215 protein-coding genes and 1 tRNA gene (2 of these 216 cut by a window edge) are annotated in these 220,732 nt (G+C 67.7%); 89 read left to right on the top strand and 127 right to left on the bottom strand.

Translation table 11 applies throughout. From position 1 onward, the window contains the following. Together AB4Z46_RS04035 and AB4Z46_RS04030 are read right to left on the bottom strand one after the other, a co-directional pair. Positions 1–121: the 5' end (the start) of an MFS transporter gene (locus tag AB4Z46_RS04035; protein ID WP_442282189.1), read on the bottom strand. Its footprint begins 1,256 nt before the window's first position; the window shows 121 of its 1,377 coding nt (coding positions 1–121); the start codon lies at positions 119–121; its stop codon lies beyond the left edge, outside the window. 26 nt (positions 122–147) lie between these two features. Continuing rightward, positions 148–840, bottom strand: coding sequence for a substrate-binding domain-containing protein (locus tag AB4Z46_RS04030; RefSeq protein WP_442282188.1), 693 nt, complete (start codon positions 838–840; stop codon positions 148–150). 142 nt (positions 841–982) lie between these two features. On the opposite strand from AB4Z46_RS04030, the gene AB4Z46_RS04025 reads away from it, so the two are divergent. After that, complete coding sequence (locus AB4Z46_RS04025) at positions 983–1,891, top strand: LysR substrate-binding domain-containing protein (RefSeq protein WP_442282187.1); 909 nt, start codon at positions 983–985, stop codon at positions 1,889–1,891. Between the two features lie 87 nt (positions 1,892–1,978). Here AB4Z46_RS04025 and AB4Z46_RS04020 read toward each other — a convergent pair whose 3' ends face one another. From AB4Z46_RS04020 to AB4Z46_RS03975, 10 genes are all read right to left on the bottom strand, one after another. Beyond that, positions 1,979–2,878, bottom strand: a complete 900-nt coding sequence (locus tag AB4Z46_RS04020) for a DUF1932 domain-containing protein (RefSeq protein ID WP_442282186.1) — start codon at positions 2,876–2,878, stop codon at positions 1,979–1,981. Between the two features lie 20 nt (positions 2,879–2,898). Further along, on the bottom strand, positions 2,899–3,882 hold the full coding sequence (locus AB4Z46_RS04015) for a Bug family tripartite tricarboxylate transporter substrate binding protein (RefSeq protein ID WP_442282185.1): 984 nt from the start codon (positions 3,880–3,882) through the stop codon (positions 2,899–2,901). A gap of 133 nt (positions 3,883–4,015) precedes the next feature. Beyond that, on the bottom strand, positions 4,016–5,119 hold the full coding sequence (locus AB4Z46_RS04010) for a mandelate racemase/muconate lactonizing enzyme family protein (RefSeq protein ID WP_442282246.1): 1,104 nt from the start codon (positions 5,117–5,119) through the stop codon (positions 4,016–4,018). A gap of 22 nt (positions 5,120–5,141) precedes the next feature. Continuing rightward, complete coding sequence (locus AB4Z46_RS04005) at positions 5,142–5,960, bottom strand: transporter substrate-binding domain-containing protein (protein WP_442282184.1); 819 nt, start codon at positions 5,958–5,960, stop codon at positions 5,142–5,144. Between the two features lie 55 nt (positions 5,961–6,015). Then, positions 6,016–6,744 (bottom strand): amino acid ABC transporter ATP-binding protein, encoded by a 729-nt coding sequence (locus AB4Z46_RS04000; RefSeq protein WP_442282183.1) that lies wholly within the window; start codon positions 6,742–6,744, stop codon positions 6,016–6,018. Further along, positions 6,728–7,375 carry an amino acid ABC transporter permease gene (locus tag AB4Z46_RS03995; RefSeq protein ID WP_442282182.1) on the bottom strand — a complete coding sequence of 216 codons (648 nt, stop codon included), beginning with the start codon at positions 7,373–7,375 and terminating at the stop codon, positions 6,728–6,730. The genes AB4Z46_RS04000 and AB4Z46_RS03995 overlap by 17 nt, the downstream gene beginning before the upstream one ends. Beyond that, entirely contained in the window at positions 7,372–8,055 is a 684-nt protein-coding gene (locus AB4Z46_RS03990; protein ID WP_442282181.1) for an amino acid ABC transporter permease, read from the bottom strand. The genes AB4Z46_RS03995 and AB4Z46_RS03990 overlap by 4 nt, the downstream gene beginning before the upstream one ends. Positions 8,056–8,293: 238 nt before the next feature. Next, complete coding sequence (locus AB4Z46_RS03985; RefSeq protein ID WP_442282180.1) at positions 8,294–9,145, bottom strand: fumarylacetoacetate hydrolase family protein; 852 nt, start codon at positions 9,143–9,145, stop codon at positions 8,294–8,296. 19 nt (positions 9,146–9,164) lie between these two features. Beyond that, positions 9,165–9,911, bottom strand: coding sequence for an SDR family NAD(P)-dependent oxidoreductase (locus AB4Z46_RS03980; protein ID WP_442282179.1), 747 nt, complete (start codon positions 9,909–9,911; stop codon positions 9,165–9,167). After that, positions 9,908–10,642 (bottom strand): SDR family oxidoreductase, encoded by a 735-nt coding sequence (locus tag AB4Z46_RS03975; RefSeq protein ID WP_442282178.1) that lies wholly within the window; start codon positions 10,640–10,642, stop codon positions 9,908–9,910. The genes AB4Z46_RS03980 and AB4Z46_RS03975 overlap by 4 nt, the downstream gene beginning before the upstream one ends. Positions 10,643–10,780: 138 nt before the next feature. Between AB4Z46_RS03975 and AB4Z46_RS03970 the strand changes: the two genes are divergently transcribed. The 5 genes from AB4Z46_RS03970 to AB4Z46_RS03950 all read left to right on the top strand — a co-directional run bounded on the left by AB4Z46_RS03970 (position 10,781) and on the right by AB4Z46_RS03950 (position 15,537). Beyond that, on the top strand, positions 10,781–11,488 hold the full coding sequence (locus AB4Z46_RS03970) for a FadR/GntR family transcriptional regulator (RefSeq protein ID WP_442282177.1): 708 nt from the start codon (positions 10,781–10,783) through the stop codon (positions 11,486–11,488). Between the two features lie 10 nt (positions 11,489–11,498). Continuing rightward, positions 11,499–13,025 (top strand): UxaA family hydrolase, encoded by a 1,527-nt coding sequence (locus AB4Z46_RS03965; RefSeq protein WP_442282176.1) that lies wholly within the window; start codon positions 11,499–11,501, stop codon positions 13,023–13,025. Between the two features lie 16 nt (positions 13,026–13,041). Then, positions 13,042–13,971: an SMP-30/gluconolactonase/LRE family protein gene (locus AB4Z46_RS03960; protein ID WP_442282175.1), complete on the top strand. Its 930-nt coding sequence runs from the start codon at positions 13,042–13,044 to the stop codon at positions 13,969–13,971. Positions 13,972–13,975: 4 nt separating this feature from the next. After that, a complete protein-coding gene (locus AB4Z46_RS03955; RefSeq protein WP_442282174.1) occupies positions 13,976–15,034 on the top strand; it encodes a malate/lactate/ureidoglycolate dehydrogenase in 1,059 nt (352 codons plus the stop codon). 98 nt (positions 15,035–15,132) lie between these two features. Further along, positions 15,133–15,537, top strand: a complete 405-nt coding sequence (locus AB4Z46_RS03950) for a DUF2501 domain-containing protein (RefSeq protein ID WP_442282173.1) — start codon at positions 15,133–15,135, stop codon at positions 15,535–15,537. A gap of 115 nt (positions 15,538–15,652) precedes the next feature. On the opposite strand, the gene katG is transcribed toward AB4Z46_RS03950, so the two are convergent. The 4 genes from katG to AB4Z46_RS03930 all read right to left on the bottom strand — a co-directional run bounded on the left by katG (position 15,653) and on the right by AB4Z46_RS03930 (position 21,161). After that, positions 15,653–17,905, bottom strand: a complete 2,253-nt coding sequence (gene katG / locus AB4Z46_RS03945; RefSeq protein WP_442282172.1) for a catalase/peroxidase HPI — start codon at positions 17,903–17,905, stop codon at positions 15,653–15,655. 124 nt (positions 17,906–18,029) lie between these two features. Continuing rightward, positions 18,030–18,674, bottom strand: coding sequence for a nucleoid occlusion factor SlmA (gene slmA / locus AB4Z46_RS03940; RefSeq protein WP_442282171.1), 645 nt, complete (start codon positions 18,672–18,674; stop codon positions 18,030–18,032). 242 nt (positions 18,675–18,916) lie between these two features. After that, positions 18,917–19,810, bottom strand: a complete 894-nt coding sequence (gene argB, locus AB4Z46_RS03935; RefSeq protein WP_442282170.1) for an acetylglutamate kinase — start codon at positions 19,808–19,810, stop codon at positions 18,917–18,919. Positions 19,811–20,066: 256 nt separating this feature from the next. Next, on the bottom strand, positions 20,067–21,161 hold the full coding sequence (locus AB4Z46_RS03930; RefSeq protein WP_442282169.1) for an MraY family glycosyltransferase: 1,095 nt from the start codon (positions 21,159–21,161) through the stop codon (positions 20,067–20,069). Between the two features lie 50 nt (positions 21,162–21,211). Between AB4Z46_RS03930 and AB4Z46_RS03925 the strand changes: the two genes are divergently transcribed. Beyond that, positions 21,212–21,973, top strand: a complete 762-nt coding sequence (locus AB4Z46_RS03925; RefSeq protein ID WP_442282168.1) for a glycosyltransferase family 2 protein — start codon at positions 21,212–21,214, stop codon at positions 21,971–21,973. Here the strand turns inward: AB4Z46_RS03925 and AB4Z46_RS03920 are convergent. Together AB4Z46_RS03920 and AB4Z46_RS03915 are read right to left on the bottom strand one after the other, a co-directional pair. After that, positions 21,955–23,007 (bottom strand): glycosyltransferase family 2 protein, encoded by a 1,053-nt coding sequence (locus AB4Z46_RS03920; protein WP_442282167.1) that lies wholly within the window; start codon positions 23,005–23,007, stop codon positions 21,955–21,957. The genes AB4Z46_RS03925 and AB4Z46_RS03920 overlap by 19 nt on opposite strands. 31 nt (positions 23,008–23,038) lie before the next feature. Beyond that, entirely contained in the window at positions 23,039–24,031 is a 993-nt protein-coding gene (locus tag AB4Z46_RS03915) for a glycosyltransferase family 2 protein (RefSeq protein WP_442282166.1), read from the bottom strand. A gap of 264 nt (positions 24,032–24,295) precedes the next feature. Between AB4Z46_RS03915 and AB4Z46_RS03910 the strand changes: the two genes are divergently transcribed. The 4 genes from AB4Z46_RS03910 (at position 24,296) to gmd (ending at position 28,344) form a co-directional block, all read left to right on the top strand. Next, positions 24,296–25,717 carry a mannose-1-phosphate guanylyltransferase/mannose-6-phosphate isomerase gene (locus AB4Z46_RS03910; protein WP_442282165.1) on the top strand — a complete coding sequence of 474 codons (1,422 nt, stop codon included), beginning with the start codon at positions 24,296–24,298 and terminating at the stop codon, positions 25,715–25,717. Then, positions 25,714–26,517, top strand: a complete 804-nt coding sequence (locus AB4Z46_RS03905) for an ABC transporter permease (protein ID WP_442282164.1) — start codon at positions 25,714–25,716, stop codon at positions 26,515–26,517. Before AB4Z46_RS03910 ends, AB4Z46_RS03905 begins: the two co-directional genes overlap by 4 nt. 6 nt (positions 26,518–26,523) lie before the next feature. After that, positions 26,524–27,225: an ABC transporter ATP-binding protein gene (locus AB4Z46_RS03900; RefSeq protein ID WP_442282163.1), complete on the top strand. Its 702-nt coding sequence runs from the start codon at positions 26,524–26,526 to the stop codon at positions 27,223–27,225. An 81-nt stretch (positions 27,226–27,306) separates the two neighbouring features. Further along, complete coding sequence (gene gmd / locus AB4Z46_RS03895) at positions 27,307–28,344, top strand: GDP-mannose 4,6-dehydratase (protein WP_442282162.1); 1,038 nt, start codon at positions 27,307–27,309, stop codon at positions 28,342–28,344. 43 nt (positions 28,345–28,387) lie between these two features. Here the strand turns inward: gmd and AB4Z46_RS03890 are convergent, their stop codons facing one another. From AB4Z46_RS03890 to rfbC, 9 genes are all read right to left on the bottom strand, one after another. Further along, positions 28,388–30,571, bottom strand: coding sequence for a glycosyltransferase (locus AB4Z46_RS03890; protein ID WP_442282161.1), 2,184 nt, complete (start codon positions 30,569–30,571; stop codon positions 28,388–28,390). A 58-nt stretch (positions 30,572–30,629) separates the two neighbouring features. Next, positions 30,630–31,781, bottom strand: a complete 1,152-nt coding sequence (rffA, locus tag AB4Z46_RS03885; protein ID WP_442282160.1) for a dTDP-4-amino-4,6-dideoxygalactose transaminase — start codon at positions 31,779–31,781, stop codon at positions 30,630–30,632. A 159-nt stretch (positions 31,782–31,940) separates the two neighbouring features. Next, positions 31,941–32,606 carry an acetyltransferase gene (locus AB4Z46_RS03880; protein WP_442282159.1) on the bottom strand — a complete coding sequence of 222 codons (666 nt, stop codon included), beginning with the start codon at positions 32,604–32,606 and terminating at the stop codon, positions 31,941–31,943. After that, positions 32,603–33,241 carry a class I SAM-dependent methyltransferase gene (locus AB4Z46_RS03875; protein ID WP_442282158.1) on the bottom strand — a complete coding sequence of 213 codons (639 nt, stop codon included), beginning with the start codon at positions 33,239–33,241 and terminating at the stop codon, positions 32,603–32,605. The genes AB4Z46_RS03880 and AB4Z46_RS03875 overlap by 4 nt, the downstream gene beginning before the upstream one ends. A 129-nt stretch (positions 33,242–33,370) precedes the next feature. Next, positions 33,371–34,315: a glycosyltransferase family 2 protein gene (locus tag AB4Z46_RS03870; RefSeq protein ID WP_442282157.1), complete on the bottom strand. Its 945-nt coding sequence runs from the start codon at positions 34,313–34,315 to the stop codon at positions 33,371–33,373. Further along, positions 34,312–35,007: a WbqC family protein gene (locus tag AB4Z46_RS03865; protein WP_442282156.1), complete on the bottom strand. Its 696-nt coding sequence runs from the start codon at positions 35,005–35,007 to the stop codon at positions 34,312–34,314. The genes AB4Z46_RS03870 and AB4Z46_RS03865 overlap by 4 nt, the downstream gene beginning before the upstream one ends. Continuing rightward, a complete protein-coding gene (locus AB4Z46_RS03860) occupies positions 35,004–36,830 on the bottom strand; it encodes a hypothetical protein (RefSeq protein ID WP_442282155.1) in 1,827 nt (608 codons plus the stop codon). The genes AB4Z46_RS03865 and AB4Z46_RS03860 overlap by 4 nt, the downstream gene beginning before the upstream one ends. Positions 36,831–36,836: 6 nt before the next feature. Next, a complete protein-coding gene (galE, locus tag AB4Z46_RS03855; protein WP_442282154.1) occupies positions 36,837–37,835 on the bottom strand; it encodes a UDP-glucose 4-epimerase GalE in 999 nt (332 codons plus the stop codon). Beyond that, complete coding sequence (gene rfbC / locus AB4Z46_RS03850) at positions 37,832–38,383, bottom strand: dTDP-4-dehydrorhamnose 3,5-epimerase (protein ID WP_442282153.1); 552 nt, start codon at positions 38,381–38,383, stop codon at positions 37,832–37,834. The genes galE and rfbC overlap by 4 nt, the downstream gene beginning before the upstream one ends. A 232-nt stretch (positions 38,384–38,615) precedes the next feature. On the opposite strand from rfbC, the gene AB4Z46_RS03845 reads away from it, so the two are divergent. The 7 genes from AB4Z46_RS03845 to AB4Z46_RS03815 all read left to right on the top strand — a co-directional run bounded on the left by AB4Z46_RS03845 (position 38,616) and on the right by AB4Z46_RS03815 (position 47,614). Beyond that, the gene (locus tag AB4Z46_RS03845; protein ID WP_442282152.1) at positions 38,616–39,263 is read left to right on the top strand and encodes a NeuD/PglB/VioB family sugar acetyltransferase; all 648 of its coding nucleotides are present in this window, start codon (positions 38,616–38,618) and stop codon (positions 39,261–39,263) included. Positions 39,264–39,308: 45 nt separating this feature from the next. Continuing rightward, positions 39,309–40,412 (top strand): DegT/DnrJ/EryC1/StrS family aminotransferase, encoded by a 1,104-nt coding sequence (locus AB4Z46_RS03840; RefSeq protein WP_442282151.1) that lies wholly within the window; start codon positions 39,309–39,311, stop codon positions 40,410–40,412. Continuing rightward, on the top strand, positions 40,409–41,560 hold the full coding sequence (locus tag AB4Z46_RS03835) for a glycosyltransferase family 2 protein (RefSeq protein WP_442282150.1): 1,152 nt from the start codon (positions 40,409–40,411) through the stop codon (positions 41,558–41,560). The genes AB4Z46_RS03840 and AB4Z46_RS03835 overlap by 4 nt, the downstream gene beginning before the upstream one ends. A 35-nt stretch (positions 41,561–41,595) precedes the next feature. Further along, a complete protein-coding gene (locus tag AB4Z46_RS03830) occupies positions 41,596–42,630 on the top strand; it encodes a glycosyltransferase (RefSeq protein WP_442282149.1) in 1,035 nt (344 codons plus the stop codon). Between the two features lie 11 nt (positions 42,631–42,641). Next, positions 42,642–44,243, top strand: a complete 1,602-nt coding sequence (locus AB4Z46_RS03825) for a glycosyltransferase family 4 protein (RefSeq protein WP_442282148.1) — start codon at positions 42,642–42,644, stop codon at positions 44,241–44,243. A 3-nt stretch (positions 44,244–44,246) separates the two neighbouring features. After that, complete coding sequence (locus AB4Z46_RS03820) at positions 44,247–45,479, top strand: glycosyltransferase family protein (RefSeq protein ID WP_442282147.1); 1,233 nt, start codon at positions 44,247–44,249, stop codon at positions 45,477–45,479. A gap of 674 nt (positions 45,480–46,153) precedes the next feature. Next, a complete protein-coding gene (locus AB4Z46_RS03815; protein ID WP_442282146.1) occupies positions 46,154–47,614 on the top strand; it encodes a glucosyltransferase domain-containing protein in 1,461 nt (486 codons plus the stop codon). Positions 47,615–47,845: 231 nt separating this feature from the next. Here the strand turns inward: AB4Z46_RS03815 and AB4Z46_RS03810 are convergent, their stop codons facing one another. The 13 genes from AB4Z46_RS03810 to rfbB form a co-directional block, all read right to left on the bottom strand. Then, the gene (locus AB4Z46_RS03810) at positions 47,846–48,253 is read right to left on the bottom strand and encodes a GtrA family protein (RefSeq protein ID WP_442282145.1); all 408 of its coding nucleotides are present in this window, start codon (positions 48,251–48,253) and stop codon (positions 47,846–47,848) included. Beyond that, positions 48,250–49,005 carry a class I SAM-dependent methyltransferase gene (locus AB4Z46_RS03805; protein WP_442282144.1) on the bottom strand — a complete coding sequence of 252 codons (756 nt, stop codon included), beginning with the start codon at positions 49,003–49,005 and terminating at the stop codon, positions 48,250–48,252. The genes AB4Z46_RS03810 and AB4Z46_RS03805 overlap by 4 nt, the downstream gene beginning before the upstream one ends. Further along, a complete protein-coding gene (rfbF, locus tag AB4Z46_RS03800) occupies positions 48,995–49,765 on the bottom strand; it encodes a glucose-1-phosphate cytidylyltransferase (RefSeq protein ID WP_442282143.1) in 771 nt (256 codons plus the stop codon). Before rfbF ends, AB4Z46_RS03805 begins: the two co-directional genes overlap by 11 nt. Before the next feature lie 17 nt (positions 49,766–49,782). Beyond that, positions 49,783–50,766, bottom strand: a complete 984-nt coding sequence (locus AB4Z46_RS03795; RefSeq protein ID WP_442282142.1) for a glycosyltransferase family 2 protein — start codon at positions 50,764–50,766, stop codon at positions 49,783–49,785. Next, a complete protein-coding gene (locus AB4Z46_RS03790) occupies positions 50,763–51,596 on the bottom strand; it encodes an NAD-dependent epimerase/dehydratase family protein (protein WP_442282141.1) in 834 nt (277 codons plus the stop codon). The genes AB4Z46_RS03795 and AB4Z46_RS03790 overlap by 4 nt, the downstream gene beginning before the upstream one ends. Then, positions 51,593–52,675 (bottom strand): CDP-glucose 4,6-dehydratase, encoded by a 1,083-nt coding sequence (gene rfbG, locus AB4Z46_RS03785; RefSeq protein ID WP_442282140.1) that lies wholly within the window; start codon positions 52,673–52,675, stop codon positions 51,593–51,595. Before rfbG ends, AB4Z46_RS03790 begins: the two co-directional genes overlap by 4 nt. Positions 52,676–53,209: 534 nt before the next feature. Further along, entirely contained in the window at positions 53,210–56,461 is a 3,252-nt protein-coding gene (locus tag AB4Z46_RS03780; protein WP_442282139.1) for a glycosyltransferase, read from the bottom strand. Continuing rightward, the gene (locus AB4Z46_RS03775) at positions 56,458–57,384 is read right to left on the bottom strand and encodes an NAD-dependent epimerase/dehydratase family protein (protein ID WP_442282138.1); all 927 of its coding nucleotides are present in this window, start codon (positions 57,382–57,384) and stop codon (positions 56,458–56,460) included. Before AB4Z46_RS03775 ends, AB4Z46_RS03780 begins: the two co-directional genes overlap by 4 nt. Before the next feature lie 3 nt (positions 57,385–57,387). Then, on the bottom strand, positions 57,388–58,104 hold the full coding sequence (locus AB4Z46_RS03770; RefSeq protein ID WP_442282137.1) for a nucleotidyltransferase family protein: 717 nt from the start codon (positions 58,102–58,104) through the stop codon (positions 57,388–57,390). An 11-nt stretch (positions 58,105–58,115) separates the two neighbouring features. Next, positions 58,116–59,120: a GDP-mannose 4,6-dehydratase gene (locus tag AB4Z46_RS03765; RefSeq protein ID WP_442282136.1), complete on the bottom strand. Its 1,005-nt coding sequence runs from the start codon at positions 59,118–59,120 to the stop codon at positions 58,116–58,118. 39 nt (positions 59,121–59,159) lie between these two features. Next, the gene (gene rfbA / locus AB4Z46_RS03760) at positions 59,160–60,047 is read right to left on the bottom strand and encodes a glucose-1-phosphate thymidylyltransferase RfbA (protein WP_442282135.1); all 888 of its coding nucleotides are present in this window, start codon (positions 60,045–60,047) and stop codon (positions 59,160–59,162) included. A gap of 17 nt (positions 60,048–60,064) precedes the next feature. Continuing rightward, on the bottom strand, positions 60,065–60,955 hold the full coding sequence (rfbD, locus tag AB4Z46_RS03755; RefSeq protein ID WP_442282134.1) for a dTDP-4-dehydrorhamnose reductase: 891 nt from the start codon (positions 60,953–60,955) through the stop codon (positions 60,065–60,067). Next, positions 60,952–62,031, bottom strand: a complete 1,080-nt coding sequence (gene rfbB / locus AB4Z46_RS03750) for a dTDP-glucose 4,6-dehydratase (protein ID WP_442282133.1) — start codon at positions 62,029–62,031, stop codon at positions 60,952–60,954. The genes rfbD and rfbB overlap by 4 nt, the downstream gene beginning before the upstream one ends. 160 nt (positions 62,032–62,191) lie before the next feature. Here rfbB and AB4Z46_RS03745 point away from each other — a divergent pair, with 160 nt between their 5' ends. The 4 genes from AB4Z46_RS03745 (at position 62,192) to AB4Z46_RS03730 (ending at position 64,600) form a co-directional block, all read left to right on the top strand. Then, positions 62,192–62,647, top strand: coding sequence for a phasin family protein (locus AB4Z46_RS03745; RefSeq protein WP_442282132.1), 456 nt, complete (start codon positions 62,192–62,194; stop codon positions 62,645–62,647). A 105-nt stretch (positions 62,648–62,752) separates the two neighbouring features. Beyond that, entirely contained in the window at positions 62,753–63,427 is a 675-nt protein-coding gene (locus AB4Z46_RS03740; RefSeq protein WP_442282131.1) for a TetR/AcrR family transcriptional regulator, read from the top strand. A 16-nt stretch (positions 63,428–63,443) separates the two neighbouring features. Continuing rightward, positions 63,444–64,274, top strand: coding sequence for a hypothetical protein (locus AB4Z46_RS03735; RefSeq protein WP_442282130.1), 831 nt, complete (start codon positions 63,444–63,446; stop codon positions 64,272–64,274). Positions 64,275–64,345: 71 nt separating this feature from the next. Further along, on the top strand, positions 64,346–64,600 hold the full coding sequence (locus tag AB4Z46_RS03730) for an acyl-CoA-binding protein (protein ID WP_442282129.1): 255 nt from the start codon (positions 64,346–64,348) through the stop codon (positions 64,598–64,600). 12 nt (positions 64,601–64,612) lie between these two features. Here the strand turns inward: AB4Z46_RS03730 and AB4Z46_RS03725 are convergent, their stop codons facing one another. Both AB4Z46_RS03725 and AB4Z46_RS03720 read right to left on the bottom strand, forming a co-directional pair. After that, positions 64,613–65,746: an aminopeptidase gene (locus AB4Z46_RS03725; RefSeq protein ID WP_442282128.1), complete on the bottom strand. Its 1,134-nt coding sequence runs from the start codon at positions 65,744–65,746 to the stop codon at positions 64,613–64,615. After that, positions 65,743–67,803, bottom strand: a complete 2,061-nt coding sequence (locus AB4Z46_RS03720; RefSeq protein WP_442282127.1) for a molybdopterin-containing oxidoreductase family protein — start codon at positions 67,801–67,803, stop codon at positions 65,743–65,745. Before AB4Z46_RS03720 ends, AB4Z46_RS03725 begins: the two co-directional genes overlap by 4 nt. A gap of 73 nt (positions 67,804–67,876) precedes the next feature. Between AB4Z46_RS03720 and AB4Z46_RS03715 the strand changes: the two genes are divergently transcribed. Then, entirely contained in the window at positions 67,877–69,001 is a 1,125-nt protein-coding gene (locus tag AB4Z46_RS03715; protein ID WP_442282126.1) for an ABC transporter substrate-binding protein, read from the top strand. A gap of 234 nt (positions 69,002–69,235) precedes the next feature. Here AB4Z46_RS03715 and AB4Z46_RS03710 read toward each other — a convergent pair whose 3' ends face one another. Genes AB4Z46_RS03710 through AB4Z46_RS03700 form a run of 3 tightly spaced genes read right to left on the bottom strand, consistent with a single transcriptional unit; the run spans position 69,236 to position 72,824 of the window. Then, complete coding sequence (locus tag AB4Z46_RS03710; protein WP_442282125.1) at positions 69,236–70,348, bottom strand: M14 family metallopeptidase; 1,113 nt, start codon at positions 70,346–70,348, stop codon at positions 69,236–69,238. After that, positions 70,345–71,559, bottom strand: coding sequence for a M20 aminoacylase family protein (locus AB4Z46_RS03705; RefSeq protein WP_442282124.1), 1,215 nt, complete (start codon positions 71,557–71,559; stop codon positions 70,345–70,347). Before AB4Z46_RS03705 ends, AB4Z46_RS03710 begins: the two co-directional genes overlap by 4 nt. 56 nt (positions 71,560–71,615) lie before the next feature. Next, the gene (locus tag AB4Z46_RS03700) at positions 71,616–72,824 is read right to left on the bottom strand and encodes a glycerophosphodiester phosphodiesterase (protein WP_442282123.1); all 1,209 of its coding nucleotides are present in this window, start codon (positions 72,822–72,824) and stop codon (positions 71,616–71,618) included. A 101-nt stretch (positions 72,825–72,925) separates the two neighbouring features. On the opposite strand from AB4Z46_RS03700, the gene argE reads away from it, so the two are divergent. Both argE and AB4Z46_RS03690 read left to right on the top strand, forming a co-directional pair. Beyond that, the gene (gene argE / locus AB4Z46_RS03695; RefSeq protein ID WP_442282122.1) at positions 72,926–74,134 is read left to right on the top strand and encodes an acetylornithine deacetylase; all 1,209 of its coding nucleotides are present in this window, start codon (positions 72,926–72,928) and stop codon (positions 74,132–74,134) included. A gap of 113 nt (positions 74,135–74,247) precedes the next feature. Continuing rightward, a complete protein-coding gene (locus tag AB4Z46_RS03690) occupies positions 74,248–75,354 on the top strand; it encodes a DUF445 domain-containing protein (RefSeq protein ID WP_442282121.1) in 1,107 nt (368 codons plus the stop codon). A gap of 9 nt (positions 75,355–75,363) precedes the next feature. Here AB4Z46_RS03690 and AB4Z46_RS03685 read toward each other — a convergent pair whose 3' ends face one another. Further along, a complete protein-coding gene (locus AB4Z46_RS03685) occupies positions 75,364–76,137 on the bottom strand; it encodes a type III pantothenate kinase (RefSeq protein ID WP_442282120.1) in 774 nt (257 codons plus the stop codon). Between the two features lie 122 nt (positions 76,138–76,259). Here AB4Z46_RS03685 and lysM point away from each other — a divergent pair, with 122 nt between their 5' ends. After that, positions 76,260–76,721 (top strand): peptidoglycan-binding protein LysM, encoded by a 462-nt coding sequence (gene lysM, locus AB4Z46_RS03680; protein ID WP_442282119.1) that lies wholly within the window; start codon positions 76,260–76,262, stop codon positions 76,719–76,721. A 268-nt stretch (positions 76,722–76,989) separates the two neighbouring features. Here lysM and AB4Z46_RS03675 read toward each other — a convergent pair whose 3' ends face one another. After that, positions 76,990–77,442, bottom strand: coding sequence for a rhodanese-like domain-containing protein (locus AB4Z46_RS03675; protein ID WP_442282118.1), 453 nt, complete (start codon positions 77,440–77,442; stop codon positions 76,990–76,992). A gap of 79 nt (positions 77,443–77,521) precedes the next feature. On the opposite strand from AB4Z46_RS03675, the gene AB4Z46_RS03670 reads away from it, so the two are divergent. The 5 genes from AB4Z46_RS03670 (at position 77,522) to AB4Z46_RS03650 (ending at position 84,336) form a co-directional block, all read left to right on the top strand. Beyond that, the gene (locus AB4Z46_RS03670) at positions 77,522–77,947 is read left to right on the top strand and encodes a CopG family transcriptional regulator (protein ID WP_442282117.1); all 426 of its coding nucleotides are present in this window, start codon (positions 77,522–77,524) and stop codon (positions 77,945–77,947) included. A 30-nt stretch (positions 77,948–77,977) separates the two neighbouring features. Further along, complete coding sequence (locus AB4Z46_RS03665; RefSeq protein ID WP_442282116.1) at positions 77,978–79,075, top strand: extracellular catalytic domain type 1 short-chain-length polyhydroxyalkanoate depolymerase; 1,098 nt, start codon at positions 77,978–77,980, stop codon at positions 79,073–79,075. Positions 79,076–79,221: 146 nt separating this feature from the next. Further along, positions 79,222–81,186 (top strand): DUF6600 domain-containing protein, encoded by a 1,965-nt coding sequence (locus AB4Z46_RS03660; RefSeq protein WP_442282115.1) that lies wholly within the window; start codon positions 79,222–79,224, stop codon positions 81,184–81,186. Positions 81,187–81,325: 139 nt separating this feature from the next. Continuing rightward, positions 81,326–82,681, top strand: coding sequence for a glutathione-disulfide reductase (gene gorA, locus AB4Z46_RS03655; protein WP_442282114.1), 1,356 nt, complete (start codon positions 81,326–81,328; stop codon positions 82,679–82,681). Between the two features lie 137 nt (positions 82,682–82,818). Then, entirely contained in the window at positions 82,819–84,336 is a 1,518-nt protein-coding gene (locus AB4Z46_RS03650; protein WP_442282113.1) for an AMP nucleosidase, read from the top strand. Between the two features lie 6 nt (positions 84,337–84,342). Here the strand turns inward: AB4Z46_RS03650 and AB4Z46_RS03645 are convergent, their stop codons facing one another. Then, positions 84,343–85,035 (bottom strand): ArsR/SmtB family transcription factor, encoded by a 693-nt coding sequence (locus AB4Z46_RS03645; protein WP_442282112.1) that lies wholly within the window; start codon positions 85,033–85,035, stop codon positions 84,343–84,345. A gap of 50 nt (positions 85,036–85,085) precedes the next feature. Between AB4Z46_RS03645 and AB4Z46_RS03640 the strand changes: the two genes are divergently transcribed. Then, on the top strand, positions 85,086–86,237 hold the full coding sequence (locus AB4Z46_RS03640) for a cytochrome P450 (protein ID WP_442282111.1): 1,152 nt from the start codon (positions 85,086–85,088) through the stop codon (positions 86,235–86,237). A 9-nt stretch (positions 86,238–86,246) separates the two neighbouring features. Here AB4Z46_RS03640 and AB4Z46_RS03635 read toward each other — a convergent pair whose 3' ends face one another. Beyond that, positions 86,247–87,212 (bottom strand): flavin-nucleotide-binding protein, encoded by a 966-nt coding sequence (locus AB4Z46_RS03635; protein WP_442282110.1) that lies wholly within the window; start codon positions 87,210–87,212, stop codon positions 86,247–86,249. Further along, entirely contained in the window at positions 87,209–87,853 is a 645-nt protein-coding gene (locus AB4Z46_RS03630) for a glutathione S-transferase family protein (RefSeq protein ID WP_442282109.1), read from the bottom strand. The genes AB4Z46_RS03635 and AB4Z46_RS03630 overlap by 4 nt, the downstream gene beginning before the upstream one ends. A 108-nt stretch (positions 87,854–87,961) precedes the next feature. Between AB4Z46_RS03630 and AB4Z46_RS03625 the strand changes: the two genes are divergently transcribed. The 4 genes from AB4Z46_RS03625 to AB4Z46_RS03610 all read left to right on the top strand — a co-directional run bounded on the left by AB4Z46_RS03625 (position 87,962) and on the right by AB4Z46_RS03610 (position 92,457). Then, positions 87,962–88,852, top strand: a complete 891-nt coding sequence (locus AB4Z46_RS03625) for a LysR family transcriptional regulator (protein WP_442282108.1) — start codon at positions 87,962–87,964, stop codon at positions 88,850–88,852. 37 nt (positions 88,853–88,889) lie between these two features. Then, entirely contained in the window at positions 88,890–89,816 is a 927-nt protein-coding gene (locus AB4Z46_RS03620) for an ATP-binding cassette domain-containing protein (protein ID WP_442282107.1), read from the top strand. Positions 89,817–89,821: 5 nt separating this feature from the next. After that, positions 89,822–90,667 carry an ABC transporter permease gene (locus AB4Z46_RS03615; protein ID WP_442282106.1) on the top strand — a complete coding sequence of 282 codons (846 nt, stop codon included), beginning with the start codon at positions 89,822–89,824 and terminating at the stop codon, positions 90,665–90,667. 155 nt (positions 90,668–90,822) lie between these two features. After that, positions 90,823–92,457: a hypothetical protein gene (locus AB4Z46_RS03610; RefSeq protein ID WP_442282105.1), complete on the top strand. Its 1,635-nt coding sequence runs from the start codon at positions 90,823–90,825 to the stop codon at positions 92,455–92,457. A 7-nt stretch (positions 92,458–92,464) separates the two neighbouring features. Here the strand turns inward: AB4Z46_RS03610 and AB4Z46_RS03605 are convergent, their stop codons facing one another. Beyond that, positions 92,465–93,358, bottom strand: a complete 894-nt coding sequence (locus AB4Z46_RS03605; RefSeq protein WP_442282104.1) for a LysR family transcriptional regulator — start codon at positions 93,356–93,358, stop codon at positions 92,465–92,467. A gap of 90 nt (positions 93,359–93,448) precedes the next feature. Here AB4Z46_RS03605 and AB4Z46_RS03600 point away from each other — a divergent pair, with 90 nt between their 5' ends. From AB4Z46_RS03600 to AB4Z46_RS03590, 3 genes are all read left to right on the top strand, one after another. Further along, a complete protein-coding gene (locus AB4Z46_RS03600) occupies positions 93,449–94,456 on the top strand; it encodes an NAD(P)H-binding protein (protein ID WP_442282103.1) in 1,008 nt (335 codons plus the stop codon). A 76-nt stretch (positions 94,457–94,532) separates the two neighbouring features. Next, positions 94,533–95,693, top strand: coding sequence for an acyl-CoA dehydrogenase family protein (locus AB4Z46_RS03595; protein ID WP_442282102.1), 1,161 nt, complete (start codon positions 94,533–94,535; stop codon positions 95,691–95,693). A 31-nt stretch (positions 95,694–95,724) separates the two neighbouring features. After that, positions 95,725–96,918, top strand: coding sequence for a low temperature requirement protein A (locus tag AB4Z46_RS03590; protein WP_442282101.1), 1,194 nt, complete (start codon positions 95,725–95,727; stop codon positions 96,916–96,918). On the opposite strand, the gene AB4Z46_RS03585 is transcribed toward AB4Z46_RS03590, so the two are convergent. Beyond that, the gene (locus AB4Z46_RS03585; protein WP_442282100.1) at positions 96,882–98,147 is read right to left on the bottom strand and encodes a DEAD/DEAH box helicase; all 1,266 of its coding nucleotides are present in this window, start codon (positions 98,145–98,147) and stop codon (positions 96,882–96,884) included. The two genes, AB4Z46_RS03590 and AB4Z46_RS03585, sit on opposite strands and share 37 nt — an antisense overlap. A gap of 71 nt (positions 98,148–98,218) precedes the next feature. Between AB4Z46_RS03585 and AB4Z46_RS03580 the strand changes: the two genes are divergently transcribed. The 4 genes from AB4Z46_RS03580 to AB4Z46_RS03565 all read left to right on the top strand — a co-directional run bounded on the left by AB4Z46_RS03580 (position 98,219) and on the right by AB4Z46_RS03565 (position 101,237). Next, a complete protein-coding gene (locus AB4Z46_RS03580) occupies positions 98,219–98,440 on the top strand; it encodes a DUF3820 family protein (RefSeq protein WP_442282099.1) in 222 nt (73 codons plus the stop codon). 223 nt (positions 98,441–98,663) lie between these two features. Continuing rightward, complete coding sequence (locus AB4Z46_RS03575; RefSeq protein WP_442282098.1) at positions 98,664–99,077, top strand: RNA recognition motif domain-containing protein; 414 nt, start codon at positions 98,664–98,666, stop codon at positions 99,075–99,077. 149 nt (positions 99,078–99,226) lie between these two features. Next, entirely contained in the window at positions 99,227–99,715 is a 489-nt protein-coding gene (locus AB4Z46_RS03570; protein WP_442282097.1) for a tripartite tricarboxylate transporter TctB family protein, read from the top strand. A gap of 10 nt (positions 99,716–99,725) precedes the next feature. Next, on the top strand, positions 99,726–101,237 hold the full coding sequence (locus tag AB4Z46_RS03565) for a tripartite tricarboxylate transporter permease (protein ID WP_442282096.1): 1,512 nt from the start codon (positions 99,726–99,728) through the stop codon (positions 101,235–101,237). A 46-nt stretch (positions 101,238–101,283) separates the two neighbouring features. Here AB4Z46_RS03565 and AB4Z46_RS03560 read toward each other — a convergent pair whose 3' ends face one another. From AB4Z46_RS03560 to AB4Z46_RS03540, 5 genes are read right to left on the bottom strand one after another with little or no spacing between them, the layout of a single operon-like run. After that, positions 101,284–102,522: an acetyl-CoA acetyltransferase gene (locus tag AB4Z46_RS03560; RefSeq protein WP_442282095.1), complete on the bottom strand. Its 1,239-nt coding sequence runs from the start codon at positions 102,520–102,522 to the stop codon at positions 101,284–101,286. Next, a complete protein-coding gene (locus tag AB4Z46_RS03555; RefSeq protein ID WP_442282094.1) occupies positions 102,519–104,183 on the bottom strand; it encodes a class I adenylate-forming enzyme family protein in 1,665 nt (554 codons plus the stop codon). The genes AB4Z46_RS03560 and AB4Z46_RS03555 overlap by 4 nt, the downstream gene beginning before the upstream one ends. Next, the gene (locus AB4Z46_RS03550; RefSeq protein ID WP_442282093.1) at positions 104,180–104,989 is read right to left on the bottom strand and encodes an SDR family NAD(P)-dependent oxidoreductase; all 810 of its coding nucleotides are present in this window, start codon (positions 104,987–104,989) and stop codon (positions 104,180–104,182) included. The genes AB4Z46_RS03555 and AB4Z46_RS03550 overlap by 4 nt, the downstream gene beginning before the upstream one ends. A 23-nt stretch (positions 104,990–105,012) precedes the next feature. Beyond that, positions 105,013–105,792, bottom strand: coding sequence for an SDR family NAD(P)-dependent oxidoreductase (locus AB4Z46_RS03545; protein WP_442282092.1), 780 nt, complete (start codon positions 105,790–105,792; stop codon positions 105,013–105,015). A gap of 7 nt (positions 105,793–105,799) precedes the next feature. Beyond that, the gene (locus AB4Z46_RS03540) at positions 105,800–107,044 is read right to left on the bottom strand and encodes a branched-chain amino acid ABC transporter substrate-binding protein (RefSeq protein ID WP_442282091.1); all 1,245 of its coding nucleotides are present in this window, start codon (positions 107,042–107,044) and stop codon (positions 105,800–105,802) included. A 163-nt stretch (positions 107,045–107,207) separates the two neighbouring features. Here AB4Z46_RS03540 and AB4Z46_RS03535 point away from each other — a divergent pair, with 163 nt between their 5' ends. Beyond that, the gene (locus AB4Z46_RS03535) at positions 107,208–107,876 is read left to right on the top strand and encodes a TetR/AcrR family transcriptional regulator (RefSeq protein ID WP_442282090.1); all 669 of its coding nucleotides are present in this window, start codon (positions 107,208–107,210) and stop codon (positions 107,874–107,876) included. Positions 107,877–107,948: 72 nt separating this feature from the next. On the opposite strand, the gene AB4Z46_RS03530 is transcribed toward AB4Z46_RS03535, so the two are convergent. From AB4Z46_RS03530 to purT, 9 genes are all read right to left on the bottom strand, one after another. Continuing rightward, the gene (locus AB4Z46_RS03530) at positions 107,949–109,121 is read right to left on the bottom strand and encodes an ABC transporter substrate-binding protein (RefSeq protein ID WP_442282089.1); all 1,173 of its coding nucleotides are present in this window, start codon (positions 109,119–109,121) and stop codon (positions 107,949–107,951) included. A 36-nt stretch (positions 109,122–109,157) separates the two neighbouring features. Beyond that, on the bottom strand, positions 109,158–111,041 hold the full coding sequence (locus AB4Z46_RS03525) for an AMP-dependent synthetase/ligase (protein ID WP_442282088.1): 1,884 nt from the start codon (positions 111,039–111,041) through the stop codon (positions 109,158–109,160). Further along, positions 111,038–111,811 carry an ABC transporter ATP-binding protein gene (locus tag AB4Z46_RS03520; protein WP_442282087.1) on the bottom strand — a complete coding sequence of 258 codons (774 nt, stop codon included), beginning with the start codon at positions 111,809–111,811 and terminating at the stop codon, positions 111,038–111,040. Before AB4Z46_RS03520 ends, AB4Z46_RS03525 begins: the two co-directional genes overlap by 4 nt. A 292-nt stretch (positions 111,812–112,103) precedes the next feature. Beyond that, a complete protein-coding gene (locus AB4Z46_RS03515) occupies positions 112,104–112,916 on the bottom strand; it encodes an ABC transporter ATP-binding protein (protein ID WP_442282086.1) in 813 nt (270 codons plus the stop codon). After that, positions 112,913–113,989 (bottom strand): branched-chain amino acid ABC transporter permease, encoded by a 1,077-nt coding sequence (locus AB4Z46_RS03510; protein ID WP_442282085.1) that lies wholly within the window; start codon positions 113,987–113,989, stop codon positions 112,913–112,915. Before AB4Z46_RS03510 ends, AB4Z46_RS03515 begins: the two co-directional genes overlap by 4 nt. Positions 113,990–113,997: 8 nt before the next feature. Continuing rightward, positions 113,998–114,873, bottom strand: coding sequence for a branched-chain amino acid ABC transporter permease (locus AB4Z46_RS03505; RefSeq protein WP_442282084.1), 876 nt, complete (start codon positions 114,871–114,873; stop codon positions 113,998–114,000). 98 nt (positions 114,874–114,971) lie between these two features. After that, a complete protein-coding gene (locus AB4Z46_RS03500) occupies positions 114,972–115,715 on the bottom strand; it encodes a helix-turn-helix domain-containing protein (RefSeq protein ID WP_442282245.1) in 744 nt (247 codons plus the stop codon). Between the two features lie 165 nt (positions 115,716–115,880). After that, a complete protein-coding gene (locus AB4Z46_RS03495) occupies positions 115,881–116,822 on the bottom strand; it encodes an alpha/beta hydrolase (protein WP_442282083.1) in 942 nt (313 codons plus the stop codon). Positions 116,823–116,933: 111 nt separating this feature from the next. Next, on the bottom strand, positions 116,934–118,148 hold the full coding sequence (gene purT / locus AB4Z46_RS03490) for a formate-dependent phosphoribosylglycinamide formyltransferase (protein WP_442282082.1): 1,215 nt from the start codon (positions 118,146–118,148) through the stop codon (positions 116,934–116,936). A gap of 176 nt (positions 118,149–118,324) precedes the next feature. Between purT and AB4Z46_RS03485 the strand changes: the two genes are divergently transcribed. From AB4Z46_RS03485 to AB4Z46_RS03460, 6 genes are all read left to right on the top strand, one after another. Further along, on the top strand, positions 118,325–119,173 hold the full coding sequence (locus AB4Z46_RS03485; RefSeq protein ID WP_442282081.1) for a 3-hydroxybutyryl-CoA dehydrogenase: 849 nt from the start codon (positions 118,325–118,327) through the stop codon (positions 119,171–119,173). Positions 119,174–119,206: 33 nt separating this feature from the next. Continuing rightward, entirely contained in the window at positions 119,207–120,022 is an 816-nt protein-coding gene (locus AB4Z46_RS03480) for a crotonase/enoyl-CoA hydratase family protein (protein WP_442282080.1), read from the top strand. Between the two features lie 22 nt (positions 120,023–120,044). Then, entirely contained in the window at positions 120,045–121,382 is a 1,338-nt protein-coding gene (locus AB4Z46_RS03475; protein ID WP_442282079.1) for a serine hydrolase domain-containing protein, read from the top strand. Between the two features lie 132 nt (positions 121,383–121,514). After that, positions 121,515–121,970: a MarR family winged helix-turn-helix transcriptional regulator gene (locus AB4Z46_RS03470; RefSeq protein ID WP_442282078.1), complete on the top strand. Its 456-nt coding sequence runs from the start codon at positions 121,515–121,517 to the stop codon at positions 121,968–121,970. Positions 121,971–122,026: 56 nt separating this feature from the next. Then, positions 122,027–122,452 (top strand): organic hydroperoxide resistance protein, encoded by a 426-nt coding sequence (locus AB4Z46_RS03465; RefSeq protein ID WP_442282077.1) that lies wholly within the window; start codon positions 122,027–122,029, stop codon positions 122,450–122,452. Between the two features lie 109 nt (positions 122,453–122,561). Further along, positions 122,562–123,662 (top strand): DUF2855 family protein, encoded by a 1,101-nt coding sequence (locus AB4Z46_RS03460; protein ID WP_442282076.1) that lies wholly within the window; start codon positions 122,562–122,564, stop codon positions 123,660–123,662. Positions 123,663–123,715: 53 nt separating this feature from the next. Here the strand turns inward: AB4Z46_RS03460 and AB4Z46_RS03455 are convergent, their stop codons facing one another. Then, complete coding sequence (locus AB4Z46_RS03455) at positions 123,716–124,696, bottom strand: ABC transporter substrate-binding protein (protein ID WP_442282075.1); 981 nt, start codon at positions 124,694–124,696, stop codon at positions 123,716–123,718. A gap of 153 nt (positions 124,697–124,849) precedes the next feature. Here AB4Z46_RS03455 and AB4Z46_RS03450 point away from each other — a divergent pair, with 153 nt between their 5' ends. Both AB4Z46_RS03450 and AB4Z46_RS03445 read left to right on the top strand, forming a co-directional pair. Beyond that, positions 124,850–127,324, top strand: a complete 2,475-nt coding sequence (locus AB4Z46_RS03450; protein WP_442282074.1) for an ATP-binding protein — start codon at positions 124,850–124,852, stop codon at positions 127,322–127,324. Positions 127,325–127,391: 67 nt separating this feature from the next. Continuing rightward, a complete protein-coding gene (locus AB4Z46_RS03445) occupies positions 127,392–128,516 on the top strand; it encodes a response regulator (RefSeq protein WP_442282073.1) in 1,125 nt (374 codons plus the stop codon). Here AB4Z46_RS03445 and AB4Z46_RS03440 read toward each other — a convergent pair. The 13 genes from AB4Z46_RS03440 to coxB form a co-directional block, all read right to left on the bottom strand. Next, entirely contained in the window at positions 128,464–129,456 is a 993-nt protein-coding gene (locus AB4Z46_RS03440; protein WP_442282072.1) for a winged helix-turn-helix transcriptional regulator, read from the bottom strand. The genes AB4Z46_RS03445 and AB4Z46_RS03440 overlap by 53 nt on opposite strands. Positions 129,457–129,465: 9 nt before the next feature. After that, entirely contained in the window at positions 129,466–130,698 is a 1,233-nt protein-coding gene (locus AB4Z46_RS03435) for an acetyl-CoA acetyltransferase (protein WP_442282071.1), read from the bottom strand. Beyond that, positions 130,695–131,720 carry an NAD(P)H-dependent flavin oxidoreductase gene (locus AB4Z46_RS03430; RefSeq protein ID WP_442282070.1) on the bottom strand — a complete coding sequence of 342 codons (1,026 nt, stop codon included), beginning with the start codon at positions 131,718–131,720 and terminating at the stop codon, positions 130,695–130,697. Before AB4Z46_RS03430 ends, AB4Z46_RS03435 begins: the two co-directional genes overlap by 4 nt. 17 nt (positions 131,721–131,737) lie before the next feature. Continuing rightward, complete coding sequence (locus AB4Z46_RS03425) at positions 131,738–132,724, bottom strand: Bug family tripartite tricarboxylate transporter substrate binding protein (RefSeq protein ID WP_442282069.1); 987 nt, start codon at positions 132,722–132,724, stop codon at positions 131,738–131,740. Beyond that, a complete protein-coding gene (locus tag AB4Z46_RS03420; protein WP_442282068.1) occupies positions 132,721–133,446 on the bottom strand; it encodes an alpha/beta fold hydrolase in 726 nt (241 codons plus the stop codon). The genes AB4Z46_RS03425 and AB4Z46_RS03420 overlap by 4 nt, the downstream gene beginning before the upstream one ends. After that, positions 133,443–135,194: a class I adenylate-forming enzyme family protein gene (locus AB4Z46_RS03415; protein WP_442282067.1), complete on the bottom strand. Its 1,752-nt coding sequence runs from the start codon at positions 135,192–135,194 to the stop codon at positions 133,443–133,445. The genes AB4Z46_RS03420 and AB4Z46_RS03415 overlap by 4 nt, the downstream gene beginning before the upstream one ends. 15 nt (positions 135,195–135,209) lie before the next feature. Continuing rightward, positions 135,210–136,655, bottom strand: a complete 1,446-nt coding sequence (locus AB4Z46_RS03410) for a carotenoid oxygenase family protein (protein ID WP_442282066.1) — start codon at positions 136,653–136,655, stop codon at positions 135,210–135,212. An 11-nt stretch (positions 136,656–136,666) separates the two neighbouring features. Further along, positions 136,667–138,382 carry a phenylacetic acid degradation protein PaaN gene (paaN, locus tag AB4Z46_RS03405; RefSeq protein ID WP_442282065.1) on the bottom strand — a complete coding sequence of 572 codons (1,716 nt, stop codon included), beginning with the start codon at positions 138,380–138,382 and terminating at the stop codon, positions 136,667–136,669. Beyond that, the gene (locus tag AB4Z46_RS03400; protein WP_442282064.1) at positions 138,379–138,834 is read right to left on the bottom strand and encodes a lipocalin-like domain-containing protein; all 456 of its coding nucleotides are present in this window, start codon (positions 138,832–138,834) and stop codon (positions 138,379–138,381) included. The genes paaN and AB4Z46_RS03400 overlap by 4 nt, the downstream gene beginning before the upstream one ends. A 201-nt stretch (positions 138,835–139,035) precedes the next feature. Beyond that, a complete protein-coding gene (locus AB4Z46_RS03395; protein WP_442282063.1) occupies positions 139,036–140,373 on the bottom strand; it encodes a ferredoxin reductase family protein in 1,338 nt (445 codons plus the stop codon). Continuing rightward, on the bottom strand, positions 140,364–140,711 hold the full coding sequence (locus AB4Z46_RS03390) for a hypothetical protein (RefSeq protein WP_442282062.1): 348 nt from the start codon (positions 140,709–140,711) through the stop codon (positions 140,364–140,366). The genes AB4Z46_RS03395 and AB4Z46_RS03390 overlap by 10 nt, the downstream gene beginning before the upstream one ends. Then, on the bottom strand, positions 140,708–143,245 hold the full coding sequence (gene ctaD, locus AB4Z46_RS03385; protein ID WP_442282061.1) for a cytochrome c oxidase subunit I: 2,538 nt from the start codon (positions 143,243–143,245) through the stop codon (positions 140,708–140,710). The genes AB4Z46_RS03390 and ctaD overlap by 4 nt, the downstream gene beginning before the upstream one ends. Beyond that, positions 143,242–143,952 (bottom strand): cytochrome c oxidase subunit II, encoded by a 711-nt coding sequence (gene coxB, locus AB4Z46_RS03380; RefSeq protein ID WP_442282060.1) that lies wholly within the window; start codon positions 143,950–143,952, stop codon positions 143,242–143,244. Before coxB ends, ctaD begins: the two co-directional genes overlap by 4 nt. 30 nt (positions 143,953–143,982) lie before the next feature. Between coxB and AB4Z46_RS03375 the strand changes: the two genes are divergently transcribed. Then, entirely contained in the window at positions 143,983–144,492 is a 510-nt protein-coding gene (locus tag AB4Z46_RS03375) for a DUF2231 domain-containing protein (RefSeq protein ID WP_442282059.1), read from the top strand. Here the strand turns inward: AB4Z46_RS03375 and AB4Z46_RS03370 are convergent. Then, a complete protein-coding gene (locus AB4Z46_RS03370) occupies positions 144,456–144,968 on the bottom strand; it encodes a CopD family protein (RefSeq protein WP_442282058.1) in 513 nt (170 codons plus the stop codon). The genes AB4Z46_RS03375 and AB4Z46_RS03370 overlap by 37 nt on opposite strands. Next, complete coding sequence (locus AB4Z46_RS03365) at positions 144,965–145,690, bottom strand: cytochrome c oxidase assembly protein (protein ID WP_442282057.1); 726 nt, start codon at positions 145,688–145,690, stop codon at positions 144,965–144,967. The genes AB4Z46_RS03370 and AB4Z46_RS03365 overlap by 4 nt, the downstream gene beginning before the upstream one ends. 250 nt (positions 145,691–145,940) lie before the next feature. Between AB4Z46_RS03365 and AB4Z46_RS03360 the strand changes: the two genes are divergently transcribed. Then, entirely contained in the window at positions 145,941–146,990 is a 1,050-nt protein-coding gene (locus AB4Z46_RS03360; RefSeq protein ID WP_442282056.1) for a serine/threonine protein kinase, read from the top strand. On the opposite strand, the gene AB4Z46_RS03355 is transcribed toward AB4Z46_RS03360, so the two are convergent. Further along, the gene (locus tag AB4Z46_RS03355; protein ID WP_442282055.1) at positions 146,981–147,883 is read right to left on the bottom strand and encodes a LysR substrate-binding domain-containing protein; all 903 of its coding nucleotides are present in this window, start codon (positions 147,881–147,883) and stop codon (positions 146,981–146,983) included. The two genes, AB4Z46_RS03360 and AB4Z46_RS03355, sit on opposite strands and share 10 nt — an antisense overlap. 105 nt (positions 147,884–147,988) lie before the next feature. Between AB4Z46_RS03355 and AB4Z46_RS03350 the strand changes: the two genes are divergently transcribed. From AB4Z46_RS03350 to AB4Z46_RS03330, 5 genes are all read left to right on the top strand, one after another. Then, complete coding sequence (locus AB4Z46_RS03350) at positions 147,989–149,704, top strand: acyl-CoA dehydrogenase family protein (RefSeq protein ID WP_442282054.1); 1,716 nt, start codon at positions 147,989–147,991, stop codon at positions 149,702–149,704. A 31-nt stretch (positions 149,705–149,735) separates the two neighbouring features. Beyond that, positions 149,736–150,722, top strand: a complete 987-nt coding sequence (locus tag AB4Z46_RS03345) for a Bug family tripartite tricarboxylate transporter substrate binding protein (protein WP_442282053.1) — start codon at positions 149,736–149,738, stop codon at positions 150,720–150,722. Positions 150,723–150,752: 30 nt separating this feature from the next. Then, positions 150,753–151,733, top strand: coding sequence for a tripartite tricarboxylate transporter substrate binding protein (locus AB4Z46_RS03340; protein ID WP_442282052.1), 981 nt, complete (start codon positions 150,753–150,755; stop codon positions 151,731–151,733). A 65-nt stretch (positions 151,734–151,798) separates the two neighbouring features. Further along, the gene (locus AB4Z46_RS03335; protein WP_442282244.1) at positions 151,799–152,173 is read left to right on the top strand and encodes a PaaI family thioesterase; all 375 of its coding nucleotides are present in this window, start codon (positions 151,799–151,801) and stop codon (positions 152,171–152,173) included. Between the two features lie 40 nt (positions 152,174–152,213). Further along, positions 152,214–153,335, top strand: coding sequence for a CaiB/BaiF CoA transferase family protein (locus AB4Z46_RS03330; protein WP_442282051.1), 1,122 nt, complete (start codon positions 152,214–152,216; stop codon positions 153,333–153,335). Positions 153,336–153,338: 3 nt separating this feature from the next. On the opposite strand, the gene AB4Z46_RS03325 is transcribed toward AB4Z46_RS03330, so the two are convergent. Then, positions 153,339–153,611, bottom strand: coding sequence for a metal/formaldehyde-sensitive transcriptional repressor (locus AB4Z46_RS03325; protein WP_442282050.1), 273 nt, complete (start codon positions 153,609–153,611; stop codon positions 153,339–153,341). Between the two features lie 41 nt (positions 153,612–153,652). Here AB4Z46_RS03325 and dmeF point away from each other — a divergent pair, with 41 nt between their 5' ends. Next, positions 153,653–154,651, top strand: a complete 999-nt coding sequence (gene dmeF / locus AB4Z46_RS03320) for a CDF family Co(II)/Ni(II) efflux transporter DmeF (RefSeq protein ID WP_442282049.1) — start codon at positions 153,653–153,655, stop codon at positions 154,649–154,651. Here dmeF and AB4Z46_RS03315 read toward each other — a convergent pair. The 6 genes from AB4Z46_RS03315 to AB4Z46_RS03290 form a co-directional block, all read right to left on the bottom strand. Next, positions 154,596–155,060 carry an EVE domain-containing protein gene (locus tag AB4Z46_RS03315; RefSeq protein WP_442282048.1) on the bottom strand — a complete coding sequence of 155 codons (465 nt, stop codon included), beginning with the start codon at positions 155,058–155,060 and terminating at the stop codon, positions 154,596–154,598. The genes dmeF and AB4Z46_RS03315 overlap by 56 nt on opposite strands. A gap of 23 nt (positions 155,061–155,083) precedes the next feature. Then, positions 155,084–157,126 carry a molecular chaperone HtpG gene (htpG, locus tag AB4Z46_RS03310; RefSeq protein ID WP_442282047.1) on the bottom strand — a complete coding sequence of 681 codons (2,043 nt, stop codon included), beginning with the start codon at positions 157,124–157,126 and terminating at the stop codon, positions 155,084–155,086. A gap of 120 nt (positions 157,127–157,246) precedes the next feature. Further along, positions 157,247–158,281 (bottom strand): ABC transporter substrate-binding protein, encoded by a 1,035-nt coding sequence (locus tag AB4Z46_RS03305; RefSeq protein ID WP_442282046.1) that lies wholly within the window; start codon positions 158,279–158,281, stop codon positions 157,247–157,249. A 57-nt stretch (positions 158,282–158,338) separates the two neighbouring features. After that, positions 158,339–158,674 carry a hypothetical protein gene (locus AB4Z46_RS03300; protein ID WP_442282045.1) on the bottom strand — a complete coding sequence of 112 codons (336 nt, stop codon included), beginning with the start codon at positions 158,672–158,674 and terminating at the stop codon, positions 158,339–158,341. 115 nt (positions 158,675–158,789) lie between these two features. Further along, positions 158,790–160,142, bottom strand: coding sequence for a sensor histidine kinase (locus AB4Z46_RS03295; RefSeq protein ID WP_442282044.1), 1,353 nt, complete (start codon positions 160,140–160,142; stop codon positions 158,790–158,792). Continuing rightward, positions 160,139–160,798 carry a response regulator gene (locus AB4Z46_RS03290; protein ID WP_442282043.1) on the bottom strand — a complete coding sequence of 220 codons (660 nt, stop codon included), beginning with the start codon at positions 160,796–160,798 and terminating at the stop codon, positions 160,139–160,141. The genes AB4Z46_RS03295 and AB4Z46_RS03290 overlap by 4 nt, the downstream gene beginning before the upstream one ends. 166 nt (positions 160,799–160,964) lie before the next feature. Between AB4Z46_RS03290 and AB4Z46_RS03285 the strand changes: the two genes are divergently transcribed. Further along, the gene (locus AB4Z46_RS03285) at positions 160,965–161,471 is read left to right on the top strand and encodes a DUF3761 domain-containing protein (protein ID WP_442282042.1); all 507 of its coding nucleotides are present in this window, start codon (positions 160,965–160,967) and stop codon (positions 161,469–161,471) included. A gap of 31 nt (positions 161,472–161,502) precedes the next feature. Here the strand turns inward: AB4Z46_RS03285 and AB4Z46_RS03280 are convergent, their stop codons facing one another. Then, positions 161,503–162,270, bottom strand: coding sequence for a pseudouridine synthase (locus tag AB4Z46_RS03280; RefSeq protein WP_442282041.1), 768 nt, complete (start codon positions 162,268–162,270; stop codon positions 161,503–161,505). Positions 162,271–162,505: 235 nt separating this feature from the next. Between AB4Z46_RS03280 and AB4Z46_RS03275 the strand changes: the two genes are divergently transcribed. Further along, a complete protein-coding gene (locus tag AB4Z46_RS03275; RefSeq protein ID WP_442282040.1) occupies positions 162,506–162,769 on the top strand; it encodes a hypothetical protein in 264 nt (87 codons plus the stop codon). Positions 162,770–162,897: 128 nt separating this feature from the next. Continuing rightward, positions 162,898–163,860, top strand: coding sequence for a Bug family tripartite tricarboxylate transporter substrate binding protein (locus AB4Z46_RS03270; RefSeq protein WP_442282039.1), 963 nt, complete (start codon positions 162,898–162,900; stop codon positions 163,858–163,860). Positions 163,861–164,081: 221 nt separating this feature from the next. Here the strand turns inward: AB4Z46_RS03270 and AB4Z46_RS03265 are convergent, their stop codons facing one another. Next, entirely contained in the window at positions 164,082–164,840 is a 759-nt protein-coding gene (locus tag AB4Z46_RS03265; protein ID WP_442282038.1) for an SDR family NAD(P)-dependent oxidoreductase, read from the bottom strand. A gap of 117 nt (positions 164,841–164,957) precedes the next feature. On the opposite strand from AB4Z46_RS03265, the gene AB4Z46_RS03260 reads away from it, so the two are divergent. Then, positions 164,958–165,611 carry an SOS response-associated peptidase family protein gene (locus AB4Z46_RS03260; RefSeq protein ID WP_442282037.1) on the top strand — a complete coding sequence of 218 codons (654 nt, stop codon included), beginning with the start codon at positions 164,958–164,960 and terminating at the stop codon, positions 165,609–165,611. Positions 165,612–165,623: 12 nt separating this feature from the next. Here AB4Z46_RS03260 and AB4Z46_RS03255 read toward each other — a convergent pair whose 3' ends face one another. Together AB4Z46_RS03255 and AB4Z46_RS03250 are read right to left on the bottom strand one after the other, a co-directional pair. After that, a complete protein-coding gene (locus AB4Z46_RS03255) occupies positions 165,624–166,610 on the bottom strand; it encodes a helix-turn-helix transcriptional regulator (protein WP_442282036.1) in 987 nt (328 codons plus the stop codon). A 74-nt stretch (positions 166,611–166,684) separates the two neighbouring features. After that, on the bottom strand, positions 166,685–167,425 hold the full coding sequence (locus AB4Z46_RS03250) for a Crp/Fnr family transcriptional regulator (RefSeq protein WP_442282035.1): 741 nt from the start codon (positions 167,423–167,425) through the stop codon (positions 166,685–166,687). Positions 167,426–167,509: 84 nt separating this feature from the next. Between AB4Z46_RS03250 and AB4Z46_RS03245 the strand changes: the two genes are divergently transcribed. The 8 genes from AB4Z46_RS03245 (at position 167,510) to AB4Z46_RS03210 (ending at position 177,189) form a co-directional block, all read left to right on the top strand. Further along, a complete protein-coding gene (locus AB4Z46_RS03245) occupies positions 167,510–169,453 on the top strand; it encodes an AMP-dependent synthetase/ligase (protein ID WP_442282034.1) in 1,944 nt (647 codons plus the stop codon). After that, the gene (locus AB4Z46_RS03240; protein ID WP_442282033.1) at positions 169,450–170,238 is read left to right on the top strand and encodes an ABC transporter ATP-binding protein; all 789 of its coding nucleotides are present in this window, start codon (positions 169,450–169,452) and stop codon (positions 170,236–170,238) included. Before AB4Z46_RS03245 ends, AB4Z46_RS03240 begins: the two co-directional genes overlap by 4 nt. An 81-nt stretch (positions 170,239–170,319) precedes the next feature. Then, entirely contained in the window at positions 170,320–171,249 is a 930-nt protein-coding gene (locus AB4Z46_RS03235; RefSeq protein WP_442282032.1) for a branched-chain amino acid ABC transporter permease, read from the top strand. Positions 171,250–171,261: 12 nt separating this feature from the next. Continuing rightward, positions 171,262–172,326, top strand: coding sequence for a branched-chain amino acid ABC transporter permease (locus tag AB4Z46_RS03230; RefSeq protein ID WP_442282031.1), 1,065 nt, complete (start codon positions 171,262–171,264; stop codon positions 172,324–172,326). A gap of 46 nt (positions 172,327–172,372) precedes the next feature. After that, on the top strand, positions 172,373–173,698 hold the full coding sequence (locus AB4Z46_RS03225) for an ABC transporter substrate-binding protein (RefSeq protein ID WP_442282030.1): 1,326 nt from the start codon (positions 172,373–172,375) through the stop codon (positions 173,696–173,698). A 22-nt stretch (positions 173,699–173,720) separates the two neighbouring features. Continuing rightward, the gene (locus AB4Z46_RS03220; RefSeq protein WP_442282029.1) at positions 173,721–174,563 is read left to right on the top strand and encodes an ABC transporter ATP-binding protein; all 843 of its coding nucleotides are present in this window, start codon (positions 173,721–173,723) and stop codon (positions 174,561–174,563) included. A gap of 52 nt (positions 174,564–174,615) precedes the next feature. Next, on the top strand, positions 174,616–175,863 hold the full coding sequence (locus AB4Z46_RS03215; RefSeq protein ID WP_442282028.1) for a phenylacetate--CoA ligase family protein: 1,248 nt from the start codon (positions 174,616–174,618) through the stop codon (positions 175,861–175,863). A 30-nt stretch (positions 175,864–175,893) separates the two neighbouring features. Next, on the top strand, positions 175,894–177,189 hold the full coding sequence (locus AB4Z46_RS03210; protein ID WP_442282027.1) for an acetyl-CoA hydrolase/transferase family protein: 1,296 nt from the start codon (positions 175,894–175,896) through the stop codon (positions 177,187–177,189). Positions 177,190–177,225: 36 nt separating this feature from the next. Here AB4Z46_RS03210 and AB4Z46_RS03205 read toward each other — a convergent pair whose 3' ends face one another. The 3 genes from AB4Z46_RS03205 to AB4Z46_RS03195 form a co-directional block, all read right to left on the bottom strand. Continuing rightward, positions 177,226–177,666: a CBS domain-containing protein gene (locus tag AB4Z46_RS03205; RefSeq protein ID WP_442282026.1), complete on the bottom strand. Its 441-nt coding sequence runs from the start codon at positions 177,664–177,666 to the stop codon at positions 177,226–177,228. Positions 177,667–177,749: 83 nt separating this feature from the next. Then, positions 177,750–178,490, bottom strand: coding sequence for an SIR2 family NAD-dependent protein deacylase (locus AB4Z46_RS03200; protein ID WP_442282025.1), 741 nt, complete (start codon positions 178,488–178,490; stop codon positions 177,750–177,752). A 16-nt stretch (positions 178,491–178,506) separates the two neighbouring features. After that, positions 178,507–179,967 (bottom strand): NAD-dependent succinate-semialdehyde dehydrogenase, encoded by a 1,461-nt coding sequence (locus AB4Z46_RS03195; protein WP_442282024.1) that lies wholly within the window; start codon positions 179,965–179,967, stop codon positions 178,507–178,509. A gap of 185 nt (positions 179,968–180,152) precedes the next feature. On the opposite strand from AB4Z46_RS03195, the gene AB4Z46_RS03190 reads away from it, so the two are divergent. Next, positions 180,153–181,130 (top strand): tripartite tricarboxylate transporter substrate-binding protein, encoded by a 978-nt coding sequence (locus AB4Z46_RS03190; RefSeq protein WP_442282023.1) that lies wholly within the window; start codon positions 180,153–180,155, stop codon positions 181,128–181,130. A 279-nt stretch (positions 181,131–181,409) separates the two neighbouring features. Here AB4Z46_RS03190 and AB4Z46_RS03185 read toward each other — a convergent pair whose 3' ends face one another. Continuing rightward, a complete protein-coding gene (locus AB4Z46_RS03185) occupies positions 181,410–183,518 on the bottom strand; it encodes a PQQ-dependent dehydrogenase, methanol/ethanol family (RefSeq protein ID WP_442282022.1) in 2,109 nt (702 codons plus the stop codon). 132 nt (positions 183,519–183,650) lie between these two features. Here AB4Z46_RS03185 and AB4Z46_RS03180 point away from each other — a divergent pair, with 132 nt between their 5' ends. Together AB4Z46_RS03180 and AB4Z46_RS03175 are read left to right on the top strand one after the other, a co-directional pair. After that, complete coding sequence (locus tag AB4Z46_RS03180) at positions 183,651–184,904, top strand: helix-turn-helix domain-containing protein (protein ID WP_442282021.1); 1,254 nt, start codon at positions 183,651–183,653, stop codon at positions 184,902–184,904. 183 nt (positions 184,905–185,087) lie between these two features. After that, on the top strand, positions 185,088–185,285 hold the full coding sequence (locus AB4Z46_RS03175; protein WP_442282020.1) for a hypothetical protein: 198 nt from the start codon (positions 185,088–185,090) through the stop codon (positions 185,283–185,285). 62 nt (positions 185,286–185,347) lie between these two features. Here AB4Z46_RS03175 and AB4Z46_RS03170 read toward each other — a convergent pair whose 3' ends face one another. The 4 genes from AB4Z46_RS03170 to xylF form a co-directional block, all read right to left on the bottom strand. Continuing rightward, positions 185,348–186,502 (bottom strand): ROK family transcriptional regulator, encoded by a 1,155-nt coding sequence (locus tag AB4Z46_RS03170; RefSeq protein WP_442282019.1) that lies wholly within the window; start codon positions 186,500–186,502, stop codon positions 185,348–185,350. 175 nt (positions 186,503–186,677) lie between these two features. Further along, positions 186,678–187,457, bottom strand: a complete 780-nt coding sequence (locus AB4Z46_RS03165) for an ATP-binding cassette domain-containing protein (RefSeq protein ID WP_442282018.1) — start codon at positions 187,455–187,457, stop codon at positions 186,678–186,680. A 1-nt stretch (position 187,458) separates the two neighbouring features. After that, a complete protein-coding gene (locus AB4Z46_RS03160; protein WP_442282017.1) occupies positions 187,459–188,646 on the bottom strand; it encodes a sugar ABC transporter permease in 1,188 nt (395 codons plus the stop codon). A 10-nt stretch (positions 188,647–188,656) separates the two neighbouring features. Then, entirely contained in the window at positions 188,657–189,688 is a 1,032-nt protein-coding gene (xylF, locus tag AB4Z46_RS03155) for a D-xylose ABC transporter substrate-binding protein (RefSeq protein ID WP_442282016.1), read from the bottom strand. Positions 189,689–189,867: 179 nt separating this feature from the next. Here xylF and AB4Z46_RS03150 point away from each other — a divergent pair, with 179 nt between their 5' ends. From AB4Z46_RS03150 to AB4Z46_RS03140, 3 genes are read left to right on the top strand one after another with little or no spacing between them, the layout of a single operon-like run. Continuing rightward, complete coding sequence (locus tag AB4Z46_RS03150) at positions 189,868–190,887, top strand: thiamine pyrophosphate-dependent dehydrogenase E1 component subunit alpha (protein WP_442282015.1); 1,020 nt, start codon at positions 189,868–189,870, stop codon at positions 190,885–190,887. Then, positions 190,878–191,867, top strand: a complete 990-nt coding sequence (locus AB4Z46_RS03145) for an alpha-ketoacid dehydrogenase subunit beta (RefSeq protein WP_442282014.1) — start codon at positions 190,878–190,880, stop codon at positions 191,865–191,867. Before AB4Z46_RS03150 ends, AB4Z46_RS03145 begins: the two co-directional genes overlap by 10 nt. Further along, positions 191,864–192,343: a MarR family winged helix-turn-helix transcriptional regulator gene (locus AB4Z46_RS03140; RefSeq protein ID WP_442282013.1), complete on the top strand. Its 480-nt coding sequence runs from the start codon at positions 191,864–191,866 to the stop codon at positions 192,341–192,343. Before AB4Z46_RS03145 ends, AB4Z46_RS03140 begins: the two co-directional genes overlap by 4 nt. On the opposite strand, the gene AB4Z46_RS03135 is transcribed toward AB4Z46_RS03140, so the two are convergent. Next, positions 192,335–193,099 carry an SDR family oxidoreductase gene (locus AB4Z46_RS03135; RefSeq protein ID WP_442282012.1) on the bottom strand — a complete coding sequence of 255 codons (765 nt, stop codon included), beginning with the start codon at positions 193,097–193,099 and terminating at the stop codon, positions 192,335–192,337. The two genes, AB4Z46_RS03140 and AB4Z46_RS03135, sit on opposite strands and share 9 nt — an antisense overlap. 108 nt (positions 193,100–193,207) lie before the next feature. Here AB4Z46_RS03135 and AB4Z46_RS03130 point away from each other — a divergent pair, with 108 nt between their 5' ends. Next, positions 193,208–194,131: a LysR family transcriptional regulator gene (locus AB4Z46_RS03130; protein WP_442282011.1), complete on the top strand. Its 924-nt coding sequence runs from the start codon at positions 193,208–193,210 to the stop codon at positions 194,129–194,131. 70 nt (positions 194,132–194,201) lie between these two features. Then, positions 194,202–195,218: a Bug family tripartite tricarboxylate transporter substrate binding protein gene (locus AB4Z46_RS03125; protein ID WP_442282010.1), complete on the top strand. Its 1,017-nt coding sequence runs from the start codon at positions 194,202–194,204 to the stop codon at positions 195,216–195,218. A 261-nt stretch (positions 195,219–195,479) separates the two neighbouring features. On the opposite strand, the gene AB4Z46_RS03120 is transcribed toward AB4Z46_RS03125, so the two are convergent. Further along, positions 195,480–195,803, bottom strand: a complete 324-nt coding sequence (locus AB4Z46_RS03120; RefSeq protein WP_442282009.1) for a DUF1840 domain-containing protein — start codon at positions 195,801–195,803, stop codon at positions 195,480–195,482. An 18-nt stretch (positions 195,804–195,821) separates the two neighbouring features. Beyond that, positions 195,822–197,090, bottom strand: a complete 1,269-nt coding sequence (locus AB4Z46_RS03115) for a class I SAM-dependent methyltransferase (RefSeq protein ID WP_442282008.1) — start codon at positions 197,088–197,090, stop codon at positions 195,822–195,824. A gap of 105 nt (positions 197,091–197,195) precedes the next feature. Between AB4Z46_RS03115 and AB4Z46_RS03110 the strand changes: the two genes are divergently transcribed. From AB4Z46_RS03110 to AB4Z46_RS03085, 6 genes are all read left to right on the top strand, one after another. Further along, positions 197,196–199,556 carry a bifunctional salicylyl-CoA 5-hydroxylase/oxidoreductase gene (locus tag AB4Z46_RS03110; protein ID WP_442282007.1) on the top strand — a complete coding sequence of 787 codons (2,361 nt, stop codon included), beginning with the start codon at positions 197,196–197,198 and terminating at the stop codon, positions 199,554–199,556. A gap of 178 nt (positions 199,557–199,734) precedes the next feature. Next, the gene (locus AB4Z46_RS03105) at positions 199,735–200,211 is read left to right on the top strand and encodes a MarR family winged helix-turn-helix transcriptional regulator (protein ID WP_442282006.1); all 477 of its coding nucleotides are present in this window, start codon (positions 199,735–199,737) and stop codon (positions 200,209–200,211) included. After that, on the top strand, positions 200,208–201,062 hold the full coding sequence (locus tag AB4Z46_RS03100) for an enoyl-CoA hydratase family protein (protein WP_442282005.1): 855 nt from the start codon (positions 200,208–200,210) through the stop codon (positions 201,060–201,062). The genes AB4Z46_RS03105 and AB4Z46_RS03100 overlap by 4 nt, the downstream gene beginning before the upstream one ends. A 4-nt stretch (positions 201,063–201,066) precedes the next feature. Next, a complete protein-coding gene (locus AB4Z46_RS03095; RefSeq protein WP_442282004.1) occupies positions 201,067–202,260 on the top strand; it encodes an acyl-CoA dehydrogenase family protein in 1,194 nt (397 codons plus the stop codon). Beyond that, positions 202,257–203,876, top strand: coding sequence for an AMP-binding protein (locus tag AB4Z46_RS03090; protein WP_442282003.1), 1,620 nt, complete (start codon positions 202,257–202,259; stop codon positions 203,874–203,876). Before AB4Z46_RS03095 ends, AB4Z46_RS03090 begins: the two co-directional genes overlap by 4 nt. Continuing rightward, on the top strand, positions 203,873–204,268 hold the full coding sequence (locus tag AB4Z46_RS03085; protein WP_442282002.1) for a RidA family protein: 396 nt from the start codon (positions 203,873–203,875) through the stop codon (positions 204,266–204,268). Before AB4Z46_RS03090 ends, AB4Z46_RS03085 begins: the two co-directional genes overlap by 4 nt. Positions 204,269–204,368: 100 nt before the next feature. Here AB4Z46_RS03085 and AB4Z46_RS03080 read toward each other — a convergent pair. The 18 genes from AB4Z46_RS03080 to rplN all read right to left on the bottom strand — a co-directional run bounded on the left by AB4Z46_RS03080 (position 204,369) and on the right by rplN (position 213,268). Then, positions 204,369–204,445: transfer RNA gene (locus AB4Z46_RS03080), tRNA-Met, on the bottom strand. 18 nt (positions 204,446–204,463) lie between these two features. Next, on the bottom strand, positions 204,464–204,868 hold the full coding sequence (gene rplQ, locus AB4Z46_RS03075; protein ID WP_442282001.1) for a 50S ribosomal protein L17: 405 nt from the start codon (positions 204,866–204,868) through the stop codon (positions 204,464–204,466). 88 nt (positions 204,869–204,956) lie between these two features. Beyond that, positions 204,957–205,946: a DNA-directed RNA polymerase subunit alpha gene (locus AB4Z46_RS03070; RefSeq protein ID WP_093382585.1), complete on the bottom strand. Its 990-nt coding sequence runs from the start codon at positions 205,944–205,946 to the stop codon at positions 204,957–204,959. A 125-nt stretch (positions 205,947–206,071) separates the two neighbouring features. Beyond that, entirely contained in the window at positions 206,072–206,695 is a 624-nt protein-coding gene (gene rpsD / locus AB4Z46_RS03065) for a 30S ribosomal protein S4 (RefSeq protein ID WP_442282000.1), read from the bottom strand. Between the two features lie 133 nt (positions 206,696–206,828). Then, the gene (gene rpsK, locus AB4Z46_RS03060; protein WP_162565645.1) at positions 206,829–207,233 is read right to left on the bottom strand and encodes a 30S ribosomal protein S11; all 405 of its coding nucleotides are present in this window, start codon (positions 207,231–207,233) and stop codon (positions 206,829–206,831) included. Positions 207,234–207,242: 9 nt separating this feature from the next. Next, on the bottom strand, positions 207,243–207,608 hold the full coding sequence (gene rpsM / locus AB4Z46_RS03055; protein ID WP_286371094.1) for a 30S ribosomal protein S13: 366 nt from the start codon (positions 207,606–207,608) through the stop codon (positions 207,243–207,245). Between the two features lie 24 nt (positions 207,609–207,632). Further along, a complete protein-coding gene (rpmJ, locus tag AB4Z46_RS03050) occupies positions 207,633–207,746 on the bottom strand; it encodes a 50S ribosomal protein L36 (protein WP_038201958.1) in 114 nt (37 codons plus the stop codon). A 74-nt stretch (positions 207,747–207,820) separates the two neighbouring features. Beyond that, a complete protein-coding gene (gene secY, locus AB4Z46_RS03045) occupies positions 207,821–209,131 on the bottom strand; it encodes a preprotein translocase subunit SecY (protein WP_442281999.1) in 1,311 nt (436 codons plus the stop codon). Positions 209,132–209,156: 25 nt separating this feature from the next. After that, positions 209,157–209,588, bottom strand: a complete 432-nt coding sequence (gene rplO, locus AB4Z46_RS03040) for a 50S ribosomal protein L15 (protein WP_442281998.1) — start codon at positions 209,586–209,588, stop codon at positions 209,157–209,159. Between the two features lie 24 nt (positions 209,589–209,612). Beyond that, on the bottom strand, positions 209,613–209,798 hold the full coding sequence (rpmD, locus tag AB4Z46_RS03035; RefSeq protein ID WP_286606142.1) for a 50S ribosomal protein L30: 186 nt from the start codon (positions 209,796–209,798) through the stop codon (positions 209,613–209,615). 14 nt (positions 209,799–209,812) lie between these two features. Beyond that, the gene (gene rpsE / locus AB4Z46_RS03030) at positions 209,813–210,331 is read right to left on the bottom strand and encodes a 30S ribosomal protein S5 (RefSeq protein ID WP_028250822.1); all 519 of its coding nucleotides are present in this window, start codon (positions 210,329–210,331) and stop codon (positions 209,813–209,815) included. An 18-nt stretch (positions 210,332–210,349) separates the two neighbouring features. Next, positions 210,350–210,715 carry a 50S ribosomal protein L18 gene (rplR, locus tag AB4Z46_RS03025; protein ID WP_442282243.1) on the bottom strand — a complete coding sequence of 122 codons (366 nt, stop codon included), beginning with the start codon at positions 210,713–210,715 and terminating at the stop codon, positions 210,350–210,352. A gap of 14 nt (positions 210,716–210,729) precedes the next feature. Next, complete coding sequence (rplF, locus tag AB4Z46_RS03020) at positions 210,730–211,263, bottom strand: 50S ribosomal protein L6 (RefSeq protein WP_442281997.1); 534 nt, start codon at positions 211,261–211,263, stop codon at positions 210,730–210,732. 24 nt (positions 211,264–211,287) lie between these two features. Further along, positions 211,288–211,683 (bottom strand): 30S ribosomal protein S8, encoded by a 396-nt coding sequence (rpsH, locus tag AB4Z46_RS03015; protein ID WP_442281996.1) that lies wholly within the window; start codon positions 211,681–211,683, stop codon positions 211,288–211,290. A gap of 20 nt (positions 211,684–211,703) precedes the next feature. Continuing rightward, positions 211,704–212,009: a 30S ribosomal protein S14 gene (rpsN, locus tag AB4Z46_RS03010; protein WP_442281995.1), complete on the bottom strand. Its 306-nt coding sequence runs from the start codon at positions 212,007–212,009 to the stop codon at positions 211,704–211,706. Between the two features lie 8 nt (positions 212,010–212,017). Further along, on the bottom strand, positions 212,018–212,557 hold the full coding sequence (gene rplE, locus AB4Z46_RS03005; RefSeq protein ID WP_286371087.1) for a 50S ribosomal protein L5: 540 nt from the start codon (positions 212,555–212,557) through the stop codon (positions 212,018–212,020). Between the two features lie 11 nt (positions 212,558–212,568). After that, positions 212,569–212,886, bottom strand: coding sequence for a 50S ribosomal protein L24 (rplX, locus tag AB4Z46_RS03000; RefSeq protein ID WP_286601597.1), 318 nt, complete (start codon positions 212,884–212,886; stop codon positions 212,569–212,571). 13 nt (positions 212,887–212,899) lie between these two features. Beyond that, entirely contained in the window at positions 212,900–213,268 is a 369-nt protein-coding gene (rplN, locus tag AB4Z46_RS02995; RefSeq protein ID WP_068674584.1) for a 50S ribosomal protein L14, read from the bottom strand. Between the two features lie 225 nt (positions 213,269–213,493). Between rplN and AB4Z46_RS02990 the strand changes: the two genes are divergently transcribed. Both AB4Z46_RS02990 and proC read left to right on the top strand, forming a co-directional pair. Beyond that, entirely contained in the window at positions 213,494–214,654 is a 1,161-nt protein-coding gene (locus AB4Z46_RS02990; protein ID WP_442281994.1) for an esterase-like activity of phytase family protein, read from the top strand. Next, positions 214,651–215,505: a pyrroline-5-carboxylate reductase gene (proC, locus tag AB4Z46_RS02985; RefSeq protein ID WP_442281993.1), complete on the top strand. Its 855-nt coding sequence runs from the start codon at positions 214,651–214,653 to the stop codon at positions 215,503–215,505. Before AB4Z46_RS02990 ends, proC begins: the two co-directional genes overlap by 4 nt. A gap of 233 nt (positions 215,506–215,738) precedes the next feature. Here proC and ubiA read toward each other — a convergent pair whose 3' ends face one another. From ubiA to recG, 4 genes are all read right to left on the bottom strand, one after another. Continuing rightward, entirely contained in the window at positions 215,739–216,623 is an 885-nt protein-coding gene (gene ubiA, locus AB4Z46_RS02980; RefSeq protein WP_442281992.1) for a 4-hydroxybenzoate octaprenyltransferase, read from the bottom strand. A gap of 120 nt (positions 216,624–216,743) precedes the next feature. Beyond that, positions 216,744–217,337 carry a Dps family protein gene (locus AB4Z46_RS02975; RefSeq protein WP_442281991.1) on the bottom strand — a complete coding sequence of 198 codons (594 nt, stop codon included), beginning with the start codon at positions 217,335–217,337 and terminating at the stop codon, positions 216,744–216,746. 83 nt (positions 217,338–217,420) lie between these two features. After that, positions 217,421–218,386 carry a LysR substrate-binding domain-containing protein gene (locus AB4Z46_RS02970; protein WP_442281990.1) on the bottom strand — a complete coding sequence of 322 codons (966 nt, stop codon included), beginning with the start codon at positions 218,384–218,386 and terminating at the stop codon, positions 217,421–217,423. 154 nt (positions 218,387–218,540) lie between these two features. Then, the gene (gene recG / locus AB4Z46_RS02965; RefSeq protein WP_442281989.1) at positions 218,541–220,649 is read right to left on the bottom strand and encodes an ATP-dependent DNA helicase RecG; all 2,109 of its coding nucleotides are present in this window, start codon (positions 220,647–220,649) and stop codon (positions 218,541–218,543) included. Between the two features lie 77 nt (positions 220,650–220,726). Between recG and queA the strand changes: the two genes are divergently transcribed. After that, on the top strand, positions 220,727–220,732 hold the 5' end (the start) of the coding sequence (queA, locus tag AB4Z46_RS02960; RefSeq protein WP_442281988.1) for a tRNA preQ1(34) S-adenosylmethionine ribosyltransferase-isomerase QueA. It continues 1,038 nt past the right edge of the window; 6 of the gene's 1,044 nt are visible here — the first part of the coding sequence; its start codon is at positions 220,727–220,729; the stop codon falls past the right edge of the window.

Below are 220,732 nucleotides of genomic sequence, written 5' to 3'. Positions count from 1 at the left end.
CGAAGCCATCGAGCAGGACCACCAGGAAGCACAGGCTGAAGATCAGCCACTGATAGCCGGAGAAGCCCTGCGAATTGAAGAACGCCTGGACGTCCAGCGGCGTGTCGTTTTCTTTTTTCATGATCCCTGCGATTCCGTGCGAGTGGCTCAAGCCGGATCCATGCCCTGCGCGCGCTTTGCGGCTTCGGCCTCGGGCGAGGCCATGAAGGCCAGCATCGCACGCACCGTCTCGGCCTGGGCCGATCCGGTACAGACACCGGCGGAAAAAGTGGTGACGATCTGAATCGCCGCGGGCATCGGGCCGAGCAGGTCGATGCCCTGAACGTGGATCAGTTCGCTGAGCTGCTGGAAGCCCAGCTCGACCTCGCCGCGAGCGACCAGGGTGCCGACCGGCACGCCCGGCGGCGCCTGCACGATGCGCGCCTTGATCTGGTCGGCGATGCCCCAGCGCTCGAACAGCGCGGCCAGCGCGACGCCGCTCGGGCCGGTGGAATAGCTGAGATTGCGGGCGGCCAGCACGGCGTTGCGAAGCGCTTCCTCGGAGCCGATGTCGGGATGCGGCGCGCCGGCCTTCACGGCCACCGCGACGCCCGACAACACCAGGTCGGTCTTGCTGCCGGCTTCGATGCGACCGGCGGCGATCAGCTTGTCGATCGCGTCGGAAGCCAGCACGACGACGTCGAAGGACTCGCCGGCCAGGACGCGCTTGGCGGCGTCGACGCCGCCCACCGATTCGATCGCGACCGCGGCCCCCGAGCGCTGCTCGAAGGCGGCCACCAGATCGGCCAGCACCTGGCGGGTGGCCATCGACGAAATCCCCTTGATCGCGGTCTTCTGCATGCGCAAGCCCTGTCTCCAATGCCGGCGCGGCCGGCTCCGATGGGCGGATTGTGCGGCGGTATGGCCCTACGGGATTTGCCATAAGCCACTAGCAGCTAGAACAAATTGGCATATCATTTCCGGCCCTGGACCGGAGGACTTCGTGGACCTGAAACAGCTGGCGTATTTCGTTCGCGTCGCCGAGCTGGGCAGCTTCACCCGTGCCGCCGTGGCGCTGAAAGTGGCCCAGCCGGCGTTGAGCCGCCAGGTGCGCCTGCTCGAGGTCGAGCTGCGGCAGAACCTGCTGGTGCGCAATGGCCGTGGCGCCACGCCGACCGAGGCCGGGCAGGTGTTGCTGGCCCATGGGCGCGGCATCCTGCACCAGGTGGAGCGCGCCCGGGAGGAGCTCGACCGCGTGCGCGGCTCGCTGGCCGGCCGGGTGGCGGTCGGCCTGCCGCCCAGCATCGCGCGCGTGCTGACGGTGCCGCTGACGCGGGCTTTCCGCGAACAGATGCCGCAGGCCCAGTTGTCGATCAGCGAAAACCTCTCGACCGCGATGCAGGACCAGTTGCTGCACGGCGGGCTGGACATCGCGGTGATCTACGACGCCCGGCCGATGCCGGGGCTGGATGTGCAGCGCTTGCTGGAGCAGTCGCTGCTGCTGGTCGGGCGCCGCCCGCCCGGGCTGCAGGAAGACCCGCCGCCGGCACCGATGGCGCTGGCCGAGGTGGCCCGGCTGCCGCTGGTGATCCCGAGCCGGCCCAATGCGATCCGGATGTACGTGGAATCCGAGATGGCCGGCATCGGCTGCACGCCGCATGTCGCGCTCGAGATCGACGGCGTGTCGGCCATGCTCGACCTGGTCGCCGACGGCGCCGGCTTCGCGATCCTGTCGCGCATTGCGGTCATCCGCTCGGTCAACCCCTCGGCCTACACCCTGCGCGAGATCGCGTCGCCGCCGCTGCGCATCCCGGTGTTCACCGCGGTCAGCGCGCTGCGGCGCGCGACGTTGACCCAGCAGGCGACGCTGGACCTGATCCGCAAGACCGCCGAAGCCCTTCTCAAGGGCTGAAAGGCCTCAGTCCGCCGCCGGGCCGCCCCAAGGCGGACTGCACCCCCTCGGGGGGCAGCGAGTACACGAAGTGACGAGCGTGGGGGCTCAGTCCTTGCGCGCGGCCAGCAGGCGGTCGGCGTAGTCCTGCCAGGAGGCCTGCTTGTCGAGCCCGTCGAACACACCGGCCTTCGCCTGGTCCGCCACCCACTGCTGCTTCTCGGCGATGGCCGCCGCCATGGTCGGCGCGAAGCCGGCCTCGCGCACCGTGTTGGCGGCTTCCCGCATCTCCTCGGCGCGGCGCTGGCCGTGCTGCACCACGCGGCTGAAGAAGTAGGCCCCCTGGCGGCTCCAGTCGATGCTCGGGAAGGTCTCCTGCAAGGTCGGCAGCACATGGTCCTCGACGCCGTAGGCGCGCGCCGTGGCATAGCTTTCGATCACGAGCGCCTCGAGGCCCTTGATCATGACGCTGCGGCTCATCTTGATCGCGCTGGCGACGCCCAGGCGCTCGCTCACGGCCCGGGTGTCGAGGCCCCAGGCCGCCAGCGCCTCCGCCAGCGCGGCCGCGCGCGCGCCGCCGAGCAGCATCGGCACGCGGATGCCGTAGGGCGGCACCGAGGTCATGACGCCGGCTTCGACATAGTGCGCGCCGGCAGCTTCCACCAGCGCCGCGCACTGCTGCTTGGTGCCGGGCGAGGCCGAGTTGAGGTCGAGGAACACCGTGCCTGGACGCAGGTGCGGCGCCGCCTCCTGCGCCACGCCGAGCGTGTTCGACGCGGTGACGGCGGAGAGCACCAGCGTGCTGGCCTGGCACAGCGCCTGCATCGAGGCGTGCGCCACGACGCCGGCCTGCGCCGCGTGCGTCCGCTCGTGCTCCTGGCGCGCGGGGTCGATGAAAGTCAGGTCCCAGGCGCCGACGGATTGAACGCCGGGCTTGTTCTTGAGGCCCGTGGTAAAGGTCTTTCCGACCTCGCCGTAGCCAATGAGGCCGATGTGTTCGAGCTGCATGTCTGTCCCTTGTCTGATATCTACTGCCGCGGGATGCGCGCAGCGGCGATCACGTCGCCCCATCGGCGAATCTCGTTGTCGAGCAGCATCGCCAGTTCTTCGGGGCTGCTGGCGCGCGGCTGCACGTTGAGCGTCGCCAACTGCTGCTTCACTTCGGGCGATGCAAGCGCGGCGCGCACCGCGCGGTTGAGCCGGTCGACCCGCTCGCGCGGCGTCTTCGAAGGCGCCGCCAGTGCGTTCCACGAGCGCACGTCGAAGCCCTTGAGCCCCGCGCCTTCGGCCACCGTGGGCACGGCCGGCAAGGCCGGGTTGCGGCCCTCGCCCATCACGGCGAGCGCGCGCAGCGCCTGGCCCGAAATCTGCGGCATGAGCGGCGAAAGAATCTCGACGCCGGCGTCGATCTGGCCGCTGCGCAGCGCCGTGACCACGGCCGGCGTGCCGTTGAAGGGCACCACCTGCACGTCGATGCCGGCCCGGCTCTTGAACAGTTCGGCCGCCAGGTTCTGCGTGCTGCCGATGTTGACCGTGCCGATGTTCAATCCGCCGGGGCGCGTCTTGGCCGCCGCCACAAGCTCCGCCAGGCTGCGCAGCGGCGAGGCCTCCGGCACCACGATCGCGATGTCGAAATAACCCAGCAGCGAGATCGGTGCGAAGTCCTTGCGGGTGTCGAAAGGCAGGCGCTGGAAGAGGCTGTCGCTGACCGCCGTGCCGTTGCTCATCAGCAGCAGCGTGAGGCCGTCCGGCGCAGCGCTGGCGACCAGCGTGCCGGCCACCACGCCACCGGCACCGGGGCGGTTGTCGACCACCACCGACTGGCCGAGCTGGCTCGCCATCGCCTTTCCGACCACACGCGCGGTGAGGTCGGCGACACCGCCGGCGCCGAAGGGCACGACGAGGCGGATCGGTTGGGTGTCGCGACTGTCGGCATAGGCGGCGAGGGGGCGAGCGGCGGCGAAGCCGATGGCCGCCGAAGACAGGAGAAATGAACGTCGGGTTGTTCTCATGGCAGACGCACGGGCTGAAAAAGGCGGCCAGTGTAGGCCCAAGCACTCGGCCGCGCAGGCACCGACGTCAGGACGACGCCCTGCGCCTGCGCCGCAACCTCGCCACCCCACCCCGCCGAGCCGGCCTGGGGTTTCAGATCACGATCGGATCGAACTTCCGCCGCGCCTTGAGCTGGTCGGCATCCCATTCGATGCCGATGCCCGGCGTCTCGGGCGCGAGTGCATGCCCGTTCTCGATGCGCAAGCGGCTGGTCGTCAGATCGTCCAGCTGCGGGATGTACTCGACCCAGCGCGAATTCGGCACCGCCGCGCACAGGCTCACATGCAGCTCCATCAGGAAGTGCGGGCACATCGCGAGGTTGTGCGCCTCTGCCAGATGCGCGATCTTGAGCCAGGGCGTGATGCCGCCGACCCGCGCGACGTCGGCCTGCACGATGGAGCATGCGTCCTGCCGCATGTACTCGCCGAACTGCGACAGGTGGTACATCGACTCGCCGACCGCGATCGGCACGCTGGTGCTCGCGAGCAGTTGCGCATGCGCGGCCACGTGCTCGGCCGGCATCGGTTCCTCGAACCAGGCCAAGTCGAGCTCGGCGTACTGGCGCGCGCGGCGGATCGCCTCGGACAGCGACATGCTCTGGTTGGCGTCGACCATCAGCTCGAAATCCGCACCGACCGCATCGCGAACGGCCGACAGCCGCGCCATGTCCTGGGCGACGTGCGGCTTGCCGACCTTGACCTTGGCGCCGAGAAAGCCCTCGGCCTTGGCCGCGAGGGTCTGCTCGACCAGGTCGCCGGGCTCCAGGTGCAGCCAGCCGCCCTCGGTGGTGTAGAGCGGCACGCGCGACTTGGCACCGCCCGCCATGCGCCACAGCGGCAAGCTGGCGGCGCGGCAGTTGCGGTCCCACAACGCGGTGTCGATGGCCGCCAGCGCGAGGCTGGTGATGGCGCCGACCGCGGTGGCGTGGGTGTGGAAGAAGAGATCGCGCCAGATCGCCTCGTAGCTCTGCGGATCGCGGCCGATCAGGCGCGGCGCGAGATGGTCGCGCAGCAGCGCCACGATCGACGAACCGCCGGTGCCGATGGTGTAGGTGTAGCCGGTGCCGGCCGAGCCGTCGTCGCAGCGCAGCGTGACCAGCACGGTCTCCTGCGTGACGAAGGACTGGATGGCGTCGGTGCGCCGCACCTTCGGCGCGATGTCGATCTGCGCGATCTCGACCTGGTCGATCTTGGTCATGGCCATGTGCGAACGCTTTCGATCAGGCCCCGGCCTTGGTCACCTCGTCGGGCAGGTCCGCGCCGTGGAACTTCTTGTAGATCGCGTTGAGCTTGCCGTTCTTGAGGTTGGTGCGCACCCAGGCGTCGACCTTCGCCTTGAGCTTGTCCTCGCCCTTGCGGAAACCGACGGCGAGCATGTTGACCTTCATCACGAACTTCGTCTCCATCTGCTTGGACGGGCTCTTGTCGTTGATGGCCTTGAGCAGCGGCGGCGCGGTCGCGAAGATGTCGGCCTGGCCGCTCACGATCGCGGTGATGGAGGTCGCGTCGTCGTCGAAGCGCACGATGGTCGCGTCCTTCGGCAGGATCTTGGTGACTTCCTGGTCGTTGGTCGTGCTGCGCGTGGCGATCACCTTCTTGCCCGACAGGTCGGCCGCGCTCTTGATGTTCATGCCCTTGGGCGCGCCCACCACCGCCGAGATGCCGGCGTAGGGAACCGAGAAATCGACGACCTTCTCGCGCTCGGGCGTGATCGACAGGCTGGAGATCACGATGTCGGCCTTGTCGGTCTGCAGGAACGGGATCCGGTTCGCGCCCGTGGTGGGCACGATCTCGAGCTCGAGCCCCAGGTCCTTCGCGAGCAGTTGCGCGGTCTCGACGTCGGAGCCGGTGGAGTTGAGCTTGTCGTCCTTCATGCCGTAGGGCGGCACGCCGAGGTCGATCGCGACGCGGATCTTCTTGGCGGCGGTGATGCTGTCGAGCTGGTCGGCGTGGGCAGTCATGCCGAGGCCGAGCGCCGAGCCGGCGAGCATCAGGCCCGACAGCAGCAGGTGAAGGCGGCGTTGTTGGAAGCGGTTCATGTCTCGTGATCCTTTGTGGTTGCGTGGGAAGAAAGGCGTTGAAGGCGCGGGCCGCTCAGAGGCCGTTGCCGAGAAACTGGCGCAGTTCGGGCGTCTTCGGATCGGCCAGCATCGAGGCATCGCCCTCCTCCCAGACTTGCCCCTGGTGCATGAAGATGATCTTGTCGGCGACACCGCGGGCAAAGGCCATCTCGTGCGTCACCAGCACCATGGTCATGCCCTCTTCGGCGAGTTTCTCGATGACCTTGAGCACTTCGCCGGTCAGCTCGGGGTCGAGCGCCGAGGTGACCTCGTCGAACAGCATCACCTGCGGCTTCATCGCGAGGGAACGGGCGATCGCGACGCGCTGCTGCTGGCCGCCCGAGAGCTGCTCGGGATAGGCGGCGGCCTTCTCGGCCAGGCCGACATGTGCCAGCACTTCCGTCGCGACGGCCTTCGCATCGGCCGCGTTCATCCGCTTGACCGAGGTCAGGCCGAGCGTGATGTTCTGCAGCACCGTCAGGTGGGGGAACAGGTTGTAGCTCTGGAACACGATGCCGACGTCGCGGCGCAGCGCGCGCACGTCGAGCGCCGCATGGTGCACCGCGTGTCCGCAGACATCGATGCGGCCGCTGTCGACGCTCTCGAGCCGGTCGATGCAGCGCAGCGCCGTGCTCTTTCCCGAGCCGCTCTTGCCGATGATGGCCACCACCTGGCCCTTGGTGACCGAAAACGAGACGCCGCGCAGCACATGCAGCGCACCGAATCGCTTGTGGACCTGGTCGAGTTCAACCACGGCTTGCATTGAGTTTCCTTTCGAGCCCACGGCTCCAGCGCGACAGCGGATAGCACATCGCGAAATACAGCAGGGCCGCGCAACCGAAATAGATGAAGGGCTGGAAGGTCGAGTTGTTCAGCACCTTGGCGTTGTACGAAAGCTCGGCGAAGCCGATGACCAGCGACGCGATCGAGGTGTTCTTGATGATCTGGACCATGAAGCCCACGGTCGGCGGGGTCGCGATGCGCAGCGCCTGCGGCAGCACCACCTTGACCATGCGCTGCCAGCGCGTGAGGCCGATGCACTCGGCCGCTTCCCACTGGCTCTTGTGCACCGACTGGATGCAGCCGCGCCAGATCTCGCCGAGGAAGGCGCTCGAATAGATGGTCATCGCCAGCGCCGCGGCGACCAGCGCGGGGACCGAGCCGATGCCGAGGATGTTCGGGCCATAGAAGCACAGGCCCATCAGGACCAGCAGCGGCGTGCCCTGGATCACCTGGATGTAGGCGCCCGCGGCGACGCGCACGGCGCGCACCGGTGCGATTCGCGCCAGCGCCACGGCGAGGCCGGCGAGCCCGCCGGCGATGAAGGTCAGCACCGACAGCTCCAGCGTGCCGACCGCGCCCAGCAGCAGGTAGGTGAGTTGTTCGTGCGTCATAGCGGTGTGCCGAGCTTGCGCCGGCGCGTGAAAACGATCTGGCCCAGGAGCCAGAATCCCAGCCGCATCAGGTACGACAGGGCCAGGTACACCACCCACAGCACGAGGAAGATCTCGAAATTGCGGAAGGTGTCGGACTGAATGCGGTTGGCGATGCCGAGCAGTTCCTCGGCACCGATTGAGGACATGATGCTCGAGGCCAGCATCAGCAGCACGAACTGGCTGGTGAGCGACGGATAGACCCGCTCCACCGCGGGCCGCAGGATCACGTGCCAGAACACCTGCAGCTTCGACATGCCGAGGCAGTCGGCAGCCTCGAGCTGGCCCTTGTGGATCGACTCGATGCCCGCACGGATGATCTCGCAGGTGTAGGCACCGATGTTGATCACCAGCGCCAGCACGGCGCCGACCATGATCGGCATCGTCACGCCCACGCTCGACAGCCCGAAGATCAGGAAGTAGCTCTGGATCAAGAGCGGCGTGTTGCGGATGCCTTCCACGTACACGCCGACCAGCCGGCGCAGCCATTCGTGGCGGCTGCCGCGTCCGACCGCGCACAGCGCGCCGAGCCCGAAGCCGATCACCGTCGACAGGAACGACAGCTGCACCGTGACCCACGCGCCCTCGAGCAGCAGCGGCCATTGCGCCAGCACGGCCGCGAAATCGAACTGATACTTCACTGTCGTTCCGCCGACTCGGTTTTCCACCACGCGGCTGCGTAACCCGCAACGCACGAAATCGGCACGACCGAGGCCAGGGATACCGCGGAACCGGCTTCGCCGGGCCGCTGGTATCGCCCCCTCGAGGGGCTGAGGTCCGCGGCTCCAAGCCTGCCTGCGCAGGCTTGGACGGTTCCGAAGAGCCGCTGCCTCTGGCAGCGACTCGATGCGCCGCAGGCGCTGCGGGGGTGTTTCATCGCTAGAGCTTGAAGGCGACCACGTCCTGGCGCTGCTCGCCCAGGCCTTCGATGCCGAGGGTCATCACGTCGCCCTTTTTCAGGAACACCGGTTGCGGCTTCATGCCCATGCCCACGCCGGGCGGCGTGCCGGTGGTGATGATGTCGCCGGGCTCCAGCGTGTTGAGCTGGCTGACGTAGCTCACCAGCTTGGCGACGTTGAAGATCATCGTCCGGGTGTTGCCGGTCTGCACCCGCTTGCCGTTGAGGTCGAGCCACATCGCGAGCTTCTGCGGGTTGGGCACCTCGTCGCGCGTGACCAGCCAGGGGCCGATCGGGCCGAAGGTGTCGAAGCCCTTGCCCTTGTCCCAGGTCAGGCCGCGCTCGAGCTGCCATTCGCGTTCGCTGACGTCGTTGATGACGCAGAAGCCTGCCACGTAGTCGAGCGCATTCTTTTGCGAGACATAGCGCGCACGGGTGCCGATCACCACGCCGAGCTCGACCTCCCAGTCGCCCTTGACCGAATTCTTCGGCAGCATGACGGGGTCGTTCGGTCCCTGGATGCAGCTGACGGCCTTGGTGAAAACCACCGGCTCCTTCGGGATCGGCATGCCGGATTCCGCCGCGTGGTCGGCGTAGTTCAAGCCGATGGCGATGAACTTGCCGACGCTGGCGACCGGGCAGCCATAGCGCGGCTTGCCGCGGACCAGCGGCAGCTTGTCGACCTTGAGCTTGCGCAGCTTGGCGAGCGCCGCATCGCCCAGCTGGTCGGGGCCGATGTCCTTGACCACCGCGCTGAGGTCGCGCAGCTTGCCTTGGTCATCGATCAGGCCGGGCTTTTCCTTCCCGGGATTGCCATAGCGAACGAGTTTCATGTTGTCCTTTTCTTTCAGATCAATAGGTGGAGCGGCCGCCCGACAAGTCGAACACCGCGCCGGTGGAAAACGAGCAGTCTTCGGTGCAGAGCCAACCGACCATCGCCGCCACCTCCTCCACCGTACCAAAACGGCCCATCGGAATCTTCGACAGCATGAAGGCGATGTGGTCCGGCGTCATCTGGTCGAAGATCGCGGTCTTCACTGCCGCCGGCGTGACGCAGTTGACGCGGATGCCGGTGTCGGCCAGTTCCTTGCCCAGCGACTTGGTGAGCGCGATGACGCCGGCCTTGCTGGCGCTGTAGGCGCTGGCGTTGGGGTTGCCGTCCTTGCCCGCGACCGAGGCGATGTTCACGATGCGGCCGTAGCCTTGAGTGCGCATCTGCCCCACGACCTCGCGGCAGCAGATGAAGACGCCGGTCAGGTTGACCTCCATGACCTGCCGCCAGGCGTCCACCGGATAGTCCCAGAGCTTCGTGTTGGGCCCCGTGATGCCGGCGCTGTTGACCAGCGCATCGATGCGGCCGGCCTGCGCCAGCGTGGCGGCGACGGCCTTCGCGACCGAGGGCTGCTGGCTGACGTCGACCGCGAGCGCAAAGGCCTTGGCGCCGAGCGCCCACGCGGCCTTGGTGGCGGCCTCGCCGTCGCGGTCCCAGACCGTGACGCTGCCGCCCGACGCCACCAGCCGCTGCGCGATGCCGAAACCGAGGCCCGTCGCGCCGCCGGTGATCACCGCGTGCCGGCCGGTGAAGTCGAGCCGGTTCATATCGTGATGCCGCCGTCGACCGAGAACGCCTGCCCGGTCGCGAACACCGACTCGTCGCTCGCGAGGAACACCACCACGGGTGCGATCTCCTCGGCCTGGGCCAGTCGGCCCATGGGCTGGCGTGCGATGAAGGCCTTGCGGGCCTCGTCGGGGTCGGCGTTGGCGTTGATGCGATCGCCGAGCGACGGCGTGTCGACCGTGCCCGGGCACACCGCGTTGCAGCGAATGCCCCTGGTCACGTAGTCGGCGGCGACGCTCTTGGTGAGGCCGAGCACGGCCGCCTTGGTCGTCCCATACACGAAGCGGTTCGGCAGCCCCTTGATGCTGGAACACACGCTCGCCATGTTGATGATGCTGCCGCGCCCGGCGGCGAGCATGCCGGGCAGCACGGCCTGGATGGTCCAGAACTGCGCCCGCACGTTGAGGTTGAAGGCGAATTCCAGGTCGGCATCACCGGCATCCAGCACGGTGCCGTTGTGCACCACGCCGGCGCAGTTGAAGAGGATGTCGAGCGCCGGCAGTGTCTTCACCAACGACCCGATGGCCGCCTTGTCGAGCACGTCGAGCTTCGCGGTGCGGACGTTGGCGACGCCGGCATAGCGTGCGAGCAGTGTCTCGTTCACGTCGGTGGCCCAGACCTGGGCGCCTTCGGCCGCGAGTGCGATCGCGCTGGCGTAGCCGATTCCTTGCCCGGCGGCGGTGACGAGCGCCGTCTTTCCTTGGAGTCGCATGGAATGTCCTTGTGATGAAGTGTTCGGTGCACCGGGCCGTTCAGGGTTTCGCCCGATGGCTGTGAAGCGGTGCGGATCGTATTCTGAATTGGCCTTACCACTTGTCCAATTAAGGACAACCCTTAAACTTTCAAAACTGTGCCGCTGCAGACCCTCGAACCCAAGCGCCTCTACCGCCAGATCGCCGACCAGCTGCGCACGCTGATCGCGAAGGGCGAATTCGCCGTGGGCGCGCGCCTGCCCGCCGAGCGCGACCTGGCCAAGCAGCTGGGGGTCAGCCGGCCCTCGGTGCGCGAGGCGCTGATCGCCCTCGAAGTCGAAGGCCGGGTCGAGGTGCGCACCGGCTCGGGCGTCTACGTGCTCGACCGATCGAAGCGGACCACGGCACCGGACGAGGTGCTGGGCTGGGGTCCGCTCGAACTGATCCGCGCCCGTCGCGTGATCGAGGGCGAGACCGCCGCACTCGCCGCCCTCTCGGCCAAGCGCGCCGATCGCGATGCCATCGCCCGCGCGCTCGACGAGATGCGCGAGCTCGCCGCACGCGGCGTGATGCCGCTCGACGCCGACCGTGCCTTTCACATCGCCATCGTGCAAGCCAGCGGCAACGCGGTGCTGACCGAGACGGTGCAGGGTTATCTCGACTCACGCAGCGGCCCGCTGTTCAAGCGCCTCGGCGGCTACTTCGAGACCGACAAGTCCTGGCAGAGCGCGATCGCGGAACACGCCGCCATCCAGGCCGCCATCACGGCGCGCGACCCGGATGCGGCGCGCGCCGCGATGCACGAACACATGGATCGCTCCCACCAGCGCTTCAGCGTCAGCTGGCGCCGCGCCCACGCACCTTAAGGATCCCCACATGAATCCCTTCATCCGACTTCATCCGGCCGACGACGTCGTCATCGCCCGCTCCCAGCTTCTCGGCGGCACGCAGGTCGAGAACGTGACTTCGCGCGGCCTGATCCCGCCCGGCCACAAGATCGCTGTGCGCGCCATCTCGCAAGGCGAACCGGTGCGCCGCTACAACCAGATCATCGGCTTCGCGAGCAAGCCGATCGCGGCCGGCGAACACGTTCACACGCACAACCTCGACATGGGCCCCGACAAGGGCCACTTCGAGCGCGACTACGCCTTCGGTGCCGACGTCAAGCCGGCGCCGGCGCGGCGCGAAGCCACCTTCATGGGCATCCGCCGCGCCGACGGCCGGGTCGCGACCCGCAACTACATCGGCGTGCTGACGAGCGTGAACTGCTCGGCCACGGCGGCGCGCGCCATCGCCGACCACTTCTCGCGCAAGACCAACCCGGCCGCACTGGCGGACTACCCGAACGTCGACGGCGTGGTCGCGCTCACGCACGGCACGGGCTGCGGCATGGACACCGGGGGCTTGGGGCTGCAGATTCTCGAGCGCACGCTCACGGGCTATGCGACGCACGCCAACTTCGCGGCCGTGCTGGTGGTCGGGCTGGGCTGCGAGGCCAACCAGATCAATGCCTGGCTGGCGACCGGCAACCTCAGCGAAGGCGAGAACTTCCGCGTCTTCAACATCCAGGACACCGGCGGCACGCGCAAGACGGTCGAGAAGGGCGTGGCGCTCATCCGCGAGATGCTGCCGCGCGCCAACGCCGTGCAGCGCGAACCGCTGAGCGCGGCCCACATCACGATCGGGCTGCAGTGCGGCGGCTCCGACGGCTACTCGGGCATCAGCGCCAACCCGGCGCTCGGTGCGGCGGTCGACCTGCTGGTCGCGCACGGCGGCACCGCGATCCTGTCGGAGACGCCCGAGGTCTACGGCGCCGAGCACCTGCTGACGCGCCGCGCGGTCCGGCGCGAAGTGGGCGAGAAACTGGTCGAGCGCATCCGCTGGTGGGAGCACTACACCGCCATCAACGAAGGCGAGATGAACAACAACCCCTCGCCCGGCAACAAGGCCGGCGGGCTCACGACCATCCTCGAGAAATCGCTGGGCGCGGTGGCCAAGGGCGGCACCAGCAACCTCGAGGCGGTGTACGAATACGCCGAGCCCGTGACCGCGCACGGCTTCGTCTACATGGACACGCCGGGCTACGACCCGGTCAGCGCCACCGGCCAGGTGGCGGGCGGCGCCAACATGATCTGCTTCACCACCGGCCGCGGCTCGGCCTACGGCTGCGCGCCCTCGCCCTCGCTCAAGCTGGCGACCAACTCGGCGCTGTGGCAGCGGCAGGAAGAAGACATGGACATCAACTGCGGCGAGATCGTCGAAGGCACGGTGTCGATCCAGGAAATGGGCCAGCGGATCTTCGAGCTGGTGCTGGCGACCGCATCGGGCGAACCCTCGAAGAGCGAGCGGCACGGCTACGGGCAGAACGAGTTCGTGCCCTGGCAGGTCGGCGCAGTGATGTAGTGCCATGGCGCCCTCGATGCAAGCACCCTTCGGCGCGCTCGAAGGCACGGGCTTCGAAAAGCTCGATCCGCGTTTCAACCGCCTGGTGCCCGGACCCGAGCAGGTCGAACGGCTCTGGACCGGCGCACGATGGTGCGAGGGCCCGGCCTGGTTCGGCGCCCATCGCACCCTCGTCTGGTCCGACATCCCCAACAACCGCATGCTGCGGCTCGACGAGCGCAACGGCACGGTCGCGGTGTTCCGCGAGCCGGCCAACAACGCCAACGGCAACACGGTCGACCGCCAAGGCCGGCTGGTCAGCTGCGAGCATCTGACGCGGCGCGTGACGCGCACCGAGCACGACGGCAGCCTCACGGTGCTGGCCTCGCACTGGCAGGGCAGGCGCCTGAACTCGCCCAACGACGTCGTGGTGCACTCCGATGGCGGCATCTGGTTCACCGACCCGAGCTACGGCATCCTGAGCGACTACGAAGGCCTGAAGGCCGAGAGCGAGATCGGGGCCTGCAACGTCTACCGCATCGACCCCGCGAGCGGCGCGGTCGAACTCGTCGCGGACGATTTCGTGAAGCCCAACGGACTGGCCTTCTCGCCCGACGAGTCGATGCTCTACATCGCCGACACCGGCGCCAGCCACGCCGCCGACGGGCCGCGCCACATCCGCCGCTTCGTGGTCGCGAACGACGGCCGGCGTCTTGGCGCGGGCCGCCTGTTCGCGGAATGCACCCAGGGCCTGTTCGACGGCTTCCGCCTCGACACCGAGGGCCGCCTCTGGACCAGCGCGGCCGACGGCGTGCACGCCTACGATCCCGACGGCAGCCTGATCGGCAAGATCCTGTTGCCCGAGCGCGCCGCCAACGTCTGCTTCGGCGGCCCCAAGCGCAACCGGCTCTTCATCTGCGCCACCCGTTCGCTCTACGCCATCACCCTCAACGCCAAGGGAGTTTGAATCCATGTCGACCACGCTGAGCCCCGACACCCTTCGAACACAGGTCGCCCGCATCCTGGCGGYGGCCGGCAGCGCGCCGCCCGAGGCCGAGCAGGTCGCCGCCAACCTGGTGCTGGCCAACCTCAGCGGCCACGATTCGCATGGCGTCGGCATGCTGCCGCGCTATGTCGACGCGGTGGCCGAAGGCGGACTCGTTCCCAATGCCTCGGTGAAGATCAATCTCGATGCCGGCGCGATGCTCGCGCTCGATGGCCAGCACGGCTACGGGCAGATCGTCGGCGTGCAGGCGATGGAACTCGGCATCGCGCGTGCGAAGCAGCTCGGCAGCTGCATCCTGTCGCTCGCCAGCGCGCATCACCTGGGCCGCATCGGCCACTTCGCGGAGATGGCGGTGGCCCAGGGCCTGGTGGCGATGCACTTCGTCAACGTGCTGTCGCGGCCGGTGGTCGCGCCCTGGGGTGGTGGCGACGGCCGCTTCGGTACCAATCCCTGCTGCATCGGCGTGCCGCTCGCGGGGGCCGAGCCCTTCATCCTCGACTTCGCGACCAGCCGGGTGGCGCAGGGCAAGATGCGCGTGGCCTACAACAAGGGCGAGCGCGTGCCGCCCGGACACCTGATCGACGAGCACGGCGCGCCGACCGACGATCCCGGCGTGGTCGTGGTGCCGCAGAGCAACGGCCTGTTCGGCGCGTTGATGACCTTCGGCGAGCACAAGGGCTATGGCATGGCCGTGGCCTGCGAACTGCTCGGCGGCGCGCTGACCGGCGGCGGCACCTGGCATCGCCCGGCCGACACCGCGCGCACCGTGCTCAACGGCATGCTGGTGGTGCTGATCGACCCTGCCAAGCTCGGCACCCAGGCCAGTTTCGAGCAGGAGGCGAAGGCCTTCATCGACTGGCTGCGCCAGAGCCCGGCCGGCGCTGGCTTCGATGCGGTGCAGATCGCGGGCGAGCCCGAGCGAAAGGCGCGCGCGACCCGAGAACGCGAGGGTATCTGGCTCGACGACGCGACCTGGGGCGAGATCGTGGAGGCGGGTCGGAAGGTCGGCGTCACGGTCGGCTGAGCGCGCCGACCACCAACTGTTTCAATGTCGTCGTCGCCGGGCCCTGGGCTTGCGCTATGGTTTCCCCAACCAAGCCTCAATGCTTCAAGGAGTCGACCATGATTACTGCCCGTCAACGCTTCATGCGCGTGAGCGCCATCGCCCTGCTGCTCGGCAGCGCGGGCTTGGCGCAAGCCCAGTCGCTCGACATGCTCAAGGGCCTGGCCGGCGGTGCGTCCGGCTCGATGGCCTCGGGCAGTCTGGGCAACGCGGCCGGCGTGATCGAGTACTGCCTCAAGAACAACTACCTGAGCGCCGATGGCGCCTCGGGCGTCAAGGACCAGCTGATGAGCAAGATCCCGGGCGGCAAGCCGGCCGCCGACCCCGGTTATGTGGATGGCTCGCAGGGCATCCTGACCGGCAGCGACGGCAAGAAGATGGACCTGACCGGCGGCGGCCTGAAGCAGGAAGTCACGCGCAAGGCCTGCGACTTCGTGCTCAAGCAGGCCAAGGGAATGATCTAGGCCCCCACGCTCCCCCACTGCGTGTGAGTCGCTGCCCCCCGAGGGGGAGACAGCAGGCCGCCTTGGGGCGGCCCGGCGCCGGCCTGGGCACGGCCCCACGAAAGCGCCCGCAGACTCAGGCGATGTCGAACCGGTCGAGGTTCATCACCTTGGTCCACGCCGCCACGAAGTCATCGACGAACTTCGCCCCTGCGTCCGCGCTCGCGTAGACCTCGGCGACGGCGCGCAGTTGTGCGTTCGACCCGAACACCAGATCGACGCGGCTGCCGGTCCACTTGAGCTCGCCCGACTTGCGGTCGCGCCCTTCGAACGCCTGGCTGCCCTCCCCCACCGGCTTCCACTCCGTGCCCATGTCGAGCAGGTTGACGAAGAAGTCGTTGCTCAAGGTGCCTGGCTTGGAGGTCAAGACACCTTGCGGGGACTGCCCGACATTGGCACCGAGCACGCGCAAGCCGCCGACGAGCACCGCCATCTCTGGCGCGGTCAGGGTCAGCAGCTGCGCCTTGTCGAGCAGCAGCACTTCCGCGGGAACGCCGTAGCGGCCCTTGGCGAAATTGCGGAAACCATCCGCGTACGGCTCCAGCGGCTCGAACGAGGGCACGTCGGTCTGCTCTTGCGAGGCGTCCGTCCGCCCCGGCGTGAAGGCCACCTTGGTCGCTCGGCCGCCGTCGCGGGCGGCCTGCTCCACGCCCGCGCCACCGGCCAGGACGATCAAGTCGGCCAGAGAGATCTTCTTGCCGCCGCTCTGGGCCGAGTTGAACTCGCTGCGGACACCCTCCAGCACCTCGAGCACATTGGCCAGTTGCTCGGGCTCGTTGACGGCCCAATCCTTCTGCGGTGTCAGGCGAATCCGTGCGCCGTTCGCACCGCCGCGCATGTCGGAGCCGCGGAAGGTGGATGCCGACGCCCAGGCCGTCGAGACGAGTTGCGCGGGGGTGAGGCCCGAGGCCAGCACCTTCTTCTTGAGGGCCTCGACATCCTGCGCATCGACCAGGGGATGGTCGACTGCGGGGATGGGGTCCTGCCAGATGAGTTCCTCGGCGGGTACCTCCGGCCCGAGGTAGCGCGCGCGCGGCCCCATGTCGCGGTGAGTGAGCTTGAACCAGGCGCGGGCAAAGGCGTCGGCGAACTGGTCAGGGTTCTCCATGAAGCGCCGCGAGATCTTCTCGTAGGCCGGGTCGAAGCGCAGCGACAGGTCGGTCGTCAGCATGGTCGGCACCAGCTTCTTCGACGGATCGAAGGCATGCGGGATCGTCGCACCGGCGCCCTTGGCCACCCACTGGTGCGCGCCGGCCGGGCTCTTCGTCAACTCCCATTCGTAGCCGAACAGGTTCCAGAAGAAGTTGCTGCTCCACTTGGTCGGCGTGGTGGTCCAGGTGACTTCCAGGCCACTGCTGATCGTGTCGGCGCCGCGACCGGTGCCGAAGCTGCTCTTCCACCCGAGGCCCTGCTCCTCGATGGCGGCGGCTTCGGGCTCGCGGCCGACATGGCTCGCCTCGGCCGCGCCGTGCGTCTTGCCGAACGTGTGGCCGCCGGCGATCAGCGCCACGGTTTCCTCGTCGTCCATCGCCATGCGGGCGAAGGTGTCGCGGATGTCGTGCGCCGCGGCCACCGGATCGGGCTTGCCGTCCGGTCCTTCGGGGTTGACATAGATCAGGCCCATCTGCACCGCAGCGAGCGGGTTCTCGAGGTCGCGCGTATGCGTCACCTGGCTGTCGTCGTCCTTCGGGAGCACGGCGTGGCCCTCGTCGACACCGGGCGATCCCTTCGAGTAGCGAATGTCGCCGCCGAGCCACTTCGTCTCGCGCCCCCAGTACACGTCCTGGTCAGGCTCCCAGACATCGGGGCGTCCGCCGGCAAAGCCGAAGGTCTTGAAGCCCATGGTTTCGAGCGCGACGTTGCCCGTGAGGATGATCAGGTCGGCCCACGAGATCTTCCTGCCGTACTTCTGCTTGATCGGCCAGATCAGGCGGCGCGCCTTGTCGAGGCTCACGTTGTCCGGCCAGCTGTTCAGCGGCGCGAAACGCTGCTGGCCGCGCCCGGCGCCCCCGCGTCCGTCGCCGATGCGGTAGGTCCCGGCGCTGTGCCACGCCATGCGGATGAAGAAAGGACCGTAGTGACCGAAGTCGGCCGGCCACCAGTCCTGCGAGTCGGTCATCAGGGCGGCCAGGTCCTTCTTGACGGCGGCCAGGTCGAGGCTCTTGAATTCCGCAGCGTAGTCGAAGGCCGCGCCCATGGGGTCGGACTTCGACGAGTGTTGATGAAGCAGATCCACGCGCAACTGCCCGGGCCACCAGTCACGGTTGGTCGTGCCAGTCCCTGCCGCTTGGCTGAATGGGCACTTCGCCTCTGTCTTCTCGTTGCTCATGCTGGAACTCCTTTGTTCTTCAAGTGGGGAAGGAGTTGGATTCTGTGGCAGAACCGGCATGGCGCGAATAGGAATTGCCGAACGCGGCCATAGCGCGCGGCCACGCCGGAATCAGCTCACCGCCTCAAAGCATCAGCGCGACCGCCGCATCCAGATGCTCGGAGGGCGCGCGCCGGAACCCCGAGCGCGCGAAGCGCTGCAGCCGGCCCACCACGAAGGCCGTGAGCGCGGAGGCCCGCACCTGCGCATCGACGCTGGGCGTGGCCGATCCGTCGACCGCCGCCGCGTCGCGCAGGGCCTGGCGCAGCGTCGCCTCGATCTTGTCGAAGAACTGGTTCATGCGGTTCTGCAGGCGCTCGTTCTCGAACACCAGCGCGTCGCCCACCATCACGCGGGTCATGCCGGGGTTTTTCTCGGCGAACTGCACCAGCATCGCGACAACGCGCGCCGCCTGCTCGTGGCCCGGAGCGTCGCGCTCGACGATCTGGTTGACCAGCGTGAACACGCTCTGCTCGATGAAGTCGATCAGCCCCTCGAACATCTGCGCCTTGCTGGCGAAATGGCGGTACAGGGCAGCCTCGCTGACGTCGAGCCTGGCCGCGAGCGCCGCCGTGGTCACGCGCTCGGCGCCCGGCTGCTCGAGCATGGCCGCCAGGGCCTGGAGGATCTGCACGCGCCGTTCGCCCGGCTTGGGGCGCTTGCGGGTCGGTGCGGCCACCGGTTCTGAACTGCTTGTGGCGCCAGAGGCGCTCGGCTCGTCGTTCTGCATGGGCGCGTGCAAAATGTAAAAAAATGATTCTCGCACACGGACGTGAGCGGGCGCCAACCGGGCATCCCCTGCTTGTCGCGCAGAATCGACAGACATTTTTGACCGAATGGCGAATCGGAAGTCCCTATGGCCGCTCGAAGCTGCCCGAGCGCCGACAGCTGGTGCTGGCAGCAAGCCCCCTCTTGGCATGCTGCCCGCTGCAGGGGTGGGGGCTGCGCAGTGAGCCCAACCTGGGTCGAGCCCTATCTGGCTCTGATCATCGTTCCGTAGGCCTGGTCGGTGAGGATTTCGAGCAGCATCGAGTGGGGCACCCGGCCGTCGATGATGTGGACCGCGTTGACGCCGCTCTTGGCGGCATCGAGCGCACCCTCGATCTTCGGCAGCATGCCGCCGGAGATGGTGCCGTCGGCGAACAGCTCGTCGATCTCGCGGGCGCTCAGGTTGGTCAGCAGGTTGCCGTTCTTGTCGAGCACGCCGGGCGTGTTGGTGAGCATCATGAGCTTCTCGGCCTTGAGCACGATCGCCAGCTTGCCGGCGACGACGTCGGCGTTGATGTTGTAGCTCTCGTTCTCTTCGCCGAAGCCGATCGGGCTCACCACCGGGATGAAGGCGTCGTCCTGCAGCGCCTTGACCACGCTCGGGTCGATCGAGACGATGTCGCCGACCTGGCCGACGTCGTGGTGCAGGTTGGGGTCGTTGCGGTCGGCCATCTTGAGCTTCTGGGCCCGGATCAGGCCGCCGTCGCGCCCGGTCAGCCCCACCGCCTTGCCGCCGGCCTGGTTGATCAGGCCCACGATGTCCTGCTGCACCTCGCCGGCCAGCACCCACTCGACCACTTCCATGGTCTCGGAGTCGGTCACCCGCATGCCCTGGATGAAATGGCCGGTCTTGCCCAGCCTTTTGAGCGCCGCCTCGATCTGCGGGCCGCCGCCGTGCACCACCACCGGATTCATGCCGACCAGCTTGAGCAGCACCACGTCCTCGGCGAAGTCGGCCTGCAGCTCGGGGTCGGTCATGGCATTGCCGCCGTACTTGATGACGATGGTCTTGCCGTGGAACTTGCGGATGTAGGGCAGCGCCTGGGCCAGGATCTCGGCCTTGTCGCGCGGGGGGATGTTGAGGACAGGATCGGTCATGTCAGAGCGATGGAAAGAGCAGAACCTGGATTGTGGCGGAACTCACGCCACCCGGCCGGCGCAGCCAGGCCCGTTGGTGAAACACCGCGGAACCGGCTTCGCCGGGCCGCTGGTGTTGCCCCCGGCAGGGGGCTGAGGAGCCGCGGCTCCAAGCCTGCCTGCGCAGGCTTGGACGGCTCCGAAGGGCCGCTGCCTCTGGCAGCGACTCGAGGCGCCCGGACACGCAGTGCCGGGCAACCTGGGGGCGAGCAACGAGTCACGGCCGCAGCCAGCGAGGCACTTTGAAGCGCACGATCATCAGGTAGGCTGCCACGTAGGTGGCGACGAACAGCGCGCAGAAGGCCATCAGCGCCGGCGTGTTGTTCCAGAACAGCACCGCCGGAACCACGGTCAGCGCCGCGAAGATCCAGAGGTAGGGCGAGGTCCGGTTGTTGCGCGCCAGCAGCTGGCGCGCCTCGTCGTCGGCAAAGGCCACGCGCACGATGCGGCGGAAGATCAGCTGGTGGAAATGCAGCGCATCGGCCGTTCCCGGCGACTGGCCGCGCGCCATCTTGCGGTAGATGGAGAACAGCGTCTCCCACACCGGGTAGATCAGGAGCAGCATCGGAAACCACGGCGACACCACCCGGTGCCGCTGCACCAGCGTCACCGCGGCCACCGCGATCACCATGCCCCAGACATAGGCGCCGCCGTCGCCGGCGAAGATCTTGCCGCGCGGGTAGTTCCAGATCAGGAAGCCCAGCGTGGCGCCGACCAGGCAGATCACCATGGCGGCGAGCTGCCGGTCGCCGACCTGCAGCGCGACGTGCGTGATCGCCAGGCACACCAGCACCGCGACCGTGCCGGCCAGGCCGTTGTAGCCGTCGATGATGTTGAAGGCATGCGGCAGGCCGCCGATGGCCAGCGCCGCGAACAGGATCGCGGCATAGGGCATGGCCTGCAGCCAGCCGTCGACCGTGGCGATGCCGGTGCGCGCCAGGCCCAGGTTCAGCACCCAGCACAGCAGCAGCGCAGAGCCGATCGTGAGCCCGAGCCGGTAGCGCACCGAGACCCGCTGGGTCACGTCCTCGACGATACCGCCGAGCACGGCCGGGGCGATGCACAGCAGCGTGAGCGCCGAGGCCTTGAGCGGCCAGGACACATTGAACGGGTCCGGCCCGACGCCTGCGACCAGCCAGGCGACGCCGGTGCCGATGAAGATGCCGGCGCCTCCCAGCCGGGGCACATGCCCCTTGTGGAAGCGCTGCGGCATGTCGGCGGCGTAGCGCCGCGCATGCCGGCGCGCGCGGCGCATGAACACCTGCACGGCGAAGACGGAGACAAGGAAGCTGATGACGATCAGGGCAATCATGGGGTGGTGGCGGGAACCCTAGAATTCCCAAGCGAAATTAGACCATGCCAATGCCCCCACTCCCCCCTTCCTCCATCACGGTGTCCATCGTGAGCCACGGCCAGCTCGACCTGGTGCGTCCGTTGATCGAGGAACTCGACCGCTTCAGCCGCGACCTGGTCGCCAAGGTGGTGCTCACGATCAACATCCCCGAGGCCGATGCGCTCGCCGGGCTGCATTGGGGCTTCGAGGTGGAGCGGATCGAGAACCGGGCCCCGAAGGGCTTCGGCGCCAACCACAACCAGGCCTTCGGGCGCTGCGCGACGCCGTGGTTCCTGGTGCTCAATCCGGACATCCGCTTCGACCGCGACATCCTGGCGCCGCTGGTCGCGCAGGCACACCCGGACAGCGGCCTGCTGACGCCGCGCATCCTCGAGCCCGGCAAGGCCGAGCCCGAGCAGCACCGCGCCCTGATCACGCCGCGAGAGATCCTGGTGCGCCGCCGCCCGGACTATGCCCGCCCCGCGGTGCCGCACTGGATTCCGGGGCTCTTCATGCTGTTTCGCAGCGACGCCTACCGCGAGATCGGCGGCTTCGACGAGCGCTTCTTCATGTACGGCGAGGACTTCGACATCTGCGCCCGCACCCAGTTGGCGGGCTGGAAGCTGCAGGTGGCCGAGGACCTGCTGGCGCTGCACGATGCGCGGCGGGCCAGCCGGACGAGCCGCAGGCACCTGTACTGGCACCTGACCAGCCTGCTCAAGGTGTGGAGCTCGCCGGCCTTCTGGCGCTTCCGCAGCGCGCTGCGGAACGCTCAGGCCTCGGTCCGGTAGAGCCTGCGGAAGCCGCGGATCACGGGCAGCTTGGTCGCCGCGCCGATCGCCCGAACCATGCCGGGCGAGCTGTGCGAGAGCAGGAACCTCGTCAACCGCAGCTTGGCCTTGGCCCGCCAGCCCACATAGGGGTTGGTCAGCACCAGGCGGGCGTATTCGTCCAGATGGGCGAACATCTCCTCGCGGTACTCGTTGTCGAGCTTGATGGCCTCGATGGCATCGTCGACGAAATGCTTGCCGAATCTCGGCATCAGATAGTCGCGCAGGAAGAAGCGCCCACGCCTCGGCTGGTCGGGGAACATGCCGGCGAGCTTCTTGAAATAGCGGAAGCGACTGCGGACCATGCGGATGCTGAAGGAGGTGCTTTCGGTGTGGATGCACCAGACCGTCACGGCACGATCGACGAAGCAGTTGCTGTAGCCCTTGCGAAACACGCGCAGGAACAGGTCGTCGTCCTCGAAGCCGACGAACTGGGGATCGAAGCCGCCCACCGCCTCGAACGCCACCCGGCTCACCAGTGCCGCCGACGGCAGCACGAGCATGTCGTGGCGCAGCAGGTCGAAGATGTTGGTCTTGGGATGGCTTGCTGCGTGTTGTTTCACGAGCGCCGTGCGCACCACGTTGCCGTCCACGTCGGCCTCGTACAGGTCCGCGTAGACGAAGCCGAAGCGTGCGTCGCCGGCGGGGATCGCGTCGACGAGGATTTCGATATGGTTCGGGAGATAGAAATCGTCCTGGTCGAGGAAACAGATGAACGCCGAGCTCGACGCCGCCACGCCGGCGTTGCGCGCCGAACCCTGGCCGCCGTTTTCCTTGTCGACGATCCGGAACGGGTAGCGGGCCGCGAGCGCGCCGAGCGCCTCGCGCGCCTCGGTGCGCGAGCCGTCGTTGACCACGACGACCTCGTCGGCCGGCACCGTCTGGTTGAAGACGCTCTTGACCGCACGCTCGATGAAATCGGCGCCGTTGTAGAACGGGATGACGACCACGACCGAAGGCCGGGAAGCGGGAGCGGAATCGTTCTTGGCGGGCATTCAGCGTGGCTGGGTGATTCTTGGGGCGGTCTCAGACGGATTCGAACAGGTCGCGGACGACGCCGCGCGTGCCTCGGCCGAACTTGTTGTAGCGGCCGGTCAGGGCTTCGCGCAGCACCGGCAGGCAGCGCGCCACGCGCGATGGCGGCAATGCGGCCCTGAAGCGCTGATGCTCCAGCTTGTCGCGCAGCTTCCGGATGGTGTCCGGCGCCACCTGGTCGCCCAGGAAAAGCAGCCGCTCGAGCAGAAGCTCGGCCTTCAAGGCCCGCTCCTGGTGGGTGGTGCCGCGCGAAGCCAGCGCCTTTCTGACCTTCCCCATGAAGGAGTCGCGGCGCGCCCCGATCTGGTTGCTCTCGTGCTGGCGGTACTCGATCAGTTCATCCTCGAGCATGTCGACACGGCCGATGGCGGAGGCGACGATCCCCAGCCACTCGTCGTGCAGCCATTCCTTCGGAAAGGGCGCCGCCTGCTCGAGCAGGGAGCGCCGGAACAGGGTCGTCGCGCCGGTCACGAGATTGCGGCGCAGGAAGACGTCGAAGGCGCGGCCGCCGTGGACCCAGGCCCGCTCGAAGGGCTCGACCTCGAGCGCGTGGAAAAGCGACTGGCCCAGGTCCTGGCGGGCGTCATCGACCAGCCGGGCGTCGGTGTGCAGCAGCAGCAGGTCGGGGCGCCGGTCGAACTCGGCCGCCATCCGCGCCAGGCGCTCCGGAGGCCAGACGTCGTCCTGGTCGCTCAGGGCGATCAGGTCGCCGCTGCAGGCACGCGCCGCCTGCTCGAAGTTCTTGGTGACGCGCAGGGCGATGGCGTTGCGGATCACGTGCAGCGGGATCGCCAGGCCCGGGCGTTCGAGCAGGCAGGCCTCAAGGGCCGCCTGCGCGGCTTCGACGCAGCCGTCGGTGGAGGCATCGTCGGACAGCACGATCTCCGCCGGCGGCAGGGTTTGCAGGCAGATGCTCCTGACCTGCTCGCCGATGAAGCGGGCGCCGTTGTGGGTGCAGAGGGCGACGGAAATGGAGAGGCTCATCGCGCTGCGGCCCAGGCCGAGGTCGCGGGGTCGGGCCCGAAGAATGGAAATACAGCTTTCATGGATACCGGTCGCAGATAGTCGATCCGCCCGTCGCGGAATGCCGGGCGGTCAGTCCCCGCACGGCGTTGAAGGCGTCGCGGTCGCCGGGCAGCGGGTGATTATGTTCGCAATGTTGGGGATTGAGTCACGCGGCGGCGCCCCCCGCCGCCCGGGGCGGACACCGGATCGGCCGGTAAAATTGCGGCTCACAGAGAAAGACCAATGATGCGACTGCTATCGGTAGTGCTCGCGGGAGGATCCGGATCCAGGCTCTGGCCACTGTCCCGGCAAGCCTTCCCTCCGCCCTTCATGAAGCTCGGCGGCTCCACTCTGCTTCAGCAAGCGATCGAGCGGGGGCAGGCGTGCGGCATCGCCGATCTCATGCTCCTCACCGGCAAGGACCACCAGTTCCTCGCCGAGGACGTGTTGCGGCAGTGTCCCGTCCCGCCGGCGTCCACGCTGCTGCTCGAGCCCGAGAGCCGGGGCACCGGGCCGGCGATCGCGCTGGCGGCGCTCCAGTGCGGCAGGCAATTCGGCGGCGATACGGTGATGCTGGTTCTGCCAGCCGACCATTTGGTTCCGGACGCCAAAGCCTTTGCAGCCAGCGCGGCCGAGGCGTTCGAGCTCGCCGCCAAGGGCCGCCTCGTGGCCTGGGGGATCAATCCCACAGGCCCCGATACGGGCTTCGGGTACATCGAGGTGGAGCGGCGATCGGGCGAATGCCAGGCCGCCCGCCGCTTCGCGGGAACGGTCGACGCGCCGACCGCGCAGGGGTACCTCGCGAGCGACCGCTACTACTGGAACAGCGGCATGTTCTGCGCCACGGCCGACACGATCCTCTCGGCGCTGGAGCGGAACGCGCCCGAGTTGCTGCGCGCCGCACGCCAGGCGACCGAATCGTCTCAAACGGCCGGCGGCAAGGTGCAGTTCGACGCCGAGGCGTTCGGGCTCCTGCCCCGCATCGACATCGGCGGTGCCGCCATGGCGCGGTCCGACAATCTGCACGTGGTACCCGCCACCTTCGGCTGGAGCGACGTGAGTTCCTGGCCTTCGGTGGCCAACGCACACCCGAAGGACAATGGCGGCAACACCCTTCCCGAGGGCTCCGTGGCCGTCGACGCCAGCAGCACGCATGTCCAGGTGGACAGTCATGGCCCCAAGGTCGTGGGTTTGCTGGGCGTCCATGACCTCGTGATCGTCGACACGCCCGACGCCCTGCTGGTGGCCCACAAGGACAGTGCCGAGCGCGTCGGCGAAATCGTCGACGCCTTGAAGGCCCGCCGGCACGAGGCGGTGCAGCTTCCGGCGGTGGTTCACCGCCCCTGGGGGACCTATGCGTCGCTCAAGGAAGAAAATGGGTACAAGGTCAAGCGCATCACCGTGAAACCCGGCCAGGCGCTGTCGCTGCAATACCATCACCAGCGCGCCGAACACTGGGTGGTGGTGCGCGGCACGGCCATGGTCCAGATCGGCGATGCGCAGTACGAAACCCTGCCCGGCGAATATCGTTACATCCCTCTCAAAGAAAGACATCGATTGACCAACATAGGCAATGATGAGTTGGTGCTCATCGAAGTGCAGTGCGGCGCCTATCTCGGCGAAGACGACATCGTGCGGCTTGCCGACACCTACGGACGCGCATGAGTCAGGCACATTCCAATCTGCATCGCAGCGCATGGGCCGACTGGTGGGAAGGCACCCGCCGCACCGACATCTGGTGGACGCTGGCCTGGTTCGACATCGTGCTGCGCTATCGCCGCTCCATGCTGGGCCCGCTGTGGCTCACCCTCAGCATGGGACTGATGGTCGCGGGCATGGGGCCGCTCTACAGTTCGCTGTTCGGCACCAAGCTTTCCGAGTTTTTCCCGCACCTGGCGCTCGGCATCGTCTTCTGGGGATTCTTCTCCAGCATGGTGATCGATTCGTGCAACGCCTTCATCGGCTCGGCCAACTATCTCAAGCAAGGCTATTTTCCGATCAGCCTGTTCGTCTGGCGCAGCATGGCGCGCAACCTGATCCAGTTCGGCCACCAGATCATCCTGTATGTGCCGGTGGCGATCTGGGCAGGCATTTCCCTGTCCTGGTCGGCGTTGCTCTTCATTCCGGCCTTTCTGCTCGTGCTCATCAACGCGCAGGCCGTAGGCCTCGCGCTGGGGCTGGTCTGCACCCGCTTTCGCGACGTGACCCAGATCGTGACCAGCGTCATGCAGATGCTGATGTTCCTGACGCCGGTCTTCTGGCTGCCCTCGAGCCTGCCGGGCCGCGGGAAGTACATCCTCTGGAACCCCTTCGCCCAGATGCTGGACCTGCTGCGAACCCCGCTCATGGGCGGCGTTTCCGACAGCCACAACTGGTGGGGCATCCTGGGCTGGACGGTGGCCACGGTGATCGTGTCGAGTCTGCTCTTCGCAAAGTACCGCCGACGCGTCGTCTACTGGCTGTAAAGAATCATGGCATCTATTTCCCTCAAGAACGTCTCGGTCAACTTCCCCATCTATGGGGCTGGCGCCGCCTCGTTCAAGAAGACGCTGGCAGCCTCGGTGACGGGCGGCCGCTTCGGCAAGGAGACCGGCGTCAATGTCGTCCAGGCCCTGAGCAACATCAACCTGGAGCTGAAAAGCGGCGACCGGCTGGGACTCATCGGCCACAACGGCGCGGGCAAGTCGACCCTGCTGCGCGCGCTCGCCGGCGTCTACGAGCCTTCGTCCGGCGAATTCGTCCGGCAAGGCTCGGTGTCCAGCCTGATCGACCCATCGCTCGGCATCGAGGCGGACGCCACGGGCGTCGAGAACATCATGCTCCGGGGTCTTGTGATGGGGATGAGCAAGAAGCAGATCGATGCGCTCACGCCCGAAATCTGCGAGTTCAGCGGCCTCGGCGAATACGTCAACATGCCGGTTCGCACCTACTCCACCGGGATGCTGATGCGCCTCGCCTTCTCGATCTCGACCAGCGTCGAGGCCGACATCCTGCTCATGGACGAATGGCTGTCGGTCGGCGATGCTGAGTTCACCCACAAGGCCGAGCAGCGAATGAAGGACGTGGTGGCGAAATCCGGCATTCTGGTGCTCGCCTCGCACTCGCCGGACCTGATCGCCAAGGAGTGCAACCGGGTGATCCATCTGGAGCATGGCCGGATCGTCGAGCAGTGAGGCATCGGCCATGAATCGGATACGCGTCGTGGATGGGAATGCGCTGGCGCGGCGCGCTTTTTTCAACTTCAAAGGACTTCCATGAATCGGCGTGCGATCGTTACCGGCATCACGGGTCAGGATGGGGCCTACCTGGCCGAGCTGCTGCTCAGCAAGGGCTACACCGTCTACGGCACCTTTCGGAGAACCAGCTCGGTCAATTTCTGGCGCATCGAAGAGCTCGGTATCCAGAACCATCCCAACCTGAAGCTCACCGAGCACGACATGACCGACCTCGGCAGTTCCCTGTCGCTGGTCACGCACGCCGAGCCCGACGAAATCTACAACCTGGCGGCGCAGAGCTTCGTCGGCGTGAGCTTCGACCAGCCGACGACGACCGCCCAGATCACCGCGATGGGGGCGCTCAACCTGCTCGAGGCGATCCGGCTGGAGAACCCGAAAATCAAGTTCTACCAAGCCAGCACCTCCGAAATGTTCGGCAAGGTGCAAGCTGTTCCCCAGGTGGAAAGCACGCCGTTCTATCCCCGCAGCCCTTACGGGGTCGCCAAGCTCTACGCGCACTGGATGACCGTGAACTACCGGGAGAGCTACGGCATCTTCGGCAGCAGCGGCATCCTCTTCAACCACGAAAGCCCGCTGCGTGGCCGGGAATTCGTGACCCGCAAGATCACCGACGGCGTGGCCAAGATCAAGCTCGGCAAGCTCGAGGCACTCGAACTGGGGAACCTGGACGCCAAGCGCGATTGGGGATTTGCCAAGGAGTACGTCGAGGGGATGTGGCGCATGCTGCAGGCCGACGAGCCGGACACCTTCGTGCTGGCGACCAATCGCACTGAAACCGTGCGCGATTTCGTCCGGATGGCGTTCAAGGGGGCTGGCATCACCGTGGACTTCCGCGGCGCCGGCGAGGAAGAGTCGGCGGTCGACACGGCCACCGGCAAGACCGTCTTGCGCATCAACCCCAAGTTCTACCGCCCTGCGGAGGTCGAACTCCTGATCGGCGATGCCTCCAAGGCGCGGAACAAGCTCGGCTGGGAGCCGACCACGAAGCTCGAACAACTGTGCCAGATGATGGTGGAGGCCGACCTGCGGCGCAACGCCCAGGGATTCTCGTTCTGAAACTGTGCGAGAGGCCGGAGGGCCTCTTGTCGGCCGCGCGGAGCTATCCGCGCAGCGCTCGGTAGGCGCGCCAGGCCCGGCTCGAGATCCAGACTCCGCCGTCAATCAGCCATGGAAGCCTGCGCTCCAGCCATCGCGAGAGCTTGAGCGAAGCAAAGGCGACCTGCTCGTCGTACTGCCCTTGGGCGCCGAAAAGGCCTTCGGCGAAGGGGCTTTTCGGAACGATCGCCACGGGCGACGCGATGCCGATGACGAGCTGCCTCGATCGCCGCTTGAGGCTTTCGGGAGCACTGGTCCTCATCAAGTCGCCGTACTCGATTCGCTTGCGCATGGGGTCGCGCGGCGTATGCACCATCGAGTTGATTCTGCGCCTGTAGTAGAAGAAGACGTCGTTGGTCACGACGAAGCGGACGCCCGCCTCGCACATCCGCAGGTACAGCGACCAATCCTCGAAGCAGCTCAGGCTCTCCTCGTAGGGAAAGCGAACCATTGCGGATTTCCTGAAGAGCGCGGTCGCGGTGGAGAACCTGTTTTCGATCAGGCCACCCACCACCGCTTCACCGCAGAACACGGCGTAGCCGGCGAACTCGACGGACTTGCCTGGCGTCGGCAGTGCCTGGCCGTCCAGGAAATACCCCGCCGGCGTGACGACCAGGTCGAACTCCGGCCGGTTCTCGAGCGATTCGACACCCACGGCAATGAAGTCGGGGTGAATGAGATCGTCGGCATCCAGGGTCAGGACGTACTGGCCCGCGGCGTGGCGCACACCGACGTTTCGCGCCGCGGCGAGGCCAACGTTGCCCGGCAGGCGAACGACCTTGAGCGCCGGATCGGCGCCTAGCGCAAGCGCCTCGATGCCGAGGACGCTTTGCGGATCGGTCGATGCATCGTCGACCAGCACGATCTCGACGGACCCGTAGTTCTGAGCACGCACGCTGGCCAGCGTTTCGGGCAGATAGGCGCCGAGGTTGTGATGCGCAATGACGACGGACACGAGCGGACGCTCGTCGAGTCGACGCCACGCGCCGCGCTCCCGCCTCGCCGGCAACCAGGGCCACGGCCCCATGGGGAGGGCGACCGGACGCAGGCGCTCGTTGCGTTCGACATTGCGTTTCAGGGCATCGACCAGTCCGGACATGCTGCCGTCGAACTTGAGGCAGTTGATGCCGTCTTCCCAGGGCGTTCCGGCCCCGAAGGCAGGGTTGGTTTCGTTCAGGATCAGCCTCGCGCCGAGCAGCGAGGCTTCGTACGCGACCGGACAAAAAGAATCCCAGGACGCGGCGATAACCACGGTGGCGCCCCGCAGGAGGGCTTTGCGCTGCGGGTCCCGAGTCGCCGGCATGCGCCCGACGCGGTCTGCGCAGTCGGCGGGAACGAGCCGCTCGATGTCCGACTGGTACTCCGGGTCGACACCGGGGGCCCCGAACACGATGGCACCGGTGTAGTCCGGCGTTGTGCGCAAGAAACCGCCGACGGCCCGGGCGAACAAGTCGGGGCGGTTGACTCTGCGCAACGTCGAGGGAAACACCAGGGTCTGGCCAAGGGAGGCATCGACGGTTTCGAGCGCCGCCGCACCCGGCTCGGGCAGCACAGGGGGCGCATGCTCCACGATGCGGGGGCTCCACTCTTCGACCGAGAAGCCGAACGACTGGCGCGTCGCCTCGGCCACCGGAAGAAGAGGGGCCACGATCCGATCGCAGTCACGCAGGCACTTCCTCTCGAGATCGCTGAGGTGCAGATGCTCGATCTCCAGGGCTTGAGCCTCGACCCGCATCAGTTGCGTCTGCGAGGTTCCGATTCGCACCGCGATCGTCGCATCACCGAGGAAGCCGCGCAGATTGCGCTCCTGCAAGGTGCAGAAGGCCAGCGCACCGCGGTCCGGAAACTCCAGGTAGTCGATGGCGCCCCGCTCGGCCAGGGTCGCCAATGCGCGGAACACGACGGCCGAGCGCCACTGGGACGGCGTCGTCGGGTAGGCCCGGGCCGGCGGATGCTGCCGACCGTTCGACAACCGACCCTGGTCGACGCGCGTATCCACGGGGAACAGGTGTACGTCGGGAAATGTCGCCGCGAGCGGAGCAGTGTCGGCAAGGCAATCGACGAGGCACAGCGTCGTGCGCTCGCGGTCCTCGGCGGACATCGCACGGAGCATGTCGACGATGGCAGGCCCCGCCTCTCCTTCCACATCGGGACGAAGTTCGGTCAAAACGAAGACGAGGGAGCCCATTGTTTGCATCTTGCGGGGATCAGGAGAATCGCTTCCGGCTTGGCGATGGGCCCGCCGGTCAAGACTGCGCGCTGCGTGCGGCCGAACGCAGGGTGGCAACCACCCTCTCCTGCTGCGACGTATCGAGTCCGAGCCACAGAGGCAGGCGGATCAGGCGCTCCGAATGGCTGTCGGTCACGCCCAGGCTGCCGTGGGCGCGCCCATAGCGCTGGCCGCCAGGCGAGGAATGCAGTGGGACATAGTGGAAAACGGCACCGATGTCGTTTCGCTTGAATTCGTCGAGCACCTGCTGTCGGTCGACCTGGGGCGACAGAATGACGTAGTACATGTGCGCGTTGTGCTGAAGCCCCTCCGGCATCACGGGCCGACGCAACAGGCCTTCGGTCTCGAGCGGCGCCAGCATCTGGTGATAGCGGTCCCAGCAGGCCAGCCGCTGCTCGGTGATGCGATCGGCCTCCTCGAGCTGGGCCCACAGGAAAGCGGCGATCAGTTCCCCCGGCAAGAACGAGGAGCCCGGTTCTTGCCACGTGTACTTGTCGACCTGGCCGCGAAAGAAGCGGCTCCGATCCGTTCCCTTCTCGCGGATGATCTCGGCACGTTGCGCCATCTCGGGATCGTTGACCAGCAAGGCGCCGCCTTCGCCGGAGATGACATTCTTGGTCTCGTGGAAGCTGTAGGCGCCCAGGTGCCCGATGGCGCCCAGCGCGCGCCCCTTGTAGCTCGCCATCACGCCTTGCGCAGCGTCTTCGACGACCTTCAGTCCGTGCCTGTCGGCAATGGCCATGATCGTGTCCATCTCGCAGGCCACGCCGGCATAGTGAACCGGGGCGATCCCACGGGTGCGAGGCGTGATCGCGGCCTCGATCAGTCGCTCGTCCATGTTGAGCGTATCCGCCCGGATGTCCACGAACACCGGAACACCGCCACGCAGCACGAAGGCATTCGCCGTGGACACGAAGGTATACGACGGCATAATGATCTCGTCGCCGGGCTGCACGTCCATGAGCAGCGCCGCCATCTCCAGCGCTGCGGTGCAGGAATGGGTCAGCAGGGCCTTGCTGCAGCCGGTGCGCGCTTCGAGCCACTTGTGGCAGCGGCTGGTGAAAGGCCCGTCACCGGCCAGCCGGCCGTTGAAGTGCGACTCGGCGATGTAGTAGAGCTCTTTGCCGGTCATGTAAGGCCAGTTGAACGGAATTCTTGGTTCAGGCATATCAATCACAATTCATTTCAACAACTGATCAAATCTCATTTTCCCGCAGCGAGCGCCAATTGATGGTGCGCCGAACCCCCATGAGCGGGTATGGGCGGCCCGGTTCGACCTTCGTCCCTGCCGCGATCCGCGCCGGCGAAGCGAGACCGCGTCACGCCGTCATATGCCTCGCAGCCTGGTGCTCGGAACTCTGGACCGTTCTGTCGCGGGGCCGATGTAGACGCCTTCCGCTTCGGCGTCTGCGAGCAACAGGGCGCCGGCGCCGACCACGCAGCGATCACCGATCTTGATGTGATCCCTGAGCGTTGCATTGACGCCAACGAAGCACTGCTCTCCAATCTCCACGCCGCCCGAGACGACCACATGCGACGCAATGAAGCAATGATCCTTGATCGTCGAGTGATGGCCTATGTGGTTGCCGCTCCACAAGGTGACGTTGTTGCCGATTCGGACGAAAGGCTGGATCGTGTTGTCCTCGAAGATGAAACAGTTTTCTCCGATCAGACCGTCATTGAGCACTGTCGCCGCGGGGCTGACGAAACTTGCCAGTCGATAGCCACTGGATTTCGCAGCCAGGTACTTCTCCTTGCGGACCGCGTTCAGCTTCGAATAGCTGAGCGCGACGAAGAGGTCGACATCCTCGGGAGGAAACCGTTCGGCCAAGCTCTCGAACGCGACCACAGGCAGGCCGCAGAAAGTCGGAGCGCCCATGAATGCAGCATCGACAGTGAAGCCAGCCACCTCGTAGTCCGATTGGGCGCTGAAGTAGTAGTGGGCGAGCTGGGCGATATCGCCCGCGCCAAAAATGACAAGCCGCTTCGTCATATTCGCTTCCTTACCAGCATCGTGAACTCGTAGAGGCCATAGTCGTGGATCAAGGCCACGTTCTTCGAATAGCGACGCTTGCAGATGTCGAACAAACGGCACGGGTCCGCGTAGTACAGATCGGGTCGCATCCGGTCGGCGTCCGAGTACGAAGTCAGGCAATTGAACGAGAATCCGAGCCGGCTGGTCCGATCGAGCGCGTCCAGCGTTGCCTCGAGATAGGACTGCCATTCGGCATCGGTGCGGCCCAGTCGAACATTGAAGATGCCGCTCGCAATGCCGTAGTCGTTGACCTGGTCCGGGACACTCGCCTGGATGAAACGCGCGCCGGCGTGGCCTTTCAATCTTTCCCTCGCAGCCTCGACCATGCTCTCGGATACGTCGACGCCAAGGTAGCCGAGGTCTTTCCGCTCCGCTGCAAGAAAATCGTAGAGAGCACCGTAGCCGCAACCCAGATCGTTGACCGAGAAGGGCCCGGGCGCATCGATGATCTTGCACAGTTGACGGAAGCGCAGGGTCTGCCCCTCCTCTCCGTTCCAGTCCACGCCGCGCGGGCTTTGCCCGTGCTCGGCCAGCTTGTCCGAGTAGTAGGCCGCAACGTCGGCGAGGATACCCGTCCCGTTGTCGTCAGTCATTGCAGATCCCCATGACAGGTTTCGCTTCGAGGAAGATCACCAACGCCTTTTCCGATCGTAAGAAAAATTTTGGCACCAGGTGCGCAGGCGCCCCTGTGAACCGAGGCCGAGGATATGCCATCGTCGATGTCATGAATTGCACTCCTGCTCCCGGCCTCGCCCATAGACGTGGCGAACGATGGTGTAGGGCCGCTGCTTCACCTCGGAGAATATCTTGGCGATGTAGATGCCCTGTACGCCGATGAAGAAGATGATGAGCCCCGAGAAGAGCCAGATCGATGCGACGATGGTGGTGTAGCCGCCGGGCGGAGACGAAGCCGAAAAGTACCGCACCGCCAGGTGGAGGATGTAGAAGACGGCCGTGAGCGAGATCAGCCCTCCCGCGTAGAAGGTGAACACCAGCGGCAGGCTGCTGAAAGAAGTCACTGCGTTGACCAGGTGGCTGATCTTGCGCGACAGCGAATAGGTGGTCGGACTGCTGGAGTGCTTTTCCACCGTCTGGCGGGACTGCCTGAAGCCCGTGATGATCCAAAGGCCTCCGATGTTCAACTCGCGCTCGCGATGCTGCAGGAGCGCCTCGACGTAGCGGCGCGTCATCAGGCGGGCCGTCACGATGTTGTTGGGCTGGACGATGCCGGTCAGCAACCGGAAGAGCTTGTAGAAGATGCTGCCGGACAGGCGCTCGAACGCGCTTCCCCTGCGTTCGCTCTGCACGCCGAAGACGACGTCGCTCCCTTCCGCCTCCATCTGCCGCGCGAAACCGAGGAGCCATTCCGGTTCTTCCTCCAGGTCGCTGTCGACCAGGAACACGCGCTCGCCCCTTGCCGCGTCCAGGCCGGTCATCATGGCCTTGTGATGGCCGAAGTTGCGAGAGAGATCGACCACCACCACGTGCGCATCTTCGGCGGCAAGCTGCACGGCCACTTCCAGACTGCGATCCGGCGACCCGTCATTGACCAGGACGAGCTCGTAATCTTCGCCTGCGATCTCGCGGGCCACGGCGCTGGCGCGCCGGCAAAATTCGGCGACGTAGGGCTCCGATTGATAGAGCGTCGCAACGATGGAAAGCTTCATTTCTTCACGTACCTCATGAAGCTCGGGGCACTGTCCGCGCAATTGAAAAGCAGGTCGAGCACCGTCACTCCATGCGTGAACTCGCCCCAAAGCTGTGGATAGGGGGGGTAGCCGGAATAGTCGAACCAACGAAGGCCGACGTTGCGATCCTCGAACACGGCTTCATCGACATAGCCCTTTGCGGAGGGGCCAGAAATGTACTCGGTCGCGCCGGCCTGGACGCAAAGATCGGCGAGACGCTCGGTCTTCCCTTCGGCCAACACATAGTCCGACGAACTCGTGATGCGGGTTTCGATGCCGAGCTGGCGGCAGACCGCGTCGATCAGGCATCGGTTGAGCGCCGAGAGATGCGTGTGGGTCTGCTCCAGGTAGATGGGAGCCAGCCAGGCCGCGATCTGCTCGAAATGCGGCGCCCGGCGGTAGTTCTGTTCGAGCGCCTTCCAGTGGAGCGCGGCCCAGCCTGCCTCGTCGATCTCGGTGTCCTTGATCTTCTGGGTGTACTTGCCCTTGACCAGCACCGGCACCGTGAGCCACTGGACGCCCTGCGGCGTCTTGATCTGGTTGCGGTTGCGCCAGTCGCGCCGCGTGTACTGCATGTCGTCGTAGAGGATGAACTCGTCGACGGCCGCGATCATGTCGAAATACCCCTTCCAGGGGATGTAGTTCGACTGGAGAATGGCCACTCTTTTCATGTATTTCCGGATCTTGCTGCGACGCATGCCGCGCGCGCGGTTTCGGCCCCCCGCGTGGGCTTCAGCAGGTGCTGCGTCCAATGTTCCCTGTATCCGCTGAAGCTTTCGGACATGACCACGGTGCCGACGATTTCATAGTCGGTTTTGAGGTTGGCCCCGAAGCCTGAAAGGATCTCAGGCGAGATGTTCGTCGTGCCGACCGGCTGGGTCAGCAACCAGGCGCGTGAGAGTTCATCGCATGAAACCCGCTTCATCATGGCCGCCGCAAGATTGTTGCTGCCTGGGTAGCCCCCGATGACCCAGGCCTGGCTGGTACTGCTTGCACCCATGGTGTAGAGGGTGCTCGGCGACCGTCCCGTCAGGTCGAGCATGGGTGTGCCCCTGGCGAAGCCGACGCGGTTGGCGACTTCAGCGGCATCCGCGAGGTACGCCCCGAAGCCGTTCGACAGTCTCAAGGTCGAATTCGGGCGCCCGACGCTGACCTTGCGGTGGTTGTCCCTCAGCGAGACCGCCTGTCCGTAGGGCGCCTCGATCCCGGTCTGAACGATCGCCACGGTGATCAGCTGCGCGCCGAGCGCAACGGCAAGCAGCACCGGCGCGATCGACCGGGCCGGCTCGCCGCCAACCGGAAGGACGAGAACCGCGGCCGCGAGCACCCAGAAGAAGGCGGCGTGACTGATCTGCCACCAGTAGTTGTTGACGGTACCGAAAACGTACACGTACGGCAGGACGAACAGCAGCAGGATCAGTGACCAGCGCGCGCGGGGCACGCTCGACAGTCGCCGCCAGCCGCCCAGGCCGACCAGGATCAATGCCGCGAAAGGCACGGCCACCAGAAGCAACCCGCGGTAGTACTCGATGGTCAGCAACTGCCGGGCGAACCCGCAGACGATCGCCAGCGCACCCAGGCCCATCAGCCAGAGACCCGCGTACCCGGCTCGCGCGGCCGCCTTCGAGTCCCACTTCAGCAACCAGGCCACCAGCGCGAGCACCAGGCTGCTGCCCAGCAGGATATTGCGCGTCGGGCGCTCGAGCTGGAGGTCGCCGAGTCGCAGGAACAGCGAGAGCTTGTGGCCTCCGCCCATCAACTCGGCCAGTGCGATCCCGGTCTGGTAGCGGCGCACGAAAGCCATGATCGACCCATCGATGGCCCAGGCCGACCCGAGCAGCAGCACGACGGCCACCACGGCCGACAGGATGAGAGGCCTGAGGGCGAACTTGCCGGCGCCGATCAGGTACAGCACCGCGCACAAGGCAAGACCTGCCGCACTGGTCGGCTTCGCCATGAAGGCCAGCCAGCCGGCGACACCGATCAGCAGCCAGCCGGCAAGGCTCCCGCGATCCAGCGTCTTTTCCGCCATGAGCAAACCGATGCAGGCGATCAGCAGGGCCTGAAGCACCAGCCAGTTGTAGCTGGGCGTCGGCAGCCAGATGTGCAGGAAGGACAGCGACGCGGTAGCCAGCGCCGCGGAGATCGCGAGCCTCGCGCCGGCCCGCAGCCCGGGCGGCGCGCACGCCTTCAGCGCCACGTTGCCCAGTGCCCACGCGACACCGAAGGTGATCAGCAGGTTGACCTGCCTGATGGCCGCGACGTTCTCGCGCACCAGCGCGAAGAGCGGGTGATAGATGAAGCCGAACTGGGTGACGGAGATGTCGTACTTGGAAGGATCCGACATCGAGACGAGGTAGAAACCCTCATCCCTGAAATCGATCCCGAAACGGCAGAACCACAGCACCCATCCCAGGAACGAGAAAGTGCCGATGGCTGAAAGCGCCAGCAGCGCACGGTGGCTCGGCGCCGCGGCGCCGGATGTCGTCGTCATACCGGTTCAGCCCTTGCGAACAAGTTGCCATCGCCAGGCGTCGCGGCACATCTGGTCGAGGTCTCGCGTGGCCGTCCAGCCCAGGATGCGCCTGGCGCGGCCGACGTCGGCAAAGCAGGTCGCGACGTCACCAGGCCGTCGGGCGGCGATCTCGAAAGGCACGGACCTCGCGCTCGCCTTGGCGAAGGCGGCAATCATCTCGAGCACTGAGGTGCCGCTGCCGGTGCCGAGGTTCAAGACGACGTCCTGCGGGTTGTCCGCGAGGAAGTCCAGCGCTGCCACATGGCCCTCCGCCAGATCCACCACATGGATGTAGTCGCGCACGCCGGTGCCGTCGGGCGTCGGGTAGTCGCCTCCGAACACCGTCAAGGCGGATCGCTCGCCGCTCGCCACCTGCGCCAGGTAGGGCATCAGGTTGTTGGGCGTGCCACGCGGGCTCTCACCGATCAGTCCGCTCTCGTGGGCCCCTGCGGGATTGAAGTAGCGCAGCCGGGCGATGCGCCAGGCCGGGTCGGAGGCATGGAGATCGGACAGCATCTCCTCGACCATCAGCTTGGTGCGGCCATAGGGACTGACCGCCATGCAGGGCGCGTCCTCGGTGACCGGCATCGTTGCCGCGGCACCGTACACGGTGGCGGACGAGGAAAACACCAGTGTCTTGCAATCGGCCCGGCGCATGGCCGCCAACAGCCGGACCGTGCCCGCGACGTTGTTGTCGAAGTAGTCGATCGGATTGGCGACCGATTCGGCCACCGACTTCAGCCCGGCGAGATGAATCACCGATGAGACGGCATGCTCGGTGAAGATGCGGTCGAGCAACGCGGTGTCCCTCACGTCGCCCGCGTGGAAGGGCACGGCGCGGCCAACCAGCTGCTGCAACCGGTCCACGGCATCCATCGAGCTGTTGGACAGGTTGTCCAGGATCACGAAGTCGCGCCCCACCCGCGCCAGCTCGGCGCAGATGTGGGAACCGATGTACCCGGCACCGCCGGTGACGAGAATCATGCGGCGTCGCGCCGAAGGCCGTCGGCCATCGTCGGCGCAACAGCGTCCTTGGCGGAAAGCAGGGGGGCGCCATCCAGCGGCCACCGGACGCCGATGGCCGGGTCGTTCCAGGCGATGCTGCGCTCGTGCTCGGGCGCGTAATAGTCGGTGGCCTTGTAGAGGACGTCCGCCATCTCGCTGACGACCAGGAAACCATGCGCCAGGCCGGGCGGCACCCACACCTGCAGATGGTTCTCCTCCGTCAGTTCGACGCCGACCCACTTGCCGAAGGTCGGGGAGCCCTGGCGGATGTCGACCACGACGTCGAACACCGCGCCGCGCACGACGCGAACCAGCTTGCCTTGAGGCTGCTTCACCTGGTAGTGGAGCCCTCGCAACACCCCCTTGGCCGAGCGCGAGTGGTTGTCCTGCCTGAACGCAACCTGGGCGCCGGTCTCCCGATGGAACGCCTGCTCGTTGAAGCTCTCGAAAAAGAAGCCTCTGGCATCTCCAAACACCTTGGGCTCGATGACGAGGACGTCGGGGATTTCTGTGGGCGTGATCTTCATGGCAGGCCGTCTCGGGAAGTGGTCGAAGCTAAGCCGACTTTAAGTAAGCAAATATTACAATCCGCATAAACATGGCGGGACCGCGATTTTGTCACGCATGGGGCGGCCGGCTGCGACGGCTTATCATCCAGCGTTCGGACGGCACCAAACGCCCCCTGGCCAGAGCCATGCACCTCCCTCGATTGCCGCGATGCGGCGCCCCCTGGATCCTTGATTTACCGCGGCGTTGGCGATGACTGTTCATATTTATGGCGCCGGCGGGCTGGGTCGAGAAGTGCTGGCCACGCTGCTGGCGACCCAGGAGCGCGTGTCCTGCTTCATCGTCGACCCCGGGTTTGCAGCCTCGGACATCCGTGGGGTGCCGGTGCATGCGGCTAGCCTGGACGCAATGCGGGACCCTGCGGCGCGCTTCGTACTGGCGGTCGGAGATGGCCGCACTCGCCAGCGCGCGGCGTCATCGTTGGGTGAAGGCGCCATTTTCGCGACGGTGCTCCACCCGGCAGCCACAATCGGCCCCTGGGTGTCGATCGGCGAGGGGGCCATGATCATCGGGCCCGCCAGCATCACGACCGAGGTCGCGGTGGGTGCCCATGCCCTGATCAATCCCGGCTGCACGATCGCGCACGACTGCGTACTGGGCGACTTCTGCAACCTCGGGCCGTCGGTGTCGCTGGCCGGGCGCGTCAGGGTCCAGGAAGGCGCCAACCTCGGCGTGGGCGTCTCGGTGGCGCCGGGCGTCGTGATCGGCGCCTGGGCGACGGTGGGCGCCGGCGCCGTGGTCATCCGCGACGTCGAGCCCGGATCGACGGTCGTGGGAGTTCCGGCCCGCCCCATTCGCCGCGGCAACGCCGGCGCCTCCGCCCCACCCCTGCTCAGCTGACTCTCGACAGTTTCCGATCGCCCCTCTGCTCCAAGCACTCCAGCCATGCCCAATCAAGACACGCGCGCGCCACTGCCGGCCATCAAGGTCCTCCTGCCCAGACTGCCGGCGGCGGCCAAGCTCATGCCCTATCTGGAGCGCATCGATTCGGCGCGCACGTACAGCAACTACGGCCCGCTCACGCGCGAGTTCACGCAGCGCCTCGGTGACCTGGTCGGCGGCAGCCACACGACCCTGACCTCCAACGGAACGACCGCGATCGAGCTCGCCTTGCGGCTGCGCGCCAGGCCCGGCGGCGGACACTGCCTGATGCCGGCCTTCACCTTCATCGCCAGCGCGCACGCCGTGTGCAATGCAGGCCTGACGCCGTATCTGCTCGAAACGGATCCCAACTCCCTGGCGCTCACGCCCGAGATCGCCGCGGCGGCACTCGATTCGGTGCCCGGCCCGGTGGCCGCGGTGCTGGTCGTCAGCGCATTCGGGGCGCCGCCGGACCTCGCAGCGTGGGCGGCCTTCGAGGAACGGCACGGCGTCCCGGTCGTGTTCGACGCCGCGGCGGCGGTGACCTCGCTCTCGGGCATCGGCCACCAGCCGGTCTGCGTCAGCCTGCATGCAACCAAGGTCCTCGGGATCGGCGAGGGCGGCGCGATCTTCTGCGCGGACCCCGACTTCGCGGCGCGCGCAACGGCCATGACGGGCTTCGGCTTCCTCGGCGCCGAGCGCGTGTCTTCGCTGCGCGGAGGCAACTACCGCATTTCCGAGTATGCGGCGGCCGTGGGGCTGGCCGTGATGGATGGGTTGCCGGCCCACGTCCAGGCCCTGCGCGACCTGACGACGGCGTACGCCTGCCGGCTGGAAGGCAAATCCGCGGTCTTGCAGCGCGGTGCCGGAAGCGGCTGGGTGACGATGACCTTGAACGCGATCGTGCCGGCCGACCAGGTCGAGGCGACCACGCAGCGCCTCGACGAAGCAAAGGTCGAATGGCGCCGGTGGTGGGGCCTGGGGTGCCATCGGCATCCGGCCTTCGCCGACGTGCCGAGAGCGGACCTGCGAGTGACCGACGCCCTGGCGCCGCGCGTCATCGGATTGCCATTCCACGACGGGCTTTCGCAGGCCGATCTGGATCGCGTCGCCGGTTGTCTGCAATGAGCAAGGCCCCGCTTCTTTCGTACATCGTCCTCTCGTACAACTACGAAAGGTACATCGGCAAGACCCTCCAGAGCATCCTCGACCAGACGGTGCAGGACTTCGAGATCGTGGTCGTCGACGACCGATCGTCCGACGGTTCGGTCGCCGTCGTGTCGGCCATCGCGGATCCGCGCATCCGGTTGTTCATCAACGAGAAGAACCTCGGCGGCGCGGCCAGCTACAACCGCGCCGTCCAGGAAGCGCGCGGCGAGTGGCTGGTCAACCTGGATGCGGACGACTGGATCGACCCACGCAAGGCCGAGATCCAGTTGCGGCTCGCCAGCGAAGACCCGCGGCTCGACGTCATCGGCACCTATGTCGCGTTCCATGACGAAAACGACGCGCGGCACGCGTCGGCCCGCGCGCTCGAGGAGATCGTCAACCAGCCACACGACCTGAACCTCGTCGATACGTGGATCGGTGCCAACCACCTGTGCAGGTCCTCCACGATGGTGCGGGCCTCTGCGCACAGGCGGATTGGCCTGGACGACCCTGCCATGGTGCGCGCACCGGACTACGAACTGTGGACCCGGGCCCTCCAGCAAGGCTGCCGCTTCGCCGTGGTACCCCAACGCCTCACCTTCATCCGGCTGCACGCCAGAGGAGTGACGCACGCCGACCCCACCGGCACGCTGCTGGAGATGAGCTACGCCACGCTGCGCAACCTCGTCCCGCTCGCGGAGGCCCGCGCTCTTCTGCCGTCGATCAACCGCATGGTGGCCTGGGTGGGCCGTCATCCATCGCTCAGCGCACTGCCGCCAATACAGGCGCACCGCCTGGTCGGCATGCTGATGCAATCGCCCTCGATGGGCGACTTCCCGCACTTCAAGGCGTTGCTTGCCGACCCGACGGCGCATCCGGAACTCGCCGCCGTCGGCCAACGCACCCTGACCTTCATGGGCCCGAGCACCGAAGCCTACCAATTGGTCGAGAAACTCCTCAACGACATCAAGGCCTACATCGAGGCAAGGGAGTACTTTCGCACGCAAAGCGAGAACTGGGAGCGACAGTACCGAGCCCTCGACGCAGCGATTGGCCCCCTGGGCCGCAGGCTTGCCGCGATCCCGCGTCGCGCCTGGTCGCGACTGGTCCGGAGCCTCACGAAATGAAAGCGCCCAGAATCCTCGCCCTGCTCCCCTTCCTGGTGAAGGGCGCGCTCTCCGTCGAGATCTTCCGGGCCCTCAGGGCCGGCGGTGCAGAGATCACTGTCGCGTTCTGCGACGACGGATCCGCCACCTACCAGAAGGACGCACTGGCCGACTTCCAGGCGACCGACGATCTGATCGACCTGTCGGCCGCCAATGAAACCCAGCGCTTCGAGCGAATCCATGATTTCATCGCCGCCAAAGGGGTCGACCTGATTCTGCAGGTCGGAGCGGCCGGTCTCTACCACCTGTTGCCCTACTGGAAGGAACGGCGGCCGGAACTGCGGATCGCCGACATCCTGTACAACGAGTTCGGCCACACGCTCAATCATTTCCTGTACGAGCGATGCATCGACGCCGTGATCGTCGAAAGCGACTTCATGAGCGACTTCGTCAAGCGATCGTCGGCCAAGCCGGATCCGCGGGTCGAAATCGTGCACAGCGGCATCGATCTGCAGGAGTTTGCGCCGGGGGGCAGGCGAACGGCGTCGAGCGCGCTCAAGGTCGGCTACGTCGGCCGAATGTCCGCCGAGAAGAACCCGATGGGGTTCATCGACCTGGCCGAGAAGCTGGGCCGCCTGAACCCGGAACTCGCCTTCGAGATGTTCGGCGCTGGCGGCGACGCAGCAGCGGTCAAGGAGCGCGTTGCGAGCAGTGACATCGTGTCTCGCTTGACGTATCACGGCTTCATCGAACATTCCCGAGATGCCCTGCATCAGCTGGATGCCCTCGTCCTGCCGTCGAAATTCGATGGCAGGCCCGTGATCGTCATGGAAGCGAACGGCTGCGGCCTCCCCGTCATTGCAGCCCCCGTGGGCGGCGTTCCTGAACTGATTCGCGAGGGTAGCAACGGCTTTCTCGCCCACCCCACCGACGTCGAGCGCATTCATGCGCTGCTTGTGGGATGGCAGCAGGAGCCCGAGTCGCTCGAGACGCAGAAGCGCGCCGCGCGAGAGCACGCGCTGCAGCATTTCGATCGCCAGCGGATGATCGAGGCCTACGCCGCGGTCTTCGCCAAGGTCGCCGCGCTTTGACCGGAAGAGCCATGCAACAAGCTTCCGCAACGACGCCCGAGTTCTGCACTCTGCTGATCGTCGACGAGATCGTACCGGCCGACTTTTCGCCGTTCCGCACCCTCGAATATTCGCACTACCTGTCATATTTCGACTCGTCCCGGCTCGTTTGCACCGAAGGCTGGCACGGCTGGGCTTCCAACGGCAGTCTCCAAGAGGTCCTGGCCAACAGCGGGTTGCCGGACCAGATCAAGCCGAAGGTCGTGCACCGCACGGCGCTGGACCGCATCGTCGCCCGGCTCGCCTACGTCACGTTCCTGAACAACGCGTGGCAGGTGTTTCCGCACCTCCAGGAGCGGCAGATCCCCTTCGTGCTGCAGCTCTACCCGGGCGGAGGCTTCGAAGCGAACGTCGCCGAGAGCGACGAGAAGTTGAAGGCGCTGTGCGCCTCTGAGTTGTGCCGGAAGATCATCGTCACGCAGAACCTGTCGAGAGACTATCTGATCGACAAGATCGGCTGCGCGCCATCGAAGATCGAGTTCGTCTACGGCGGGGTCTACGACACGCGCAACGACTTCGACTTCCTGCGCGACAAGCGCCGCTACCCTGAGCACAAGCCGACCATCGACATCTGCTTCGTCGCGCACCGCTACGGCGACGACACGCGCAAGAAGGGCTACGACCCCTTCATCGCCGTCGCGCAGGCGCTCGCACCGCTGCACCCTCACTTGCGCTTTCATGTGGTCGGGGACTACACCCCCGACCAGCTGCCGCTGGGCTCGGCGGAAGGCCGGATCACCTTTCACGGCAAACAGCCCAACGGCTTCTTCGCCGACTTCTACCCGACCATGGACCTGATCCTGTCGGTCAACCGGCCGACCAACGACGACAGCGGGGCATTCGACGGATTCCCGACCGGTGCCTGCATGGAGGCCGGCTTCAGGGGCGTGCTCAACTGCATCAGCGACCCGCTCGGAATGAACGTTGCATTCGAGGACAACGTGGACATCGTCCTGCTCGACTTCGACGTCGAACGCACGATCCAACGGATCCGCGAGCTGATCGAAGATCCCGAGCGCCTGTACCGCATGGCCTACGCCAACTGGAAGAAGTTCATCGAAGTGTTCGATACGGACCGTCAACTCTGGGCCCGATGCCGACTCATCACCAACGAACTCCTGGCCGCCGAGGCGCTGGTGATCCGTCCCGCGGCTTCGCTCAGCGCGATGGACGGTGGGCTCACGCCGCTGCTCAATGCCAACAAGCGCCTGAGTGCCGATCTGCATGGCCTGCAGCGCATCCGCGACGCGCTGGTCATGGAGGTCAGGGGTGCGACCGAGGGCCTTGCCGACACCGAGCGCCGACATGACAACCTGCTGCTCGAGTATCAGAAGCTCGATCGCGGTTTCGTCGCCCACCAAGCCGAAAGCGCGCGCCAGCTCCAGGCCGCGCAGGCGCGCCACGACGCCCTGGTCGATGCCCATGAACACCTCGCGCGCGACCTCGGTCTGCCCGCGGCGGCCCCCATGCCGCGGCTCGAGAAACACGTGATCACGGTCCTTCGTTCCCCCTTTGCGAGAAAGCTGCGCGCCGGGCTGTCCCGCGTCGCGAAGCGCGTCGCACGCAAGCCCTAGCCCATGGAAACCACCCACTCCCTGCCGGACGCGTCCAGTCCGGTCGCCATCGCGGGCTATGCCGTGATCCTGACGACGGCCGATCCGGTCGACCGATCGCGCAGCGCCGTCTTCGCGGAAGAACTCGCGGCGGCCTTCGGATCGCTGGGATTCACGACGCGCACCTTCGAGTACAAGAAGGATGTCCGGCAAGTCTCGGCCGCCCTGGCGGACCCGGACTGCAAGTTCTTCGTGTGTTTCAACGGTTTCGGGTCGGAGCTGCTCTTGACCTCGGCCACCCCCGGCTACCTGACGCCGGCCTTCGAGCACTACGGGAAGCCGCTGCTCGACCTGGTGGACGATTGCCCGATCCATGAGGACATGAGGCATCAGATCGACTCCGTCGGTCCCATACGAAAGCTGATGGTCACGGACTATGGCTATGCCTACCTGGCGCGACTCGCCGGGATGGGGTCTGTTCGGACAGTGCCCGGCATCGCCTTCCCGACCTCGGTCCGAAGTGAGCCCAAACCGCTGGCCGACCGTCCGATCGACATCCTCCTGCCGCTGGCCGACTTGCGCCCCGAACAGATGCGGGGGCGCCACGACGGCGCCCATGGCTACAAGAGTCGCGTGTTCCGCGAGATTTTCGACAGCGTTGCGGATCGCGCATCGACGGACCTCGACATCGACCCCTGGGTGCAGACGCTCATCGCGCTCCAGGAAACCGGCATCGCGGCCGACCTCAAGCATCCGGACCTGAGGTTCCTGTTGTCGTCGGTCGTCGACCACGTGGCCGCGCAGCGGCAACGCATGCTGCTCGATGCGACTCGGCACCTGCCACTCACGATCGTGGGGGACGCGAAGCTGCAGGCCGAGTTTGCGGCGGGTCCGAATTCGCGGTTCATCGGCAGCACCAGCTTCGCCGATCTCCTGGACACCATGGCCGAGTCGAAGGCCGTCGTGTGCCCGATCGCACACAGGACAGGCGGCCGTGAAAGGGCCATGGCCGCCTTCTCGGCCGGCGCATTGGTGGTGGCCTCCACCGACGAAGTCCTGGAGGCAGAGTTCATCGACGGGGAAGAACTGGTCACCTACCGGAACTTTCACGAACTCGCATTCGCGCTGGAGCGATTGCTCGCGGCGCCCGCATCCGCGCAGGAGATCGCGGACAAGGGCCGGGCCAAGGCACTCGCGCGCCTTTCGCCCACCCGTCTCGCCGGCACCATGCTGGCGCTGGCTGCAAGGCCTCGCTAGCCGGCGCTTCATGCGCGCCTTCGTCAAGCGATCGGCGGTCGCAAGCGCATATGCGGCGGAGGCCGTGCATTGCGAAATCGATTGAGTTCTTGGCCGATTTCCTTTGCCACATTCTCGACTTCGACGACTTTTCGCATAGCGCCTACTTAGCCCCGCGGGGGCCCGCGCTGCATCGAAAAAAATCTGGAGGTTCGGCGAACTCGGCTTTAGCGTCAATTCCAGTCGGAAGCGCTTCCAAGCGGTTTTTCAATTATCCGATGTACTGGTACGTTGACTTTGTTTCGAACGGAGTGACAACTGAGTCGCACACGGGCCACCGAGCTTCTTTCGATGCGTGCGCGTGGACGTCGCGCTCCTTGTCGCAGCGTTCCTTGCCACCGCAATGCGGGGTGGGCTGTTGTCGTAGATGCTGCGCCGGGAAACGCCCGCAGCATCGCGTAGGCGTGATGTGATTGTATGCGCCGAACTCTCTTGAACTCGCGGCGCGCGGCCGGAAACGGTCGGCCAATGGGATAAACTGCTAGAAAGACATAGTCGCAGCGAACAGCAGTGCCGCAGCATCAATTGAAACAATCAACACGAGCCACGAATAAATGCATTTATTGTCAAATAAATTGAATGACATTGACAGACCAAACACTCGGCTCTTTCTAATTATTCTCGCTACTGTCGCAATGGCCAGAGGACTTGTCGTCTTTCCCGGCTATGCAATTGATGACTACGTCTTTGCCTCGGCTGATGGGGCCACAGATTTTGGGTTGTTTTTCTCCCAGGGCCGCTACATCACGGCGGCCATCGTCTGGTTCATCAAAACTATTGACGTCAATATCTCGGATCTGTATTTTTCCACGGGAATTGCAGCCTTATTTCTGCAAGCAGCATTTCTGCTATCCCTTATCCGATTTGTTGGACTGGAAAAATTGCCGACAGCAGGCATTGTCGGGGCCATAATTGCCGCGCATCCCTATCTGGCGGAAATATTCACCTTCAAGGTAGCCTTGCCTTTTTACAGCGTAGCTTTGTTATTTTCCATTGTGGCATTGGAAATGACATTGTTGCGCCCCGCAACTTGGCGCGCAAGAGCAGCTTCGCTCGCTGCCACCGTTGCCATGCTGTTTACCTATCAGGTTTTCATCAATTACTTCGCAGTTGCCATTATATTCGCATTTGCATTCGGACAAATTTCGAATATCAACGGCGGCCACTCATCGGCTGCCAACAACATATCTCGCCAGCGAGCGACAACACTTTTCTTTACAAGCTCCATTGCCATTCTTATTTTCGCCACAACAAATTGGCTGACCAAATTATCGGGGATCAGCTCCGGCCTAAGCATGTCAAGGACATTGAGGATTGACGAGATCCCCAATCGCTGGAATCAGGCATCATCGTCATTTTTCGATATATATTGGCGTTCCGAGCCAGTTTTTTCCGGGAAATTGAAGTTTCTTGTTGCAGCAATGCTTGTACTGTCTTTGTCGAAAATATTTTGGCATTTGCTCAGAGGAAGCGTTGCGAAGAATTCCGTACGCAGCCTTTCGGTTGGAATTTTTGCTTTACTGCTGCTGATCCCGATTTCATTTGGAGTCATTTTGCCCTTTGCGATTTGGTGGCCAGTTCCCAGGGTAGTCTCGCATGTGTCTGTCATCATCGGGTTTGTTTTTCTTTTGGCCGATTCTTGTACGAAAACCTCGGAGCATCGCCTCGCAAAATCGACATTATTAATTGCGAGAGCAATGATCTTGGTAGGATTTGTTTTTTTGAGCAATCAAATATTGACCGATCAACAAAGAATCAATCAATGGGATACGCTGATGGCAAATCGGATGATCGCACGCCTTGAACTGCATCCAGATTATAGAAAAGTCAAGTTTATCCATATCAGCAAAGGTTCTTGGCCATGGCCCTATACCACCAGGCTGCGAACAACGGGAGGCGACATGAACGTTTCGGCATTTTTGGTGGAATACAGCAAAGTACCCCTGCTGTCAGAAATTTCTGGGTTGGACTTTAAAAGTGCAACGGGCTCCAAGGCAGATTTTGGAAATGATTATTGCAAAACCAAGCAACCGTGGCCCGACGCTGAGTCGGTAGCCGTTGTCGATGACATGGCAATTATTTGCCTGAAAAGCTAGTTTGCTTCGCGACAAATAGTCCGCCCTGAAAATCTTATTTTCAGTTGACTTCGACGTGACGCAGCATTGCAGGAGGCACCCGTGCAGTCGGCAATGCATGCAAGTCGAAGCCGATTCGGCCGCAAAAGAAGCTACGCTGCAATCAAAGATGCATCGACAGGTCAGACTGGTGGCAGGTGAACTCGACTGAGCTCCGTGGCCCGGTGCGAGACGGCAACTTCCTGCAGACGACTAGGCACGATCTGGCCGACGGCCGCCCCGTTGCTGGGAGCGATCGGCAAACACGTAGTACTTGCTGAGCACGAAGGACAGGACGAAATAGACCACACCTGCGACCACCTGTGCCCATCCGGCCGCCATCTCGACCCAATGAACCATGACCAGAAGAACGGCGAGATTGGCCAGGTATGCCAGCGCGAAGATCAGCAGGAACCGCCTCAATTCGCCGCCCGCAGCACCGATGCTGCGAAAGGTGAAATTGCGATTGAGCACGAAAGAAATCACGATGCCCACCGCATAGCCAGCGATGTTGCTGGTCACTGGGCGCCAGCCGAACACGCCCATGCACACAAAGATGACGGCATAGCCTATTCCGCTGTTCAGGGCCCCAACGACACCGTAGCGGAGCAGTTGCATCATGGCGACCGGCCCGCGCTGATCCAGTACTGACCTCCCAGCGGCAGCCAGCCCAAGAATCGCTCCAGTGGCAAGAGCCATTTGAGGCGCGGCGGCACGAAGAGACAGTAAGTTTGTCGTTGTCGATGCAGGCCGGCGCTGGCGAAGAGACTCCGCAGTTCGGCCGGCTTGAGCAAGATCGCATCGGCGTCGAAAGGGCAGGTGTTCACGATGCGACGCGTGACCGGGTTGAAAGGATTGTGTTCAAAAACCTCGATCGAGCCGCCCGGCGTCAGCCGATCCGCCAGGGTCGACATCACCTCGGCGCGCACAGCTGGCGGAATGTGGTGGAACACGCTCGCGACGAAGATCAGATCGAAGCGACCCAACTCCAGGCCGGCCTGCTCGACTTCGAATCGCTGCTTGCGGTGGCTGGTTCGCGCGATGCGCAAGCTCTCGATCGAGACGTCTGTGCCAACCACCTCAGCCTCCGGAAAAGCGGCGCACAGGTATCCAATGTTGCGGCCTGTGCCACATCCGTACTCGAGGACGCGGCGCACAGGGGTGCGCGCTCCGGCGGCCGCATCGCGAATCAGGTCAACCTTGTACTTCGCAAAGTACTCCGAGTCGTCTGCATAGAGCTTCGTGCTCTCGCGCAGCAGTTGATCGTAGTTGGCCGAATAGTCGTCGAAGTCGATCTTGTCAGGCTGCACGCCCGCCGCGCCGGGCGCAGACTTCTTGCCCGTCGTTTCGCCAGGAAAATCGCTACCAGACATACCAGGGCGCCTGCTGAGCAGTCCAGAGTTGCTCGAGTTCGCGCTTGTCGCGGAGGGTGTCGCAGGGCTGCCAGAAGCCGTGATGCTGCCAGGCCTTGAGTTGTCCGTCACGCGCCAGGTTCATCAGGGGCGCACGCTCAAAGGATGTCGTGTCGTCGGCCACGTAGTCGATGGCCCCCGGCTCCAGGATGAAGAAGCCGCCGTTGATCCAGCCGATCTCGTCGCTGGGCTTCTCTTCGAACGAAGTGACTTGGTGCGCGCCATCGATGTTCAGCACGCCGAAGCGGCCGGGCGGCTGCACCGCGAGCACGGTAGCGAGCTTGCCATGCTCGCGATGGAATGCAATCTCCGCGCCGATGTCGACATTGGACAGGCCGTCGCCGTAAGTGAGGCAGAAGGTCTCATTGTCGAGATACTTCGCTGCACGCTTGAGGCGGCCGCCGGTCTGCGTCGAAGCGCCGGTGTCGACCAACGTAATGCGCCAGTCTTCGGCTTGGCTGTCGAGTATTTGCGTGTCGCCGTTGCGAAGGTCGATACGCATGTCCGACATGTGTCGATAGTAGTTGACGAAGAACTCCTTGATGACGTATCCCTTGTAGCCAAGGCAGATCACGAAGTCCTTCACGCCATGATGCGCGTAGATCTTCATGATGTGCCACAGCAAAGGACGGCCGCCGACCTCGACCATGGGCTTGGGCTTGGTGTCGGATTCCTCGGCTATGCGGGTGCCAAGGCCACCCGCAAGGATGACTGCTTTCATTGTCTTTCTTTCATCATTCAGAGTTTCAATTCGTCGGGTTGCATGTTCAGCGTGCGCTCGATGATCGCGATCGGGTCTGCACGCAGCATGCGATAGATTCGCAGGATGTACTCGCCGATGATGCCAAGCAGAAAAGCATTGAGGCCGATGCCGAACAACACCATCAACTGCACGCTGATGAAGCCGCGAGGAAGATCCGGCTGCGTCCATCGCACAAACAAGTAATATGCTGCACCGAACAGGCTGGCGACCAGGATTGCTGCGCCGACGAAAGACGCCATGCGCAGTGGCACGGTCGAATGATTGAAGACCGCAGTCAATCCGAGGCGCAGGAGCCGCATGAGATTGAACTTGCTTTCACCAGCAGTACGTGCATCACGGTCGTAAGGGACACCGATCTGCTCGAAGCCCATGCCGGCGATCATCCCGCGCAGATATGGATTGACGCTACGAACCTTCGCAATGGCACGGATCACCGCGCGATCGACCAACCGGAAGTCGCCTACGTCACGCGGGATTGGATGCTCGCTCACCTTGTCTATCACCCAGTACCCAACGCGACGCACCGCATGAAGCAGCCAGCCCTCGGGTCGCTTTCGGCGAATTCCATACACGACATGGGCCCCCTGCTGCCACAACTGGAAGAACTGCTCCAGCATCTCGGGCGGGTCCTGCAAGTCTGCGTCGATTTGGAGGACGGCGTCACCGTTGGTGTGCAGGTAGTTCGCGAGGATGGAACTTTGGAACCCGAAGTTGCGCGAGAAGCGCATGGCACGCACGCGAGGGTCGATGTCGGCAAGCTGTGTCAGCATCTGCCACGTCTCGTCACTCGAGTGATTGTCGGTGAACACGAACTCGAGGTCACAGCGATCGGCCATGCGCTGCGCCAAGGCGATGAGTCGCGAATAGAGCGCACCAATGTTGCCAGCCTCGTTGAGAACCGGGATTGCGATGGAGATCAGCGGGCGGCGCGCTGAGGCAAGCTTGATTTCGTCGTTCATTCTTGCTTCGATGACAAGTCGGTGAGGACAGCCCGTACGTAGGCAGTGACGCCCTGCAGTGCCGGCCGGAAACTCACATGCTCCAACACTGGGGGGCGCGTCAGCACAGCGGCGTAGTTGTCGTCCGGCGGCGCCGGACGTGCACCGACGCGCAGCAGGTCGATGCGCTCCAGCGCATTGAATACGTGGGTCGCCAGTTCCAACAAAGTGCAGGGCGCACCATGACTCAACGCCAGTACGCCGTCTATGCCGGCGTCGAGTACCGCGCGGACGGCTGCCGCATCATCGTCCACGTGGTGATATTCGCGAAGCTGGCCACCCGGAGACATCTCGAACGGCTGGCACTCACTCAATGCCCTGCATAGCTGGCCGAGAAACATGAACGGCGCCGGATCGCCACCGCCATACAACGTATGGACCTGCAGATGAGTGACAGCGTCGCCGGCTGCTGCCCGTTCCGCAACGATGCGACCGAGTTCGGATTTGGAGGCGACGTATGCGTTCTGTGGCGCGACGAGTCGTTCCATCACCGTGCCGAAGGTGACGACGCGAAGACCCGCTGCACAAGCGCCCTCGATGACACGCGTAGGCAATTCGACGTTCACCCGTTGGTGCTCTTCGCGCGACAACGCCGGGTCGAGTACGCCGGCGGCGACCAGCACCACAGAACCCGGGGCCGAAGCTTCGAAGAAGCGGCTGATCGATGCACTCGCCCTACTCTGCCACCAGTCCCGATAAATCTCGCGGTCGAGCGCGATCACCTGACCTTCAGGGCGAGACTTGACGATCGCGCGGCCCAGGCGGCCGCGCCCCCCAATGACATACATCATGCGGCGATGTCCTTGCGCCAGGCTTCGATCTGAGCGAGCGTGAACGCCTTCGCAGACTCTGGCGCGGCGTAGTAGTTGCGGTACCAGGCAGCGGTTTCTCGGATCACGCGATGCGTGTCCCACGCCGGCTGCCAGCCAAGCAGGTTGCGAGCGATGGAACTGTCGAGCGCCAACGCACCGGCTTCCGGCAACGGATTGTTCATGAACTCAAGTTCCGGACGCTGCCATTCACTGCCCATCAGCTCGAGCACTTCGCGCACCGGGTAGTGCTTGAGTTCCTGCGGCCCGAGATTCCACGCACGCGCAAAGCTTTGTGCCTGGGGACTCAGCAGATTCGCCATCAGCAGCAGGTAGCCGTGCACCAGGGCCAGGACGTGTTGCCACGGTCGCGTGGCCTCGGGATAACGCAATGTGAGTTTCGTGCCATCCACGAGGCTGCGCACGAAATCGGGAATGAGCCTGTCCTGCGACCAGTCTCCGCCACCAACGATGTTGCCACCTCGCGCGGTCGCGATGGCCGGACCCCTACCTTCTGCGAACGGAAACGAGGCGGCATAGCTCTGAATCACCATCTCTGCAGCAGCCTTCGACGCGCTGTAAGGGTCTTTGCCTCCGAGCGGATCGTTCTCGCGATAGGGCCACGGCCACTCGTTGTTGCGGTACACCTTGTCAGTGGTCACACAAACCACGCCGCGCACGCTGCCTGTACTGCGCGCCGCTTCGAGCACATGGGCCGTGCCCTGTGCGTTGACCTCGAAGGTCCGAAGCGGCTCCCGGTATGAGCGCCGCACCAACGGTTGGGCGGCCAAGTGAAGAACCAGTTCGGGCTCGAATTTCCGCATCGCACCGAGCAGGGTGTCATAGTCGCAGATGTCGCCCAGCGTGCTCTCAGACATTTCGGCCTCAATGCCAGCGGCCGCAAAGAGTGATGGCGTGGTTTCCGGCGGCAGTGCAAATCCGGCGACGGACGCGCCGATCGATCGCAGCCAGAGACAAGCCCACCCTCCAGTGAATCCCGTATGGCCGGTCACCAGAACCTTGCGCCCAGCGAGCGCTTTTTCGAAATCGCACACACTCATCACTCAAACATCTCCTGATCCCTCGCAGACAGTTGCGAAGCGACGGCTGAATCGGGCCATTTGTCCGCAAGGCGCGCCACCGGATCACTCACTCGCAAGCAAACGATCGCCAAATTCCCGACCACAGCCATTGATTGAGCCTGCAGAAGGCGGACCTATGCAGGTCACTTTGATTGGCTGTTAAGTTTCTCGGAGATCCTCAAGGACCACCGTTGACGCTCAAAATTTCTCACCGCTAAATTTCGGACCCAGTTCGAGGCGAGAAATTTGCAATTTGCCATCATTTTGCCTCATTCATTGAGACATTGTTGACCTCTGATCGCTCATAACAACAAAGCCCACGATTACCACAAGTCTTGCAATAGTATTAATTAGATTTACTCCCAGATCGTAAACATTCGCTGCGCCGGTGATCCTGGTGGGCCGGCGTCCGTGTCCGATTGGCGACTGGTGGTCAGCGATGTCCAGAGTTTTTCATTTGCGCGGAGACCCAGGTCGACGGACCCAACGCCAGGCACCTCGAGCCCATGACGCTCAAGTACTCTGAATGAGAGCACGCACTCGATGCTCGTAGGCCTCGAGCATCGTCCGAATATCGAGTCGACGCTCCGCGAAAGAGCGTGCGTCCCGCTTGAAGCGTTTCAACATGTCTTTGTCGGACGCCAGTTCGACAATGCGCTGAGCGAAGCAGTCATAGTCACCGACAGGACACAGGTGACCCTGGCGCGACGCTTCGAACATCTCCGGCAGCGCGCCCACTTGCGACGCGACGACAGCAACTCCGCTGGCGAGCGCCTCCATGACGACGTTGGGCCGGCCGTCCAGGCGCGATGGCAGCACCAGCACATCGGAGGCGCGCAGATAGGGCTTGAGATCCGACACTGCGCCCTTCAGCATGAATCGTCCCGGCGGGAAGCCCGCGGCAGCGATCGCTTTCCTCAACTCTGTTTCCAGCGGTCCTGCCCCCGTCATGACGAAACTGACCTTGAGTTCCGCTGGCACGCGCTTTGCGATCTCAACGAACCCGAGCGGATCCTTTTCCTCCGACCAGCGACCGAAGAAGCCGACCAGCACGGTGTCCAGGGGCAGGGCATAGTCCTTGCGCACCGCCGCACGATCCTTCGCCGGCGCGTTCTCGATCAGATCGACGCCGCTTTCCACCAGGCAGATCCGGTCCGGGCGCTCGCCGGCCGCCAGCAGCCAGTCGCGCACCTCGGTGTTCTCGACGAAGGTCAGGTCGATGCAGTCCGCATACCTTCTGTTGTTGGCCGTATGGCCCAGCGTGTTGAACAGCAGGTCTGCCACCCGGAGGTGCGGATTGCGCAGCCGCAGCGCAGGCAGGCAATCGTAGAAAAAGGCGCTTCCCGCAACCCACACGAGGTCGATCTGGCGCGACGCGAAGATGTGAGCGACGAAATCCTTCCAGCGGGCCGCCTCGAGGAAGCGGGGGAGATGGAAGATCTCGGGCGTCGCAGCTTCGAACCAGTCGGTCGTGTCGCCGTGCGACTCGTCGACGGCGACCGTGGTCACCACGACCACGCGCCAGCCGCTCTTCACGAGGTGGCCGACGATGGCGCTCAACAGCCGCTCGGCACCGCCCAGCACCAGATAGGGCATGGCGAGCAGCAGGGTCGGACCCGTCGAGGCAGCCACTTCGTGGCGCCTTGCCTGGCGAAACGCCTGCGGAGGGAGTGGCGCCGGACCGCTCTGCTCGCGCGCCCTCGCGATCGCTTCGGGCGTCAGCACGTCGCTGTTCAAGCGGCGGACCTCGAGTCGCTGGTCGCGGAGGTCGAGCACCGACTTGCTGTTGCTCAGCGTGCCTTCGTGGCTGCGGTAGTGAAACAGCGGCTCGCGAAGGTTCAGGAACCGCGCGCCCAACGCCGCCAGACGGACCCAGAACAGCCAGTCTTCGTGCAGATGGCCCGTGGCGGGGTCGGAGTCTCGGTAGCCGCCTGACGCCTTCCAGAGCGCCTTGCGGAACAGCGCGCAAGTGAGCACCTGGTTGCCCTCGAGCAGCATGTCAAGCGTCGGCCGCTCCTGCGGCGCCCAGACCTCGAATCGCTTGCCGAAGAAGCGCAGCGCCGGAGAGACGACGTCGTAGCCTTCGTCGAGCACGAAGACCGCTTTTTCGATGTAGGTTGGCGCGAGGCGATCGTCGGCATCCAGACAGCAGATGTACTTGCCGCGCGCGTGGCTGATCCCGGTGTTTCTGTTGGCGCCCGCGCGATGGGGCCGGTCCTGCCAGATCACGCGCAAGCGGGATGGGTCCGCCTTGCTCGTCGCGGCTGCCAGCAAGGCCCGGGACTCGGCGGAGGTCGATCCCCCCTCGACGACGATGATCTCCAGGTCGACGAAGGTCTGCGCGAACACCGACTCGATGGCTTCCTCGACCAGGTGACCGTAGTTGAAGCACGGGATCACCACGCTCACCAAGGGACGGTCGGACGGCCATGGCTGGTCGGCCGGCGGGTCGGCTTCACCCGCCACGACGCCGGTGTCGGCCAGCAATTCGACCCGCGACGAAGACTCTGCGGCCTCGGTTTCCACGATCGCCGCAGCCCGCTTGCGTCGGTACTCGCGGAGGTGGTCGAGCAAGGTGCCCTGCGCCGTCCACCAGACGAGCTTCGCAAGCTGGTTCAGTCTCTTGGCGAGCTTGGGCGACAGGCTGCCGATCCGGCGCAACGGACCGGTCGCGCGCCATATCGTGCTGCCCTCGATCGCACGGATGCGGTGCGTCACGGCCGCAACGTGCCATCGCATCTCTTCCAGCTTCGCCGCGGCCGCCTGCGACGCGCGCGCTTCGGCTTCGGCCTGCGCGGCGCGCAGTTCGCTGGCCCGGAGTCTCTCGATATCGAACGACCAGAGCTGGCCGATCCGCGCCAGCAGGGGGCGATTGACCCCGTCGACAGGCAGCCGCGCGAGCGCGCTGACTGTCGCCTCGGTCGAGTTCGCCGCGTGCAGAAGGTGGAGTTGCGTGGCCGCGGCGGTCTCGGCATCGCTGCCATGTGCGAAGTCCGAGGCCATCACGCGCTCGAGCAGTTCGCCCAGACTCGCGGACCGCGCCGCGCTTCGAGTGACCAGGCCGACATAGGTCGAGCCGTAGTCGCGAATGACCACCTCCGAGCCGACGAGGCGACAGCCCAGCGCCGTCTCCACGACATAGCGGATCGACGCTTCGGTCGGATAGAAGATGTGCTCGAACGAGCCCTTCATCCATGCCGCGTTGCTATGGCTCGAAGACATGAGCGGCACTTCGAACAGGAGGGCGCCATCGCCCTTGAGCGCGCCGATCGCCGCCTCGAAACCCCGGCGAAAATCGAGAAGGTGCTCGAAGACCGCAATGGCCGTCACGACATCGAAGGCCGAAGGCCATTCACGGGCAAACGACGACGCCAGCAGGTCGTTTTCCAGGATTCGCACGCCCTTGGCCTGTGCCTGCCCGGCAGCGGTGGCGTTCGCCTCGATGCCGAACTTCTCGAACCCGGGACCGAGTTTTTCGAGCAGATACCCGTCGGCGCAGCCGATGTCGAGGATCCGGCCGCCGTCGAACATCAACCCGACCATCGCCGCGGCCCAGCCGAGCCCGTGCTCGGCCATGAAGCCATAGTCGTCATAGCCGGTGCCGGATGCGTTGCCGTAGTAGCCGTCGGCGTAAAAGGCGGCGGTGCTGTCGGGCATCCGCCCAACGACGCCGAGCCCGCATTCGCAGCATTGCACGATCTGCATGCCGTCCGCGCGGACCGCGAAGTCACGAAAAAGAGTGCCGGAGCACGCGCAGCAGATCATGTGGATTCGTTTTGTGCTCGAGCGGCTTCCAGGATTCTCGTCAAGAGCGCGTCGATGTCGGGGTTCGAAAGGCTGAATCCGAGCGCCTGCAGTCGCCCGGGGTTGCCCACGAATGACCGCACATTGCTGTTCCCGCGTCGGGAGGCATCGTGCCGCAAACTCACGGGCACGCCCGATACGGCGATCAGCCGCTGGGTCAACTCGAGCAGACTCTGGCCGCGCCCGCTGCACACGTTGACGATCTCTCCATTGCCTCGATGCTTCAGCGCCACTTCGACCAACGCGGCCGCAGCCACGTCGACGTCGATGAAGTCGCGGACCACGTCAAGGTCGCCCGTGGCCAGTTCGCCGCCCTGCCGCCCCATCTTCGCGATCTGATCGGCAAAGCTGCCCAGTGCGAGGGTCCTGGGCATCCCGGCGCCGATCGGATTGAAGAGCCGCGCCACCGCGACCGGCAACCCACCCATGGCGGCGGCGAGCGCGTGGTTCGTCTGGGCCAGCTTGCTGATTCCGTAGGCGGTGTTCGGGCGGCAGGCAAAGTCTTCGGTCACCGGCAAATGCGCCTCGGGCACAGGCCCGTACTCGGCGGCGCTGCCGACCAGCAGCACCCTCGGCGCGACAGGCATTGCCGCCGATGCATCCAGCAGGTTCGCGGCAAAGACGACGTTCGCGCGATAGAGATCCGAGTAGCTGGCCGCCGAGGAGATGCCGGCCAGGTGCATGACGATCTGCGGTTCGACGGCCTGCATCGTCGCGCGGACGGCTTCCGCATCGTCCGGGCGCGACAGGACGATGCCTTGCGCGTCGGCAACGCGCGGGCGTGCGCTACGGCTGACCGCAAAAACCTCCAGTCCGCGCCCTTGCAACTGCTGGAGAACGGCGCGCCCGAGGAATCCGCTCGCGCCGGTGACAAGTACTCGCATCGCCTAGCTGGGCAGGAAAAGCTCGCGGCTTTCTTCGAACATCTTCTGCGCCGTGGCGTAATCCTCGGGGCGGCCGATGTCCAGCCAGAAGCTCTCCGGCTGCTGGTGGCAGTGCACCTTGTTGCCCGAGTTCAGCAGCTTCATCAGCAGGTCCGGCATGTCCAGGTGCACGCCGGGTTGCACGTGGGGGGCGATCGCATCGCGACGCAGCACGTAGAGGCCCATGCTGACCAGGTGCTTGTTCATGGGCTTCTCGAGGTAGCCCGTGAGACTCATGTCCGGCCCGACCTGGATGAGGCCGAAGTCGATCTTGACCTCCCGCTCGTAGACGCAGATCGTCGCATCGGAACCGCGCTCCGAGTGCGTCGCGATCAACTTCGCGATGTCGAAGGTGGTCAGCAGGTCCCCGTTGGTCACGATGAAGTTCTCGCCGACCTTGTCCAGCAGTCCGCCCAGGGGACCCGCCGTTCCCAACGGGCTGTCTTCGAGGCTGTAGTTGATGGTGAGGCCGAAACGGGAACCGTCGCCGCAGAAGGCCCGGATCAGGTGGTGCAGGTGATTGACGGCAAGGTAGACCTCGTCGACGCCGGCGCGGCGCAGCTGATGCAAGAGGAGCTCGAGCACCGGCATGTCGCCCAGGGGCATGAGAGGCTTCGGAAACGACGCGGTGAAGGGCTGCAGACGGGTTCCCTTGCCGCCGGCCATGATGACTGCTTTCATGGGCGCTCCCCTCAGACGGTGTAGACCGTAGGACGGTACAGGTGAATATGGCTGCGGATGAACTCGATGCTCTGGCGCAAGCCTTCGTCGAGGTCCACCTTCGGCGTCCACCCCATCGCCTTCGCGGCCAGGGCGTTGTCGGAAACCAGCTTGAGCACTTCGCTCTTGTCCGGACGCATGCGCGCGGCGTCCGCCACGATTTCCTTTTCGACGCCCATCAGCCGCAGGATGCGCTCGGCGAAATGACCGATCGTGTAGGTCGAGCCGGTCCCGAGGTTGATCGTTTCGCCTTCGATACCGGGCGTCATCGATGCGGCGACGAAACCGGCGACGGTATCGGTCACGAAGGTCATATCGCGCTCGGGCGTCAATGATCCGAGCTTGATCACGTCCTGGGTCAGCGCCTGCGAGATGATGGTCGGAATGAACGCCCGGGCCGACTGGCGCGGGCCGAAGGTATTGAAGGGCCGCAAGGTCACCACCCCGGTGTCGAACGACCGGTAGTAGCTCTCGGCAATCTTGTCGGCCCCGATCTTCGAGGCGGAATAGGGCGACTGCCCCTGCAGCGGATGCGTCTCGTCGATCGGCACGCGCATGGCCGTGCCGTAAACCTCCGAGGTGCTGGTATGGACGACTCGGCGGACCGACAGCCTGCGTGCCGCCTCGACGACGTTCAGCGTTCCTTCGACGTTGGTGCGCACGTAGCTTCTCGGCGCGACGTACGAATACGGGATCGCGATCAGCGCCGCCAGATGGCAGACCACATCGATGCCTTGCATCGCATGCATGACGAAATCGCCGTCGTCGATGTTGCCCGCGACGACACGGAAATTGCCCTTCACGTCGTCGGCGACGAACTCCAGGTTGCCCCAACTCGATGCAGATCCGTAGCGGACCATGGCCGTGACCTCGGCCCCGGCACGGACCAGGGCCTCCACGAGATGGCTGCCGATGAATCCACCGGCGCCGGTTACGAGGTATTTCTGCCCTGTCAGGGTCTTTTGTAGTGACTGCATCGTGTGTGCTTCCGAAATAAATGGGTGGTCGACGAACGATCAGCGCGCAAACGCCTCGCTCAACAAGCCATTGAGATACTTGCCGTATGCGTTCTTCTGCAGCGGCAACGCGAGTCGCGCAAGCTGCTCCTTGTCGATGAATCCGTTTCGCCACGCGATCTCTTCGGGACAAGCGATCTTGAGCCCTTGCCGATGCTCCAGCGTGGCGATGAACTGCCCCGCTTCCAGCAGGCTTTCATGCGTCCCGGTGTCCAGCCACGCATACCCGCGCTGCATGATCTGCACATTCAGCTTGCCGAGATCCAGGTAGGCCTGATTGACCGCGGTGATCTCCAGCTCGCCACGCCCGCTCGGCTTGACCGCCTTGGCGATCTCCACCACCTGGCTGTCGTAGAAGTACAGGCCGGTCACCGCATAGCTGCTCTTCGGCCTGGCCGGCTTCTCCTCGATGCTGCTCGCCTTGCCGTTCGCATCGAAGGCCACCACGCCATAGCGTTCAGGGTCTTGCACGTGATAGGCGAACACCGTCGCCCCGTCTGCGTGAGCGTCTGCATCGGACAGCAGATTCACGAGGTCGTGCCCGTAGAAGATGTTGTCCCCGAGCACCAGCGCGCTCGGCGAATTCCCCACGAACTCGTCGCCGATGATGAAGGCCTGCGCCAGCCCATCCGGGCTCGGCTGCACCGCATACTGCAGATTGATGCCCCACTGGCTCCCATCTCCCAGCAACTGCTGGAATCGTGGCGTATCTTGCGGCGTGCTGATGATCAGGATGTCGCGCATGCCGCCCAGCATCAGCGTGCTCAACGGGTAGTAGATCATCGGCTTGTCGTACACCGGCAGGAGCTGCTTGCTCATGGCGAGTGTGGCCGGGTGAAGCCGGGTGCCGGAGCCACCGGCCAGGATGATGCCTTTGCGTTGGGTCATTCTTTTGGATCGTGGGATTACAGGGTCTCGGCCAGCATGCGCGCCACGCCGACCTGCCAGTGCGGCAGCTTCAGCCCGAAAGCGGCTTGCAGCTTGTCGGCGTTCAGCCGGGAATTATGTGGGCGTACGGCGGGCGTGGGGAACGCGCTCGTCGGCACCGCCTCGACGGCCTCCGGCAATGCTTTCAGGGGCACGCCTGCCGCTTGCGCCTGTTGCAGGACGAAGCGCGCATAGCCATGCCAGGTCGTTTCGCCGCCAGCCACCAAGTGATAGAGCCCCGCCTTGGCCGGGTCGCTCAGCGTGGCCCGGATGGCATGGGCCGTGACATCGGCCAGCAGCTCGGCCCCGGTCGGCGCGCCGAACTGGTCGTCGATCACGGTCAGCCGGTCTCGTTCCCTGGCCAGGCGCAGCATGGTCTTGGCGAAGTTCCCGCCGCGCGCCGCATAGACCCAGCTGGTGCGAAAGATCAGGTGGCGCGCGCAATTCTGCGCGACCAGTTGCTCGCCTTCGAGCTTGGTGCTGCCGTAGACGCTGAGCGGCGCGGTGGCGTCGTCCTCGCGCCATGGCGTGCTGCCGCTGCCGTCGAACACGTAGTCGGTCGAGTAGTGAACCATCAGCGCGCCGACCTGCTGCGCGGCCTGCGCGACCACGCCAGGCGCGGTCGCGTTGAGCTTGCGCGCAAATTCGGGCTCGCTTTCAGCCTTGTCGACGGCCGTGTGCGCGGCGGCATTGACGATCACATTGGGCCGGACCTTGAGCACGGTCTCGGCCAGATCTTCCGGACGGCTGAAGTCGGCATGCAGATCGGTGCTATGGGAGTCCAGCGCCACCAGATCGCCCAGCGGCGCCAGGCTGCGCTGCAGCTCCCAGCCCACCTGCCCGCCCTTGCCGAGCAGCAACAGCTTCATGCCGTCGCCTTCGCTGGCGCAGCGTCGTACTGCTTCTGCACCCATTCGCGGTAAGCGCCGCTCTGCACGTTCCCCACCCATTCGCCGTTGGCGAGATACCACTCGACCGTCTTCCGGATGCCGGTATCGAAGGTCTCGGCCGGCTTCCAGCCCAGCTCGCGCTCGAGCTTGCGCGCATCGATGGCGTAACGGCGGTCGTGCCCGGGGCGGTCGGTCACGTAGGTGATCTGCTCGCGGTAGCTCTTGCCGTCGGCACGGGGGCTCAGTTCGTCCAGCAGCGCGCAGACCGTGTTGACGATCTCGATGTTGGGCTTCTCGTTCCAGCCGCCCACGTTGTAGGTTTCGCCGAGCCGGCCGGCCTCCAGCACGCGGCGGATCGCACTGCAATGGTCCTTGACATAGAGCCAGTCGCGCACCTGCATGCCGTCGCCGTACACCGGCAGCGGCTTGCCGGCGAGCGCGTTGACGATCATCAGCGGGATGAGCTTTTCGGGGAAATGGAAAGGCCCGTAGTTGTTCGAGCAGTTGGTCGTCAGCACCGGGAGGCCGTAGGTGTGGTGCCAGGCCCGCACCAGGTGGTCGCTCGCGGCCTTGCTGGCCGAATACGGGCTGTTCGGCTCGTACTTGTTCTCTTCGGTGAACGCGGGGTCGGCGGCCGAGAGCGAACCGTAGACCTCGTCGGTCGAGACGTGCAGGAAGCGGAAGGCCGCCTTCTGGTCGACCGGCAAGGCGCCCCAGTAGCCCCGGACGGATTCGAGCAGGCGGAACGTGCCGAGCACATTGGTCTGAACGAAATCCTCGGGCCCATGGATCGACCGGTCGACGTGCGATTCGGCGGCGAAGTTGACGACCGCGCGCGGCTTGTGCTGCGCCAGCAACCGGTCGACCAGCGCGCTGTCGCCGATATCGCCCTGCACGAAGACGTGGTTCGGATTGCCCTTGAGCGACCCCAGCGTCTCGAGATTGCCGGCATAGGTCAGCTTGTCCAGATTGACTGCGGCCTCGTTGCCTTGCGCAACCCAGTCGAGAACAAAATTGGCACCGATGAAGCCGGCGCCCCCAGTTACCAGAATCATGGGGGGTCCCTCGTTATTGTCGAATTTGGAATGTCGCCTGCCGGCGCTCGAACCGGGCATTATCCCATCTGTCAAGGTTTCCATCTGCACCTAGACCTCGGCCTCTACAACCGCCCCGACACCGCGGCTAGAGTAGTGGGGCCCAACCAAGGATCCACCCATGCCGACCCCCGACGACGACAAACCCACCGACCGCATCAAGGACTCCGCCCAGCAGATCTGGCTGGCCGGCCTCGGCGCCTTTGCCAAGATGCAGCAGGAAGGCAGCAAGGCCTTCGAAGCCCTCGTGAAGGATGGCGCGGGCGTGCAGAAGAAGACTCAGCAGGCCGCGGAAGAAACGCTGGCCCAGGCGCAGGCTCGGATGGCCGGGTTCGCGAGCGAGTTCGGGACCAAGGCCGCGGGCAGTTGGGGCAAGCTCGAGAACATCTTCGAGGACCGGGTCGCGCGGGCCCTCGAAAAGCTCGGCGTGCCGTCGGCGCAGGAAGTCGAGGCCTTGCGGACTCGGGTGGAAGCGCTCGAAGCGCAGTTGAAACGTCAGGGCGGCGCCGGCGCCACGCCGCGCGCAGCAATTCCCCGCAAACCCTCGCAACGACACAAGCCCAGCGACGCCGGCTGACCCCGCTGGCTCATTTCCGGGGTGGCGTGCAGCCGGTGCCGCCCCCCTCCCCGCCCCCTTGGACTTGCGCTAGAGTGTTCCAACGAGACAAACCGGGGTTACGACATGGCCAAGAAAGCGCCACGCCGCACTGCGCAACGCATCCTCGAAGCCGCACTTGACCTGTTCAACCGGTTCGGGGAGCCGAACGTCTCGACCACCCTGGTGGCCGGCGAACTCAACATCAGCCCCGGCAATCTCTACTACCACTATCCGGCCAAGGACGAGCTGATCAACCGGCTCTACGAAGGCTACGAGACCGAGCTGCTGGAACTCCTGCACGCCAGCGAAGGCGTGCACGACGTGGAGGACGCCTGGTTCTTCATGCACAGCCTGTTCGAGCTGATCTGGCGCTACCGCTTCCTCTACCGCGACCTGAACGACCTGCTGAGCAAGAACCGGCATCTCGAGACCCAGTTCCAGCTGGTGCTCAAGCACAAGGTGCGCGCCATTCGAGCCCTGCTTGCCGGCTTGAGCGGCGCCGGCCATCTGGACATCGATGCGCGCGAGGTCGATACGCTGGCGCAAAGCATGGTGGTGGTGCTGACCTACTGGCTCAGCTACGAATACGTGCGCAACCCGCGCGAGGCGCTGGAGCCCGCCCACGCGCAAGGCGCCCTGCTGCGCGGCGCGCATCACACGCTGCACCTGCTGGCGCCCTACCTGGCGACGGAGCAACGACGGCATTTGCTGACACTCAGCAGCGCCTATGTCGGCGAAGATCAACCTGCGACGGTCTGATTTTTCATTTTTCCGAATGAACCCACCGCAACTCGAACCGCTCTCGCTGCTTTCGCCCGGGGACCCCGACGCGGCCGGGCGATGGACCCGCCTGCCTTATCCCGATGCCCCCCGATTCAGTGCTGCCGACCTGCACCTGCACTGGCCCCGGCTGCATGCGGGCCAGGGCGTCTCGCCGCCGGTGCAGGGCCCGCTGGCCGACGGCTGGGCGCTGTACCACAGCGGCGAGTTCGAGCGCGCCGCCGCCCTCGGCCTGGCCCACGGCCACGAGGGCCTGGCGCTCGCCAACCAGGCGACGGCCATCTACGCCAACTACCTCGAGCCGCGCGAATCCATGCGGCTGGCGTTGTTCAAGCAGGTGGCCGAACGCGCCACCGCGCAGATCGCCGCCGATCCCGACAACTGCCAGGCGCTCTATTGGCAGGCTTATGCGCTGGGGCGCTACAGCCAGGGCATCAGCGTGGCGCGGGCGCTGGCGCAGGGCCTGGGGACCAAGGTCAAGGGTGCGCTGGAGCACGTGATCGAACTGCGGCCGCAGCATGCCGACGCCCACGTGTCGCTGGCCGCCTTCCATGCCGAGGTGATCGACAAGGTCGGCTCGCTGGTGGGCCGCATGACCTATGGCGTGCGGGCCGACACCGCGGTCGCGCTGTTCGAGCGCGGGCTCCAGCTCAATCCCCATTCGGCCGGCGCGCTGATGGAATACGCCCGCGGACTGCTGATGCTGCATGGCGAATCGCGCATGGGCGACGCGACCCGGCTCTACGAGAGGGCGGCCCATCTCGAACCGGCGGACGCACGCGAGAAGCTCGACGTGGAACTGGCGCGCGCCGGGTTGATCGACTGAACCCCCGCCTCGAATCTGAACGGCGCCGTCACTTAAGATCGCGCTTCTCCCCTTTTCACGCACCCGTCTTCATGTCCGACCTGAACACCCTGTTCGAAACCGCCCAAGCCAACTCCAAGCTGCTCGCGGAGCGTCCGGACAACCCCACCCTGCTGAAGATCTACGGCCTGTTCAAGCAGGCCACGGCAGGCGACAACGCCGAGAAAAAACCCAGCTTCAGCGACATCGTGGCGCGCGCCAAATGGGATGCCTGGACCGCGCGCAAGGGCCTCGGCGCGGACGAGGCGAAGCAGCAGTACATCGACCTCATCGACTCCCTGCGCTGAAAGCGGCTGCGGTCAACTCGCGCCGCGGCCGCTCTTCGTTGCTCCCGCCGTGGACGGCACTCCAGCGCCCCTGAGCGCCTGCTGGCGCTCGGCCTTGGGCATCTCGGCCAGCCGCTTGACCGCCGCGTAGAAGCGCGGCCAGTCCTCGCCTTCGCGCTCGAACAGCGCCTCGAAGCCGGGCACCAGCTCGTCGTAGGCGGCCTGGGCGCCGAACAGGGCGTTGTTGGCCCGCGCCACCCAGCCGTCGTAGGCGCCCTGGCGCGGGCCGTTCCAGCCGGCGCGCAACACCGCGTAGCGCTGGCGGAACTCCTCCATCGCGGACTGCTTCTGGGCGTCCACCGCCGGCCAGTCCTGCGCCTTGGCTTCCGGGGAGGCATAGACCGTTTCCAGCGCACGCCGCGTTTCGGCCGCCAGCGCGCGGAACTGCTGGCGCCGGGCGTCGAACTGCGCGTACTCCACGCGCGCTGCCTCGCCGGCCTGGGTCTTGAGCCAGCGCGCGCCGCCGATGCGCTCCACCGCCGTGGCGAAGGACTCGTTGAACATGGTGTCGCCGGGCACGTACAGCACCTGGTGCGCGAGCTCGTGGAACACCAGGCGGGCGAGTTCGCCCTCCGGGTAGCCGATGAAGGTCGACAGGAGCGGGTCGCCGCCGGCCCAGTTCGTCCAGCCGAGGGTCGAGTACGCCGGCACCGGGTAGACCGCGGTTTCCAGGCCCTGCGCCGCCTGGGCCGCGGCCTCGTCCTTCGCGGCCGCCTCGTCGTAGTAGCCGCGATAGCCGACGCAGCCCGCGACCGGGAAGCACCAGGTCTTGAGCGTCAGCGCGTGCGGCGGCGCGGCCACCACGTTCCAGAGCGCGGCGTTGCGGTGCAGGTCGGCATAGGACTTGTAGCTGGCGTTGTCGGGCAGGCCGAGCTCGGCCACCGCGAACTGGCGGATGCGCTGCGTGAGCGCCAGCTTGGTCTTGAGCGCCTCGGAGGCGGCCGGGTCTTCGAGCCACTGCGGCACCGGACGGGCGGCCCGCATGAGACCCAGATGGCCGCTGGCCGATTGCCAGTAGTAGCCGAGGTCGGCACAACCCGCCAGCAGCGCCGCGCCGGCGACCACCGCCACCGCCAGCGCCGCCGCGCCGCGCCGGCCGGGCCTCATGGCGCGACCGGCGTGGCGACGGCCTCGACTTCGACCAGGCAGTCGTAGAAGGTGGGCCCGCGCCCGATGTCCGTCAACCGCTGGCTGGTGAGCTGGTTGACGTTGGTGCCGTCCAGCCCGAGCTTGCGCCACCAGATGCCCAGGCCGTGCACCACGCCGGGGCGAGCGCGGCGCGAGACCTCGGCGCGGCAGCGGTGCTCGCCGCGCTGGTTGAAGACGCGCACCGTGGCGCCGTCGGCGATGCCGCGCGCCGCCGCATCGGCTTCATGGATCTCGAGCAAGGGCTCGCCCTCGATCGCGCGCAGGCTGCGCACGTTGACGAAGCTCGAGTTGAGGAAGTTGCGCGCGGGCGGCGAGATCATCGCGAGCGGGAACGCCTTCGAACTGCCTGCCGGCTCGTGGTTGGGCACATGGTCCGGCAGTCCATCCTGGCCGGTGGCCGCCAGCCGCTCGCTGAAGAACTCGCAGCGACCCGACGACGTCGGGAAGTTGCCTTCGGCGTAGGGCGCATCGGGCAGCTGGAGGCTGGTGAAGCCCTGCGCCTGCAACTGCTCGAAATCGACCACGTCGGCGGCGAACGCGCTGCGGCAGATCGCCTCGTCGTCGTCCGAGAAGCAGGGCTCGTCGAAGCCCAGGCGGCGGGCCAGTTCGCGGAACACCCAGGTGTTGCTGCGGGCCTGGCCTCGCGGAGCGATGGCCGGCCGGTTCAGCAGCACGTCGGTGTGGCCGTAGCTGGTGTGGATGTCCCAGTGCTCGAGCTGCGTGGTGGCCGGCAGCACATAGTCGGCGTAGTCGGCGGTGTCGGTCTGGAACTGCTCCAGCACCACGGTGAAGAGGTCCTCGCGGGCAAAACCCGCCACCACCTTGCCCGAGTCGGGGGCGACCGCGACCGGGTTGCTGTTGTAGACGATCAAGGCCTCGATCGGATTGGCGGTGTCGGCGAGCGCGTCGCCGATCGTGCTCATGTTGATGGTGCGCGGCCGCCGGCCGGCCAGCAGGTCGGGCCGCTGCAAGGCCGCCCGGTTCACCGGGTACAGGCCCGAGCTGCTCAGCAGCAGGCCGCCTGCCCGATCGCGCCAGGCGCCGACCAGTGCCGGCAGGCAGGCCACGGCGCGCGCCGCGTTGCCGCCGCCGCGCACGCGCTGCATGCCGTAGTTGAGGCGGATCGCGGCCGGCTTCGTGGTGCCGTAGGCGTGCGCCAACGCCACGATTTGCGCCTCGGGAACCCCGCAGACCGCGGCAGCCCGGGCCGGCGGCCATTGCAGCGCGCGCTCGCGCAGCCGGTCCCAGCCCACGGTGTGGCGTTCGATGTAGTCATGGTCGAGCCAGTCGTTCACGATCAGCTCGTGCATCAGGGCCAATGCCAGCGCCGCGTCGGTCCCCGGCAGCAGCGCCACGTGCTCGTCGCACTTGTCGGCGGTCTCGGTCTTGCGCGGGTCGATGCACACCAGCCGCGCGCCGGCGCGCCTGGCGGCCTGGGCGTGGCGCCAGAAGTGCAGGTTGCTCGCGATCGAGTTGCTGCCCCAGATCAGGATCAGCTTCGCTTCCGCGAAGAACTCGACCCGCATGCCCACCTTGCCGCCCAGCGTAAAACTTAGGGCCTCACCACCGGCAGTCGAGCAGATCGTGCGATCCAGCAGGGACGCGCCGAGCTTGTGGAAAAAACGACGGTCCATCGATTCGCCCTGCACCAGACCCATGGTTCCGGCATAGCTGTAGGGCACAATCGTTTCGGGATTGTTACTTTTGAGCACACGGAGACGGGCGGCGATGTCGTCGAGCGCCGAATCCCAGGTCACCGGCTCGAAGCGGCCGCTGCCTTTCGGGCCCGAGCGCTTCAGGGGCTGCACGAGGCGCTCGGCATGGTCGTTGCGTTCGATGTAGCGCGAGACCTTGGTGCAGAGCACGCCGGCGGTGTGCCGGTGCCCGGGGTTGCCTTGCAGCTTGATGGCCACGCCGTCCTGCACGGTGGTGACGAGGGCGCAGGTGTCGGGGCAGTCGTGCGGGCAGGCGCCGAGCACCTGGGTCACTGGATTTGCTGGGGTGTGGGAAGTCATGATTCGACCGGGGCGAGGACCATCGGGCGAGTCTAGTTTGTACGCCGCGAACGCGCGCGAAGGGGTTTTCACGATGATCCATCGCAGGCACTTTTCGATCGCCGCCGGCGCCGCGGCGCTCGGCGGCTTCCGGTTCGCGCGGGCGCAGAGCGACAGCCCGATCGTGCTGGGCCAGTCGGCGCCCTTCAGCGGACCGGCGGCGCAACTCGGCATCCAGTTCTACGAGGGCGCCAAGCTCTTTCTCGACCAGTACAACGCGCAGCCGGGCCGCCGCGAGGTGCAGATCAGGTTCCTGGACGACGGCTACGAGCCCGACCGCTGCGCCGCCAACACGAAGAAGCTGATCGACGACGAAGCCTTCGCGCTGTTCGGGTACATCGGCACGCCGACCAGCCTGGCGGCGTTGCCGCTGGCGGTGAATGCGAAGATCCCGTTCATTGCCCCCTTCACCGGCGCCATGGCGCTGCGCGAGCCCTTCCAGCGCAACGTGTTCCACCTGCGCGCCTCGTACAACGACGAGACTGCGCTGATCGTCAAGCAGCTCACCCACCTGGGCCTGAAGAAGATCGCGGTCTTCTACCAGAACGACGCCTACGGCAAGGCCGGCCTCGACGGCGTGACGCTGGCGCTGGCGCAACTCGACTTGAAGCCGGCCGCGCTGGCCACGGTCGAGCGCAATTCGGTGGACGTCGCCGCCGCGGTCCGGACCATCGCCGCCGCGAAGCCGGACGCCGTGGTCCAGGTCAGCGCCTACAAGTCCTGCGCCGCCTTCATCCGCGAGGCGCGCAAGGCAGGCTATGGCGGCACCTTCTTCAACGTCTCCTTCGTGGGCACGCAGGCGCTGGCCGACGAGCTCGGCAAGGACGGGGCCGGCGTGGTCGTGACGCAGGTCGTCCCTTCGCCCTACAACGCGGCCAACGGCATCACGCGCGAATTCAACGAGGCGCTGCGCAAGGGCGGCAGCGCGACCAAGGCCAACTTCTCCAGCCTGGAGGGCTATCTGGCGGCCAAGGTGCTGGTCGAAGGCCTGCGCCGGGCGCCGGGCAAGGCCACGCGCGAAGGGCTGATCGCCGGTCTCGAGAGCATCGACCGGCAGCAGTTCGGCGGCTTCGAGGTCTCCTTCTCGCCACGCAACCACGTGGCATCGAAGTTCGTCGAGCTGTCCATGATCACCGCCGACGGCCGAATAAGAACCTGAGCTCGCCCCCAGGTCGGGCTCACTTCGTGTAGCCCTCCCACCCCCTACCGGGGGCAACACCAGCGGCCCGGCAAAGCCGGTTCCGCGGTGTTTCACCAACGGGCCTGGCTGCGCCGGCCCAAGCAGCCGGCGCTGTGGTTGATCATGGCGGCGCGCAGCGCACGCCTGTTGGTGGGCAGCCGCGGAACCGGCTTCGCCGGGCCGCTGGCTGCGCCCCCGGAAGGGGGTGGGCGGCTACACGAAGTGAGCCAACCTGGGGGAGAGCCCATCCACGGCTTGGAACATGGCCTGGCGGGCCTGGCTGATGATCTGGCCGCGCCAGGCATCGGTGTCGGTATAGAAGGCCTCCAGCATCTTCGAGCGGATCGACGCCGCCAGATCGGCCGGGGCTTCCGGATGCTTGTGCAGCCAATGGTCGGCCCGGAGCGCACCCACCACCTCCATCACCGGGACGGTGCCGTATTCGAGCGCGATGCCGGTGTATTCGGCCTGCGGACATTCCTCGTAGACCGAGCCCCACATCAGCCCTGTCAGGAAAGCCGAAGTCGACGAGCCGTCGTAGATCGAGGTCACGGGCGCAGCCGGCGTGCCCCACCACGCGTTGGCCCGCGCATAGGCGGCCTTGTCGTCGCGGCAGGAGAAGATGCGTTCGCCGAGGCCGTTGGGCCCCAGCCCCGTGTGAAGGTCGATCCAGGCCAGCTGGCGCGCCGCCTGCACCTGGGTGCGCAACACCTCGCGCAGGGTGTCGTTGCTCCAGGTCGGGGCCTTGCCGCCGAAGAACAGGCCATCCTCGAACTGGTACTGGCCGCGGGTCACGGCCGCCTGGTAGGCGGTGGCGCCGTTCTTTTCGATCCAGTGCGCGATCGCGGCCTCGTTGGCCGCGGTGGGCGGCCACTGCTCGGGCAGCAGCAGCGCGTGCAGCTCGGCGTACTCCTTGTTCACCGGCGGCGGTTCAGCGAAATCGAAGAAGTTGCGGTTCAGGTCGCAGCCCTCGTTGGTCACGCGGCGGCCATGCGAGAAACCATGCGGATTGAGTGCATGCACGTACAGCACGGCCACCCCCTGCGCCCGCGCCTTCTCGCGCCATTCGGCGTCGTGCAGCGCGAACACCTGCACGCCGCTGCCGCAGTGACCCTCGACCCCGTGGCAGGCGCTGGTCAGGATCAGCAGACGCTCGGCCTGCGGATCGCCGTCGAGCGCCACGTCCATCGCGAGCTCTTCGCCATCGCGTCCCTTCAACGGGTGGACGTGGGAGCGCACCGCGAGCCCGGCTTCGGCACAACCCTGCAGGAATTTCTGCCGCGCCTGGGCATAGCGCGGCGAAAAGGCCTCACCGACGCCGATCATGCCGCGCCCCCTTCGGCGAGCCTGGGTCCGTTCAGGAACTCCTCGGCGAGCCGCACCCAGCAGGTGGCGCCCAGCGGGATCAGGTCATCGTTGAAGTCGTAGCTCGCGTTGTGCAGCAGGCAGGGGCCGCCGCCGTGCTGCATGGCGCGGTGGCTGCCGTCGCCGTTGCCGATGAATGCGTAGGCGCCGGGCTTGGCCAGCAGCATGAAGGCGAAGTCCTCGGCCGTCATGGCGGCCTCCTGCACCAGCACGTTCTCTTCGCCGACGATGCCGGCCATCACGCGGCGGGCGAAATTGGCCTCGGCGGCCGAATTGATGGTGGGCGGGTAGTTGCGGTGGAAGTGGAAGTCGCACTGCGCCTCGTGGGCCGCGCAGATGTGCTCGGCGATGGTCTTCATGCGGGCCTCGATCAGGTCCAGCACTTCGAGCGAGAAGGTGCGCACCGTGCCCTTGAGCTCGCAGGTGTCGGGAATCACGTTGCTGGCCTCGCCCCCGTGGATCATCGTGACCGAGATCACGCCGGCATCGGTCGGCTTCTTGTTGCGCGTGAGGATGGTCTGGAAGGCCTGCACCATCTCGCACGCCACCGGCACCGGATCGATGCCCGTGTGCGGCAGCGCGGCATGGCCGCCCTTGCCGCGGATCGTGATCGCGAACTCGTTGCTCGAGGCCATGGCCGGACCCGGGCTGACCGCGAACTGGCCGGCCTTCATGCCGGGCCAGTTGTGCATGCCGAACACGGCTTCCATCGGGAACTGCTCGAACAATCCTTCCTTGACCATCTCGCGCGCGCCCCCGCCGCCCTCCTCGGCCGGCTGGAAGATCAGGTAGACCGTGCCGTCGAAGTTGCGGTGCTTCGCCAGGTGCTGCGCCGCCGCCAGCAGCATCGCGGTGTGGCCGTCGTGGCCGCAGGCGTGCATCTTGCCGTGGTGCTTGCTCGCGTGCGCGAAGGTGTTGAGCTCGGTGACCGGCAGCGCGTCCATGTCGGCGCGCAGGCCGACGGCGCGCTCGCTGGTGCCGTTCCTGACGATGCCCACCACGCCGGTGGTGCCGAGCCCGCGGTGGATCGGGATCCCCCACTCGGTCAGCTTGGCCGCCACGACGTCGGCGGTGCGGACTTCTTCGAAGCAGAGTTCGGGATGCGCATGGAGGTCGCGTCGGACCGCGGCGATGCCGGCCGCCTGGGTGACGAGGGAATCGATGAGTTTCATGGGCAGGAGTCTAGACTTTGCGGCAGGACGCCGCAAAGATCGTGCCCCTTGCATGCTCAGCGCCCAACTTCCTTCAGCCAAGTGCTGCGCGCGGCCAGCGCCGTATCGGTGAAATCGGTGAAGACGCCGTCCACGCCCAGCCGATAGAAAACCAGATACTCGTTCGCGGGATCACCCTTGTAGTCGGCCGGCAGGCGCCGCGATTCATTGCGGAAGGTAAAGGGATGCACAAAGAGGCCCGCCTTGTGCGCGTCGGCGACCAGCGGGGTCGGGCCGGTGGAGGTGGCGTCGGCATCGTTGATCTTGCCGTCGCCGTTCACGTCGATCGCCTTGCCGTCCGCGCCGATGGTCCCCTTGATGCTCACGATGTAGCGCTTCCAGGGGCCGATGCCGTCGGCATAGGTCTTGATCTCGGCCAGCCCGGCGGGCGTGACCATGACGTCGAAATTGCGCCGGTCGCCGGCCTTGGTCCATTCGTAGGGGCGGTCGACCGGCACCGCATAGGTCATCGCGCCGGTCTTCATGTCGATGCCGTCGCCGTCGATCAGCTGGACGATGTTCGTCTTCAGCCCCTTCCCCTTCATGTACTTGAGGCTGCCGGGTTCGAAGGACTGCACGAAGACCGGCGCGCTCTTGCTGTTCCAGCCGGCGGCCTCGAGCATCGCGATCAGCTTGTCTTCGAGCGGCAGGCCCAGGTCGCGGAAATAGGTCGGGTTCTTGGTCTCGGGATAGATGCCGACCGGGCGACCGGTCTCGCGCGACTTGGCCTTCGCGAGGTCGATCACCTCCTGGAAGGTCGGCACCTTGTAGCGGCCATTGAACTGCTGCGGCCGCTCGGCATCGGTCGAGATGGCGCCGAGGCGCTTGACCTCCTCCAGCGTGAAATCGTTGCTGAACCAGCCGGTCTGGGTTTCGCCGTCGACCTGGATGGTCTTCTTGCGGGCCGCGAACTCGGGCCGCGTGGCGACGTCGGTGCTGATGGCAAGATTGGGGTCGTGACGCGTGATCAGCACGCCATCCTTGGTCGACACCAGGTCCATCTCGATCACATCGGCGCCCAGTTCGATAGCGCGCGCATAGGCTTCCAGGGTTTCCTCGGGCAGGTAGCCCGATGCGCCGCGGTGCGCGACCACCTTCGGCGGCTGGCCGTCCAGCGTGGGCAGACGGGCCGCCGGGCCGCTGCCGGGCGTGCCGCAAGCCGCCAGGCAGAGCGCAGCGATGGCGGCCATCACGACCGTTGCGGTTCGGGTCTTGGATTGCGTCATGCATCTTCTCCATCCAGTTGAAAGGGCGCAGCCTACTCCGCCCCGCTGACACTTCGCGCGGCCCTGGCGCGCCGGCGCGGACTTCCGGGACAATGCCCCGCATGTCCCTTGTGCTCTCCCCCCGCAGCCTCGAACTCGCGCAGACGCTGGTGCGCATGAACACGGTCAGCGCCAACAGCAACCTCGAGTTGATCGACTTCGCGCGCGACCACCTGGCGGGGCTGGGCATCCGCAGCCGGCTGACCTACAACGCCGACAGGACCAAGGCCAACCTGTTCGCCACCCTCGGCGCAGGCAAGAAGGCCGGCGTGATCGTCTCGGGCCACACCGACACCGTGCCGTGGGACGGCCAGGACTGGAGCGTCGACCCGCTCTCGGCGATCGTGCAGGACTGGCCGCGCGACGACGCCGATGCCGACGCCGCGCACGTCGAGCCGCGCCTCTACGGCCGTGGCGCGGCCGACATGAAGAGCTTCATCGCGATCGCGCTGGCCAATGCCGAGCGCTTCATCGAGAGCGACTCGCCCTTCGCGGTGCATTTCGCCTTCAGCTACGACGAGGAGGTCGGCTGCTTCGGCGTGCGCGAACTGATCGCCGACATGAAGGACCAGGGCATCAAGCCGCTGGCCTGCATCGTCGGCGAGCCGACGCTGATGGTGCCGGCCATCGCCCACAAGGGCGTCTACCGCTACAAGTGCTGCGTGCGCGGCAAGGAGGCGCATTCGTCGCTCACGCCGCAGTCGGTCAATGCGATCGAGATGGCCGCACGCGTGGTCGGCAAGCTGCGCGACATGGCCGAGGGCTTCGAGCGCGATGAGCCCCGCTACGCCGGTTTCGACGTACCCTTCAGCACCGCCAGCGTGGGCCAGTTCCACGGCGGCATCGCCGACAACGTGGTGCCGCGCGACGCCGAGTTCCGCTATGAGTTCCGCAACCTGCCGACCGCCGACGCCGCGCAGATGCAGAAAGAGGTGCTGGCCTATGCCGGCCGCGCCGAAGTCGCCATGAAGAAGATCGCGCCCGATGCCGGCTTCCGCTTCGAGACCATCTGCGAGATCCCGAGCTTCCTGAGCTCGGCCGAGGAACCCGTGACCCGCCTCGCCCAGCGGCTGGCGAAAGAGCCGGGCACCACGCTGGTGGCCTTCGGCACCGAGGCCGGCATCTTCCGCAACGCCGGCATCCCGACCGTGGTCTGCGGACCCGGCAGCATCACGCAGGCGCACCAGCCCGACGAATACGTGACGCTGGAGCAACTGGCCCGCTGCGAGCAGTTCCTGCGGGGGCTGGCGAGCATCGAGGAAATTCGCTGAAACGCGTCGCGCTCGCCCTGCTGGGCGCCGCCGCGCTGCTCTACGCGCTGGCGACCGCGCTCGAGGCCAGGCACCCGGCCTGGGGCTACCTGGCGGCCTTCGCCGAAGCCGCGATGGTCGGCGCGATCGCCGACTGGTTCGCGGTGGTGGCGCTGTTCCGGCACCCGCTGGGCCTGCCGATCCCGCACACCGCGATCATCCCGGCCAACAAGGACCGCATCGGCGCCAAGCTCGCCGGCTTCATCTGCAACAACTTCCTGAGCACGCCGCAGGTGCTGGCCAAGCTGGCGCAGTTCGATCCGGCCGCGCGGCTCGCCGACTGGCTCGCGCGGCCCGAGAACGCCGAGAAGCTCGGCGGCCATCTGGTGGCCGCGGCGCGCTACGGTCTCGCGGCCTTCGACGATGCCCGGGTGCGCGACTTCCTCGGCCGCATGGCGGCCGCCGGGCTGGCCCAGGTGGACCTCGCCAGGCTGGCCGGCCAGGCACTCGACGCGCTGACCGCGGGCGGCCGCCATCACGCTCTGCTCGACGACGTGCTGCGGCAGGTCGCGGACGTGGTCGAGGGCGAGGATGTGCAGGAGCGGGTGACCGAGGCGATCGCGCGCGAGATCAAGGCGCTGCGCTACGTCGGGCTGGACCAGGTGGCGGCCAGGCTCGCCACGCGCAAGATCGTGGCCGCGGCAGTCCACACCCTCGGCGAGATCGCGACCGAGCCCGAGCACCCGCTGCGGCTGCGCTTCGATGCCTACATGGCCGGTTTCGTCGAACGGCTGAAGACCGACCCCGAATTCCACCGCCGCGGCGAAGCGATCCGGGCCGAACTGCAGGCGCATCCGGCGCTGGGCGACTACCTGCACGGCCTGTGGAGCGAGCTGCTGGGGTGGCTGCACGACGACCTGGCGACAAGCGACTCGACCATCCACCGGCGCCTGGTCGCCATGGCGGGCACGCTGGGCGCCCGGCTTTCGGCCGACGCGGCGATGCGGCACTGGATCAACGAGCAGATCCTGGATGCGGCACCGCGCGCGATCGAGCGCTACCGCGAGGACATCCGGCGCTACATCGTGGAACGCGTGGCCGACTGGAACGCCGACGAGATGACGAACGAACTCGAGCGCCACATCGGCCGCGATCTGCAATTCATCCGGGTCAACGGCACGCTGGTCGGCGGGCTGGTGGGGTTGGCGATCCACAGCGCCACGCAGCTCTGGAAGGGGTGAGCGCGGGGCTCAGCCCGGCAGCATCCGCTCCTGGGCGATCACCAGCAGCCCGTCCATGATCAGGCTGTCGACCAGCTCGAAGTCGCCGTTCATGCTGGGCGCCATCTTCCAGCCCGCGCCGCCGGTCATGTAGCAGGCCGGCTCGGCGCCGCAGTGCGCCCGCACGTGCTGCACCATGCGGTCGACCGCGCCCGCAATCGCATAGGTACCGCCGCTGGTCAGGGCGTCGCTGGTGTTGGTCGGGAACTCGCGCACCTCGCCGGTCGGCACATGCAGGCCGGCCGTGCCGGACTCGAGCGCGCGCAGCATGATGCCGTGGCCCGGCAGGATCAGGCCGCCGAGAAAGCGGCCATGGGTGTCGACCGCCTCGACCGTGACCGCGGTGCCGATCATCACCACCACCATCGGCCGCGCGGCGCCCTGCGACATCATGCGATGGCGCGCGCCGATCATCGCGACCCAGCGGTCGGCGCCCAGGCGCGTCGGGTGGTCGTAGCCGTTCACGATGCCGGCCTCGGCCACGCTGGAAACCACCCAGCGCGGCGAGCACTCGAAGTGCTCCACCAACTGCTCCTCGGCCCGGCGCCGCACCGCATCGCCGGCCACCACGCAGCCCAGCATCGAGTCGGGCGCCGGCAGTTCGGCCCAGGGGCCTTCGGCCAGCCGCTCGATGTGATCGAGGAATTCGGCACCATGCGCGAGCGCCACGGCGCCGGGACGTGCCGCATCGTAGAGGGACCACTTGAGGCGGGTGTTGCCGATGTCGATCGCGAGGAATGCCATGCGCGGCATTATTACGAGTTTGTGCTTACGGGCGCTTGCACATGCGGCCGCAGCCTACGCGAAAGCGCCATCTTCCGCCGTTACAGTCGCCTGTCCCATCCACACGTCACAAGGAGAAAGCCATGGGTTTGCTGAGTTTCATCAAGGAGGCTGGAGAGAAGCTCTTCGGCGGTTCGGCAGCGCACGCGGCGGAGCCGGACAAGGACCAGGCGGCGGCGGCCGCGATCAAGACCTACATCGAGACCCAGAACCTGGGCCTGACAGGACTGGAAGTCGGCTACGTCGCCGTCACCGGCATCGTGACGCTGGCGGGCAACGCGCCCTCGCAGGAAGCCAGCGAGAAGGCCTCGCTGGCCGCGGGCAACGTGGCCAACGTGACACAGGTCGACAACAACCTGGTGGCACCGCCAGCCGACCCGGCGCAGTACCACGACGTGGTCCGCGGCGACACGCTTTCGGCGATCTCGAAGAAGTTCTACGGCGACGCCAACAAGTACAACGTGATCTTCGAGGCCAACAAGCCGATGCTGAGCCATCCGGACAAGATCTATCCCGGCCAGAAGCTCCGCATTCCGAAGCTCTAGCTCGCCCTCAGGTTGCCCGGCACTTCGTGTCCGGGCGCCCACCCCCTACCGGGGGCGCAGCCAGCGGCCCGGCGAAGCCGGTTCCGCGGCTGCCCACGAACAGGCGGGCGCTGCGCGCCGCCGTAGAAGAACCACAGTGCCGAATGCCTGCGGCCGGCGCAGCCCGGCCCGTCGGTGAAACACCGCGGAACCGGCTTCGCCGGGCCGCTGGTGTTGCCCCCGGTAGGGGGTGGGAGGGCTACACGAAGTGAGCCCGACCTGGGGGGAGCTACATCTGTTTCCAGGGCAGGCCGCGGAGGCGCCAGCCGCCCTTGCGGCCGCGATGCCCCTCTTCGTCGGCATCGCCCTCGAAGCCTTCGAGGATGTTGTAGGCCTCGATGCCGAGTTCGGTCGCGCGCTTGGCGGCCGCGATCGAGCGCACGCCGCTGCGGCACAGCATCACCACCTTCATGCCCGCCGGCACGGCGGCGCGCAGGCCCTCGTCGAAGCCGGCATTGAGGGCCATGCCCGGCCATTGCTTCCAGGCCAGGCCGACCCCCCCGGGGACGTAACCCACCCATTCGCGCTCGGCATCGCTGCGGACGTCGACCAGCACCGCCTGGCCACTGGCCATCCATTGCGCGGCCAGTTCGGGTGTCACGTCGCCCGCATATCCGGAGGCCGGTCGAATGTCGTCGCGCCCGGCGGCGGCAGGGAGGAGGGAGGGGTTGGATTGGCTCATGACCAGATTCTTGACCAATTCTTGGAGTAGGGAAAAACCATCCAATCTCCATCCACACGGATGGTGATAGGATGGCCGAATGCAAATTCAACCCACGCTTCCAGCCCTCAGGGCCAAGCCGCCCGAAGCCGAGAAGATCACGATCAACCTCGGCTACGTCGACCTGGGCCACGTCGACCTGCTGGTGGCCGAGGGCTTCTACTCGAACCGCACCGACTTCATCCGGACCGCCATCCGCAACCAGTTGGCGGTCCACGGCGAGGCACTGAAGCAGGTGGTCGCCCGCAAGATGCTGGTGCTCGGCCTGCAGCAGTTCAGCGCCGCCGACCTCGAGGCGGTCCGGCGCGCCGGCGAGAAGCTCGAGATCCGGGTGCTCGGCCTGGCCAGCATCGGCGCTGACGTGACGCCCGAGCTGGCGCTCGAAACGATCGCTTCGGTCACGGTGCTCGGCGCCCTGCACGCGAGTGCCGCGGTCAAGGCCGCGCTGGCCGACCGGCTGCGCTGATCCCCTGCTTTCTCTCCTTCGAGGCACCCCATGAATCCCCTGTTCGAACGCCTGATCCGCAAGGCCACCCTTCTGACCCACAGAGGCAACCTGCAGGAGGCGACCCGGGCGATCCAGCGCGCGCTGGGCGCCGCCGACGCGACGCCCGGGGCCGAGCGGGCAACCGCCGTGCCTGCGGCCAACGACGAGACGCAGGTCGTGGACGTCGAGGCCCGCGTCGTCGGGCGCGCGCCGGCGCAGGCGCCCGCGCATGAAGGCGGCACCGAGCAATGGACCGACGGCCTGTTTGCCCACCAGCACCGGCCGATCGCCTACAAGCTCTTCGTGCCCGAGCAAGGCGCCGGCAGCCCCCGCCCGCTGGTGCTGATGCTGCACGGCTGCACCCAGAACCCGGACGATTTCGCCGCCGGCACGCAGATGAACCAACTGGCGCGCGCGCACGGTTTCCTGGTGCTCTACCCGGCGCAGACCCAGCACGCCAATTCGTCGAAGTGCTGGAACTGGTTCAAGCCGCAGCACCAGCAGCGCGGGCGCGGCGAACCGGCCCTGCTGGCCGCCCTCACGCAGTCGGTCGCCGACGCGCACGGCGTCGACCCGCAGCGGATCTATGTCGCGGGCCTGTCGGCCGGCGGCGCGATGGCCGACATCCTCGGGCGCAGCTACCCCGACCTGTTCGCCGCGGTCGGCGTGCACTCCGGCCTGCCGAGCGGCGCGGCCAGCGACCTGATGTCGGCGCTGGCCGCGATGAAGAGCGGGCCCGCCGCCGCCGGCTCCGGCGGACCCGCGGTGCCGACCATCGTCTTCCATGGCGACGCCGACGGCACCGTGAATGCCCGCAACGGCGAGGCGCTGGCGGCGGCGGCGCTCGCGGGCCAGGCAGGCGCCGCAGCGTCGGCGCAGGCCTCCGAGGGCCGCTCGGCGCAGGGCCGCGCCTTCACCCGCCGCGTGCACACGGACGCCCGGGGCCTGCCGGCTGTCGAGCACTGGCTGCTGCACGGCGCCGGCCACGCCTGGTCCGGCGGCAGCGCGCGCGGCTCCTACACCGACCCTTCGGGTCCGGACGCCAGCGCCGAGATGCTGCGCTTCTTCCTGAACCACCGGAAGGCGATGGCCCCCGCCATGTCCTGAAAGCCGCGAGCCCGGCCCGCGGGCGGACGCCGGCCCGGCTTACATGTGGTTGCCTGCGGGGGGAAATATTGCAGTGCTTTGCACGACGGATGCCAGCGCGGACCCGCATTCGCGCGTTGTGTGCCGAGAGACGAAAGAAGGATCGGATGAAGCACCGCCCCGCCCTCTTTTCCCGACGCGCCGCCCGCTGGCTGCTCGGCCTGGCATTGCTGCTGGCGGGCCTGTCCGTGTCCGCCCAGCAAGACCCTCCCGGCCGGGTCGGCCGCCTGAACTACCAGCAGGGCACGGTGAGCTTTTCGCCCGCCGGCGACAGCGACTGGTTCGAGCTCGGCCCGAACCGTCCGATCACCACCGGCGACCGGCTCTGGACCGATCGCGGCGCCCGCGCCGAGTTCTATCTGGGCGCCACCGCGTTGCGCCTCGACGAGCAGACCGGCATCACCCTCTCCGAACTCGACGACGACACCACCCGCATCACCGCCTCGCAGGGCCGCCTGCAGGTGCGGGTGCGCGAGGAACTCGACGGCCGCCGCCTCGAGATCGATACCGCGAACCTCGCGCTCGTGGTCGACGCGCCCGGCGACTACCGGATCGAGACCGATCCGGCCGCCGGCACCACCAGCGTCGCGGTGGCAGCCGGCCATGTCACGCTGTTCGGCGAGGGCGGCGAATCGGTCGCCCTGGGCGCGCGGCAGCAACTCACCACCTCGGGCCGCAACCTCGCGCCGGAGGGCGCCGCGGCGGTTCGCGCCGACACCGGGTTCGATCGCTGGCTGGCCGAACGCGATCGCCTCGAGGAGCAATCGGTCTCGGCGCGCTACGTGTCGCGCGAAGTGGTCGGCTACCAGCAGCTCGACGCCTATGGCGACTGGCAGAACGACCCGGACTACGGCAGCGTCTGGTATCCGCGCAACGTCGACGCCGAGTGGGCGCCTTACCGCGACGGCCAGTGGATCGACCTGGCGCCCTGGGGCTGGACATGGATCGACGCCGCGCCCTGGGGTTTCGCGCCGGCCCACTATGGCCGCTGGGCCCGCATCGGCCCGCGCTGGGGCTGGGTCCCGGGGCGGCGGCAATCGCGGCCGGTGTATGCACCGGCGCTGGTGGGCTTCGTCGGCGGCACGGCAGGCGCCCATGCGAACCTGGCGATCGGCAGCGGCCGCAACGGCGTGGGCTGGTTCCCGCTGGCGCCCGGCGAACCCTGGCGGCCGGGCTACCGTGCCAGCCAGCGCTACGTGGACGCGGCCAATCGGGCCGCCTTCCAGAGGCAGATCGCGGCACGCGACGCCGGCTTCGCGAACCAGCACCTGCCCGGCGCGGTCACCGTGGTGCCCACCGACGCCTTCGGCCGCGGCCCGATCGGCCGGCGCGACGTGGTCCGCCTGCCGGCCGACCGCCTGACCGGCGCGCCGGTCGGCATGGGTGCGCCGATTCCGCTCGACCGCGATCACGGCCGTGGCGGCGTCGGCCGCCCCGCCACGCCGCCGCCGCCGCAGGCCGCGATACAGCTGCGGCAGTTCGAGCAGGTGCAGCAGATGCAGCAGATGCAGCAGGCACAGCAGGCTCAGCAGCAACTGCAGTGGCAGCAGCGTGCGGTCCAGGCGCAGGCCGCGCAGGCTCAACAGCTGCAGCAAGCCCAGGAAGCGCAAAGGCGCCAGCAAGCGCAGCAGATCCAGCAGGCTCAGCAACTGCAACAGGCACAGCAGTTGCAGCAAGCCCAGCAACTCCAGCAGGCACAGCGCCAGCAGATCGAGGCGCAGCAGCGCGCCGCGCAAGCTCAGGCTCAGCAGCAAGTGCAGTTGCAGCAGCAGGCCCTGCGCCAGCAGCAGGACATGCAGCAGCGCGCGGCCCAGGCGCAAGTCCAGCAACTGCAGGCTGCGCAACAGATGCAGGCCCAGCGCGCCCAGCAGCAGATGCAGGCCCAACAGCAGATGCTCCAGGCACAGCAGGCGCAGCAGGCCAACGCGATCCGCCAGACGCAGGAGACGCAGCAGCGCGTCCTCCAGATGCAGCAGCAGGCGCGCGTTCCCGGCGATGTGCGCCCGCAGCAGCGCGGCGCTCCCTCGTCGGGCCAGCCTGCCGCATCGCAGCAGCAGGCGGACCGTCCTTAGGCCGACGTCCGGCCGTCCCAAGGCGGCCTGCGGCCACTTCGGGGGGCAGCGAGTACACGCAGTGACGGTGCGTGGGGCCCTTCGGCCGCGCCCAGCGGCAACGCCTCGCGCCGGCTACAGTCGGCGCGAAGGAGTTTCCATGCGCACCTACGACTTCGACCTTTTCGTCATCGGCGGCGGCAGCGGCGGCGTGCGCGCCGCGCGAATGGCCGCGCAGCGCGGGGCCCGCGTCGCGCTGGCCGAAAGCGCCGAGCTGGGCGGCACCTGCGTCAACGTGGGCTGCATCCCCAAGAAGCTCTACAGCTATGCCGCAGGTTACGCCGAAGCCTTCGAGGAGGCGGCCGGCTTCGGCTGGGACCTCGGCGAACGGCGCTTCGACTGGGGCCGGCTGAAGGCCAATCGCGCGCGCGAGATCAAGCGCCTCAACGAGGTCTACCGCAGCCTTCTCGAAGGCGTCGGCGTGACCTTGATCCAGGGCTGGGCGCAGCTGGCCGATCCGCACACGGTGCAGGTCGGCGACCGCTCGTACACCGCGCAGCACGTGCTGCTCGCCACCGGCGGCATGCCCTTCGTGCCCGATCTGCCGGGACGCGAGCATGTCATCGTCTCCGATGCGATGTTCGATCTCGACCCGTTCCCGAAGCGCCTGCTGGTGGTGGGCGGCGGCTACATCGCCTGCGAGTTCGCCTCGATCTTCAACGGCCTCGGCGCCGAGGTCGTCCAGCTGCAGCGCGGCGCGCACCTTCTGTCCGACTTCGACGAGGACATCCGCGAGTTCCTGGCCAAGGAAATGCGGCGCGCCGGCATCGACATCCGCTTCAACACCGAGATCACGTCGATCCGCCGCCTCGACAGCGGCCTGTGCGCCGTCCTCTCGCGCGGCCAGCGCGTCGAGGCCGACGCGATCCTGTTCGCGACCGGGCGGGTGCCGAACACCCAGGACATGGGCCTCGAGGCCGCCGGCGTCGCACTGGACGAGCTCGGCCGCGTGGCGGTCGATGCCAACTACCGCAGCTCGGTGCCTTCGGTCTTCGCGGTGGGCGACGTCTCGACCCGCCAGCAGCTCACGCCGGTGGCGCTGGCCGAGGCGATGGCGGTGGTGGACACGCTGTTCGGCAAGGGCGAGCGGCGGCTCGACTACGACTACACGCCCACTGCCGTCTTCACGCACCCGAACGTCGGCACCTGCGGCTACACCGAGGCCGCCGCACGCACGGAGTTCGGCGCCGTCACGCTGTTCTCGAGCGAGTTCCGCGCGCTGCGCCACACCTTGTCGGAGAGCAAGGAGCGCACCTTCATGAAGCTGGTGGTGGACACGGCCAGCGACCGCGTGGTCGGCCTGCACATGGTCGGCCCCGACGCCGGCGAGATCGTGCAGGGCTTCGCGGTGGCGATGCGCGCGGGGGCCACCAAGGCGATGTTCGACCGCACGATCGGCATCCATCCGACCGTGGCCGAGGAGTTCGTGACGATGCGCGAACCCATGCCGGGCTAAATGCCCGGCCGGCGCAGCCAGGCCCATTGGTGAAACACCGCGGAACCGGCTTTGCCGGGCCGCCGGTGTTGCCCCCGGCAGGGGGTGGGCGGGCTACACGAAGTGAGCCCAACCTGGGGGTGAGCCACAATGCTTTCATGCCGTACATGCCTGCCTTCATCGCTCCCGCCCGGTTCACCGATCCCGACGCCGCCCTTGAACAGGTCCGCCTCATCTACAACGGCGGCCTGCAGCACCTGCGCGATGCCATGCAGCGTTTCGTGGCCGGCGAGAGCCTGCCGGGCCGCGTGCGTGCCTGCTACCCCTTCGTCCGGATCCACACCCACACGGTGTCGCGCAGCACGCCGCCGGCCAATGCCGGCCTGAGCTACGGCTTCGTGTCGGGGCCGGGGCGCTACGAAACCACGCTGACGCGGCCCGACCTGTTCCTGCGCTACTACCGCGAACAATTCCGGCTGCTGCTCGAGAACCACCAGGTCGAACTCGAGATCGGCACCAGCACGCAGCCGATCCCGATCCACTTCTCCTTCGCCGAGAACGACCACATCGAAGGCACGATGAGCGCCGAACGCCGGGCGCTGATGCGCGACGTGTTCGACCTGCCGGACCTCGGCGCGATGGACGACGGCATCGCCAACGGCACCTACGAGGCCAGGGCCGGCGAGGCGCAGCCGCTGTCGCTCTTCACGGCGGCGCGCGTCGACTATTCGCTGCACCGGCTGCGCCACTACAGCGGCACCGCGCCCGAGTGGTTCCAGAACTTCGTGCTGTTCACCAACTACCAGTTCTACATCGACGAGTTCGTGCGGCTGGGCCACGAGGCCATGACCGACGAGCACAGCGAATACATCGCCTTCATCGAGCCCGGCAACGTGATCACGCGGCGCCGCGGCCTGGCCGCGGGTTCGAGCGCGATGTACGGCGAGCTGCTCGACGGCTCGCAGGGCACATCGCCGCCGCGGCTGCCGCAGATGCCCGGCTACCACCTGGTGCGCGAGGACTGCACCGGCATCAGCATGGTCAACATCGGCGTCGGCCCGGCCAATGCCAAGACCATCACCGACCACGTGGCGGTGCTGCGGCCGCACGCCTGGGTGATGCTCGGCCACTGCGCCGGGCTGCGCCAGGGGCAGCGGCTCGGCGACTACGTGCTGGCGCATGCCTATGTGCGCGAGGACCACGTGCTCGACGAGGAGCTGCCGCTGTGGGTGCCGATCCCGGCGCTGTCGGAAATCCAGCTCGCGCTCGAGAAGGCGGTGGCCGAGGTCACGGGCACGAAGGGCACCGAGCTCAAGAAGATCATGCGCACCGGCACCGTGGCGAGCACCGACAACCGCAACTGGGAGCTGCTGCCCGGCAACCAGCCGCAGCGGCGCTTCAGCCAGAGCCGGGCGGTCGCGCTCGACATGGAAAGCGCCACCATCGCGGCCAACGGCTTCCGCTTCCGGGTGCCCTACGGGACGCTGCTGTGCGTCAGCGACAAGCCGCTGCACGGCGAGATCAAGCTGCCGGGGATGGCCAACCAGTTCTACCGCGAACGCGTCGAGCAGCACCTGCGCATCGGCATGGCCGCCATCGACATCCTGCGCCAGGAAGGTTCGAGCAGGCTGCACAGCCGCAAGCTGAGAAGCTTCGCGGAAGTGGCTTTCCAGTAGGCACGCTCAGGCCAGGCCGAAAAGCTCCGGCATCTCGCGCTCGGCCTTGGGGGTGAGCGTCAGCGCCCGGCCGTCGAGCTCCTGGCGCACCCAGCCGCGCCGCAGCGACAGCTGCAGGCAGGCCGCACCCAGCGCCCCGCCCAGATGGGGCCGCCGCTCGCTCCAGTCGAGACAGGCGCAGGCGAAGCGCCGCCGGGCGTCGCGCGCCGTCCCCACATCGAGCCCCAGGCTCTCGAGCGCTATCGCGCCCTCGGGCGTGAGTTCGTAGTCGCTGCCTTGCGCCATCGCACGCAGCCAGCCCTGGGCATGCAGGCTGTCGTGCAGCGCGACGCCGGCCGTGCCGGCCATGTGGTCGTAGCAGGTGCGCGCCGCCCGCAGGCGGCTGGGCGTGGTCGGACGGAACTCGCCGCGCGGCGCGCCCGCGACCACCAGCAAGCTTTCGAGGGCGGCGGCCACCTCAGGGCCCGCGAGCCGGAAATAGCGGTGCTTGCCCTGGGCGAGCGCATCGACCAGGCGCTGCTCCTTCAGGCGCGCCAGGTGCGCACTGGCGGTCGAGGCGGCGACCTCGGCCACCGCGGCGAGCTCGGTCGCGGTGCGGGCGTGGCCGTCCATCAGGCAGCACAGCATGCGCGAGCGCGCGGGCTCGGCGATCGCGCCGGCCAGGCGGGCGAGGCGGGTGTCGGCAGATGTTGCATCCATACTTCGATCGTAGGCGAAGCGTGATCGCAGGAAAAGTCCAGACTGCGGGCATGAACGCCACCGCCCCGCCCGCCGACGCCATCGCCGCCGTCACCCATGCCAACCCGTATCCCTGGTACGCCAGCCTGCGCCGCGGGCCGGCGCTGGTCTTCGACCCCGCGCTGCGGCTCTGGATCGCCAGCCGCGCCGAGGTGGTCCGAGAGCTTCTCGCCAATGACGCGCTGCGCGTGCGCCCAACGGCCGAGGCGGTGCCGCACGCGATCGCGGGCACGCCGGCCGGCGAGCTGTTCGGCCTGCTGGTGCGCATGAACGACGGCGCGCCGCATGCAGCGCACAAGCCGGTCCTGCAGCGCGCGCTGGCCGGCCTCGACCTGGCCGCGGCGCATGCGGCGACGCTTCGGATCGCCGCCGAAATGCCTCCTGCGGGCCTGGCCGAGACCGCCTTCACGCTGCCGGTCGGCGCGGTCGCGCACCTGCTGGGCTTCGCCGACGGCGAACTGCCGCAGGTCGCGCAATGGACCCGCGACTTCGTCGCCTGCCTGTCGCCGCTGTCGACCGTCGCCCAACTTGCGACCGCGAGCGTCGCCGCGGCCCAACTCATGGACCGCTTCGAGGGCCTGGTCGCCGCGCAGCCTGCGCCCGGCGGCAGCCTCCTTGCTGCGGTGCAGGCCGATGCGCCGGCGCCCGCCTCGCGCGCGCTGCGGGCCAACCTGGTCGGCCTGCTGTCCCAGACCTGCGAGGCCACGGCCGGCCTGCTGGGCAACAGCCTGGTGGCACTCGCGCGCGAGCCGGGCCTGCGCCGGAAGATCGACGACCGCATGGCGCTTCTGCCCGCCGTGGTGGCCGAGGTCGCGCGCCACGACCCCGCGGTGCACAACACGCGCCGCTTCGTCGCCGAGACGACCACGGTCGCCGGCCAGCCGCTCGCGCCGGGCGATGCGGTGCTGCTGGTGCTCGCTGCCGCGAATCGCGACCCAGCCCTGAACCCGGCGCCCGCGACCTTCGAGCCGATGCGGGCCGACCGGCGCTGCCTGGGCTTCGGCCATGGCCGCCACGCCTGCCCCGGCCAGGCGCTGGCCTGCACCATCGCGGCGGCCGCGCTCGAAGCGCTGCTGGCCGGCGGCCTCGACACCGATGCGCTGCTGCGGCGCGGGTGGCGCTACCGGCCGTCGGTCAATGCGCGGATTCCGGTCTTTCGCTGAAGCAAGGGGTCATGCGGCCTCCGGCCAGCGCCCGGTCGCGTCGAGGTAGGGCGACTGCTGCGCGCGGCCCCAGCGCAGCGGCAGCGCCGCGGGCCGGTACAGCGCCGAGACCACCTGCATGCGCAGCAGCCGCTCGGCGCCCTCGTAGACGGCCAATTCCGGACCCTCCCAGACCACTTCCGCCGTGACCGCGAGCTGCAGCAGGTCGCCGCGCTCGAAGTCGATGAACAGCAGCCCGGCGCGCGGATTCACGGCGATGTTGCCCAGCGTGTTGAAGAAGGCGTTGCCGACGAAATCGGGCACGGTCAGCGTGCCTTCACCGCCCAGGCGCACGAACCCCGGGCGGCCACCCCGGTGCGAAACGTCGACCCCTTGCGCCGCGTCGGTATGCCCGGCCGACGGATGCGCCGTGGCGATGAAGAAGGTGTCGGCCTGGCCGACCAGCCGCCGCGCCGCCGCATCCAGGCGGTCGGCGCGTTGCGGCGCCGCTCCCACCGGCGCACCGTCCACGAAGACCGGTTCACGCGCCTGGATGTACTTCGGGCAATTGCCGAAACTCTGCAGCACCTCGACCGAGAAACCGGAGGCGTCGACCGCCTCCACCACGCCGTTCATGCGGTTGCGCCGCCGCGTGTGCGGCTCGATCCCGAGCAGCCCGATCGGCGCGCCGGACACCAACGCCGCCGCGAGGGGGTCCCCGGCCAGCGGCAACGCGTCGATGCGCAGGCATTGCGGGTCGGGCGAGCGCGCGAAGCCCGGCGGCGCCGCGAGCACGCTGGCCCATGGCTGCAAAGAACCGTCGAGGCTTCCCGCGACCAGGAACGGCAGCTGGGCGAAGAAGCTCCGATGCTGGTCGGGCATGTGGTCGCGGATCACGCGCGGCCCCAGCGCGGCCATCCGTTCGCGCACCCCGGCGCGCGCCTGCAGGGCGCGCTCGCCCTCGTGCCAGGGCGACGGCGTGGAATCGGCGTTCATGCTTGCAGCCCGACGCGCGACCGCACCATCGGCACGAAGCCCGGCAGCGCCTCGATGCGCGCCAGCCATTCGCGCACGTGGGGATAGGCGTCGAGCGACACGTTGCCCTCCGGCGCATGGGCCACGTAGCTGTAGTTGGCGACGTCGGCCAGTGTCGGGGACGCCCCCGCGAGGAAAAGGCGCGCCGTCAGCTCGCCGTCCAGCACGCGCAGCAGATCGTGCGAGCGCGCGACCACGTCGGCTGCATCCCTGTCCAGCCCGAACAGCACGATCACGCGGGCCACCGCCGGCCCTGCCGCGAGCGGGCCGGCCGCGACCGACAACCAGCGCTGGACCTGGGCCGCGGCGAGCGGGTCGCGCGGGTACCAGCGCGCGGGATCGGCGGCGTAGCGCTCGTTGAGGTAGACCAGGATCGCATTCGAATCCGCCACGGCGACGTCGCCGTCCTCGATCACGGGCACCTGGCCGAAGGCATTGCGGCGCAGGAAGTCGGGGCGCTTGTGCTCGCCCGCGCGCAGGTCGACCTCGATGGTCTCGAACGGCAGGCCGAGCAGCGAGAGGAACAGCCGGACGCGGTGGCAATGGCCCGAGACGGTCGAACTGTAGACCTTGATCGGCGCGGCGGGACGGGGGGTGGCCATGGCGTTTTCTCCTGAGGCGTTGGGGTGTGTCGATTCTTGTTTGCTCCCCGCCTCGGAGTAATGGCTCCGATTGCATTTGACTGCTTCGATTTCCGGTCTAATCGCCGCATGGACCGCCTGAAAGCCATGCAGACCTTCGTGCACATCGCCGACCAGGGCAGCCTCACCCGCGCCGCGGACGCGCTCGATGCCTCCCTGCCGGCCGTGGTGCGGTCGCTGGCGGCGCTCGAGACGCACCTGGGCGTGCGCCTGTTCCACCGCACCACGCGGCGCATCTCCCTGACCGAGGAGGGCCGCCACTATCTGCAGAGCGCACGCGAAGTGCTGGCCGCCGCCGATGCCGCCGACCGGGCGCTCACGGCCGACGCGGCCGAGCCCGCGGGTCAGCTCACGGTCACGGCGCCGGTGCTGTTCGGCCACATGTACGTGGCGCCGGCGATCGTTCGCTTCCTCCAGCGCTACGAGCGCATGCGCTGCAGCGTGCTGCTGCACGACCGCTCCGTGAACCTGCTGGAGGAAGGCGTCGACGTCGGCATCCGCATCAGTGCGCTGGACGACTCGTCGCTGGTGGCGCAGCAGCTCGGCAGCGTCCGCCGCGTGGTGGTCGCGAGCCCGGCCTGGCTGCGCGCGCATGGCCGGCCGAGCCATCCGAGCGAGCTGTCGCGCGCCAACTGCGTCTGCGTCCAACCGAACACGGCGGGGCCATGGATGTTTCGCGACAACGGCCGGCCGCTGGCGGTCGCGGTCAGGGGCAACATCGAGTTCAACCACATCGCGCCGGCGATCGAGACCTGCGCCGCCGGCCTGGGCTGCGGCATGTTCCTGTCCTACCAGGTCCTGCCGCTGGTGGCCGAAGGGCGGCTCGAGATCCTGCTCGAGGAGTTCGAGGCGCCGCCGCGCCCGGTGAGCGTGATCTACCCGCATGCGCGGCTGTTGCCCACACGCACGCGCGTCTTCATCGACTGGATGAAAACCGAATTCAGCGGCCTGCGGCTCTGAGGGCGGGCGCCGCCGGCGCTTGCGCCACAATGCGCCGGTGCCGACACCCCTCTTCCACGCCAGCCACCTGCGCAAACGCTACGGCGACACCACGGTCGTCGACGACCTGTCCTTCGAGATCGCGCCGGGCGAATGCCTCGGCGTGATCGGGCCGAACGGCGCCGGCAAGACCACCACCATCCGCATGTGCCTGGGCCTCACCGCGGCCGACGGCGGCACGATCGAGGCGCTCGGCGGCCTCTCGATGCCGCGCGATGCGCGCGCCATCAAGGCGCAGCTCGGCGTGGTCAGCCAGTTCGACACGCTCGACCCCGACTTCAGCTGCGCCGAGAACCTGATGGTCTACGCGCGCTACTTCGGCATGCGCCGCAGCGAGATCGCGCCGCGCATTCCGCAGCTGCTCGAATTCGCGGCGCTGTCGCACAAGGCCCATGCGAAGCCCGGCGAGCTCTCGGGCGGCATGCGGCGGAGGCTCTCTCTGGCGCGCGCCTTGGTCAACGACCCGAAGCTGCTGATGCTCGACGAACCGACCACCGGGCTGGATCCGCAGGCGCGGCACCTGATGTGGGAGCGGCTGCAGGTGCTGCTGCAGCAAGGCAAGTCGATCCTGCTCACGACCCACTTCATGGACGAGGCCGAGCGGCTGTGCTCGCGGCTGCTGGTGCTCGACCATGGCCGCAAGATCGCCGAGGGCCGGCCGCGCGACCTGATCGCCGAGCACCTCGAGCCCGACGTGGTCGAGCTCTACGGCGACGGCGCGCTCGAACTGGCGCATTCGCCGCTGAAGGACTTCGCGGCCCGCGTCGAGGTCAGCGGCGAAACGGTATTCTTCTACACGCAGGACGCGCGCGGCCTCATGGCGGCGCTGGGCGACCGCAGCGGCCTGCGCACCTTCCACCGGCCGGCCAATCTCGAGGATCTGTTCCTCAAGCTGACCGGCCGACAGATCCGGGAGGATGGTTGACCGACATGGCGAACTCGACGACTTCCTCGCTGGCGGATCTCCCGCCCACGGCACCCGCGCCCTCGGTCTGGCGCGCGCCAGAGCTTTCGATGCGCTGGTGGCCGGTGTTCCTGCGCAATCTGCTGGTGTGGCGCAAGCTCGCGATCCCGAGCCTGATCGGCAACATCGCCGAGCCGCTGATCTGGCTGGTGGCCTTCGGCTATGGCATGGGCGCGCTGGTCGGGGAGGTGCAGGTGGACGGCACCGCGGTGCCCTACATCCTGTTCCTCGCCAGCGGCTCGATCTGCATGAGCGCGATGAACGCCGCCTCGTTCGAGGCGCTCTACTCGGCCTTCTCGCGCATGCACGTGCAGAAGACCTGGGACGGCATCATGAACGCGCCGGTGGGCCTCGATGACGTGGTGCTGGCCGAGATGCTGTGGGCCGGCTTCAAGGCGATCTTCACCACCACCGCGATCCTGTTCGTGATGCTGGCGCTGGGCATCAGCCACAGCCCGAAGCTCATCGTCGCCTGGTTCGTGCTGGTCGGCGTCGGCATCACCTTCTCGTGCATCGCGCTGATCTTCAATGCGCTGGCCAAGGGCTACGACTTCTTCACCTACTACTTCACGCTGTTCATGACGCCGATGATGTTCCTGTCGGGCGTGTTCTTCCCGCTCGAGCAGTTGCCGGGCGTGGTGCGCACCATCGCGGGATGGCTGCCGCTTTCCAACGCCGTGGCGCTGGTGCGCCCGCTTTTCATGGACCAGTGGCCGGCCGACTGGTGGCGGCACGCGCTGGTGCTCGTCGCCTACACGGTGGTCGCGTTCTGGATCGCGCTGGCCCTCACACGCAAGCGCTTCCGGGCTTGATGGACCCCCACGCTCCCTCACTTCGTGTGGTCGCTGCCCCCAAAGGGGGCCGCAGGCCGCCTTGGGGCGGCCCGGCGCCGGCCTGAGCCCTTGTCTCGTTCGTGACTGCAAAGCGGTGGGCCGCTGTTAGGGTCCGGACACAACGAGGAGACCCCATGAACCGTATCCTGAGCGGCTTCCTGCTGGCGTCGACGCTCGCCTTCGGCGCCTGCACGACGACCCCGCCCACTCGCCCCGCCGCCTGGGCCGCGCCCGAAGCGATCGTCGCCCCTTCTGCCTTCTCGGGCGTGCACGGGCTGGCGATCGACCGCCAGGGGCGGCTGCTCGCCGGCTCGGTGGTCGGCAACACGCTGTGGGAGGTCGACCGCCAGACCGGCGCCGCCCGCGTGCTGGTCAAGGGGCCCGAAGGCCAGGCCGACGACATCGCGGTCGGGCCCAAGGGCGAACTCGCGTGGACCAACTACCTGATGGGCATGCTGCGCATGCGCGACAACGATGGCGCGCCGATGCGCGTGGTCGCCAAGGACCTGCCCGGCCTCAATTCGCTCGACTTCGACCGCCGCAACGGCAAGCTCTATGCCTCGCAGGTGTTCCTGGGCGACGCGCTGTGGGAGATCGACCCCGCCGGCCAGAAGCCGCCGCGGCTGATCAAGAAGGACATGGGCGGCTTCAACGGCTTCGAGGTCGGGCCCGACGGCATGCTCTACGGCCCGCTGTGGTTCAAGGGCCAGGTGGTGAAGATCGACCCCGCGAACGGCGCCATGACCGTGATCGCAGAGGGCTTCAAGATCCCGGCCGCCGCCAATCTCGACGGCAAGGGCAACCTGTGGGTGGTCGATGCGCGCAGCGGCGAGCTGGTCCGGGTCGATCTGGCGACCGGCCGCAAGACCGTGGCCAAGCAACTCAAGCCCTCGCTCGACAACCTGGCGATCGCGCCCGAAGGCACGATCTACGTCTCGAACATGGCCGACAACTCGGTCGAGGCCTTCAATCCGGCGACCGGCGAGCTGCGCCTGCTCACCGGCGGCAAGCTGGCGGTGCCCGCCGGCCTCAAGATCGACGGCAACGACCTCTGGGTGGCCGACGTGTTCGGCTTCCGCCAGGTCGATGCCACGACCGGGGCGGTGCGCGACATCTTCCGGATGCAGCGCGACCCGGAGCTCGAATACCCGTTCGCGGTCGGTCTGTCGCCCACGCATTTCGCGCTCACGTCGTGGTTCACCGGCACGGTACAGCTGGTCGACCGCAAGACGCTCAAGACCACCGGCATGCTGCACGGCCTGAAGGGACCGGTCGATGCGATCCCGATGGCCGACGGCAGCGTGATCTACGCCGAGATCGCGACCGGCAGCGTGACGCGCGCCAAGGGCCCCAGGTTCGAGGACCGGGAGGTTCTGGCCAGCGGGCTCGGCGGGCCGGTGCAGATGATCGTCGGCAAGGACGGCGCGCTCTACGTCACCGAGACCGCGGGCAAGCTCACGCGCATCCCGCTCGACGCCAGCGCGCCGCTGCGCCCGGTGGCCGAAGGGCTGGCGATGCCCGAGGGCGTGGCCCAGACGCCCTGGGGCACCTTCATCGTGGCCGAAAGCGCGGCCCGGCGGCTGGTCGAGATCGACCCCGCGAGCGGCAGCCGCCGCACCGTGGCCGAGAACCTGCCGATCGGCCTCGAGCCCGGCCCGGGCATGCCGCCTCCCTATGTGCCGACCGGCGTGGCAGTCGGCAGCGACGGCACGATCTACATGACGGCGGACCGCAACAACGCGCTGTACCGGATCCGGCCGCAGCGCTGAGGCGTCCTCAGGTGGCGCAGTGGGCCGACAGGGCATCGACCAGATGCCCGAAGGTCGCTCGCACGCGGCGCACGCGGCGCAGGTCCTCGTGCATCGTGACCCAGGTTTCCAGGCCGTAGCTGAAGGCCTCCGGCAACACCGCCACCAGCGTCGGATCGCGCCGGGCGATCGCCTTCTGGCAGATGCCGATGCCGAGGCCGGCGCGGATCGCGCCCAGTTGCGCGAGCTGGTTGTCGGTGCGGCAGCTGAACTTCGAGCGCGCAAGGCGCAGGCCGAGGGCGCTCAAGGCGCGCAGGTCGGCGGTCTCGCGGTCCGGCCCGATCAGCGCGAAGCGGTCCAGGTCATCGAGGCCGGCCGGCGTGCCATGGCGCTCCAGATAGCCGGCCTTGGCGAACAACCCCAGTTCGACCACGCCGACCCGCGTGGCGACCATCGCGGCCTGCGTGGGCCGCACCATCCGCACCGCGATGTCGGCCTCGTGCCGCAGCAGGTCCTCGTTGCGGTTGGTCAGGCTGAGCTCGAACACCAGGCCCGGCTGGGTCTCCCGCAGCCCGGCCAGGATTGAGGGCAGCACCTCCGCGCCGACCACGTCGCTGGCGGTGATGCGCACCGTGCCGTTCGCGGCGTCGGTGTCCGCCGAGGCCGCCCGTGCGAAGGCATCGGCCGCGGCGGCCATCACCTCGGCATGGCCGCCGAGTTCGCGCGCGGCATCCGTCGGCGACAGGCCGCTGGGCGACCGCGTGAAGAGCGCGACGCCGATCGAACGCTCCAGCGCTTCGAGCCGGCGCCGCACCGTCGGCTGCGCGACGCCCAGCGCCCGCGCCGCGGCCGACAGGCTGCCTTCGCGCAGCACCGCGAGAAAGGCGCGCTGGCTTTCCCAGTCCAAAGGATTCAGGCTCATACATTTCATACTAGCCGATAGCACCGTTATGACAATTGTGTTTATCTTCGCCCGCTTCAAGAATGGCTCCCTCAACGAAAGGACGCGGTCATGGAACGAGGAACGGCATTGGTGCTCGGTGCGACGGGAGGTATCGGCGGTGAAACCACCGCGGCCCTGCTGCGGCGCGGCTGGCAAGTACGGGCGCTGGCGCGCGACCCGGCAAGAGCGGCGGCACGGTGGCCGGCCGGCACGGCGCGGCCGCAGTGGCTGGCGGGCGATGCGATGGACGCCGACAGCGTGGCCGCCGCCGCCCGCGGCGCCTCGTTGATCGTGCACGCGGTCAACCCGCCGGGCTATCGCCACTGGAACACGCTGGTGCTGCCGATGCTCGAGAGCACGATCCGCGCGGCCGAAGCCTCGGGCGCCCGCATCGTGCTGCCCGGCACGGTCTACAACTACGGGCCCGATGCCTTTCCCGACATCGCAGAAAACGCGCCGCAGCACCCGCGCACGCGCAAGGGCGCGATCCGCGTGCAGATGGAGCAGCGCCTGCGCGCGGCGGCCGACCGCGGCGTGCGCACGCTGATCGTGCGGGCCGGCGACTTCTTCGGCCCGCACGCCGGCAACAACTGGTTCTCGCAGGGCCTCGTGAAGCCCGGCCGGCCGTTGACCGCGATCACCGACCCGGCGCGGCCGGGCGTCGGCCATCAGTGGGCCTACCTGCCGGACGTCGCCGAGACCATCGTGCAGCTGGTCGAGCGCGAGACGGCGCTGCAAGTCTTCGACAGCTTCCACATGGGCGGCCACTGGGACGCCGACGGCACCCGGATGCAGGCCGCGATCCGGCGCGCCAGCGGCCAGCCCGAATTGCCCGTCCGGCGCTTCCCCTGGTGGCTGGCCACGCTGGCCTCGCCGTTCGTGCCCGTGTTTCGCGAGCTGCGCGAGATGCGCTACCTCTGGCAGCAGCCGGTGCGCCTCGACAACGCGCGGCTGCTGGCGCTGCTCGGCAGCGAGCCGCACACGCCGATCGACCTCGCGGTCGGAGCCACGCTCGCAGGCCTGGGCTGCCTGCGGGCGGCGCCGGCAGCGGGCGCGCTGGCCGAAGGCAGCCGCTAGCCACTTCCCGCAAGCGCCCCCGGCCGGCCCGGCCTAGAGTGGTCGACGCTCAAAGCAGGACCGACCGGAACCAGGCATGAACTACACGCACGAACACCTCGAGATCCAGAAGACGATGCGCCGCTTCATCGACGAAGAGATCAATCCGCACGTCGATGAATGGGAGGCGGCCGAGAGCTTCCCTGCCCACGAGGTGTTCGCCAAGCTCGGCGCGCTCGGCCTGCTCGGGCTCAACAAGCCGGAGGAATACGGCGGCGCCGGCCTCGACTACTCCTACGCGATGGCGATGGCCGAGGCCTTGGGGCATGTGAGCTGCGGCGGCGTGCCGATGGCGATCGGCGTGCAGACCGACATGTGCACTCCGGCGCTGGCGCGTTTCGGCAGCGACGAACTGCGCCGCAAGTTCCTGGCGCCCGCGATCGCGGGCCAGACCGTGGGCTGCATCGGTGTCAGCGAACCCGGCGCCGGCAGCGATGTCGCCGGCCTCAAGAGCCATGCGCGCAAGGACGGCGGCGACTACCTCATCAGCGGCCAGAAGATGTGGATCACCAACAGCCTGCAGGCCGACTGGATGTGCATGCTGGTCAACACGAGCGACGGCCCGGCGCATCGCAACAAGTCGCTCGTCATCGTGCCGATGGACAGCCCCGGGATCGAGAAGGCGAAGAAGATCCGCAAGATCGGCATGCACTCGAGCGACACCGGCCTGATCTACTTCGACGAGGTGCGGGTGCCGCAGCGCTATCGCATCGGCGAGGAGGGCCAGGGCTTCGTCTACCAGATGCAGCAGTTCCAGGAAGAACGCCTGTGGTGCGCCGCGAGTTCGCTGGCGCCGCTCGACGAGTGCATCGCCGACACGATCGAATGGGCGCAGCAGCGCAAGCTGTTCGGCGGCACGCTGGCCGACCAGCAGTGGGTGCAGTTCAAGCTGGCCGAGCTCAAGACCGAGGTGGAAGCCCTGCGCGCGCTGACCTACCGCGCCTGCGACCTGCACGTGCAGGGGCAGGACGTGACCGAGCTGGCCTCGATGGCCAAGCTCAAGACCGGCCGGCTCACGCGCGAGGTGTCCGACACCTGCCTGCAGTTCTGGGGCGGCATGGGCTTCACCTGGGAGAACCGGGTCTCGCGGCTCTTCCGCGACGGCCGCCTGGCCTCGATCGGCGGCGGCGCCGACGAGGTGATGCTCGGCATCCTCGCGAAGACCATGGGCATCGCGAAGCGGCCGCCGCGGGAATGACGGCGGCGGCGCGGCCGTGGAGAATCGGCCCATGCGCGCGCCCCCTCCTTCGGACACGGACACCCCCGCCGCCTTGCGCCGCCGCGACGGCGGCGAAGCCAAGGTCACTTTCGAAGAGCTGTTCTTCGACCTGGTCTATGTCTTCGCGGTCACCCAGCTGTCGCACTACCTGCTGGGCCACCTGACGCCGCTCGGCGCGCTCCAGACCCTGCTGCTCTGGTTCGCGGTCTGGCTCGGCTGGCAGTACACCTGCTGGGTGACCAACTGGTTCGACCCCAAGGCGGCGCCGATCCGGCTGCTGCTGTTCGGCGTGATGCTGGCCGGGCTCGTGATGTCGGCCGCGATCCCCGGCGCCTTCGCGGAGCGCGCGCCCGTTTTCGCTGCCGCCTTCGTCGTGATGCAGGTCGGCCGCTCGCTGTTCATCTGCATCCTGCTGCACAAGCGCCATGCGCTGGCGGCGAACTTCCGACGCATCCTCGGCTGGAACTGCATCGCGGCGGTGTTCTGGATCGCCGGCGCGATGGCCTCCGGACCGGGCCGCATCGCCTGCTGGGCCATGGCCATCGCCTGCGAGTACGTCTCGCCGATGTTCGGCTTCCGCCTGCCCGGCCTCGGCCGCTCGCGCACCGCCGACTGGACCATCGAGGGCGGCCACCTGGCCGAGCGCTGCCAACTGTTCGTGATCATGGCGCTGGGCGAATCGATCCTGCTGACCGGCGACACCTTCGCCAAGACCCAGACGCTGGGCAGCCTCTCGACGGTCGCCTTCCTGAGCGCCTTCGCCGGCAGCCTCGCGATGTGGTGGCTCTACTTCGACACCAGCAGCGAGCACGGCAGCCACGTGATCGCGCACTCCGACGACCCGGGGCGCATCGGCGCGTACTTCCACTACGTGCACGTGCTGATCGTCGGCGGCATCATCGTCACGGCCGTGGGCAACGAACTCGTGATCGCCCATCCGCACGGGCACATGGACCTGCCGACCGTCATCGTGATGATCGGCGCGCCGCTGGCCTATCTGCTCGGCAACGGTCTCTACAAGCGCATCGTGTACGGCGCCTTTCCGGCCTCGCACGCGGTCGGCATGGGCGCGGCCGCGGCGCTGGCGGCCGGCGCCCCGATGCTCGACCTGCTCACCATGAACATCCTGACCACCGCCGTCATCCTGGCGGTGGCCGCCTGGGACACCTACCGCTCGCGCGTCGGCGTCGTGGCCAGGGCCTGAAGCGCGCGCAGCTTGTCCTTCTTGCTCGGACGCTTGCCCTTGACGCCGCCGGTGCCCGGCTCGCCCGCGGGCCCGGCGGGCGGCACCTCCACGGGCTCGAAGCCGGCCACCCGCTCGCGCGGCACGTTGAGGCCCTGGCGCTTCTCGATCAGCCTGAAATGCGCCTCGGTCGCGGCGCTGACGAAGCTCACCGCGACGCCGCTTTCGCCGGCCCGGCCGGTGCGGCCGATCCGGTGCACATAGTCGACCGACGAGCGCGGCAGGTCGAAGTTCACCACCACCGGCAATTGCGCGACGTCGATGCCGCGGGCCGCCAGGTCGGTGGCCACCACCACCTGCACCCGGGACGCCTTGAAATCGGCCAGCACCTGCATGCGCTTGCCCTGGCTCAGCACCCCATGGAAGGGTTCGGCCTCGACGCCGGCCTTGCGCAGTTTGTCGGCCACGATTTCGGCGCCATGCTTGGTGGCGACGAAGACCAGCACGCGGGTCCAGCCGCTGTCCTTGACCAGCTGGCGCAGCAATTGGGTGCGCCGGCCGGCGTCGACCTCGATCGCGCGCTGCTGGATGGCCGCCGGCTCCCCGGCGACCTCGGCCTCCACCTCGACGCGCACCGGGTCCTTCAGCAGGTTGTCGGCCAGCGACTGGATCGCCTGCGGGAAAGTGGCCGAGAACAGCAGGTTCTGGCGCCGCGCCGGCAACAGCGCCAGGATGCGGCCCAGTTCCTCGGCGAAGCCGAGATCGAACAGGCGGTCGGCCTCGTCGAGCACCAGCGTCGCGACCGACGACAGCCTGAGCGCGCGATGGTCGATCAGGTCGAGCAGGCGGCCCGGCGTCGCGACCATGATGTCGGCGCCGCCGCGCAGCGCCATCATCTGCGGGTTGATCGAGACGCCCCCGAAAGCCACTGCGATGCGCAGCGGTGCCGGCAGGTGCTGCGCCAGGCTGCGCATCGACTCGCCGACCTGCGCCGCGAGTTCGCGCGTGGGAACCAGCACCAGCGCGTGCAGGCGGCGGGGCGACTGGCGCGGCTGGCCGGCGAGCGCCTGCAGCAGCGGCAGCGAGAATGCGGCCGTCTTGCCGGAGCCGGTCCGGGCCGCGCCCAGCAGGTCACGTCCCTGCAGGATCGCCGGGATGGCCTCGAGCTGGATCGCGGTGGGCGCGACATAGCCCTTGTCGGTGGCGGCGCGCACCAGGGCGGGATCGAGTCCGAGCGATTGAAATGGCATGGGTGGAGGCACGGGATAGGGCGTTGAGAATGACGGAGCATAGCCACCATCCACCAGGCAACACAGCAACGATGAATTCAGAGGACCTCGAAAAGCTCGTGAGCCGCGAGATGCCTTTCGGCAAATACAAGGGCCGGCTGATCGCCGACCTGCCCGGCAATTACCTGACCTGGTTCGCCCGCGAAGGCTTCCCGCCCGGGGAGATCGGCCGCCTGCTGTCGCTGATGCACGAAATCGACCACAACGGGCTCAAAGGGCTGCTGAACCCCCTGCGCAAGCGGTCGCCGGGCTGATTTCGTCTCTTTTTTTGACCTCGAAACGAAAAATCACTCGAAATTCAAGCGGAAGTTCACACAAATGTCTGATAGTGCACGACAATGCCGGAGCGTTTCTAGCAGTCACTTGCCGGATTCGTGAACCGGTGATCGGTCAGTTTCGCGCCACAGCGCCACTTTTGTTTGTTGTGATACTGGGACTCCATCGCTTTGTTTTTTTGGTTTGATTAGGAGTCCCTCCATGGGCAAGAAACTTTACGTAGGCAACCTCGCTTACTCCATCCGCGACAACGACCTCGAACAGGCTTTCAGCCAGTACGGCTCGGTCGCCAGCGCCAAGGTCATGATGGAACGCGACAGCGGTCGCTCCAAGGGCTTCGGCTTTGTCGAAATGGGCACCGACGCGGAAGCGCTGGCTGCCATCGAAGGCCTGAACGGCCAAGCACTCGACGGCCGCAGCCTGACGGTCAATGAAGCACGTCCGATGGAGCCCCGTTCGCCCGGCGGCTTCGGCGGCGGTGGCGGCGGCCGCAGCGGCGGTGGCGGCTACGGCGGTGGTGGTGGCGGCGGCGGCTACGGTGGTGGCGGCGGCGGCGGCAACCGCAGCGGCGGTGGCGGCTACGGCGGCGGCGGCGGTGGCCGCGGCGGCTACTAAGCACCCTCGGCTTCAAGCAGAAAGGCTCCTTCGGGAGCCTTTTTCGTTGGCGCGCCAGGACGCGGTACGTGGAAGTCCGTACAGTGCTGGTCAGCCAACCGTCAGGCGCTGGCGACGACCCTCAAGGTACTTCAACGAGGGTCGAGACAATGCGCATCAAGAGTCAGGCTGACTTCTATTCAGGAGTCATGTTCACAGCGGTGGGGGCGGCGTTTGCCATCGGCGCCACCACCTACAACATCGGCGACGGGGCCCGCATGGGGCCCGGCTACTTCCCGCTCATGCTGGGCATCCTGCTGGCCGTCCTTGGCGCCCTGGTGATGTTCCAGTCGCTGGTGGTCGAGACGGTCGATGGCGACCCGATCGGCAAGTGGGCCTGGAAACCGCTGTTCTTCGTCATCGCGGCCAACCTCGCCTTCGGCGTGCTGCTGGGCGGACTGCCGAGCATCGGCGTGCCGGCCATGGGCATGATCCTCGCGATCTACGCGCTCACCATCATCTCCAGCCTCGCGGGCGAGCACTTCAAGCTGCGCGACGTGCTGGTTCTCTCGACCATCCTGGCGGCAGGCAGCTACGTGGCGTTCATCTGGGCGCTCAAGTTGCAGATCCAGGTCTGGCCCACCTTCATTTCGGGCTGAGGACACCGCCATGGAACTGTTTCACAACCTCGCGATCGGCTTCGGCGTCGCCTTCACCTTCACCAACCTGCTGTATTGCCTGGTCGGCTGCATCCTGGGCACGCTGATCGGCGTGCTGCCGGGCATCGGCCCGGTCGCCACCATCGCGATGCTGCTGCCGGCGACCTACGCGCTGCCGCCGGTGTCGGCCCTCATCATGCTGGCCGGCATCTACTACGGCGCCCAGTACGGCGGCTCCACCACCGCCATCCTGGTCAACCTGCCGGGCGAATCGTCCTCGGTGGTGACCTGCATCGACGGCTACCAGATGGCGCGACAGGGGCGAGCGGGGCCTGCGCTGGCCGCGGCCGGCCTGGGTTCGTTCTTCGCCGGCTGCGTCGGCACGCTGATCCTGGCGGCCTTCGCGCCGCCGCTGACCGAGCTGGCCTTCAAGTTCGGCCCGGCCGAGTACTTCTCGCTGATGGTGCTGGGCCTGATCGGCGCCGTGGTGCTGGCCTCGGGCTCGCTGCTGAAAGCGGTCGCGATGATCGTGCTGGGCCTCCTGCTCGGCATCGTCGGCACCGACGTCAACTCGGGCGTGGCGCGCTTCAGCTTCGACGTTCCTGAACTCACCGACGGCATCGGCTTCGTCGTGATCGCGATGGGTGTGTTCGGCTACGGCGAAATCATCGGCAACCTGTCGCAGCCCGACGAGGAGCGCGAGGTGTTCACTTCCGAGGTCAAGGGCCTGTGGCCGACCAAGGACGACTTCAAGAACATGGCGCCCGCGGTGCTGCGCGGCACCACGCTGGGCTCGGCGCTCGGCATCCTGCCCGGCGGCGGCGCGCTGCTGGCTTCGTTCGCGGCCTATGCGCTCGAGAAGAAGATCCGCATGAGACCCGGTGAAGTGCCCTTCGGCAAGGGCAACATCCGCGGCGTGGCATCGCCCGAGTCGGCCAACAACGCCGGCGCGCAGACCTCCTTCATCCCGCTGCTGACGCTGGGCATCCCGCCGAACGCCGTGATGGCGCTGATGGTCGGCGCGATGACGATCCACAACATCCAGCCCGGTCCGCAGGTCATGACCAGCAACCCGGAATTGTTCTGGGGCCTGATCGCCTCGATGTGGATCGGCAACGCGATGCTGATCATCCTGAACCTGCCGCTGATCGGCATGTGGATCAAGCTGCTCACGGTGCCCTACAAGTTCCTGTTCCCGGCCATCGTGCTGTTCTGCGCCATCGGCGTGTATTCGACCAACAACAACACCTTCGACATCTGGATGGTGGCGGCCTTCGGCTTCATCGGCTAYCTSTTCMTCAAGCTGCGGACCGAGCCCGCCCCGCTGCTGCTGGGCTTCATCCTGGGGCCGATGATGGAAGAGAACCTGCGCCGCGCCCTGCTGCTGTCGCGCGGCACCTGGAGCGTGTTCGTGACGCGGCCGCTGTCGGCCGGGCTGCTGGTGGCGGCGTGCCTGCTGCTGGGCATCGTGCTGCTGCCGTCGATCAAGGCCAAGCGCGAAGAGGCCTTCGTCGAGGAATAAGCCAGCTACCCCGGGGGGTGTCACGCCCCCGAGGCCACGCCCTCGGTCAGGCGTCGCTCTCGACGATGAAACTCACCACGGTGGTGGCGCTGCCGCCGATGTTGAGCGTGGCGAAGCGGCGGGCGCCCTCGACCTGGCAATCGCCGGCACGCCCCGCCACCTGGCGCGCGGCGTCGAGCACCATGCGCACGCCGGTGGCGCCCACCGGATGGCCCAGGCCGATCAGCCCGCCGCTCGGGTTGACCGGCAGGCGCCCGCCCCGTGCGATGGTGCCAGCCTCGATCGCGCGCCAACTCTCGCCCGGCGCTGTGAGGCCGAAGTGGTCGATCGCCATGTACTCGGTGGTGGTGAAGCAGTCATGCGTCTCGATGCCATCGAGTTGCCACACGTCCGCGATGCCGGCGCGGTGGAATGCGCCCTGGATCGCGTCGCGCACATGCGGGAACACGTAGGCCTGGCCGGCACTGGCCTGCAGCTTGGGCTCGAGCTTCAGGTGCGCAGTGCGGTGGCCCCAGCCGGCGATGCGCGGCAGCCCGTCAAGCGAATGGCCCCGCCGCCTGGCCCATGCCTCGGCGAAGCGCGGCGACGCCAGAACCACGGCTGCCGCGCCGTCGGTGACCTGGCCGCAATCCTGGCGCCGGATCATGCCCTCGATCACCGGGTTGGCGGCATCGTCGGCGGTGAAGCTGGCGTCGGTGTAGTTCCACGCGCGCGTCTGGGCGAACGGATTGCGGCGCGCGTTCGAAATGTTGATCTCGGCGATGCGCGCCAGATGCTCGTACTTCAGTCCATAGCGCCGCTCGTACTCCTGCCCGACCCGATGGAACATGCGCGGCCACACGTAGGTCGCCCCGGCGCCTTCTTCGCCCACCCAGGTCGCGGCCCCCAGGTGCTGCGCGGCCACGGCGCCGGGCACGTTGCGCTCCAGCTCCACGCCGGTGACCAGCACGCAGTCGTAGCGGCCGCACTCGATCTCGGCCGTGGCGGCCAGCATCGCGATGCTGCCCGACGCGCAGGCCGCCTCGTGCCGTCCCGCGGGCGTGCCGTAGAAGCCGGGGTCGATCGCCGCGAGCATCCCGCCCAGCTGACCCTGCCCGGCGAACAGCTCGCCGACGAAATTGCCGACATGGCCGGATTCGATCTCGCGCGCATCCAGCGCGGCATCGGCGAGCGCGCCCTGCACCGCGTCGCGCATCAGCTCGAACAGGCCGTCGCCGTCGCGCGACGCGTTGCGCGCGAAATCGGTCTGGTGACCGCCGAGGATGTAGACCGGGGAGGAAGTCATGCGCTTCTTTCTGGGTGGTTGGCGGCAAGCTGCCGGGCGGCCTCGCGGGCCAGCTCGCGCAGCGGTGCCTTGACGAGCTTGCCGTTGAGGTTGCGCGGCAGCGGTGTCGCACTGATGGTGACGAAATCAGGCGTCTTGTAATCGGCCAGCGTGCGACGGCACTGCGCGCGCACGGCCTGGGCGTCCACCGGCTCGGTGGCATGCACGAACACGTGCACGCGCTCGCCCAGCACCGGACAGGGGCTCGCGACCGCGGCCACCTCGATCACGCCCGGGTAGCGCTGGATCACGTTCTCGAGTTCCACGCAGTACACCTTGAACCCGCCGCGGTTGATCATGTCCTTGATGCGGTCGAACACGCGCACGAAGCCTTCGGCATCGATGCTGCCGATGTCGCCCGAGCGCCAGTAGCCGGCCACGAACGCGTCCCGCGTCGCCGCGGGATTGGCCCAGTAGCCGATGGCGTTGCCGGGGCTCCGGATCCACAGTTCGCCCGATTCGCCGGTGGCCACTTCGCGGCCCGCGGTGTCGAGCACGCGGATATCGACGCATGGCACCACGGTGCCGACCGTGTCGGGCTTGCGCGCCGCGTCGCCACGCTCGGTGAGCGTGACCGCCGAGGTCGTCTCGGTGGCGCCGAAGCCGTTGTAGAGGGCGAGGCCGGGCAGCGCCTCTGCCAGTCGCGCGATGGTGATCTCGGGCATCGCCGCGCCGCCGAAATGGCCGATGCGCCAGCACGACAGGTCGCGCGCGGCCAACGAGGGATGCAGCAGGCAGAGGTTGTACATGGCCGGCACCATGACCGCGGCCGTGACGCGCCGCGCCTCGATCTCGGCCAACGCCTCACCCGCGCCGAACTGCCGCAGGCACACCAGGCAGCCGCCCACCTGCAGCGCGACGACCACCACCGCCAGCAGACCTGAAATGTGCGAGGCCGGGATCACCAGCAGCATGCGGTCGTCGGCCGTGTAGCCGAAGCGGCGCACGTAGTGGCGCGCGGTATGGAAGAAGCCCAAATGGGACAGCACTGCACCCTTCGGGTGTCCGGTGGTTCCCGAGGTGTACATGATGCAGGCGGGGCAGGTGTCCTCGAAGTCCGCGCCGACCGGCGCATCGTCGCCGGCGGCCAGCAGTGCCGCGTACGACAGCGCGCCCGGCCGCACCGCCGCATCCAGGCCGCCCTCCTCGATGCACACGGTGCAATGCACGCCGGGCATTTCGGCCGGCGGCGGCAGCCGGTCGGCCAGCGAGGCGTCGAACACCAGCGCCGCCGCACCGCACTGGTTGAGCATGTAGCCGAGCTCCGCCGCACTCTGCCGGATGCCGATCGGCACCGCGATCGCGCCGAGCCGCCAGATACCGGCCAGCAGCACGACGAACTCGGACCGATTGCCGACGAACAGCGCGACCCGGTCGCCGCTCTTCACGCGCTGCGCGGCGAGTCCGCTCGCGACCCGGTCCGCCAGGCGGTCGAGCATGCGGTAGCTCAGCGTCGCGGCGCCGTCCTCGACGGCCGGCGCGTCGCCGCGCAGGGCCACCGACGCGCGCAGCATCGCGTCCAGGTTGCGCGGCCGCTCGGCGTAGCACGGCACCAGCCGATCCCCGTAGAGCGCCTCCAGACGCAGCGCGTCGCCCTGCGCGCCAAGGCCCGGCCCGCTCATGGCGCTGGCCTCCCTTCCCGCGCCGCGGTCGGTTCGCGCATGCGCACAGCACCGTCGATGCGCACCACCGAACCGTTCATCATGCTGTTCTCGATCAGCGCCTGCACCATGTGCGCGAACTCCTCCGGCCGACCGGGGCGCGGCGGAAAGGGCACGTCGTCGATCAGCGTGCGCCGCGTGTGCGTGGGCACGACCTCGTACATCCCGGTCTCGAAGGTGCCCGGAGCGAGCGCCACCACGCGAATGCCGAAGCGCGCGAGTTCGCGCGCCAGCGGCAGCGTCATGCTGGCCACGCCGGCCTTCGACGAGCCATAGGCCGCCTGCGCCGACAGCGCCTCGTAGGCCGCCACCGAGGCGGTGTTGACGACCACGCCGCGGTCCTCGCCGTCGGCGGCATCGTCGCCGCTCAGGCCCTCGGCGAACAGACGAAGGGTGTTGAAGGTGCCGACGAGGTTGATGTCGATGACACGGCGGAAGACCTCGAGCTCGCGCGGCACCAGGCGGCCGGTCGCCTTGTCGGTGCGAAACACGCGCGCGGGCCCCAGCACGCCGGCGCAGTTGACCAGGATGCGCGGCGTACCGAGCGCGGCGCGCACCTGCGCGAAGGCGGCTTCCATGTCGCTGGCCGCGCTCACGTCGCCGCCGATCGCCAGCACCGGCGCCGAGGCGGCGAGCGCATCGAGCGGCGCGCCGGCCAGGTCCAGCGCCGCCACGCGTGCGCCCTGCGCCACGAGGCGCTGCGCCGTGGCCCGTCCCAGCCCCGAGGCCGCGCCGGTGACGACGGCCACCGTTCCTTCGATCTGCATCGTTTCTCCTTGATGGGCGGCGTTCAGACGCGCGCCGGCATGCGCAGCGCGCCGTCGAGTCGAATCACCTCGCCGTTGAGCATCGGGTTCGCGATGATCGCGAGCACCAGCGCCGCAAACTCGCCGGCTTGGCCGGGCCGCTTCGGAAACGGCGGCACGGCGGCGAACACCACGTCGCGCGATCGCGGTGCGAGATTCATCGTCATCGGTGTCTCGAACACGCCAGGCGCGATGCCCATGACGCGGATGCCGTGCTCGCCGAGCTCGCGTGCCAAGGGCAGCACCAGGCCCGCCACGCCTCCCTTGGACGCGGCATAGGCGGCCTGCCCGATCTGGCCGTCGAAGGCGGCGATCGAGGCGGTGTTGACGATCACGCCGGCCTCGGCATCGCCCGCGCGCCCCGCGATCATCTGCGGCACGGCGCAACGGATGCAGTTGATGGTGCCCAGCAGATTGATCTCGACCACGCGCCGGAACTCGGCCAGCGGCATGGCGACACCGCGGCGCACCACGCTCCCCGGGTCGGCAACACCGGCGCAATTGACCAGGATCTCGGTTCGCCCCAGCCGTTCCGCGACCTGGCCGAACACGGACTCGATGCCCTCGGCATCGGCCACGTCGGCCGCGAAGCCGATGGCATCCATCGCCGCGGCGGCCGCCTCGACGGCCGCCGCATCGCGGTCGATGAGCACCACGCAGGCGCCTGCCGCGCGCAACGCCTTCGCGGTTGCGGCGCCGAGACCCGACGCTCCGCCGGTGACCACTGCGACCCTGCCCTGGACCCGGGCGCCGATATCCTGCATACGCGCCTCAGTCGGGACGGTTCATCTTGCAGGTGACAGGCAGCTCGGTGACCGGACCCGGCACCTTGGCCACCGTCTTCCACCCCATCCCCAGTCCTTCGGCGTCGTACTTCACGCCCTTCACGAGCTGGTTGATGTAGAGCGGGTGCGTGGCCTGGTGGTCGGCCTTGCGCATCTGGATCTTGCCGAAGGGCGAGTCGTAGTCCATGCCTTCGAGCGCCTGCGCGATCTTCACGAGGTCGGTGGCGTTGCCCACTTTCTCGATGGCGCGCGCCAGCATGTCCATCTGCACGAGGATGGAGGTGTAGTACAGATCCTCGCCGAACCTGGCCTTGAAGTCTTTCTGATATTTCTCGAGTGCGGGCTGCTTGTCTTCGACCGGCACGTTCGGATGCCACGACGCGATCTGGAACACGGTGTCTTCGCCGGCCGCCCCGATGGACGTCGGCACGCCGAACAGGCCGCCGTAGTAGGTCAGGTAGCGCGCGTTCAGGCCCGACTCCTTGCTGGCCCGCACCAGCAGCGACAGGTCGTTGCCCCAGTTGCCGGTCAGCACCGTGTCGGCGCCGGACTGCTTGATCTTCAGCACGTAGGGCGAGAAGTCCTTCACCTTGCCGAAGGGGTGGAAATCGTCGCCGACGAACTGCACGTCCGGCCGGGCCTTGCCGATGATCTCGCGCGCATCGGCACTGACCGAGCGGCCAAAGGCATAGTCCTGGTTGATGAGGTAGATCTTCTTGACCTGCGGGTTCTGCTTCACGTAGTCGGCGATGGCATACATCTTCATCAGCTGGTGCGCCTCGAAGCGGAACATCCAGAAGCTGCACTTCTCCCCCGTGAGCTCGGGCAGCGCCGAGCCGTAGTTGAGGTAGAGCACCCGTGACTGCGGATTTCGATCATTGTGCTTTTCGACCGCGCCCTCCAGGGCGCCGGCGATGCCGGAGTTGCCGGCCTGCACCATGAAGCTGATCTTCTGGTCGACCGTGCTGTTGAGCATCGCGATCGCCTTCGCCGGATCGCCGCCGTTGTCCATCGGCACCACTTCGAGCTTGCGACCGAGCACGCCGCCGCGCTGGTTGATCAGATCCACCGCGTAGAGCAGCGTCTTCGCCACCGTCACCCCCGTCGAGGCCGTCGGCCCCGAGAAGGTGTCGATGTGCGAGATGCGGATCGGCGGCTGCGACTGCGCCGACGCGGCGAGCGCGCAAACGGCCAATGCCGCCGCAACGCCCAGGGAGCGAGGAAATGCCATGGTGGTCTCCGATGGATGCCGGTGCGCGGACTGCGATCCGGTAATTTTTTTGCTTGGTCATTAGAAGTTACTTTGCGGTAACTCCGCGTTAATATAGTGACCCTCACCGGCTCCGTCAAGCGGGCAGACCCCGCACACGGGTGACCGACAATCGCCCCAAGCCATGGTCACAACGCCCAGATCCAAACCGACTCCGAAGGCCGCCCGCTGGAACAACGCGCTGGCCGGCACGCCCGACCCGCGCGAGATCCGCAAGCGTGCGCTGATCGCCGCCGCCGGCCGCACCTTCGGGGTGAAGGGCTTCCACAACACCACGCTCGACGACATCGCGAGCGCGCTCTCGGTCACCAAGCCGGCGCTGTACCGCTATGTCAAGAACAAGCACGAGATCCTGTACGAGTGCCATCGCCTGGCCATCGGCATGGCCGAGGAGGCCCTGGCAACGGCGCAGGCCGAAGGCGCCACCGCGCTGGACGCGCTGCGCCTCTTCGTCAGTCTCTACATCCGCAAGATGACCAGCGAACTGGGCACCTGCGTGGTGCTGACGGAGTACTACTCGATGACCGCGCAGCACAACGCCCTGATCCAGCAGCGGCGACGGGTGGTCGACACGGAACTGCGCGCGCTGGTGAGCCGATGCATCGACGAGGGCGCGATCGCGCCGTGCGACCCCAAGCTCGCGGTGTTCTTCTTCATGGGGGCCATCAACAACATCAACCGCTGGTTCACCGACAAGGGCGAGACACAGGGCGATGCGATCGCCGAAGCCTTCGCGGACCACGTGATCCATGGCCTGCGTCCGCTGAAGGTCTCGAAGCGAAGCAACCGCTGAGGCTTCGCTCGCACAAGGAAAGAAGCCGCCCTCAGGCGGCTTCGCGGCGTGCTCGCGCGGGTCGCCGGACGCTCAGGGCGCCAGGTAGTCCGACACCACCTTCCACTTGCCGTCCACGATCTGCGACAGCCGCGACTGGTCGTTGCCCAGCCGCTTGGTGGCGCTGAAGGTCATCTTCGGGCTGCCGAACATGTCGGGCTCGAAGGTGCTGCTGTCCATCGCCTTGATGAAGCTGTCGGTCGTCAGGTTCGGACCCGCCTTGTTGGCGGCCTGCACGAAGGACTGGACGATCATGTAGCCGTAGACCGAGAACACGGTCGGGTCCTCGTTGAATTTGGTCTTGTACTTGTTGGCCCAGAATCGCAGCGGCTGCGACTGTTCGTCGGTGTAGGGGTTCTGCACCGTCATCGTGGCGTAGACGCCGTCCATCGGTTTGCCGCCGAGCTTGTGGATCAGGTCGGTGTAGGCCGCGCTCGACCCCAGGAAGGTCGGGTTGAAGCCGGTCTTGCGCGCCTCGCCCACGGTGCCGATGGTCTCGCGGATGATGGTGCCGAGCACCACCAGGTCGCAGTTGGCGGCCTTCATCTTGGCGACCTGCGACGAGAAGTCGGTGGCGCCGCGCTTGAAGGAAGTCTTCTCGGCGAGCTCCATGCCCGCGGCCTTCAGGCCGGCCTCGGCGCCGCGCTGCACCTCGAGGCCGAATTCGTCGTCCTGGTAGATGGTGCAGACCTTCTTGGCGCCCTTGTCCTTGATCATCTTGGGCAGCGCCATGCGGATCTGGTCGTAGTAGGTCGCGGCGAAGGAATACTTGAGGCGGTTGAGCGGCTCGTACATCTCGCGCGCCGCGGTGATCGGGAAGAAGTTGACGATGTTCTTCTCGAACTGCACCGGCATCGCCGCCATGTTCTGCGCGGTGCCGATGTGCCCCGCCATGATGAAGATCTTCTCCTGGTTGACCAGCTTCTGCGCCGCCAGCACCGCCTTCTTGGGGTCGTAGCCCGAGTCTTCGACGAAGAGCTTGAGCTTGCGGCCCTGCACGCTGCCCTGCTCGTTGAGCTCGTCCACCGCGAGCTGCATGCCGTTGCGCGCCTGCTTGCCGAAGCCGGCGAGCGGGCCGGAGAGATCCTGGATCGTGCCGATGCGGATCTCGTCCTTGCTCACGCCCTGCTGCTGCGCGCTGGCGAGGCCGGAGCCCAGCGCGAGACCGGCCGCGGCGGCCAGGGGGATCAGAGTCTGGGTCTTCATACGGTTGTCTCCTCTAGGTTGGCGAAAGAATGGCGGCTATGCGTACATGGCGTCGATGCGCTCGGCGTACTTGGTCTGGACCAGCTTGCGCTTGAGCTTCATGGTCGGCGTGAGCTCCTCGTCCTCGGCGCTGAGCTGCGTTTCGAGAAGGAAGAACTTCTTGATCTGCTCGACCCGCGCGAACTTCGCATTGACGCGGTCGAGCTCGGCCTGGATCAGGTCCTGCACCTCCTGCGCGCGCGTCAGGCTCTGGTAGTTGCTGAACGGCACGTCGTGGTCCTGGGCGAATTTCTCGACGTTCTCCTGGTCGATCATGACGATCACGCTCAGGTAGGGCCGGGCGTCGCCGATCACCACGGCGTCGGTGATGTAGGGGCTGAACTTGAGCTCGTTCTCGAGTTCGCTCGGCGTGATGTTCTTGCCGCCTGCCGTGATGATGATGTCCTTCATGCGGTCGGTGATGCGGAAAAACCCGTCCTCGTCGACCGTGCCGACGTCGCCGGTGTGCAGCCAGCCCTCGGCATCGATGGCCTCGGCGGTCTTCTCCGGCAAGTTCAGGTAGCCCATGAAGACGTTGGTGCCGCGCACCAGGATCTCGCCGGTGGCGGGGTCGATGCGGACTTCGTTGTAGCCCGCGGCCGGGCCGATGGCGCCGGGCTTGATGCGCGCGGCCGGCACGCCGGTGGCGGCGCCGCAGGATTCGGTCATGCCCCAGACCTCCAGCATCGGCACGCCGAGCGCGAGGTACCACTTGACGAGCTCGGGCGAGATCGGCGCTGCGCCGGTCACCAGGAAGCGCGCGCGGTGGATGCCGATCAGCTTGCGCGCGTTGTCCAGCGCCAGCTTGCGCGCGAGCCAGAACTTGAAGCGCAGCAGGCCCCCGACGGGCTGGCCGGCCAGCACGCGGTCGGCGATGTCGGTGCCGACGCCGATGCTCCAGCCGTAGGCCGCCTGCTGCAGCGCACTCGCTTCCTTGAGCGCGATCATCACGCCGGAATAGAACTTCTCCCACACGCGCGGCACCGCGGTGAACACGGTCGGGGCGATCTCGCGCACGTTCTCGGGCACGGTCTCCGGGTTCTCGACGAAATTGAGGATCGAGCCGGTGTACAGCGCGAAGTACTCTCCGCCCATGCGCTCGGCGATGTGGCACAGCGGCAGGAAGCACATGCGCTCGTCGTGCTCGTCCTGCGCCACCAGCGTGTTGTAGCCGCGCGTGGTGTAGACCAGTCCTCGATGGCTGTGCATCGCGCCCTTGGGCTTGCCGGTGGTGCCCGAGGTGTAGACCAGGATGGCCAGGTCCTCGGGCCGGCAGGCGGCGACGCGCTGCTCGAGTTCCTGCGGATGGGCCTTGTTGTAGTCGCGGCCGAGCGCGCGCAGGGCGTCGAGGCTGATGACGCCGGCGTCGTCCAGGTCGCGCAGGCCCTCCATGTCGAAGACCACGATCTTGCGCAGCAGCGGCAGGGCCGCGCGCACCTCGAGCGCCTTGTCGAGCTGCTCGTCGTCCTCGACGAACAGCACCGTGGTGCGCGAGTCTTCGCAGAGGTAGTGCACCTGCGAGGCGGCATCGGTCGGATAGATGCCGTTGGCCACGCCGCCGCAACTGAGCACCGCGAGATCGCACAGCACCCATTCGATGACCGTGTTCGACAGGATCGAGGCGCATTCGTGCGGCGCGAAGTCGATCGCCATCAGGCCGCCGGCGATCTCGGCCACCGCGTCGGCGGTCTGCCTCCAGGTCCAGCTGCGCCAGATGCCGAGCTTCTTCTGCCGCATCCAGACCTTGTCGCCGCGCAGGCGGGCCGCGTTCCAGAACATCGCGGGCATCGTCTCGCCCGGCACCACGATGTCCGCGCGGGACTGGATGCGGCCCAGGTCCCAGAGGCCGGCCGGTGCCTTGGCGTGCATGGCGTTGGTCATCTCCAGGTCTTCTTCTTTTTCCAGCGCCGCTCGCCGCGCACGCCGTCGTCCTTGAGGCCGAGGTAGAACTCCTTGATGTCCTCCTTCTCGCGCAGCCGCTCGCAGGTGTCTTCCATCACGATGCGGCCGTTCTCGAGCACGTAGCCGTAGTCGGAGGCGTTCAGCGCCATGTTGGCGTTCTGCTCGACCAGCAGGATGGTGGTGCCGCGCTCGCGGTTGATGCGCACCACGATCTCGAAGATCTCCTTGGTGAGCTTGGGCGACAGGCCCAGGCTGGGCTCGTCGAGCAGGATCAGCTGCGGCGCGGCCATGATCGCGCGCGAGATGGCCAGCATCTGCTGCTGGCCGCCCGAGAGCAGGCCGGCGTCCTGCGCGGCGCGCTCCCTGAGGATCGGGAAGTAGCCGAACACGGTCTCGATGTCGCGGGCCACGCCGTCGCGGTCGCGGCGGGTGTAGGCGCCCATCAGCAGGTTGTCCTTGACCGACAGCAGCGGGAAGACCTCGCGGCCCTCGGGCACGTGGCTCAGGCCCTGCTGGACGATGTACGCCGGGTCCCGGGCGGTGATGTTGCTACCCTTGAACTCTATGCTGCCCTTTCTCGGGTCGATGATCCCCGAGATGGTCTTGAGGATGGTGGTCTTGCCGGCGCCGTTGGAGCCCAGCACGGTGGCGATCTCGCCAGCGCGTACCTTGAGGCTGACGCCGCGGATGGCCTTGATGGGGCCGTAGGCGCTTTCGACGTTGAGGAGTTGGAGGACGGTATCGGTCATGACTTGCTTCCTCCGGGGTGGCGATGGCGGGCGGTATGCCCCGGGCCGGCCGACGTCACCGGCCTTTGAACACCCCTGAGCCCGGCATGCGGTGCGGGACCGGCGATCCCCTCTGCGCCGCTGAGGAGCGCAGCCTTTCGCGGATCAGGGCTCGCGACTGTTTGAGCCGAAGGCGAGTTTGAGCGAGACCCCGCGAAAGGCGAGCACCGCAAGGAAGCCCGAAGGGCCGGCGCAGTGGGGTCGACGGACCCGCACCGCGTGCCGGGCGCCCCACCGAAGACGACGAAGAACATCAGGCCACCCTCCGCAAGCTGCTCACGTCATCGACAGTACCGAGGTACGCCTCGATCACCCGCTCATCCGACTGCACCTCGGCAGGCGTCCCGGAGGCGAGGGCTTCACCCATGTTCATCGCCAGCACGCGGTCCGACACCTTCGACACCAGCGACATGTCGTGCTCCACCATCAGCACCGAGATGCCGAGCTCCTGCTGGATGTCCTGGATCCAGAAGGCCATGTCGGCGGTTTCCTCGACATTGAGGCCCGACGAGGGTTCGTCCAGCAGCAGCAGCTTGGGCTCGGTGCACAGGGCCCGCGCCAGCTCGACCACCTTGCGCACGCCGTAGGGCAGCCCCGCGACCATCGAGTCCCGGTGGTGCTGCAGGTCGAGCAGGTCGATGACCTGCTCGGCCTTCTCGCGCGCCTGGATCTCGGCGCGGCGGGTGGCGGGGGTGAAGAACAGCTCGCTCCAGAAGCCGGTCTGGCGGTGCGTGTGGCGCCCGATCAGCAGGTTGTGCAGCACGGTGGCGTGCTCGAACAGCTCGATGTTCTGGAAGGTGCGCGCAATGCCGAGCGCCGCGATCTCGTGCGGCGCCTGCTGCGTCAGCGCCAGCGGCGCACCGCCGCCGTGCCAGACGATCTCGCCGGCGGTCGGCGTGTAGATGCGGCTGATCAGGTTGAACACCGTGGTCTTGCCCGCGCCGTTGGGCCCGATCAGCGTGAAGACCTCGCCGCGGCGGACTTCGAAGCTGACCTTGTTGACCGCCAGCACGCCGCCGAAGCGCACGCTCAGGTCCTTGGCGGAGAGAAGGATGTCGGCGTTCATCTGAGCCGATCCGATTTGGTGAACGACTTCTGGCGCTTGAACAGCCCGCGCCGATAGAACGGGAACAGCTGCAGCCAGGTGCGCACCTTGAGCCAGCGCCCGTAGAGGCCGAGCGGCTCGAACAGCACGAAGGCGATCAGCACCAGGCCGTAGACCAGGCCCTGCAGGCCCGGCGCCTGGCCGATCGCGGGGGGCAGCCAGTCCTTGGCCGATGCGATCAGCTGCGGCATCGCGATCAGGAAGATCGCGCCCAGGAAGGCGCCATGCACCGAACCGAGGCCGCCGATCACCACCAGCAGCAGCAGGTCGATCGACTGCAGGATGCTGAACTGGTCCGGCGAGATGAAGCTCAGCTTGTGGGCGTACAGCGCGCCGCCGAGTCCGGCCAGCGCGGCCGAGATCGCGAAGGACATCGTCTTGTAGCGCGCCAGGTGGATGCCCATGCTCTGGGCCGAGATCTCGGAATCGCGGATCGCGACGAAGGCGCGGCCGGTGGACGAGCGCAGCAGGTTCAGGATCGCGAGCGTGCACAGCACGGCGATGAGAAGGCACACCAGGTAGAAGCTCTCGCTCGAATTCAGCTCCCAGCCGAACAGGCTGGCCGACTTCACATGCAGCCCCGAGTTGCCGCCGGTGACGCTCTCCCAGCGCGCGAACACTTCCTCGACGATGAAGCCGAAGGCCAGCGTCGCGATGCCGAGGTAGATGCCCTTCACGCGCAGCGCCGGCAGCGCGACCACCACGCCCACCGCGGCCGACAGCGCCGCGGCGGCAACCAGCGCGATCGGGAACGGCACCCCCATGTTGCTCAGCACCGCCTGCGTGTAGGCGCCGGTGCCGAGGAAGGCCGCGTGCCCGATCGAGAACTGCCCGGTGAAGCCGGCCAGCAGCATCAGGCCGAGGCCGACGACGCCGTAGATCAGCACGAAGGTCAGCTGCGCGAGCCAGTACTCCGGCAGCGCCCATGGCGCCACGATCAGCGCGACGCCGAGCAGGCTGTACCAGAACACCTGGCCGCCATGCTTGGCCAGGTCGATGTCCTGGGTGTAGCTGGTCTTGAAGATGTAGCGCATGGCGGGCTCTAGACTTTCTTGCGAAGCTTCTCGCCGAAGAGCCCGTTGGGCTTCACCATCAGCATCACCAGCACCACGATGTACGGCGCCGTGTCCTTGAAGCCGTCGGGCAGGTAGAAGCCCGCGAAGGACTCGACGATGCCGATCACGAGCCCGCCGACGATCGCTCCCGGCAGGCTGCCGAAGCCGCCCACCACCGCGGCCGGGAAGGCCTTGAGGCCGATGAAGCCCATGTTGGCATGCACGAAGGTGATCGGCGCCAGCAGCATGCCGGCGATCGCCGCCACCGCCGCGGCCAGCCCCCACACCAGGCCGTTGAGCCGCTTGACCGGGATGCCCATGTAGTAGGCCGCCAGCTGGTTCTGCGACGAGGCCTGCATCGCGATGCCGAGCTTGCTGTAGCGGAACATCGCGAACAGCAGGCCGCACAGCACCGCGGTGGCGACGATGATGGCCAGCTGCTCGAGGTTGACCACCAGCTCGCCCAGCTTCCAGATCTGGTCCTTGTAGGGCACCGGCAGCGTGTGGGTCTCGGTGCCGATGCCCGGGATCATCGTGACCAGCCCGCGCGCCACGTAGCCGATGCCGATCGTCAGCATCACGATCGAGAACTGCGGCTGGCCGAGGATCGGCCGGATCACCACCAGCTCGAGCAGCACGCCGAAGGCCACCATCGCGGCCACCGCCAGCAGTGCCGCGAGCCAGAACGGCAACCCGAACAGCGACATGCCCGCGAAGGCGCAGAAAGCGCCGACCATCATCAGCTCGCCCTGCGCGAAGCTCACGGTCTCGGTGGCCTTGTAGATCAGCACGAAGCCCAGGGCGATCAGGCCGTAGATGCAGCCTTGAGCGATGCCTGAGAGCAGGAGCTGGAGTATTTGCAAGGAGGGGTCTCGTCCGGGTTTCGCGGTTTATAGCGGTGACTCGTGCGCGCGGCGCAGAGGGTTGTCCCGCATCGGCGCCGCGCGGGCGGCCGCGCGCGTCATTGGTGCACGGCGAGCCGCCGCGATCCCGCGACGATGTCGCTGGGTCGTAGGCCGTACACCTGGCGGATCGAGTGGCTGAAATGGGTCGAGTCCGGGTAGCCGGTGTCGAGCGCGATGTCGGTCAGCGTGGCGCTCTGCCGCACGTGGCGCAGCAGGCTGCGGGCGCGCTTCCAGGCCCGGAAGGCACGGAAGGTCAGGCCGGTCTCCTGCTTGAAGAGGTGCAGGAAGCGCGAGAACGAGAGCTTGACGGCGGCCGCGCATTCGTCGGCCGAGGTCGGCGCCGCGGGATCGGCGTTGATGCGCTCGATCACCCTGCGGATGCGCGCATCGAGCGGCCGCGGCGCCAGCGGGCCGCCGAAGAACAGCGCGTCGAAATCGAAGCGATCGAAGCTCTCGCGTCCCGAGGCTTCGGCCAGTTGCACATGCACGTCGCGCACCCGCCGCACGAAGGCCGGCGCCTCCACCGGCCCGCAGCGCTGCAGGAAGTCCGGCAGCTGGGCCGGATCGACGAATTCGGATTCGATCAGCAGGCTGAGGATGGTCCGGTGCTCGGTCTCGACCCGGTGCGGCACCTGCGGCGGCACCACGATCAGCTCGCCGCTCTGCCAGGCGCCGCCGCCGATGCGGATGCGCAGCGGTGCGCCGGTGGGCGAGAGGTAGATGCCGTGGCCGCCCATGTTGCGTTCCGCCGCCGCGCCCAGAAGCCCGGCGTAGAAGACGCGCTGCGGTGTGATCCACATGAGGCGCTCGTCGCGGTGCTCGCCGCGCGGCGCATGCTTCGGTTGCCTGTCGACCAATGCCGTCTCCTCCGCTCGGCGACGGACGGCCCGGTGGCCGGCGTCGCCATCGGCCGATCGTAGCGGGGGACGCCGGCCCGGTGCCGGCGATTGCGCGGGGACTTTCCCTTAGGGCTCGAGCGCGCGGCGCAGCTCGGCCGCGCACATCGAGACGGCCGCGTTGGCCTCGTCGAGCAGCCGGCCCATGGTGATGAAGCCATGGATCTGGCGCTCGAAGCAGACGTAGCTGGTGCGGTTGCCGGCGGCGGTGAGCGCCCGCGCATAGTCCAGGCCCTCGTCGCGCAACGGGTCGTAGCCCGCGGTCAGCACCAGCGCCGGCGGCAGTCCGGCGAGGTCCTCGTGCAGCAGCGGCGAGGCGCGCCAGTCGAGGTCGTGCGCCGCATCGGTGATGTACTGGTCGTGGAAATAGCGGATGGTGTCGCTGGTCAGCACGTAGCCCTGGCCGTTGGTGGTGTGCGACGGGTGGACGCGGCGCATGTCGGTGGCCGGATAGATCAGCAACTGGTAGGCGATGGGCAGATCGCCGGCATCGCGCGCCGCGATCGCGACCACGGCGGCCAGGTTGCCGCCTGCGCTGTCACCGCCGACCGCGAGCCGAGCGGGATCGACGCCGAGCGCGGCGGCCTCCCTGCGAACCCAGCGCGTGGCCGCGAGCACGTCGTCGACCGCCGCCGGAAAGCGGTGCTCCGGGCCCATGCGGTAGTCGACCGCCACCACCGCGCAGCCCGACAGATTGCAGAGCTCGCGGCACAGCGTGTCGTGGGTGTCGAGGTCGCCGATGGTCCAACCGCCGCCGTGGTAGTACACGAGCACCGGCAGCACGCTGGCGGCAACGGATCCGAGCGGCCGATAGAGCCGCATCGGGATCGGTCCGTGCAGCCCGTCGGCCTGCAGCTCCCGCACCTCGGCCATCTCGCCGGGGTCGGGCTGCGTGACGGCGCGCCGCTCGCGATAGAACTTGCGCGCGTCGGCCGGCGTCAGCGTGTGCGTCGGCGGCACGCCGCGCTGCTCGAGGAGGTCGATGAAGGCCTTGGCTTGGGGATGCAGCATCAGGGGCTCCGAGGTTGAAGGAAGATCAGGCCGGCGCCGGGCCGCCCCAAGGCGGCCTGCGGCCCCCTCGGGGGGCAGCGAGTACACGAAGTGACGGAGCGTGGGGGCTCATCAAGCCTCGCGTGGCTTCACGCGCGACGCGGCTTCCTTGGCATTGCGGCGAGCGGTGTCGATGTCGACGGCATGCGCCAGCGCCACGCCCATGCGGCGCTTCGTGAAACTCTCGGGCTTGCCGAACAGCCGCAGGTCGACGCCCGGCACCGCGAGCGCCTCGGCCACGCCGTCGAAGACGATGCCCGTGGCGTCGACGCCGCCGTAGACCACGGCGCTGGCGCCCGGGCTCTTGAGCGTGGTGTCCACCGGAAGCCCGAGGATCGCGCGGGCATGTAGCTCGAACTCGTTCTGCCACTGCGTCGCCATCGTCACCATGCCGGTGTCGTGCGGCCGCGGACTGACCTCGCTGAACCAGACCTGGTCGCCCTTCACGAACAGCTCGACGCCGAACAGCCCCTGGCCGCCGAGGTCAGCCGTCACGGCCTGGGCGATCTGCTGCGCCTTCTGCAACGCAGCCGGTGCCATCGGATGCGGCTGCCAGCTCTCGACATAGTCGCCGCTGACCTGCAGGTGGCCGATCGGCTCGCAGAACTGCGTCTGCACGGCGCCGGTGCCATCGAGCGCGCGAACCGTCAGCAGCGTGATCTCGTAGTCGAAGTCGATGAAGCCCTCGACGATCACCCGGCCATGGCTGACGCGGCCGCCGGCCATGGCGTAGTCCCAGGCCTTCTGCACATCGGCCGGGCCGTCGATCTTGCTCTGGCCCTTGCCCGAGCTGCTCATCACGGGCTTGACGACGCACGGGTAGCCGATCGCCTCCCCGTTCGCGCCGTCGATCGCCGCCTGCAGCTCGGCCAGCGAGTCGCAGAACCTGTAGGGGCTGGTCGGCACGCCCAGCGTCTCGGCGGCCAGGCGGCGGATGCCTTCGCGGTCCATCGTGAGACGGGCCGCCCGCGCGGTCGGGATCACGCGCACCACGCCGGCGTCCTCCAGCTGCTGCAGCATCGGCGTGGCGATGGCCTCGATCTCGGGCACCACGAGCTGCGGCTTCTCGGCCTCGATCAGCGCCTTCAGCTGGGCCGGGTCGCTCATGGTGATGGTGCGGGCGTGGTGCGCCACCTGCTGGCCGGGCGCGTTCTCGTAGCGGTCGACCGCGATGGTCTCGACGCCGAGGCGCTGCAGGGCGATCAGCACCTCCTTGCCGAGCTCGCCGGAGCCGAGCAGCATCACGCGGGTGGCGCAGGGGGACAGGGGCGTGCCGAGGGTGGTCATGGGTGCGGGTCCGTAACTGAGGGAGTGAACGCGGCACTTTAAATCACTCGCGCGGCCTCCGGCGCTGTCACGGACGGGAACCCGGCCGGCCGCGCTCTGTTCCACAATCCCGGTCACGGTTCCCGCCCCGGCGCGGGACCCTCCCCTTTCTTTTTTCTGTTCAAGGAGTATTTCTCATGGCAATCCAAACGGTCGGCATCATTGGCGCGGGAACGATGGGCAACGGCATCGCCCAGGCCTGCGCGGTCGCGGGCGTCAACGTGGTCATGGTCGACATCGCGCAGTCCGCGGTGGACAAGGGCGTCGCCACGGTGGCCGGCAGCCTCGACCGCCTGATCAAGAAGGACAAGCTCACGGCGGCCCAGAAGGACGCCGCCCTGGCGCTGATCAAGGGCTCGACGAACTACGACGACCTGAAGTCGGCCCAGCTGGTGATCGAGGCCGCGACCGAGAACCACGAACTCAAGCTCAAGATCCTCAAGCAGGTCGACGCGCTGCTGGCGCCCGAGGTGATCATCGCCTCGAACACCTCCTCGATCTCGATCACCCAGCTGGCCGCCGCCACATCGCGCGCCGACCGCTTCATCGGCATGCACTTCTTCAACCCGGTGCCGATGATGGCGCTGGTCGAGATCATCCGCGGCTACCTGACCAGCGACGCCACCCACGACGCGGTCAAGGCGCTGGCAGAGAGGCTCGGCAAGTCGCCGATCACCGTGAAGAACGCGCCGGGCTTCGTGGTCAACCGGATCCTGGTGCCGATGATCAACGAGGCCTTCTTCGTGCTGGCCGAGGGCCTGGCGACCGCCGAGGACATCGACGCCGGCATGAAGCTGGGCTGCAACCAGCCGATCGGCCCGCTGGCGCTGGCCGACATGATCGGGCTGGACGTCTGCCTGGCGGTGATGGAGGTCTACCTGGAACAGTTCGGGGACTCGAAGTACCGCCCGTGCCCGCTGCTGAAGGAAATGGTTGCGGCCGGTCAGCTGGGACGCAAGACCAAGCGAGGCGTGTACAGCTACTGATCGGACAAGACAAGAACAAGGAGACAGACGGACATGACCGCGACCCCCAGCAATCCGCCCGCCGAAGGCTGCATCGACACCCAGGTGCTCGACCACGTGCTGCTGATCGGCATCAACCGCCCCGCCAAGCGCAACGGCTGGACGCCGGCCATGTTCCGGCAGCTGGCCGAGGCCTACACCCGGCTCGACGACGACCCGGCGCTGCGCGTGGGCGTGCTGCATGCCTTCGGCGATCACTTCACGGCCGGGCTCGACCTGCCGGCCGTGACCGAGTTCATGAAGCGCGGCGAGAAGGCGGTGCCGCCTGGGCTGGTCGAGCCGCACGACTTCGGCACGCCCGGCTATCGCCGCCGCAGCAAGCCGATGGTGGTCGCGGTCAAGGGCATCTGCTTCACCGTGGGCATCGAGCTGATGCTGGGCGCCGACATCGTGATCGCGGCCGACAACTGCCGCTTCTCGCAGATGGAAGTGCAGCGCGGCATCATGGCCACGGGAGGCGCCACCCTGCGCATGGCGGAACGCGCCGGGCTGGGCAACGCCATGCTGCACCTGCTGACGGCCGACGAGTTCGGCAGCGCCGAGGCCTATCGGCTCAACTTCGTCCAGAAGGTCGTGCCGGCCGGCCAGGAGCTCGACGAGGCGCTGGCCGTGGCGCAGCGCATCGCGGCGCAGGCGCCGCTGGCCGTGGTAGCGACGCGGCGCAACGTGGTCAAGGCGATCGAAGAGGGACCTCTGGCTGCCATGGCGGAATTCATCGAGACGCAGAAACGGCTCGCGAACAGCGAGGATGCCGCCGAGGGCGTGCGCTCCTTCATCGAGCGCCGGCCGGCGCGCTTCAGTGGTCGTTGATGAACTTCCCAGGAGCTTTCCCATGCCCTTGTCTTTCCGTTTCGCGCGTGCGGCGCTTGCCGTCGCCTTCAGCCTGACCGCCGTGAGCGCCCTCTACGCCCAGACCACCACGGCCCCTGCGGCCCCCGCATTGCCCGATCCGGCGGCGACTTCGGTCGGCGCCCTCGGCTGGATGCAGGGCTTCCCGCCGGCGGCCGACAAGCAGATCACCTTCGACAACCCGGCGGGCGGCGTCTACCCGCGCACCCGCTGGTCCTACTCGCACATTCGCGAGACCGTGCCCACCGCCAACGTCTGGCGCGGCAGCGGCATGCCGAGCCCGCTGCCGGCGACGCCGCGCGATCTCTCCGGCATCTCCTTCAAGGCGATGGGCGGCGAGCAGTTGAGCTTCGGCGAGATGCTCACGCGCACCTACACCGACGGCATCCTGGTGCTGCACCGCGGCAACGTGGTCTACGAGAAGTATTTCGGCGCGCTCACGCCCGAACGGCCTCACCTCGGGATGTCGGTCACCAAGTCCTTCGTCGGCACGCTCGCGGCCATCCTGGTTGCCGAAGGCAAGCTCGACCCGTCGGCGCCGGTCACGCAGTACCTGCCCGAACTCAAGGGCACGGCCTACGGCGACGCCACGGTGCGCCAGGTCATGGACATGACCATCGGCGTGCACTACTCCGAGAACTACGCCGATGCCAAGGCCGAGGTCTGGGACTATGCGCGCGCCGGCGGCATGCTCCCCCAGGGTCCGAACTACACCGGCCCGAAGTCCTTCTACGAATTCCTCGTCACGCTGAAGAAGGAAGGCGCGCACGACGAAGCCTTCGCCTACAAGACGGTCAATGCCGAGGTGCTGGCCTGGATCCTGCGCCGCGCCAGCAACCAGTCGCTGGCCGATCTCATGAGCGAGAAGATCTGGCGCCGCATCGGTGCCGAGCAGGATGCCTACTTCATGGTCGACCGCATCGGCACCGAATCGGGCGGCGGCGGGCTCAACACCACGCTGCGCGACCTGGCGCGCTTCGGCGAGACGATGCGCAACGGCGGTCGCGCGCCCAACGGGCAGCAGGCGATCCCGAAGGCGGCAGTGGCCGACATCACACGCGGCGGCGACCCGGCCAAGTTCGCGAAAGCCGGCTACACGCTGCTGCCGGGCTGGTCGTACCGGAACATGTGGTGGATCACGAACAACCCGAACGGCGCCTTCATGGCGCGCGGCATTCACGGCCAGAGCATCTACGTCGACCCGAAGGCCGAAATGGTGATCGTGCGCTATGCGGCGCATCCGGTGGCCGCCAACGGCGCCAACGACCCGTTGACGCTGCCGGCCTTCCAGGCCGTGGCCGAGGCGCTGATGCAGCCCTGAGCTGCCCCCCGAGGGGGAGTCAGCAGGCCGCCCGTCTGCGCGAAGCGCGGACTTCGCCGCGCTGGCGGCCCGGCGCCGGCCTGATACCGATTTATATTGCGCGCAATATAATTGCTCGCTACAATTCGCCTCATGCCCTCCGCGCCGCTCTCCGCCGACGAACTGCTGAAGCTGGACAACCAGCTTTGCTTCGCGATGTATTCCGCCTCGCTCGCGATGACGCGGCTGTACAAGCCGCTGCTCGAAAAGCTCGGCCTCACCTACCCGCAGTACCTCGTGCTGCTGGTGCTGTGGGAGCGCGACGGCCTCACGGTGTCCGAACTCGGCGAGCGACTGTCGCTCGACTCGGGCACGCTGACGCCGCTGCTCAAGCGGCTCGAGGCCAATGGCCTGGTGGCACGCATCCGCGACGTGGCCGACGAGCGCCGCGTGCATGTGAGCCTCACGGCCGCGGGCCGCAAGCTCAAGGCACGCGCCGCCCACGTGCCCGGCTGCCTGATGGCGGCCTCGGAATGCTCGGTGCCCGAACTCGTCGCGCTCACGCAGCAGATCCAGTCCTTGCGCGACCGCATCAAAAAGGCCGCATGAGGCTTCCGCTTTCGTTCCGTTTCCCTCCACCCACCACCTCAGCAAAAGGAATCACCATGACCACCAAGCTCGACAAGGTTCTCTACACGGCGCAAGCCCACACCATCGGCGGCCGCGATGGCGCCGGCAAGTCCAGCGACGGCGCGATCGACGTCAAGCTCAGCTCGCCCGGCTCGGGCAAGCCCGGCACCAACCCCGAGCAGCTGTTCGCGGTCGGCTACGCCGCCTGCTTCATCGGCGCCATGAAGGCCGTGGGCCCGAAGATCAGCGTCAAGGTGCCGGACGACGTGGCGATCGATTCCAGCGTCTCGCTCGGCCCGATCAACGACGGCAAGGCCTACGGCATCGCGGTCAAGCTCGCGATCACGCTGCCGGGCCTCGACGCCGCGCAGAAGAAGCTGCTGGTCGACACCGCGCACCAGGTCTGCCCGTACTCGAACGCCACGCGCGGCAACATCGACGTCGAACTCTCGATCGCCTGATCGGCCGGCGGCCGCAGCCCGCCATCGAAGCCCGGCAAGGGTCGCCTGAGCGACCGGCAGCCGGGCTTTTTCTCGTGCGTTCCGGGAGCCTCTGCGCTAAGGTTCCCCGATGAGCACCGACACCCTGCTGGTCCGCAAGGACGACCTTTCCTCCACCCGCCTGCACGCCACCGCCGACGCAAGGCTCGCCGACGGGCAGGTGCGCGTTCGCATCGAGCGCTTCGCGCTGACCTCGAACAACATCACCTACGCCGCCTTCGGCGAAGCGATGAGCTACTGGCAGTTCTTCCCGAGCGGCGAAGAAGGCTGGGGAATCATCCCGGTGTGGGGCTTTGCGAGCGTGTCGCACTCGCTGCATCCGGGCGTGGCGGTGGGCGAAAGGCTCTACGGCTACTTCCCGATGGCCTCGGCCGCAGTGCTGACGCCCGAGCGCCTCTCGCCCGACCGGCTCAGCGACGGCGCGGCGCATCGCAGCGCCCTGCCCGTGGTCTACAACCAGTACCTGCGTACGCGCTCCGACCCGCTCTACACGGCCGACACCGAAGACCTGCAGGCGCTGCTGCGGCCGCTCTTCATCACCTCGTGGCTGATCGACGACTTCCTCGACGACAACGATTTCTTCGGCGCGAGACCGGGTGCCGCACTGCTGTCCAGCGCGTCGAGCAAGACCGCCTACGGCACGGCCTTCCAGCTGAAGCAGCGCGAGGGCATCGAGGTGATCGGGTTGACGTCGGCCGCCAACCGGGCGTTCTGCGAGAGCCTGGGCTGCTACGACCGCGTGCTGGCCTACGAGGAGCTCGGCCAGGTCGCCGCCGACACGCCCTGCGTCTACGTGGACTTCGCGGGCAACGCCAGCCTGCGGCGCGAGATCCACACGCGCTTCGGGAACCTGAAGCACAGCGCTTCGATCGGCGGGACCCATGTCGACCAGCTGGCGGCCAGCGGCGCGGGCAAGAGCCTGCCCGGACCGCGCGCCACGCTGTTCTTCGCGCCGGCGCAGATCAGGAAGCGCATCGGCGACTGGGGCGGGGAGGTGTTCGGCCAGCGGATGGTTCAGGCCTGGCAGGCGTTCGCTGCCCGGGCGGCGAATCCACGGACGCCCTGGCTGCGCGTCGAGCACCATGCGGGCGGCGCGGCGGTGCAGGCGGCCTATGCGGGCGTGTTGGCGGGGCGGGGGGATCCGCGGGTGGGGCACATCCTGTCGCTGTAGATCCGCGACGGTGTCCCGTCAAGGCGCAGCAGCGTCGGGCGCACGCCGAAGCATCACTGGATCACCTTGTCCGCCCGATTCAGAACCGACTGCGGGACGACAAACCCGAGCCGTTTCGCCGTCTTCAGGTTGATCAGCAACTCGAACTTCGTCGGCTGCTCGATCGGAAGGTCCGCAGGCTTGGCGCCTTTCAGGATCCGGTCGACATAGCGGGCGCCGTCCTTGCCCTCGGTGCCGTAGCCGGGTCCGTAGGCCATCAGGCAGCCGTTTTCTGCATAGTCGCCCCGCGCGCAGATCGATGGCAACCCGTTTTCGATGGCCAGCTCCGCGATCAGCTTCTGGTTTGAATTGGCCACCGGGTTCAGCGTGACCCACACGGCATTGCTGCGCGCCTTGACGGCTTCCTTGAACGCTGCCGCATAGCGGTCGGCGCTGCCGGCCTCCATCGAATGGAGCTCGAGGCCCAGTTTCTCGGCCGGCAGCCGGCTGGCTTCCCACTGCGGGACGGAGCCGGGCGCCTGCGGATCCCACAGCACCGCCACCCGGGCGGTCCTGGGATTGATTTCCTTGAGAAGCTCCAGCCGCTTGCCGGTGAGGATGGCCGCCACGTTGGTGATGCCCGTGCTGTTCCCGCCGGGCCGCGCGAGGCTCTCGGCCAGCCCGGTGGCGATCGGATCCGTGACGCCCATGAAGACGATGGGCACCGTCGCGGTCGTCTTCCTGGCGGCCTGCGCCGCGTTGGTCGTCACCGTGACCAGCACGTCGATGTCCAGGCGGATCAGCTCGGCCGCCAGGCCGGGGAGCCGTTGCAGATCCTGGCTCTCGTGGCGGTAGTCGATCAGGATGTTCTGCCCCTCGACATAGCCGAGATCCCGCAGCCCCTGCCGAAACGCTTCCAGGCGCGGCGCGTCGGCGCTGGCCGAAACGGCCGCCAGATAGCCCACCCGCGCGATCTTCTTCGGCTGCTGGGCCCGGGCAAGGGAACCGGCCGCCAGCACGGCGCAAAGAAGAAGCCAAAGGATCTTGCTGCGCATCGGAGATCTCCTTGTTGCCAGCATCCGCAGACAGCGATTTTGCGCCGCTTCCGGCCCCCCCGCCTGTGCCTCGTGCGGGGTGTCCGGGTCGGCCGATCGGCCTACGCGCCCGGTCTTCCCATCGTGCGGACGGCGATGTCCAATTGACGGGCCATGATGCCCCCGGATTCGTCCCCTGTTTCACTGACGGGCGAGCTCGCACCGTCGGCCAAGGGCCGGCGCTTCGCGCTGTTGTCGCGGGCTACGCGCGACGTCCACCGCGGGCGCCTGTTTCGCAAGTACCTGCTGCTGATCCTCTCGCTGGTGACGACGGTGCTGCTGGCGTCGAGCGCGATCAGCCTCTATTTCTCCTATCAGGAGAACAAGGCGGCCCTGGCCAGCCTGCAGCACGAAAAGGCCGTTGGCGCGGCGTCTCGCATCGAGCAATACGTCCAGCAGGTGTCCCAGCAGCTGGCCTACGCGTCCCTGGCCCAGCTCGACGCCTCGGATCTGGAGACGCGCCGCGCGGAATTCTGGCGCCTGCTGCGCCTGGCTCCGGAGGTGACCGACATCGCGCAGCTCGACCGTGCCGGTCGCGAGCAGATCGCGGTATCGCGGCTGGGCATGGACGTCGTGGGTTCCGGCAGGGATCGGTCGTCGGAAACGCCGTTCCGCAACGCCGAGCCCGATGCGGCGTGGTTCGGGCCGGTCTATTTCAACCGGGACACCGAGCCCTACATGACGGTGGCGATCCGCTCCGGCGGCGCGAAGGGGCCGGTCACGGTGGCCGAGCTGAATCTCAAGTTCATCTGGGACGTCGTGTCGCGCATCGAGATCGGCCACGAAGGCAAGGCCTATGCGATCGACGGCAACGGCCTGCTCGTGGCAGACCCCGACATCGGCCTGGTGCTGCGCAAGACCAGCCTGGCATCGTTGCCGCATGTCCAGGCCGCCGCGGCGGCCGACGGCCCCCCGAGGCAGCAGGCGATGGTTTCGCGCAATCTCCAGGGGGCCTCCGTGCTGACCTCGATGGCGCCGATCGATTCGCTGGGCTGGAAGGTGTTCGTCGAACAGCCGATCGCCGAGGTGTACGCCAAGCTGAACGCGTCGATCCTGCGCGCCGCCGTGCTGCTGCTGGCAGGCCTGGCCGTCTCGGCACTGGCGGCATCGGTCCTCGCGCGCAGCATGGTGCGACCGATCCGCACCCTCGCCCGCGGAGCGCGGCGCATCGGCCGGGGCGACCTGAACCCGGAGATCGTCGTCCACACGGGCGACGAGCTCGAAGGTCTGGCCCAGCAGTTCAATCGCATGTCGGCGCAGCTTCGCGAGTCGTACGGCGAGCTGGAACGCAAGGTCGAGCAGCGCACCGCCGAACTGACGGCGTCGCTCGAATACCAGACCGCGACGGCGGAGGTTCTCCGGGTCATCAGCCGTTCGCCGACCGAGCTCCAGCCCGTCCTGTCGGCCGTGGCCGAGCGTTCCGCGGTGCTGTGCCGGGCGCACGGATGCAGGATCTGGCTGCCGGAGGGCGATCACTTGCGCGCCATGACCGGCTACCAGGGCGCCAGCGACGGCTCCGAATCGGGCCGTGACGAAGTCTTGCCGCTGACGCGCGGATCGGTGGTGGGACGCGCCTTCATGGAGGGCCGGACCGTGCACGTCGAAGATGTCGCCCGCCTGATCGATTCCGACTACCCCGATTCGCGCGATCCCCAGGCGCGCCACGGGTTCCGCACCGTGCTGGGCGTGCCCATGGTTCGCGAGGGCGCGTCCTTCGGCATCATCGCCGTGGTTCGCAGGGAGGTGCAGCGCTTCTCGGAGGCCGAGGTCCGCCTGGTCGAGACCTTCGCCGACCAGGCGGTGATCGCGATCCAGAATGCGCGCCTGTTCCAGGAGATCGAGGACAAGAGCCACCAGCTCGAAGTGGCGAACCGTCACAAGTCGGAGTTCCTGGCCAACATGTCGCACGAACTGCGCACGCCCCTGAACGCCATCATCGGATTCTCCGAGGCGTTGACCGAGCAGATGTTCGGCGACGTCAACGTCAAGCAGATGGAGTACCTGCGGGACATCCACTCGTCCGGCCAGCACCTGCTGACGCTGATCAACGATGTGCTGGACCTGTCGAAGATCGAAGCCGGACGGATGGAGCTGGACCTGAGCTGCTTCGACCTCGGCCTGCTGCTGGACAACGCCATGACCCTGGTGCGCGAGCGCGCGCAGCGCAGCGGCCTGTCGATGTCGCTGGAGGTCGGCGAGGGGCTGACGGAATGGGTGGCGGACGCACGAAAGGTCAAGCAGGTGGTGGTGAACCTGCTGTCCAATGCGGTGAAGTTCACGCCGGCCGGCGGCCGCGTGCGCCTGAACGCCCGCCGCATCGAGACGGCCGCCGGCCAGGCCATGGCAGAGGTGAGCGTGACCGATACCGGCGTGGGCATCGCGCCCGAAGACCAGTTGCTGGTGTTCGAGGAGTTTCGCCAGGCCGGCGGCGACTACCTGCGCAAGGCCGAGGGCACCGGGCTGGGCCTGTCGCTGTCCAAGCGCTTCGTGGAGCTGCACGGCGGCACGTTGCACGTCGACAGCCGCCCCGGCGAAGGCTCGACCTTCACCTTCCGGCTGCCGCTGCAGATCCTGGAGGCCATCGGATGAGCATCGTTCTGATCGTCGAGGTCTCTCCGGCCGCCGTGGTGCGGTTGCCGTGCGGGGGGCGCTCGACATGAGCGCGCATATCCTGGTCGTCGACGACGTCGCCAAGAACGTCCGGCTGCTCGCGGACGTCCTGACGGCGCGCGGTTACCGGACCAGCACCGCGGCGTCCGGCGAGGAGGCCCTGGCAAGCATCGCGGCCGATCCGCCCGACCTGGTGCTGCTGGACGTGATGATGCCGGGCATGAACGGCTACGACGTGTGCCGCGCCATCCGCGCCGATCCCGCCTGCGCGGTGCTGCCGATCGTGCTGGTGACCGCGCTCGATCCGGAGCAGGAGCGCGTGAAGGGCCTGGAGGCCGGCGCGGACGACTTCCTGGGCAAGCCCATCAACCAGGCGGAACTGATGGCACGCGTGCGCTCCCTGTTGCGGGTCAAGACGCTGTACGACGAAGTCCAGCAGCAGAGGTCCTTGCTGCAGGCATGGAACGCCACGCTGGAACAACGCGTGGCGGAGAGCGTGCGGCAGCTCGAACGCGTGGGCCAGCTCAAGCGCTTCTTCTCGCCGCAGCTGGCCGAGGCGATCCTTGCCGGCGGCGCCGACGATCCGCTCAGGAGCCATCGGCGCGAGATCACCGTCGTCTTTCTCGACCTGCGCGGCTTCACCGCGTTCACCGAGACGGCCGAGCCCGAGGAAGTGATGGCCGTGCTGGCGCAGTACCACGCCGCGATGGGGCAGCTGGTGCTTGCCCACGAGGGCACGCTGGAGCGCTTCTCCGGCGACGGCATGATGATCTTCTTCAACGATCCGCAGCCCGTGGCCGACGCGCCGGCACGGGCGCTGCGCATGGCGGTCCAGATGCAGCGCGAGATGGCGGCCCTCCACGGGCAATGGCGCCGCCGCGGCTATGACCTGCACATGGGCGTCGGCATTGCGCAGGGCTTCGCGACGCTCGGCGGCATCGGCTTCGACGGCCGCATCGACTACGGGGCCATCGGCACGGTCACCAACCTGGCCGCGCGCCTGTGCGGCGAAGCCGCCGGTGGGGAGATCCTGATCTCGCAGCGCGTTCAGGCGGCCTTGCAGGACGTCGCGCCGACGACCGCCGAATGGACGATCGAGGGGGCCGGCGAACTGGAGCTCAAGGGGTTTCAGCGCCGGGTGGCGGCGTGGCGGGTCGTGGCCGCCTCGTGACCCGATCCGCCGCGGGCCCCTCCGCCCGCACCTCTCGCGCCAGCAACGGCTGCTGGCAGTGGCTGCAAACCACTTGCGGCACGAACGCATGCCCGCAGGCCCGATGCGTCGGCCGGATCGAGCTCGGTGCGATGAAATGATGGCGGCTGGCCCAACCCGAAAAGCACAGGATGTAGCCGAACAGGTCGCGGCTCGCCGGTGTCAGCCGGTAAATCCTTCGCCTGCCGTCGGCCAGATCGGCCTGGCTCAGCAGCAGGCCGGTATCGACCATGTCCGCCAGCCGCCGCGTGAGCACGCTGCTGCCGATGCCGAGCACATGGCTCAGTTCGTCGAAATGATGACAGCCCAGCAGCACGGCCGAGATGATCAGCAAGGCCCAGCGGTCCACCCGAAGGCCCAGGCCGGGTTCCCCGCCTTCGGCCTGCGCGAGCCGGGGAGCGCGGCCGCGCGCGGGCGGGTGTTCGCGCAGCGCGTCGACCGGCTCCAGCGTGAAGCTCAGGTCGCCGATGCCGACCTTGTCGCCGCAGGCCTCGCAGGCCAGCCAGGGCACGAAGGGCTGGCCGCAGCCGATGTGGACCAGGCGCTCGGGCAGATCGGAAGCGCGCGCGCCCCAGCGGCGCTCCCACGACCACATCATGAGCACGTGCGGATAGAGCGTGAGGCCCTTGCTGGTGAGGTGGTAGGCATGCCGCAACGGGCGCTGCTGGTAGGGACGCTGGCGCAGCAGGCCGAGCGCGGTGAGTGCGCGCAGGCGCTGGGCCAGCGTGTGGCGCGGGATGCCCAGGCGACTCTGCCATTCGTCGAAGCGTCGCACGCCGAGAAAGGCGCCGAGCACGACCGCCATGGTCCAGCGGTCGCCCAGCAGTTGCAGGCCGTGGTCGAGGGTGCTGGTGGCCAGCGCGTCGCGACGCAGATCGAGTTCTTCGGGAGTCAGTGGCACCGGGTATTGTCAGCTTGTGGGTCGCGCGCCGTCGCGCTCGACCACGAAGCTTACGACGGTTGCGCACGACCCGCCGATATTGAGCGTCTGGATGCGCTGCGCCCCCTCGATCTGGAAATCGCCCGCCTCCCCCGTCACCTGCCGCGCGGCATCGAACAGCATGCGCGCGCCGGTGGCGCCGACCGGATGGCCGCAGCCGATCAGGCCGCCGCTCATGTTGACCGGGCAGCGGCCGCCGGGCTCGATGCTGCCGTCCTCCACCGCTTCCCAGCTGCGCCCGGGCGCGGTCAGGCCCAGGTGGTCGATCGCCATGTACTCGGTGGTCGTGAAGCAGTCGTGCGTCTCGACGCCGTCGATCGCATCGATGCCGCCCACGCCGGCGCGGCGCCAGGCGTCCTCGAGGGTCTGGCGCACATGCGGGAACACGTAGGGCTGGCCGCGGCTGCGCTCGAGCTTGTCGAGCAGGCGCAGGCCGGCGTTGCGATGGCCCCAGCCGGCGATACGCGCCCTGCCGGCCCATCCCCGCTCGCGCGCGAAGCGGCCCGAGGCCAGCACGACCGCGCAGGCGCCATCCGTGATCTGGCCGCAGTCCTGCCGCCGGGTGCCGGGCTCGATCAGCGGATTGGCCTCGTCGTCGTCGGTGAAGCTCAGCGCGTCGAAGCGCCAGCCGCGCGTCTGCGCCAGCGGGTTGCGGCGCGCGTTCGCGTAGTTGAGTTCGGCGATGCGGTTCAGGTGGCGCCGGTCGAGCCCGTAGCGCTCTTCGTATTCCTGCGCCACCCGACCGAAGGCGGCCGGCCACATGTAGGTGCAGGCCATGTCCTCGCGGCCCTGCCAGGCGGCGGCGTTCTGGTTGCGCGAGGCCTCGTTGCCCGGCAGGTTCTTGAACTCTTCCACGCCGAGCACCAACACGCAGTCGTAGCGGCCGGCCTCGATCTCGGCCGTGGCCGCGAGCACCGCCAGCGACGACGACGCGCAGGCGCCCTCGTGGCGCATCGCGGGCACGCCCCACAGTGCGGGCACCACCTGCGCCACCATCGCACCCAGGTGCGCCTGCTGCCGCTGCAGTTCGCCGAAGGCATTGCCCACATGGATGCTCTGCACCTGCGCGGCGTCGATGCGCGAAGCGGCCAGCGCGCCCAGCGTGGCCTCGCGCACCATGTCGGACAAGTCCTGGCCCTGTCGCGACCAGGCCTTGGCGAAGTCGGTCTGATAGCCGCCGAGGATGTGGACCGATTCGGTCATTGCACGGTCTCCTGCAGGCCGGCCGCATCGTGGCCGACCGCCTTCGCGGCAGCGCGCGCGGCGGGCTGCGTCATGCCGGCGAATCGCGCACCGGCCTGCACATACTCGCGCTCGAGGCGGTCGACCACCGCGGCCACGGTCTCGACCTGGCGGATCGCACCGACGCCCTGGCCGGCGGCCCACACATCCTTCCAGCGCCGGGCGGCCATCGGCTGGCCGCTGTCGTACTGGCGCTGGGGCGCGGCCGGCATGTTGTCGGGGTCGAGGCCGTTGGCCCGCAGCGACTCCTTCAGCCAGCTCGCCGGCGTCCCGGTGACGCCAGCGCTCACCACCAGGTCGTCGACCGTGCTGTCGACCAGCATCTTCTTGTAGGCGTCCGGCGCCAGGCTCTCGGCCACCGGGATGAAGCGCGTGCCCATGTAGACGAAGTCGGCGCCCGAGGCGATGGCGCCGGCCACGCCCCAGCCGTCGCTGATGCCGCCGCCGGCGACCACCGAGCCATCGAAGAACTCGCGCACCGCGCTGATGAAGGCGAACGGCGACAGGAAGCCGGTATGGCCGCCCGCACCGGCCGACACGCAGGCCAGCCCGTCGGCGCCTGCCGCCACTGCCTTCTTCGCGAGCTGCAGGTTGATGACGTCCGCGAACACGCGGCCGCCATAGCGGTGCACCACCTCGATCGCGGGCTTGGGGCTGCCGAGCGCCGTGACCACGATCGGCGGCTTGTAGCGAGCGACCAGTTCGAGGTCTTCGGCCAGCCGCGTGTTCGACGAATGCGTGACCAGGTTCGCGCACCAGGGGCCGATGGTGGCGGCCGGCTGCGCGTCCCGCGCCCGCGCCAGGCCCTCGGTGATCTCGCGCATCCAGGCGTCGAGCATCTCGATCGGCCGCGCATTGGGCGTGGGGAAGGCGCCGACGATGCCGGCGCGGCAGGCGGCCAGCACCAGTGCCGGCCCGGAGATCAGGAACATCGGCGCCGCGATGACCGGCAGCCGCAGCTTGAAGGGAGAAGTCGAACTCATCGTCATGTCGCAGTGCCTCACTCGCTGGCCTTGAAGCCCGAGATCCGCACCGCTTCGGCCCAGCGCTTCGAGTCGGCCTGTGCGAAACGGGTGAATTCCTGCGGAGTCGACGGGAGGGTTTCGAAATCCATGGTCTTCCATTTCTCCTTCAGCTCGGCCGAGCGGAGGATCTTCACGAACTCGCCGTTGAGCCTGGCGATGACCGCATCGGGCGTGCCGGCGGGCGCCGCGATCGCCGCCCAGATGTAGATCTCGAGATCGGGGTAGCCCTGCTCGCGGAAGGTCGCGACCTGCGGCATCAGCGCCGAGCGCTGCGGGCTGGTCACGGCCAGCACCTTGACCTTGCCCGCATCCACCTGCGGCTTGACCGCCAGCAACGGCAGGAAAGCCGCATCGACCTGCCCGCCGACCAGGTTGGTGACCGCCGGCGGCGTGCCGTTGAAAGGCACGTGGACCATGTCGATGCCGGCACGCTGGTTCAGGAGAACGCCGGCGAAATGCGAGGAGTTGCCGGCCGTGAACGAGGCGAACGACACCTTGCCCGGATGCGCCTTGGCCCAGGCGACGAACTCCTTGATGTCGTTGGCGGGCACGCTGTTGTTGACCGCCATCACCATGGAGGCGCCGAGGAAGTTGCTGACCGGCTTGAAGTTCTTCTCGGGGTCGTAGGGCAACCGCGCGAACGTGTGCGGGTTGACCGTGAACATGCTGGTATTGGCCAGCAGCAGCGTGTAGCCGTCGGGCGGCGCGCTCATCACGGTCTGCGCCGCGATGATGCCGGAGCCGCCGGGCTTGTTGTCGATCAGCAGCGGCTGGCCGGTGTTCTTCTTGAACTCCTCGGCCACCTGGCGCAGCGCCGTGTCGAGCGTGTTGCCGGGCGCAAAGGGCACCACGATGCGCAGCGGCCTTTCAGGGAAGGCCGCAGGGTCTTGCGCGCGGGCCCAGGGTGCGGCGGCCGCGAGCGCCAGGCCGCCGAGCTGCAAACACGCGTTGCGTCGATTCATGTGTTGTCTCCAGTCGTTGTGTCGAGCAGGGAAGCGATCGCGGCAGCGACCTGCGCCGGTGCCTCGAGTGGCGTCATGTGGCCGGCGCCTTCGATCCATTCGAGCCGCGCCGACGGAATCAGCCCCGCCAGTTCCTGCGACAGCTCGGGCGGCGTGATGCGGTCGTTTCGGCCGCATACCACGCGCACCGGGATGCGCAGGGCAGCGAGCGATTCGCGATGGTCCGCGCGCCCGACGATCGCCCGGTTCTGGCGGATCGCCGCCTCGGGCCCGATTTCGCGCATCAGCGACTGCAGAGCGGCCATCCAGGCCTCGTCGGCGTGGCGCGCATCGTCGGTCGCGAACTGGGCGACACCGGCCGTGACCTTGTCGAAATCGCGGGCGATCGCGGCAATGGTCTTCTCGCGCAGCGCAGCGCCCTCGGCCGACTCGGGCCGGGCCGAGGTGTCGAGCAGCACCAGGCCGTCGACCCGGCGACCTTGCCCCGCGACCATCTCGATTGCCACGTAGCCGCCCATCGAGAAGCCACAGACCCGCAGCTGCACGCCCTGGGGCACGTCGGCCACGCGCTCCCAGGCATCGCGCGCCATCTCGGCGATGCTGGACTGGGTCTGCACGTCGGCGATGCGGACGTCGAAGCGCGCTGCCAGCAGCGGCACCACCTCGCGCCAGACCGCGGCCGTGTTCAGCATGCCCGGGATCAGCAGCAGGACCGGCTTCATGCCGCGGCTCCCGCAGGTTCCGCCAGCGCTTTCGCGCGTTGGCGCAGTTCGCGTTTGAGGATCTTGCCAACCGGGTTGCGCGGCAGCTCGGACAGTGGCAGCAGGTACTCGGGCAGCTTGTAGACCGCCACGCGCTTGTGCTCGCGCAGGAAGGCCGCGATCGCCTCCAGCGTGACCGGCGCAGCGGGGTCCGTCGAGACGACGCAGGCGCAGAGCTTTTCGCCGAGCACCTCGTCGGGCACGCCGACCACCGCAGCCTCGCGCACACCGGGGCAAGCCAGCAGCAGGCTCTCGATCTCCTCCGACGAGATGTTGACACCGCCGCGGATCACCAGATCCTTGGAACGCCCTACGTATCGGTAGTACTGCAGGCGATCGCCGGCGATCTCGAACAGGTCGCCGGTCTTGTAGAAACCCTGCTCGTCGAAGGCCCGTTGGCTGAGCTCGGACGCGTTCCAGTAGCCGCTGAAGATGGTCGGGCCGTCGAAGCGGATCTCGCCGGGACGGCCGGCGTCCTCGATGTCCTCGCCGGTCTCGCAGTCCACCAGCCGCGTGCGGATCTTGCGCGTGGTCGAGATGCTCCAGGCATGGCCCGGCACGCCGGCGCGCGGGAAGAACTGGGCGCGCAGCCCCGGGTCCGGGATGTCGACGTGGTTGCCGGACAGCGCCGCGCCCTCGTTGGAGCCGAAGTAGTTGACGATCTGCACCCCGCGCTTCTCGGCGAAGCCGCGCACCATCCAGTCCGACAGCGGCGCCGAGCCCGAGCCGATGCGCGCCAGCCGATCGAAGTCGATGCCCTCGAGCAGCTGCTCGTTCTGCAGCAGCATGTTGAGGATCGCCGGCGGCGCCACCGTGTAGTCGATGCGCTCGTCGCGCAGCTGCTGCAGGAACACCGGCAGCGCGAAGGGCTGGTGCTGCACCACCGTGCCGCCCAGCACCAGCCAGGCGGCCATCGCGGTGGAGAAGCCCGCCATGTTGACCAGCGGGAACGGATTGAGCAGACGCGCCCGCTCGCGGATCTCGCCGGCCTCGATGATCGAGGGCGCGATCACCAGCCACTCGTTGTGGCTGCGCGGCACGCCCTTGGGACTGGCCTCGGTGCCCGAGGTCCAGCAGATCGTGAAGACGTCGTTGGCCGTGACGGCCGCCTCGCGCTCGGCTTGCGCGAGGCGCTGCAGGTCGCCGGTGCCCGGCGGCAGGCGCAGATGCGCTGCGACGTCGACAATGCCCTCGTCCACGTGGTCGCCCCAGGCGAGCACCGTGCGAAGCGAAGGGTGCGCCGCACGAAGGCCCGCGAACATGCGCGCGGCCGCATGCCCGCCGTCAGGCTTGCCGATGCGCGAAAAGGTCAAGGCCGCGCTGCCCTGCGTGATCTCGAGGATCTGCGTCAGCTCGTGCTCGCGGTACTGGATCGGCACCGGCGTTGCGATGATGCCCAGCCGCGCGCAGGCGAGGTAGACGACGAACTGCTCGATGCAATTGGGCAGTTGCACCACCAGGACCTCGTCGCGGCGGATTCCCTCCGCCAGCAGCACCAGGCAGAAGCGGTCGATCTCGTCGCCGAGCTGCGACCAGGTGAGCCGGCGCGGCGCGCCGTGCGCGAAGTCGGCGCGGTTCGGTGCGTCGACCACGGCCTCGTCGTCCGGATGCGCTGCAAGGTTGTTGCGGAACAGCTCCCACAGCGTGATGCTGCCCCACCAGCCGCGCGCGGTGTAGTCGTCGATCTTGTGTTGCGGCACGAGGATCATGGCGGTGTCCGTTTCTCAGTACCCGCGGGCCAGGCGCTCGCCGCTGACCCAGGTCGCGTGGAAACCATTGGGCACGCGGTGCGGGATGCGGATGCGCGCCACCGGGCCCTGCGCAACGTCGCTGGCGTCGAACACGGTGACGAAGGACGCCTTCTTCTCGTCGTCCCACAGGAAGCCGACCAGATAGCCGTCGTCCTCGGCCTTCCAGTTGTCCTTCGGTGCGAAGGGCGCTTCGCTGAACCACTTGTGCACGCCCTCGTGGTAGCTGGTGCTGACGCCGCGCTCGAGATCCTGGCGCACGAATCCGCAGAAGCGCGGATCCTCGGCGCGGTTGCTGCGGCCCATCAGCACGTTCCACGAGTAGCGCGTCTTGTGGCCCTGCATCCACGAGTTGATGACCGGGAACTCCTGGTTGACGATGTCGTCGAGCACCCGCTCGCGAGTCTGTCCGGTGCGCAGGTTGAAGCGCCATTCGTAGAACATGAAGTCATGCTCCAGGTTCGCGAGCATCTTGGGGAAGCGGTCGACCTCGACGTTGCCGCGCCAGTCGCGCGGCAGGCGGAAGGGCGTGCCGGTCATCACGATCTCGATGCCGCCACGGCCGTCGTCCTCCTCCCAGGCGTTGGACACGTGGTACATGTAGGCCGGGCTGGCCTCGAACCAGCGAATCTGTTGTGGCGTGCCATGCCGCGGAATCACGCCGAAACGCGAGGGCAGCGTGTGGTGGAACTTGAGCTTGTGGCGACCGGCCGCGAAGGCGTCCATGTCGTAGAAGAGCGGCAGGTCGTGCACGATCGTGTAGTTGGGCGTGATCGCCATGTCGTGCGGCAGGCGCGGGCCGGGCAGTTGCACCGGCATGAAGGTCTTGAGCTCGCCATGGCGGTCCATCACGCCGTAGTGCATGTACGGCGACTCCTTGCCGTAGGCGAAGAACAGGAACTCGCCGGTGCGCTCGTCCACCTTCGAATGCGCCGACACCGGCAGCCCCTTCATGCGCGGGTCGAACTCCAGCTTGCCGATGGTCGACAGGTCGTTCGGCCGGCACTGGTAGACCGAGCCGCCCAGGTACCACATCGAGACCAGCTGGCCGGCGTAGAACTTGACGTCGGTGTTGGAGGTGTTCTTCACCGGCATGTCGGGCCGGTCCTTGCGCGGCGGGTCCTTGATGCCCTGCCACAACGCCGAGCCGGCCGCCAGTTCCTCGCGCAAGCTGTCGGTCATGACCCAGCGGTTCTGGTACAGCGCGCGGCCGCCCTCGAAACGCACGGCATGCAGCATGCCGTCGCCGTCGAACCAGTGGTAGCGGCCCGGGGCCTCGAAGCGCCGGTTGGGGCCGTTGCGCACGTGCATGCCGGTGAGGTCGCGCGGAATCTCGCCCTCCACTTCGGTGAGTTCGAGCGTGACTTCGTCCTCGATCGGCGCGAAGCCGCCCGTGAGGACGGGTATGTCGTTCTGTCCCATGTCGTTCTCCTTCAGTTCGAGGGATGTGCGCTGCGCGAAGGCCGGCGCGATTGCGAGATGCGGAAGCGGCCGGCGACGAAGGCGAGATCGGTCAGGCTCGCATTGCCGGCCGGATTCAGGCCGGTCACGTGGTAGTCGCTGTAGGCGGCCGCGAAGTTGAGCGGCATCGGCCCGGTGAGATTGATCGTGAGCTGCGCGCCGGCTCTCGCGTAGGCCGCCTCGGCCCGGGCGACGAAGGCCTCGTCGGTGGAATAGACAAAGGCCGTGAGCCCGCCGAACTCGCGCACGTCGCGCGTGGCCTGGGCCAACGCATCGGCCGCGTCGTCGCAGGCGATCACGAAGCTGACCGGACCGAAGCGCTCTTCGCCGTAGAGCTCGCGTTCGCCCTTGCCGACCTGGAGCATCAGCGGCGTGCTCGTGCGCGCATCGGGAAACTCGGGGTGCACGTAGGGCGCCGGCCGCAGCAGCACGCTGCCGCGGGTCTCGCCCTCGCGCGCCAGGCGATCGAGCAAGGCGAGGGTCTGCGGCGATTGCAGCGTCGCCAGGATCATCGCGGCCTTCTTCGGCTCGCCCGCGATGGCCGCGACTGCGACGGCCAGCCGGCGCGCCACCTCGTCGAGGCTCACGACGCCCTGCGGCGTGCGCACGCCCTGCGCCGGCAGGTAGATGTTCTGCGGGCTGGTGCACATCTGGGCGCTGAACATGCACAGCGTGGTGGCGAGGCTGCGCAGCACGGCGTCGAGATCCTCCACCGACTCGATCACCACCGTGTTGCAGCCGGCGGTCTCGGTGAAGACCAGCGCCGGATGCGCGTGCTGCTCCACCCACTGGCCGAAGGCGACGCTGCCCGTGAAATCGACGATCGCGGTCTGCGGATGCCGAACCAGCTGCTTGCCGATCGGCGAGGCCTGCGTGTCGAGGGCCAGCGTGACCAGGTTCGGATCGAAGCCGGCCGCGTCCAGCACGCGGCGAAAGGCGCGCACCGTGATCGCCATCGGCAGCACGGTGGCGGGATGCGGCTTCACGATCACGGCATTGCCGGTCGCCAGGCTCGCGAGCATCGAGGGCCAGGCGTTCCAGGTCGGGAAACTGGCGCAGCTGAAGCAGACCGCGACGCCGCGCGGCACCAGTCTGTAGGTCTTGTCGAGCACGATGCGCGCGGCGCCGAAGCTGCGCTCCCAGCGCGCGCTCGGCGCGATCGCTTGCATCGCCTGGCGGGCATGCACCAGCACCTCGATGCCGCGGTCGAGCGCGTTGACGCCCGAGCCGGCATAGGCCATGTTGAAGCTCTGGCCGGCCGTGTGCATGACCGCGTGCGCGATCTCGAACAGGTGCTCGCGGTAGAGCGTGTCGAGCGCCTCCATCAGGACGCCGATGCGGGTGTCGATCGCCGCGTCGGCCCAGGCCGGGATCGCGGCCTCGCCGGCATCGAACAGGCGGTCGATGTCGGATTGCGGATAGAGGATGCCCAGAGGCTGCCGGGTGTAAGGCGACAGCTCCTCGCCGGCTTCGCCGCTGATGCCGGGCTGATCCAGCACGAATCGCTGGCCCAGTTGCTTGCGGAAGGCCTCCGCCCCGGCGGCCTGCGCCCGAGCGGCATCCGGATACTGGCCGGGCATCTCGGGGTAAGGACTCCAGCAGTGGCGCGCGCTGCAAGCCTGCACCGCGCGTTCGAAGGTGGCCCGGTGCTTCTCGTACAGCGTCGACGCCACCCGTGCGTCGCTCATGCGGCGGCCCTCTTCCACATCAGCCGGTGATGGCGCGCCACGTTCGTACCGGGCACCGTGTCCGAGGCCGACAGCGTGAGCCGTCCCTCGGCATCGAACTGCATGTCGCGCACCTGCTGGGTGCCGACGAAGTTCGGATTCAGCGACTGCGTGACCGAGTGCACCACCTGCTGCGCGCCGGGCTCGCCGCGGATCTCGTAGCGGCCCGCGTACTGGAAGTAGCTCTCGAAGGCCGCGAGGCGCTCCGGCTCCGGTGCGCTGCGCACGCTGTCGCTCGACAGCCTCGGCCGGTCGGGCCGCGCGATGCAGGCGTTCATCCAGCCGTCGGTGCTGTAGAGGATCAGTCCCACCGCCGCTTCGCCGTAAGGCAGCGTGGCGGGCCTGCCGTCGCCATAGGTGATGTCCCAGCGGACGAGCTGCCATGTGCCCAGCAAGGGATTGCGCTCCTGCATGCGATGTCTCCTTTTCACTTTCTTAATTGAACTCAGTTTAGACAACTCGAATCCGGCATGCAAGAGGGGCTTCGAGCCCCCCGAAGTGAAAAGGGATCAGGCGCTTACGCGCCAGAGGGCGAACACGATGGCCACCAGGACCACGACGACTGCGGTGGCGAGCACCAGTCGATCGGCGAACAAGCGGCGCATCGGGATCTCCTAGACGAAGCTGTAGCGCTCCGAGTGGTACTTGGACAGCGGCACCTTCATCTCGCCCAGCGCCGCCTCGATCGCGTCCATCATCACGTTCGGGCCGCAGATGAAGTACTCATGGTCGGCGTAGCGCGGCGGCAGATGGCGCTTGAACACCTCGGCGCCGATGTAGCCGCGCTCGCCGGTCCACCCTTCCGGCGGCCGCGACAGCACGTAGACCACCGTGAGGTCGATCCGCTTTGCCAGCGCGTCCAGTTCCTCGCGGAATGTCAGGGACTCCAGGTCCTTGCCGCCATAGAGCAGGATCAGCGGGCGCTTGTCGCCGCGGTCGGCCAGCGTGCGGATCATGCTCACCATCGGCGTGATGCCGATGCCGCCCGCGATCAGCACGTGCATGTCCGCCGGGTTGCCGATGGTGAAGGCGCCGTAGGGTCCGTCGAGATAGACGCGCTGCCCCACCGGCACCTTGGAGACCCCGCTCGTGAAGTCGCCGAGGTTGCGGATCGTCATCTCGACGCGCCCGTCCGCCGCCTCCGCGCTCGACGAGAAGGAGAACGGATGGCCGGTGATCTTGAACGGACTCCCCCACAGCGTCAGCCAGCCGAACTGACCCGGCCTGAACCGGAAGCCGGCGTGGCCCTCGGGCCGCATCACCAGCGTCGTCGTGTCGCCGCGTTCCTGGCGCACTTCCGCCACGCGGTACGGCCGGCGCAGCATGAAGAGCGGCTTGACCACGCGCACGTAGCCAAGCAGTGCCATCCAGAAGATCGTCATGCCGATCCACAGCGCGCGCTTCAAGGGGTCGGCGAGGTAGAAGCCCCAGCCGACCATATGGAAGAGTCCGCCGCCCACGGCGACCAGCGCGAGCAGGATGTGCGTGGCATGCCAGAACTCGTAGCTGATCTTCAGTCGCGTACGCCACAGCGCCATCACCACCAGCACGATCAGCGCGCCCAGCGACAGCATCGCGAAGACCGCGCCCAGCGGCACTTCAGCCAGCGACGCGGGCGGCGCCAGCTTGTCCGATCCGGTCGCCAGCAGGATCAGCGGATGCACCACCACCAATGCGACCGCGATCAGCGAGACCCGGCGATGGAAGTGATAGATGACGTCCTCGCCCCAGGGCTCGGTGACGTGGCGAAAGCGCGCCGTCAGGCCGAACTGCAGCCCCATCATCGCCAGGCCCGAGTAGCCCAGCGCGACCGAGAACTCGGTCCAGAAGTCGCGCGCGGGCGGCAGCGCGCCCGCCAGCAGCGCGAACAGCGGCGCCAGGATGAACAGCAGGTAGATCGCGATCCAGACGCTGCGGCGCACGAGATCGCGGTGGAGCGCGTTCAGAGGCATGTGGAGAGCAGCAGCGGCGGGCCGAAGGTCAGCACCGTGGCGGCAAAGGCGGCAATGGTGGTCCAGACGATCGCCGCATGCAGAAAGCTGCCGGTCTGGCCATGGTCGTGATCGGGGCGCGCCTTGGCGAAATTGCGCCACATCCATCCGACCACCGCCAGATGCGCGAAGAACACGAGGACCAGGCTCCAGCGCAGCGGGCCGGCCGACCAGCCGAAGGCGCAGCCGATGGCATGCAGCGCATAGAGCACCACGAGCGCGCTGCACCAGACGGCAAAGCCGCCCGCGAGCCACCAGACGCGCCGGGGCGGGACCGTCAGTACATTCATCGTGCTCATGGCCGTCCTCCGAGCACCGTCACCAGCGCAGGCAGCGCGAGCACCAGACCCAGCGCGATGATGCCCGTCACCAGGGTGTAGTCGAGCCAGAGCCGCGTCAGGCGCAGGTCGGTGCAGCGCCGCCGCGAGACGTAGCCGCTGCGGATGCGCTGGAAGTTGCTGATGAGAAACAGCAGCCCGACGCCGGCATGCAGGGCCACGTAGCCCAGCAGCACCGACGCGGTCGCGCCGAGCGCATGCGCGCGCGGATGCGGCGTGACGCCCATGATCAGCTCGACGACGGTCGCGACGGCGGCGATCAGCGCGATCGCAGTGACGGCCATCCAGCCCGAGGCCTTGCCGCTGGCGATCACGGCCCTGAGCGAACCGCGCGCCGCCAACGCGGCGACCAGCAGACAGGCCATGGCGCCGAAGGCCTGGAGCCGATTTGGCTCGGGCGGCGTCATCTTCTGCCAGTCCCCGCCGGCCAGCCAGAGATAGAAGGTGCCGAACACCATCGACGTGAACAGCGTGCCGTTGGCCACCAGGGCGCAGATCAGCGCCAGCCAGGACGGCGCACTCGCGGCCTCGGTGTGCGGCGGCACCTCGACACCGAGGCCGACCGGCAGCGGGCCATAGTCGCGCGGCAGGCCCGCGCGCCGCCCCGCGAAGACGAACAGGCCGAACGTGACCAAGGCCAGAACGAGCGACACCCAATAGGCCTTGAACAGGAAGCCCAGCACCACCCCGCCGGTGAAGAGGGCCGTGACCAGCGGCAGGTAGGTCGGGTTCGGCAGCACGATCAGCTGATCGGGCTTGCCGCTCGTGATGTGCACGCCCAGCGTCTCCTGCCAGCCGTTGCGCGTGGAGCCCAGGTAGCCTTCGCCGCGGGCCAGCGACACCGCGAGTTCGCCCTTCGGAATCTTGTCGGTCTGCGGCCCCACGTGCGGAATCGAGGCGAAGGCATACGGCGCCGGCGGAATCGGCATCGCCCATTCGAAGGTCGTGGCCCGCCAGGGGTCGCGCCGCACGCGGCGCCCGTAGCGCAGCTGCACCACCACGTCGATGACGAGCAGGCCGAAGCCGATCGTCATCACGAAGCCGCCCACCGAGGACAGCAGGTTGAGCCAGTTCCAGCCTTCGTCGCCGCGGTAGGTGTAGACGCGCCGCGGCATGCCGAGCAGGCCGGTCAGGTGCATCATGAAGAAGGTCATGTTGAAGCCGATGAAGATCAGCCAGAACGCGAGCACCGACAGGCGCTCCACCGCGGCGCGCCCGGTCAGCAGCGGCAGCCAGTAGTACAGCGCGGCCATCATCGGAAAGGCGAGCGCCCCGGCCACCACGTAGTGCATGTGGGCGACGACGAAATAGGTGTCGTGCGCCTGCCAGTCGAAGGGCACCATCGCGAGCATCACGCCGGTCAGCCCGCCCATCGCGAAGACGAAGAAGAAGCCGAAGACGTAGAGCATCGGGACGTCCCAGCGCGGCTTGCCGTGGGACAGCGTGGCCAGCCAGGCGAAGACCTGCACCGCCGTCGGCACCGCGACGATCGCCGAGCCGGCCGAGAAGAACGCGAGCGCCAGGTGCGGGATGCCCACCGTGAACATGTGGTGCACCCAGATGCCGAAGCTCAGGAAGGCCAGCGCGATGATGGCGACCACGATCGCCCGGTACCCCACCAGCTCCCGGTTGGCGAACACCGGGATCATGGTCGACAGCACGCCCGCCATCGGCAGGAAGATGATGTAGACGTCCGGATGGCCGAACAGCCAGAACAGGTGCTGCCACAGCAGCGAATCGCCGCCGCGCGTCGGATCGAAGAAGGGCAGGCCGAAGGCGCGCTCGAGCTCGAGCAGGATCGAGCCCAGGATCAGCGGCGGAAAGGCCACGATCATCATCAGGGCCGTGACCAGGATGTACCAGCCGAAGATCGGCATCCGGTCGAGCGACATGCCCGGCGCGCGCATCTTGAGCACCGAGACGATGATCTCGATGGCGAGCGACAGCGCGGAAATCTCGACGAAGGTGATGCCGAGCAGCCAGATGTCGGCGTTCACGCCCGGGCTGTAGACATTGGAGCTCAGCGGCGTGTACATGAACCAGCCGCCGTTCGGCGCGATGCCCAGCACCAGCGACACCGTGACGATCGAGGCGCCGAACAGGTAGCACCAGTAGCCGTAAGCCGTCAGCCGCGGGAAGGCGAAGTCCCGCGTGCCGAGGATCTTCGGCGTCAGATAGACCGCGAAGCTCTCGACCATCGGTATGGCGAACAGGAACAGCATCATCGACCCGTGCACCGTGAAGACCTGGTTGTAGGTCTCGGGGTCGAGAAAGGCCGAATGCGGCGTGGCGAGCTGCACGCGGGTCAGCATGCCCAGCACGCCGGCGATGAGGAAGAAGGTGAAGGATGTGATGAACATCCGCATGCCGATGACCGAATGATTGACCGCGGCGAGGCGCTGCCATCCCGGCCCGGTGGCCCAGATCTTGTTCAGCTGCCGGTGCAGCCGCAGTGCGCGGGCGCCTTCCGGCTGCGTGTCGACGGATCCACTCATTTCTTCGCCTCCGGCGCCGCGAGCGCCTGCGTCAGTGCAGCGGGAAAGTCCTCCGGCCGGTGGACGATGACGACGAAGCGCATGCCCGCGTGGCCGAGGCCGCAGAATTCGTCGCAGGTGCCTTCATAGCGGCCCGGCTGATCGGCCTGGATGCGCAGCCGGTTGACCCTGCCCGGCACCGCATCGATCTTGCCCGCGAAGCGCGGCACCCAGAACGCATGGATCACGTCCTTGCTCGTCACGACCATGTCGACCGGCTTGCCCGCGGGCACGAGCAGGACATTGCGCGTCTCGACGCCACCGTGCTCCGGATAGCGAAAGGTCCAGACCCATTGCGCCGCCACCGCCTCGATGCGCTGCGGCGGCGCGCTGCCCGGCAGCGGCAGCAGGCGCTCGCCGGTGACCAGCCCATAGGCCAGCAGCGGCAGCAGGACGATCGCCGGCAGCACGAGGCCACCCAGCACGATCCAGCGCGTCGGCGACACGCTGGAGCCCCAGCCCGGCCGCCTGATCACCTGGATGAAGATGCCGACGACGAGCAGGAAGAGCACGGCCGAGCCGATCAGCATCACCCACCACATCGTGGCGATCGAGGCCGCGGCAGGCCCCGAAGGATCGAGCGTCGACAACGGCCCGCGGCAACCGGACAACGCCGCCAGCGATCCGGCTTGGAGGGCCGCACGCAAGACGCTACGATGGCCGCTCACTCGATGCATCCGACGCGAAGGACGAACACCATGGCGAAGAAAGGCGAAGGGACCCCGGCGCGCAGCGAGGTCCTGCTGGAATTGCAGCGGCTCGACGTCGGCTCCGCGGTCGCGGTGGTCGGCCATCCGCTGCACGTGATGCTGGTGCACTTCCCGGTCGCGTTCGTGGTCGCGACCCTCGGCGTCGACGTCTTCTACTGGTGGTCGGGCGATGTCTTCTGGCTGCGCGCAGGCCTGTGGTCGGCCGGCATGGCGTTCTGGAGCGGCGTCGCCGCGAGCCTCGTCGGCACCGGCGAGCTGCTGCTGGTGCGCGGCATCCGCCTGCACGAGGCCAGCTGGTCGCACGCCATCGCGGCGATGACGCTGGTCGCCATCGCCGGGGCCAGCTGGGGCCTGCGACTGACCGATCCGGCCTCCGTGCTGCCGCACGGCCTGGTGCTGTCGGTGCTGGCCTCGGTCATGGTGGGCTTCGCCGGCTGGCATGGGGGCAAGCTGGTGTTCGATCATGGGATCGGCATCCTCGTGTCGCCGAAGGACTGATGCCACAGGCGTGAGAGCCCGCCGGGCTCGAACAGGTGCGTCGCGAACTGGTTCGAGTCGATCTGCGGCTTGGCCAGCACGACCCAGAGGATGGCGACGATCAACACCGCGTAGGTGCCCGACAGCGCCACGAACGAGAACCGCCCGAAGCGGCCCTTGGGCGAGAAGAGCTGGTGCACCACCAGGCCGGCGACCACATGCAGCATCGCCATGATGCCCACCAGCACCATCTTGATGGAGAACCACTCCTCGAAGGTGGCCTGAAGGAAGATCAGCGCCGTTCCGCTGCCGATGGCGAAGAAGGCGGCCGGCGAGGTCAGCTCCACATACACGAGCCGTACGATCCGGTGCAGCCGGTCCAGATCCGGACCGGCCTCGAGTGCGCGGCGCTGCCAGAACAGGAAGGGCAAGGCGAGCAGGCCGCCCGACCAGATCGCGATCGCAGCCAGGTGAATGAACTTCAGGGCCGTCGTCACAGGGCCGCCTCGGTGGGCCGCAGGCTCGACCAGGCAAGCCAGAGGCCGGCGCCCAGATAGGGCAGCATCGCCGGCACCCACATCAGGAGCCCGGCGAGCTGCTGGTCGACCAGCGGCGTGGAACCCCAGGCCAGGGTGCTCGCGAAATGCACCGGGTAGAGCGGCACCGAGGCGAAAACGATCAAGGCGCCGAGCAGGCCCATCTGAGCGATGGTCACGCCCAGCGCCACCAACGCGGTGCCCGAGGGCGTGGCCGGCGACAGGATCGCCCGCCACATCAGCCAGCCGCTTCCCAGCAGCGAGAGCTGCATCAGCCAATAGCCGGGCACGCTGGCGAGGCCCCAGGCATAGGGCCCCGGCGCATGCCAGAGCCACAGGATGACCGCATGGGCCGCGACCAGCAGGGCGAGCGGGACAGGGCCCGCGCGCCGCTGGGGAAACGCCAGCGCCAGCAAAGGCGCCACGGCGCTCACGAGGATGACGTGATGCAGCACGCGCACCGAGAAGAGCGCCGACGACAGGGCGCAAAGCGGCGAGACGAAGACCACGGCCATCAGCGCGATGGCGCCCCAGCCGGCGCGCGCATCGGACGACCGACCGCGAGCGACCACGAAGGCCAGCGCCGCAAGCGCGGCGATCAGCAGCGGATCGGCATTCCAGCGCGACCACACATCGTCAGGGACTGCGGCGGCGCCGCAGTAGGCGATCATTGAATTCATCATGGCTCGCTTCTTCTTCCCCCGTTCCGCAACCGCCAGACCAACGCGGGCGACCCGGCTTCAAAAATACTAGCCGAGGCCGCGGCGGCTGTCGCAGGGTTCAACGCGCGTGACAAATGCTCACTTCTGTGCAATGCCTGCCGCGCGGCGCTTCACGGGTCGCCGGGGTCCTGCACTGTCGTCCCTCGCAGGGCAAAAATCAAGCTGCGGCCTGAAAGCCGCGCACCCGCACGCCAGGCCCGACAATGTCGGGGTGCCTCCCTCTCTCACCCCTCCCCCGCCATCGGCCCCGGCCGGTCACCCTTATGAGAGCCTCACGCCCGACGTGGTGCTCGATGCGCTCGCAACACTCGACATGCACGGGGACGGCCGGCTCACCGCCCTGAACTCCTACGAGAACCGCGTCTACCAGGTTCATCTCGAAGACCGCAGCGCGGTGGTCGTCAAGTTCTACCGGCCCGGCCGCTGGGACGATGCCGCGATCCTCGAGGAGCACGGCTTCGCGCTCGAACTCGCCGCGGCCGAGGTGCCCGCCGTGGCGCCGCTGGCGGTCGATGGCCGCACCCTGCACCGGCATGGCGGCTTCGCCTTCAGCGTCAGCCCCTACCGCGGCGGACGGGCGCCGGAACTCGATGACTTCGAGGTGCTCGAGTGGGTCGGCCGCTTCCTGGCGCGCATCCACGCCATCGGCGCCCGAAAACCCTTCGAGGCGCGGCCCGCGCTCGACCTCCAGACTTTCGGCATCGCCTCGCGCGACTGGCTGCTGGGCCACCAGATGGTGCCGCTCGATGTCCAGCGCGAATGGGAGACCGCCTGCAATGCCGCCCTCGAAATGATCGCGGCCACCGCGCTCGGCACCGGCCACGACGGCGACAACGACCCGGCGCTGAAGAAACTGCGGCTGCACGGCGACGTGCACCCCGGCAACATCCTCTGGACACCCACCGACCGGCCGGACGGCGGCCCGCACTTCGTCGACCTCGACGATGCCCGCACCGGCTTCGCGGTGCAAGACCTGTGGATGCTGCTCTCCGGCGACCGCGCCCAGCGCACGTCGCAGCTGAGCGGATTGCTCGACGGCTACGAGCAGTTCCGCGACTTCGACCGCCGCGAACTGGCGCTGATCGAGCCGCTGCGCACGCTGCGCCTGATCCACTACAGCGCCTGGCTGGCGCGGCGCTGGGAAGACCCGATCTTCCCGATCAACTTCCCGTGGTTCGGCTCGAGCGACTACTGGAAGGGCCAGATCCTGATGCTGCAGGAGCAGTGCGAGCAGATGGCCGAAGAGCCGCTTTACGCCTGATCATCCGCCGGGGGCGGGAGCCCCGCCTGCACCGCGCGCAGGAAGCCCTGTACCACCGCGTTCTCGGGCCCCTCGCGCCAGACGCAGTAGGCGTCGGAGCGCGACACCTCTTCTTCCAGCGGCCGGAACACCGCGCCGCGCAGCGCCGCGTGCCGCAAGGCGCTCGGCACCAGCGCCACGCCCATGCCCTGCGACACCAGGGACACGACCGACAGCCAGTGGCGCACCTCGTGCCGCACCTCGGGCCGGAAGCCCGCATCGGCGCAGATCGCGAGGATGCGCTCGTGGTAGTCGGGCGAAGCACTGCGAGAAAACAGCACGAAGGGCTCGTCGCGCAGGCTCGCGGTGGCGACCCGGCGGCGCCGCGCCAGCCGGTGCCCGACCGGCAGGCAGACCACGAAAGGCTCCGACACCAGCAGCGCATGGCGCAGTTCGGCGGGCATGCGGCTGGTGTGGACGAAACCGAGATCGAGCCGGTCGTGCAGCAACTCGGCGATCTGCTCGCCCGAGTTGAGCTCGGCCAGCGTGATGCGCACCGCCGGGTGTTTCGCCTGGAACCTGGCGAGTGCCTGCGGCAGGCCCCGGTAGAGCATGGCGCCGACGAAGCCGATGCGCAGGCGGCCCGCCGAGCCCTGCGACACGTCGCGGGCCTCCAGCGCAGCCTCCTCGGCCTGGCGCAGCAGCAGGCGCGCCGAGTTCTGCAAGGCGTCGCCGGCGGGCGTCAGCCGCACTTCCTTGCTGTTGCGCTCGAACAGCCGCGCGCCGACGGATTCTTCGAGCTGGCGGATCGCGACGCTCAGCGGCGGCTGCGAGATCGCGAGCCGGCGCGCCGCCCGGCCGAAATGCAGCTCCTCGGCCAGGACGACGAAGTAACGCAGATGTCGCAGTTCCATTCGGCCGAGTTTTTCACAATAGGCAAATCAAATCAATCAAGTCATATCTGATATTGGACAGGAATCGTCAACGGCGGAAAGATCCGGCCGACAAGGAGACCCGACATGTCCAGTCCCGCTGCGCCCCGCGTCGATACCGCCGCCCACCCCGTGCCCGACCGCCACGGGCAGAACCTCTTCACCACAGACACCGAGCTTCACAAGCTGCTGGCGCTGTACCTGCCGCCCGAGCTGCTGCAGCACATGCGACCGCACTTCGAGCGCCTGGGCGCCCTGGCCGGCGGCCCGCTCGACGAACTCGCGCAGACCGCCGACAAGAACCCGCCGACGCTGTCGCTGCGCACCCGCACCGGCATCGACGACCAGAAGGTGGTCAAGCATCCCGCCTACATCGAGATGGAGCGGCTCGCGCTGAGCGAGTTCGGACTGGCCGCGATGTCGCACCGCGACGAGACCCTGGGCTGGAGGGGAAAGATGCCGCCGCTGGTCAAGTACGTGCTGACCTACCTCTTCGTGCAGGCCGAGTTCGGCCTCTGCTGCCCGGTCTCGATGACCGACTCGCTGGCGCGCACGCTCAAGAAGTTCGGCAGCCCCGAACTGGTGACGCGCTTTCTTCCGCGCTTCCAGTCGCTCGACTTCGACACACTGGCCCAGGGCGCGATGTTCATGACCGAGCAGGCGGCCGGCTCCGACATCGCCGCGACCGTCACGCGCGCCTGGCAGGACGAGGCCGGCCAATGGCGCCTCGGCGGCGACAAGTGGTTCTGCTCCAACCCCGACGCCGACTTCGCGATGGTGCTGGCGCGCGCCGACGGCGCACCGGCCGGCATGAAGGGCGTGTCGCTGTTCCTGCTGCCGAAGCGGCTCGACGACGGCAGCGCCAACCACTACCGGATCCTGCGCCTCAAGGACAAGCTGGGCACGCGCTCGATGGCCAGCGGCGAGATCCGCCTCGAAGGCGCCGTGGCGTACCTGGTCGGCGAGGCGGGCCGCGGCTTCCAGCAGATGGCCGACATGGTCAACAACTCGCGCCTGTCGAACGGCGTGCGCGCCGCCGGCCTGATGCGCCGCGCGGTGGCCGAGGCCGAATACGTGGCCGGCGAGCGCCGCGCCTTCGGCCGCCGGCTGGCCGACATGCCCTTGATGCAGCGCCAGCTGCAGAAGCTCAGGCTGCCGGCCGAGCAGTCGCGCACCATGGTGTTCCAGACCGCCCTGGCGCTGGCGCGCTCGGACGGCGGCGACAAGACGGCCTACCCGCTGCTGCGCATCCTGACGCCGCTCATCAAGTTCCGCGCCTGCCGCGACGCCCGCAAGGTCACCGGCGATGCGATGGAAGTGCGCGGCGGCTGCGGCTACATCGAGGAATGGAGCGACCCGCGGCTGGTGCGCGACGCCCATCTCGGCTCGATCTGGGAAGGCACCAGCAACATCGTCGCGCTCGACGTGATCCGCGCGGTCAAGCGCGAGGAATCGCTGCCGGCGCTACAGGCGCACTTCGGTGCGCTGCTGGACGACTTGGCCGTGGCGCCGGCCTTCGCCCAGGCCCTGCGCGAAGCACTGGTGCGGGCGTCCGCACTGGCCGCCACCGCGGCGCACGAGGGTGGCGACGTGCTCGCACGCCAGGCGGCCTCGGCGCTCTACCACACCTGCAGCGCGATCGCGATGGCCTGGGAGGGCGTGCGCGGCGGCTCGGCGCAGCGCGTCGAGTGGGCGCAGCTGGTCCTGCTGCACCGCGTGCTGCCGCGCGACCCCCTGGCGCCGGACGGCCTGCCGGCGTCCTGGAATGCCGCGGCACCAGAGAAGCACGCGGCCGCGGCCTGACGCAACGAAGACAAGAAAGCAAGGAGACCACATGAAACTGCTCAAGACCCTCATCCTCGCCGCCAGCGTCGTCGCGCTGCCGGTGCTGCCTGCACTGTCGACGGCCCACGCGCAGACCTTCCCGACCAAACCCATCTCGCTGATCATCCCGTTCCCGCCGGGCGGCCCCACCGACGCGATGGCGCGCACGCTGGCGGCCGAGATCCGGGACCAGCTCGGGCAGCCCGTGATCGTCGAGAACCGCGCCGGCGCCGGCGGCAACATCGGCGCCGACTTCGTGGCGCGCGCCGAACCCGACGGCCACACGCTGATGTTCGGCACCTCGGGTCCGCTGGCCATCAATTCGAGCCTCTACCGCAAGATCAACTACGACCCGGTCAAGAGCTTCACGCCGGTGATCCAGGTCGGCCATCTGCCCAACATCCTGGTCGTGAACCCGGCGGTGCCCGCAAAGGACGTGCGCGAGCTCATCGCCTACGCCAAGGCCAACCCGGGCAAGCTGAGCTATGCCTCGTCGGGCAACGGCGCCTCCTCGCACCTGGCGGGCGTGCTGTTCAACGGCATCGCCGGCACCGACCTGCAGCACATCCCCTACAAGGGCACCGGCCCCGCGCTCAACGACCTGCTGGGTGGCCAGGTGTCGATGAGCTTCACCGACGTTCTGACCGCACTGCCCTACGTCAAGGCCGGCAAGCTGCGCGCGCTCGGCATCGCCACGGCGCAGCGCTCGCGGGCGCTCCCCGAGCTGCCGACGTTGGCCGAACAGGGCGTCACGGGCTACGACGTCAGCGTGTTCTTCGGCATCGTGGCGCCGGCCGGCACCCCACCGGCCACGGTCGCGAAACTCAACAAGGCCTTCGCCGATGCGCTCGCCACACCCAAGGTCAAGCAGCTGTTCGCCGCGCAAGGCCTGGAGCCCGCAACGGACGGCTCGCCGGAGCAGCTCGGCCGCTTCATCGTGTCCGAGACCGCCAAGTGGAAGGACGTGGTGAAGAAGTCCGGCGCGCAGCTGGACTGACGTCGCCGACACCCCGAAAGAGACGAGATCATGAAATTGCTGTCACGCATGCGCCTTCGCGGGCGCGGCCCCCTCGCCGCCGCGGCACTGTGCTTCGCTGCGGCGGCGACCGGCCAAACCTATCCGCAGCGACCGATCACGCTGGTCGTTCCCTACGCGCCGGGCGGCCCCACGGACCAGCATGTGCGCGCGCTCGCCGAGGAGGCAGGCAAGATCCTCGGGCAACCCATCGTGATGGACAACCGGCCCGGGGCCAGCGGAACCAATGGCGCCGCGGCATTGACCCGCGCCGCGCCCGACGGCTACACGCTGGCGGTGCTGCCGGCGTCGGTCTATCGCGAGCCCTACATCAACAAGGTCCCGTTCGACCCGAGGACCAGCTTCTCCTACGTGGTCCTGCTGTCCGACTACGCCTTCGGGCTGGCCGTGAAGGCCGATGCGCCCTGGAAGACCTGGAAGGACTTCGCGGCCGACGCCGCCAAGCGGCCCGGCAAGCTGAACATCGGCGCCACCGGCGCCGTGGGAACGCCGCGCATCGTCATGGACGAGATCGGCGAGGCCGCGAAGCTGCAATTCAACATGGTGCCGTTCAAGGGCGATGCCGATGTGACCAACGCCCTCCTCGGCGGCCACATCGATGCGGCGCCCTTGTCGGGCGTGGCCGTTCCGCACATCGAGGCCGGCAAGATGCGCTACCTGGTGATGCTCACGCCGCAACGCGTCAAGCGCTACCCGACGCTGCCGACCCTGAAGGACGAGGGCATCGACGCCTTCATCGATTCGCCCTACGGCATCGCCGGGCCCGCCGGCATGGATCCGGCCCAGGTCCAGCGGGTGCAGGACGCGTTCAGGAAGGCACTGGATTCCTCCGCCAGCCAGCGTGTGCTCGACCAATTGAACCAGCCCGTCAACTATCTGGGCGCCGCCGACTACCGCACGTACGCGCTCGCCAGTCACGCGCGCGAGAAGGACCGCGTCGAGCGCCTGCGCAAGAAGGGGTTGCTCGATTGAACGCCGGTCGGTCGCCTGCGAACATCCTCCAGGAAGAAGGGCCTGGCCTGCTCTTCGGCCTGCCGATGCCGATGGTTCAGGCCTTCGGCCTGCGCGGCGAACAGATCGGACACGACCGCACGCGCGTGCGCATGCCCTTCGACCCGATGCACACCAACAGCCGTGGCGACGTGCATGGCGGAGCCCTGGCCGTGCTGCTCGACTGCACGCTGTCCAGCGCAGTGCGCGCGCACGCGCCGACGCAATTCGGTGTCGTGACGATCGACATCACGGTCCATTTCGTCGCACCATCGAGCGGCGACGTGGTCGGCTCCGCGTCCTGCGCGCGACGCGGCCGATCGTTGTGCTTCGCGAGCGGCGAAGTGCGCGACACCCAGGGCGAACTGCTGGCACTGGCCACAGGCACCTTCAAGCTGGTCGAGCGCGCCGCGGCCGTTTGAACCCAACGGCCCGCCCCTCTTCTCTCATCCAAGGAAAACCATGACCGCGACTGCCAACACCGGCGCACTGGCCGGCATCCGCGTGCTCGATATCTCGCGCATCCTCGGTGGCCCGTATTGCGGCCAGATCCTCGGCGACCACGGCGCCGACGTGCTCAAGGTCGAGCCGCCGCAGGGCGACGACACGCGCACCTGGGGCCCGCCCTTCAAGGACGGCGTGGCTTCCTACTACCACGGGCTCAACCGCAACAAGCGCACGATGGCGCTCGACCTGGGCAGCGAGGCCGGGCGCGAGGCGCTGCTGGCGCTGCTGGCCGAGGCCGACGTGCTGATCGAGAACTTCAAGACCGGCACCATGGAACGCTGGGGCATCGGCTACGACACGCTGGCCAAGCGCTTCCCGCGGCTGGTCTGGTGCCGCGTGTCGGGCTTCGGCGCCGACGGCCCGCTCGGCGCACTGCCGGGCTACGATGCCGCGGTGCAGGCCCTGACCGGCATCATGAGCATCAACGGCGAGGCCGATGGCGGTCCGCTGCGCGTCGGGTTGCCGGTGGTCGACATGGTGACCGGGCTCAACGCGGTCATCGGCGTGCTGCTCGCGCTGCAGGAGCGCCAGCGCAGCGGACGCGGACAGTTCGTCGAGGCGGCGCTGTACGACAGCGGCCTGTCGCTGCTGCACCCGCACGCGGCCAACTGGTTCCTCGACGGCCAGCCGCCGCGCCGCACCGGCAACGCGCATCCGAACATCTATCCCTACGACGCGCTCAAGACCGGCACCGATCCGATCTTCCTGGCGGTGGGCAACGATCGCCAGTTCGCGAGCTTCTGCCGCTGCATCGGCCTGCCCGCGCTCAGCGACGATCCGCTCTACCGCGACGCCGGACTGCGCTCGGTCCACCGCGAGAGCCTGAAACAGCGTCTCGAGGCGCAGTTGGCGACGTTCGACGGCCGCCAGCTGGTCGACCAGCTCATGGCCGCGGGCGTGCCGGCAGCCCCCGTGCTGTCGGTCGACGCGGCGCTCGAACACCCACACACGGCGCATCGCGGCATGGTGGTCGAAATGAAAGGCGGCTACCGAGGCATCGGCTCGCCCGTGAAGCTGAGCCGCACGCCGGCAAGCTACCGACATGCCCCGCTGACGCCGGGCGAGAGCTTCTTCTAGGGCTTACTTCAGATAGGACCGGAGCGCCGCCACCACCGCCTCCGTGTCCTCGGCGCGCTGCGCCGCGCTCGCGTCGGGGCCCAGATGCTCCCGGATATGGCCTTCGAGCACCTCCAGCATCAGTCCGTTGACGGCGCCGCGTATCGCCGCGATCTGCTGCAGGACCGCCATGCATTCGGTTCCCTCGCCCAGCGAACCCTCCAGCGCCGCCGCCTGGCCCTTGATGCGGCGCACCCGTGCCAACAGCTTCGCGCTTCCTGTGATCGTGTGGGTCATGCGCGAATTCTAGGACTGGCCGATATACTGGGGTGCAGTATATGACCACGCGGACCTCTCACGCCGCCCGGGGCTGGCAGCACACCCACGTCTTCGACGAGGGCAATCCGTTGGCCGAACGGGCCACGCTGTGGGCCGCGGCATTGACGGCGCTCATGATGGTGGTGGAGATCGCCGGTGGATGGGCCTTCAACTCGATGGCGCTGCTGGCCGATGGCTGGCACATGAGTTCGCACACGGTGGCCCTGGGCCTGTCGGTCGCCGCCTATGTGGCGGCCAGGCGATTCGCCGATGACCATCGCTTTGCCTTCGGCACCTGGAAGATCGAGATCCTGGGCGGCTACACCAGCGCGATCCTCCTGGCGATGGTGGCCGCGTCGATGCTCTACCAGTCGATCGAGCGGCTGCTGGCCCCGACCGCCATCCACTATGACCAGGCGATCATGATCGCGATCGTTGGCCTGCTGGTGAACCTGGCGTGCGCCTGGCTGCTGCGCGGCGGCCACCATCACGGCCATCATCACCACGATCACGACGCGCACGGGCATCACGACCTGAACCTGCGCTCGGCCTACGTGCACGTGGTGGCGGACGCCGCCACCTCGGTGCTCGCGATCGTCGCCCTGTTCGGCGGCAAGCTGTGGGGCGCGAGCTGGCTGGACCCGGTGATGGGGATCGTGGGCGCCGTGCTGGTCGCCGCGTGGTCCTGGCGGCTGCTGCGCGATTCAGGCCGCGTGCTGCTCGACGCCGAGATGAACGCACCGGTGGTGGCCGAGATCCTCGAGGTCATCGAGGCCAGTCCGGTGCCGGCAACCCTCTGCGACCTCCACGTCTGGCGCGTGGGCAAGGGCAAGTACGCCTGCATCGTCTCGCTCGCCACCCACGGCGACGTCGGGCCCGACTACTTCAAGCAGCAATTGCGCATCCACGAAGAACTGGTCCACATCTCCGTCGAGGTGAACCACCTCGACGCGGATGGGGACGTCAAGCCAGCATCTGCTCCGCAATCAGCTGCCAGTGGGGCGCATCGACCGGTGTGATCGACAGCCGATTGCCCCGGCGCAGCACGAGCATGTCGGCCAGCGCGGGCGTCGCGCGCAACTCGGGCAGCGACAGCAGCCGGGTCTTGCGCAAGGCCTGCACGTCCAGCAACAGCCAGCGCGGCTGTTCGGGCTTGGACGCCGCATCGAAGTAAGGCGAGGCCGGATCGAACTGCGTCGGATCGGGCCGCGTGCCCGACGCCACGCGCGCAATGCCCGCGATGCCGGGCTCGGGGCAACTGGAGTGATAGAACAGCACACCGTCGCCGACCTGCATCGCATCGCGCATGAAGTTGCGCGCCTGGTAGCTGCGCACGCCGGTCCAGGGCACGGTCGCATCGGGCGCTGCGAGCGCGTCGTCGATCGAGCACTCGTCGGGCTCGGACTTCATCAGCCAGTATCCGGACATGGCGGTGTCGCGCAGCGCGTCGGTCAGACCAGCAAGGCGTTGACCCGGCGCACGTAGGCAGCGGGATCGGCGGGCAGGCCTCCTTCGGCCAGCAGCGCCTGGTCGAACAGGATGTTGGCCAGGTCGTCGAAATGGGACGAGCTCTCCAGCTTCCTGACCAGCGGATGCTCGGCGTTGACTTCGAGCACCGGCTTGAGGTCGGGCGCCGGCTGGCCTGCCTGCTTGAGCATGCGCGCGAGCTGGGTGCTCATGCCGCCATCCTGCACCACCAGGCAGGCCGGCGAGTCGACCAGGCGGGTGGTGACGCGCACGTCCTCCGCCTTGTCCTTGAGCGCCTCCTTGAGCCGCTCCAGCAGCGGCTTGAAGGACTCGGCCGCTTCCTCGGCCGCCTTCTTCTCGGCCTCGTCCTGCAGCTTGCCCAGGTCGACCGCGCCCTTGGCCACGCTCTGCAGCGCGGTGCCGTCGAACTCGGTCAGGTAGTTGAGCGCCCACTCGTCGACGCGATCGGTCATCAGCAGCACCTCGATGCCCTTCTTCTTGAAGATCTCGAGCTGCGGGCTGTTCTTGGCGGCGGCCAGCGTGTCGGCCGTGATGTAGTAGATCGCGTCCTGGCCCTCCTTCATGCGCGACTTGTAGTCGGCGAAGCTCACGCTGGCGGTGTCGGTGGTGCTCGAGGCGAAGCGCAACAGCTTCGCGATCCGGTCGCGGTTGCCGAAGTCCTCGCCCAGGCCTTCCTTGAGCACCGAGCCGAATTCGGCATAGAACCTGGCGTACTTGCCCGACTCGTCGGCGTACTCGGCCGCGGCCTCGGCGGCCGGCATGCTGTGATCGGCCTTCTTGTCGACCACGTCGGTGACTCCTTCGGTCGGCTCGGGCGCCGGCACCGATTCACCGGAGCCGACGTCGATCTTGCCTTCGCCGCTCTCGGCCGCCGTCTTCTGCTTCTTGGCCAGGTCTTCGAGCATGCCGAGCACGCGCTTGGTGCTGCCCTCGCGGATCGCCTTCACGTCGCGGCTCTCCTGCAGCAGCTCGCGGCTGACGTTGAGCGGCAGGTCGGCGGAGTCGATCACGCCCTTGACGAAGCGCAGGTAGCTCGGCAGCAGCGCCTCGGCGTCGTCCATGATGAAGACGCGCTTGACGTAGAGCTTGACGCCCGCGCCCTTGTCGCGGTTCCACAGGTCCATCGGCGCCTTGGCAGGGATGTAGAGCAGCTGCGTGTACTCGGTGTTGCCCTCGACCCGGTTGTGGCTCCAGGCCAGCGGCGCCTCGAAGTCGTGGCTGACGTTCTTGTAGAACTCGACGTACTGCTCTTCGGTGATGTCCTTCTTCGGCCGGCTCCAGAGGGCGTTGGCCTGGTTGACCGGCTCCCATTCGCCGGTCTTGACCATCGCGCCGCCCTTGTTGTCCTCGCCTTCCTTCCACTCTTCCTTCTCCATCAGGATCGGCAGCGAGATGTGGTCGGAATACTTGCCGATGATCGACTTGAGCTTCCAGGCGTTGAGGTATTCCTCGGCGTCGTCGCGCAGGTGCAGGGTGACGCTGGTGCCCCGCTCGGGGCGGGTGATGGTGTCGACCTCGAAGTCGCCGGCGCCGCTGCTGACCCAGCGCACGCCCTCTTCGGCCGCCAGGCCGGCGCGGCGCGACTCGACCGTGATCTTGTCGGCCACGATGAAGCCCGAGTAGAAGCCGACGCCGAACTGGCCGATCAGCTGCGCGTCGGCCTTCTGGTCGCCCGACAGCCGGCTCATGAATTCCTTGGTGCCGCTCTTGGCGATGGTGCCGAGGTGGTCGATGGCTTCCTGCTGGCTCATGCCGATGCCGCTGTCGGTGATGGTGAGGGTCTTGGCCTCGGCGTCGAAGGCGACGCGCACTTCCAGCTTGGGCTGATCCTCGAACAGCGCGGGCTGGTCGATGGCCTCGAAGCGCAGCTTGTCGCAGGCGTCCGAGGCGTTCGAGATCAGCTCGCGCAGGAAGATTTCCTTGTTCGAGTAGAGCGAATGCGTGACCAGGTGCAGCAACTGGGCGACTTCGGCCTGGAACGGGAGTTTGGTCTTGGAGATGGTCATGGCGCGAGAACAATCAAAGGGGGACAAACGGTTCGCCAGCGGCGAACGTTCAACTTTACAAGACCTGGGGTTGCCCGTCCCGTTTCGCAAGGGCCGCCCCGCTTCCAAGGCTTGCGAGGCTCAGCGCGGCTGCGACTCCACCTCGCGCGTCCAGCGGTCGATCAGCCGCTTGCGCTCGGCCGCCTGGCCGTACTTCTCGAAGTCGTACTTGATGAGCTTGACCCCGTCCATCGACGGAATCCGGGGATCCGGCTTGAAGGTCCTGTTGGCCGGCGACTGCAGGCTGCCGGCCCTGGCGCCGATCGACTGCCCGGCCGGGCTCATGAGCCAGTCGTAGTAGCGCAGCGCATTGGCACGGTTGCGAGCGCCTTTCACCAACGCGATGCCGCCGACCTCGTAGCCCGTGCCCTCGCACGGCGCCGCGGTCTTGACCGGGTACTTGTCGTGGCGCCACTTGTCGAAGCCGAAGATGAAGCTGATGCCGACCGCGACCTCGCCCTTGGCCACGTTGGGCGCCTGGGCCTGGCCGCTGCGGGTGTAGGCGGTGGTGTTGCGGTGCAGCTTCTTCAGGTAGTCGAAGGCGGCGTCCTCGCCCATCAGCTGGACCAGCCCGGCGATGATGGTGTAGCCGGTGCCGCTGGTGGCGGGATGCGACATCTCGATCTCGCCCTTGTACTCGGGCTTGATCAGGTCGGCCCAGCAGCGCGGCTCGGGCAGGTGCTTCTTCTTGAGCACCTCGGTGTTGAAGCCGAAGCCCATGGCGCTGGTGTAGAAGCCGCCGACCCGGTTGCCCGACATCGCGTACTGCCGCACCGACCAGTCGTACAGGTCGTTGACGTAGGCCGGACGGTAGGGCTCGAGCAGGCCTTCTTCGGCCGCCTGCAGGAAGGGGTCGCCGGTGCCGCCCCACCAGATGTCGGTCTTGGGGTTGGCCGACTCGGCCCGCAACTGGGCGCCGATCTCGCCGGTGCCCTTGTGCGCCTGCAGCACCCGGATCCCGGTGGCGCGCGTGAACTCCGTGGCGGCCGCCTCGCACCAGCCGGAGTCGGTACTGCAGAGCGCGTTGACCGTGCCCTGCGCGCCAGCGTTCGTCGCCGCCAGGAGTCCGAGCAGGGCGCTGGCGAGGGCAAGGGATCTGGAAACGAAGAGCCGCATGACGTATCCCGGGTTTCACGAAGGAAACCGCAGGATAGCGCCTGGCCGCCCTCCCGCTCAGCGCGGCGTGCCCGACGTGATGCCGGCCATGCCGGTCGACTGGCCGATCGACTCGGTGTTCATGGGGTGCGCCGCTTCGACCGCGCCCTTGTAGACCTCTTCGCGCGTGAGCTGCGACTTGACCGGTGCCGCGGTCGATTCGCCGACGGGCTCGGTGCCGGTCGGACGGGCCGCCGCCATGGCGCCCGCGTTCACTTCGGGCTTGGGCGCCGAGTTGCTTGTCTGCATCGGACGATAGTCCGAGCCGTCCGACTGCGCGCTCGCGGTCATCGAAGCAAAGGCTGCGAGGGTAGCGAAAGTGCCGAGGGCGATGACTTTGACGGAAGCATGCATGAGAGGTCTCCTGGAGTTGCATCGGGTCGCGCCCCGCATCACGCCAACGGCGGCGCGGGGGACCTGTAGCCACTCTAGGCAGCCAGTCTGAGACAGGAATGAGCGAAGAATGAGTTCAGGATGAGCCCGGCAGATACACCCGCGCCCGCAGGCCCGCGCCATCGGTCCGGTTCGCGAGCACGATGCGCAGGCCATTTCGCAGCGCGGCCGCCTGCGCGATGGCGAGGCCCAGTCCGCTGCCACCGGCCGGCGCGCCCGCCACGCGGAAGAAGCGGTTGAAGACGCGCTCGAGCTGGTCGGCCGGAATGCCCGGACCGTTGTCCAGCACGTCGACCACCGGTTGTCCATCGACGATGTGAAGCCTGACGTCGACCACGCCGCCTTGCGGCGCATAGCGCACCGCGTTGTCGATGAGGTTGTCGAACACGCTGCGCAGTTCGGCCGGGGGGGCGCAGACGTGCGGTGCGATGCGGCCTTCGAAGCCGACGTCGACACGCCGCCGGTCGGCCAGCACCATCAACTGGCCCACGCTGTCGCGCAGCAGCGTCGCCACGTCGACCGGTCCGCGCGCACTCGCCGCGGGCGCATCCTGTCGCGACAGGCGCAGCAACTGCTCGATGAGGTGCTGCGCGCGCTTGACGCCGCTCTCGAGCTGGGCAAAGCGCTCGACCGCGGCGCCGGCCGGCACGTGGGCGCGCAGATTCTCGATCTGCAGGCCGATCGCAGTCATCGGCGTGCGCAGTTCGTGCGCCGCATCCTGCATGAACCGACGCTGCGCCGACAGGGAATTGCGCAGCCGCCCGAGCAGGCTGTTGAAGGCGGTGACCAGCGGTGCGATTTCCTCCGGCACGCTGGCGATGGGAACCTCGGCCGGATCGCCCTCCTCCTGCGCCGCGACATCGCGCGCGACGGCGCGCAGCGAGCGCGAGGCGGCCGACACGATGAACAGCAGGATCAACAGCGTGACAGGCAGCATCAGCAGGATCGGCAGGCTTTCCAGCAGCGCGCGGCGCACGATGCGGTTGCGGCGGAAGCTGTCGTTCTGCACCACCTGCACACGCGGCATGTCCGCGAGCGTGCCGGCCTCGGCGGTGTAGACGCGCCAGGCGTCCTCCCTCCGGGTGCCCACGCGAACGTCGCTGAATCCCGGCTCGGACTGCAACGGCAGGTCGAGCCCCGGCCACGAGGAGGCCAGCAGCCTGCGGCCGTCCGTGGTCCAGATCTGGACCACGAAACTGCCGCGGCGGATGGCGTCGTCGGCGGTGGCAGGCGGCAAGGTCGGAGGCCGGCGGTGGCTCGCATGGGAATCGGCCACGAGGCGCATCTGGTCGTCCATGAAGGTGTTGACCAGCCGGCCGTAGGCGCCGTAGGAAAGCCAGACCGTGGCCGCGATCGCCACCAGGTGCAGCGCCACGAGCCACAGCAGCAGCCGTCCGCGCAGCGACCGGAGCCGAAAGGGCGCCTTCACGCCGGAACGACCCGCCAACCGAGCCCGCGCACGTTGCGTATCGCATCGGCGCCAAGCTTGCGCCGCATGCCGTGGATCACGACGTCGATCGCATTGCTGGTGACCTCCTCGCCCCAGCCGTAGATCCGATCCTCGAGCTGCTCGCGCGACAGGATCGCGCCGGGCCGCTCCAGCAGCGCGTGCAGCAGCGCGAACTCGCGCGCGGTCAGGACCTCGCGCACGCCGTTCACGATCACGTCGCGCGTGGTGAGGTCGAGCTGGAGCGCCGCGGTGCCGATCACCGAATGCGCCGCGCCGTCGCGGCGCCGCACCACGGCGCGCATGCGCGCCAGCAGCTCGCGCAGCTCGAAGGGCTTGAGCAGGTAGTCGTCGGCACCGAGGTCGAGAGTTTGGATGCGGTCGTCGAGCCCGTCTCGCGCGGTGAGCACCAGAACCGGCGTGGCGTCGCCGCGCTTGCGCGCGCGCCGCAGGACTTCGGTGCCGTCCTCCTGGGGCAGACCGAGATCGAGCAGGACGCAGGTGTAGCCGCCGTCGGCCAGGGCGCTGTGCGCCAGCGCGCCGTCGCGCACCCAGTCGACCGACCATCCGGCGTTGTCGAGCGCATGCACGAGGCTGCGGCCGATCATTTCGTCGTCTTCCACGAGCAAGGCGCGCACAGGGTCTCTCCTTGGGTCCGTCACACCATTGCGGGTGAGGCTACGCCTGATTTCTTAGTCATGCATGAGCAGGCTTTGCGGCACTGCAACAGGATCGGTCAGGTGGTGTTCAGTGAGCACGCGCAGGATGACGGCTCCGTCACACATCGTTTCAGGAGCACCCCGGATGAATCTCGCCCTCAAGACATTGCTGGTCGCCGCCGGCCTGCTGGGCGCGCTCGGCGTCCAGGCCCAGCAGCTTCCAGCAGGCGCCCCGGCAGGAAGCACCGTCCAGTGCAAGGATGGCAGCTTCGCCTCGCCCGACACCAAGTCGGGCGCCTGCCGTGGCCACAAGGGCATCGAGACCTGGTACGGAAAGGCCGACGCCAAGGCCGCCGCGCCGCCCGCCGCGGCTGCGGCGCCAGCAGTCGAGACCCAGTCGGCGGCCGTCAACAAGACCGGCGTCGCCCCCAGCACCGGCGCAGCCACCAAGGCGCCCGCCAAGCCCGATCCTTCGACAATGGCCGCGGCGCCCGGTGGCGGCGCCGGCAAGGTCTGGGCCAACAGCGAGACCAAGGTCTACCACTGCATGGGCGACCGCTACTACGGCAAGACCAAGAAGGGCGAGTACCTGACGGAAGCCGAGGCCAAGACCAAGGGCATGCACGCTTCGCACAACAAAGCATGCAGCTGAGCGCGCCGCCGGAGCGGCGCGCCTCGGAACGCTAGAAGCGCTCGTTCGGCCCGAGATAGCGCCACGCCCCGACCGGCAGATTACCCAGCACCACGTTGCCGATGCGGATGCGCTTCAGGCCGACGACCTTGAGCCCGACCTGCTCGCACATGCGGCGGATCTGCCGCTTCTTGCCTTCGGTCAGCACGAAGCGCAGCTGCTCGGGGTTCTGCCAGTCGACCTTGGCCGGCTTGAGCGGCTGGCCGTCCAGGCTCAGGCCGTGGCGCAGCCGGGCCAGTTCCTCGCGCGGAAAGGCGGCCTGCGAGTTCTGCGCCACCGGACCATAGGAGACCCGCACCAGGTATTCCTTCTCGATGCCCGAGTCCTCGCCGATCAGCTGGCGCGCCACCCGGCCGTCCTGCGTCAGCACCAGCAGGCCGACCGAATCGATGTCGAGCCGGCCGGCAGGCGCCAGGCCGCGCAACTGCGGCGGCGAGAAGCGGTTGCGGCTCGGATCCTCGCGCCAGTGGGTGCGCGGGTTGATCAGCACGATCGCCGGCTCGTGGCCGTCCTCGGCCTGGCCGCTGACGTAGCCCATCGGCTTGTGCAGCAGGATCGTCACCTGCTGCTGTTGCTGGTTCTGGGCCTTCTTGTCGACCTCGATGCGGTCGGCGGGCAGCACCTTGACGCCCATTTCGGCCACCTGGCCGTTGACCTTGACCCAGCCCTGCGCGATCCAGTCGTCGGCCTCCCGGCGCGAACACAGGCCCAGTTCGGCCATGCGCTTGTTGAGACGGGAGGGTGCGGGGATATCGGGCATGGGACGTCTGGCTGGGGTTCGGATCGCGCTTCCCGCGGAAACGGCAGGCTCGGCGGAGCATTCTCCGCGTTTTCGCGCGGTCCGGGCGAGCCGGCGACCACGCCCTCGGCGCCGTGCGTTTTTCACGCAAGCCGCGGCTGTTGCAACCCTGCGTGCCGCGGCGTGATTTCGTTGCTGTGCGGGCGCGCATCGGGTGCGTACAACCGGTCCCATGAACTGAGCAAGGGGCCACACCATGGACACGGATCACATCGCACTGATCGTCGACGAACCGATCGCCGGCCATTTCTACTGGGTGCTGCAGAAACAGGACGGCGGCGACTGCCGGCCGATCGATGCCGCCGAGGGGCCGATGCCCACCTACGGCGCGGCCATGATGGCCGGGATCGCGGCGCTGCAGCGGCGCGCCGATGCGCGCGGGCCCGACGCCGGCGACCTCCCGATCGTCACCGCCTACGTGGACCCGCGAGAGGATCTGGGGCCGCCCGCGATCCACTGACGGGGCTCGAATTCGCGGTTCGAGACGGCGGGCATCTCCCATCGCGAGCTCCGGGCAGGTCTCGTTGAGGCACACTCCCGGCGCATGTGCGCCGCGCCCCCGCGGTGCCAGAACAACGAGACTCCCCGATGATCCGAAAGCTGCTCACCATCGCCGCCCTGGCGCTGGCATTCACCGCCGCGCAGGCCCAGCCCTATCCCGCCAAGCCGGTGCGCCTGATCGTGCCCTTCCCGCCCGGCGGCGGCACCGACATCCTGTCGCGGCTGGTCGCCAACAAGCTCACGGAGACCAGCAAGTGGACCGTGGTGCCCGACAACCGCGCCGGTGCCGGCGGCACCATCGGCATCGCCGAGGCGGTGCGCGCGGCGCCCACCGGCTACGACATGGTCATGGGCCAGAAGGACAACATGGTGGTCGCGCCATGGCTCTACAAGAACCTCAGCTACGACCCGACCAAGGACCTGACGGCGGTGGCGCACGTGGCCTACACGCCGGTGGTGATCGTCACCCGCAGCGAGTCGAAGTTCAAGACGCTGGCCGACGTCGTCGCCGCCGCGCGCGCGGCACCCGACTCGATCACCTACGGCTCGCCCGGCAACGGCACCACCATCCACCTGGCCGGCGAGATCTTCAAGTCCGCCGCCAACATCAAGATGCGCCATGTGCCCTACAAGGGGTCCAACGCCGCGATGATGGACGTGCTGGCCGGCAACGTCGACCTGATGGTGTCGTCGCTGCCTTCGGCCATGGGACAGATCAAGTCGGGCAAGCTGCGGCCGCTGGCCGTGACCTCGGCGCGCCGCAGCAGCTCGCTGCCCGAGGTGCCCACGGTGGCCGAACTGGGCTACAAGGACTTCGACGTCAGCACCTGGTATGGCCTCTTCATGCCCGCGGGCACGCCGAAGGACATCGTCGCCACCGTCAACGCCGAGGTCAACAAGCTGCTCGCAACCCCCGAGATGAAGGCCGCGATCGTGGCCCAGGGCGCCGAGCCGCAGGCGATGACGCCGGAGCAGCTCCAGACGCTGCTGAAGAGCGACTACGAAAAATGGCGCGGCATCGTGCAGGCGTCAGGCGCGGTGATCGAATAACCCCCAGGTTGCCCGCACTTCGTGTCGGGCGCCCACCCCCTTCCAGGGGGCAACACCAGCGGCCCGGCGAAGCCGGTTCCGCGGTGGAACTGTTGCTCGCCCCCAGGTTGGGCTCACTTCGTGTAGCCCGCCCACCCCCTACCGGGGGCAACACCAGCGGCCCGGCGAAGCCGGTTCCGCGGTGTTTCACCAACAGGCCTGGCTGCGCCGGCCGGATGGGGTCAGTCTCGGATATCGGCAACCGGATTGCTGCCGAAATCGGGGCGCTCCAGGTACTTCAGGATCTTGGCGGCGGCGGACGCTGGCGTGTCCAGCAGGCCATCGGCCTTGAACTTCTCGAAGCGCGCGCGGTCCGGGAACATGTCGGCCTCGCTCTCGCGCAGGGCGACCTGCATGTCGGTGTCGATGATGCCCGGCGCCAGCGAGACGATGCGCGCTCCGCGAGTCGCCGCCTTTTCCTCGAGCGCCACGGCGCGCGAGAAGTGGTCCATGCCGGCCTTGGCCGCGCAATAGGGCGCCTGGCTGCCCATCGCGTTGCGGCCCAGTCCCGAGGAAATGTTGAGCACCTTGCGGTCGGCGCGCCAGCCCTTGGTCGCGCCAAGGAATGCGGACGCCAGCAGCATGGGCGCCTCCAGCCCGACGCGCAATGCCTGCGCGAGCTCGCTCGCGACTGCCTCCGACAGCGGGCGCGGGCGGCCGACCGTGCCGGCGTTGTTGATCAGGATGGCGCTGTCGAAGGCGCCGGCTTCGAGGCCCTGCAGCCAGGTGGCAAGCCGAGCCGCCGCCGGCACCGGATCGGAGAGGTCCAGTTGCCACTGTTCCAGTTCGGCGCCGGCCTCGCGGGCGCGGACCGCGAGTTCTGCGTCGCTCTGGCGGGAGATGCACAGCAGGCGCTGGCCGGGTTGCAGCAGCTGCTCGGCCATGGCGCGGCCGAGGCCGCGGGAAGCGCCGGTGATGACGGTGAGGCGGGATGAAGTCATGGTGGTTTCTTGGATTTTCGTGAGCTAAGGCGCGCCGGGCGGCTGTTGCGCCCTTCCCGGCGCTTCCAATGGTATCGGCGGCTGACTAGAATCGGCCGGCTTTCACACCCTCCGGCCATGCCCACCCACTACCAAGCGGCACGCGAGCCGAGCCACTTCGCCAAGCGCTTCGGTCTCGCCTGCAGTCCGGAGGCCTCACTGGTCCGCCCGGGCCAGCAGGGGTGGTTCGTCCGCCGCCCGCGCGCCGACGGCACGGCACAGGACCCCTTGGCCCGCTTCGAGATCGCCCCCGGGCGCTGGGGCCTGATCCCGCTATTCAGCAAGGATGGCCAGGATCTCCACACCCACGAGGCGCGCAGCGAGACCGCTTTCGCCGAACGCAACTTCTACCAGCCCTGGAAGCGCGGCCATCGCTGCGTGATCCTCGCCGATGCCGTGTTTCAGGACGGCGACGGCGACGACTCGACCGTGCGCGTGTCGCGCATCGACGGCCAGCCGCTCGCGCTCGCCGGTCTCTGGAACGGCTGGCGCTCGCCGGTCGGCGAATGCGTCGAGAGCTTTGCGCTCCTGACCTTCGGCTTGCCGGACCATCCGGAGCAGCGCCGCACCGCCATCCTGCGGGATGCCTGGATCGACGACTGGCTGCATTGCCCGGTGGAGGAAACCGCAGCCTACCTGCGCCCCTATACGGACGACAAGCTGGCGCGGGACACGCTGCCGTTTGACGCCGCAGACGGCCCCTTGGCCGGGCAACGCGATCTCCGGCAATAGCGTGAACAGGCGCTAGTCCGCCAACCGCAACTCCTCGATCAGTCCGGCGATGTTGCCGACCTCCAGCTTCTCGTAGATCGCCTGGATCTGGTTGCGCACGGTGGCCGGCGAACGGGTCAGCGTCTGCGCGATCTCCTTGTGGGTGTCGCCCTTGGCGATCAGCTTCGCGATGGTGAACTCGCGTGCGGTCAGGCCGTCGGCGCGGCAGCGCGGCCGGGCCTTGAGGAACAGCAGTTGCTGCTCGAGGCGCGCGTCCACCACCAGCGCACGGCCGAGAAAGCGCTCGCCGTCCTGCTGGAAATGGGCCGACAGGGCGGCCGGCAGCCGGCGCTCGTGCCAATCGTCCCATTCCTCGCCCGCCAGCGCCGCGAAGCGCGCATCGGCGTGGTAGACGACGCCGCGCAGATCGGCGATCGCGCTGCCGCGGGACACTGCGCCCGGCTCCACCGGACTGAGGCGCTCCAGGTGCATCTTGCGGTTGATTGCCAGCGCCTCCATCACGTGCGGCGCCAGCAGTTCGAGCCGGGCGATCTCCGCCGGCGTGTAGTCGGCATCGCGGTCGGCCCGATAGAGCAGGATCCAGTGGGCGAAGCGGGTCGACGGGTCGATGACCGTGGTGGCCAGCATGTTCTCGATCTCGAAGCGCCGCAAGAAGTCCCGGATCTCGCGCTGGCCGGGCTCGCCGAACCAGCGATCGAGATTGAAGCCGCGAGTCGCCCGAGGCTGGGAGAACATGCCGCCGACCGCCGTGTCCAGGTGCTTCACCGACTCGTAGGCCGGCAGCATGTCGGGCGACTTGTTGTGCAGGTGCACGGTGTGGATGTCGGCCCCAACCTGCGAGGGCGCGGCCGTGCCCCACAGCGAGGAGTCGAAGGGCAGCACCCCTTTGACGAGATCCAGCGCCGCGTCCTGGAAGTCGGTGATCGGCAGTTCCTGGGCCATGCGGTAGAGCCGCAGGAGCAGTTGGCTGTAACGTTGCAATTCGTCGAGTGTTTCCATCTGCGCGTGTTGTTGTGGTTGGAAATATTGCGGGTGCATTGTCCATGCCGGCCGGCAGGCAGGCTCGGACGGCACTAGGGCATGCCCTTTCCCGCGGTCCCGCTCGCGCGCAGCGCCGCCAGGTCGAGCACGCGCAGCCCGCCATACTCGACCCGGATGGCACCCTGCGCCTGCAGCGCGCGCAGGGCCTCGTTGACCCGCTGGCGCGACAGCCCGATCAGGTAGGCCAGCTCCTGCTGCGTGATGCGCAGCAGCTCGCCCACGCCCGGGAACAGCACCGGGTTGAACAGCGCCGCGAGGTTGCGCGCCACGCGCAGGTCGGGGTCGTTGAGGCGGTCGGTCTCGCGCGCCGCGATGAACTGGGCCAGCCGCTCGTTGAGCTGGTTCATCACGAAGCGGTTGAAGCCGATCGAGTGGTCGAGCAGCCAGTGGAAATCGTCGATCGGCAAGCCCGCCACCACGCTGTGCCGCAGCGCCTGGACGTTGTAGCGGTAGGGTTCGCGCTTGAGCACCGTGCCCTCGCCGAACCAGCCGCCCGGCGGCAGGCCGCTGTACGTCATCGAGGTGCCGTCGGCGTTGTCGTTGCTCATCTTGAGCAGGCCCGCGACGACGCCGAACCAATAGGTCGGCGGCCGGCCGATGCGGCAGACGAGGTCGCCTGGCTCGGCATCGCTGACCACCACGGCCGCCTCGGCGCGACGGCGCTCGGCGGACGTGAGCGCGTGCATCCAGGGGATGTTGTCGAGCTCGCCGCCGCTGGCCGGGCGCACCCGGTCGCGGATCGAGGAATTGCCGTTGTCAGTGCCGACGCGCATCGGGAAACTCCGGGGAGTGTTGTCCCTAGGATTGTCGTTGAAACGACAAGCTGGCGTCAAAGTTGGTCCTACAGTCCGCCCATCGTGCAGACCACCGCCACCACATTTCCTCGCCTTCTGCTAGGCCATGCCGCTCAGCAGCCCGACGCCCCCGCCGTGCGCGAGAAGGATCTCGGCATCTGGCAGACCTGGAGTTGGGCGGCCGCGGCACGCGAGGTGCGCGAGCTGGCCTGCGGCCTGGCGAGCCTGGGCTTCAAGGCCGGCGACAACCTCGCGATCGTCGGCGCCAACCGGCCGCATCTCTACCTCTCGGTGGTCGCGGCGCAGTGCCTGCGTGGCGTTCCGGTGCCGCTCTACCAGGACGCGGTGGCCGCCGAGATGGTCTTCATGCTGCAGGACGCCGCGGTCGAGTTCGTGATCGCCGAGGACCAGGAGCAGGTCGACAAGCTGCTCGAATGCCGCGAGACCGCACCGGCGATCCGCCACATCATCTACGACGATCCGCGCGGCCTGCGCCACTACGACCAGCCGGGCATCCTGGGCTACGAGCAGCTGTGCGAACTGGGCCGGGCCTGGGACGCGGCGCATCCGGGCTTCTTCGAGCAGAGCGTGGCGGGCGGCGAGCCCGGCGACGTCGCCGTGATCCTCTACACCTCGGGCACCACCGGGCGGCCCAAGGGCGTGTGCCAGACCCACGCAAGCTTCATCGCCGCGGGCCGTGGCGGCGTCGAGACCGACAAGCTGGGCCCCGGCGACAACATCATGAGCTACCTGCCGATGGCCTGGGTCGGCGACCACCTGTTCTCGGTGGCGCAGTGGCTGGTCGGCGGCTTCACCCTCAACTGCCCGGAGTCGGCCGAAACCGTGATGAACGACATGCGCGAGATCGGGCCGAGCTACTACTTCGGCCCGCCGCGCACTTTCGAGGGCCTGCTGACGGCCGTGTCGATCCGCATGGAGGACGCGGCCGCGCCCAAGCGCTGGCTGTACGCGAAATTCATGGCGCTGGCGCGGCGCGTGGGCGCCGACATCCTCAACGGCGCGCCCGTCGGCTTCGGCGACCGCGTGCTGTACGGCCTCGGCAACCTGATGGTCTACGGGCCGCTGCGCAACGTGCTGGGCATGAGCCGCATCCGAGTGGCCTACACCGCGGGCGCGGCGATCGGCCCCGACCTGTTTCGCTTCTACCGCTCGATCGGCGTCAACCTGAAGCAGTTCTACGGCCAGACCGAGACCTGCGCCTACGTCTGCCTCCAGCAGGACGGCAAGGTCAAGCTGCAGACCGTGGGCAGCGCGGCGCCCGGCATCGAACTGCGGATTGCCGACGACGGCGAGGTGCTGGTGCGCGGCGTGTCGGTGCTGAAGGAATACTACAAGCGGCCCGACGCGACCGCCGAGGTGCTCGATGCCGACGGCTACTTCCACACCGGCGACGCCGGCGTGCTCGATGCCGAAGGGCACCTGCGCATCATCGACCGTGCCAAGGACGTGGGCCGGATGCGCGGCGGCGCGATGTTCGCGCCCAACTACATCGAGAACAAGCTCAAGTTCTTCCCGCAGATCAAGGAAGCGGTGTGCTTCGGCGACCGGCGCCAGGAGGTCTGCGCCTTCATCAACATCGACTTCGAGGCCGTGGGCAACTGGGCCGAGCGGCGCGGACTGGCCTACGGCGGCTACGTCGACCTCGCGGGCAAGCCCGAGGTGCTGACGCTGGTGGCCGAGTGCATCGCCCAGGTCAACGCCGACCTCGCAAGCGAGGAAGGCATGGGCGACACCCAGATCGCGCGCTTCCTGGTGCTCCACAAGGAGCTCGACCCGGACGACGACGAGCTCACCCGCACGCGCAAGGTGCGGCGCGGATTCATCGCCGACAAGTACGCGGTGCTGGTCGAGGCGCTGTATGCCGGCAAGACGGAGCAGTTCATCGAGACGCAGGTCAAGTTCGAGGACGGCCGCACCGGCGTGGTCAGCGCGACCTTGAAGATCGTCGAGGCCCAGTGCTTCCCCCCTCTGAAAGCAGCGGCATGAGCAGCAGGAAGATCGGCGAGGTCATCCTCGACGTGCAGAACATCTCGCTCAGCTTCGGCGGCGTGAAGGCGCTGACCGACATCAGCTTCGACGTCCGCGAGCACGAGGTGCGCGCGATCATCGGGCCCAACGGCGCGGGCAAGAGCTCGATGCTCAACTGCATCAATGGCGTCTACCAGCCGCAGCAGGGCCAGATCACATTCCGCGGCCAGCACTTCAAGCACATGAACTCGCGCCAAGTGGCCGAGATGGGCGTGGCGCGCACCTTCCAGAACCTGGCGCTGTTCAAGGGCATGAGCGTGCTCGACAACATCATGACCGGGCGCAACCTCAAGATGAAGAGCGGGATCCTGGCCCAGGCGCTGCGCTGGGGCCCGGCCCAGCGCGAGGAAATCGCACAGCGCGAGTTCGTCGAACGCATCATCGACTTCCTCGAGATCCAGCTGCATCGCAAGACGCCCGTGGGCCGCCTGCCCTACGGCCTGCAGAAGCGCGTCGACCTCGGCCGCGCGCTGGCGATGGAGCCGCAGGTGCTGCTGCTCGACGAGCCGATGGCCGGCATGAACGTGGAGGAGAAGCAGGACATGAGCCGCTTCATCCTCGACGTCAACGACGAGTTCGGCACCACCATCGTGCTGATCGAGCACGACATGGGCGTGGTGATGGACATCTCGGACCGCGTGGTGGTGCTGGACTACGGCAAGAAGATCGGCGACGGCACGCCCGACGAGGTTCGCAACAACGAGGACGTGATTCGCGCGTACCTGGGCACGGAGAGCACATGACCCCCCACACTCATCACTGCGTGTATCGCTGCCCCCGGAGGGGGCGCTCAGTGCCCTTCGGGCGGCCGGGCGGGCACTGACATGGGCTTTTTCCTCGAAACCCTGTTCGGCGGCCTGATGGCCGGCATGCTCTACGCGCTGGTCGCGATCGGCTTCGTGCTGATCTTCAAGGCCTCGGGCGTCTTCAACTTCGCGCAGGGCGCGATGGTGCTGTTCGCGGCGCTCACGATGGCGCGCTTCGCCGAATGGATCCCGCGCTGGACCGGCCTCGAGAACATGCTGGTGATCAATCTGCTGGCGGCCTGCGTGGCGGCCGCGGCGATGGTCGTCGTGGCCTGGCTGGTCGAGCGGCTGGTCCTGCGCCACCTGGTGAACCAGGAAGGCATCACGCTGCTGATGGCGACGCTGGGCATCAGCTACTTCCTCGACGGCGCGGGCCAGTTGCTGTTCGGCAGCAGCACCTACAAGATCGACGTCGGCATGCCCAAGGACCCGATGATCGTGCTGGAAAACACCTTCCAGGGCGGCCTTCTGCTGAGCAAGGAAGACCTCTACGCCGCGGCCATGGCGGCGGTGCTGGTGGTTGCGCTGTCGCTGTTCTTCCAGAAGACCAAGACCGGCCGCGCGCTGCGCGCGGTGGCCGACGACCACCAGGCCGCGCAGTCGATCGGCATTCCGCTGTCGCGCATCTGGGTGATCGTGTGGTCGGTCGGCGGCCTGGTCGCACTGGTGGCCGGGATCATCTGGGGCTCCAAGCTCGGCGTGCAGTACTCGATCTCGCTGGTGGCGCTCAAGGCCTTCCCGGTCGTGATCCTCGGCGGCCTGACCTCGGTGCCCGGAGCCATCCTGGGCGGCCTGATCATCGGCGTCGGCGAGAAGCTGTCCGAGATCTACATCGGGCCGATGGTCGGCGGCGGCATCGAGAACTGGTTCGCCTACGTGCTGGCACTGGCCTTCCTGCTTGTGCGGCCGCAGGGCCTCTTCGGCGACAAGATCATCGACCGCGTCTAGGGCTTCAAGAACATGTTCTATCGCGAAAACGGTCAGTTCAAGACCAGCTACCAAAGCGACCTGCAGATCTTCCCGGTGGCGCAGGACCGCATCGTGCTCGCACTGTTCGCACTGGCGGCTTTCGTCGCCGTGCCGATGCTGGCCAGCGACTACCTGTTCCGGGCCGTTCTGGTGCCCTTCCTGATCCTGTCGCTGGCGGCCATCGGGCTCAATGTGCTGGTCGGCTACTGCGGTCAGATCTCGCTCGGCACCGGGGCCTTCATGGCGGTCGGGGCCTATGCGGCCTACAACCTGAACGTGCGCATCGAGGGCATGCCCCTGCTGCTGTCGCTGATCGGCGGCGGGCTGTGCGCGATGGTCTTCGGCATCCTGTTCGGCATTCCGAGCCTGCGCATCCGCGGGCTCTACCTCGCGGTGGCGACGCTGGCGGCGCAGTTCTTCGTCGACTGGTTCACCAACCGCGTGGCCTGGGTCACGAACGGCTCCTCGTCGGGCTCGGTCAGCGTCTCCGCCCTGAGCCTGTTCGGCCTTCCGCTCGACACGCCGGCGCGCAAGTACCTGCTGTGCCTCTCGCTGCTGGTGCTGCTCGGCCTGATGGCCAAGAACCTGGTGCGCGGCGCCATCGGCCGCGAATGGATGGCGATGCGCGACATGGACGTGGCGGCCGCGGTGATCGGCATCCGCCCGGTCTACGCCAAGCTCAGCGCCTTCGCGGTGAGCTCCTTCATCGTCGGCGTGGCCGGCGCGCTGTGGGGATTCGTGCACCTGGGGTCCTGGGAGCCGGCGGCCTTCGGCATCGACAAGTCCTTCCAGCTGCTGTTCATGGTGATCATCGGCGGGCTCGGATCGATCGTCGGCGCGGTGTTCGGCGCCGCCTTCATCGTGCTGCTGCCGCTGTTCCTGAACCTGGTGCCGCACTGGCTCGGCCTGTCGATCTCGACCGGCACCGCCTCCTTCCTCGAACACATGATCTTCGGCGCGCTGATCGTCTTTTTCCTGATCGTCGAGCCGCATGGCCTGGCAGCCCTGTGGGCCACCGCGCGGCAGAAGCTGCGCCTGTGGCCCTTCCCCCATTGACCGCATCGATTCCGCACCCCGTCCATTCAACAACAGGAGACAACGCATGAAGTTTCAGTCCATTGCCCTCGCGGCGGCCATCGCGGCCGCCGGGCTGTCGTCCGCGATGCTGCCGACGCCCGCCCAGGCCCAGGCGGCGGGCGAGCAGTTCATTCCGCTCTTGGTCTACCGCACCGGCCAGTTCGCGCCGCTGGGCATCCCGTGGGCCGACGGCAAGCAGGACTACCTGAAGCTGGTGAATGCGCGCGACGGCGGCGTCAACGGCGTCAAGCTGGCGTACGAGGAATGCGAGACCGCCTACGACGCCGCCAAGGGCGTCGAGTGCTACGACCGGCTGAAGGCCAAGGGCACCGGCGCCTCGGGCTTCGATCCGCAATCGACCGGCATCACCTTCGCGGTCACCGACAAGGCGTTCAACGACAAGGTCTCGATCGAGACCATGGGCTACGGGCTCTCGCAGTCGGTCGACGGCACGGTGTTCGAATGGAACTTCCCGCTGCTGGGCACCTACTGGACCGCCACCGACGTGATCCTGCAGGACATCGCCAAGAAGGAGAAGGGCAGCCTCAAGGGCAAGAAGATCGCGCTGGTCTATCACGACTCGCCGTACGGCAAGGAGCCGATCCTGCTGCTGCAGAAGCTGGCGGCGCAGGACGGTTTCGAGCTGTCGCTGTTCCCCGTCACGCCGCCCGGCGTCGAGCAGAAGTCGACCTGGCTGCAGATCCGCCAGCAGCGCCCCGATTACGTGCTGTTCTGGAGCGCGGGCGTGATGACGCCCGCCGGCATCCGCGAGGCACAGGCCAGCGGCTTTCCGCGCGAGAAGATGTACTCGGTCTGGTGGGCCGGCTCCGACCACGACGTGAAGGACATCGGCGCGGGTGCCAAGGGCTACAACACGGTCACGATCCACAACAGCGCATCGCGCGACAAGGTGCACGACGACCTGAAGAAGTTCGTCTACGACAAGGGCCAGGGCACGGCGCCGAGCACCAGCGAGATCGGCGTGATGGCGCACACCCGGGGCATGATGATCGCGATGCTGCAGGTGGAAGCGATCCGCGCCGCGCAGGAGAAGTTCGGCAAGGGCAAGACGCTGACGCCCGAGCAGGTGCGCTGGGGCTACGAGAACCTCGACCTCACGGCCGACAAGCTCAAGGCGCTCGGATTCGGCGAGATCATGCGGCCGGTCAAGACCTCCTGCAGCAACCACATGGGCACCGACTGGGCCCGCGTCGCGCAATGGGACGGAGCCAAGTGGGTGGTGCAGTCCGACTGGTACCAGGCGCGCAAGGCCAACCTCGACCCGCTGGTGGCCGAGTATTCCGCCAAGTACGCGAAAGACAAGAACATCAAGCCGCGCAGCTGCAGCTGACACGGGCGCGGACTTCACAACCATGGTCACCGTCACCGCACCCGTCGCGCCCGTTGCACCCGCAGCACCGCTGCTGGACGTCAATGGCATCGAGGTCATCTACAACCATGTGATCCTGGTGCTCAAGGGCGTCTCGCTCACGGTGCCCGAGGGCGGCATCGTCGCGCTGCTGGGCGGCAACGGCGCCGGCAAGACGACCACGCTGCGCGCGGTGTCGAACCTGCTGGCGGGCGAGCGCGGCGCGGTGACCAAGGGCACGATCCAGCTGCGCGGCGAACGCATCGAGGCGCTCTCGCCCGCGGAGCTGGTGAAGCGCGGCCTGGTCCAGGTGATGGAGGGGCGCCACTGCTTCGCCCACCTGACGATCGAGGACAACCTGATGACCGGCGCCTACACGCGCAGCGACGGCAAGGCCGCGATCGCGCAGACGCTGGAGAAGGTCTACGCCTACTTCCCGCGCCTGAAGACGCGGCGCACCTCGCAGGCGGCCTACACCTCCGGCGGCGAGCAGCAGATGTGCGCCATCGGCCGCGCGCTGATGGCGAACCCGAACATGGTGCTGCTCGACGAGCCCTCGATGGGGCTGGCACCGCAGATCGTCGACGAGGTGTTCGGCATCGTGAAGGACCTGAACGAGAAGGAAGGCGTGACCTTCCTGCTGGCCGAGCAGAACACCAACATGGCGCTGCGCTATGCCGACTACGGCTACATCCTAGAGAACGGCCGCATCGTGATGGACGGCGAGGCGAAGAGCCTGCGCGAGAACGAGGACGTCAAGGAGTTCTACCTGGGCGTCGGCGGCGCGGACCGCAAGAGCTTCCGCGACGTGAAGAGCTACAAGCGCAGGAAGCGGTGGCTGGCATGAATGTGGCTCGCCACGAATGGGGCAGTGAATTGTTGGATGGGAGCGGACGGCGATGACCGACTACTACGACGCACTCGAAGTGCGCGACCCCGCCGAGCGCGAGCGCGACCTGCTGGCGGCGCTGCCGAAGCAGATCCTGCAGGCGCAGACCGCGACCGCGGCCTTCGCGAAGATCCTCGACGGCGTGAAGCCCGCCGAGATCGCGAGCCGTGCCGCGCTGGCGAAGCTGCCGGTGACGCGCAAGTCCGAACTGTTGGCGCTGCAGAAGGAGCGCCGCGCGAGCGACCCCTTCGGCGGCTTCTCGGCGATCCGCTTCGGGCCGCGCATGACGCGCGTGTTCGCGAGCCCCGGCACGATCTACGAACCGGAGGGCGAGGCGAGCGATTACTGGCGCACCGCACGCGCGCTGTACGCGGCGGGCTTCCGCGGCGGCGAACTGCTGCACAACAGCTTCAGCTACCACATGACCCCGGCCGGCTCGATCATGGAAAGCGGCGCGCGCGCGCTCGGCTGCACCGTGTTCGCAGGCGGCACCGGGCAGACCGAGCAGCAGGTGGAGGCCATCGCCGACCTGCGGCCCGCGGGCTACATCGGCACGCCGAGCTTCCTGAAGATCCTGATCGAGAAGGCGGCCGAGAAGAACATCGCCCTGCCCTCGCTCACCAAGGCGCTGGTGTCGGGCGAGGCCTTCCCGCCCAGCCTGCGCGACTGGATCGCCGAGCGCGGCGTGGCCGGCATGCAGTGCTACGCGAGCGCCGACCTGGGCCTCATCGCCTACGAGACCAGCGCCCGCGAAGGCCTGGTGCTCGACGAAGGCGTGGTCGTCGAGATCGTGCGGCCGGGCACCGGCGATCCGGTGCCGGAAGGCGAAGTCGGCGAAGTCGTGGTCACCACCCTGAACCCCGACTACCCGCTGATCCGCTTCGGCACCGGCGATCTGTCCGCCCTGCTGCCCGGGCACTGCCCCACGGGCCGCACCAACGCGCGCATCAAGGGCTGGCTCGGCCGCGCCGACCAGACCACCAAGGTGCGCGGCATGTTCGTTCATCCGGGCCAGGTGGCCGAGATCGCGCGGCGTTTTCCCGAAGTGCAGCGGGCGCGGCTGGTGGTCGAGGGCGAGATGGCCGACGACCGCATGACGCTGAAGGTGGAGTGCCCCGCAGCCCCTGAAGGCCTGGCCGGGCGCATCGCCGAGGCGATCCGCGACGTCACCAAGCTGCGCGGCACGGTCGAGCTCGTGGCGCCCGGCAGCCTGCCGAACGACGGCAAGGTGATCGAGGACGCGCGCAGCTACCAATAAGATGGCAAGCTGCGAACAGGAGCCACCGACATGACCATCCATGACCTGTACCAGCAGAAACTGGCACCCGCCGCCGAGGCGATCCGCCAGGTGCGCGACGGCGACCTGATCATCGTTCCCACCGGGGTCGGCGAGCCGCCCGCGCTGCTCACCGCCCTGTCCGAGCGGCGGCTCGACTTCCAGGACGTGAAGGTGGCGCAGATCCTCGCGATGCGCAAGTACGCCTACATCGACCCGGCAACCGCGCAGCACGTCCGCCACGTCGCCCTGTTCTTCGGCGGCGCGACCCGCGCGGGCGGGCAGGAAGGCTGGATCGACTTCATTCCGAACTATTTTTCGGAGATCCCGGCGCAGATCGAGCGCGGGCAGATTCCCGCCGACGTGGTCTTCAGCATGGCCTCGCCGATGGACGCCCATGGCTACTTCGCGCTGAGCCTGGGGGCCGACTACACCATGGCGGCCGTCGCCCGGGCGCGCGCGGTGGTGCTCGAGGTCAACCCCAACGTGCCCTTCGCGTACGGCAACTGCCACGTCCACATCTCGCAGGTCGCGGCGCTGGTCGAAAGCAGCGACCCCGTGCTGGAGGTCGGACTGCCGAAGATCGGCCCCGTGCAACAAGCCATCGGCAAGTACGTCGCCGACCTGATCGACGACGGCTCGACGTTGCAGATCGGCTACGGCGGCATTCCCGACGCCGTGGTCATGCAACTCACGGACAAGCGCGACCTCGGCATCCACACCGAGATGCTCGGCGACGGCATCCTGAAGCTGATCGAATCGGGCGCCGTCACCAACCGCCGCAAGAACTACCTGCCCGGCAAGACGGTGGCCACCTTCGCGCTCGGCTCGAACAAGCTGTACCGTTTCATGGACCGCAATCCGGCGGTGGAAATCCACCCCGTCGACTTCACCAACGATCCGTCGCTGGCGGGCCGCAACGACCACCTGATCGCCATCAACGCCACGCTGCAGATCGACCTGCTGGGCCAGTGCGGCTCGGAAAGCCTGGGCCATGCGCCCTTTTCCGGCACCGGCGGCCAGTCCGACTTCGTTCGCGCCGCCAACCGATCGCGCGGCGGCAAGGCCTTCATCGTGCTGCCCTCGACCGCCAAGGGCGACACCGTCTCGCGGATCGTGCCCTCGCTCTCGCCCGGCACGCACGTCAGCACGAGCAAGAACGACATCAACTACGTCGTCACGGAATACGGCGTCGCCCAACTGCGCGGCAAGTCGGCGAAGCAGCGGGCGCAGGAACTGATCGCCATCGCGCATCCGGACTTCCGCGCCGAACTGACCGAACAGGCCAGGCGTTCGAAGCTGCTTTGAAGCTCGGCCGCCCGGGGCCCACGGCCCGGCGCAAGTTCAGCGACGATCGCCGGAGATGTAGTGCTGCAACTGCTCGATGATGAAGGTCTGCTCTGAAATGATGCCCTTGACCAGATCCCCGATCGAGATCAGTCCGACCAGCTTGCCTTGGTCGATGACCGGCAGGTGGCGGATGCGGCTCTCGGTCATCAGCGCCATGCAGTCCTCCGTGGTCTGGTCCGGCCGCACGTAGATCACGGCCGGCGTCATGACATCGCGCAACGGCGTGTCCCTGGACGAACGCGCCAGCAGCACGACCTYGCGCGCGTAGTCGCGCTCGGTCACCATGCCGACGATCCGGTCGCCCTCCATCACGAGGAGCGCGCCGACGTTCTTCTCCGCCATCAATGCGACCGCTTCGAATACCGATGCCGAAGGCGCGATCGAATACACGGTCGCATCGCCCTTGGACTTGAGGATTTCCGCCACAGTTTTCATGTGTGCATTCTGCGCGGGCCGGGCAGTCGCCACAAGCCGGCGCGAGATACCCGCGCCGGCCGTGACAACTCATCGACACACCCTCAAGCGGAGCCGGGAGGGAGCCCCACCCCTTCGACCAGCAGCGGCAGCAGTTCCTCCGCCTTGCCATGCAGCACCGCAGTCGCCGAATGGTCGAGCGCCAGCGGCTCGGCGTTGAGCGTGATGAGCTGGCCGCCATTGGCCAGCGCCTGCTGCGGAAGGTCCGCGGCGGGGTAGACCACCGCCGTGCTGCCGACCAGCAGGAAGACGTCCGATTCCTGCGCGGCGACCTGGGCGTCGAGCAGCACGCCCTTGTTCAGCATCTCGCCGAACATCACCACGTCCGGACGCGCGCGCCGGCCGCAGCGGATGCAGCGGTGGAAGAGCCAGGGGCCGCGGCGGTTGCCGCAGTGGTCGCAGCGCCAGCGCCGCAGCGAACCGTGCAGCTCGAGCACGTCGGCGGCGCCTGCGCGGGTCAGGAGGCCGTCCACGTTCTGGGTCACGAGCCGGGTCGAAGGCCGCAGCCGCTGCAGGTGCGCCAGCGCGAGATGGCCGGGATTGGGCCGTGCCGCCTCGACCGCGAGCAGCCGCTGGGCCCAGAAGCGCGTGAAGCCCGCGGGGTCCCGCTCCAGATCCTGCGCATGGGAGAAGCGCACCGCCTCCTGGTTCATCCAGAGGCCGTCGGCATCGCGGTAGGTCGGAATGCCGGAGGCCTTGGACAGGCCGGCCCCCGAGAAAACCACGATGCGCCGGGCCGAGCGCAGCAATTCGCCGGCCAGTTCGAGCGCGATGCCTTCAGTCATGCGAGCCGCGGCCCATCTACCTGTCGAGCCCCGCCAGGCAGACGTACTTGATCTCGAGGAAGTCGTCGAGGCCGTACTTCGAACCCTCGCGGCCCAGGCCCGACTGCTTGACCCCGCCGAAGGGCGCCTCGGCGGTCGAGATCAGGCCGGTGTTGACGCCGACGATGCCGCATTCGAGCGCTTCCGCAACCCGCATGATGCGGCCGATGTCGCGGCTGTAGAAGTACGAGGCGAGTCCGAACTCGGTGGCGTTGGCCAGCGCGATCGCCTCGTCCTCGGTGTCGAAGGCGAAGACCGGCGCCAGCGGTCCGAAGGTCTCCTCGCGCGCCACCAGCATGTCGGCGGTGGCGCCGCCGATCACGGTCGGCTGGTAGAAGCGGCCGCCCAGCGCATGGCGCTGGCCGCCGGCCAGCACCTGGCCGCCCTTGGCGAGCGCGTCGGCCACGTGCTCCTCGATCTTCGCCACCGCCTTGTCGTCGATCAGCGGCCCTTGCGTGACGCCCGGCTCGGTGCCGTCGCCGACCTTGAGCGCGTTCACCTTGGCGACCAGCTTCCGCGTGAAGGCCTCGAGCACGCCGCGCTGCACGTAGATGCGGTTGGCGCAGACGCAGGTCTGGCCGGTGTTGCGGTACTTCGACACCATCGCGCCCTCGACCGCGGCGTCGACGTCGGCATCGTCGAAGACGATGAAGGGCGCATTCCCGCCGAGCTCCAGCGAGAGCTTCTTGATCGTGTCGGCCGACTGCTTCATCAGCGTGCGGCCGACCTCGGTCGAGCCGGTGAAGCTGAGCTTGCGCACGATCGGGCTGCGCGTCATCTCGCCGCCGATCTTCGAGGCCGAGCCGGTCAGCACCGACAAGAGCCCCTTGGGCACGCCGGCGCGATCGGCCAGCTCTGCAAAGGCCAGCGCCGAGAACGGTGTCTGGGTCGCCGGCTTGACCACCATCGCGCAGCCGGCGGCCAGTGCCGGGCCGGCCTTGCGCGTCAGCATGGCGGTCGGGAAGTTCCAGGGCGTGATCGCCGCCGTGACTCCGACCGGCTGCTTGAGCGCCAGGATGCGGCGGTCGGACTGCGGCGCCGGGATGGTGTCGCCGTACACCCGGCGCGCCTCCTCGGCGAACCATTCGATGAACGACGCCGCGTAGGCGATCTCGCCCTTGCTCTCGGCCAGCGGCTTGCCCTGCTCGGTGGTCATGATCAGCGCCAGGTCGTCCTGGTTGGCGAGCATCAGGTCGTTGAGCTTGCGCAGGATGGCCGAGCGCTCCTTGGCCGGGCGCCTGGCCCAGGCGCGCTGCGCGACCTCGGCGGCGGCGATGGCGCGCACGGTCTCGGCGGTGCCGCACATCGGCACTCGGCCGATTTCCTGGCCGTTGGCGGGGTTGTTCACGGGAATGGTCTGGCGGTCGTCCGCATCGACCCACTCGCCCGCGATGAAAACCTGCTGGCGCAGCAGGCTCGGATCCTTCAGTTTCAACATTGCTTGCACTCCAGGTCTGGCTTGACAGGCTGGCACGATACCCGCGATGGCCTCGACCCACAGGGGCGCGGCGAAAAATCACGGTTCGTGCACGTTCCTTGGCCTGGATCAGGACTTGGGGAAAATCAGCTTTCGTCAGGTTCCGGTCAGCCGATAAACTCGCGGCCTTTCTATTCGGAGACAGCATGAAAAAACTGCTCGCTATCACGGCGATCGCCGCCGCCACCGTGGGCGTCCATGCCCAGGAATTCCCGGGCAGCAAGCCCATCAGCATCGTGGTGCCGTTCTCCGCCGGCGGCCCGACCGACCGCGTCGCGCGCGACCTCGCGGAAGCGCTGCGCAAGCCCCTGGGCGGCATCAGCATCGTGATCGACAACGTCCCAGGCGCCGGCAGCTCGATCGGCGCGGCCAAGGTGGCGCGCGCCAACCCGGACGGCTACACCCTGCTCCTGAACCACATCGGCATGTCGACCATCCCGACGCTGGTGCGCAACGTGCCGTTCAAGGTCGAGACCGACTTCGAATACCTCGGCATCGTCAACGACGTGCCGATGACGCTGATCGCCAAGCCGACGATGGCGGCCAACAACTACAAGGAACTGAGCGCCTGGATCGCCGCCAACAAGGGCAAGATCAACCTCGGCAACGCCGGCATCGGCTCGGCCTCGCACCTGTGCGGCCTGCTCTACCAGAGCGCGATGAAGACCGAGATGACGGCGGTGCCGTACAAGGGCACGGCACCCGCGATCACCGACCTGATCGGCGGCCAGATCGACCTGCTGTGCGACCAGACCACCAACACCTCGCCGCAGATCGAGGCCAAGAAGGTCAAGGCCTATGCCGTGACCACGTCCAAGCGCCTGACGACGCCGCTGCTGAAGAACCTGCCGACGCTCCAGGAAGAGGGCCTGAAGGACTTCGAGGTGACGATCTGGCACGGCCTCTACGCGCCCAAGGGCACGCCGCCGGCCATCGCCAAGAAGCTCAACGACGCGCTCAAGGTCGCCCTCAAGGACCCCGAGTTCATCAAGAAGCAGGAAGGCCTGGGCGCCGTGGTGGCAAGCGATGGCCGCGTCGAGCCCGAGGGCCACAAGAAATTCGTGGCGGCCGAAATCGCGAAGTGGAGCCCGATCATCAAGGCCGCGGGCGTCTACGCCGATTGATTGTTGCTCGCCCCCAGGTTGGGCTCACTTCGTGTAGCCCGCCCACCCCCTGCCGGGGGCGCAGTCAGCGGCCCGGCTAAGCCGGTTCCGCGACTGCCCACGAACGGGCGCGCTGCGCGCGGCCGAAGAACAAACACGGCGCCAGTATTCCCCGGCCGGCGCAGCCAGGCCCGTTGGTGAAACACCGCGGAACTGGCTTTGCCAGGCCGCTGGTGTTGCCCCCGGCAGGGGGTGGGCGCCCGGACACGAAGTGCCGGGCAACCTGGGGGCGAGCAACACCTACTTTGGGCGGATGGCGTCGGCGGTGCCTTGGATGAACGCCTTGATTTTCTCGACGTCCTCGGCGGTCAGCTTGCCGCTGAAGTCCGGCATGCCGCGGTCGGTCGCCGGGCCCTTGAAGACGAACTTGTCGAGGTTCTCGATGTACGACGAGTTCATGTAGCCCAGGTTCGGGATGTTGCCGCCGCGGTCGACGCCGGGCACCCCGTGGCAGAAGACGCAGTTGCTCACGTACAGATAGGTCCCGGCCTCCACTTTGGCGGGGTCGTACTTGACGCCCTGCAGCAGCTTGTCCATGCGGTACTGCACGAACTCCGGCTTGGGCGCGTTGCCGCCGACTGCGAAGGTGTAGACCGTGCCCGGGCCCTGGCGCTCGGTGGCTCGCTGTGCCAGGCCATAGACGCCGCCCCAGCCGACCGCGACCGAGACGTACTGCTTGCCGTCGACCATGAAGGTGGCCGGCGCCGCCACCACGCCGGTGCCGGTGGGCGTTTCCCAGAGTTTCTCGCCGCTCTTGGCGTTGTAGGCCACCAGTCGCCCGTCTGCCGTGCCCTGGAACACCAGGTTGCCGGCCGTCGTCAGGGTGCCGCCGTTCCACGGCGACACGTAGTCGACGCCCCAGGCCTCCTTCTGCGCGATCGGGTCCCACGCGACCAGCCGACCCATCGGCTTGCTGGTCGGCGGCTCGGCGTTGGCGAACTTGGCGGTGTTCCAGCCCAGCGCCGCATGCGGCCTGCCCGGTGCGTTCTCGTTGAACTTCCAGGCCTTGTCATCCATCAGGTTCAGCGGCACGTGCTGCGCCGGCAGATAGGCCAGCCCGGTCTGCGGATTGAAGGACATCGGGTGCCAGTTGTGGGCGCCGAAGGGCCCCGGGATGCTGTCGTTGGGCTTGGTGCCGTCGCGCGCCGAGGCCACCTCGATCGGACGGCCGTTCTTGTCGTAGCCCGTGGCCCAGTTGACCTGGACGAAGTTCTTCGCCGAGATGAACTTACCGTTGGTGCGGTCGATGACGAAGAAGAAGCCGTTCTTGGGCGCGTGCAGGATCACCTTGCGCGGCTTGTTGTCGACCTTGATGTCGGCCAAGATCATCGGCTGGGTCGAGGTGTAGTCCCAGTTGTCGCCGGGCGTCTCCTGGTAGTGCCACTTGTACTTGCCGGTGTCGGGGTCGAGCGCCACGATCGACGCCAGGTAGAGGTTGTCGCCGCCCTTCGGGCTGCGCAGGCTGCGGGCCCAGGGCGAACCGTTGCCGGTGCCGACGTACATCAGGTTCAGTTCGGGGTCGAAGGTGAGCGAATCCCAGGCGGTGCCGCCGCCGCCCGATTCCCAGTACTTGTTGCTCGGGTCCCAGGTCTTCGCCGCCTTGGCCATCGAGGCGTCCTCGAAGGGCTTGGACGGATCGCCCGGCACCACGAACCAGCGCCACTTCTGCTCGCCCGAGGCGGCGTCGTAGGCCGTGACGTAGCCGCGCACGCCGTACTCGGCGCCGCCGTTGCCGATGATCACCTTGCCCTTGAAGACGCGCGGCGCGCCGGTGATGGTGTAGGCGCGGCTGTGGTCGATGATGGTGTCCTTCTCCCACACCACCTGGCCGGTGGCGGCGTCGAGCGCGATCAGGCGGCCGTCGTACGCGCCCACGTAGACCTTGCCCTGGTGCAGCGCCACGCCGCGGTTGACCACGTCGCAGCAGCCCTTGAAGCCCTTCGAGCGGTCGACCTTCGGGTCGTAGGTCCAGATCTTCTTGCCGGTGCGCGCATCGATCGCGTGCACCACGCTCCAGGAGGCCGTGACGTACATGATGCCGTCGACCACCAGCGGCGTGGCCTCGACGCCGCGTGTGGACTGCAGGTCGTAGGACCAGACCAGGCCCAGGTCCTTCACGTTGCCGGTGTTGACCTGGTCGAGCTTGCTGAAGCGGGTTTCGGCGTAGTCGAGGCCGTGGCTGGGCCAGTCGGGCGTCTTGGCCGCATTGGCCCGGATGAAGGCGCCGTCGACGCGCTGCGTGGCGGCCTTGATGTGCTCCGGCGACCCTTTGGCCGTCTGTGCCAGGGCGCTCGCGGCGCCCAGGCACAGCAGCGCGCCGAGCGCCAGCGCGGCATGGGATTTCGTCATCGTGTCGTCTCCTGTCGTTGTGAGACGAAGGATCGTGCGCGCCGGCGCTTTGAGCATCCTCGGGATTTCCCTAGACCCGGACTGTTCCATTGCGGAACAAATTCGACCCTTTTCCCTGCCCTGGAGGCGCCCGTGCCCCTTCGCACCCCGGCCGGCGGCCCCCTGCGGCTGTTCGCCACCACGCCGGCCGAGCGCGTCGCGCTGGCGCGGACCCAGTTCTTCGAGGAAGGCGTGCGCCCTTCCGGGCTGGTCGGCGAGGCCGTCATCCAGTCCTGGATGCGCTGCGCGCGCACCCATGCCGACACCCGCCGCGCGGTGTCCTTCCATGCGGTCACGCCGAGCCGCCTGCATGCCACGCTGGCGCGCAACCGCGAACTGCTGGAGGCTGCGCGCAGCGAACTGGTGAGCATGGAGAGCTCGCTGGCCGGCACCGACTGCCGCGTGCTGCTGACCGATGCGCAGGGCGTGATCGTCCACGTGACGCACCACCCGGCCGCGCCCCAGCAGCCGATCCTGCACCGCACGGCGCGGCTGGGCGTCAACATCGCCGAGAGCGTGGTCGGCACCACCGCGCCCGGCATCGTGGCGAGCACCGGCCAGGCCTGCACGGTCGACGGCGCGGAGCACTATTTCGAATGCCTGCGGGCCATGCAATGCGCCGCGGCACCGATCCGCGACGTGCACGGGCAACTGGCCGGCGTGCTCGACCTGTCGGTGGAGTCGCGCCGCTTCGGCTTCGATGCGGCCTCGATGGTCGCGCTCTACGCCACCACGATCGAGAACCGCCTGCTGCTGGCGCAGTCGCGCGACCGCCTGGTGCTGCGCTTCCAGGCCGACCCGACGCTGCTGGGCACACCGCTCGAGGCGCTGGCCGGCATCGCCGCCGATGGCACGGTGGCCTGGCTCAACGCGGCCGGCGCGCGGCTGATCGGCGGCCTGCCCGAGGCGGGCCCCTGCGACGTCGAGCTGCTGTTCGGCTTCGACGTCGCCGGGCTGCTGCGCATCGGCCGCCGCGAAGCCGCACAGCCGGTGCGCCTCGCAAGCGGGCTGGGCGTCTGGCTGCAGGCCCGGATGCAAGCGCGGGACGGCATCGATTTCCGCCACGCCGTGAGCGTGCCCGCCGCGACGCCGGTGCCGCCCGAGGCGCCGGCTGCCGCCGCGGACGCACCGCCGCAGTCGGCCGATGCCACGGACCCGGACGAAGGCGATGCCACCCTGCAAGGGCGCAGCCGCAAGCTGATCGAGGAAACCCTGGCCGCGCACCACGGCAATATCTCGCATGCGGCGCGGCAGCTGCAGGTGTCGCGCGGCACGCTCTACCGCCGGCTCAGGCGATGGCGCGAGGACGACAGCGCCGAGGAGCGATCGGCGCATCGCCCGGCGTGACAGGCGACGACGCGGCCTCCCGGGCGGCCCCGTCCGATACCGCTTCGGGTCGCCCCAGCGCCCGCACAACCGTTACACAGTGTTCTGTCATCCGGCAGCGGGCCAGGGCGTTGTACCTTCAGCCAGTCCCGATTCGGGGGCTGGCCAGACGTCCCAAAACCTCACTCCAACTTCGACGCTCAAATGAAACGCACTCTTCTCGCTCTCGTGGCCGCCGCCTTCGCCCTCGCCGCCGGCTCTTCGTTTGCCGCAACGCCTGCGGATTCCGGCGTGACCGCCGCGCCCGCCGCAGCCAAGACCAAGGCCAAGTCGACCAAGCACTCGACCCACAAGACCTCGCACAAGGTCGCCCACAAGAAGGCGGCGAAGACTGCGGCCTGAACCGGCCCACCCTGACGAAGCCCCTTCGGGGGCTTTTTCATTGGCTGGCCGGCGCGGGGCGCTCAAGCCGCGTCGACCGCCGCCGCGCGCTCGCGCCGCGCCTTCGAATTCGGATGCAGCGGCCGCAGGTACTCGTGGAGCGGCAGCGCAGCCGCCCCGACCGCAGGTGCCCACTCGCCGTAGCGCGCCGGGCGCACCACCGGCGGCGGCAGGCCGGCACTCTCGGCGTAGCGCCGCACGGTGGCGATCGCACCCGCCAGAAAGTCCGGATGCGCATCGCAGGACTTGCCGCCGACCACGATCGCCCGCGGCTCGAAGGTGACCCACAGGTTCTGCAGCAGCACCCCGAGGTAGCGGGCGGCGCGCGCCGGGCCGTCCGCATCGCGGTCGAGCACGCGCGAGCCCAGGAACACTTCGGCGCAGCCCTGGCGCCCGCACGAGCAGCGCGGGCCGTCGATCTGCAGCACGGTGTGTCCGATCTCGCCGGCCATCCCGCGCGCGCCGATGAACAGGCGGTCGTTGAGCACGATGCCGGCCCCGACGCCGACGTCGCAGCTGACGAAGATCAGCGGATCCTCGCCCTCGCCGTCCGAGAACTCGAATTCGCCCAGCGCGGCCGCGTCGGCGTCGTTCTGCAGCTGCACCGCGACATCCGACACGCCTTCGTGCGCCAGCGCCTCGGTCAGCCCCGGCAACAGGCTCAGTTCGCGCCAACCCAGGTTGGGCGCGAAGCGCACCGTGCCGCTGGCGTCGTCCACCGCGCCCGGCACGCCGACGCCGATGCCCGACAGCTGCAGGCCCGCGGCCAGCAGGTGCGCGTGCGCCGCCGCCGCCATGCGCGCGACCTGCGCGCACACCACCGGCGGCGCATGATCGGCCAGCGGCTGCGATTCGGCGTACAGCACCTCGCCCTGCAGCGACACGCAGACCACGCGCACCACCTCGATCGCGATCTCGACGCCGACCAGCGCGCGCACGCCGACGTTGATCGACAGCGGCGTCGACGGCCGGCCCAGGCCGTCGGCCACCGGCGGGCCGGCCTCGTCGAGCCAGCCGTCGTCGAGCAGTTCGCGCACCAGCAGGCTCACGGTCGACTTGGTCAGGCCGCTTTCCGCGGCAAGCCGGGCGCGCGACAGCCCCGGCCGCGCCCGCAGCAGGCGCAGCAGCACGCTGCGGTTGATGCGCTTGACCAGCTGCTGGTCGCCCGTGGTCTTCATCCGGCCCGGCCTCAGTCCGCTCGCCGGGCCGCCCCAGGGGCAGGCTGCGCCCTCTCGGGGGGCAGCGACGACACGCAGTGCGGAGCGTGGGGGCTCCGCTCGCCGCCGGGCCGCCCCCAGGCGGGCGGCACCCCCTCGGGGGGCAGCGACGACACGCAGTGCGGAGCGTGGGGGCTCATAGCCCCTTCGCGTGCTCGGCCTGCGCCTTGCCGTCGGGCCGCTTGCCGGCAATGATCATTCCAAGCACCTCGTCCTCGGTCACGTCCGCCGTGCGGTAGGTGCCGACCAGCCGGCCGTTCTTCATGACCGCCAGCCGGTCGCTGAGGCCGAACACGTCGGGCATGTCGTGCGTGATCAGGAAGATGCCGACACCGTCGGCCTTCAATTGCTTGACCAGCGCGCCGACCATCGCCGTCTCTTCCGGACCGAGCGCGGCACAGGGCTCGTCCATGATCAGGATGCGCGCGTTGAAGTACAGCGCCCGCGAGATCGCCACCACCTGCCGCTGGCCGCCCGACAGGCGCCGCACCGGCACCCGGATGTTGGTGAAGTTCTTGTTGAGGCGATGAAAGACCTTGCGCGCCTGGCCTTCCATGAAGTGGTCGTCCAGCGTGCGCCACGGCGTGAGCTTCTCGCGGCCGAGGAACAGGTTGGCGACCGAGTCGAGGTTGTCGGCCAGCGCCAGCGTCTGGTAGATCGTCTCGATGCCCTGTGCCTGGGCTTCGGAGGGCGTGCGGATCGTCACCTTCTCGCCCGCGATCAGCGTCTCGCCCGAGTCGATCGGGTAGGCACCCGCGAGCATCTTCATCAGGGTCGACTTGCCGGCGCCGTTGTGGCCGAGCAGCGCGACCACTTCGCCGGCATAGAGGTTGACGCTGACGCCGTCGACCGCCTTCACGCCGCCGAAGGCCTTGCGGATCTCGCGCAGTTCGACCAGGGGTGGCGCGGCGGGCATCTCAGTTCTCTCCAAAGCGCTTGCGATACAGGACGTCGAACACCACCGCGACGATCAGCACCTGCCCGATGATCACCATCCGCTTGCCGATCGGCACGTCGAGCAGCAGCATGCCGCTGTCGAGCGACTGCATGATCAGCGCCCCGAGCACCGAGCCGAAGATCGAGCCGCTGCCGCCGGCCAGCGCCGTGCCGCCGATCACCGCGGCGGCGATCACGTACAGCTCCATGCCGGTGCCCAGCGAATTGGTGCCGGCATTGAGCCGCGCGATCGAGACGATCGCCGCGATGGTCACCAGCACCGCCAGCAGCGCGAACAGCAGCAGCGTCACGCGCTTGACCGGGATGCCGACCAGCGCCGCCGCGTCGGGGTTGCCGCCCATCGCGAACACGTAGCGGCCGAAGCGGGTGCGATGCACGATGAAGGACAGCACCACCGCCACCACGGCCCAGATCAGCACCGGGATCGGGATGCCCTGGGCCTCGGTCTTGGACGAGATCTGGTAGTTGTTCATGGTGGCGGCGAAGGCGAACACCACCGCCACCGGGATCGCGGTCAGGAGCAGGTCCAGCCATAGCGGCTCGACCGGCATCTCGTGGCGCTGCCGCGCACGACGCTTCTGCAGCATGCGGGCGAACAGCACGATGCCCACGAGCCCGGCGAGCACCCAGGTCGCGGTGGTGCCGATGCCGCCGTCGTAGCCGCCGCCCAGGCGCTGGAAGAACTCGTCGTTGACCGGCTGCGTCTTGCCGTCGGCGACCAGGAAGGCGGCGCCGCGAAAGGACATCAGTCCGCCCAGCGTGACCACGAAGGACGGCACGCCCAGCACCGCGGTGAGCCCGCCCTGGTAGAGCGACACCAGCAGCGCCACGGCCAGCCCCGCCAGGCAGGCCGCCGGCCACGACCAGCCCGCGCTGTACTGGAGGTAGGCGATCAGCACGCCGACGAAACCCATCACCGAACCGACCGACAGATCGATGTGGCGCGCGACGATGACCAGCACCATCACGGTCGAGACGATGCCGACCACTGCGGTCTGCTGGGCGATGTTGTAGAGATTCTCGGGCGACAGGAAGACGCCGCCCGACATCACGTGGAACACGATCGCCATCGCCACCAGCAGCACGCTCATGAGCAGCAGCCGGAGGTCGACGCCGCTGCGGCGCCACAGGCCGGGGGCGGAACTCATGGGGCTACGGCTACTTGCAGGCGGCCGGGGCCTTGTCGCCGCTGACGCCCTTGCAGAGCTCGTCCTTCTTGATCCAGCCCGCCTTCACGACCACGTCGAGGTTGTCGCGCGTGATCGGCACCGGCGTCAGGAAGCGCGAGGAGATCGCCACCTTCTTCTCGCCGCCGCTCCAGTCGGTCGCCTTCTCGGCCGGCTTGCCGCTGGCCAGCGCGACCGCCGCCGAGGCCGCTTCGCGGCCCAGCTCGCGCGAATCCTTCCAGACCGACACCGTCTGCGTGCCGAGCGCGATCCGGTTCAGCGCCGCGAAGTCGGCGTCCTGGCCCGACACCGGGATGCCGCGGATGCCCTTGGCCGTGAGCGCCGCCACCGCGCCGCCGGCAGTGCCGTCGTTCGAGGCCACCACGGCGTCGACCTTGTTGCCGGCCTTGGTGAGGATCTGCTCCATGTTCTTCTGCGCCACCTCGGGCTTCCAGCCGTCGGTGAACTCGTCGCCGACGATCTTGATGTCGCCCTTCTTGACCGCCTCGGCGATCACCTCCTGCTGGCCGGCCCGCAGGAAGTTGGCGTTCGGATCGGTCGGCGAGCCCTTGATCATCACGTAGTTGCCCTTGGGCTGGACCTTGTAGACCGCGCGCGCCTGCATTCGCCCGACCTCGGTGTTGTCGAAGGTGATGTAGAACACGCCGGGCGTCTCGATCAGCCGGTCGTAGGCCACCACCGGCACCTTCTGCTTCATCGCCTTGTTGACCGCCGGCAGGATCGCGTCCTTGTCCATCGCGAGCACGATCAGCGCCTTGGCGCCCTTCGACATCAGGCCCTCGATGTCGCCGAGCTGCTTCTCGGGCGAGCCGCCGGCGTCGGCGCTGATGTACTTGGCGCCCAGCTTCTCGAGCTGGGCCTTGATCGCCGCCTCGTCGGTCTTCCAGCGCTCTTCCTGGAAATTGGACCAGCTCACGCCGACCACGGTCTGGGCGGCGGCGCCGAGGGCGCTGAGGCCCAGGGCCAGGGTGGTCAGGGCAGGAAGAGTGCGGGCGAGCTTCATGTGTCGTCTCCAGCTTGGGTGTTGTGCGGTTCTATTAGTTTGAGCAACGAACTAACTATGTCAGCCGGTCGGTGCGGCGGCATTGGGACAATCCCTGCGGGTAAATGCGCTGCCGTTTCATTAGTCACAACCGATACGATTTCTGGCTGTGTGCACGTGGTGCATGAGCCGGAGACAAGATGGATTCTGAGATTTCAGCGCCGGAGCGCCTCGCGCTCTACCGCACGATGGTGCGCATTCGCGCCTTCGAGAACGCCGCCGAGGCGGCCAGCCAGGGCGGCGTCAGCGCCTATGGCCAGGAAGCGGCGGGAGCCGCCAAGGTGCGCGGGCCGCTGCACCTGTCGACCGGCCAGGAGGCGGTGCCGGCCGGCGTCTGCGCCCACCTGGTGCCGGCCGACTACCTGACCTCCACCCATCGCGGCCACGGCCATACGCTGGCCAAGGGCGCCGACCTGAGCCGCATGATGTGCGAGCTGTTCGGCAAGGCCCGCGGCTTCAACGGCGGCAAGGGCGGCTCGATGCACATCGCCGACTTCTCGGTCGGCATGCTGGGCGCCAATGGCGTGGTCGCGGCCGGCCTGCCGATCGCGGTCGGTGCGGCGCACGCCCAGAAACTGCAGAAGAAGGACGCCATCACGGTCTGCTTCTTCGGCGACGGCGCAATCAATCGCGGGCCCTTCCTCGAATCGCTGAACTGGGCCCGCGTGTACCAGTTGCCGGTGCTGTTCGTCTGCGAGGACAACCGCTGGAGCGCCACCACCGCCAGCGGCCCGATGACGGCCGGCGACGGAGCCTCGGCCCGTGCCGAGGCGCTCGACATCGCGGCCACCCAGGTCGACGGCAACGAGGTGTTCGCGGTCCACGCCGCGGCCCGCCGCCTGGTCGCCGAGGTGCGCGCCGGCGGCGGCCCGCGCCTGCTGCACGCCCTCACCTACCGCGTCAAGGGCCATGTCTCGGTCGACCCGGCCGCCTACCGGGACCCGGCCGAGCTGGCCGCCGCGCTCGAGACCGACCCGATCGCGCGGGCGCGCGCCCGGCTGGTCGCGGGCGGCATCGAGCCCGCCGCGCTGGCCACGATCGAGAACCAGGCGCAGGCCGAGGTCGAAGCCGCCCTCGCCACTGCCGACGCCGCGCCCTGGCCCGACCCCGGCGCCGCCTTCACCGACGTGCAGACCACCGGAGCCGGACAATGGACATGACACAGGAACCGGTGGCCACCGCCGTCCGGCAACTCAGCTACGCCGAAGCCGCCGTGTTGGCGGTGCAGCGCGAGATGGAAGCCGACCCGCGCGTGGTGGTGCTCGGCGAGGACGTCGGCCGCGGCGGCATCTTCGGCCAGTACAAGGGGCTGCAGCAGCGCTTCGGCGCCGAGCGCGTGATCGACACGCCGATCTCCGAGGCCGCGATCATGGGCGCCGGGGTCGGCATGGCGCTGGCGGGACTGCGGCCGGTGGTCGAGATGCGGGTGGTCGACTTCGCGCTCTGCGGCATGGACGAGCTGGTCAACCAGGCCGCCAAGAACCGCTTCATGTTCGGTGGCCAGGGCCGCGTGCCGCTGGTGGCGCGCATGCCCGGCGGCATCTGGGATGCCTCGGCGGCGCAGCATTCGCAGTCGCTCGAGGCCTGGTTCGCGCACCTGCCGGGCGTGGTGGTGGTCTGCCCGGCCACGCCGCAGGACAACTACTCGCTGCTGCGCGCTGCGCTGCAATGCGGCGATCCGGTGGTCTACATCGAGCACAAGACCTTGTGGGGCGCGCGGGGCACGGTCGACGAAGGCCTCGACGTGCCGCTCGGCAAGGCCGCCCACCGGCGCCGCGGCGACGCGCTCACGCTGGTGAGCTGGGGCCGGCAGATGCAGGTCTGCGGCACCGCGTGCGAGACGCTGGCGGCCGAAGGCATCGAGGTCGACCTGATCGACTTGCGCACGCTGTGGCCCTGGGACCGCGAGACCGTGCTCGAATCCTGCGGCCGCACCGGTCGCCTGCTGGTGGTTCACGAGGCGGTGCAGGCCGCCGGCTTCGGGGCCGAGATCGCGGCCAGCGCGGCCGAGGCGACCGGCTGCCGCGTGGCTCGCCTGGGCGCGCCGCGCATTCCGGTGGGCTACGCGCCCGTGCTGGAAGCGCAGTCGCGCGTCGGCGCCGAACGGATCGCGAGCGCCGCCCGGGCGTTGCGCGGATGACCACCGGGGCCGCCGCGGCGCCGGCGCCGGCCGAGGAGGACATGGTCTTCCTGAAGCTGGTGCGGGTCGTCAACCTGACGGCGCGCCCCTTCCAGCAGCGGGTCGGGCGGCAGCACCAGCTCACGCTCAACGAGTGGCGCGCGATGGCGGTGCTGGGCGGCCGGCCCGGACTCACGGCCACGCAGGTCGCGGACCTCACCGGGCTCGACAAGATGGCGGTGAGCCGCGCGCTCGCGGGCCTGCAGAGCGCCAAGCGCCTGCACCGGCACGAGGACCCGACCGACCAGCGCCGCAGCCGGCTCTACCTGAGCAGTGTCGGCAAGGCCCTCTACGCGGAGGTCGTCGTGCAGGCGCGCGAACGCGAGGCCGAGTTGTTCGCGGGCGTCGCCGCGGAGGAACTGCAGCGGCTCAACGCCACGCTCGACAAGCTGATCGCCTCGGTGGCCGGCAACGCCGGTGCGCCCGTGTCAGGCTGAGAAGCCGCCGTCGATGCTGAGGCTGGCGCCGGTCACGAATGCGGCTTCGGGGCTCGCGAGGTAGGCGACCATGCCGGCAATTTCTTCGCCGCGCCCGTGCCTGGCCAGCGCCATCAGCCCATGCATGGCTTCGGCGTGCGGGCCGCCGGCCGGATTCATCTCGGTGTCGACCGGGCCGGGCTGCACATTGTTGACCGTGATGCCGCGCGGCCCGAGGTCGCGCGCCAGCCCGCGGGTCAGACCGCTGAGCGCCGACTTGCTCATCGCATAGGCGGCAAAGCCGGGCCATGGCGCGCGATCCGCATTGGTGCTGCCGATGGTGATGACGCGACCGCCCTCGCCCATGTGTCGCACGGCGGCCTGGGTGGCGACGAACACCGCGCGCACGTTGACGTCGAGCGTGCGGTCGAAGTCTTCCAGCGACATCTGGTCGATGGCGCCGACGAGAAAGACGCCGGCGTTGTTGACCAGGATGTCGAGCCGGCCGAAGGTCTTCGCCGCCAGCGCGACTGCCGCGCCGAGCGCGTCCGCATCTGCGCTGTCGGCCTGGATCGCCAGCGCGTGGCCGCCAGCGCCCTCGATCTCGCCGGCCAGCGCAAGGGCTGCGGCCTGGTTGCCGGCATAGGTGAAGGCGACCGCGGCGCCTTCACGCGCAAGGCGCCGGACGATGGCGGCACCGATGCCGCGCGAGCCGCCGGTGACGAGGGCGACCTTGCCGGCCTGGAGGGGTTGGACGGTAGAGAGGGGGGTGGACATGGTTTGCTCCTGAAGCGGTTGGGGATGACTTCAGTGTCGGGACTCCATTGCATCTCGGGTAGCCATGAAACTGGCACATCAAATTCAACCATTGGTTGAAAATAGGGGATGCAACCTCTCAGCCACCTCGAATCCTTCGTCCGCAGCGCAGAGGCCGGGAGCTTCTCCGCTGCCGCCCGCCAACTCGGCCTGACGCCGGCGGCGGTGAGCAAGAACGTGGCGCGGCTGGAGGCCGGACTCGGCGTGCGGCTGTTCCAGCGCAGCACCCGGAAGCTGACCCTGACCGAAAGCGGCGAGCGACTGTTCCGCCAGATCGGCGGCGCCCTCGGCACGCTGGCCGACGCGGTCGCCGGCATCGCCCAGGACGATGGCTCGCCCGCGGGCATCCTCAAGGTCAGCATGGGCCAGGCCTTCGGGCGCGCCTACATGCTGCCGCTTCTGGTCGATTTCCTGGCCCGCTATCCGGCCGTGCTGCCCGACTGGCATTTCGACAACCGGCAGGTCGATCTGATCGGCGAGGGCTTTGATGCGGGAATCGGCGGTGGCATCGAACTGACGCAGGGCCTGGTGGCGCGCGAGCTGGCGCGCATCCACATCGTGGCCACGGCTGCACCGGCCTACCTGGCCGGGAGGCCGCTGCCGCGCCATCCGGCCGACTTGGCCGGGCACGACGGCATCGTGCGCCGCTCTTCGCCGACGGGCCGCGTGCGGGCCTGGACGCTGCGCAACGAGGTGGGCGACGAAGGCGCGGTCGAGACCCGGCCTCGGCTGATCTTCAGCGACCCCGAGGCGATGCGCGACGCCGCGGTGATGGGCCTGGGCGTGGCGCTGCTGCCGATGGCGTTCGCTCTGCCGGCCCTGCAGAGCGGTGCGCTGGTGCGGCTGCTGCCGGGCTGGCATGCCGACAATGGGCCGATCTCGCTCTACTACCCGAGCAAGAAGCTGCTGCCCGCCAAGACCCGGGTCTTCGTCGATTTCGTCGTCGAGCGGCTGCGCGAGCAGGACTTCGCGCGGCGCATGCTCGGGACCTGATGACGCGGTCTGCCGCCGCACGGGGTTTTCACCTGCGACACAAGGACTGCTTAGCCGGTACAACCAGCCCATGACTCTCTCCACCTTTCTTCCGCGCCGCACCGCCTTGACTCTGGCCGCGACCGCTGTGCTGCTCGTCCTGGCCGGCCCCGCCGCGGCGCAAGGCACCTGGCCGACCAAACCGGTGCGCATCGTGGTGCCGTTCGCCCCTGGCGGCACCACCGACATCCTCGCGCGCGCGGTCGCGCCCGAGCTGTCGAAGGCCTTCGGCCAGCAGTTCATCGTCGACAACCGCGCCGGCGCCGGCGGCAACGTGGGCGCCGAGATCGTCGCGCGGGCACCGAACGACGGCTACACGCTCTTGATGGGCACCGTCGGCACGCACGGCATCAACCGCGCGCTCTACCCCAAGCTGCCCTACGACCCGATCAAGGACTTCGCGCCGATCACCCTGGTGGCGGCGGTGCCCAACGTGATGGAAATGAACGTCGACAAGGCGCGCGCGCTCAACATCAACAACGTGGCCGACTTCGTGAAATACGCGAAGGCGAACCCCGGCAAGCTCAACATGGCCTCGAGCGGCAGCGGCACCTCGATCCACCTGGCGGGCGAGCTCTTCAAGTCCATGACCGGCAGCTACATGACCCACATCCCGTACCGCGGCTCGGGCCCGGCGCTGATGGACATGGTGGGCGGCAACGCCGACGTGATGTTCGACAACCTGCCGTCCTCGATGCAGCAGATCAAGGGCGGCAAGCTCAAGGCCCTGGCCGTGACCAGTTCGCAGCGTTCACCGGCCCTGCCCGACGTGCCGACCGTCGAGGAAGCCGGCGGCCCCGCGCTCAAGGGCTACGAGGCCAGTTCGTGGTTCGGCCTGCTGGCCCCGGCCGGCACGCCGCCGGACATCGTCAACCGCATCCAGCAGGAAGTGGCGAAGGCGCTGGCCGCACCCGCCGTGAAGGAAAAGCTGGTCGCCCAGGGCGCCATCCCCAGCGGCAATTCACCCGCCGATTTCGCCAAGCTGATCGACAGCGAACACACGAAGTGGGCGAAGGTAGTCAAGACCTCCGGAGCGAAAGTGGACTGACCCCCAGGTTGGGCTCACTGCGTGTAGCCCGCCCACCCCCTTCCGGGGGCAACACCAGCGGCCCGGCGAAGCCGGTTCCGCGGTGTTTCACCAACGGGCCAGGCTGCGCCGGCCGGATCGAAGAGGCGCTGTGTCTTGCTTCGGCTGCGCGCAGCGCGCCCGTTCGTGGGCAGTCGCGGATCCGGCTTCGCCGGGCCGCTGACTGCGCCCCCGGAAGGGGGTGGGCGGGCTACACGAAGTGAGCCCAACCTGGGGGCGAGCTCAAGTACTCCAGACGACGTCCTTGCCGTCCGCCAGCGAGTCCTTGAGCATGTGCAGCAGCGGCGCGGCGCGCTGGTGCAGGCCGACGTGCTGCTTCTCGGCCTCGTTGTCGTGGCCCTCGACCGCATAGTCGTCGGCGTTGTGGACGTTGCGGCCCTCGCGCGCCATGGCCGCCTCGAGCGCCGAAATGGCGGCCGGCATCTGCTCGCCCGTGATGACACCCTCGCGCGCGGGCGCCTTGCCGATGATCTCGAACAACTGACGCGCGTGGACTTCAAGCATCACGAAAGGGGGGGTCGCCCGCGATTGGAATCGATACAGCATGGTGCCTCTCTTACTTACTCATTTGTAGATGTGGTCACGAACGAAAGGGTACTCCGATTGGGCGCCACGCAGCGACCGTGCATTGACCTGGCCGTCCGGCTTGGTGGACAGCATCTGGTGCAGCGAGATCCAGCCCTGTTCGAAACTCATCGCCGAGCCGGCCAGGTAGAGCCGATAGGCACGCAGGATGCGCTCGGCGTTCTCGCCCTGACGGCCGCCGCTCTTCTGCAGCACGCCGCGCGCTTCGTCGAGCCGAGCCTCGAGCGCGTCGGACCAGGCCCAGAGCGTGCGCGCGTAGTGCGGCCGCAGGTTCTCCGTGTCGACCATCTCGAGGCCCGCGGCCGCGGTTTCGCGCAGCACGTGGGTCACGTGCAGCAGTTCGCCGCCGGGGAAGATGTATTTCTCGATGAAGTCGCCCATGCCGGCGCCGAGCTGCCGGTAGTCGAGCTGGCCGGAGGTGATGCCGTGGTTCATCACCAGGCCGCCGGGCGCGAGAAGCGAGTGGAGCTTGCGGAAGTAGGTGCCCATGTTGGCGCTGCCGACGTGCTCGAACATGCCGACCGACGAGATCTTGTCGAAGGGCTGGCCGGGGTCGAGCTGGCGGTAGTCGCGCAGCTCGACGCGCACCCGGCCCTGCAGGCCCCGTTCCTCGATCAGCCGCTGCACATGCGCATGCTGGTTCTTCGACAGCGTGATGCCGGTGGCGTCCACGCCGTAGTGCTCGGCCGCCCACATCAGCAGCCCGCCCCAGCCCGATCCGATGTCGAGATAGCGCTCGCCCGGCTTCAGCATGAGCTTGCGGCAGATGTGGTCGAGCTTGGCTTCCTGGGCCTGCGCCAGCGTCATGTCCGTGCTCGTGAAATAGCCGCACGAATAGACCCGCCGCGGATCGAGCCACAGTGCATAGAAGTCGTCTGACACATCGTAGTGGAATTCGATCTGCGCGGCGTCCTTGCCCAGCGAGTGCGAGCCGCGCGACTTGGCACGGCGCTGCAGGCGGCTCCACCAGCCCGTATTGGTCTCGGCCGGATTGCCGGGCAGGAGGCCGACCGCCGCATCGATCAGGTCGCGCATGGCACCCTCGATCTGCACACGGCCTTCGACGTAGGCCTCGCCGATGGCACCGATCTGGCGCCCGCCCAGCTTGGCCAGTTCGGACCAGTCCTTGAAGGCGAGGGTGACGCGGGCGCCGGCCTTGGCCACCTGCCGCCCATCGGGAAGCTGCAGCGCGACGGGCACGGACAGCGAGGAAAGCTGGGACTCGATCTTCGGTATCAGGCTTTGCATGCAGAACATTCTTGCCAGCGGGAAGGGACTCGTCAACCGGTCGGTCCGGGAACCTCGGGCTTCCCATGGTTGACACGCGATCGTTTATGTCTAAACTATTTATCCATGAATAGCTTCACTCCGAATCTTCGCCGTGTGCTCTGCATCGGCGGCGGCCCCGCCGGGCTCTACTTCGCGCTTCTGATGAAGGCCCGGCAGCCTTCGCTGGAGATCACGGTGATCGAGCGCAACCGCCCGTTCGACACCTTCGGCTGGGGGGTGGTGCTGAGCGACCAGACGCTCGCCAATCTCGCGGCCGCCGACGCGCCCACCGCGGCGCTGATCGGGCGCGAGTTCCATCACTGGGACGACATCCAGGTCTTCTTCAAGGGCCGTCAGGTGCGCTCGGGCGGCCATGGCTTCTGCGGCATCGGGCGCAAGCGGCTGCTCAACATCCTGCAGGAGCGCTGCCTCGAGCTCGGCGTCAACCTGGTGTTCGAGACCGACGCCACCGACGACCAGGCACTCGCGGCCGAGTACAAGGCCGACCTGGTCATCGCCAGCGACGGCCTCAACAGCCGCATCCGCCAGCGCTACGCGGAGGTCTACCAGCCCGACATCGACCTGCGCCAGTGCCGCTTCGTCTGGCTCGGCACCCACCAGACCTTCGACGCCTTCACCTTCGCGTTCGAGCAGACCGAGCACGGCTGGTTCCAGGCCCACGCCTACCAGTTCGACGACAAGACCTCGACCTTCATCGTCGAGACGCCCGAGGCCGTCTGGCAGGCCCACGGACTCGACAAGATGGAGCAGCCCGAAGCCATCGCCTTCTGCGAGAAGCTGTTCGCCAAGTACCTGGGCGGCCACACGCTGATCAGCAACGCCACGCATCTGCGCGGCTCGGCCAACTGGATCCGCTTCCCGCGCGTGGTCTGCGCCCACTGGACGCACCGTATCGAGGTCGACGGCAAGACGGTGCCGGTGGTGCTGATGGGCGACGCCGCCCACACGGCGCACTTCTCGATCGGCTCAGGCACCAAGCTGGCGCTCGAAGACGCGATCGACCTCGCGAACGAGTTCGGCAGCGGCGGCGACATCGACCCGGTGCTCGAGGCCTACGAGGCCCGCCGCAGCGTCGAGGTGCTGAAGATCCAGAACGCCGCGCGCAACTCCACCGAGTGGTTCGAGAACGTGCCGCGCTACACCGGCATGGAGATCGAGCAGTTCGCCTACTCGCTGCTCACGCGCTCGCAGCGCATCAGCCACGAGAACCTGCGCCTGCGCGACACCCAATGGCTGGGCGGCTACGAGCAGTGGCTGTCGGGCGGCAAGCCGATCGCCCCGATGCTGCTGCCGCTCAAGGTGCGCGGGCTCGAGCTCAAGAACCGCATCCTGGTCTCGCCGATGGCGACCTACAGCGCCGTCGACGGCGTGCCGCAGGACTTCCTGCTGGTGCACCTGGGTGCACGCGCGCTCGGCGGCGCCGCGATGGTGATGGTCGAGATGACCAGCCCGACGCCCGAAGGCCGCATCACGCCGGCTTGCACCGGGCTCTACAACGACGCCCAGCAGGCGGCGTTCCAGCGCATCGTCGACTTCGTCCACGGCCAGTCGAGCGCCAAGATCGGCATGCAGCTCGGCCACAGCGGCCCCAAGGGGTCGACCCGCGTCGGCTGGGAAGGCACCGACGAGCCGCTCGAAGACGGCAACTGGCCGATCTTGGCCGCCAGCGCGCTGGCCTACGGCGAACAGAACCAGCTGCCCGCGGCGATGACCCGCGCCGAGATGGACCTGATGCGCGACCAGTTCGTCGCCTCCGCGCGGCGTGCCGCCGAGATCGGCTTCGACTGGCTCGAGCTGCATTGCGCGCACGGCTACCTGCTGTCGGCCTTCCTGAGCCCGCTGACCAACCTGCGCACCGACGAGTACGGCGGCAGCATCGAGAACCGCCTGCGCTACCCGCTCGAGGTGTTCCGCGCGATGCGCGCGGCCTGGCCGGCCGAGCGCCCGATGAGCGTGCGCATCTCGGCCCACGACTGGGCGCCGGGCGGCAACACCGACGCCGACGCGGTCGTGATGGCGCGCGCCTTCAAGGCGGCGGACTGCGACTTCATCGACGTCTCCTCGGGGCAGACCACGCGTGCCGCCAAGCCGGTGTACGGCCGCATGTACCAGACGCCCTTCGCCGACCGGATCCGCAACGAGGTCGGCATCTCGACCATCGCGGTCGGCGCCATCACCGATGCCGACCAGGCCAACAGCATCATCGCCGCGGGTCGCGCCGATCTCTGCGCGATCGCGCGACCGCACCTGGCCGACCCGGCCTGGACGCTGCACGAGGCCGCCAAGCTGCAAAGCCGCGAGGTCGACTGGCCGAAGCAGTACCTGAGCGGGCGCGACCAGATGTACCGCGAGATCGCCAAGCAGCAGCAGCTCGCGGCAGCGCTGGCAGCGGCACCGCAAGCCGCCGCCGAGGAAGAACACTGACATATGAAACGCCCCCACGCTCATCACTTCGTGTATCGCTGCCCCCCGAGGGGGCGCTCAGTGCCCTTCGGGCGGCCGGGCGGGCACTGCATGAAAAGCCCCCACGCTCATCGCTTCGCGTATCGCTGCCCCCCGAGGGGGCGCTCAGTGCCCTTCGGGCGGCCGGGCGGGCACTGACATGGACCTCGAAGCCCGCGCCCACAGCGAGCACCCGGACGAACTCCGGCTCTGGCTGCGCCTGCTGACCTGCACCCAGCTGATCGAGAAGCAGGTTCGCAACGAACTGCGCGAGCAGTTCGCCACCACCCTGCCGCGCTTCGACCTGATGTCGCAGCTCGAGCGCGCGCCCGAGGGCCTCAAGATGAACGAGCTGTCGCGCCGCATGATGGTCACGGGCGGCAACGTCACCGGCATCACCGACCAGCTGGTCACGGAGGGACTGGTCGAACGCGTCGACGTCGCCGGCGACCGCCGAGCCTGGCGCGTGCGACTCACGGCGCGCGGCCGCAAGCTGTTCAACGAGATGGCGCAACAGCACGAAGCCTGGATCTGCGACGCCTTCGCGTCGCTGAGCCCGAAAGAAATCACCCAGCTCCACAAGCTGCTCGGCAAGGTCAAGCAGCATTCGCATCAACAAATGGCGGAGGCCCTATGAAGCACTACATCGGCGCGGCGAGTCCCATGCGCGCACAGTTCGAACCCAAGGCCGGCTACCAGGCCGAGCATTTCTCGTGGGCCTTCGAGGCCGGCGTCGGCACCGTCACGCTGAACCGTCCCGAACGCAAGAACCCGCTGACCTTCGACTCCTACGCCGAGCTGCGCGATCTGTTCCGGGCACTGAGCTTCGCCACCGACGTCAAGGCGATCGTGGTCACCGGCGCGGGCGGCAACTTCTGCTCCGGTGGCGACGTGCACGAAATCATCGGCCCGCTGACGCAGATGAAGATGCCCGAACTGCTCGAGTTCACGCGCATGACCGGCGACCTCGTCAAGGCGATCCGCCATTGCCCGCAGCCGATCGTCGGTGCCATCGACGGCGTCTGTGCCGGTGCCGGCGCGATGATCGCGCTGGCCTGCGACCTGCGCTACGGCTCGCCCGCCACCCGCACCGCCTTCCTGTTCACGCGGGTCGGTCTGGCCGGCGCCGACATGGGCGCCTGCGCGCTGCTGCCGCGCATGATCGGCCAGGGCCGCGCCTCCGAGCTGCTCTTCACCGGCCGCGCCATGACCGCCCAGGAAGGCCATGCCTGGGGCTTCTTCAACGCCCTGCACGAGAGCGACGCCCTGCTCGGCGCCGCCACGGCAGTCGCCCGCGACCTCGCCGAGGGCCCCAGCTTCGCCCACGGCATGACCAAGACGATGCTGTCGCAGGAGTGGTCCATGACCATCGACCAGGCGATCGAGTCCGAGGCGCAGGCGCAGGCGATCTGCATGCAGACCGGCGACTTCAAGCGCGCCTACGAGGCCTTCGCGGCCAAGCGCAAGCCCGCCTTCCAAGGGGATTGATCGCATGGCCGCATCCGCTGTCCCTCCCTCCACGGCGCATCTCGCGCTGCCCTTCTTCGACGAGGCGCAGCGCGCCCTCGCCCGTGAGCTGCTGCCCTGGGCCGCCGCGCAATCGGTGGACGAGCGCGACGACCGCGCCGCCTGCCGCGACTGGGTGCGGCGCCTCGGCGACGGCGGCTGGCTGCGCTACTGCGTGCCGGCGAGTTCCGGCGGCGCGCTCGATCGTCTCGATTCGCGCGCCCTGGTGCTGCTGCGCGAGACGCTCGCCTTCCATTCGCCGCTGGCCGACTTCGCCTTCGCGATGCAGGGCCTGGGAAGCGGCGCCATCACGCTCGCCGGTACGCCCGCCCAGCATGGCGACTACCTGGCTCCCGTGGGCCGGGGCGACAAGATCGCGGCCTTCGCGCTCAGCGAGCCCGATGCCGGCTCGGACGTCGGTGCGATGGCGATGCGCGCCGAGGCCACCGCCGACGGCTGGCGCCTGACCGGAGAGAAGACCTGGATCAGCAACGGCGGCATCGCCGACTTCTACTGCGTCTTCGCCAAGACCGATCCGACCGCCGGCTCCCGCGGCATCACGGCCTTCATCGTCGATGCGAAGACGCCGGGGCTCGACACCTCCGCGCACATCGAGGTCATGGCACCGCACCCGCTCGCGACCCTGCGCTTCGACGGCTGCACCGTGCCGCACACGGCCCAGCTGGGCGAACTGAACGGCGGCTTCAAGCTGGCGATGCGCACGCTCGACATCTTTCGCGCCTCGGTGGCCGGTGCGGCGCTCGGCATGGCGCGGCGCGCCCTGTCCGAAGCCATCCAGCATGCGCAGAAACGCATGATGTTCGGCCAGACGCTCGCCGACTTCCAGCTCACGCAAGCCAAGCTCGGCGAGATGGCGGCGCTGATCGACAGCGCGGCGCTGCTGACCTATCGCGCGGCCTGGATGCGCGACGACAGCGAGCGTCGTGGCCAGCCCGCGGTGGGCGACCTGACGGCGGCCGCCGCCATGGCGAAGATGTGCGCCACCGAGAACGCCAGCCGCGTGATCGACATGGCGCTGCAGATGCACGGCGGCCTCGGCGTCAAGGTCGGCACCAAGGTCGAGAGCCTCTACCGCGACATCCGGTCGCTGCGCATCTACGAAGGCGCGACCGAAGTCCAGCAACTGATCATCGGCAAGGCCGTGCTGAGGAACCCATGACTCAAAGCGCGCAATCCGACCGCTTCGTGCATGACCGGCTGCCGCCGGCGGACCAGTTGCCGATCTTCCGCTACGACCTGCCCGAGCTGCAGTTGCCCGACCAGCTGAATCTGGTCGAGGAACTGCTGGACAAGGCCGTCGCCCGGGGCCTTGGCGACAAGCCGATGCTGCGCGCTCCCGGCCGCACGCTGAGCTATGCCGAGGCGGCGCTGGAGGTCAATCGCATCGCACAGGTACTGACCGAGGACCTTCGCCTGGTGCCCGGCAACCGGGTGCTGCTGCGCGGGGGCAATTCGATCGCGATGGCGCTGGCCTGGCTCGCCGTGGTCAAGGCCGGCCTGATCGCGGTCGCCACCATGCCGCTGCTGCGTGCCAAGGAGCTCGGCGAGATCATCGAGAAGGCGCAACCCACGGTCGCGCTGTGCGAAGGGAAGCTGCTCGACGAGCTGGAGACCGCGCAACGGGCCCACCCGGTGCTGCGCACGGTGGTGGCGTTCAATCAGCTGGACGCGCCCGGCTCCCTGACCACGCGCGCCGCGGCGAAGAGCGGCGTCTTCCAGGCCTGCCCGACGGCTGCCGACGACATCGCGCTGCTCGCCTTCACCTCAGGGACCACCGGCAAGCCCAAGGCGCCGGTGACCACGCACCGCGACGTGCTCGCGATGTGCCAGACCTGGCCGCGCCACGTGCTGCGGGCACACAGCGACGACATCGTGATCGGTTCGCCGCCGCTGGCCTTCACTTTCGGGCTCGGCGGGCTGCTGGTGTTCCCGATGTGGGCCGGCGCCTCGGTGTACTTCCACGACAAGCCCTATACGCCCGAGACGATGGTCGACGTGATCCGGGAGATCGGCGCCACCATCTGCTACACCGCGCCCACCTTCTACCGCCAGATGGCGGCCTTCGCGAAGGCTGCCGGCGTCCCCAGCCTGCGCATCAGCGTGAGCGCGGGCGAAGCGCTGCCCGACGCCACGCGACAGCTCTGGAAACAGGCCACCGGCCTCGAGATGGTCGACGGCATCGGCGGCACCGAGGTGTTCCACATCTACATCTCGGCCGCAGGCGGGGAAGTGCGGCGCGGCGCGGTCGGCAAGGCCGTGCCGGGCTTCACGGCCAGGGTGGTCGACGACGAGGGCAACGAGGTGCCGCGCGGCACGGTCGGCAAGCTGGCGATCATCGGACCCGTGGGTTGCCGCTACCTGGACGATCCTCGGCAGGCCGACTACGTCCGGGGCGGCTGGAACTATCCCGGCGATGCCTTCGTCGAGGACGAGGACGGCTACTTCTTCTACCAGTCGCGCGCCGACGACATGATCGTCACGGCCGGCTACAACGTGGGCGGCCCGGAGGTCGAGGACGCACTGCTCAGGCACCCGGCGGTCGCCGAATGCGGCGTCATCGGCAAGCCCGACGAGGAGCGCGGCATGATCGTCAAGGCCTTCTGCGTGCTCAAGCCGGGGCACACTGGCGATGCCGCACTGACCAAGGCGCTGCAGGACCACGTCAAGGCCAGCATCGCGCCCTACAAATACCCCCGCGAAATCGCGTTCGTGGCCCAGCTGCCGCGCACCGAAACAGGAAAACTCCAGAGATTCAAACTGAGGCAAATGACATGATCAAGCAACTGCAACCCCCAGGCTGGCTGCCACCCAAAGGCTATGCGAACGGCATCGCCGCGCGCGGAACGACGGTCTTCGTCGGTGGCCAGATCGGCTGGAATGCGCAGCAGCAATTCGAGTCCGACGACTTCATCGAACAGGCGGGGCTGGCGCTGCGCAACATCGTCGAAGTGCTGCGCGAAGGCGGTGCCGGTCCGGAGCACATGGTGCGCATGACCTGGTACATCACGGATCGCGACGAGTACAACCGCCGCCTCGGCGAGCTGGGCCCGGTCTACCGCGACGCCATGGGCAGGAATTTCCCCGCCATGACCTGCGTGCAGGTGGCGGCGCTGGTCGAGGCGCGCGCCAAGATCGAGATCGAGGTCACGGCGGTCGTGCCCGACTGATTTCAATTACCGCTGGAAAACAAAAATCCAAAAACAAAAAAGCCCACTGGAAAGTGGGCTTTTTTGCTTCGTCGACAACCTGAAAGGGTTATCGGGAATTTGGTTGCGCGAGCAAGATTTGAACTTGCGACCTTTGGGTTATGAGCCCAACGAGCTACCAGGCTGCTCCATCGCGCGGCAAGATGGAATTATATACTATTCGGCGGCGTTTTGCTCGGCGCCCGAAACTTCTTCAGAAATTTCGGGGCGATCGACCAATTCGACCAGGGCCATAGGCGCATTGTCGCCCACGCGGAAACCCATTTTCAGGATGCGCGTATAGCCGCCCGGGCGTGCCTGGTAGCGCGGACCGAGTTCGCCGAAGAGCTTGACGACGCTGTCGCGGCTGCGCAGGCGGTCGAAGGCGAGGCGCTTGTTGGCAACCGTCGGCTTCTTGGCCAGGGTGATCATCGGCTCGATGACGCGGCGCAGTTCCTTGGCCTTGGGGACCGTGGTCTTGATGACTTCGTGCTCGATGAGCGAATTCATCATGTTCTGCAGCATCGCGAGGCGGTGCGAGCTGGTGCGGTTGAGTTTGCGGAGTCCGTGTCCGTGACGCATGGTGCTTTTTCCTTTACTTTATAAAAACAGGCAGCCGTGTCAGGTACTGCCCGGTGCACTGGCCCTCTTCTTCAGGGCCAACTTCGAATTATCGCTTGTCGAGACCGGCCGGCGGCCAGCTTTCGAGCTTCATGCCCAAGGTGAGGCCGCGCGAGGCGAGCACTTCCTTGATTTCGTTGAGCGACTTGCGACCCAGGTTCGGGGTCTTGAGCAGCTCGTTTTCGGTGCGCTGGATCAGGTCGCCGATGTAGTAGATGTTCTCGGCCTTCAGGCAGTTGGCCGAACGCACCGTGAGTTCGAGTTCGTCGACCGGGCGCAGCAGGATCGGGTCGAACTGCTGGGCGCTGCGCGGAGCCGGCGCATCGAAGGCTGCCAGTTCGCCGCCTTCGAGCTGTGCGAACACAGCCAGTTGTTCCACCAGGATCTTGGCCGAGGCGCGCACTGCATCTTCGGCGGTGATCGCACCGTTGGTCTCGATTTCGACCAGCAGCTTGTCCAGGTCGGTACGCTGTTCGACACGGGCGCTTTCGACCGTGTAGCTCACGCGCTTGACCGGCGAGAACGACGCGTCGAGCACGATCCGGCCGATCGACTTGGTCGGCTCGTCGGCGTAGCGGCGCATCGTGCCGGGCACGTAGCCGCGACCCTTCTCGACCTTGATCTGCATGTCGAGCTTGCCGCCTTGCGACAGGTGGGCAATGACGTGGTCGGGATTGATGATCTCGACGTCGTGCGGCGTCTGGATGTCGGAAGCCGTGACCGGACCCTCGCCGTCCTTGCGCAGGCTCAGCGTGACTTCATCGCGGTTGTGGAGCTTGAACACCACGCCCTTGAGGTTCAGCAGGATGTTGACGACGTCTTCCTGCACGCCATCGATCGACGAGTACTCGTGCAGCACGCCCGCGATCGTCACTTCGGTGGCCGAGTAGCCCACCATCGACGACAGCAGGACGCGGCGCAGTGCATTGCCGAGCGTGTGGCCGTAGCCGCGCTCGAACGGCTCGAGCGTCACCTTCGCCTTGTTGGGCGCGAGTTGCTCGACCTGGATGGTCTTGGGTTTCAGCAGGGTGGTTTGCATGCAGGACTTCCTCTCAATACCCCCGGCTCGTTACACCGGTAAGGCTGGTGAAGCGCCCGCGGGGCGCGGCCCCAGCGGGAACAAAAAATCAAAAGTACGGGCCGCGTCAGCGGCACGTTGCCGTCTTAGCGGGAATACAGTTCGACGATCAGCGATTCGTTGATGTCGGCCGCGAATTCGTCGCGATCGGGCACCTTCTTGAAGGTGCCTTCAGCCTTGTCGGCATTGACGTCGACCCAGGCCGGCATGCCGACTTGGGCGGCCAGCTGCAGCGCTTCGGCCACGCGGGTCTGCTTCTTCGACTTGTCGCGAACAGCGATCACGTCGCCGGTCTTGACCAGGTACGACGGGATGTTGACCGACTTGCCGTTGACCGTGATCGCCTTGTGCGACACGAGCTGGCGTGCTTCGGCACGGGTCGAGCCGAAGCCCATGCGGTAGACCACGTTGTCCAGGCGCGATTCAAGGATGAACAGCAGGTTGGCGCCGGTGTTGCCACGGCGGCGGTCGGCTTCCTCGAAGTAGCGGCGGAACTGCTTCTCGAGCACGCCGTACATGCGCTTGACCTTCTGCTTCTCGCGCAGTTGGAGGCCGAAGTCGGAGGTGCGCTGACCCGAGGTGCGGCCATGCTGGCCGGGCTTGGAGTCGAACTTGGCCTTGTCCTGGATCGAACGGCGGGCGCTCTTCAGGAACAGGTCGGTGCCTTCGCGGCGGGAGAGTTTGGCCTTGGGGCCGAGATAGCGTGCCACTTGATCTTCCTTCTATGTCATCTGCCGCAGGGAGACTGCGGGAGCCATCAGCGGCGTGCCGATGGCGGTGGGCTTCAACAAAAACAAAAAATGCGCAGCCGCTGTGAAGCAGGCTGCGCCGAGCATTGTCGCCTTAGATGCGACGACGCTTTTGCGGACGGCAGCCGTTGTGCGGAACCGGGGTCACGTCGGCAATGGAGTTGATCCGGATGCCGAGCGCAGCCAGTGCGCGCACCGACGATTCGCGACCCGGGCCGGGGCCCTTGATCTCGACGTCGAGGTTCTTGATGCCTTGGTCGACCGCAGCGCGGCCGGCCACTTCGGAGGCGACCTGCGCAGCGAACGGCGTCGACTTGCGCGAACCCTTGAAGCCTTGACCACCCGACGACGCCCACGACAGAGCGTTGCCCTGGCGGTCGGTGATCGTGATGATCGTGTTGTTGAACGAGGCGTGCACGTGGGCGATGCCGTCCGCAACGTTCTTGCGAACCTTCTTGCGAACGCGTTGTGCCGCGTTGTTGGCAGGAGCTTTAGCCATGGTCTATCCTTATTTCTTCAGGGACTGCGCTGCCTTGCGCGGACCCTTGCGGGTGCGGGCATTGGTGCGCGTACGCTGGCCGCGCATCGGCAGGCCGCGACGGTGACGGAAGCCGCGGTAGCAGCCGATGTCCATCAAGCGCTTGATGTTCATCGTCGTTTCGCGACGCAGGTCACCTTCGATGGTGAAGAGAGCGATCTGGTCGCGGATCTTCTCGAGATCGGCGTCGGTCAGATCCTTGATCTTCTTCGCATAGTCGATGCCGCTCGCTTCGCAGATCTTGCGTGCGCGGGTGCGACCGATGCCGAAAATGGCGGTCAGGCCGATTTCAGCGTGCTTGTGCGGCGGAATGTTGATGCCAGCAATACGTGCCATGTGCGTCCTCTATATCTCTAACAATCAACCCTGGCGCTGCTTGTGGCGCGGGTCGGTACAGATCACGCGCACCACACCCTTGCGGCGGATGATCTTGCAATTACGGCAGATGGTTTTGACCGAAGCCGAAACTCTCATTTCTTTCTCCTAAGACTCTGTTCAACTCGGCGAACCATTCGCCTGAAAATTCGTTGCGTTCAAGACCCGTGCGGCTACGACGTCTTGAAGTTGGCTTTCTTCAGCAGCGACTCGTACTGCTGCGACATCATGTAGTTCTGCACCTGGGCCATGAAGTCCATCGTCACGACCACAATGATCAGCAAGGACGTCCCGCCGAAATAGAACGGCACGTTGTACTTGAGGATCAGGAACTCCGGCAGCAGGCAGACGAAGGTGATGTACACCGCGCCGGCCAACGTCAGTCGAACCAGGATCTTGTCGATATAGCGTGCGGTCTGGTCACCCGGGCGAATGCCTGGAATGAACGCACCGCTCTTCTTCAGGTTGTCGGCGGTTTCGCGGCTGTTGAACACCAGCGCCGTGTAGAAGAAGCAGAAGAACACGATCGCGGTGGCGTACAGCAGCACGTAGATCGGTTGCCCCGGCTGCAGCGCGCTCGCGATGTCCTTGATCCAGCGCATGCTCTCGCCGGTGCTGAACCAGCCCACGACGGTCGTCGGCAGCAGGATGATAGACGACGCGAAGATCGGCGGAATCACGCCGGCCATGTTCAGCTTCAGCGGCAGGTGCGACGACTGACCGCCGTAGACCTTGTTGCCGACCTGTCGCCGCGCATAGTTCACAAGGATCTTGCGCTGGCCGCGCTCGACGAACACCACGAAGTAGGTCACCAGCACGACCACCGCGACGATGAACAGCGCGACGATCACGTTCATGGCACCGGTGCGAACCAGTTCCAGCAGTCCGCCGATCGCGTTCGGCAAGCCGGCCGCGATGCCGGCGAAGATCAGGATCGAGATCCCGTTGCCGAGACCGCGCTCGGTGATCTGCTCGCCGAGCCACATCAGGAACATCGAGCCTGCCGTCAGGCTGATCATCGCTGTGAGCCGGAAGCCGAAGCCGGGCGAAACCACCAGGCCTGCGGACGACTCGAGCGCCACTGCGATGCTGAAGGACTGGAACAAGGCCAGGCCCAGCGTGCCGTAGCGCGTGTACTGCGTGATCTTGCGCCGCCCCGCCTCGCCTTCCTTCTTCAGCTGCTCGAAGGTCGGCACCACGTAGGTCATCAGTTGCATGATGATCGACGCGGAGATGTACGGCATGATGCCCAGCGCGAACACGGTGAAGCGCGACAGCGCCCCGCCCGAGAACATGTTGAACAGGCTCAGGATGCCGCCCTGCTGACCTTGGAACAGCTGCGCCAGTTGGTCCGGGTTGATGCCCGGCACCGGGATGTGAGCCCCGACGCGATAGACCACGAGCGCGAGCAGCAAGAAGACCAGCCGGCGACGCAGGTCGCCGAACTTGCCTGTCTTTGCGAGCGTTGCCGCGTTGGTTGCCACGAAGAACTTCTTTCGGTCCGAGTGTTTAGGCGACGCTGCCGCCGGCGGCTTCGATCGCAGCCTTGGCGCCGGCGGTCGCGCCGATGCCCGTCAGCTTGACGGCCTTGGTGAGCTCACCGGTCTTGATGATCTTGACGACCTTCGCGATCTGGCCCACGAGGCCTGCTTGCTTGAGCGCCAGCAGATCCACTTCGGCCAGGCCGAGCTGCTCGAGAGCGGTCAGCGTGACTTCGGCGTTGTACTTGAGAAGTTGCGACTTGAAGCCACGCTTCGGCAGACGACGCTGCAGCGGCATTTGACCGCCTTCGAAGCCCACCTTGTGGAAACCGCCTGCGCGCGACTTCTGACCCTTGTGACCGCGACCCGCGGTCTTGCCGATGCCCGAGCCGATGCCGCGGCCGACACGGCGCTTTGCATGCTTGGCGCCGTCGGCCGGCTTGATGCCATTGAGTTCCATATGCGTCTCTCTCAGTGGCTCTGGTTAGAGCACTTTGACCAGATAACTGATCTTGTTGATCATGCCGCGCACTGCGGGCGTGTCCTGCAGCTCGCTCACGCTGTTGAGCTTGCGCAGGCCCAGGCCGCGCACGGTGGCGCGATGCGATTCCTTGGTACCGATCGGGCTCTTGACCAATTGGACCTTGACGGTTTGTTGTTGCGTCGTCATGTTGCTGCTCCGGTTCAGGCGAAGAGCTCTTCGACCGTCAGGCCGCGCTTGGCGGCGACTTCGGACGCGGTCGTCGAGTTCTTCAGGCCGTCCAGGGTGGCGCGGACCATGTTGTAGGGGTTCGACGAACCATGGCTCTTGGCCACGATGTCGGTGATGCCCATCACTTCGAACACGGCGCGCATCGGGCCGCCGGCGATGATGCCGGTACCCTTCGGGGCCGGGATCATGACGACCGAAGCGGCGCCGTGATGGCCGGTCACGCGGTGATGCAGCGTGCCGTTCTTGATCGAGATCTTCGCGAGGTTGCGGCGGGCTTCTTCCATCGCCTTCTGCACGGCTGCCGGCACTTCCTTCGACTTGCCCTTGCCCATGCCGACGCGACCGTCGCCGTCACCCACCACGGTGAGTGCTGCGAAACCGAGGATACGACCACCCTTCACCACCTTGGTGACGCGGTTGATCGCGATCATCTTCTCGCGCAGACCGTCCTCGGGGCCTTCGTTCTGCGTTCTTGCCTGAATCTTTGCCATTTTGAATCTCGTGTCCGGTTAGAACTGCAGGCCGGCTTCGCGGGCCGCATCGGCCAGCGCCTTGACGCGGCCGTGGTAGGCGAAACCTGCGCGGTCGAAAGCGACCTTCTCGACGCCGGCAGCCTTCGCCTTTTCAGCGATGCGCTTGCCGATGGCGGTGGCCGCGGCAGCGGTGGCACCCTTGCCCGAAGCGCCCAGCGAAGCACGCATTTCGGCCTCGGCGGTCGATGCGGTGGCGATCACCTTGGAGCCGTCGTCGGAGATGACGGTGGCGTAGATGTGCAGGTTGGTGCGGTTCACCGTCAGGCGCGCCACGCCCTGCGTCGCAATGCGAATGCGGGTCTGGCGCGAGCGGCGAAGGCGCTGTGCTTTTTTGGTCAACATCATTTTGCTGCCCCTTATTTCTTCTTGGTCTCTTTGATCACGATCTTCTCGTCCGAATAACGGATGCCCTTGCCCTTGTAGGGCTCTGGCGGACGAATAGCGCGGATCTCAGCGGCCACTTGGCCGACGCGTTGGCGGTCGGCACCCTTGATGATCACTTCGGTCGGGGTGGGCGTTGCCACCGTGATGCCTTGCGGCATGTCCTTGTTGACCGGATGCGAGTAGCCGACCTGGAGGTTCAGCTTGCTGCCCTGCGCCGCGGCCTTGTAGCCGACGCCGACCAGGTTGAGCTTCTTCTCGAAGCCCTTGGTCACACCAACCACCATGTTGTTCACGAGCTGGCGCAGCGTGCCGCTCATCGCATTCGCTTCACGCGAATCGTTGGCGGGCTCGAAGCTCAGCTGGCCGTCCTTGGAGACGACGTTGACCAGTGCATTGCGCGGCAGGTTGAGCGAACCGCCCGTACCCTTGACGCTGATCTGGTCTTCCTTGATCGACACATCCACGCCTGCGGGGATGGCGACCGGCATTTTTCCTACTCGGGACATTTCAGTAACTCCTCGATGTCTCGGTTAGGCGACGTAGCACAGGACTTCGCCACCGACACCGGTAGCGCGCGCCTTGCGGTCGGTCATCACGCCCTGGGGGGTCGTGACGATCGCGACGCCGAGGCCGTTCTGGACTTGCGGAATGGCTGCGCTGGCCTTGTAGACGCGCAGGCCGGGACGGCTCACACGCTCGATGCGCTCGATGACCGGACGGCCAGCGTAGTACTTCAGCGTGATGACGAGTTCGGACTTGCCGGCTTCGGTCTTGACCTGGAAGCCGTCGATGTAGCCTTCGTCCTTCAGGACCTGCGAGATCGCGATCTTCACCTTGGAAGACGGGACCGACACAGTGGGCTTCGCCACCATCTGCGCGTTACGGATACGCGTCAGCAGGTCGGCAATGGGATCACTCATGCTCATGTTGTTTACTCCTGCCTGGCTTACCAGCTGGCCTTGGTGACACCGGGGATGTCGCCAGCGAAAGCCAGTTCACGAATCTTGGCGCGGCCCAGACCGAACTGACGGAAGGTGCCACGCGGACGACCGGTGATTTCGCAGCGGTTGCGCTGGCGCGTGGGGTTCGCGTTGCGCGGCAGCTTTTGCAGGCCCAGACGGGCAGCTGCACGCTCTTCGTCGCTCTTCTTGAAGTCGTTGGCGATCGCCTTGAGTTCGGCGTGCTTCGCCGCGTACTTGGCGACCAGGTTGTCGCGCTTGAGTTCGCGCTGGATCAAAGATGCTTTAGCCACAGGTCGCCTCAGTTCTTGAACGGGAAACGGAAGCCAGCGAGAAGCGCCTTGGCTTCTTCATCGGTCTTGGCCGTCGTCGTGATGCTGATATTGAGACCGCGCAGGGCATCGACCTTGTCGTATTCGATCTCGGGGAAAATGATCTGCTCTTTGACGCCGATGTTGTAGTTGCCGCGGCCATCGAAGGCACGGCCCGAGATCCCGCGGAAGTCGCGAACGCGCGGCAGGGCCACGGTCACGAAACGATCCAGGAATTCGTACATCTGAACGCCACGCAGCGTGACCATGCAGCCGATCGGCTGGTTCTCGCGAATCTTGAAGCCGGCGATGGCCTTCTTCGACTTGGTCACGACCGGCTTCTGGCCGGCGATCTTGGTCAGGTCGGCGACAGCGTTGTCGAGAACCTTCTTGTCGGCGACTGCTTCACCCACACCCATGTTGAGCGTGATCTTGGTCAGGCGCGGAACCTGCATCGGCGAGGTGTAACCGAACTTCTCGGTCAGATCCTTGGCGATCTTTTCGCGGTAGTGTTGTTGGAGACGTGCCATGTGAGTACTCCTTAGGCCAGCTTGATTTCGTCGCCGCTGGACTTGAAGACGCGCACGCGCTTGCCGTCCGAGACCTTGATGCCCACGCGATCGGCCTTGCCGGTCGCGGCATTGAAGATCGCCACGTTGGATTGGTGAATGGGCATGGTCTTTTCAACGATGCCACCCGTCGTACCCTTGAGAGGGTTCGGCTTGGTGTGCTTCTTGACCATGTTGATGCCGTCGACGATCAGGTAGGAATCGTCCTTGCGCAGCGACACAGTGCCGCGCTTGCCCTTGTCGCGCCCGGCCAACACGATGACCTGGTCGCCTTTGCGAATCTTGTTCATGGCGTTGTTGTCCTTAGAGAACTTCGGGGGCCAGCGACACGATCTTCATGAACTTCTCGGTGCGCAGTTCGCGCGTGACCGGTCCGAAGATGCGGGTGCCGATGGGCTCCAGCTTGGCATTGAGCAACACGGCTGCGTTGCCGTCGAATTTGACGAGCGAGCCGTCTGCACGACGGATGCCCTTGGCGGTGCGAACCACCACTGCACTGTAGATCTCGCCTTTTTTGACGCGACCGCGCGGAGCAGCCTCCTTGATGCTGACCTTGATGACGTCGCCCACGCTGGCATAACGCCGCTTGGAGCCACCGAGCACCTTGATACACAGGACGGATTTCGCGCCCGTGTTGTCGGCCACATCGAGCCGGGATTCAGTTTGGATCATGTCTTGATATTCCCAACTTGTACCGTTTGCCACCCCGGCTGGATCCGGTTGTGTAGCGCTGCGGTCAGTCTTGGGCCCGTCGTCCACACACCAAAACCACTTCGGTGCGCTTCCGCTGGGCAGAAACTTTCGCCTTTTGAAGCGAAGCCCGCGATTGTTGCATAGTCCCAAAGCTTCGTCAACACCCCCGGCTTGCAAAAACCCGCCAGCCCGTAGACTTTCGAGATGCGCGCCAGGCAACCACCGTCCCTCGCCCGCCGCCGGTTGCTGCTGGCGGCGGGGATGGCCGGCGTGCTCGCCGGCTGCCGCAACGCCCCCGCCGGCCCGGCGCCCTCGCCGCAGGCGCAGTCGTTGCGCCTGGTCGGCGAAGCGCAGTGGCCGCATCGGGCGGAGTTCGAGGGCACCGTCGTGGGCGGACTCTCCGGGATCGACTACGACCCCGCGCGAGGCGAGTACCTGCTTCTCAGCGACGACCGGTCGGAACTTGCGGCCGCACGGTTCTACAGCATGCGCTGGCCCGCGGTCGGGGACGGGCCACCGAAGCCGGTGGGCGTCACCTTGCTGCGACAGGCCGGCGGCGCGCCCTGGCCGGCGCGGCGTGCCGCGACCGCGGACATCCCGGTGATCGACCCCGAGGCGATCCGCTGGCGCCCGGACACCGGCACGGTGCTCTGGACCAGCGAGGGCGACGTCGCGCGCGGCTTCGGTCCGGCGCTCTATGAGTCGCTGCGCGACGGCACGCTGGTGCGCGAGATCGCGCTGCCCGCGATGTTCGCCGCCGACCGCAGCGGCCGGCGTGGCCCGCGGGACAACCTCGGGCTGGAGGGGCTCGCGCTGACGCCCGACGGCCGCGACGCCTGGGTGGCGATGGAAAACGCGCTGCTGCAGGATGGCCCGGTGCCCACGCTGCGCGCGCCCGGCGGGCCCTGCCGCTTCACCCGGATCGACCTCGCGAGCGGCCAGGCCCGGCGCCAGATCGCCTACCGGCCCGACGCGATCCCCCTGCGCCCGCTGCTGCCCGGCACCTATGCCGACAACGGCGTCAGCGAGGTGCTGATGATCGACGCCAACCGGATGCTGGTCCTCGAGCGCGCCTATGCGGCCGGGATCGGCAATTCGCTGCGCCTCTACGAGATCGACACCCGCGAGGCCAGCGACACCCTGGCTCTCGATGCGCTGTCGCCGGACGATCACCGGCCGGCACCGAAGAAGCTGGTGGCGGACTTCGCGGCGCTCGGGCTTTCGCGGCTGGACAATACCGAGGGGCTCTGCTGGGGCCCCGATCTGCCCGGCGGGCGCCGGATGCTGGTCGCGGTGAGCGACGACAATTTCAACCCGCTGCAGGTCACCCAGTTCGCAGCCTTCGAATTCACGGACACGTCATGAACATCGCAGTCACCTTCCTGCCACGCCAGGAGCCGCTCCCCCTGCCCCCGATCGCCTTCATCGGCGGCGGCAACATGGCCAGCGCGGTCATCGGCGGGCTCATCAAGCAGGACACGCCGGCAGCCACCTTCGAGATCGTGGAGCCCTTTGCCGAGGCGCGAGACCGGCTGGCCCGCGATTTCGGCATCGTTGCCCAGGCCGAGGCCGGCCCGGCCCTGGCGCGCTGCGAGGTCATCGTCTGGGCGGTCAAGCCGCAGAATTTCGCCGAAGCCGCGAAGCCGGTGCGCGGGCTGGCGCCGGATGCCCTGCATCTCAGCGTCGCCGCGGGCATTCCGTCCGACAGCATCGCCCGCTGGCTCGGCACCGAGCGCGTGGTGCGGGCAATGCCCAACACGCCGGCGCTGGTCGGCCAGGGCATGACCGGGCTGTTCGCGCGCGACGCCGTCGACGGCGCGGGCCGCAAGCGGGTGGAACAGGTGCTGGGCGCCACCGGTGAGCTGATCTGGGTCGATGCCGAGAACGCGCTCGACGCGGTCACTGCGGTCTCCGGCTCCGGTCCGGCCTATGTGTTCTATTTCCTCGAGGCCATGACCGAGGCCGGCATTTCGCTGGGCCTGACGCCGGAACAGGCGCACCAGCTCGCGGTGGGCACCTTCTCGGGGGCCACGGCACTGGCCGCCAGCGCCAGCGAACCGCCGGCGGTGCTGCGCGCGCGCGTGACCTCCAAGGGCGGCACCACCCATGCGGCGATCACGTCGATGGAAAACGCCGACGTGGCCGGCAAGTTCAAGGCCGCGATCCGCGCCGCCCACCAGCGCGCCGGCGAGCTGGCCGCCGAGTTCGGAAAGTAGGCTCGCCCCCAGGTTGCCCGGCACTTCGTGTCCGGGCGCCCACCCCCTGCCGGGGGCAACACCGGCGGCCCGGCGAAGCCGGTTCCGCGGTGTTTCACCAACGGGCCTGGCTGCGCCGGCCGGTAGAAGAGAGGCAGTGCTTGTTCTTCGGCTGCGCGCAGCGCGCCCGTTTGTGGGCAGTCGCGGAAGCGGCTTCGCCGGGCCGCTGACTGCCCCCGGCAGGGGGTGGGCGGCTACACGAAGTGAGCCAACCTGGGGGCGAGCCAGGCCCCCGCAACGCCGGCGAACACGGTGAAGCCCAGCCAGTGGTTGAGGCGGAAGGCCTTGAAACAGCCCTCGCGGGTGCGCTCGCGGATCAGGCGCCAATGCCACAGCGCCTGCGCCGCGGCCGCCGCGATGCCCAGGTAGAAGACCGGGCCCAGCCCCATGCCGGCGCCGGCCGCGGTCCAGACCAGCAGGAACAGCGCGTAGCACGCCATCACGATCGCGACGTCGAAACGCCCGAAAGTGATCGCCGAGGTCTTCATGCCGATGCGCAGGTCGTCGTCGCGGTCGACCATCGCGTACTCGGTGTCGTAGGCCAGCACCCAGAACAGGTTGCCGGCCAGCAGCCACCATGCCAGCGCCGGCACTTCGGCACGCACGGCGGCGAAGGCCATCGGGATGCCGAAGCTGAAGGCGATGCCAAGCACGGCCTGCGGGATCGAGACGAAGCGCTTGGCGTAGGGATAGGCCAGCGTGATCGCGAGCGCCACGAAGGACCACAGCACCGTCACCTGGTTGGTGGTGAGCACCAGCGCGAACGCGCACAGGGCCAGCACGGCCCCGACCGACAGCGCCTCCTTGACCGAGATCGCGCCGCTGGTAACCGGCCGCTGCGCGGTGCGCTTGACGTGGCGGTCGAAGTCGCGGTCGGCGACGTCATTGACGCAGCAGCCCGCGCTGCGCATGAGGAAGGTGCCGAGCACGAACACGACCAGCAGGTGCCAGCCCGGCCAGCCGCCGGCCGCGAACCAGAGCGCGCCCAGGGTCGGCCACAACAGCAACAGCCAGCCGGCCGGCCGGTTCCATCGGATCAGGTCGAGCCACAGCGCAAGCCGTGAACGCCCAGTAGTCATTTGGCTACGAAAAGAAAGGAGACGAGGAATGGCGAACCTGTGCGGCAGCGCACGCCCTTGCGACGGCCGGCGCAGACAGGGGGTGGGCGGCTACAAGCAGTGAGACAACCTGGGGGCGAGTCACTCCTCAAGGAGCGAGCGCAGCATCCAGGCCGTCTGGTCGTGCACGGTACAACGCGCAGTCAGCATGTCGGCGGTCGGGTCGTCGCCGGCTTCCTCGGCCACGGGGATGAACTCGCGCGCGATGCGCGACACGGTCTCATGGCCCTTGACCAGGATGCGCACCATCTCCATTGCCTTGGGCGGCGTCTGCGGCACATCGGGCACGGTGGCGATCTTGCTGAATTCGGCATAGGACCCCGGTGCGTAGTGACCCAGCGCGCGGATGCGCTCGGCCAGCACGTCGGTCGAGGTCCAGAGCTCGGTGTACTGGCCCATGAACATCGCATGCAGCGAGTTGAAGTGCGGGCCGGTCACGTTCCAGTGGAAGTTGTGGGTGGTCAGGTAAAGCGTGTAGGTGTCGGCCAGCACTCGGCTCAGGCCTTCGGCGATGGCCGCGCGGTCCTGGCGGTCGATGCCGATGTTGATGATCGGGGCATTGCGGCCGCCCGATTCCTCGGTCACCCGGACGCCGCCTTTGCGCGGCACCTTGCCGGCCGACGAAGCGGGAGCGGAAGCGGCGGGCGACTTGGCTTTCTTGATGACTTTGGCCATGCGAAGGGTTCTTTCTACAGAAGGGTTGACGGCAGGAAGAAGCCGGAAACGGCGCACCGGCTTCGCAACATGCGCACTCTATCTCAGGACAGGCGTTTCACGCCCGGCAGTTCGCAGGCATAGATCGCATTGCGCAGCGCCGCGATCGCCTCGTAGCGCGTGAAGCTGCGCCGCCAGGCCAGCACCACGCGCCGCGTCGGCGGCTCGCCGCCGTGGGCGTCGCGCACCGGCAGGTAGCGCACGATCTGCTCGGGCTCCTTGCGCCCCTTGCCGCGGGGCTTGAGCGCCTCGGCCGGCACCGACAGCCGCGGCACCAGCGTCACGCCCATGCCCGAAGCGACCATGTGCTTGATGGTCTCCAGCGACGAGCCTTCGAAGCTCTTGCGAATGCCTTCGGCGTTGCTCGAGAAGCGGGCGAACTCGGGGCACACCTCGAGCACGTGATCGCGGAAGCAGTGGCCGGTGCCGAGCAGCAGCATGGTTTCCTTCTTGAGTTCGTCGGAACTCACCGACTCGCGCTCGGCCAGCGGGTGATGCGCCGGCAGCGCGGCCATGAAGGGCTCGTCGTAGAGCGCGGCCATCGCCAGGCCGGTGTCGGGAAAGGGCTCGGCCATGATGGCGCAGTCGATCTCGCCGGCGCGCAGCATCTCGAGCAGCTTGGCGGTGAAGTTCTCCTGCAGCACCAGCGGCATCTGCGGCGTGCGCGCGATGTTCTGGCGCACCAGGTCGGGCAGCAGGTAGGGGCCGATGGTGTAGATCACGCCGAGGTTCAGCGGGCCGGACAGCGGATCCTTGCCGCGCTTGGCGATCTCCTTGATGCTGGCGGCCTGGTCGAGCACGCTCTGCGCCTGCTGCACGATCTGCTCGCCCAGCGGCGTCACCGTGACCTCGCCGGCGCTGCGCTCGAAGAGCTTGACCTCGAGTTCGTCCTCGAGCTTCTTGATCGCCACCGACAGGGTGGGTTGCGAGACGTAGCAGGCCTCCGCGGCCTTGCCGAAATGCCGTTCGCGCGCGACCGCAACAATGTATTTGAGTTCAGTCAGCGTCATAGTTTTAAACAATTATTGCTCGTGAATGTGGCTCGCCCCCAGGTTGGGCTCACTTCGTGTAGCCCGCCCACCCCCTGCCGGGGGCAACACCGGCGGCCCGGCGAAGCCGGTTCCGCGGTGTTTCACGAGCGGGCCTGGCTGCACCGGCCCTGGGTCAGGCCTTCAGGTATTCGGCTTTGCTGCCCAGCCAGCGGTCCACGTGTCTTGCGGCGAGTTCGGGGTACCGGTCGAGCATCTGCGGGGCCAGTTCTCGGGCCCAGTCGAGCAGCATGACATCGGTGCTGAGATCGGCGAAACGCAACAGCGGCGCCCCCGACTGGCGGGCGCCGAGGAATTCGCCGGGGCCGCGGATCTCGAGGTCGCGGCGCGCGATCTCGAAGCCGTCAGCGGTCTCGGCCATGGCCTTGAGCCGCGCCCGTGCGGTCTCGCCGACCCGGCCGCCCTCGTTCGGCGCGTACAGCAGCACGCAGGCCGAGGCGGCCGCACCGCGCCCGACCCGGCCGCGCAGCTGGTGCAGTTGCGACAGGCCGAAGCGCTCGGCATGCTCGATCACCATCAGCGAGGCGTTGGGCACGTCCACGCCGACCTCGATCACCGTGGTGCTGACCAGCACCTGCAGCTTGTTGGCCGTGAAGCTCTCCATCACCGCCTGCTTTTCGGCGGTCGGCATGCGCGAATGCAGCAGGCCGACGCCGACCTGCTCGCCCAGCGCATCGGCCAGTTCGTCGCGGGTCTCGGTGGCGTTGCGCAGATCGACCGCCTCGCTCTCCTCGATCAGCGGACAGACCCAGTAGACCTGCCGGCCCTGCTGCAACTGGGCCTGGATCCGGTCGATGACTTCGTCGCGGCGGTGCTCGGCCACCAGCTTGGTCACGATCGGCGTGCGACCCGGCGGCAGCTCGTCGAGCGTCGAGACGTCGAGGTCGGCGTAGTAGCTCATCGCCAAGGTGCGCGGGATCGGCGTGGCGCTCATCATCAGCAGATGCGGCTCGAGGTCGCCGACCGCCTTGCCGCGCAGGGCCAGGCGCTGGGCGACGCCGAAGCGATGCTGCTCGTCGATGATCGCCAGCGCCAGTTTCTTGAAGCGCACCTTCTCGGAGATCACCGCATGGGTGCCGATCACCAGCGCCGCCTCGCCGCTCTCGACCGCGGCCGCCATCGCGTCGCGCTCCTTCTTCTTCTGGCTGCCGGTGAGCCAGGCCACGCGCAGGCCGCGCTCGGCCAGCAGCGGATCGAGCCAGCCGACCAGCTTGCCGAAGTGCTGCGCCGCCAGGATCTCGGTCGGCGCCATCAGCGCGCACTGGTGGCCGGCATCGATGCAGCGCGCGGCGGCCAGCGCCGCCACCACGGTCTTGCCGGAACCGACGTCGCCCTGCAGCAGCCGGTGCATCGGGAGCGCGCGCGCCAGGTCCCGCGTGATCTCGTCGCCGACGCGCTGCTGCGCGCCGGTCAACGCGAAGGGCAGCACGGCCAGCAGTTCGCGGTGCAATGAAGCGCCGGAGGCCGCCGCATCCAGCACCGGCGCCCTCTGAGCCGCCCGCGCGCGCCGCGCCTGCAACTGCGACAGCTGCTGCGCCAGCAGCTCGTCGGCCTTGAGCCGCTGCCAGGCCGGATGGCTGTGGTCCTCGAGCGTGGCCATCGAGACGTCGGGCGCGGGATAGTGCAGAAAGCTCAGCGCCCGGCGCAGGTCCCAGGCACCGTGCGGCGCGGCGCCGGCCGGCAGGGTCTCGTCGAGCACCGCGCGCGCCAGGCCCGAACGCACCTCGCGCCGCAGCACCGGCTGGGCCAGCCCGGCGATGGTCGAATAGACCGGCGTCAACGCCTCGGGCAGCTGGGTGCCCGCGGCCTTCACGGCCGGATGCATCATCTGCCGCCCGATGAAGCCGCCCCGCACCTCGCCGCGCACCCGCACCCGGGCGCCGACCGCGAGCTGCTTCTGCTGCGAGGGGTAGAAGTTGAAGAAGCGCAACTGGCAGGTATCGCTGCCGTCGTCCACGCTCACGATCAGCTGGCGCCGCGGCCGGAAAGCCACTTCGCTTTCGGTGACCACGGCCTCGATCTGCGCCATCTCGCCGTCGCGCACGTCGGCCAGCCGCACGATCCGGGTCTCGTCCTCGTAGCGCATCGGCAGGTAGAGCGCGAAGTCGATGTCGCGCAGGAGGCCGAGCTTGCGCAGCGCCCGCTGCACCACGCTGAGCCCGGTGCCGGGCACCGGTGCGGCAACGGGCTTTTCGGGGGGAAGGGACTTGGACGCGGCAGGCATGGGACAATTCTGCCCGGCTCCTCGCCTTCCTCTTTCCCATGCCTCCTTGGCACGGGCCCGTCCGGCCCTCAAGCACCATGCGC

The sequence above is a fragment of the Variovorax sp. M-6 genome (genome assembly GCF_052114385.1).
GTDB lineage: Bacteria > Pseudomonadota > Gammaproteobacteria > Burkholderiales > Burkholderiaceae_C > Variovorax.
The sequence above is the reverse complement of the archived record's forward strand: the minus strand, read 5'-3'. Positions and strand labels throughout refer to the sequence as shown.

Excerpts from the sequence above, each read along its gene's own strand:
- AB4Z46_RS04030 (WP_442282188.1), bottom strand. The coding sequence starts at position 840 with ATGCAGAAGACCGCGATCAAGGGGATTTCGTCGATGGCCACCCGCCAG.
- AB4Z46_RS04020 (WP_442282186.1), bottom strand. The coding sequence starts at position 2,878 with ATGCAGCTCGAACACATCGGCCTCATTGGCTACGGCGAGGTCGGAAAG.
- AB4Z46_RS04015 (WP_442282185.1), bottom strand. The coding sequence starts at position 3,882 with ATGAGAACAACCCGACGTTCATTTCTCCTGTCTTCGGCGGCCATCGGC.
- AB4Z46_RS04010 (WP_442282246.1), bottom strand. The coding sequence starts at position 5,119 with ATGACCAAGATCGACCAGGTCGAGATCGCGCAGATCGACATCGCGCCG.
- AB4Z46_RS04005 (WP_442282184.1), bottom strand. The coding sequence starts at position 5,960 with ATGAACCGCTTCCAACAACGCCGCCTTCACCTGCTGCTGTCGGGCCTG.
- AB4Z46_RS04000 (WP_442282183.1), bottom strand. The coding sequence starts at position 6,744 with ATGCAAGCCGTGGTTGAACTCGACCAGGTCCACAAGCGATTCGGTGCG.
- AB4Z46_RS03995 (WP_442282182.1), bottom strand. The coding sequence starts at position 7,375 with ATGACGCACGAACAACTCACCTACCTGCTGCTGGGCGCGGTCGGCACG.
- AB4Z46_RS03985 (WP_442282180.1), bottom strand. The coding sequence starts at position 9,145 with ATGAAACTCGTTCGCTATGGCAATCCCGGGAAGGAAAAGCCCGGCCTG.
- AB4Z46_RS03980 (WP_442282179.1), bottom strand. The coding sequence starts at position 9,911 with ATGAACCGGCTCGACTTCACCGGCCGGCACGCGGTGATCACCGGCGGC.
- AB4Z46_RS03975 (WP_442282178.1), bottom strand. The coding sequence starts at position 10,642 with ATGCGACTCCAAGGAAAGACGGCGCTCGTCACCGCCGCCGGGCAAGGA.
- AB4Z46_RS03965 (WP_442282176.1), top strand. The coding sequence starts at position 11,499 with ATGAATCCCTTCATCCGACTTCATCCGGCCGACGACGTCGTCATCGCC.
- AB4Z46_RS03960 (WP_442282175.1), top strand. The coding sequence starts at position 13,042 with ATGCAAGCACCCTTCGGCGCGCTCGAAGGCACGGGCTTCGAAAAGCTC.
- AB4Z46_RS03950 (WP_442282173.1), top strand. The coding sequence starts at position 15,133 with ATGATTACTGCCCGTCAACGCTTCATGCGCGTGAGCGCCATCGCCCTG.
- katG (WP_442282172.1), bottom strand. The coding sequence starts at position 17,905 with ATGAGCAACGAGAAGACAGAGGCGAAGTGCCCATTCAGCCAAGCGGCA.
- slmA (WP_442282171.1), bottom strand. The coding sequence starts at position 18,674 with ATGCAGAACGACGAGCCGAGCGCCTCTGGCGCCACAAGCAGTTCAGAA.
- argB (WP_442282170.1), bottom strand. The coding sequence starts at position 19,810 with ATGACCGATCCTGTCCTCAACATCCCCCCGCGCGACAAGGCCGAGATC.
- AB4Z46_RS03930 (WP_442282169.1), bottom strand. The coding sequence starts at position 21,161 with ATGATTGCCCTGATCGTCATCAGCTTCCTTGTCTCCGTCTTCGCCGTG.
- AB4Z46_RS03925 (WP_442282168.1), top strand. The coding sequence starts at position 21,212 with ATGCCCCCACTCCCCCCTTCCTCCATCACGGTGTCCATCGTGAGCCAC.
- AB4Z46_RS03920 (WP_442282167.1), bottom strand. The coding sequence starts at position 23,007 with ATGCCCGCCAAGAACGATTCCGCTCCCGCTTCCCGGCCTTCGGTCGTG.
- AB4Z46_RS03915 (WP_442282166.1), bottom strand. The coding sequence starts at position 24,031 with ATGAGCCTCTCCATTTCCGTCGCCCTCTGCACCCACAACGGCGCCCGC.
- AB4Z46_RS03910 (WP_442282165.1), top strand. The coding sequence starts at position 24,296 with ATGATGCGACTGCTATCGGTAGTGCTCGCGGGAGGATCCGGATCCAGG.
- AB4Z46_RS03905 (WP_442282164.1), top strand. The coding sequence starts at position 25,714 with ATGAGTCAGGCACATTCCAATCTGCATCGCAGCGCATGGGCCGACTGG.
- AB4Z46_RS03900 (WP_442282163.1), top strand. The coding sequence starts at position 26,524 with ATGGCATCTATTTCCCTCAAGAACGTCTCGGTCAACTTCCCCATCTAT.
- gmd (WP_442282162.1), top strand. The coding sequence starts at position 27,307 with ATGAATCGGCGTGCGATCGTTACCGGCATCACGGGTCAGGATGGGGCC.
- AB4Z46_RS03890 (WP_442282161.1), bottom strand. The coding sequence starts at position 30,571 with ATGGGCTCCCTCGTCTTCGTTTTGACCGAACTTCGTCCCGATGTGGAA.
- rffA (WP_442282160.1), bottom strand. The coding sequence starts at position 31,781 with ATGCCTGAACCAAGAATTCCGTTCAACTGGCCTTACATGACCGGCAAA.
- AB4Z46_RS03880 (WP_442282159.1), bottom strand. The coding sequence starts at position 32,606 with ATGACGAAGCGGCTTGTCATTTTTGGCGCGGGCGATATCGCCCAGCTC.
- AB4Z46_RS03875 (WP_442282158.1), bottom strand. The coding sequence starts at position 33,241 with ATGACTGACGACAACGGGACGGGTATCCTCGCCGACGTTGCGGCCTAC.
- AB4Z46_RS03870 (WP_442282157.1), bottom strand. The coding sequence starts at position 34,315 with ATGAAGCTTTCCATCGTTGCGACGCTCTATCAATCGGAGCCCTACGTC.
- AB4Z46_RS03865 (WP_442282156.1), bottom strand. The coding sequence starts at position 35,007 with ATGAAAAGAGTGGCCATTCTCCAGTCGAACTACATCCCCTGGAAGGGG.
- AB4Z46_RS03860 (WP_442282155.1), bottom strand. The coding sequence starts at position 36,830 with ATGACGACGACATCCGGCGCCGCGGCGCCGAGCCACCGTGCGCTGCTG.
- galE (WP_442282154.1), bottom strand. The coding sequence starts at position 37,835 with ATGATTCTCGTCACCGGCGGTGCCGGGTACATCGGTTCCCACATCTGC.
- rfbC (WP_442282153.1), bottom strand. The coding sequence starts at position 38,383 with ATGAAGATCACGCCCACAGAAATCCCCGACGTCCTCGTCATCGAGCCC.
- AB4Z46_RS03845 (WP_442282152.1), top strand. The coding sequence starts at position 38,616 with ATGACTGTTCATATTTATGGCGCCGGCGGGCTGGGTCGAGAAGTGCTG.
- AB4Z46_RS03840 (WP_442282151.1), top strand. The coding sequence starts at position 39,309 with ATGCCCAATCAAGACACGCGCGCGCCACTGCCGGCCATCAAGGTCCTC.
- AB4Z46_RS03835 (WP_442282150.1), top strand. The coding sequence starts at position 40,409 with ATGAGCAAGGCCCCGCTTCTTTCGTACATCGTCCTCTCGTACAACTAC.
- AB4Z46_RS03825 (WP_442282148.1), top strand. The coding sequence starts at position 42,642 with ATGCAACAAGCTTCCGCAACGACGCCCGAGTTCTGCACTCTGCTGATC.
- AB4Z46_RS03820 (WP_442282147.1), top strand. The coding sequence starts at position 44,247 with ATGGAAACCACCCACTCCCTGCCGGACGCGTCCAGTCCGGTCGCCATC.
- AB4Z46_RS03815 (WP_442282146.1), top strand. The coding sequence starts at position 46,154 with ATGGCCAGAGGACTTGTCGTCTTTCCCGGCTATGCAATTGATGACTAC.
- AB4Z46_RS03810 (WP_442282145.1), bottom strand. The coding sequence starts at position 48,253 with ATGATGCAACTGCTCCGCTACGGTGTCGTTGGGGCCCTGAACAGCGGA.
- AB4Z46_RS03805 (WP_442282144.1), bottom strand. The coding sequence starts at position 49,005 with ATGTCTGGTAGCGATTTTCCTGGCGAAACGACGGGCAAGAAGTCTGCG.
- rfbF (WP_442282143.1), bottom strand. The coding sequence starts at position 49,765 with ATGAAAGCAGTCATCCTTGCGGGTGGCCTTGGCACCCGCATAGCCGAG.
- AB4Z46_RS03795 (WP_442282142.1), bottom strand. The coding sequence starts at position 50,766 with ATGAACGACGAAATCAAGCTTGCCTCAGCGCGCCGCCCGCTGATCTCC.
- AB4Z46_RS03790 (WP_442282141.1), bottom strand. The coding sequence starts at position 51,596 with ATGATGTATGTCATTGGGGGGCGCGGCCGCCTGGGCCGCGCGATCGTC.
- rfbG (WP_442282140.1), bottom strand. The coding sequence starts at position 52,675 with ATGAGTGTGTGCGATTTCGAAAAAGCGCTCGCTGGGCGCAAGGTTCTG.
- AB4Z46_RS03780 (WP_442282139.1), bottom strand. The coding sequence starts at position 56,461 with ATGATCTGCTGCGCGTGCTCCGGCACTCTTTTTCGTGACTTCGCGGTC.
- AB4Z46_RS03775 (WP_442282138.1), bottom strand. The coding sequence starts at position 57,384 with ATGCGAGTACTTGTCACCGGCGCGAGCGGATTCCTCGGGCGCGCCGTT.
- AB4Z46_RS03770 (WP_442282137.1), bottom strand. The coding sequence starts at position 58,104 with ATGAAAGCAGTCATCATGGCCGGCGGCAAGGGAACCCGTCTGCAGCCC.
- AB4Z46_RS03765 (WP_442282136.1), bottom strand. The coding sequence starts at position 59,120 with ATGCAGTCACTACAAAAGACCCTGACAGGGCAGAAATACCTCGTAACC.
- rfbA (WP_442282135.1), bottom strand. The coding sequence starts at position 60,047 with ATGACCCAACGCAAAGGCATCATCCTGGCCGGTGGCTCCGGCACCCGG.
- rfbD (WP_442282134.1), bottom strand. The coding sequence starts at position 60,955 with ATGAAGCTGTTGCTGCTCGGCAAGGGCGGGCAGGTGGGCTGGGAGCTG.
- rfbB (WP_442282133.1), bottom strand. The coding sequence starts at position 62,031 with ATGATTCTGGTAACTGGGGGCGCCGGCTTCATCGGTGCCAATTTTGTT.
- AB4Z46_RS03745 (WP_442282132.1), top strand. The coding sequence starts at position 62,192 with ATGCCGACCCCCGACGACGACAAACCCACCGACCGCATCAAGGACTCC.
- AB4Z46_RS03740 (WP_442282131.1), top strand. The coding sequence starts at position 62,753 with ATGGCCAAGAAAGCGCCACGCCGCACTGCGCAACGCATCCTCGAAGCC.
- AB4Z46_RS03735 (WP_442282130.1), top strand. The coding sequence starts at position 63,444 with ATGAACCCACCGCAACTCGAACCGCTCTCGCTGCTTTCGCCCGGGGAC.
- AB4Z46_RS03730 (WP_442282129.1), top strand. The coding sequence starts at position 64,346 with ATGTCCGACCTGAACACCCTGTTCGAAACCGCCCAAGCCAACTCCAAG.
- AB4Z46_RS03725 (WP_442282128.1), bottom strand. The coding sequence starts at position 65,746 with ATGAGGCCCGGCCGGCGCGGCGCGGCGGCGCTGGCGGTGGCGGTGGTC.
- AB4Z46_RS03720 (WP_442282127.1), bottom strand. The coding sequence starts at position 67,803 with ATGACTTCCCACACCCCAGCAAATCCAGTGACCCAGGTGCTCGGCGCC.
- AB4Z46_RS03715 (WP_442282126.1), top strand. The coding sequence starts at position 67,877 with ATGATCCATCGCAGGCACTTTTCGATCGCCGCCGGCGCCGCGGCGCTC.
- AB4Z46_RS03710 (WP_442282125.1), bottom strand. The coding sequence starts at position 70,348 with ATGATCGGCGTCGGTGAGGCCTTTTCGCCGCGCTATGCCCAGGCGCGG.
- AB4Z46_RS03705 (WP_442282124.1), bottom strand. The coding sequence starts at position 71,559 with ATGAAACTCATCGATTCCCTCGTCACCCAGGCGGCCGGCATCGCCGCG.
- AB4Z46_RS03700 (WP_442282123.1), bottom strand. The coding sequence starts at position 72,824 with ATGACGCAATCCAAGACCCGAACCGCAACGGTCGTGATGGCCGCCATC.
- argE (WP_442282122.1), top strand. The coding sequence starts at position 72,926 with ATGTCCCTTGTGCTCTCCCCCCGCAGCCTCGAACTCGCGCAGACGCTG.
- AB4Z46_RS03690 (WP_442282121.1), top strand. The coding sequence starts at position 74,248 with ATGGTCGGCGCGATCGCCGACTGGTTCGCGGTGGTGGCGCTGTTCCGG.
- AB4Z46_RS03685 (WP_442282120.1), bottom strand. The coding sequence starts at position 76,137 with ATGGCATTCCTCGCGATCGACATCGGCAACACCCGCCTCAAGTGGTCC.
- lysM (WP_442282119.1), top strand. The coding sequence starts at position 76,260 with ATGGGTTTGCTGAGTTTCATCAAGGAGGCTGGAGAGAAGCTCTTCGGC.
- AB4Z46_RS03675 (WP_442282118.1), bottom strand. The coding sequence starts at position 77,442 with ATGAGCCAATCCAACCCCTCCCTCCTCCCTGCCGCCGCCGGGCGCGAC.
- AB4Z46_RS03670 (WP_442282117.1), top strand. The coding sequence starts at position 77,522 with ATGCAAATTCAACCCACGCTTCCAGCCCTCAGGGCCAAGCCGCCCGAA.
- AB4Z46_RS03665 (WP_442282116.1), top strand. The coding sequence starts at position 77,978 with ATGAATCCCCTGTTCGAACGCCTGATCCGCAAGGCCACCCTTCTGACC.
- AB4Z46_RS03660 (WP_442282115.1), top strand. The coding sequence starts at position 79,222 with ATGAAGCACCGCCCCGCCCTCTTTTCCCGACGCGCCGCCCGCTGGCTG.
- gorA (WP_442282114.1), top strand. The coding sequence starts at position 81,326 with ATGCGCACCTACGACTTCGACCTTTTCGTCATCGGCGGCGGCAGCGGC.
- AB4Z46_RS03650 (WP_442282113.1), top strand. The coding sequence starts at position 82,819 with ATGCCGTACATGCCTGCCTTCATCGCTCCCGCCCGGTTCACCGATCCC.
- AB4Z46_RS03645 (WP_442282112.1), bottom strand. The coding sequence starts at position 85,035 with ATGGATGCAACATCTGCCGACACCCGCCTCGCCCGCCTGGCCGGCGCG.
- AB4Z46_RS03640 (WP_442282111.1), top strand. The coding sequence starts at position 85,086 with ATGAACGCCACCGCCCCGCCCGCCGACGCCATCGCCGCCGTCACCCAT.
- AB4Z46_RS03635 (WP_442282110.1), bottom strand. The coding sequence starts at position 87,212 with ATGAACGCCGATTCCACGCCGTCGCCCTGGCACGAGGGCGAGCGCGCC.
- AB4Z46_RS03630 (WP_442282109.1), bottom strand. The coding sequence starts at position 87,853 with ATGGCCACCCCCCGTCCCGCCGCGCCGATCAAGGTCTACAGTTCGACC.
- AB4Z46_RS03625 (WP_442282108.1), top strand. The coding sequence starts at position 87,962 with ATGGACCGCCTGAAAGCCATGCAGACCTTCGTGCACATCGCCGACCAG.
- AB4Z46_RS03615 (WP_442282106.1), top strand. The coding sequence starts at position 89,822 with ATGGCGAACTCGACGACTTCCTCGCTGGCGGATCTCCCGCCCACGGCA.
- AB4Z46_RS03610 (WP_442282105.1), top strand. The coding sequence starts at position 90,823 with ATGAACCGTATCCTGAGCGGCTTCCTGCTGGCGTCGACGCTCGCCTTC.
- AB4Z46_RS03605 (WP_442282104.1), bottom strand. The coding sequence starts at position 93,358 with ATGAGCCTGAATCCTTTGGACTGGGAAAGCCAGCGCGCCTTTCTCGCG.
- AB4Z46_RS03600 (WP_442282103.1), top strand. The coding sequence starts at position 93,449 with ATGGAACGAGGAACGGCATTGGTGCTCGGTGCGACGGGAGGTATCGGC.
- AB4Z46_RS03595 (WP_442282102.1), top strand. The coding sequence starts at position 94,533 with ATGAACTACACGCACGAACACCTCGAGATCCAGAAGACGATGCGCCGC.
- AB4Z46_RS03590 (WP_442282101.1), top strand. The coding sequence starts at position 95,725 with ATGCGCGCGCCCCCTCCTTCGGACACGGACACCCCCGCCGCCTTGCGC.
- AB4Z46_RS03585 (WP_442282100.1), bottom strand. The coding sequence starts at position 98,147 with ATGCCATTTCAATCGCTCGGACTCGATCCCGCCCTGGTGCGCGCCGCC.
- AB4Z46_RS03580 (WP_442282099.1), top strand. The coding sequence starts at position 98,219 with ATGAATTCAGAGGACCTCGAAAAGCTCGTGAGCCGCGAGATGCCTTTC.
- AB4Z46_RS03575 (WP_442282098.1), top strand. The coding sequence starts at position 98,664 with ATGGGCAAGAAACTTTACGTAGGCAACCTCGCTTACTCCATCCGCGAC.
- AB4Z46_RS03570 (WP_442282097.1), top strand. The coding sequence starts at position 99,227 with ATGCGCATCAAGAGTCAGGCTGACTTCTATTCAGGAGTCATGTTCACA.
- AB4Z46_RS03560 (WP_442282095.1), bottom strand. The coding sequence starts at position 102,522 with ATGACTTCCTCCCCGGTCTACATCCTCGGCGGTCACCAGACCGATTTC.
- AB4Z46_RS03555 (WP_442282094.1), bottom strand. The coding sequence starts at position 104,183 with ATGAGCGGGCCGGGCCTTGGCGCGCAGGGCGACGCGCTGCGTCTGGAG.
- AB4Z46_RS03550 (WP_442282093.1), bottom strand. The coding sequence starts at position 104,989 with ATGCAGATCGAAGGAACGGTGGCCGTCGTCACCGGCGCGGCCTCGGGG.
- AB4Z46_RS03545 (WP_442282092.1), bottom strand. The coding sequence starts at position 105,792 with ATGCAGGATATCGGCGCCCGGGTCCAGGGCAGGGTCGCAGTGGTCACC.
- AB4Z46_RS03540 (WP_442282091.1), bottom strand. The coding sequence starts at position 107,044 with ATGGCATTTCCTCGCTCCCTGGGCGTTGCGGCGGCATTGGCCGTTTGC.
- AB4Z46_RS03535 (WP_442282090.1), top strand. The coding sequence starts at position 107,208 with ATGGTCACAACGCCCAGATCCAAACCGACTCCGAAGGCCGCCCGCTGG.
- AB4Z46_RS03530 (WP_442282089.1), bottom strand. The coding sequence starts at position 109,121 with ATGAAGACCCAGACTCTGATCCCCCTGGCCGCCGCGGCCGGTCTCGCG.
- AB4Z46_RS03525 (WP_442282088.1), bottom strand. The coding sequence starts at position 111,041 with ATGACCAACGCCATGCACGCCAAGGCACCGGCCGGCCTCTGGGACCTG.
- AB4Z46_RS03520 (WP_442282087.1), bottom strand. The coding sequence starts at position 111,811 with ATGACCGATACCGTCCTCCAACTCCTCAACGTCGAAAGCGCCTACGGC.
- AB4Z46_RS03515 (WP_442282086.1), bottom strand. The coding sequence starts at position 112,916 with ATGAACGCCGACATCCTTCTCTCCGCCAAGGACCTGAGCGTGCGCTTC.
- AB4Z46_RS03510 (WP_442282085.1), bottom strand. The coding sequence starts at position 113,989 with ATGCGCTACATCTTCAAGACCAGCTACACCCAGGACATCGACCTGGCC.
- AB4Z46_RS03500 (WP_442282245.1), bottom strand. The coding sequence starts at position 115,715 with ATGTGGATCACACCGCAGCGCGTCTTCTACGCCGGGCTTCTGGGCGCG.
- AB4Z46_RS03495 (WP_442282083.1), bottom strand. The coding sequence starts at position 116,822 with ATGCTGCATCCCCAAGCCAAGGCCTTCATCGACCTCCTCGAGCAGCGC.
- purT (WP_442282082.1), bottom strand. The coding sequence starts at position 118,148 with ATGACCACCCTCGGCACGCCCCTGTCCCCCTGCGCCACCCGCGTGATG.
- AB4Z46_RS03485 (WP_442282081.1), top strand. The coding sequence starts at position 118,325 with ATGGCAATCCAAACGGTCGGCATCATTGGCGCGGGAACGATGGGCAAC.
- AB4Z46_RS03480 (WP_442282080.1), top strand. The coding sequence starts at position 119,207 with ATGACCGCGACCCCCAGCAATCCGCCCGCCGAAGGCTGCATCGACACC.
- AB4Z46_RS03475 (WP_442282079.1), top strand. The coding sequence starts at position 120,045 with ATGCCCTTGTCTTTCCGTTTCGCGCGTGCGGCGCTTGCCGTCGCCTTC.
- AB4Z46_RS03470 (WP_442282078.1), top strand. The coding sequence starts at position 121,515 with ATGCCCTCCGCGCCGCTCTCCGCCGACGAACTGCTGAAGCTGGACAAC.
- AB4Z46_RS03465 (WP_442282077.1), top strand. The coding sequence starts at position 122,027 with ATGACCACCAAGCTCGACAAGGTTCTCTACACGGCGCAAGCCCACACC.
- AB4Z46_RS03460 (WP_442282076.1), top strand. The coding sequence starts at position 122,562 with ATGAGCACCGACACCCTGCTGGTCCGCAAGGACGACCTTTCCTCCACC.
- AB4Z46_RS03455 (WP_442282075.1), bottom strand. The coding sequence starts at position 124,696 with ATGCGCAGCAAGATCCTTTGGCTTCTTCTTTGCGCCGTGCTGGCGGCC.
- AB4Z46_RS03450 (WP_442282074.1), top strand. The coding sequence starts at position 124,850 with ATGATGCCCCCGGATTCGTCCCCTGTTTCACTGACGGGCGAGCTCGCA.
- AB4Z46_RS03445 (WP_442282073.1), top strand. The coding sequence starts at position 127,392 with ATGAGCGCGCATATCCTGGTCGTCGACGACGTCGCCAAGAACGTCCGG.
- AB4Z46_RS03435 (WP_442282071.1), bottom strand. The coding sequence starts at position 130,698 with ATGACCGAATCGGTCCACATCCTCGGCGGCTATCAGACCGACTTCGCC.
- AB4Z46_RS03430 (WP_442282070.1), bottom strand. The coding sequence starts at position 131,720 with ATGAGTTCGACTTCTCCCTTCAAGCTGCGGCTGCCGGTCATCGCGGCG.
- AB4Z46_RS03425 (WP_442282069.1), bottom strand. The coding sequence starts at position 132,724 with ATGAATCGACGCAACGCGTGTTTGCAGCTCGGCGGCCTGGCGCTCGCG.
- AB4Z46_RS03420 (WP_442282068.1), bottom strand. The coding sequence starts at position 133,446 with ATGAAGCCGGTCCTGCTGCTGATCCCGGGCATGCTGAACACGGCCGCG.
- AB4Z46_RS03415 (WP_442282067.1), bottom strand. The coding sequence starts at position 135,194 with ATGATCCTCGTGCCGCAACACAAGATCGACGACTACACCGCGCGCGGC.
- AB4Z46_RS03410 (WP_442282066.1), bottom strand. The coding sequence starts at position 136,655 with ATGGGACAGAACGACATACCCGTCCTCACGGGCGGCTTCGCGCCGATC.
- paaN (WP_442282065.1), bottom strand. The coding sequence starts at position 138,382 with ATGAGCGACGCACGGGTGGCGTCGACGCTGTACGAGAAGCACCGGGCC.
- AB4Z46_RS03400 (WP_442282064.1), bottom strand. The coding sequence starts at position 138,834 with ATGCAGGAGCGCAATCCCTTGCTGGGCACATGGCAGCTCGTCCGCTGG.
- AB4Z46_RS03395 (WP_442282063.1), bottom strand. The coding sequence starts at position 140,373 with ATGCCTCTGAACGCGCTCCACCGCGATCTCGTGCGCCGCAGCGTCTGG.
- AB4Z46_RS03390 (WP_442282062.1), bottom strand. The coding sequence starts at position 140,711 with ATGAGCACGATGAATGTACTGACGGTCCCGCCCCGGCGCGTCTGGTGG.
- ctaD (WP_442282061.1), bottom strand. The coding sequence starts at position 143,245 with ATGAGTGGATCCGTCGACACGCAGCCGGAAGGCGCCCGCGCACTGCGG.
- AB4Z46_RS03375 (WP_442282059.1), top strand. The coding sequence starts at position 143,983 with ATGGCGAAGAAAGGCGAAGGGACCCCGGCGCGCAGCGAGGTCCTGCTG.
- AB4Z46_RS03365 (WP_442282057.1), bottom strand. The coding sequence starts at position 145,690 with ATGATGAATTCAATGATCGCCTACTGCGGCGCCGCCGCAGTCCCTGAC.
- AB4Z46_RS03355 (WP_442282055.1), bottom strand. The coding sequence starts at position 147,883 with ATGGAACTGCGACATCTGCGTTACTTCGTCGTCCTGGCCGAGGAGCTG.
- AB4Z46_RS03350 (WP_442282054.1), top strand. The coding sequence starts at position 147,989 with ATGTCCAGTCCCGCTGCGCCCCGCGTCGATACCGCCGCCCACCCCGTG.
- AB4Z46_RS03345 (WP_442282053.1), top strand. The coding sequence starts at position 149,736 with ATGAAACTGCTCAAGACCCTCATCCTCGCCGCCAGCGTCGTCGCGCTG.
- AB4Z46_RS03340 (WP_442282052.1), top strand. The coding sequence starts at position 150,753 with ATGAAATTGCTGTCACGCATGCGCCTTCGCGGGCGCGGCCCCCTCGCC.
- AB4Z46_RS03335 (WP_442282244.1), top strand. The coding sequence starts at position 151,799 with ATGCCGATGGTTCAGGCCTTCGGCCTGCGCGGCGAACAGATCGGACAC.
- AB4Z46_RS03330 (WP_442282051.1), top strand. The coding sequence starts at position 152,214 with ATGACCGCGACTGCCAACACCGGCGCACTGGCCGGCATCCGCGTGCTC.
- AB4Z46_RS03325 (WP_442282050.1), bottom strand. The coding sequence starts at position 153,611 with ATGACCCACACGATCACAGGAAGCGCGAAGCTGTTGGCACGGGTGCGC.
- dmeF (WP_442282049.1), top strand. The coding sequence starts at position 153,653 with ATGACCACGCGGACCTCTCACGCCGCCCGGGGCTGGCAGCACACCCAC.
- AB4Z46_RS03315 (WP_442282048.1), bottom strand. The coding sequence starts at position 155,060 with ATGTCCGGATACTGGCTGATGAAGTCCGAGCCCGACGAGTGCTCGATC.
- htpG (WP_442282047.1), bottom strand. The coding sequence starts at position 157,126 with ATGACCATCTCCAAGACCAAACTCCCGTTCCAGGCCGAAGTCGCCCAG.
- AB4Z46_RS03305 (WP_442282046.1), bottom strand. The coding sequence starts at position 158,281 with ATGCGGCTCTTCGTTTCCAGATCCCTTGCCCTCGCCAGCGCCCTGCTC.
- AB4Z46_RS03300 (WP_442282045.1), bottom strand. The coding sequence starts at position 158,674 with ATGCATGCTTCCGTCAAAGTCATCGCCCTCGGCACTTTCGCTACCCTC.
- AB4Z46_RS03285 (WP_442282042.1), top strand. The coding sequence starts at position 160,965 with ATGAATCTCGCCCTCAAGACATTGCTGGTCGCCGCCGGCCTGCTGGGC.
- AB4Z46_RS03280 (WP_442282041.1), bottom strand. The coding sequence starts at position 162,270 with ATGCCCGATATCCCCGCACCCTCCCGTCTCAACAAGCGCATGGCCGAA.
- AB4Z46_RS03275 (WP_442282040.1), top strand. The coding sequence starts at position 162,506 with ATGGACACGGATCACATCGCACTGATCGTCGACGAACCGATCGCCGGC.
- AB4Z46_RS03270 (WP_442282039.1), top strand. The coding sequence starts at position 162,898 with ATGATCCGAAAGCTGCTCACCATCGCCGCCCTGGCGCTGGCATTCACC.
- AB4Z46_RS03265 (WP_442282038.1), bottom strand. The coding sequence starts at position 164,840 with ATGACTTCATCCCGCCTCACCGTCATCACCGGCGCTTCCCGCGGCCTC.
- AB4Z46_RS03260 (WP_442282037.1), top strand. The coding sequence starts at position 164,958 with ATGCCCACCCACTACCAAGCGGCACGCGAGCCGAGCCACTTCGCCAAG.
- AB4Z46_RS03255 (WP_442282036.1), bottom strand. The coding sequence starts at position 166,610 with ATGGAAACACTCGACGAATTGCAACGTTACAGCCAACTGCTCCTGCGG.
- AB4Z46_RS03250 (WP_442282035.1), bottom strand. The coding sequence starts at position 167,425 with ATGCGCGTCGGCACTGACAACGGCAATTCCTCGATCCGCGACCGGGTG.
- AB4Z46_RS03240 (WP_442282033.1), top strand. The coding sequence starts at position 169,450 with ATGAGCAGCAGGAAGATCGGCGAGGTCATCCTCGACGTGCAGAACATC.
- AB4Z46_RS03235 (WP_442282032.1), top strand. The coding sequence starts at position 170,320 with ATGGGCTTTTTCCTCGAAACCCTGTTCGGCGGCCTGATGGCCGGCATG.
- AB4Z46_RS03230 (WP_442282031.1), top strand. The coding sequence starts at position 171,262 with ATGTTCTATCGCGAAAACGGTCAGTTCAAGACCAGCTACCAAAGCGAC.
- AB4Z46_RS03225 (WP_442282030.1), top strand. The coding sequence starts at position 172,373 with ATGAAGTTTCAGTCCATTGCCCTCGCGGCGGCCATCGCGGCCGCCGGG.
- AB4Z46_RS03220 (WP_442282029.1), top strand. The coding sequence starts at position 173,721 with ATGGTCACCGTCACCGCACCCGTCGCGCCCGTTGCACCCGCAGCACCG.
- AB4Z46_RS03215 (WP_442282028.1), top strand. The coding sequence starts at position 174,616 with ATGACCGACTACTACGACGCACTCGAAGTGCGCGACCCCGCCGAGCGC.
- AB4Z46_RS03210 (WP_442282027.1), top strand. The coding sequence starts at position 175,894 with ATGACCATCCATGACCTGTACCAGCAGAAACTGGCACCCGCCGCCGAG.
- AB4Z46_RS03200 (WP_442282025.1), bottom strand. The coding sequence starts at position 178,490 with ATGACTGAAGGCATCGCGCTCGAACTGGCCGGCGAATTGCTGCGCTCG.
- AB4Z46_RS03195 (WP_442282024.1), bottom strand. The coding sequence starts at position 179,967 with ATGTTGAAACTGAAGGATCCGAGCCTGCTGCGCCAGCAGGTTTTCATC.
- AB4Z46_RS03190 (WP_442282023.1), top strand. The coding sequence starts at position 180,153 with ATGAAAAAACTGCTCGCTATCACGGCGATCGCCGCCGCCACCGTGGGC.
- AB4Z46_RS03185 (WP_442282022.1), bottom strand. The coding sequence starts at position 183,518 with ATGACGAAATCCCATGCCGCGCTGGCGCTCGGCGCGCTGCTGTGCCTG.
- AB4Z46_RS03175 (WP_442282020.1), top strand. The coding sequence starts at position 185,088 with ATGAAACGCACTCTTCTCGCTCTCGTGGCCGCCGCCTTCGCCCTCGCC.
- AB4Z46_RS03170 (WP_442282019.1), bottom strand. The coding sequence starts at position 186,502 with ATGAAGACCACGGGCGACCAGCAGCTGGTCAAGCGCATCAACCGCAGC.
- AB4Z46_RS03165 (WP_442282018.1), bottom strand. The coding sequence starts at position 187,457 with ATGCCCGCCGCGCCACCCCTGGTCGAACTGCGCGAGATCCGCAAGGCC.
- AB4Z46_RS03160 (WP_442282017.1), bottom strand. The coding sequence starts at position 188,646 with ATGAGTTCCGCCCCCGGCCTGTGGCGCCGCAGCGGCGTCGACCTCCGG.
- xylF (WP_442282016.1), bottom strand. The coding sequence starts at position 189,688 with ATGAAGCTCGCCCGCACTCTTCCTGCCCTGACCACCCTGGCCCTGGGC.
- AB4Z46_RS03150 (WP_442282015.1), top strand. The coding sequence starts at position 189,868 with ATGGATTCTGAGATTTCAGCGCCGGAGCGCCTCGCGCTCTACCGCACG.
- AB4Z46_RS03145 (WP_442282014.1), top strand. The coding sequence starts at position 190,878 with ATGGACATGACACAGGAACCGGTGGCCACCGCCGTCCGGCAACTCAGC.
- AB4Z46_RS03140 (WP_442282013.1), top strand. The coding sequence starts at position 191,864 with ATGACCACCGGGGCCGCCGCGGCGCCGGCGCCGGCCGAGGAGGACATG.
- AB4Z46_RS03135 (WP_442282012.1), bottom strand. The coding sequence starts at position 193,099 with ATGTCCACCCCCCTCTCTACCGTCCAACCCCTCCAGGCCGGCAAGGTC.
- AB4Z46_RS03130 (WP_442282011.1), top strand. The coding sequence starts at position 193,208 with ATGCAACCTCTCAGCCACCTCGAATCCTTCGTCCGCAGCGCAGAGGCC.
- AB4Z46_RS03125 (WP_442282010.1), top strand. The coding sequence starts at position 194,202 with ATGACTCTCTCCACCTTTCTTCCGCGCCGCACCGCCTTGACTCTGGCC.
- AB4Z46_RS03120 (WP_442282009.1), bottom strand. The coding sequence starts at position 195,803 with ATGCTGTATCGATTCCAATCGCGGGCGACCCCCCCTTTCGTGATGCTT.
- AB4Z46_RS03115 (WP_442282008.1), bottom strand. The coding sequence starts at position 197,090 with ATGCAAAGCCTGATACCGAAGATCGAGTCCCAGCTTTCCTCGCTGTCC.
- AB4Z46_RS03110 (WP_442282007.1), top strand. The coding sequence starts at position 197,196 with ATGAATAGCTTCACTCCGAATCTTCGCCGTGTGCTCTGCATCGGCGGC.
- AB4Z46_RS03105 (WP_442282006.1), top strand. The coding sequence starts at position 199,735 with ATGGACCTCGAAGCCCGCGCCCACAGCGAGCACCCGGACGAACTCCGG.
- AB4Z46_RS03100 (WP_442282005.1), top strand. The coding sequence starts at position 200,208 with ATGAAGCACTACATCGGCGCGGCGAGTCCCATGCGCGCACAGTTCGAA.
- AB4Z46_RS03095 (WP_442282004.1), top strand. The coding sequence starts at position 201,067 with ATGGCCGCATCCGCTGTCCCTCCCTCCACGGCGCATCTCGCGCTGCCC.
- AB4Z46_RS03090 (WP_442282003.1), top strand. The coding sequence starts at position 202,257 with ATGACTCAAAGCGCGCAATCCGACCGCTTCGTGCATGACCGGCTGCCG.
- AB4Z46_RS03085 (WP_442282002.1), top strand. The coding sequence starts at position 203,873 with ATGATCAAGCAACTGCAACCCCCAGGCTGGCTGCCACCCAAAGGCTAT.
- rplQ (WP_442282001.1), bottom strand. The coding sequence starts at position 204,868 with ATGCGTCACGGACACGGACTCCGCAAACTCAACCGCACCAGCTCGCAC.
- AB4Z46_RS03070 (WP_093382585.1), bottom strand. The coding sequence starts at position 205,946 with ATGCAAACCACCCTGCTGAAACCCAAGACCATCCAGGTCGAGCAACTC.
- rpsK (WP_162565645.1), bottom strand. The coding sequence starts at position 207,233 with ATGGCTAAAGCTCCTGCCAACAACGCGGCACAACGCGTTCGCAAGAAG.
- rpsM (WP_286371094.1), bottom strand. The coding sequence starts at position 207,608 with ATGGCACGTATTGCTGGCATCAACATTCCGCCGCACAAGCACGCTGAA.
- rpmJ (WP_038201958.1), bottom strand. The coding sequence starts at position 207,746 with ATGAGAGTTTCGGCTTCGGTCAAAACCATCTGCCGTAATTGCAAGATC.
- rplO (WP_442281998.1), bottom strand. The coding sequence starts at position 209,588 with ATGGAACTCAATGGCATCAAGCCGGCCGACGGCGCCAAGCATGCAAAG.
- rpmD (WP_286606142.1), bottom strand. The coding sequence starts at position 209,798 with ATGACGACGCAACAACAAACCGTCAAGGTCCAATTGGTCAAGAGCCCG.
- rpsE (WP_028250822.1), bottom strand. The coding sequence starts at position 210,331 with ATGGCAAAGATTCAGGCAAGAACGCAGAACGAAGGCCCCGAGGACGGT.
- rplR (WP_442282243.1), bottom strand. The coding sequence starts at position 210,715 with ATGTTGACCAAAAAAGCACAGCGCCTTCGCCGCTCGCGCCAGACCCGC.
- rplF (WP_442281997.1), bottom strand. The coding sequence starts at position 211,263 with ATGTCCCGAGTAGGAAAAATGCCGGTCGCCATCCCCGCAGGCGTGGAT.
- rpsH (WP_442281996.1), bottom strand. The coding sequence starts at position 211,683 with ATGAGCATGAGTGATCCCATTGCCGACCTGCTGACGCGTATCCGTAAC.
- rplE (WP_286371087.1), bottom strand. The coding sequence starts at position 212,557 with ATGGCACGTCTCCAACAACACTACCGCGAAAAGATCGCCAAGGATCTG.
- rplX (WP_286601597.1), bottom strand. The coding sequence starts at position 212,886 with ATGAACAAGATTCGCAAAGGCGACCAGGTCATCGTGTTGGCCGGGCGC.
- rplN (WP_068674584.1), bottom strand. The coding sequence starts at position 213,268 with ATGATCCAAACTGAATCCCGGCTCGATGTGGCCGACAACACGGGCGCG.
- AB4Z46_RS02990 (WP_442281994.1), top strand. The coding sequence starts at position 213,494 with ATGCGCGCCAGGCAACCACCGTCCCTCGCCCGCCGCCGGTTGCTGCTG.
- proC (WP_442281993.1), top strand. The coding sequence starts at position 214,651 with ATGAACATCGCAGTCACCTTCCTGCCACGCCAGGAGCCGCTCCCCCTG.
- ubiA (WP_442281992.1), bottom strand. The coding sequence starts at position 216,623 with ATGACTACTGGGCGTTCACGGCTTGCGCTGTGGCTCGACCTGATCCGA.
- AB4Z46_RS02975 (WP_442281991.1), bottom strand. The coding sequence starts at position 217,337 with ATGGCCAAAGTCATCAAGAAAGCCAAGTCGCCCGCCGCTTCCGCTCCC.
- AB4Z46_RS02970 (WP_442281990.1), bottom strand. The coding sequence starts at position 218,386 with ATGACGCTGACTGAACTCAAATACATTGTTGCGGTCGCGCGCGAACGG.
- recG (WP_442281989.1), bottom strand. The coding sequence starts at position 220,649 with ATGCCTGCCGCGTCCAAGTCCCTTCCCCCCGAAAAGCCCGTTGCCGCA.